Annotated in this window: 185 protein-coding genes, 1 tRNA gene, 7 pseudogenes and 1 riboswitch (1 of these 194 only partly in view); of the genes and pseudogenes, 77 read left to right on the top strand and 116 right to left on the bottom strand. The window is 73.0% G+C overall.

What is annotated here, in order from left to right:
- Window positions 1-190 precede the first annotated feature (190 nt).
- Window positions 191-997, bottom strand: a complete 807-nt coding sequence (locus JQN83_RS15950) for a sugar phosphate isomerase/epimerase family protein (protein ID WP_208567918.1) — start codon at window positions 995-997, stop codon at window positions 191-193.
- Between the two features lie 76 nt (window positions 998-1,073).
- Complete coding sequence (locus JQN83_RS15945) at window positions 1,074-2,018, bottom strand: Ppx/GppA phosphatase family protein (RefSeq protein WP_208567917.1); 945 nt, start codon at window positions 2,016-2,018, stop codon at window positions 1,074-1,076.
- Between the two features lie 73 nt (window positions 2,019-2,091).
- On the opposite strand from JQN83_RS15945, the gene JQN83_RS15940 reads away from it, so the two are divergent.
- Window positions 2,092-2,904, top strand: coding sequence for a DUF3109 family protein (locus JQN83_RS15940; protein WP_208567916.1), 813 nt, complete (start codon window positions 2,092-2,094; stop codon window positions 2,902-2,904).
- An 18-nt stretch (window positions 2,905-2,922) separates the two neighbouring features.
- Here JQN83_RS15940 and JQN83_RS15935 read toward each other — a convergent pair whose 3' ends face one another.
- Together JQN83_RS15935 and JQN83_RS15930 are read right to left on the bottom strand one after the other, a co-directional pair.
- A complete protein-coding gene (locus JQN83_RS15935; RefSeq protein ID WP_091242387.1) occupies window positions 2,923-3,606 on the bottom strand; it encodes a response regulator in 684 nt (227 codons plus the stop codon).
- Between the two features lie 22 nt (window positions 3,607-3,628).
- Window positions 3,629-4,912: a sensor histidine kinase gene (locus tag JQN83_RS15930; protein WP_208567915.1), complete on the bottom strand. Its 1,284-nt coding sequence runs from the start codon at window positions 4,910-4,912 to the stop codon at window positions 3,629-3,631.
- Window positions 4,913-5,123: 211 nt separating this feature from the next.
- Between JQN83_RS15930 and phoU the strand changes: the two genes are divergently transcribed.
- The gene (gene phoU / locus JQN83_RS15925; RefSeq protein ID WP_208567914.1) at window positions 5,124-5,777 is read left to right on the top strand and encodes a phosphate signaling complex protein PhoU; all 654 of its coding nucleotides are present in this window, start codon (window positions 5,124-5,126) and stop codon (window positions 5,775-5,777) included.
- A gap of 70 nt (window positions 5,778-5,847) precedes the next feature.
- On the opposite strand, the gene JQN83_RS15920 is transcribed toward phoU, so the two are convergent.
- The gene (locus JQN83_RS15920; RefSeq protein WP_208567913.1) at window positions 5,848-6,615 is read right to left on the bottom strand and encodes a phosphoglyceromutase; all 768 of its coding nucleotides are present in this window, start codon (window positions 6,613-6,615) and stop codon (window positions 5,848-5,850) included.
- Window positions 6,616-6,766: 151 nt separating this feature from the next.
- Here JQN83_RS15920 and JQN83_RS15915 point away from each other — a divergent pair, with 151 nt between their 5' ends.
- Window positions 6,767-8,107, top strand: a complete 1,341-nt coding sequence (locus tag JQN83_RS15915; RefSeq protein ID WP_208567912.1) for an MDR family MFS transporter — start codon at window positions 6,767-6,769, stop codon at window positions 8,105-8,107.
- An 848-nt stretch (window positions 8,108-8,955) separates the two neighbouring features.
- Here the strand turns inward: JQN83_RS15915 and JQN83_RS34125 are convergent.
- From JQN83_RS34125 to mshA, 3 genes are all read right to left on the bottom strand, one after another.
- The gene (locus JQN83_RS34125; protein ID WP_372444050.1) at window positions 8,956-9,744 is read right to left on the bottom strand and encodes a hypothetical protein; all 789 of its coding nucleotides are present in this window, start codon (window positions 9,742-9,744) and stop codon (window positions 8,956-8,958) included.
- Between the two features lie 286 nt (window positions 9,745-10,030).
- On the bottom strand, window positions 10,031-10,546 hold the full coding sequence (locus JQN83_RS15905) for a type III secretion system chaperone family protein (RefSeq protein WP_208567910.1): 516 nt from the start codon (window positions 10,544-10,546) through the stop codon (window positions 10,031-10,033).
- Window positions 10,547-10,659: 113 nt separating this feature from the next.
- Entirely contained in the window at window positions 10,660-12,024 is a 1,365-nt protein-coding gene (gene mshA / locus JQN83_RS15900) for a D-inositol-3-phosphate glycosyltransferase (protein WP_208567909.1), read from the bottom strand.
- 182 nt (window positions 12,025-12,206) lie between these two features.
- Here mshA and JQN83_RS15895 point away from each other — a divergent pair, with 182 nt between their 5' ends.
- Both JQN83_RS15895 and JQN83_RS15890 read left to right on the top strand, forming a co-directional pair.
- A complete protein-coding gene (locus JQN83_RS15895; RefSeq protein WP_208567908.1) occupies window positions 12,207-12,974 on the top strand; it encodes an SDR family oxidoreductase in 768 nt (255 codons plus the stop codon).
- A gap of 6 nt (window positions 12,975-12,980) precedes the next feature.
- A complete protein-coding gene (locus JQN83_RS15890) occupies window positions 12,981-13,778 on the top strand; it encodes a class I SAM-dependent methyltransferase (RefSeq protein WP_208567907.1) in 798 nt (265 codons plus the stop codon).
- A gap of 377 nt (window positions 13,779-14,155) precedes the next feature.
- Here the strand turns inward: JQN83_RS15890 and JQN83_RS15885 are convergent, their stop codons facing one another.
- A complete protein-coding gene (locus JQN83_RS15885) occupies window positions 14,156-15,247 on the bottom strand; it encodes a UDP-N-acetylmuramate dehydrogenase (RefSeq protein ID WP_208567906.1) in 1,092 nt (363 codons plus the stop codon).
- Between the two features lie 70 nt (window positions 15,248-15,317).
- Between JQN83_RS15885 and JQN83_RS15880 the strand changes: the two genes are divergently transcribed.
- From JQN83_RS15880 to JQN83_RS15850, 7 genes are all read left to right on the top strand, one after another.
- A complete protein-coding gene (locus JQN83_RS15880) occupies window positions 15,318-16,079 on the top strand; it encodes a maleylpyruvate isomerase family mycothiol-dependent enzyme (protein ID WP_208567905.1) in 762 nt (253 codons plus the stop codon).
- Between the two features lie 324 nt (window positions 16,080-16,403).
- Window positions 16,404-17,711: an ABC transporter substrate-binding protein gene (locus JQN83_RS15875; RefSeq protein WP_208567904.1), complete on the top strand. Its 1,308-nt coding sequence runs from the start codon at window positions 16,404-16,406 to the stop codon at window positions 17,709-17,711.
- A 97-nt stretch (window positions 17,712-17,808) separates the two neighbouring features.
- Window positions 17,809-18,795, top strand: a complete 987-nt coding sequence (locus JQN83_RS15870) for a carbohydrate ABC transporter permease (protein WP_208567903.1) — start codon at window positions 17,809-17,811, stop codon at window positions 18,793-18,795.
- A complete protein-coding gene (locus JQN83_RS15865; RefSeq protein ID WP_208567902.1) occupies window positions 18,792-19,625 on the top strand; it encodes a carbohydrate ABC transporter permease in 834 nt (277 codons plus the stop codon). Before JQN83_RS15870 ends, JQN83_RS15865 begins: the two co-directional genes overlap by 4 nt.
- A gap of 120 nt (window positions 19,626-19,745) precedes the next feature.
- Window positions 19,746-21,125 (top strand): GH1 family beta-glucosidase, encoded by a 1,380-nt coding sequence (locus JQN83_RS15860; protein WP_208567901.1) that lies wholly within the window; start codon window positions 19,746-19,748, stop codon window positions 21,123-21,125.
- Window positions 21,126-21,144: 19 nt separating this feature from the next.
- Window positions 21,145-22,152, top strand: a complete 1,008-nt coding sequence (locus JQN83_RS15855) for a LacI family DNA-binding transcriptional regulator (protein ID WP_208567900.1) — start codon at window positions 21,145-21,147, stop codon at window positions 22,150-22,152.
- Between the two features lie 461 nt (window positions 22,153-22,613).
- On the top strand, window positions 22,614-23,627 hold the full coding sequence (locus JQN83_RS15850; RefSeq protein WP_208567899.1) for a GNAT family N-acetyltransferase: 1,014 nt from the start codon (window positions 22,614-22,616) through the stop codon (window positions 23,625-23,627).
- A 36-nt stretch (window positions 23,628-23,663) separates the two neighbouring features.
- Here the strand turns inward: JQN83_RS15850 and JQN83_RS15845 are convergent, their stop codons facing one another.
- Entirely contained in the window at window positions 23,664-24,482 is an 819-nt protein-coding gene (locus JQN83_RS15845) for an EI24 domain-containing protein (protein ID WP_208567898.1), read from the bottom strand.
- A gap of 84 nt (window positions 24,483-24,566) precedes the next feature.
- Here JQN83_RS15845 and JQN83_RS15840 point away from each other — a divergent pair, with 84 nt between their 5' ends.
- Window positions 24,567-25,559 carry a helix-turn-helix transcriptional regulator gene (locus JQN83_RS15840; RefSeq protein WP_208567897.1) on the top strand — a complete coding sequence of 331 codons (993 nt, stop codon included), beginning with the start codon at window positions 24,567-24,569 and terminating at the stop codon, window positions 25,557-25,559.
- A 22-nt stretch (window positions 25,560-25,581) separates the two neighbouring features.
- On the opposite strand, the gene JQN83_RS15835 is transcribed toward JQN83_RS15840, so the two are convergent.
- Entirely contained in the window at window positions 25,582-26,499 is a 918-nt protein-coding gene (locus tag JQN83_RS15835) for an SDR family oxidoreductase (protein WP_208567896.1), read from the bottom strand.
- A 76-nt stretch (window positions 26,500-26,575) separates the two neighbouring features.
- Here JQN83_RS15835 and JQN83_RS15830 point away from each other — a divergent pair, with 76 nt between their 5' ends.
- On the top strand, window positions 26,576-27,253 hold the full coding sequence (locus tag JQN83_RS15830) for a nucleotidyltransferase domain-containing protein (RefSeq protein WP_208567895.1): 678 nt from the start codon (window positions 26,576-26,578) through the stop codon (window positions 27,251-27,253).
- A gap of 48 nt (window positions 27,254-27,301) precedes the next feature.
- Here JQN83_RS15830 and JQN83_RS15825 read toward each other — a convergent pair whose 3' ends face one another.
- The 5 genes and pseudogenes from JQN83_RS15825 to JQN83_RS34445 all read right to left on the bottom strand — a co-directional run.
- Window positions 27,302-27,859 carry an ester cyclase gene (locus JQN83_RS15825; protein ID WP_208567894.1) on the bottom strand — a complete coding sequence of 186 codons (558 nt, stop codon included), beginning with the start codon at window positions 27,857-27,859 and terminating at the stop codon, window positions 27,302-27,304.
- 353 nt (window positions 27,860-28,212) lie between these two features.
- Entirely contained in the window at window positions 28,213-29,100 is an 888-nt protein-coding gene (locus tag JQN83_RS15820) for an alpha/beta fold hydrolase (protein WP_208567893.1), read from the bottom strand.
- Complete coding sequence (locus JQN83_RS15815) at window positions 29,097-29,411, bottom strand: DUF2516 family protein (RefSeq protein ID WP_091242743.1); 315 nt, start codon at window positions 29,409-29,411, stop codon at window positions 29,097-29,099. Before JQN83_RS15815 ends, JQN83_RS15820 begins: the two co-directional genes overlap by 4 nt.
- A gap of 70 nt (window positions 29,412-29,481) precedes the next feature.
- Entirely contained in the window at window positions 29,482-30,264 is a 783-nt protein-coding gene (locus JQN83_RS15810; RefSeq protein WP_208567892.1) for a hypothetical protein, read from the bottom strand.
- A 460-nt stretch (window positions 30,265-30,724) separates the two neighbouring features.
- Window positions 30,725-31,091, bottom strand: a pseudogene (locus JQN83_RS34445) (helix-turn-helix domain-containing protein); the annotation flags it as partial.
- Between the two features lie 117 nt (window positions 31,092-31,208).
- Here JQN83_RS34445 and JQN83_RS15800 point away from each other — a divergent pair.
- The gene (locus tag JQN83_RS15800) at window positions 31,209-32,009 is read left to right on the top strand and encodes an alpha/beta fold hydrolase (protein ID WP_307799329.1); all 801 of its coding nucleotides are present in this window, start codon (window positions 31,209-31,211) and stop codon (window positions 32,007-32,009) included.
- Window positions 32,010-32,072: 63 nt separating this feature from the next.
- On the opposite strand, the gene JQN83_RS15795 is transcribed toward JQN83_RS15800, so the two are convergent.
- From JQN83_RS15795 to JQN83_RS15780, 4 genes are all read right to left on the bottom strand, one after another.
- Entirely contained in the window at window positions 32,073-33,032 is a 960-nt protein-coding gene (locus JQN83_RS15795; RefSeq protein ID WP_208567890.1) for an asparaginase, read from the bottom strand.
- A 181-nt stretch (window positions 33,033-33,213) separates the two neighbouring features.
- Window positions 33,214-34,041 carry a beta-keto acid cleavage family enzyme gene (locus JQN83_RS15790; protein ID WP_208567889.1) on the bottom strand — a complete coding sequence of 276 codons (828 nt, stop codon included), beginning with the start codon at window positions 34,039-34,041 and terminating at the stop codon, window positions 33,214-33,216.
- 257 nt (window positions 34,042-34,298) lie between these two features.
- Window positions 34,299-35,411 carry a CAF17-like 4Fe-4S cluster assembly/insertion protein YgfZ gene (gene ygfZ / locus JQN83_RS15785; protein ID WP_208567888.1) on the bottom strand — a complete coding sequence of 371 codons (1,113 nt, stop codon included), beginning with the start codon at window positions 35,409-35,411 and terminating at the stop codon, window positions 34,299-34,301.
- A complete protein-coding gene (locus JQN83_RS15780; protein ID WP_208567940.1) occupies window positions 35,408-35,812 on the bottom strand; it encodes a Fur family transcriptional regulator in 405 nt (134 codons plus the stop codon). The genes ygfZ and JQN83_RS15780 overlap by 4 nt, the downstream gene beginning before the upstream one ends.
- A 139-nt stretch (window positions 35,813-35,951) precedes the next feature.
- On the opposite strand from JQN83_RS15780, the gene JQN83_RS15775 reads away from it, so the two are divergent.
- On the top strand, window positions 35,952-36,794 hold the full coding sequence (locus JQN83_RS15775) for an aminotransferase class IV (protein WP_208567887.1): 843 nt from the start codon (window positions 35,952-35,954) through the stop codon (window positions 36,792-36,794).
- Window positions 36,795-36,865: 71 nt separating this feature from the next.
- Here JQN83_RS15775 and JQN83_RS15770 read toward each other — a convergent pair whose 3' ends face one another.
- Together JQN83_RS15770 and mtfM are read right to left on the bottom strand one after the other, a co-directional pair.
- Window positions 36,866-37,453 carry a heme-binding beta-barrel domain-containing protein gene (locus JQN83_RS15770; protein ID WP_208567886.1) on the bottom strand — a complete coding sequence of 196 codons (588 nt, stop codon included), beginning with the start codon at window positions 37,451-37,453 and terminating at the stop codon, window positions 36,866-36,868.
- A 55-nt stretch (window positions 37,454-37,508) separates the two neighbouring features.
- The gene (mtfM, locus tag JQN83_RS33840; protein ID WP_067315095.1) at window positions 37,509-37,613 is read right to left on the bottom strand and encodes a small membrane protein MtfM; all 105 of its coding nucleotides are present in this window, start codon (window positions 37,611-37,613) and stop codon (window positions 37,509-37,511) included.
- A gap of 12 nt (window positions 37,614-37,625) precedes the next feature.
- Here mtfM and JQN83_RS15765 point away from each other — a divergent pair, with 12 nt between their 5' ends.
- From JQN83_RS15765 to JQN83_RS15755, 3 genes are all read left to right on the top strand, one after another.
- Window positions 37,626-38,000 carry a DsrE family protein gene (locus JQN83_RS15765; protein WP_208567885.1) on the top strand — a complete coding sequence of 125 codons (375 nt, stop codon included), beginning with the start codon at window positions 37,626-37,628 and terminating at the stop codon, window positions 37,998-38,000.
- A 175-nt stretch (window positions 38,001-38,175) separates the two neighbouring features.
- The gene (locus JQN83_RS15760) at window positions 38,176-38,553 is read left to right on the top strand and encodes an SCP2 sterol-binding domain-containing protein (protein ID WP_208567884.1); all 378 of its coding nucleotides are present in this window, start codon (window positions 38,176-38,178) and stop codon (window positions 38,551-38,553) included.
- Window positions 38,553-40,607, top strand: coding sequence for an amylo-alpha-1,6-glucosidase (locus tag JQN83_RS15755; RefSeq protein ID WP_208567883.1), 2,055 nt, complete (start codon window positions 38,553-38,555; stop codon window positions 40,605-40,607). Before JQN83_RS15760 ends, JQN83_RS15755 begins: the two co-directional genes overlap by 1 nt.
- Window positions 40,608-40,696: 89 nt before the next feature.
- Here the strand turns inward: JQN83_RS15755 and JQN83_RS15750 are convergent, their stop codons facing one another.
- Together JQN83_RS15750 and JQN83_RS15745 are read right to left on the bottom strand one after the other, a co-directional pair.
- A complete protein-coding gene (locus JQN83_RS15750; protein ID WP_208567939.1) occupies window positions 40,697-41,473 on the bottom strand; it encodes a hypothetical protein in 777 nt (258 codons plus the stop codon).
- Between the two features lie 75 nt (window positions 41,474-41,548).
- On the bottom strand, window positions 41,549-42,049 hold the full coding sequence (locus JQN83_RS15745) for a winged helix-turn-helix domain-containing protein (protein WP_307799326.1): 501 nt from the start codon (window positions 42,047-42,049) through the stop codon (window positions 41,549-41,551).
- Between the two features lie 304 nt (window positions 42,050-42,353).
- Here JQN83_RS15745 and JQN83_RS15740 point away from each other — a divergent pair, with 304 nt between their 5' ends.
- Window positions 42,354-46,736: a S8 family serine peptidase gene (locus tag JQN83_RS15740; RefSeq protein WP_307799324.1), complete on the top strand. Its 4,383-nt coding sequence runs from the start codon at window positions 42,354-42,356 to the stop codon at window positions 46,734-46,736.
- Between the two features lie 250 nt (window positions 46,737-46,986).
- Here the strand turns inward: JQN83_RS15740 and JQN83_RS15735 are convergent, their stop codons facing one another.
- Entirely contained in the window at window positions 46,987-47,226 is a 240-nt protein-coding gene (locus tag JQN83_RS15735) for a winged helix-turn-helix domain-containing protein (protein ID WP_208567882.1), read from the bottom strand.
- A 92-nt stretch (window positions 47,227-47,318) separates the two neighbouring features.
- Window positions 47,319-47,726, bottom strand: a complete 408-nt coding sequence (locus JQN83_RS15730) for a hypothetical protein (RefSeq protein ID WP_208567881.1) — start codon at window positions 47,724-47,726, stop codon at window positions 47,319-47,321.
- Between JQN83_RS15730 and JQN83_RS15725 the strand changes: the two genes are divergently transcribed.
- Window positions 47,719-48,069, top strand: coding sequence for a DivIVA domain-containing protein (locus JQN83_RS15725; protein ID WP_208567880.1), 351 nt, complete (start codon window positions 47,719-47,721; stop codon window positions 48,067-48,069). The genes JQN83_RS15730 and JQN83_RS15725 overlap by 8 nt on opposite strands.
- Window positions 48,066-48,314 (top strand): annotated as a pseudogene (locus JQN83_RS15720) (hypothetical protein); the annotation flags it as partial. The gene JQN83_RS15725 and the pseudogene JQN83_RS15720, both read left to right, overlap by 4 nt.
- 192 nt (window positions 48,315-48,506) lie before the next feature.
- Here JQN83_RS15720 and JQN83_RS15715 read toward each other — a convergent pair.
- From JQN83_RS15715 to JQN83_RS15700, 5 genes are all read right to left on the bottom strand, one after another.
- Entirely contained in the window at window positions 48,507-48,827 is a 321-nt protein-coding gene (locus tag JQN83_RS15715; protein WP_208567878.1) for a DUF1416 domain-containing protein, read from the bottom strand.
- 3 nt (window positions 48,828-48,830) lie between these two features.
- Complete coding sequence (locus tag JQN83_RS15710; RefSeq protein WP_208567877.1) at window positions 48,831-49,679, bottom strand: sulfurtransferase; 849 nt, start codon at window positions 49,677-49,679, stop codon at window positions 48,831-48,833.
- A 204-nt stretch (window positions 49,680-49,883) separates the two neighbouring features.
- On the bottom strand, window positions 49,884-49,961 hold the full coding sequence (locus tag JQN83_RS34340) for an Ms5788A family Cys-rich leader peptide (protein ID WP_323135737.1): 78 nt from the start codon (window positions 49,959-49,961) through the stop codon (window positions 49,884-49,886).
- A 116-nt stretch (window positions 49,962-50,077) separates the two neighbouring features.
- Window positions 50,078-50,857, bottom strand: a complete 780-nt coding sequence (locus JQN83_RS15705) for an LmeA family phospholipid-binding protein (protein ID WP_208567876.1) — start codon at window positions 50,855-50,857, stop codon at window positions 50,078-50,080.
- Between the two features lie 163 nt (window positions 50,858-51,020).
- Window positions 51,021-52,067: a hypothetical protein gene (locus tag JQN83_RS15700; RefSeq protein WP_208567875.1), complete on the bottom strand. Its 1,047-nt coding sequence runs from the start codon at window positions 52,065-52,067 to the stop codon at window positions 51,021-51,023.
- A gap of 274 nt (window positions 52,068-52,341) precedes the next feature.
- On the opposite strand from JQN83_RS15700, the gene JQN83_RS15695 reads away from it, so the two are divergent.
- From JQN83_RS15695 to pstB, 7 genes are all read left to right on the top strand, one after another.
- Window positions 52,342-53,058 carry a winged helix-turn-helix transcriptional regulator gene (locus JQN83_RS15695; protein WP_088643167.1) on the top strand — a complete coding sequence of 239 codons (717 nt, stop codon included), beginning with the start codon at window positions 52,342-52,344 and terminating at the stop codon, window positions 53,056-53,058.
- 164 nt (window positions 53,059-53,222) lie between these two features.
- Window positions 53,223-54,113: a polysaccharide deacetylase family protein gene (locus JQN83_RS15690; protein WP_372444043.1), complete on the top strand. Its 891-nt coding sequence runs from the start codon at window positions 53,223-53,225 to the stop codon at window positions 54,111-54,113.
- A gap of 48 nt (window positions 54,114-54,161) precedes the next feature.
- Complete coding sequence (gene mshD / locus JQN83_RS15685; protein WP_208567874.1) at window positions 54,162-55,085, top strand: mycothiol synthase; 924 nt, start codon at window positions 54,162-54,164, stop codon at window positions 55,083-55,085.
- Between the two features lie 326 nt (window positions 55,086-55,411).
- Complete coding sequence (gene pstS / locus JQN83_RS15680; RefSeq protein WP_208567873.1) at window positions 55,412-56,515, top strand: phosphate ABC transporter substrate-binding protein PstS; 1,104 nt, start codon at window positions 55,412-55,414, stop codon at window positions 56,513-56,515.
- A gap of 45 nt (window positions 56,516-56,560) precedes the next feature.
- The gene (pstC, locus tag JQN83_RS15675; RefSeq protein ID WP_208567872.1) at window positions 56,561-57,655 is read left to right on the top strand and encodes a phosphate ABC transporter permease subunit PstC; all 1,095 of its coding nucleotides are present in this window, start codon (window positions 56,561-56,563) and stop codon (window positions 57,653-57,655) included.
- Window positions 57,652-58,740, top strand: coding sequence for a phosphate ABC transporter permease PstA (gene pstA / locus JQN83_RS15670; RefSeq protein ID WP_208567871.1), 1,089 nt, complete (start codon window positions 57,652-57,654; stop codon window positions 58,738-58,740). The genes pstC and pstA overlap by 4 nt, the downstream gene beginning before the upstream one ends.
- A 17-nt stretch (window positions 58,741-58,757) precedes the next feature.
- Complete coding sequence (gene pstB, locus JQN83_RS15665) at window positions 58,758-59,534, top strand: phosphate ABC transporter ATP-binding protein PstB (protein WP_208567870.1); 777 nt, start codon at window positions 58,758-58,760, stop codon at window positions 59,532-59,534.
- 580 nt (window positions 59,535-60,114) lie between these two features.
- On the opposite strand, the gene JQN83_RS15660 is transcribed toward pstB, so the two are convergent.
- Entirely contained in the window at window positions 60,115-61,170 is a 1,056-nt protein-coding gene (locus tag JQN83_RS15660; RefSeq protein WP_208567869.1) for an NUDIX hydrolase, read from the bottom strand.
- Between the two features lie 316 nt (window positions 61,171-61,486).
- Between JQN83_RS15660 and JQN83_RS15655 the strand changes: the two genes are divergently transcribed.
- The gene (locus tag JQN83_RS15655; RefSeq protein WP_208567868.1) at window positions 61,487-62,455 is read left to right on the top strand and encodes a Gfo/Idh/MocA family protein; all 969 of its coding nucleotides are present in this window, start codon (window positions 61,487-61,489) and stop codon (window positions 62,453-62,455) included.
- Between the two features lie 53 nt (window positions 62,456-62,508).
- On the opposite strand, the gene JQN83_RS15650 is transcribed toward JQN83_RS15655, so the two are convergent.
- The 3 genes from JQN83_RS15650 to JQN83_RS15640 form a co-directional block, all read right to left on the bottom strand.
- Window positions 62,509-63,513, bottom strand: coding sequence for an inorganic phosphate transporter (locus JQN83_RS15650; protein WP_208567867.1), 1,005 nt, complete (start codon window positions 63,511-63,513; stop codon window positions 62,509-62,511).
- Between the two features lie 4 nt (window positions 63,514-63,517).
- Complete coding sequence (locus JQN83_RS15645) at window positions 63,518-64,144, bottom strand: DUF47 domain-containing protein (RefSeq protein WP_067311399.1); 627 nt, start codon at window positions 64,142-64,144, stop codon at window positions 63,518-63,520.
- A 125-nt stretch (window positions 64,145-64,269) separates the two neighbouring features.
- On the bottom strand, window positions 64,270-65,265 hold the full coding sequence (locus tag JQN83_RS15640) for a PPK2 family polyphosphate kinase (RefSeq protein WP_208567866.1): 996 nt from the start codon (window positions 65,263-65,265) through the stop codon (window positions 64,270-64,272).
- A 140-nt stretch (window positions 65,266-65,405) separates the two neighbouring features.
- Between JQN83_RS15640 and sigJ the strand changes: the two genes are divergently transcribed.
- The gene (sigJ, locus tag JQN83_RS15635; RefSeq protein WP_208567865.1) at window positions 65,406-66,362 is read left to right on the top strand and encodes an RNA polymerase sigma factor SigJ; all 957 of its coding nucleotides are present in this window, start codon (window positions 65,406-65,408) and stop codon (window positions 66,360-66,362) included.
- 48 nt (window positions 66,363-66,410) lie between these two features.
- Here the strand turns inward: sigJ and JQN83_RS15630 are convergent, their stop codons facing one another.
- Window positions 66,411-66,917, bottom strand: a complete 507-nt coding sequence (locus JQN83_RS15630; protein WP_208567864.1) for a DUF402 domain-containing protein — start codon at window positions 66,915-66,917, stop codon at window positions 66,411-66,413.
- A 107-nt stretch (window positions 66,918-67,024) separates the two neighbouring features.
- Between JQN83_RS15630 and JQN83_RS15625 the strand changes: the two are divergent.
- A pseudogene (locus JQN83_RS15625) lies at window positions 67,025-69,250 on the top strand (ATP-dependent DNA helicase); the annotation flags it as partial.
- A 62-nt stretch (window positions 69,251-69,312) separates the two neighbouring features.
- Here the strand turns inward: JQN83_RS15625 and JQN83_RS15620 are convergent.
- Window positions 69,313-70,611 (bottom strand): AI-2E family transporter, encoded by a 1,299-nt coding sequence (locus JQN83_RS15620; protein WP_208567862.1) that lies wholly within the window; start codon window positions 70,609-70,611, stop codon window positions 69,313-69,315.
- Window positions 70,612-70,845: 234 nt separating this feature from the next.
- Here JQN83_RS15620 and JQN83_RS15615 point away from each other — a divergent pair, with 234 nt between their 5' ends.
- Together JQN83_RS15615 and JQN83_RS15610 are read left to right on the top strand one after the other, a co-directional pair.
- On the top strand, window positions 70,846-71,193 hold the full coding sequence (locus JQN83_RS15615; RefSeq protein WP_208567861.1) for a GroES family chaperonin: 348 nt from the start codon (window positions 70,846-70,848) through the stop codon (window positions 71,191-71,193).
- A gap of 141 nt (window positions 71,194-71,334) precedes the next feature.
- Window positions 71,335-71,502 carry a hypothetical protein gene (locus JQN83_RS15610; protein WP_208567860.1) on the top strand — a complete coding sequence of 56 codons (168 nt, stop codon included), beginning with the start codon at window positions 71,335-71,337 and terminating at the stop codon, window positions 71,500-71,502.
- Between the two features lie 46 nt (window positions 71,503-71,548).
- On the opposite strand, the gene JQN83_RS15605 is transcribed toward JQN83_RS15610, so the two are convergent.
- The 5 genes and pseudogenes from JQN83_RS15605 to JQN83_RS15585 all read right to left on the bottom strand — a co-directional run bounded on the left by JQN83_RS15605 (window position 71,549) and on the right by JQN83_RS15585 (window position 78,461).
- Window positions 71,549-72,814, bottom strand: coding sequence for a glycosyltransferase (locus JQN83_RS15605; protein ID WP_208567859.1), 1,266 nt, complete (start codon window positions 72,812-72,814; stop codon window positions 71,549-71,551).
- 8 nt (window positions 72,815-72,822) lie between these two features.
- On the bottom strand, window positions 72,823-73,449 hold the full coding sequence (locus JQN83_RS15600) for a tetratricopeptide repeat protein (protein ID WP_208567858.1): 627 nt from the start codon (window positions 73,447-73,449) through the stop codon (window positions 72,823-72,825).
- Window positions 73,446-74,588 (bottom strand): collagen-like domain-containing protein, encoded by a 1,143-nt coding sequence (locus JQN83_RS15595; protein ID WP_208567857.1) that lies wholly within the window; start codon window positions 74,586-74,588, stop codon window positions 73,446-73,448. Before JQN83_RS15595 ends, JQN83_RS15600 begins: the two co-directional genes overlap by 4 nt.
- A gap of 1,059 nt (window positions 74,589-75,647) precedes the next feature.
- A pseudogene (locus JQN83_RS15590) lies at window positions 75,648-77,127 on the bottom strand (PrsW family intramembrane metalloprotease); the annotation flags it as partial.
- A gap of 68 nt (window positions 77,128-77,195) precedes the next feature.
- Complete coding sequence (locus JQN83_RS15585; protein ID WP_208567856.1) at window positions 77,196-78,461, bottom strand: FUSC family protein; 1,266 nt, start codon at window positions 78,459-78,461, stop codon at window positions 77,196-77,198.
- Window positions 78,462-78,513: 52 nt separating this feature from the next.
- Between JQN83_RS15585 and JQN83_RS15580 the strand changes: the two genes are divergently transcribed.
- Window positions 78,514-79,149, top strand: a complete 636-nt coding sequence (locus JQN83_RS15580) for an HD domain-containing protein (protein ID WP_208567855.1) — start codon at window positions 78,514-78,516, stop codon at window positions 79,147-79,149.
- Window positions 79,150-79,163: 14 nt separating this feature from the next.
- On the opposite strand, the gene JQN83_RS15575 is transcribed toward JQN83_RS15580, so the two are convergent.
- Entirely contained in the window at window positions 79,164-79,487 is a 324-nt protein-coding gene (locus JQN83_RS15575) for a DUF4031 domain-containing protein (protein WP_208567854.1), read from the bottom strand.
- Window positions 79,488-79,522: 35 nt separating this feature from the next.
- Between JQN83_RS15575 and JQN83_RS15570 the strand changes: the two genes are divergently transcribed.
- Entirely contained in the window at window positions 79,523-80,923 is a 1,401-nt protein-coding gene (locus JQN83_RS15570; RefSeq protein ID WP_208567853.1) for an FAD-binding oxidoreductase, read from the top strand.
- Window positions 80,924-80,961: 38 nt separating this feature from the next.
- Here the strand turns inward: JQN83_RS15570 and JQN83_RS15565 are convergent, their stop codons facing one another.
- Window positions 80,962-81,468, bottom strand: coding sequence for a hypothetical protein (locus JQN83_RS15565; protein WP_208567852.1), 507 nt, complete (start codon window positions 81,466-81,468; stop codon window positions 80,962-80,964).
- Between the two features lie 116 nt (window positions 81,469-81,584).
- Window positions 81,585-83,426, bottom strand: a complete 1,842-nt coding sequence (locus tag JQN83_RS15560) for a glycerol-3-phosphate dehydrogenase/oxidase (protein ID WP_372444042.1) — start codon at window positions 83,424-83,426, stop codon at window positions 81,585-81,587.
- A gap of 538 nt (window positions 83,427-83,964) precedes the next feature.
- On the opposite strand from JQN83_RS15560, the gene JQN83_RS15555 reads away from it, so the two are divergent.
- Window positions 83,965-86,415 (top strand): S8 family serine peptidase, encoded by a 2,451-nt coding sequence (locus JQN83_RS15555; protein WP_208567851.1) that lies wholly within the window; start codon window positions 83,965-83,967, stop codon window positions 86,413-86,415.
- 107 nt (window positions 86,416-86,522) lie between these two features.
- On the opposite strand, the gene groL is transcribed toward JQN83_RS15555, so the two are convergent.
- The 3 genes from groL to JQN83_RS15540 all read right to left on the bottom strand — a co-directional run bounded on the left by groL (window position 86,523) and on the right by JQN83_RS15540 (window position 89,821).
- Window positions 86,523-88,145: a chaperonin GroEL gene (gene groL, locus JQN83_RS15550; protein ID WP_208567850.1), complete on the bottom strand. Its 1,623-nt coding sequence runs from the start codon at window positions 88,143-88,145 to the stop codon at window positions 86,523-86,525.
- 279 nt (window positions 88,146-88,424) lie between these two features.
- Window positions 88,425-89,510: a hypothetical protein gene (locus JQN83_RS15545; protein ID WP_208567849.1), complete on the bottom strand. Its 1,086-nt coding sequence runs from the start codon at window positions 89,508-89,510 to the stop codon at window positions 88,425-88,427.
- Window positions 89,511-89,617: 107 nt separating this feature from the next.
- Window positions 89,618-89,821 (bottom strand): cold-shock protein, encoded by a 204-nt coding sequence (locus JQN83_RS15540; protein WP_067305333.1) that lies wholly within the window; start codon window positions 89,819-89,821, stop codon window positions 89,618-89,620.
- A 223-nt stretch (window positions 89,822-90,044) separates the two neighbouring features.
- On the opposite strand from JQN83_RS15540, the gene JQN83_RS15535 reads away from it, so the two are divergent.
- Complete coding sequence (locus JQN83_RS15535) at window positions 90,045-90,575, top strand: GNAT family N-acetyltransferase (protein ID WP_208567848.1); 531 nt, start codon at window positions 90,045-90,047, stop codon at window positions 90,573-90,575.
- Between the two features lie 275 nt (window positions 90,576-90,850).
- Here the strand turns inward: JQN83_RS15535 and paaN are convergent, their stop codons facing one another.
- From paaN to thrC, 3 genes are all read right to left on the bottom strand, one after another.
- Complete coding sequence (paaN, locus tag JQN83_RS15530; protein ID WP_208567847.1) at window positions 90,851-92,524, bottom strand: phenylacetic acid degradation protein PaaN; 1,674 nt, start codon at window positions 92,522-92,524, stop codon at window positions 90,851-90,853.
- 52 nt (window positions 92,525-92,576) lie between these two features.
- Window positions 92,577-93,596: a GNAT family N-acetyltransferase gene (locus JQN83_RS15525; RefSeq protein WP_208567846.1), complete on the bottom strand. Its 1,020-nt coding sequence runs from the start codon at window positions 93,594-93,596 to the stop codon at window positions 92,577-92,579.
- Between the two features lie 248 nt (window positions 93,597-93,844).
- Complete coding sequence (thrC, locus tag JQN83_RS15520) at window positions 93,845-95,131, bottom strand: threonine synthase (RefSeq protein WP_208567845.1); 1,287 nt, start codon at window positions 95,129-95,131, stop codon at window positions 93,845-93,847.
- A 9-nt stretch (window positions 95,132-95,140) separates the two neighbouring features.
- Window positions 95,141-95,276: riboswitch (SAM riboswitch) on the bottom strand.
- 291 nt (window positions 95,277-95,567) lie between these two features.
- Between thrC and JQN83_RS15515 the strand changes: the two genes are divergently transcribed.
- Complete coding sequence (locus JQN83_RS15515) at window positions 95,568-96,296, top strand: hypothetical protein (RefSeq protein WP_208567844.1); 729 nt, start codon at window positions 95,568-95,570, stop codon at window positions 96,294-96,296.
- Window positions 96,297-96,351: 55 nt separating this feature from the next.
- Here JQN83_RS15515 and JQN83_RS15510 read toward each other — a convergent pair whose 3' ends face one another.
- A complete protein-coding gene (locus JQN83_RS15510) occupies window positions 96,352-96,801 on the bottom strand; it encodes a DoxX family protein (RefSeq protein WP_208567843.1) in 450 nt (149 codons plus the stop codon).
- An 871-nt stretch (window positions 96,802-97,672) separates the two neighbouring features.
- Between JQN83_RS15510 and JQN83_RS15505 the strand changes: the two genes are divergently transcribed.
- Window positions 97,673-99,493, top strand: a complete 1,821-nt coding sequence (locus JQN83_RS15505) for a hypothetical protein (protein ID WP_208567941.1) — start codon at window positions 97,673-97,675, stop codon at window positions 99,491-99,493.
- A gap of 76 nt (window positions 99,494-99,569) precedes the next feature.
- Here JQN83_RS15505 and JQN83_RS15500 read toward each other — a convergent pair whose 3' ends face one another.
- From JQN83_RS15500 to JQN83_RS15485, 4 genes are all read right to left on the bottom strand, one after another.
- Complete coding sequence (locus JQN83_RS15500) at window positions 99,570-100,745, bottom strand: ABC transporter permease (protein WP_208567933.1); 1,176 nt, start codon at window positions 100,743-100,745, stop codon at window positions 99,570-99,572.
- A gap of 77 nt (window positions 100,746-100,822) precedes the next feature.
- Window positions 100,823-101,509 (bottom strand): ABC transporter ATP-binding protein, encoded by a 687-nt coding sequence (locus JQN83_RS15495; protein ID WP_208567932.1) that lies wholly within the window; start codon window positions 101,507-101,509, stop codon window positions 100,823-100,825.
- A gap of 28 nt (window positions 101,510-101,537) precedes the next feature.
- On the bottom strand, window positions 101,538-102,596 hold the full coding sequence (locus JQN83_RS15490) for an efflux RND transporter periplasmic adaptor subunit (protein ID WP_208567842.1): 1,059 nt from the start codon (window positions 102,594-102,596) through the stop codon (window positions 101,538-101,540).
- Between the two features lie 347 nt (window positions 102,597-102,943).
- Window positions 102,944-103,489 (bottom strand): hypothetical protein, encoded by a 546-nt coding sequence (locus JQN83_RS15485; protein WP_208567841.1) that lies wholly within the window; start codon window positions 103,487-103,489, stop codon window positions 102,944-102,946.
- A 125-nt stretch (window positions 103,490-103,614) separates the two neighbouring features.
- Here JQN83_RS15485 and JQN83_RS15480 point away from each other — a divergent pair, with 125 nt between their 5' ends.
- Window positions 103,615-104,271: a response regulator transcription factor gene (locus JQN83_RS15480; RefSeq protein WP_208567840.1), complete on the top strand. Its 657-nt coding sequence runs from the start codon at window positions 103,615-103,617 to the stop codon at window positions 104,269-104,271.
- Window positions 104,268-105,440, top strand: a complete 1,173-nt coding sequence (locus JQN83_RS15475) for a sensor histidine kinase (RefSeq protein ID WP_208567839.1) — start codon at window positions 104,268-104,270, stop codon at window positions 105,438-105,440. The genes JQN83_RS15480 and JQN83_RS15475 overlap by 4 nt, the downstream gene beginning before the upstream one ends.
- A 353-nt stretch (window positions 105,441-105,793) precedes the next feature.
- Here the strand turns inward: JQN83_RS15475 and JQN83_RS15470 are convergent, their stop codons facing one another.
- Together JQN83_RS15470 and JQN83_RS15465 are read right to left on the bottom strand one after the other, a co-directional pair.
- Entirely contained in the window at window positions 105,794-106,615 is an 822-nt protein-coding gene (locus tag JQN83_RS15470; protein ID WP_372444040.1) for an ABC transporter permease, read from the bottom strand.
- A 467-nt stretch (window positions 106,616-107,082) separates the two neighbouring features.
- Window positions 107,083-109,788 (bottom strand): annotated as a pseudogene (locus JQN83_RS15465) (alpha/beta fold hydrolase); the annotation flags it as partial.
- 368 nt (window positions 109,789-110,156) lie between these two features.
- Between JQN83_RS15465 and JQN83_RS15460 the strand changes: the two are divergent.
- Genes JQN83_RS15460 through JQN83_RS15430 form a run of 7 tightly spaced genes read left to right on the top strand, consistent with a single transcriptional unit; the run spans window position 110,157 to window position 118,872 of the window.
- Window positions 110,157-111,344, top strand: a complete 1,188-nt coding sequence (locus JQN83_RS15460; RefSeq protein WP_208567837.1) for a hypothetical protein — start codon at window positions 110,157-110,159, stop codon at window positions 111,342-111,344.
- Window positions 111,331-114,177: a sensor histidine kinase gene (locus tag JQN83_RS15455; RefSeq protein WP_208567836.1), complete on the top strand. Its 2,847-nt coding sequence runs from the start codon at window positions 111,331-111,333 to the stop codon at window positions 114,175-114,177. Before JQN83_RS15460 ends, JQN83_RS15455 begins: the two co-directional genes overlap by 14 nt.
- The gene (locus JQN83_RS15450) at window positions 114,174-114,644 is read left to right on the top strand and encodes a roadblock/LC7 domain-containing protein (RefSeq protein WP_208567835.1); all 471 of its coding nucleotides are present in this window, start codon (window positions 114,174-114,176) and stop codon (window positions 114,642-114,644) included. Before JQN83_RS15455 ends, JQN83_RS15450 begins: the two co-directional genes overlap by 4 nt.
- Window positions 114,641-115,114 (top strand): DUF742 domain-containing protein, encoded by a 474-nt coding sequence (locus JQN83_RS15445; RefSeq protein ID WP_208567834.1) that lies wholly within the window; start codon window positions 114,641-114,643, stop codon window positions 115,112-115,114. The genes JQN83_RS15450 and JQN83_RS15445 overlap by 4 nt, the downstream gene beginning before the upstream one ends.
- A complete protein-coding gene (locus JQN83_RS15440; RefSeq protein WP_208567833.1) occupies window positions 115,092-115,847 on the top strand; it encodes a GTP-binding protein in 756 nt (251 codons plus the stop codon). Before JQN83_RS15445 ends, JQN83_RS15440 begins: the two co-directional genes overlap by 23 nt.
- Before the next feature lie 44 nt (window positions 115,848-115,891).
- Window positions 115,892-116,521, top strand: a complete 630-nt coding sequence (locus JQN83_RS15435) for a hypothetical protein (protein ID WP_208567832.1) — start codon at window positions 115,892-115,894, stop codon at window positions 116,519-116,521.
- A gap of 41 nt (window positions 116,522-116,562) precedes the next feature.
- Entirely contained in the window at window positions 116,563-118,872 is a 2,310-nt protein-coding gene (locus JQN83_RS15430; RefSeq protein ID WP_208567831.1) for an AAA family ATPase, read from the top strand.
- Between the two features lie 601 nt (window positions 118,873-119,473).
- Here JQN83_RS15430 and JQN83_RS15425 read toward each other — a convergent pair.
- From JQN83_RS15425 to JQN83_RS15405, 5 genes are all read right to left on the bottom strand, one after another.
- Window positions 119,474-119,986, bottom strand: a complete 513-nt coding sequence (locus tag JQN83_RS15425) for a GNAT family N-acetyltransferase (RefSeq protein WP_208567931.1) — start codon at window positions 119,984-119,986, stop codon at window positions 119,474-119,476.
- A 358-nt stretch (window positions 119,987-120,344) separates the two neighbouring features.
- Window positions 120,345-120,779: a DUF3263 domain-containing protein gene (locus JQN83_RS15420; RefSeq protein ID WP_208567830.1), complete on the bottom strand. Its 435-nt coding sequence runs from the start codon at window positions 120,777-120,779 to the stop codon at window positions 120,345-120,347.
- Between the two features lie 173 nt (window positions 120,780-120,952).
- A complete protein-coding gene (locus JQN83_RS15415; RefSeq protein WP_208567829.1) occupies window positions 120,953-121,966 on the bottom strand; it encodes an ABC transporter permease in 1,014 nt (337 codons plus the stop codon).
- Entirely contained in the window at window positions 121,963-122,970 is a 1,008-nt protein-coding gene (locus JQN83_RS15410) for an ABC transporter ATP-binding protein (protein WP_279632778.1), read from the bottom strand. Before JQN83_RS15410 ends, JQN83_RS15415 begins: the two co-directional genes overlap by 4 nt.
- A 118-nt stretch (window positions 122,971-123,088) precedes the next feature.
- Entirely contained in the window at window positions 123,089-123,874 is a 786-nt protein-coding gene (locus JQN83_RS15405; protein WP_208567828.1) for a DeoR/GlpR family DNA-binding transcription regulator, read from the bottom strand.
- Between the two features lie 197 nt (window positions 123,875-124,071).
- Here JQN83_RS15405 and JQN83_RS15400 point away from each other — a divergent pair, with 197 nt between their 5' ends.
- From JQN83_RS15400 to nagA, 3 genes are read left to right on the top strand one after another with little or no spacing between them, the layout of a single operon-like run.
- Window positions 124,072-125,001 carry an SIS domain-containing protein gene (locus JQN83_RS15400; RefSeq protein ID WP_208567827.1) on the top strand — a complete coding sequence of 310 codons (930 nt, stop codon included), beginning with the start codon at window positions 124,072-124,074 and terminating at the stop codon, window positions 124,999-125,001.
- Window positions 124,998-126,002 carry an ROK family protein gene (locus JQN83_RS15395; protein ID WP_208567826.1) on the top strand — a complete coding sequence of 335 codons (1,005 nt, stop codon included), beginning with the start codon at window positions 124,998-125,000 and terminating at the stop codon, window positions 126,000-126,002. Before JQN83_RS15400 ends, JQN83_RS15395 begins: the two co-directional genes overlap by 4 nt.
- On the top strand, window positions 125,999-127,108 hold the full coding sequence (nagA, locus tag JQN83_RS15390; protein ID WP_208567825.1) for an N-acetylglucosamine-6-phosphate deacetylase: 1,110 nt from the start codon (window positions 125,999-126,001) through the stop codon (window positions 127,106-127,108). The genes JQN83_RS15395 and nagA overlap by 4 nt, the downstream gene beginning before the upstream one ends.
- Window positions 127,109-127,767: 659 nt before the next feature.
- Here the strand turns inward: nagA and JQN83_RS15385 are convergent.
- Entirely contained in the window at window positions 127,768-128,976 is a 1,209-nt protein-coding gene (locus JQN83_RS15385; protein ID WP_208567824.1) for a DUF4032 domain-containing protein, read from the bottom strand.
- Between the two features lie 177 nt (window positions 128,977-129,153).
- Here JQN83_RS15385 and JQN83_RS15380 point away from each other — a divergent pair, with 177 nt between their 5' ends.
- Together JQN83_RS15380 and JQN83_RS15375 are read left to right on the top strand one after the other, a co-directional pair.
- Window positions 129,154-129,966, top strand: a complete 813-nt coding sequence (locus tag JQN83_RS15380) for a phosphatase PAP2 family protein (protein WP_208567823.1) — start codon at window positions 129,154-129,156, stop codon at window positions 129,964-129,966.
- Between the two features lie 9 nt (window positions 129,967-129,975).
- Window positions 129,976-131,208, top strand: coding sequence for an APC family permease (locus tag JQN83_RS15375; protein ID WP_208567822.1), 1,233 nt, complete (start codon window positions 129,976-129,978; stop codon window positions 131,206-131,208).
- On the opposite strand, the gene JQN83_RS15370 is transcribed toward JQN83_RS15375, so the two are convergent.
- The gene (locus tag JQN83_RS15370; RefSeq protein WP_208567821.1) at window positions 131,209-132,999 is read right to left on the bottom strand and encodes a potassium channel protein; all 1,791 of its coding nucleotides are present in this window, start codon (window positions 132,997-132,999) and stop codon (window positions 131,209-131,211) included.
- A 111-nt stretch (window positions 133,000-133,110) separates the two neighbouring features.
- Here JQN83_RS15370 and JQN83_RS15365 point away from each other — a divergent pair, with 111 nt between their 5' ends.
- A complete protein-coding gene (locus JQN83_RS15365; protein ID WP_208567820.1) occupies window positions 133,111-133,617 on the top strand; it encodes an MSMEG_6728 family protein in 507 nt (168 codons plus the stop codon).
- 58 nt (window positions 133,618-133,675) lie between these two features.
- Window positions 133,676-135,202, top strand: a complete 1,527-nt coding sequence (locus tag JQN83_RS15360) for a hydroxysqualene dehydroxylase (RefSeq protein WP_208567819.1) — start codon at window positions 133,676-133,678, stop codon at window positions 135,200-135,202.
- Window positions 135,203-135,257: 55 nt separating this feature from the next.
- Here the strand turns inward: JQN83_RS15360 and adhE are convergent, their stop codons facing one another.
- Entirely contained in the window at window positions 135,258-137,831 is a 2,574-nt protein-coding gene (gene adhE, locus JQN83_RS15355; RefSeq protein WP_208567818.1) for a bifunctional acetaldehyde-CoA/alcohol dehydrogenase, read from the bottom strand.
- A gap of 220 nt (window positions 137,832-138,051) precedes the next feature.
- On the opposite strand from adhE, the gene JQN83_RS15350 reads away from it, so the two are divergent.
- Both JQN83_RS15350 and JQN83_RS15345 read left to right on the top strand, forming a co-directional pair.
- Window positions 138,052-139,020, top strand: coding sequence for a hypothetical protein (locus JQN83_RS15350; RefSeq protein WP_208567817.1), 969 nt, complete (start codon window positions 138,052-138,054; stop codon window positions 139,018-139,020).
- Window positions 139,021-139,560: 540 nt separating this feature from the next.
- The gene (locus JQN83_RS15345; RefSeq protein ID WP_208567816.1) at window positions 139,561-140,004 is read left to right on the top strand and encodes an HNH endonuclease; all 444 of its coding nucleotides are present in this window, start codon (window positions 139,561-139,563) and stop codon (window positions 140,002-140,004) included.
- A gap of 298 nt (window positions 140,005-140,302) precedes the next feature.
- Here the strand turns inward: JQN83_RS15345 and JQN83_RS15340 are convergent, their stop codons facing one another.
- The gene (locus JQN83_RS15340) at window positions 140,303-141,073 is read right to left on the bottom strand and encodes an enoyl-CoA hydratase/isomerase family protein (protein WP_208567815.1); all 771 of its coding nucleotides are present in this window, start codon (window positions 141,071-141,073) and stop codon (window positions 140,303-140,305) included.
- Window positions 141,074-141,188: 115 nt separating this feature from the next.
- Window positions 141,189-143,576: a M4 family metallopeptidase gene (locus tag JQN83_RS15335; protein ID WP_208567814.1), complete on the bottom strand. Its 2,388-nt coding sequence runs from the start codon at window positions 143,574-143,576 to the stop codon at window positions 141,189-141,191.
- 168 nt (window positions 143,577-143,744) lie between these two features.
- Between JQN83_RS15335 and JQN83_RS15330 the strand changes: the two genes are divergently transcribed.
- Window positions 143,745-144,338 (top strand): hypothetical protein, encoded by a 594-nt coding sequence (locus JQN83_RS15330; protein WP_208567813.1) that lies wholly within the window; start codon window positions 143,745-143,747, stop codon window positions 144,336-144,338.
- 188 nt (window positions 144,339-144,526) lie between these two features.
- On the top strand, window positions 144,527-145,159 hold the full coding sequence (locus tag JQN83_RS15325) for a hypothetical protein (RefSeq protein ID WP_208567812.1): 633 nt from the start codon (window positions 144,527-144,529) through the stop codon (window positions 145,157-145,159).
- Window positions 145,160-145,164: 5 nt separating this feature from the next.
- On the opposite strand, the gene JQN83_RS15320 is transcribed toward JQN83_RS15325, so the two are convergent.
- The 5 genes from JQN83_RS15320 to JQN83_RS15300 all read right to left on the bottom strand — a co-directional run bounded on the left by JQN83_RS15320 (window position 145,165) and on the right by JQN83_RS15300 (window position 148,139).
- Complete coding sequence (locus JQN83_RS15320) at window positions 145,165-145,587, bottom strand: ASCH domain-containing protein (RefSeq protein WP_208567929.1); 423 nt, start codon at window positions 145,585-145,587, stop codon at window positions 145,165-145,167.
- A gap of 256 nt (window positions 145,588-145,843) precedes the next feature.
- A complete protein-coding gene (locus JQN83_RS15315) occupies window positions 145,844-146,260 on the bottom strand; it encodes a VOC family protein (RefSeq protein ID WP_208567811.1) in 417 nt (138 codons plus the stop codon).
- A 35-nt stretch (window positions 146,261-146,295) separates the two neighbouring features.
- The gene (locus JQN83_RS15310; RefSeq protein WP_208567810.1) at window positions 146,296-146,700 is read right to left on the bottom strand and encodes a helix-turn-helix domain-containing protein; all 405 of its coding nucleotides are present in this window, start codon (window positions 146,698-146,700) and stop codon (window positions 146,296-146,298) included.
- A 110-nt stretch (window positions 146,701-146,810) separates the two neighbouring features.
- A complete protein-coding gene (locus JQN83_RS15305) occupies window positions 146,811-147,893 on the bottom strand; it encodes a hypothetical protein (RefSeq protein WP_208567809.1) in 1,083 nt (360 codons plus the stop codon).
- A 169-nt stretch (window positions 147,894-148,062) separates the two neighbouring features.
- Window positions 148,063-148,139 (bottom strand) — tRNA-Thr (locus JQN83_RS15300).
- Between the two features lie 366 nt (window positions 148,140-148,505).
- Between JQN83_RS15300 and JQN83_RS15295 the strand changes: the two genes are divergently transcribed.
- Complete coding sequence (locus JQN83_RS15295; RefSeq protein WP_208567808.1) at window positions 148,506-149,597, top strand: ABC transporter ATP-binding protein; 1,092 nt, start codon at window positions 148,506-148,508, stop codon at window positions 149,595-149,597.
- Between the two features lie 213 nt (window positions 149,598-149,810).
- Here the strand turns inward: JQN83_RS15295 and rlmB are convergent, their stop codons facing one another.
- The gene (gene rlmB, locus JQN83_RS15290; RefSeq protein ID WP_208567807.1) at window positions 149,811-150,974 is read right to left on the bottom strand and encodes a 23S rRNA (guanosine(2251)-2'-O)-methyltransferase RlmB; all 1,164 of its coding nucleotides are present in this window, start codon (window positions 150,972-150,974) and stop codon (window positions 149,811-149,813) included.
- Window positions 150,974-152,389 carry a cysteine--tRNA ligase gene (gene cysS, locus JQN83_RS15285; protein ID WP_208567806.1) on the bottom strand — a complete coding sequence of 472 codons (1,416 nt, stop codon included), beginning with the start codon at window positions 152,387-152,389 and terminating at the stop codon, window positions 150,974-150,976. Before cysS ends, rlmB begins: the two co-directional genes overlap by 1 nt.
- 62 nt (window positions 152,390-152,451) lie before the next feature.
- Here cysS and JQN83_RS15280 point away from each other — a divergent pair, with 62 nt between their 5' ends.
- A complete protein-coding gene (locus tag JQN83_RS15280; protein ID WP_208567805.1) occupies window positions 152,452-153,126 on the top strand; it encodes an IclR family transcriptional regulator in 675 nt (224 codons plus the stop codon).
- 86 nt (window positions 153,127-153,212) lie between these two features.
- Here JQN83_RS15280 and JQN83_RS15275 read toward each other — a convergent pair whose 3' ends face one another.
- From JQN83_RS15275 to JQN83_RS15265, 3 genes are all read right to left on the bottom strand, one after another.
- Window positions 153,213-154,904 (bottom strand): S8 family serine peptidase, encoded by a 1,692-nt coding sequence (locus tag JQN83_RS15275; protein ID WP_208567804.1) that lies wholly within the window; start codon window positions 154,902-154,904, stop codon window positions 153,213-153,215.
- 89 nt (window positions 154,905-154,993) lie between these two features.
- Window positions 154,994-155,683 carry an HAD family hydrolase gene (locus tag JQN83_RS15270; RefSeq protein ID WP_208567803.1) on the bottom strand — a complete coding sequence of 230 codons (690 nt, stop codon included), beginning with the start codon at window positions 155,681-155,683 and terminating at the stop codon, window positions 154,994-154,996.
- Between the two features lie 161 nt (window positions 155,684-155,844).
- A complete protein-coding gene (locus tag JQN83_RS15265) occupies window positions 155,845-156,807 on the bottom strand; it encodes an EamA family transporter (protein ID WP_208567802.1) in 963 nt (320 codons plus the stop codon).
- Window positions 156,808-156,884: 77 nt separating this feature from the next.
- On the opposite strand from JQN83_RS15265, the gene JQN83_RS15260 reads away from it, so the two are divergent.
- Window positions 156,885-157,433, top strand: coding sequence for a CGNR zinc finger domain-containing protein (locus JQN83_RS15260; protein ID WP_208567801.1), 549 nt, complete (start codon window positions 156,885-156,887; stop codon window positions 157,431-157,433).
- Here JQN83_RS15260 and JQN83_RS15255 read toward each other — a convergent pair.
- The 3 genes from JQN83_RS15255 to JQN83_RS15245 all read right to left on the bottom strand — a co-directional run bounded on the left by JQN83_RS15255 (window position 157,390) and on the right by JQN83_RS15245 (window position 159,223).
- A complete protein-coding gene (locus tag JQN83_RS15255; RefSeq protein WP_307799309.1) occupies window positions 157,390-157,971 on the bottom strand; it encodes a GNAT family N-acetyltransferase in 582 nt (193 codons plus the stop codon). The genes JQN83_RS15260 and JQN83_RS15255 overlap by 44 nt on opposite strands.
- A gap of 266 nt (window positions 157,972-158,237) precedes the next feature.
- On the bottom strand, window positions 158,238-158,420 hold the full coding sequence (locus JQN83_RS15250) for a DUF397 domain-containing protein (protein WP_208567799.1): 183 nt from the start codon (window positions 158,418-158,420) through the stop codon (window positions 158,238-158,240).
- Window positions 158,411-159,223 carry a helix-turn-helix domain-containing protein gene (locus JQN83_RS15245; protein WP_208567798.1) on the bottom strand — a complete coding sequence of 271 codons (813 nt, stop codon included), beginning with the start codon at window positions 159,221-159,223 and terminating at the stop codon, window positions 158,411-158,413. The genes JQN83_RS15250 and JQN83_RS15245 overlap by 10 nt, the downstream gene beginning before the upstream one ends.
- Before the next feature lie 733 nt (window positions 159,224-159,956).
- On the opposite strand from JQN83_RS15245, the gene JQN83_RS15240 reads away from it, so the two are divergent.
- Window positions 159,957-160,205 (top strand): hypothetical protein, encoded by a 249-nt coding sequence (locus JQN83_RS15240; RefSeq protein ID WP_208567928.1) that lies wholly within the window; start codon window positions 159,957-159,959, stop codon window positions 160,203-160,205.
- 123 nt (window positions 160,206-160,328) lie between these two features.
- On the opposite strand, the gene JQN83_RS15235 is transcribed toward JQN83_RS15240, so the two are convergent.
- The 8 genes and pseudogenes from JQN83_RS15235 to JQN83_RS15200 all read right to left on the bottom strand — a co-directional run bounded on the left by JQN83_RS15235 (window position 160,329) and on the right by JQN83_RS15200 (window position 167,457).
- Window positions 160,329-161,729 (bottom strand): class II fumarate hydratase, encoded by a 1,401-nt coding sequence (locus JQN83_RS15235; RefSeq protein WP_372444039.1) that lies wholly within the window; start codon window positions 161,727-161,729, stop codon window positions 160,329-160,331.
- Between the two features lie 169 nt (window positions 161,730-161,898).
- Window positions 161,899-162,045 (bottom strand): annotated as a pseudogene (locus JQN83_RS33110) (prevent-host-death family protein); the annotation flags it as partial.
- Between the two features lie 75 nt (window positions 162,046-162,120).
- Entirely contained in the window at window positions 162,121-162,363 is a 243-nt protein-coding gene (locus tag JQN83_RS15225; protein ID WP_208567796.1) for a hypothetical protein, read from the bottom strand.
- A gap of 475 nt (window positions 162,364-162,838) precedes the next feature.
- A complete protein-coding gene (locus JQN83_RS15220) occupies window positions 162,839-164,506 on the bottom strand; it encodes a fumarate hydratase (protein WP_208567795.1) in 1,668 nt (555 codons plus the stop codon).
- 67 nt (window positions 164,507-164,573) lie between these two features.
- The gene (locus tag JQN83_RS15215) at window positions 164,574-166,025 is read right to left on the bottom strand and encodes an outer membrane protein assembly factor BamB family protein (protein WP_372444038.1); all 1,452 of its coding nucleotides are present in this window, start codon (window positions 166,023-166,025) and stop codon (window positions 164,574-164,576) included.
- A gap of 185 nt (window positions 166,026-166,210) precedes the next feature.
- A complete protein-coding gene (locus JQN83_RS15210; protein WP_208567794.1) occupies window positions 166,211-166,609 on the bottom strand; it encodes a hypothetical protein in 399 nt (132 codons plus the stop codon).
- Complete coding sequence (locus JQN83_RS15205) at window positions 166,606-166,914, bottom strand: hypothetical protein (RefSeq protein ID WP_208567793.1); 309 nt, start codon at window positions 166,912-166,914, stop codon at window positions 166,606-166,608. The genes JQN83_RS15210 and JQN83_RS15205 overlap by 4 nt, the downstream gene beginning before the upstream one ends.
- Before the next feature lie 54 nt (window positions 166,915-166,968).
- Complete coding sequence (locus JQN83_RS15200) at window positions 166,969-167,457, bottom strand: Lrp/AsnC family transcriptional regulator (protein WP_208567792.1); 489 nt, start codon at window positions 167,455-167,457, stop codon at window positions 166,969-166,971.
- A gap of 140 nt (window positions 167,458-167,597) precedes the next feature.
- Between JQN83_RS15200 and hppD the strand changes: the two genes are divergently transcribed.
- Genes hppD through hisC form a run of 4 tightly spaced genes read left to right on the top strand, consistent with a single transcriptional unit; the run spans window position 167,598 to window position 171,742 of the window.
- Complete coding sequence (hppD, locus tag JQN83_RS15195) at window positions 167,598-168,803, top strand: 4-hydroxyphenylpyruvate dioxygenase (RefSeq protein ID WP_208567791.1); 1,206 nt, start codon at window positions 167,598-167,600, stop codon at window positions 168,801-168,803.
- A gap of 11 nt (window positions 168,804-168,814) precedes the next feature.
- Entirely contained in the window at window positions 168,815-169,552 is a 738-nt protein-coding gene (locus JQN83_RS15190) for an RDD family protein (RefSeq protein ID WP_208567790.1), read from the top strand.
- A gap of 40 nt (window positions 169,553-169,592) precedes the next feature.
- Window positions 169,593-170,642 (top strand): RDD family protein, encoded by a 1,050-nt coding sequence (locus JQN83_RS15185; RefSeq protein ID WP_208567789.1) that lies wholly within the window; start codon window positions 169,593-169,595, stop codon window positions 170,640-170,642.
- Window positions 170,639-171,742: a histidinol-phosphate transaminase gene (gene hisC, locus JQN83_RS15180; protein WP_208567788.1), complete on the top strand. Its 1,104-nt coding sequence runs from the start codon at window positions 170,639-170,641 to the stop codon at window positions 171,740-171,742. Before JQN83_RS15185 ends, hisC begins: the two co-directional genes overlap by 4 nt.
- Window positions 171,743-171,813: 71 nt before the next feature.
- Here hisC and JQN83_RS15175 read toward each other — a convergent pair whose 3' ends face one another.
- The 5 genes from JQN83_RS15175 to JQN83_RS15155 form a co-directional block, all read right to left on the bottom strand.
- Complete coding sequence (locus JQN83_RS15175) at window positions 171,814-173,061, bottom strand: outer membrane protein assembly factor BamB family protein (RefSeq protein ID WP_208567787.1); 1,248 nt, start codon at window positions 173,059-173,061, stop codon at window positions 171,814-171,816.
- Between the two features lie 162 nt (window positions 173,062-173,223).
- Entirely contained in the window at window positions 173,224-173,706 is a 483-nt protein-coding gene (locus tag JQN83_RS15170) for an SRPBCC family protein (protein WP_208567786.1), read from the bottom strand.
- 106 nt (window positions 173,707-173,812) lie between these two features.
- Window positions 173,813-174,022 (bottom strand): DUF397 domain-containing protein, encoded by a 210-nt coding sequence (locus JQN83_RS15165; protein ID WP_208567785.1) that lies wholly within the window; start codon window positions 174,020-174,022, stop codon window positions 173,813-173,815.
- A 200-nt stretch (window positions 174,023-174,222) separates the two neighbouring features.
- Window positions 174,223-175,419, bottom strand: a complete 1,197-nt coding sequence (fahA, locus tag JQN83_RS15160; RefSeq protein WP_208567784.1) for a fumarylacetoacetase — start codon at window positions 175,417-175,419, stop codon at window positions 174,223-174,225.
- The gene (locus JQN83_RS15155; protein WP_208567783.1) at window positions 175,416-176,315 is read right to left on the bottom strand and encodes a hypothetical protein; all 900 of its coding nucleotides are present in this window, start codon (window positions 176,313-176,315) and stop codon (window positions 175,416-175,418) included. The genes fahA and JQN83_RS15155 overlap by 4 nt, the downstream gene beginning before the upstream one ends.
- A 95-nt stretch (window positions 176,316-176,410) precedes the next feature.
- Between JQN83_RS15155 and JQN83_RS15150 the strand changes: the two genes are divergently transcribed.
- Window positions 176,411-177,595 carry a homogentisate 1,2-dioxygenase gene (locus tag JQN83_RS15150; RefSeq protein WP_208567782.1) on the top strand — a complete coding sequence of 395 codons (1,185 nt, stop codon included), beginning with the start codon at window positions 176,411-176,413 and terminating at the stop codon, window positions 177,593-177,595.
- 1,257 nt (window positions 177,596-178,852) lie between these two features.
- Here JQN83_RS15150 and JQN83_RS34440 read toward each other — a convergent pair.
- From JQN83_RS34440 to JQN83_RS15130, 4 genes and pseudogenes are all read right to left on the bottom strand, one after another.
- Window positions 178,853-179,086: pseudogene (locus tag JQN83_RS34440) on the bottom strand (tetratricopeptide repeat protein); the annotation flags it as partial.
- A gap of 7 nt (window positions 179,087-179,093) precedes the next feature.
- Window positions 179,094-179,576, bottom strand: coding sequence for a 2-C-methyl-D-erythritol 2,4-cyclodiphosphate synthase (ispF, locus tag JQN83_RS15140; protein ID WP_208567781.1), 483 nt, complete (start codon window positions 179,574-179,576; stop codon window positions 179,094-179,096).
- Between the two features lie 16 nt (window positions 179,577-179,592).
- On the bottom strand, window positions 179,593-180,288 hold the full coding sequence (ispD, locus tag JQN83_RS15135; RefSeq protein WP_208567780.1) for a 2-C-methyl-D-erythritol 4-phosphate cytidylyltransferase: 696 nt from the start codon (window positions 180,286-180,288) through the stop codon (window positions 179,593-179,595).
- A gap of 54 nt (window positions 180,289-180,342) precedes the next feature.
- The gene (locus JQN83_RS15130; protein WP_013288937.1) at window positions 180,343-180,828 is read right to left on the bottom strand and encodes a CarD family transcriptional regulator; all 486 of its coding nucleotides are present in this window, start codon (window positions 180,826-180,828) and stop codon (window positions 180,343-180,345) included.
- A 328-nt stretch (window positions 180,829-181,156) separates the two neighbouring features.
- Here JQN83_RS15130 and JQN83_RS15125 point away from each other — a divergent pair, with 328 nt between their 5' ends.
- Window positions 181,157-181,888, top strand: a complete 732-nt coding sequence (locus JQN83_RS15125) for a hypothetical protein (RefSeq protein WP_208567779.1) — start codon at window positions 181,157-181,159, stop codon at window positions 181,886-181,888.
- 75 nt (window positions 181,889-181,963) lie between these two features.
- Here the strand turns inward: JQN83_RS15125 and JQN83_RS15120 are convergent, their stop codons facing one another.
- The 4 genes from JQN83_RS15120 to JQN83_RS15105 form a co-directional block, all read right to left on the bottom strand.
- The gene (locus JQN83_RS15120; protein WP_208567778.1) at window positions 181,964-182,527 is read right to left on the bottom strand and encodes a hypothetical protein; all 564 of its coding nucleotides are present in this window, start codon (window positions 182,525-182,527) and stop codon (window positions 181,964-181,966) included.
- A 203-nt stretch (window positions 182,528-182,730) separates the two neighbouring features.
- Window positions 182,731-183,792 carry a type III polyketide synthase gene (locus tag JQN83_RS15115; protein WP_208567777.1) on the bottom strand — a complete coding sequence of 354 codons (1,062 nt, stop codon included), beginning with the start codon at window positions 183,790-183,792 and terminating at the stop codon, window positions 182,731-182,733.
- A 58-nt stretch (window positions 183,793-183,850) separates the two neighbouring features.
- Window positions 183,851-185,017 (bottom strand): acyl-CoA dehydrogenase family protein, encoded by a 1,167-nt coding sequence (locus tag JQN83_RS15110; protein WP_208567776.1) that lies wholly within the window; start codon window positions 185,015-185,017, stop codon window positions 183,851-183,853.
- A gap of 44 nt (window positions 185,018-185,061) precedes the next feature.
- Window positions 185,062-185,820, bottom strand: a complete 759-nt coding sequence (locus tag JQN83_RS15105; RefSeq protein ID WP_208567775.1) for a class I SAM-dependent methyltransferase — start codon at window positions 185,818-185,820, stop codon at window positions 185,062-185,064.
- 46 nt (window positions 185,821-185,866) lie between these two features.
- On the opposite strand from JQN83_RS15105, the gene JQN83_RS15100 reads away from it, so the two are divergent.
- From JQN83_RS15100 to disA, 4 genes are all read left to right on the top strand, one after another.
- On the top strand, window positions 185,867-186,706 hold the full coding sequence (locus JQN83_RS15100; protein WP_208567774.1) for a UbiA family prenyltransferase: 840 nt from the start codon (window positions 185,867-185,869) through the stop codon (window positions 186,704-186,706).
- A 142-nt stretch (window positions 186,707-186,848) separates the two neighbouring features.
- Entirely contained in the window at window positions 186,849-187,634 is a 786-nt protein-coding gene (locus JQN83_RS15095) for a copper chaperone PCu(A)C (protein ID WP_208567773.1), read from the top strand.
- 86 nt (window positions 187,635-187,720) lie between these two features.
- Entirely contained in the window at window positions 187,721-189,172 is a 1,452-nt protein-coding gene (radA, locus tag JQN83_RS15090; protein ID WP_208567772.1) for a DNA repair protein RadA, read from the top strand.
- A 142-nt stretch (window positions 189,173-189,314) separates the two neighbouring features.
- Window positions 189,315-190,496: a DNA integrity scanning diadenylate cyclase DisA gene (gene disA / locus JQN83_RS15085; RefSeq protein WP_208567771.1), complete on the top strand. Its 1,182-nt coding sequence runs from the start codon at window positions 189,315-189,317 to the stop codon at window positions 190,494-190,496.
- A gap of 56 nt (window positions 190,497-190,552) precedes the next feature.
- Here the strand turns inward: disA and JQN83_RS15080 are convergent, their stop codons facing one another.
- The 3 genes from JQN83_RS15080 to JQN83_RS15070 form a co-directional block, all read right to left on the bottom strand.
- The gene (locus JQN83_RS15080) at window positions 190,553-191,281 is read right to left on the bottom strand and encodes an RAD23 family protein (protein ID WP_208567770.1); all 729 of its coding nucleotides are present in this window, start codon (window positions 191,279-191,281) and stop codon (window positions 190,553-190,555) included.
- Window positions 191,282-191,401: 120 nt separating this feature from the next.
- Window positions 191,402-191,965, bottom strand: a complete 564-nt coding sequence (locus JQN83_RS15075) for a peptide deformylase (RefSeq protein WP_208567769.1) — start codon at window positions 191,963-191,965, stop codon at window positions 191,402-191,404.
- 162 nt (window positions 191,966-192,127) lie between these two features.
- Complete coding sequence (locus JQN83_RS15070) at window positions 192,128-192,640, bottom strand: glycine cleavage system transcriptional repressor (protein ID WP_208567768.1); 513 nt, start codon at window positions 192,638-192,640, stop codon at window positions 192,128-192,130.
- A 96-nt stretch (window positions 192,641-192,736) separates the two neighbouring features.
- On the opposite strand from JQN83_RS15070, the gene JQN83_RS15065 reads away from it, so the two are divergent.
- Window positions 192,737-193,642 carry an HhH-GPD family protein gene (locus JQN83_RS15065; RefSeq protein WP_208567767.1) on the top strand — a complete coding sequence of 302 codons (906 nt, stop codon included), beginning with the start codon at window positions 192,737-192,739 and terminating at the stop codon, window positions 193,640-193,642.
- A 112-nt stretch (window positions 193,643-193,754) separates the two neighbouring features.
- On the opposite strand, the gene JQN83_RS15060 is transcribed toward JQN83_RS15065, so the two are convergent.
- From JQN83_RS15060 to lysS, 3 genes are all read right to left on the bottom strand, one after another.
- Window positions 193,755-196,280 carry an ATP-dependent Clp protease ATP-binding subunit gene (locus JQN83_RS15060; RefSeq protein WP_208567766.1) on the bottom strand — a complete coding sequence of 842 codons (2,526 nt, stop codon included), beginning with the start codon at window positions 196,278-196,280 and terminating at the stop codon, window positions 193,755-193,757.
- A gap of 506 nt (window positions 196,281-196,786) precedes the next feature.
- Window positions 196,787-197,131 (bottom strand): histone-like nucleoid-structuring protein Lsr2, encoded by a 345-nt coding sequence (locus JQN83_RS15055; protein WP_168222573.1) that lies wholly within the window; start codon window positions 197,129-197,131, stop codon window positions 196,787-196,789.
- Between the two features lie 112 nt (window positions 197,132-197,243).
- The gene (gene lysS, locus JQN83_RS15050; protein ID WP_208567765.1) at window positions 197,244-198,752 is read right to left on the bottom strand and encodes a lysine--tRNA ligase; all 1,509 of its coding nucleotides are present in this window, start codon (window positions 198,750-198,752) and stop codon (window positions 197,244-197,246) included.
- 92 nt (window positions 198,753-198,844) lie between these two features.
- Here lysS and JQN83_RS15045 point away from each other — a divergent pair, with 92 nt between their 5' ends.
- The gene (locus JQN83_RS15045) at window positions 198,845-199,585 is read left to right on the top strand and encodes a class I SAM-dependent methyltransferase (protein WP_208567764.1); all 741 of its coding nucleotides are present in this window, start codon (window positions 198,845-198,847) and stop codon (window positions 199,583-199,585) included.
- A 23-nt stretch (window positions 199,586-199,608) separates the two neighbouring features.
- Here the strand turns inward: JQN83_RS15045 and JQN83_RS15040 are convergent, their stop codons facing one another.
- From JQN83_RS15040 to JQN83_RS15005, 8 genes are all read right to left on the bottom strand, one after another.
- Complete coding sequence (locus JQN83_RS15040; protein WP_208567763.1) at window positions 199,609-200,367, bottom strand: type III pantothenate kinase; 759 nt, start codon at window positions 200,365-200,367, stop codon at window positions 199,609-199,611.
- A gap of 93 nt (window positions 200,368-200,460) precedes the next feature.
- Entirely contained in the window at window positions 200,461-201,357 is an 897-nt protein-coding gene (nadC, locus tag JQN83_RS15035) for a carboxylating nicotinate-nucleotide diphosphorylase (RefSeq protein WP_208567762.1), read from the bottom strand.
- Window positions 201,358-201,414: 57 nt separating this feature from the next.
- Window positions 201,415-203,112 (bottom strand): L-aspartate oxidase, encoded by a 1,698-nt coding sequence (locus JQN83_RS15030; RefSeq protein ID WP_208567761.1) that lies wholly within the window; start codon window positions 203,110-203,112, stop codon window positions 201,415-201,417.
- Between the two features lie 73 nt (window positions 203,113-203,185).
- Entirely contained in the window at window positions 203,186-204,070 is an 885-nt protein-coding gene (locus JQN83_RS15025) for a septum formation family protein (RefSeq protein ID WP_208567760.1), read from the bottom strand.
- A 100-nt stretch (window positions 204,071-204,170) separates the two neighbouring features.
- A complete protein-coding gene (panD, locus tag JQN83_RS15020) occupies window positions 204,171-204,596 on the bottom strand; it encodes an aspartate 1-decarboxylase (RefSeq protein ID WP_208567759.1) in 426 nt (141 codons plus the stop codon).
- Between the two features lie 31 nt (window positions 204,597-204,627).
- Complete coding sequence (gene panC, locus JQN83_RS15015) at window positions 204,628-205,473, bottom strand: pantoate--beta-alanine ligase (protein ID WP_208567758.1); 846 nt, start codon at window positions 205,471-205,473, stop codon at window positions 204,628-204,630.
- A gap of 140 nt (window positions 205,474-205,613) precedes the next feature.
- A complete protein-coding gene (locus JQN83_RS15010) occupies window positions 205,614-206,588 on the bottom strand; it encodes a Rossmann-like and DUF2520 domain-containing protein (RefSeq protein WP_208567757.1) in 975 nt (324 codons plus the stop codon).
- Between the two features lie 210 nt (window positions 206,589-206,798).
- Window positions 206,799-208,079: a phytase gene (locus tag JQN83_RS15005; RefSeq protein WP_208567756.1), complete on the bottom strand. Its 1,281-nt coding sequence runs from the start codon at window positions 208,077-208,079 to the stop codon at window positions 206,799-206,801.
- Window positions 208,080-208,125: 46 nt separating this feature from the next.
- On the opposite strand from JQN83_RS15005, the gene JQN83_RS15000 reads away from it, so the two are divergent.
- Window positions 208,126-208,397 carry the 5' end (the start) of an SAM-dependent methyltransferase gene (locus JQN83_RS15000; RefSeq protein WP_208567926.1) on the top strand. The gene runs 883 nt beyond the window's last position, so the window shows 272 of its 1,155 coding nt (coding positions 1-272); it begins with the start codon at window positions 208,126-208,128; its stop codon lies off the right edge, out of view.

Raw genomic sequence — 208,397 nt, 5'->3', positions numbered from 1 at the left:
CTCGACGAAGTCGCCCACGAACTCAACACCCGACCCCGCGAAACACTCGACTGGAACACACCAGCCCAACGCCTCGCACAACTCATCGTCCCCTAACGATTGCACTCACCCCTTGACCCCGCCCGCCCGAACATGACGCAAACCTCTTGATCACCGGGGCGAAGTGGGGGTGGGAGGGGGGTGGGGGGGGTTAGGCGTTGAGCGGCGAGGGGGCGGTGAGGTGGGCGCGGGCGAAGGCGAGGGACTCGCGCAGGTCGGCCTCGCGGACGGCCCGGCTCTTCGCGCCCCGGGTGGTCACCTCCACCGCGACCGAGCCGGTGAAGCCGCGCCCGGCCAATGAGCGGAGCAGCTCGGCGCAGGGCTGACTGCCCCGGCCGGGCACCAGGTGCTCGTCGCGCCCCTCGCCGGTGCCGTCGCCGAGGTGGACGTGGGCCAGGCCGGCCCCCATCCGGTCGGCCATCGCCAGCGGGTCGGCGTGCGACGCGGCGCAGTGCGACAGGTCCAGCGTGTACGAGGGGTAGCCGACCTCGGTCGGGTCCCAGCCGGGCACGTACGGCACGAACTGCCGCCCGGCCATCCGCACCGGGTACATGTTCTCCACCGCGAAGCGCACCCCGCCGAACCGGTCGGCGACGGTGCCCAACCCGTCGGCGAAGTTCCGGGCGTAGTCGCGCTGCCAGCTGAACGGCGGGTGCACCACCACCGTGGGCGCCTCCAGCGTGTCGGCCAACTCGGCGGCCCGGCGCAGCCGCTCCCACGGGTCGGGGCTCCACACCCGCTGGGTGACCAGCAGGCAGGGGGCGTGCACGGACAGCACCGGGACGCCGTAGTGCTTGGCGAGGCCACGCAGCGCGCCGGCATCCTGGCTGACGGCGTCGGTCCAGACCATCACCTCGACCCCGTCGTAGCCGAGTGCCGCGGCGAGCTGGAACGCCGCCGCGGTCCGCTCAGGAAAGACCGAGGAACTGGACAGGAGCACCGGGACGCGGGAAGTCACATCCCCGAGGGTAGCCCGGCCCGCCACCACAGTTCCGGACGAGCAACCGCAAAAGCCGCGCAACCACCGGCGTACGTCACATCGGTTCGAGCTGATCCAACCGTCTGAGGATGACGCCCTCACGCAGCGCCCACGGGCAGATGTCCACCGCCGGCACGTCGAACCGGCGCAGCACCGCCTCGGCCACCACCGCCCCGGCCAGCAGTTGGTGGGCCCGCCCGGCGCTGACCCCCTCCAGCCCGGAGAGCTTGCCCGGTGGGATGTGCCGGACGAACCCCAACACCTGCCGCACCCCCGGGCGGGTGAGGCTGCGCCGCGCCCACAGCCCCGCCGAGGAGGGGGCCGCCCCGGCCAACCGGGCCAGCGTCCGGAAGGTCTTCGACGTGGCGACCGGCCGTTCCCAGCCCACCCCGGCCAGTTTCTCCACCACCGGGTCGAGCTGCGCGTCGACGTACTCCCGTAACTCCTCCACGGCCTCGGCGGTCGGTGGGGTCAGCCCGGACGGGTCGACGTGCAGCCGGTCCCGGCTCAACCGGCCGGCCCCCAACGGCAGCGACACCGCCACCTCCGGGTCCTCGTCGATGCCGGCCGCCAGCTCCAGCGAGCCGCCGCCGATGTCCATCGCCAGCAACCGCCCCGCCGACCAGCCGAACCACCGTCGCACCGCGAGGAACGTCGCCCGCGCCTCGTCCGCACCGGAGAGCACCTCCAGCCGTACGCCGGTCTCCTCCCGCACCCGGGTCAGCACCTCGGCCGCGTTGGTGGCCTCCCGCACCGCGCTGGTCGCGAAGGCCAGCAGGTCGTCGGCGGCCAGCGCGGTGGCCGACGCGCGCGCCGCGCCGACCGCCTCGACCAGCCCGTCCGCGCCGGCCCGGGTGAGCGCGCCGTCCGGGCCGATCTGCTCGGCCAGTCGCAGCACCACCTTCTCGGAGTGCGCCGCCCACGGGTGCGCGCCGTGGTGGGCGTCGACCACCAGCAGATGAACCGTGTTGGAACCGACGTCGAGCACACCCAGCCGCATGGGAAGACCCTAGGGCCACCGGGTTTCGGTGGCACGCCGGCCGGCCGCACCGGGCGCGCGTACGCTGGTCCGGGTGACGAGCCAGGTGGAGCTGCACGTGCTGGTGGACGACCCCGGCGACCCCCGCAGCCGGGAGGTGGGGCTGGACTTTCCCCGGGAGTGGATCGAGTTCGTCGACCCGGCCGACGAGCGGCACCTGGTCCGCGCCGACCTCACCTGGCTGCTGTCCCGCTGGACGTGCGTGTTCGGCCAGGGCTGCCACGGCATCGTCGCCGGCCGGGCCGCTGACGGCTGCTGCTCGCACGGCGCGTTCTTCACCGACACCGACGACGAGAAGCGGGTCCGCGCGGCCGTCAAGCGGCTCACCCCGCAGACCTGGCAGCACTTCCGCAGGGGTACGAAGAACTGGACCGCGACCGACACCATCGACGGCAAGAATCCGGCCCGGCGTACCGCCACCCGGGGTGAGGACGCCCCGTGTGTGTTCCTCAACGACGCCGACTTCCCCGGCGGGGGCGGGTGCGCCCTGCACGGCCAGGCGCTGCGCGACGGCGTGCACCCGCTGGAATACAAGCCGGACGTGTGCTGGCAGTTGCCGATCCGCCGGGACCAGGAGTGGACCAAGCGGCCCGACGACACCAAGGTGCTGGTGTCGACGCTCGCCGAGTTCGACAGGCGGGGCTGGGGTTCCGGCGGGCACGACCTGGACTGGTGGTGCACCTCGTCGACCGACGCACACGTCGGCACCGAGCCGATGTACCTGTCGTACGGCCCGGAGCTGACCGCGCTGATCGGCGCACCCGCGTACGCGAGGCTGGCCGAGCTGTGCGCGGCCCGGCTGGGCCAGGGTCAGATCGCCCCGCACCCGGCCAGCCCGCAGGGGTGAACGCCGTGCGCCGCCGGCCTACGGCTCGAACTTGTAGCCCAGCCCGCGCACGGTGACGATGAACCGGGGCGCGGACGGCTCCGGTTCGATCTTGGATCGCAGCCGCTTGACGTGCACGTCCAGGGTCTTGGTGTCACCGACGTAGTCGGCACCCCAGACCCGGTCGATGAGCTGCCCCCGGGTGAGCACCCGGCCGGCGTTGCGCAGCAGCAGCTCCAGCAGCTCGAACTCCTTGAGCGGGAGCTGCACGGTCGTCCCGTCGACGGTCACCACGTGCCGCTCGATGTCCATCCGGACCGGGCCGGCGGCCAACGTCGGCGCACCCGACTCGGTCACCTCGGGGCTCTGCCGGCGCAGCACCGCCCGGATCCGGGCCACCAGCTCCCGGGGCGAGTACGGCTTGGTGACGTAGTCGTCGGCGCCGATCTCCAGCCCGACCACCTTGTCGATCTCGCTGTCCCGGGCGGTCACCATGATGATCGGCACGTGCGAGCGCTGGCGCAGCTGCCGGCAGACCTCCGTCCCGGACATCTCCGGAAGCATCAGGTCGAGCAGCACGATGTCCGCGCCGGTCCGGTCGAACTCGGTGAGGGCGGAGGTGCCCGTCGCGGCGACGGAGACCTCGAATCCCTCCTTGCGGAGCATGTACGACAAGGCGTCGGAGAACGACTCCTCGTCCTCGACCACCAGTACGCGGCTCAACGGGGTGTTTCCTTTCCTACGGTCAGGACCGGCGCAGTTCGGCCGGGCCGGGCTCGATCCCAGCGGACGGCAGTATCGTCTCCAGGGCGTCCGGCGGGCCGGCGGGTAGCCGGAGGGTGAACGTCGAGCCCCCTCCCAGGGTGCTCGCCACCTCCACCCGGCCGCCATGGTTGCTGGCGATGTGTTTGACGATGGCCAGGCCGAGGCCGGTGCCACCGGTGGCGCGGGACCGGGCCTGGTCGGCCCGGTAGAACCGTTCGAAGATCCGGTCGACGTCGGTGGGGGCGATGCCGATGCCCTGGTCGGTGACGGAGACCGTGACGTGGTCGTCGTCCGCCCGGGTGGTGACCCGGACGGTGGTGTCCTCACCGGAGTAGGTGATCGCGTTCTCCACCAGGTTGGACACGGCGGTGGCGAGCTGGCTGTCGCTGCCGTACGCGGTCAGTCCCCGCTGTCCTTCGGTGATCACCTGGACCCGGCGGGCGGCGGCCGAGGTGCGGGTCCGGTCGAGCACCTCGGCGATCACCCAGTCGACCGCGACGGGTTCCGGCGCGGGTTGCGGCTCGGCGCCCTGGAGCCGGGTCAGTTCCAGCAGCTCCTGCACCAGCCGGCCGAGCCGGGTCGACTCGTGTTGGATGCGTTCGGCGAACCGGCGGGCGGCAAGCATGTCCTCGGAGAGGTCGGGTGCGCCGTCGGCCGGTTCGGTGGCGTCGACGAGGGCTTCGGCGAGCAGTTGCAGCGCGCCGATCGGGGTCTTCAGCTCGTGGCTGACGTTGGCCACGAAGTCCCGCCGCACCCGGGCCAGCCGGTGCGACTCGGTGACGTCGGCGGCTTCGACGGCGATGTACCCGCCGCCGATGCCCATCGCCCGCAGGTGCACGCCGAGCGGGTTCTCCCCGGCGTTGTCGCGACCCCGGGGCAGGTCCAGCTCGATCTCGCGCCGCACCCCGGTCCGCCGGACCTGCCCGGCGAGGGTACGGATCAGCGGATGGGCCGCGATGGTGCCGGGGGTGGCGCCGGTACGGAGCAGTCCCATCGCCCGGGCGGCCGGGTTCACCAGCACCGGCACGTCGTCCGGGCCGAGCACCACGACACCGGCGCGGAGTGAGTCGATGGTCTTGCGGCCGAGCCCGGTCAGCCCGCCGGACTGGTCGTCGGGAATCGCACGCCTCCCCAGGTTCCAGCGGGAGCCCTCGCTCCCGGACGGCGTCATCCGACGCCGCCAGTCGTGGACGGGTCGGGCCAGCAGCAGCCCGGCGACCAGTCCGGTCCCCAGGGCCACCACGATCGCCACCGCCCACTCCACCCGGCGATCGTAGGGTCATTGTTAACCTGGCTATCGCCCATAACGGGACGAAACACACTCGCTTTGGGAGAAATTCACTCCCGGGCCCCGCGTCGTTCACCCGGGTTCATCTGCGGTCCGTCGCCCCCGCCTACGGTGGGTCCCGCACCTGCTCAACCCGTACGCCGACGGTCCTCGGGGCTGCCGGCGGCACCGACCCCAGGAAGTGACGATGCGCGACGAGTTCCGGGCCGACCTGCAGATTGTCAGCCAACTGCTGGTGGACATGGCGGAGGGGGTGCGCGCCGCGATGCGCCAGGCCACCCGCGGGCTGCTCACCGCCGACCGCGAGGCGTCCGAGACCGTGATCGCGCGGGACGCCGAGATCGACGACCTCTACCAACACGTCGAGGAGCGGGTCTGCGACCTGCTCGCCCGGCAGGCGCCGGTCGCCTCCGACCTGCGCGCGATGATCACCGCCCTGCACGTCGCGGCCGACCTGGAGCGGATGGGCGACCTGGCCGACCACGTGGCGAAGACCGCCCTGCGCCGGCACCCGTCCCCGGCGGTGCCGGCCGAGCTGCGGCCGGTCTTCACCGACATGGCGTCGGTCGCCGACCGGATGGCCGAGAAGATCGGCAAGGTGCTGGCCAACCCCGACGCCGACATCGCCGCCGAGTTGGACCGCGACGACGACGTCATGGACGACCTGCACAAGAGCCTGTTCGGGGTGCTGCTCGGCGACGGGTGGCCGTACGGGGTGGAGACGGCCATCGACGCCACCCTGCTCGGCCGGTTCTACGAGCGGTTCGCCGACCACGCGGTGAACGCCGGCGAGCGGGTGGTCTACCTGATCACCGGGGAGACCGTCCCCGCCACGAGCTGACCCGCACCGCGCGACGGGAAGTGCTCCCCGCCCGGCGACCTCCGCCGGGCGGGGAGCACTTCACTGCGGGTCAGCGGCCCTGGTTGGCGACCGCGGCGGCGGCCTCCTTGGCGGCCGTCGGGTCGAGGTAGGCCCCGCCCAGGGTGATGGGGCGCAGCTGCGGGTCGAGGTCGTAGCGCAGCGGGATGCCGGTGGGGATGTTCAGCTTGGCGATCGCCTCGTCGGAGATCTGGTCGAGGTGCTTGACCAGGGCGCGCAGCGAGTTGCCGTGCGCCGCCACCAGGACGGTGCGGCCGGCGAGGATGTCCGGCACGATCGAGTCGTACCAGTAGGGGAGCATTCGCTCCACCACGTCCTTGAGGCACTCGGTGCGCGGCATCAGCTCGGTCGGCAGCAACGCGTACCGCGGGTCGCCGACCTGGGAGAACTCGTCGTCGTCGGCGATCGGCGGCGGCGGCGTGTCGTACGAGCGACGCCAGAGCATGAACTGCTCCTCGCCGTACTCGTCCAGGGTCTGCTTCTTGTTCTTGCCCTGCAGGGCGCCGTAATGCCGCTCGTTGAGCCGCCACGACCGGCGCACCGCGATCCAGTGCCGGTCGGCGGCGTTCAGCGCCAGCTCGGCGGTGCGGATCGCCCGGCGCATCACGCTGGTGTGCACCACGTCCGGCAGCAGGTCGTGCTCCCGCAGCAGCTCGCCGCCACGGCGGGCCTCCGACTCGCCCTTGGCCGTCAGGTCGACGTCCACCCAGCCGGTGAAGAGGTTCTTCGCGTTCCAGTCGCTCTCGCCGTGCCGCAGCAGGACCAGCGTCCCGACGGTGGGTCCCTCGCTCGCAGTCATGCCGATCATCCTGCCGCACGCGGCGCGGGGACACGCGGGCAGTGGTGGTGACGACCACCACGTGGAAAAGCGGGTGACCGGTGTCAGACCCCGGAACTAGGTTGTAAGGCGCTACGAGGGCAACAGTCATTACCTGAGCGGGGGCGCGGGCGTGCGGACGGTACGGGGTTGGTTCCGGGAGACCACAGGTGGACTACCGAGGACCTTCTGGTACCTCTGGACCGGCACCCTGATCAACCGGCTCGGTTCGTTCGTGCTGGTCTTCCTCGCCATCTACCTGACCCAGGCCCGCCACTTCTCCGCCGCCCAGGCCGGCCTGGTGATCGGCCTGTGGGGGGTCGGCGGCGCGGTCGGCACCACCGTGGGCGGCACCCTGGTCGACCGGTGGGGGCGGCGGCCGACCCTGCTCACCGCCCACCTGGGCGCGGCCACCATGATGCTGTCGCTCGGCTTCGCCCGACCCCTCTGGGCGGTGGCGGTGGGTGCGCTGCTGCTCGGCACGTTCGCCGAGGCCGCCCGGCCGGCGTTCGGGGCCATGATGATCGACGTGGTGCCGGAGCGGGACCGGTTGCGCGCGTTCTCGCTCAACTACTGGGCGATCAACCTGGGCTTCGCCTGCGCCGCAGTGCTCGCCGGCCTCGCCGCCGAGGCCGGCTACCTGCTGCTGTTCGTGGTCGACGCGGCCACCACCCTGGCCACCGCGCTGATCATCTTCGTCAAGGTCGGCGAGACCCGCCGCGCCCCGACGACCAGCGCCGTCAAGGGTGCGACGAGCGGCCCGCCCCGGGTGGGTGCGCTGCGCACCATCGCCGCCGACCGGGTGTTCCTGGGGTTCGTCGTGCTCAACCTGTTCGGCGCGCTGGTCTTCCTCCAGCACATCTCGATGCTGCCGATCGCGATGGGCGACGCCGGGCTCTCCCCCGCCACCTACGGCTCGGTGATCGCGCTCAACGGGGTGCTGATCGTGGCGGGCCAGCTCTTCGTCCCCCGGCTGATCCGGGGCCGGAGCCGCTCGCACGTGCTCGCCCTCGCCTCGGTGGTGATGGGCGTCGGCTTCGGGCTGACCGCGTTCGCCGACGCCGCCTGGTTCTTCGGCCTCACCGTGCTGATCTGGACGCTCGGCGAGATGCTCAACTCCCCGTCCAACGCCACCCTGATCGCCGAACTCTCCCCGGCCGAGCTGCGGGGGCGCTACCAGGGTGTCTTCTCGCTGTCCTGGCAGGTTGCCGGGGCGGTCGCCCCGGTGCTCGGCGGGGTGGTCCGGGAACACGCCGGCAACGGCGCACTCTGGCTGGGCTGCGCCGCGATCGGCATGGCGACCGCGCTGGCCCACCTGCTCTCCGGGCCGGCCCGGGAACGTCGGGCGGCCCGCCTGCGCCACCCCGGGGCCCCGGTCGTGCCGGTCACCGCCGTCCAACCGCCTCCCCCGCAGTCGGCCGAGGCCGCCGCGACCGCACCCGCCGAGCCGGTCGGCGCCCGCACCCCCGCCTGAGTACGACACCAGCGCGCCCACCCGAGCCGGCCCGAACACGGCGGCTCACCCGGGTCGACGACCCGGACCCGCCCGGGACCGCACACCGGGCAGTCGCGAGAGCGTAGGCATACCCCATCAGCGTCCTTTGGAGCTGATGACGCAAACGACTCACCTCACCGGGAGGTGTGTACCCGCATCGGGCAGGCGGACCACGTGGGTGAGGTGCCACCGCCCCTGAATCGTCAACGGCATCAGCTCGAAAGGACGCAACGAGCATCGGGAGACGGGTACCGGAGTGGCCGCAGCCGGACCCGGGGCTACCCGTACCCGGGCGACGGCCCGGCAACACAGGCCCAGCGATCTCGTGGGCAGGTCATCTGCTCGCTACCCGCGCCGGACCTGGCACCGCCCGCCCATACAGGTCCGGCGGACACTCCGACGTGGCGCTACCCGCCCATCCGGGCCTGGCACCGCCCGCCCACGAAGGAACCGGCAACGGCAGAGCGCCCACCGCGACCGGAAGTCGCGGTGGGCGCTCGTACCGCCTGCCCGGCGGCGGCGGGCGACCCTCACCCCCGTAAGCGTCGCCCGCTCGCGCCGCCGGTTCCCGGATGGCACCGTCCCCCAACGGTGTGCTCCACCCGATGCGCGCCTCGCCCGGTGCACGGATCTGATCGATCCGCCGCTCCCCCGAACGTTTCCGAGCGTGACGCGGTGCAATAAAGTTAGTTCGCCCAGATTCCGGATTCAACCCGCGAGCACTGTTCCGCCGGTCACAGCACCGGCCGTCCCAGCTGCGCTGACGCCGTTTCCGGCTCTCGTGACTGCCAACACGCGGCTACCCGGCAGCGATTCCCGCAAACCCCTCAGCCGTCTTCCCGATCGGGTGATTCGGTGCGGAAGAAGTTGCTCTGCCGGCCGTCCCGCAGCTGCTCCTGGAAGATCAGGTTCAGCCTGCGGCTGTCGAACGTCCGGAACCAGTCGTCCCAACTGACCACCCGCACCTGCCGGCTCTGCCGGTAACCCGGGAGGTCGAACGTGAGCACCCCCGGCCGGCCCACCCGCTCGGTGCCGACGATGGTGGCCGGCCTGGCCCCGCGTGCTGCGGCCCAGTTCCGGATCACCTGGTGGTTGGTGGTGACCAGGCTGCGCCCCGGGCGTTCCGGCCGGTCCGCCGGGGAGGTGATGAGCTGTGAGGACCGTACCGACCGCGAGGTGGACCGCCCGGTACGCACGCCCGCAGCGCGGGTGGCGGCCCTTGCCGGTGCCGCCTTCGCTCCCGGCCGCGACAGGGCGGCTCGTCCCGACCGGGACGCCGCCGACGCCTTCGCCCGGGACGGGGCCGACGTCTTCGCCCGGGACGCCGCCGACGTCTTCGCCCGTGCGGTCGGCGTCGCCTTGGCCCGGGAGGGAATCGCCTTGGCCCGGGAAGGAGTCGCCTTGGCCCGGGAGGATGAGGCCGCCGGCCGCCGGGCGGCGATGGGGGTCGCCTTACGGGCCGGGGCGGGAGCCGCCTTGGCCCGTGCCGAGGTCCCCCGCCGGGTGGAGGTGCCCTTACCGGCACCGGTCGACCCGGCGCTCTTCCTGGCCGGCGCCCGGCCGGACGGGCCGGTGCTGCGTCGGGCGGCACCGCCGGCCCGACCCTCCGCGCGCAACGTCCGCGCGAGCGTCTTCACCAGGTCCGGCTTGCGCAACGCGGAGATCCCGGAGACTCCCCGGCGGCGCAACTGACCCCGGATGTCGTCGACCCTCATCCGGGAGATCTCCGACTCGGAGATACCCGGCGTGTTCGGGGTCTGGTTGCCGGCCTGACGCGTGGTCCTGGTCGCCGACGCGCCGCGACCTGAGCTGTTCCGCTGAGCCATGACACGCTCCTCGACAGTCCGTCCTCGGCCTGCGGCGGGTCCCACACTGCCGCACCGCAGCGGTGCGGCATACCCGTCAGGACCGGTCCGAACCTCCCGAGGACGGGGTGAAGAGGTGGGCGAAGGCGGCGAGGTTAGCGGTCGACTCGCCCCGCTTGACCCGCCACTCCCACTCCCGGCGGATCGAACTGCCGAAACCGATCTCCAACATGGTGTCGAAGGACTCGTCGGCATAGCTGAGCACCGCACCGAACAACCGGTCCAGCTCGTCGGCGTCGACCCCGGACGGGTTGACCCGGCCGGTGAGGTAGACGTCCCCGACCGCGTCGATCGAGAACGCGACGCCGTACATCCGGGCGTTGCGTTGCAACAGCCACGCCCACAGCTCCTCGCGCCGCTCGTCGGGCTGACGCATCACGAACGCCTCGACCCGCAGCGCGTGCTCCCCGACGATCAGGTTGCAGATCGTCTTGAGCTTGTGGGTGCCGGGCAGGGTGACCGCGTACGACCCCTCGCCGGTGGCCTCCCACTCCAGCTCCCGCTCGGTGCAGACCGCCTCGATCAGGGCCGCCAGCTCGCTCTTCGCGCTCATCGGACCCACTCTACGGCCGGGGTGACGAACCCACCGGACAGCGCCCGGTCACCGCCCCCCGGTCCGGCGACCGCACCCTGGATCCTGGTGACTGCGCCACGGATCCGGCCCGGTCACCAGGATCCGGTCAGGGCCGGACCCTCGGCCAGCCGGGCCGCCAACCGTGCCCGGTGCCCGGTGACCGCCTCGCCGTACACGGCGAGCAGCCCGGACACGGTGCGTTCCCAGGAGAAGCTGCGGGCGTGCCGGGCCGCCCCCCGACCCAACGCCTCCCGGCCCGCCCGGTCGGGCAGCAGCCGGGCCAGCGTACGGGCCCAGTCGGTCGGGTCGTGGCCGTGCACGAGCACGCCGCTGACCTCGTCCCGCACGGCGGTCACCAGGCCACCCACGGCGGCGGCCACGACCGGGGTGCCGCAGGCCTGCGCCTCCAGGGCCACCAGCCCGAAGGACTCGTTGTGTGAGGGCACCGCCACCAGGTCGGCGGCCCGGTAGAGGGCGGGCAGGTCGTCCCCGGTGCGCGGCGGCAGGAACCGGACCCGGTCGGCGACCCCCAACGAAGCGGCCAGCTCGATCAGTGAGGTGGGCCGGTCCAGGCCGCTGCCGCTCGGGCCACCGCAGATCACCACGGTCACCTGCTCGGCGAGGGCCGGATCCCGCTCGCGTAACGCCGCGACCGCACGGACCAGCACGTCGGGGGCCTTCAGTGGCTGGATCCGGCCGACGAACGCGACGACGTACCCCCCGGTGGGCAGGCCCAGCCGGCGGCGGGCGGCGCGGGTCGCGGCGGCCCGGTCCCCGACGGCGGGACGGAACCGGTCCAGGTCCACCCCCGGTTCGACGACCGCCACCCGGGCCGGGTCGGCGGCGTAGCGGTCGATCAGGTCGGACGCCTCCACCCGGGTGTTCGCCACCAGCCGGTCGGCCTCGGCGACGACCTGCTCCTCACCGATCACCCGGGCCTTCGGCTCCGGCCGGTCACCGGCTGCGAGCTGGGCGTTCTTCACCTTGGCCAGGGTGTGCGCGGTGTGCACCAACGGCACCCCCCAGCGCTCCTTGGCCAGCCAGCCGACCTGCCCGGACAGCCAGTAGTGCGAGTGGATCAGGTCGTAGTGCCCCGGTGGGCGGGCCGCCTCGGCGCGCAGCACCCCGGCGGTGAAGGCACACAGCTGACCGGGCAGCTCCTCCTTGGTCAGCCCCTCCAGCGGGCCGGAGGTGACGTGCCGGACGTGCACCCCGGGGGCCATCTCCACCACCGGTGGCAGGTCACCCGAGGTGGCCCGGGTGAAGATCTCCACCTCGACGTTCGCCTCGGCGAGCCGCCTGGCGACCTCCAGGATGTAGACGTTCATGCCGCCCGCGTCGCCGGTGCCCGGTTGGTGCAGCGGCGAGGTGTGCACCGACAGGGTGGCGATGCGACGGGGCCGGGGCCACGGCAGGGCACCCCGCTGACGACCGACACCGATGTGCTGATCCGCCACGTCCGCTCCCTCTGTCACGGTTGATGCCGTCCCGCACGACCGGCGCTCCTCGGTCAACCTTCACGCCGGATGCAATCTTCCCCATCGGGCTTCGGAAATACTTCGCCCCGGGTCGCGGGCGTGACGGACCTCATCACGGGACCCGGGGCGGCCAGCCCCGCCGCCAGGGTGAGAATGGCCGGATGACCTCTGTCGCGATCGTCACCGGGGCGTCCAGCGGGATCGGCGCGGCCACCGCCCGCCGGCTCGCCGCCGAGGGTTTCCACGTGCTCGCCGCCGCCCGCCGCACCGACCGGCTCGCCGACCTGGTCGCCGGGATCGCGGCGGCCGGCGGCAGCGCCACCGCCGTGGCCTGCGACGTCACCTCCGACGAGTCGGTGGCCGGGCTGGCCCGCGCCGCCGCCGACGCCCCCGGGCCGGTCACCCTGCTGGTCAACAACGCCGGTGGGGCCCGCGGGCTCGACCCGGTGGAGTCCGGCTCGGTCGCCGACTGGCAGTGGATGTACGACGTCAACGTGCTCGGCACGCTGCGGGTCACCCAGGCCCTGCTGCCGGCCCTGGAGCGCTCCGGGACCGGGACGGTCGTGGTGGTCTCGTCCACCGCCGGTTTCACCGTCTACGAGGGTGGGGGCGGCTACAGCGCGGCCAAGCACGCGCAGACCGCCGTGGCGGGCACCCTGCGGCTGGAGCTGTGCGGCCGGCCGGTGCGGGTGGTCGAGATCGACCCCGGGATGGTCCGCACGGACGAGTTCAGCCTGAACCGCTTCGGCGGGGACGCCGGGAAGGCCGACGCCACCTACGCCGGGGTCGCGCAGCCGCTGGTGGCCGAGGACGTCGCCGAGTGCATCGCCTGGTGCGCCACGCTCCCCCACCACGTCAACGTGGACCGGTTGGTGGTCCGCCCGCTGGCCCAGGCCGCCCAGCACAAGGTGCACCGGGTCGGGCAGTGACCCGGGATGGCTGACCGGGGCCGGCAGCGGCCGGTGGGGTTGGTGACCCGGGGGACGACGAACCCGAACCGGCTCCGCCGGGTCGACAACTGGATCGTCGAGACCTGCGGCGACCGGTTACGGGCCGCCGCCGACCCGCTGGTGGTGGACCTCGGTTACGGTGCCACCCCGGTCACCGCCGTCGAGCTGCGCGGCCGGCTGGCCGCCCGGGTCCGCCCCGACGTCCGGGTGGTCGGCCTGGAGATCGATCCGGTACGGGTGGCCGCCGCCGCGCCGGCCGCCGACCCACCGGGGTTGACGTTCGCCCGGGGCGGCTTCGAACTGGCCGGGTTACGGCCCACCGTGGTCCGGGCGTTCAACGTGCTCCGCCAGTACGACGAGCGCGAGGTCGCCGACGCCTGGCGGACGGTCACCGACCGGCTCGCCCCGGGCGGGGTGCTGGTCGAGGGCACCTGCGACGAGTTGGGCCGGCTGGCCGGTTGGCTGCTGATCGACTCCACCGGCCCCCGGACGCTGACCCTGGCCGCCCGGCTGGCCACGCTGGAGAGCCCGGCCCGGTTGGCCGAGCGCCTACCGAAGGCGCTGATCCACCGCAACGTGCCAGGTGAACGCATCCACGCCCTGCTCCGCGCCCTGGACGACGCCTGGCACGCCGCCGCCGGGCTGGCCCCGTTCGGTCCCCGCCAACGCTGGCTGGCCGCCGTCCACACCCTCCGGTCCACCGGCTGGCCCGTCCTCGACCGCCCCCACCGCTGGCGCCACGGCGAACTAACCCTCCCCTGGCCCACCCTCACCCCCACCTGACCACCCCACCCCGCCCCGCCCCGCCCCGCACCCCCCGCGCCTGCCCGTGTTGATCAAGAGCTTTGCGTCAAAATCCGCCAGCAGCGTGACGCAAACCTCTTGATCACCCGACCACTCGGCCCGGCCCGGCCCGCCCCACCCCGACGGGGGCGGCACCGGTGATCAAGAGGTTTGCGTCAGCCGGCCACCCGCGAACGACTCAAACCTCTTGATCACGCCCACCGGCCCCGGCCACTCCGCCACGCACGCCGCCCCCACGGGATGGGCTCGGTGATCAAGAGGATTGCGTCACGGGGGCGGGCGAGGATGACGCAAACCTCTTGATCAACACGGGCGGGGCGGGCGGGGCCGGCGGGGTGGGAGGGGGCTGGGGTGGGTTAGAGGGTGCAGTTGATGAGGACGGGTTCGGGGTGGAGGGGGACGGCGAAGCGGGTGTGCACGCCGTCGCGGATCTCGCGGGCGAGGGCGATCAGGTCGGCGGTACGGGCGGTGCCGCTGTGGTTGGTCAGGGCCAGGGTGTGCTTGCCCGAGATGGCGGTGCCACCGGGGCCGGGGTGGCCCTTGGCGAAGCCCGCCTTGTCGATCAACCAGGCGGCGCTGACCTTCACCAGGTCACCGGGGCAGAGCCAGGAGGGGGGGTCGCCGAGGTCGGCGGCGCGCTCCCGCAGCAGGTCGTACGCCGCCCGGTCGAGCACCGGGTTGGTGAAGAACGAGCCGACCGACCAGGTGTCCGGGTCGGTGGGGTCGAGCACCATGCCCTTGCCGGCGCGCAGGGTCAGCACCGTGTCCCGGGCGGCGGTCAACGGCACCCGGTCGCCGACCTCGACGCCGAGCGAGCGGGCCAGTTCGGCGTAGCGGACCGGCCCGGACAGCGGCGAGCGGTCCAGCCGGAAGTCGACCGAGAGCACCGCCCAGCGGTCGCTGTACTTGAAGATGCTGCCCCGGTAGGCGAACCCGCAGTCCGGGGCGGCGACGGTGGTGAGCCGGTCCTCGGCGCGGTCGTACACCTGGACGGCGGTGATCCGTTCGGCGACCTCCTGGCCGTACGCGCCGACGTTCTGGATGGGGGTGGCGCCGGCCGAGCCGGGGATGCCGGAGAGGCACTCCAGGCCGGACCAGCCGTTGCCGATGGTGGCGGCGACGAGGTCGTCCCAGGGTTCGCCGGCTTCGACCCGTACGGTGACGGTGTCGGTGTCCTCGGCGACCACGGTGAACCCCCGCGACCGGACCAGCACGACGGTGCCGGGGAAGCCGGCGTCTCCGACGACCACGTTGCTGCCACCGGCCAGGACCAGCACCGCTTCGTCGCGGCGGTGCGCCTCGCGGACCCGGCGGACGATCTCGTCGGCGCTGGTCGCGGTCTCCAACCGGGTGGCGGGGCCACCGAGGCGCAGGGTGGTGTATTCCGCCAGGGCGGCCGGATCGGCGGGTTCGGCGCTCGTTGTCGGTTTGGCGTAGACGTCTGACACGCCTTTCACCCTAGGCTGAGGGGTAGCCACGGCACCCACTGGTCGCCGGGTCACCCCGGGGAGGATTGCGATGAGCAGACTGCACGCTACGAAGGACTTCTGGTTGGGAGCGCTCCGGGTCGACGGCCCGGCGTTCGCCGCGGCCGTGGCCGAGGCCCCGCCGGAGACACCCGTGCTGTCCTGCCCGGGGTGGACGGTGTCCGATCTCGCCCTGCACCTGGCCGGCCTCTACCACTGGGTGCACTCCTTCGCCGGTGCCGGTGACACCGCCCAGCCGGCCCGCCGCGACGAGACCGCCGAGCTGCCCGCCGGGGTGTCCCCGCTCCAGCTCTGGCAGCACGAGTACGACCAGCTGGTGACCCTGTTCGACACGCTCGACCCGGAGGCCCCGGCCTGGAACCCGATGCCGCAGCCGAAGAAGGCCGGTTTCTGGCCGCGTCGGGTGGCGCACGAGACGGCGGTGCACCGGTGGGACGCCCAGCTCGCCATCGCCGCCGGTGACCCGATCGAGACGAAGCTCGCCGCCGACGGGGTGAGCGAGGTGCTGGACACCTGGCTGCCGTCCGGCCGTCGGCGCAACCGGGGGCAGTGGCAGGGGGTGGTGCACCTGACCGCGACCGACGCCGCCCAGGACTGGTACCTGCGGATGCGCGGCGAGGGGGTGGCCCTGCTGGACACCGCGACGGTCTTCGGGCACGACGACCACCACGCCCGGGTGCAGGTCACCGGCTCGGCCAGCGACCTGCTGTTGGCGCTGTGGGGCCGGGTCAGCTTCGACACCCTCGGGGTGGCGGGGGACCGTTCCCTGCTGGAGGGCCTGCGCGTCGGCTGACGCCCGCCCGCCACCACATGCCGTGTACCGAGAGCGGCCGTTCCGACCGGGACGGCCGCTCTCGGCGTTCCCGGCGTGGATCGGGGTCGTTGCGCACGGCGTAGCTCCGGGACGGCCGCTCTCGGCGTTCCCGGTGTAGCTCGGGCGGGCGGCCCCGCAGTTCGGCGACGACCCGAGAGAGCGCTCTCTTGACAGGAGTCCATCGACCCACCACCCTGTCGTGAGAGCGCTCTCTCGCAGAGATCGAATCCGGGCCGACGATCCGTACGGCCCGCTCATACGCAGGTCCACACCCCACCACCCGACCTGAGAGGGGTCCGACCCATGGGTGTCTTTACCCGCCGCCGTCTCGCGGCGATCGCCCTGGTGGCCACCACCGCACTGCTCACCACCACCGCCTGCGGCGGCGACGACGAGGCCGCCGACGGCGGACCGGTCACGCTGACCGTCGACGTGTTCGGCCAGTTCGGCTACGAGAAGCTCTACCGGCAGTACGAGGCCGACCACCCCGGCATCAAGATCGTGGAGCGGGGCACCGGCGGCAACCTCGACGAGTACTCCCCCAAGCTCACCCAGTGGCTCGCCGCCGGCAAGGGCGCCGGTGACGTGGTCGCCATCGAGGAGGGGCTGCTGGTCGAGTACAAGGCCAACCCGCAGAACTTCGTCAACCTGCTCGACCACGGCGCCGCCGACCTCAAGGGCAACTTCCTGGAGTGGAAGTGGAACGGCGGGCTGACCGCCGACGGCAAGCAGCTCATCGGGCTGGGCACGGACGTCGGCGGGATGGCGATCTGCTACCGCAAGGACCTCTTCGCCGCCGCCGGCCTGCCCACCGACCGGGAGGCCGTGTCCAAGCTCTGGCCCACCTGGCAGGACTACGTACGGGTCGGCGAGCAGTTCAAGGCCAGGAACACCGGCGCGGCCTTCCTCGACGCCGCCACCAACACCTTCAACACCATCCTGTTGCAGACCGCCGGCAACACCACCGGCTACAGCTACTACGACACCGCCGACAAGCTGGTGGTCGACAGCAATCCGGCGGTACGCCAGGCGTACGACACCACCGTCGACATCATCGACTCCGGCCTGTCCGGCCGGTACGGGGCCTGGTCGGAGGAGTGGGTGTCGGCCTTCAAGCAGGCCAAGTTCGCCACCATCGCCTGCCCGGCCTGGATGACCGGGGTGATCGAGGGCAACGCCGGCCCGGACGCCAAGGGCAAGTGGGACATCGCCCAGGTGCCCGGCAGCGGCGGCAACTGGGGCGGCTCCTACCTGGCGGTGCCGAAGCAGAGCCGGCACCAGGCCGAGGCGATCGAGCTGGCCAAGTTCCTGACCAGCGCCAAGGGCCAGATCGGCGCGTTCCAGGAGAAGGGGCCGCTGCCGTCGTCCCCGCAGGCGCTCGACGACCCGGCGGTCGTCGGCTCGACCAACGCGTACTTCTCCGACGCCCCAGTCGGCAAGATCTTCGCCGCCGGTGCGAAGAGCCTCAAGCCGGTCTACATGGGCCCCAAGAACCAGGCCGTCCGCACCGAGGTGGAGAACGCCGTACGCACCGTCGAGCTGGGTCAGCGCAACCCCGCCCAGGGCTGGACCGACGCCACCACCAACGCCCGCAAGGCCGCCGCCAAGTAACCCCGTGCGGGGCGGGGTCACGGGTCCACGCCGTGGCCCCGCCCCGCGGACGGGCGGGCAGGTGCAGGCCGGGACCACGAGAGGAAGAGCACGGGAGATGGTTGTTCAGGTCGACGGTCCGCCGCCGGGGGCGGTACGGACCCGGAGCAGACGGCCCGAGCGGGAGCACCGGTTGGCCCGGCTCGACGTCAGGTACTCGCCCTACCTGTACGTGACGCCGTTCTTCCTGCTCTTCGCGATCTTCGGGCTCTATCCGCTGGCGTACACGTTCTGGGTGTCGCTGCACGACTGGGACCTGCTGGGGGTGGACCCGGCCTTCGTGGGCGCGCAGAACTACACCCAGCTGCTGGCCGACGCCGACTTCTGGAACTCGGTGGTGAACACGCTGGGCATCTTCGTCCTCTCCACGGTGCCGCAGCTGCTCGCCGCCCTGTGGCTGGCCAACCTGCTCAACCGCCGGCTGCGGGCGCGGACCACCTGGCGGATGGCGGTGCTGGTGCCCAACGTGACCTCGACGGCGGCGGTGGCGATCGTCTTCGCGGTGCTCTTCGGCCGCGAGTTCGGCATGATCAACTGGCTGCTCGACCTGGTCGGCGTCGACGCGATCGACTGGAAGGCGAACCGGTTCGCCGCCTGGACGGCGATCTCCGCCATGGTCGACTGGCGGTGGACCGGCTACAACGCGCTGATCTTCCTGGCCGCGATGCAGGCCATCCCCCGCGACCTGTACGAGTCCGCCTCCATCGACGGGGCCGGCCGGGCCCGGCAGTTCTGGTCGATCACCGTGCCGCTGCTCAAACCCACGATCATCTTCGCGGTGATCATCTCCACCATCGGCGGACTACAACTGTTCACCGAGCCCCGGCTGTTCAACTCCGGCACCAACGCGATCCGGGGCGGGCCGCTGCGCGAATCCCAGACGATGACCATGTACATGTTCGAGAACGCCTTCGCCCCGCACTACAACTTCGGCTACGGCTCGGCCGTCGCCTGGCTGCTCTTCGCCCTGATCGCGGTGGTCGCGGCGATCAACGTACTGATCCTGCGCCGGCTCGGCGGCGGCGCCCGCAAGGGGGACCGATGAACCGCATCTGGTCGGCCGGCCGGCTCACCTACCCGGCACTGACGCTCACCGCCCTGCTGTCGATCTTCCCGATCTACTGGATGTTCGTGGTCGCCAGCCGCAGCAGCGACGCGATGGGCCAGGTGCCGCCGCCGCTCACCCCCGGCGGCAACCTCGGCGCGAACATCACCCGGCTCTTCGCCAACCCCGACGCGCACTTCCTCACCGGCCTGGTCAACTCGACGATCGTCGCGGTCAGCGTCACCTTCTCGGTGGTGCTCTTCTCCACCCTGGCCGGGTTCGCCTTCGCCAAGCTGCGGTTCCGGGGACGCAACGCGCTACTCATGATCATCATTGCCACCATGATGGTGCCCACCCAGCTCGGGGTCATCCCGCTGTACCTGCTGATGACCAAGCTGAACTGGAACGACCGGCTGCCGGCGGTGATCGTCCCGGCCCTGGTCACCGGATTCGGCGTGTTCATGATGCGCCAGTACGCGGCCCAGGCGGTCAGCACCGAGCTGATCGAGGCGGCCCGGGTCGACGGCTGCCACACGCTGCGGATCTACTGGAACGTGGTGCTGCCCGCGCTGCGGCCCGCCGCCGCCGTGCTCGGCCTGCTCACGTTCATGACCACCTGGAACGACTTCCTCTGGCCGTACGCTGTGCTCAACGACCCGGAGAACCCGACCGTGCAGTTGTCGCTGCGGGCCCTCTCCGACGGTTACTACCAGGACATGTCACAGGTGTTCACCGGCACGGCGATCGCGACGCTGCCGCTGCTGCTGGTGTTCGTCGTGTTCGGCCGCCAGATCATCGGCGGCATCATGGAAGGTGCGGTCAAAGCGTGAGCGCGAGGAGTGAGCCGGTCTTGCGAGCCCCGCAGTCGCGAACGAAAGGGAGCACCGCGTGAGCGCGAGGAGTGAGCCGATCTTGCGAGCCCCGCAGTCGCGAACGAAGGAGGTAGCCGCGTGAATGAGGTTCGATTTCCGGAGGGCTTCGTGTGGGGCGCGGCGACCGCCGCGTACCAGATCGAGGGCGCGGCCCGGGACGACGGTCGCGGCGAGTCGATCTGGGACACCTTCAGCCGTACGCCGGGCAAGGTGTTCGCCGGGCACACCGGTGACGTCGCCTGCGACCACTACCACCGGTACGCCGACGACGTGGCGCTGATGGCCGAGCTGGGTCTGGCCGCGTACCGGTTCTCGGTGGCCTGGCCCCGGATCAGGCCGGACGGCACCGGCCCGGTCAACCCGCGCGGCCTGGACTTCTACGACCGGTTGACCGACGCGCTGCTCGACCGGGGCATCGACCCGATCGTCACGCTCTACCACTGGGACCTGCCTCAGGGTCTGCAGGACCGGGGCGGCTGGACCAGCCGGGAGACCGCCGAGCACTTCGCCGACTACGCCCTGGCCGTGCACGCCCGGCTCGGTGACCGCATCCGCACCTGGACGACGCTCAACGAGCCGTGGTGCTCGGCGTACCTGGGGTACGGCAACGGGGTGCACGCCCCCGGCGTGCAGGACGCCGGGGCGGCGTTCCGGGCCGTACACCATCTGTTGCTGGGGCACGGGTTGGCGGCGCGGGCGCTGCGGTCGGCGGGCGCGCAGACGGTCGGGATCACCCTCAACCCGGCGGACGTCGCACCGGCCGACCCGGACAGCGCCGCCGACGCCGCCGCGGTACGTCTCGTCGACGGCCTCCAGAACCGGATCTTCCTGGACCCGCTGACCGGGGCCGGCTACCCCGCCGACGTGCTCGAACACGTCGCCCGGATGGTGGAGCCCACGTTCATCCGGCCCGGCGACGAGAAGATCATCGCGGCGCCGCTGGACCTGCTCGGGATCAACTACTACTCACCGACCTATGTCGCGGGCCGCCCGGACGGGGGCGGCAGCAGCGCCTACCCGGGCACCGAGGGGGCGGTGGAGTTCCTGCCGGCCAGCGGGCCGGTGTCCGACATGGGCTGGCAGATCGAGCCGGCCGGGCTGACCCGGCTGCTGGTGCGGATCGGCACCGACTATCCCGGGCTGCCACTGATGATCACGGAGAACGGCGGCGCGTTCCCGGACGACAGTGCCGGCCTCGACGCCGACGGATCGGGCCGGATCGACGACACCGACCGGATCTCCTACCTCGACGGGCATCTGCGGGCCGCGCACGAGGCCATCTCCCGCGGCGTCGACCTGCGCGGCTATCTCGTATGGTCGTTGCTGGACAACTTCGAGTGGGCCGAGGGCTATCGGAAGCGGTTCGGGATCGTCCACGTCGACTATCTGAACCAGCGGCGCACCCCGAAGTCGAGCGCCCGGTGGTACCAGGAGGTGATCTCCCGGAACGGGCTGTGACGAGGCGGTGGTAACGGGTATGACGGCGGCACAGCGCCCCACCCTGGAGGAGGTCGCCCGGCAGGCCGGCGTGTCCCGGGCGACGGTGTCCCGGGTGGTGAACGGCTCCACCACGGTCGCCGAGCCGATCCAGGAGGCGGTCCGTCGGGCGGTGGCTGAGCTGGGGTACGTGCCGAACCTGGCCGCCCGCAGCCTGGTCACCCAGCGGACCGACTCGGTCGCCCTGGTGCTGCCGGAGGCGGCCACCCGGGTCTTCTCCGACGACCAGGTCTTCCCCGGGCTCATCCGGGGCGCGGCCCAGGAGTTGGAGGCCGCCGACAAGCAGTTGGTGCTGATGCTGGCCGGCTCGCCCGCCGGGCACGACCGGGTCACCCGGTACACCACCGGCCGGCACGTCGACGGGGTGCTGTTCGCCTCGCTGCACGGGGAGGACCCGCTGCCCGGCCGACTCGCCCGGCTGGGGATACCGGTGGTGTGCAGCGGCCGGCCGCTGGACGCCGCCGACGTGCCGTACATCGACGTGGACCACATCGGGGGGGTCGCCAGGGCGACCCGCTACCTGATCGACAACGGTCGCCGCCGGATCGCCACCATCGCGGGCCCGCAGGACATGGTCGCCGGCATCGAACGGCTCGCCGGCTACCGGGACACCGTCGTCGCCGCCGGCCTGCCCCAGATGATCGAGTACGGCGACTTCACCCGCGAGTCGGGGACCATCGCGATGCGTCGGCTGCTCGCCGCGTACCCCGATCTGGATGCGGTTTTCGCCGCCTCCGACCTGATGGCGCACGCCGCCCTGCGGGCGTTGCACGAGGCGGGCCGGCGGGTACCGGAGGACGTCGCGGTGATCGGTTTCGACGACATCGAGACGGCCGCCTACACCGAGCCGCCGCTGACCACCGTGCGGCAGCCGATCGTCGAGTTGGGCCGGAAGATGACCCGGCTGCTGCTGGCCCTCGCCGACGGTGCGGAGGTGGAGCGGGCGGTGGTGTTGCCGACGGAGCTGGTGATCCGACAGTCCGCCTGACCCCTGCACCGGCCTGCGCCGCCCGGTTTCCGGCCTGCCCCGCCCGGTTTCCGGCCTGGGCCGCACGCCCCGGCCACGTGAGCCGGGCCGCCCCTGCCCACCGGGCACCCACACGCGACGGCTGAACGTCGACCGCAACCATCACCCTCAGCAACATTTCGTCGACCCCACCCCACCCAAGTTCACCCGCTTTGCTCTGCTGCCATCCACGCGACAGGCACCGAGGGTGACCGACTTGACGCCGCATCCGCCCGAGCAGCAAACGCGCAGCAGCAGCTCAACCGCCTGTCGCCTCCATGGCAGCAGAGCAAAGGGAGCGAGGGTGACAGGGCAGGAGTCGACTGGGGATTACGGAGAGTGGGAAAGTCGCAGCCAGAGAAAGGTGTTACCCAGAGTCATCGGGACGACCGGTGGGGAAAAGGTGTGGCTGTGGACTCCGGCCGGTACCTACGCTCGCGGGCATGCCTGACGCCGTTGCACCGCAGCCCGTGCCGACCAGCACCGAGCGGGAGCGCCGGCCCCAGTTGCCGCCCGCCCGCGACCACGCCGCACGGTCCACCGGCCAACCGGGGGTGGGGTGGCACCTCCGCACCGCCCGGCCCGACGACGCGCCCGGGGTGGTGGCGCTGCGGTCCCTGGTCCATCCGTACCTGGTGCGGGGCGTCGTGTCGACCCGGCAGATGATCGCCCAGCCACCACCCGAGGAGAGCTGGACGGCCTGGGTGGTCGAGGCGGACGATCAGCTCGTCGGCTGGGCCTCGGCGTACCGGAACGCGCACACCTCCGTGCCGGACTTCGGGGACGTCTCCACCCTGCACGTGCATCCGGAGTACCGGGGCCGGGGTGCCGGCACCGCACTGCTCACCGCCGCGCTGGCCCACCTGGCATCGCTGCGGGTCCGCCGGGTGCGGACCTGGGTGCAGACCGACTCGCTGTCGTACGCCCGCCGGCACGGGTTCACCCCCAGCCGGGAGCTGCGCTACTCGGCACTCGACCTGCACCCGGCCCCACCGATGCCCGAGCCGCCCACCGGGGTACGGCTGCTCCCGCTCACCGGTCGCGACCCGTACCAGATCTACCTCCTCGACGCCGCCGCCGCGACGGGCGAGCCGGGTGACGTGCCGGTGGACGCGACCAGCTACTCGCTATGGCGGTCGGAGTGCTGGGACAACCCGGGGCTGGACCGGGACGCCGGCACGGTCGCCGAGGTCGACGGCACGCTGGTCGCGCTCAGCCTGGTCAAGCGGGACGGCGACCGGATGTGGTCGGACTTCACCGCGACCCGGCCGGAGTACCGGGGGCGGGGGCTGGCCCGACTGACCAAGCAGGCCGCGCTGCACCGGGCCGCCGGCAACGGAGTGCGTACCGCCTACACCTCCAACGATGAGGCCAACGCGCCGATACTGGCGGTCAACACCCGCCTCGGCTACCGGCCGGTGGCCTCCGCCTGGTCCTGCCTGCGCGACCTGCGCTGAGCGGCCCGACCACGACCGGCGGGCCGCCCACCACGGTCACGCCGTCGGCCGGCCGCCGGCTCGGCTCTCCTCGATGTGCTGGCCCAGCGAGCGGCGGGCGAGCAGCGCGGCCCCGGCGACGGCGGCCGGCATCACCAGCACCGCACCCAGCGGGATCAGGAAGCACAGGAAGACCGCCACACCGAAACCGAGCGAGGTGGCCCGGTCCGCCTTCAGCCGGGCCCGCCGGTCCGGCAGCCGCAGCCCGCGCCGGGAGAACGGCGCACCGACCAGCTCCACGGCGAGCAGCCAGCCGCCCACCGCCGCGCCGACCACCGGCACCACGGTCTGCCCGACCACCGGGATGAAACCGGCCGCGAAGAGCGGAATGCCGAACAGCACCGAGAGCCCGACCAGCCGCAGCGAGTCGACGATGCTGCGCCGCAACGACGCCCCGAACGGCACCTCCACCGCGCCCGGGGTGCCGCCGAGGCGGTCCTCCACCCGCTCGGAGATCTTCTCGTAGAACGGGTCCCCGATGACCAGGGTGACCGCGGTGAAGCCGACCACGGTGAGCAGCCCACCCAACCCGAGGAAGGCCAACCCGGCGATCACCCGGACCAGGCTGCGCGGGGTGTCCGACCAGTCGTCGGCGAACGGGGTCACCCACGCCGCCAACTCGTCCACGAAGTAGACCAGGGTGGCGAACGCGGTGACGAAGAGCGCGGCGGACAACAACGCCGGCACCACGCCGAGCAACATCAGCCCCGGGCTGCGGACATACAGGCCGAGGCCACGCACGAGCAGGCCCACGCCGCCGAAGAAGCGGCGGGTGGCACCGGTGACCGGCGCGGCGAGGGTACGGGGTCCGTTCACGACCGCAGAGCCTACTGGCCGGGGGCCACCGCCACCGGGTACCCGACGGCACCGCCCGACGGGTCGGGCCGGCAGGATACGGGGGTGCGCGCCGCCCGGTTGATCTCCCTGGTGCTGCTGTTGCAGTCCCGCGAGACGATGACCGCCGCCGAACTCGCCCGTGAGCTGGAGGTTTCCGAGCGGACCGTCTACCGGGACGTGGTGGCGCTCTCCGCCGCCGGGGTGCCGGTCCATGCCGACCGGGGGCGGGCCGGGGGTTACCGGCTGCTCGGCGGCTACCGGACCCGGCTGACCGGGTTGACGCGGGACGAGGCGGAGGCGCTCTTCCTCACCGGACTGCCCGGCCCCGCCGGTGACCTGGGATTGGCCGACGCGGTGGCGTCCGCCGAGCTGAAGATGCTCGCCGCGTTGCCACCGGGCCTGCGTGACGCCCCGGCCCGTACCGGCCAGCGGTTCCACCTGGACGTCCCGGGCTGGTTCCGCGAGTCCACCCCGCCCCGCTGGCTGACCGAGCTCGCCCGGGCGGTGTGGCGGGACGGGGTGGTCGCCCTGCGGTACCGGCGCGGCGACCGGGAGGTGACCCGCCGGGTCGAGGCGTACGGGCTGGTGCTCAAGAGCGGCACCTGGTATCTCGTGGGCCGGGTCGACGACACGATGCGCACCTACCGGGTGGACCGGGTGCTCGACGTCGTCGCCGACCCCGCGACCTTCACCCGGGACGACGGCTTCGACCTGGGCGGCTACTGGCGGGAGCAGGCCGAGGCGTTCCTGCGGGACATGCTCGCCGCCCGGGTCACCGTGCGGCTCAGCCCCGCCGGTCTGCGCCAGCTCCGCTTCCTCGCCGACACCCCCTTCGCGTACGACGAGGCGTTGGCCGCCGCCGGCACACCCGACGGGCAGGGTTGGGTGGTGACCGAGCTGCCCGTCGAGTCCGTCGAGGTGGCGTACCCGCAACTGCTCGGCCTCGGCCCCGAGGTGGAGGTGCTCGACCCACCGCAGCTGCGTGCCCTGCTCGCCGACGCGGCGGCCCGCTCAGCCGCCCGCTACGGCGTCGGCCCGGACCACCCGACCCGCTGACGGCGACCGGGCCGACGAGCCGTCAGCGGTAGCCGGTGACGTCGGCGGGCCGGTCCGTCTCGACCACCTCGGTGAGGTAGCGGAAGGCGTCCGGCCGGCTGCCGTCGAGGTCGGTGAAGCCGTACACCCGGGCCAGTTCGCCGGCCGAGACGGACGCCTGGTTCCAGCGGGCCCGGTCCTCGTCGGCGGCCAGTGCGGCGACCGCCCGCCCGACGAAGGCCGGGGTTTCCGAGATGAGGAAGTGCGGGTCCGTCGCCGCGCCGTCGCGCCAGGTCTGCTCGGTCACCCCGAAGTGCTCCAGCATCGCCTCGGAGCGGATCCAGCCGGGGGTGAGTGCCACGGCGGTGCACCCGTGCGGCGCCAGCTCGTGCCCCCAGCTGTACGCGAGCCGGGTCACCGACACCTTCGCCAGGTCGTAGAAGACGGACAGCCGGTAGTGCGTGTCGTTGTACGCCCGGGTGCCGTCGCCGATCTCGACGACCAGCCCGCCGGGGCGGCGGATCAGCAGCGGCAGCGCGAAGTGGCTGGTGACGATGTGGGTGTCCACCGCCAGCCGCAGGGTGCGGAACCCGGCGTCCAGCGGCTGCTCCCAGACCGGCTTCTCCCAGGTGATCAGCGGGTCGGCCCCCCACACGTCGTTGACCAGCACGTCGAGCCGGCCCTGTTCGGTGTCGATCCGGGCCACCAGGTCGCGTACCTGCTCGGGCACCAGGTGGTCGACCCGGACCGCGATGCCGGTGCCTCCGGCGGCGGTGACCAGCTCGGCGGTCTCCTCGATGGTCTCGGCGCGGTCCAGCTCGGAGCGGCCGGCCCGGCTGCTGCGGCCGGTGGCGTAGACCGTCGCCCCGGCCGCGCCGAGCTGGACCGCGATCTGCCGGCCCGCGCCCCTGGTCGCGCCGGCCACCAGCGCGACCTTTCCTTCCAACGGTGTCGTCGTCATACCGTCGAGGGTGGCAGTGATACCTGACAACCGAAGTCCGGTTTCGCGGAGCAGTTCGGTCCGGCATGCTCCCGACATGCACCTGCTGCTCTCCGGGATCGTCGGCTCGGTCGCCTACGGGCTGGCCGGCCCCGGCTCCGACGTCGACCGGATCGGTGTCTTCGCCGCCCCGACGGTGGCCTTCCACGGCCTGCGGCCACCCCGGGAGTCGGTGGTCACCACCGACCCGGACGTCACCCTGCACGAGGCCGGCAAGTACGCCCGACTGGCGCTGAGCGGCAATCCGACGGCCACCGAGCTGATCTGGCTGCCCGAGGACTGTTACGAGACCCGCACGGACCTCGGTGACCGCCTGATCGCCATCCGGTCGGCGTTCCTCAGCGCACCGCGTGTCCGCGACGCCTACCTCGGCTACGCGAGCCAGCAGTTCCGCAAGCTGACCACCCGAGACTCGACGGTGGGCGGCCGGCGGCGCTCGGCCAAGCACGCCCGGCACCTGGCCCGGCTGCTGCACCAGGGGCGGACCCTCTACGCCACCGGCGTGCTGGAGATCCGGCTGGCCGACCCGGCGTGGTTCCGGGAGTTCGGTGAGCGGGTCGCGGGCGGCGCGCTCGCCGAGGCGGAAGCGCTGGTCGCCGAGGCGGAACGGGACTTCGACCGGCTCCGCACCCCGCTGCCCGACCGGCCCGACGAGGCGACGGTGGAACGCTGGCTGCGTGCCGTCCGCGCCGCCCACCTGCCGCCGCCGGACTGACCCACGGCAGCCGTTGCCGGGGTCCGTACCGGGCCCGCGACGAGGCGATCAGACTGATTCCACCCCGAGCTGGGTGGTGAGCAGCAGGGTGTCGGCGTTGAGCCAGTAATCGGTGATCAGGCCGTGCCTCGTCCGCAGCGTGTCGGTGCCCGTGAAGCGGACCGTGGTGCCGGGCGCGGCTGTCGCCCCGGGGAATCCTCCGCCGTACGTGCCGTCGGCGACCCACCGCACGACCACGTGGCTGCCGTCGATGATCGGGCCGACCTCGACGGTGAAGCGCAGGTCGGGGAAGGCTCCCCGGATCTGGCCGATCAGGTCGACCATGCCGGCCGGGCCGTGCACGGCGCTGCCGTCGCCGCCGTCGAGCAGCGCGGCCCGGACCCGGACGTCCGGCGCGATGAGGTGCTCGGCCAGCGCGTAGTCGCCGTTCCAGAGTTGGACCCAGTCGCGGGTCACCTGCTGCTGCGTCCGGCGGGTGTCGTCGGGCCTGTCGGGCCGCGGGTGGGTGGTGGCGGTGCCGCCGGCCAGCGCGGGAACGCTGCTGCCGGTCAGCACGCCACCGGCGATCAGGAGCGCGGTGAGGGTGACGGTGGACCTGCGGTTCATGATGACTCCTCCATGAATGAGATCAGCTCGCTTTAGTTATAGGCTATAACTTAAGTGATTTGACGTCAACACGAGCGGAGTAGCGGAGTGGTGGCGGGGCGATCGGGGGCCTGCCGGTCCGGGCACACGGGCGGCAACGGCGGCAGGCGGGGCCGCACAGGCGGCCGGGCGGGTCGAGGGCGGGCCGGAGGCGGGCGGGCCGGAGGCGGGCGAACGCCTGGAACGAGCTTGCCGGGGCCGGCACCGGGGACATCCGTCCACACCGGACTGCCAGCTCGGACCCGGTGGACCGCCGGATCCCGACCGGGCGGAGGCCACGGGCGGAGAGGACGCGTCCCGGGCCCGGCCCGGGGCTAGTCGTTGAGGAAGGTGGAGATCCGGTCCCGCAGGTCGGCGCGGTCGGTCCAGGCGAACCCGGGACGGTCGTAGACGTGCAGTGTCGCCTGCGGCAACGCGTCGGCCAGCTCGGCGGCGATGTGGGTCGGGTGCAGGTCGTCGCCGACGCAGCCGATCACCAGGGCCGGTACGGTCACCCCGGCCAGGGCGGCGAGGTCGGCCAGCGGGGACTGCTCCGGCAGGTCGGACAGACCGGCGGCGAGCCCGTCCCGCAGCAGCTGGTCGAGTCGCTGACGCAGGTAGGCCCACCCGGCCGGGGTGTTGCGGACCGACGGCGGCAGTTCCAGGGCGACCACGTCCGCCACGGCCGAGGCGTCGCCCCCGGCGACCGCGTCGAGCAGGTCGGCCAGTCGTTGCCGGGCGACCGGGCCACGCGGCCGGTCGAGGACGGCGGGCAGCAGGAAGACCAGTTTCTCGAACCGGTCCGGGCTCTCGACGAGCAGCCGGCACAACGCGCCCGCGCCGAGGCTGGCGCCGAACGCCCGGGTGGCGCCGCTGAGGTCCGCCACCGCCCGCAGGTCGCGGGCCAGGTCGAGGTAGCTCCACGGGCCGGGCGGGGCGTCGGAGCGGCCGTGCCCCCGGAACTGGAAGAAGACCCGTCGGCCGGTGACGGCGCTGCCGAACGGGCGGGTGGTGGCGATACCGTTGCCGAATCCGTGGGCGAACACGGTGACCGGGTCACCGACGCCGGTGACCAGCCGTTCCAGCTGTACGTCGTGCGGGGTGGCGACCAGCTCGGTCTCCGGTTCCGGCAAGGCGGGTCGCCCGGTACGCGGTGCGCCGGGCCCGGGCCCCCAGGTGCGGGGTCCGCCGTCCGGCGGTGGCGGCCAGCGGAAACCCCTCACCAGAACCCTTTGCCGTCGTGCAGGTCACGCAGCCCGACCCGGACGTCCAGCAGGTAGATCAGGCCGGCGGCGATGCCGATCAGCCCGAAGATGCTCAGCGCGCCGAAACCGAGCAGGGTGAGCAGCATGCAGACGGCCAGGATGGCGATCCAGCCGCCCTTGGGGAGGGTGCCGATGGCCGGGAAGGCGTCCGAGCGCTGGGTGAACGCGTGCACCAGCGAGATGCCCTGCACAGCCAGGGCGAACACGAGCAGGATCAGATCGATCACGTAGACGAGGTGGAACACGAAGATCGGCGCGGCGATGGCCATGCCGGCCAGCATATGCCGACGGCCCCGGAAACGTCCGTCAGGACGCCCCCGGGGCCGGTGTCGGCGACGGTCACTCGGCGGCCGGGCGGGTCCGCTTCGTGGTCTTCGGCTGCTTCGCCGTCGGGTCGGTGGCGACGGGCTTGGCGGCGGCCTTGGTCGCGGCCGGCTTGGTCGCGGCCTTGGTGGCCCGGGGCCGGGTGACCTTGGCTGCGGCCGGCTTGGCCTCGACGACCTGCGCCACGTCCGCCGGGGTCGGCGGGTGGTCCGTGTCGGCCTGCGCCACGGCGGCCGGGGTCGGGGTGCGGTCCTGGTCGGTTCCGGCCTGCGCCCCGGCCGGGACGGTGGCGTCGGTCGCCTCGATGTCGGCTTTGACGGTCTCGGCGGCCTCCAGCACCCCGGCACCGACCACCCGCTCACCCCGGGCGATCAACGCGCCGTACGCGGCCAGTGCCCGTTCCTGGGCCGCCTGCGCCCCGGCGAGCACCACGGCGGCGTTGCGGGTGGCGGCACCGCGCAGCTTGTCGAGGTCCAGCTCGGCGCGGAGTTTGTCCAGGTCCAGCTCGGCACGGAGCTTGTCCAGGTTCAGCTCGGTGGGCGTGGCCTTCTCGCGCAGGCCGGTGGCGGTCAGGTTGGCGGTACGGAAGGTCTCGGTGGCCTTCTGGCGCAGCTCGAACCCGGTCACGACGGCCTTGCCGCCCCACTCGGCGGCGACCTTGGTGCCGTCGGCGACGACCCGGTTGCCCAGCTCGCTCACCACGGTCGGCAGCTTGCGCAGCTGCTGGATGGCCAGTTCCCCGGCACCGGCGGCGGCGTAGACGGGGGCCGGAATGCGGTTGGTCTTCGGCTGGGTCATGACAACTCCTCCTCGGCCGCTCCGGCGGCCTTGTCGTTGCTGGTCGTGGGCGCGGCATCCGCCGTGCCGTCATGGGTGCCGGCGGTGGGCGCGGTGCCCACCCCACCGGTGGTGGGTGCGGTGCGCGTCCCACCGGTGGCGGGGGCGGGGGCGGTGCCCGCCTCGGTGACGGCGACCGATTCGAGGACGGCCTCGGTCGGGGTGCCCTCCGGGGTGACCGGTCCGGTGGCGGCCGGCGTCACCGTGGCCGCCGCCTCCGTCGGCCCGGTCGGCGTCGGTACGGCGTACGCCGAGGTCGGGGCGGCCGGTCCGGGGCCGGCGTCCGGTCGGTCCACCGCGGCGGCGGTCCGATCGGTGACGACCGGTTGATCCGTGCCGGCGACCCCGTCGGTGACCGTCTGGTCGGTGCCGGGGCGGTTCGTGCCGGCCGGCTCGTCCGTGCCGGATTCCGCCGGGGCGGGCTGGTCGGCGGTGGCCTCGGACAGCCGGGTGTTCTCCCGCCGGAAGGTCTCGTATATCTGGCTGAGCGACTGTTTCTGCGCCATGGTCAGGTCGGGGTCGATCGCGATGGCGGCGAGCACTCCCTGACCCTCCTTGTCGTCGAGCAGCCCGGCCCGCAGGTACATCGCCGGGGTGGAGACCCGCAGCGCGCTGGCGAGCTGCTGGAGCACCTCGGCGCTGGGCTTGCGCAGGCCCCGCTCGATCTGACTGAGGTAGGGGTTGCTCACGCCGGCCTGCTCGGCGAGCTGGCGGAGCGAGATCTTGGCGTTCCGCCGCAGGTCACGGATGAATCCGCCGACGTCGGGTAGATCCTTGGGTGCGGCCATACCCCAACGGTAGTCCGCGCTGCTAGCTCCAGCAAGCAAAACGCTAGCCAGAGTTAGCAAGGTAACAGGAGGCAAAGTACGTTGCGGCCCGGGATGTCCGGTCGTAACTTGCACGGCGTGACCCAACAGATCGCTGTCAACGGCACCACCCTCGGCTACGACGAGGTCGGCACCGGCACGCCGGTGCTCCTGCTGCACGCGGGCATCGCCGATCGGCGGATGTGGCGCGAGGTGTGCGCCGCCCTCGCCGACCGGCACCGGACGATCGCGCTGGACCTGCGCGGCTACGGGGACTCGGCGCTGCCGCCGGAGTCCTTCGCCCACCGCGACGACGTGGTGGCGGTGCTGGACGCGCTCGACATCGACCGGGCCGCCCTGGTCGGCTGCTCCTTCGGCGGGGCGGTGGCGATCGACACCGCCCTGGCGTACCCGCAGCGGGTGTCGGCCCTGGCGCTGTTCGGCACCGCCGTCTCCGGGCACGAGTGGTCGCCGGACACCGAGGAGTTGTGGGACCGGCTGGTCGGTGAGGTCGACGAGGAGGACCTGGCGGCGAGCGCGGCCGGCGAGGTCCGGTTCTGGGTGGTCGGCCCGCACCGCCGTCCGGAGGATCTCGACCCGGCGCTCATCGCCTTCGCCGAGGAGTCGGACCGACGGGCCCTCGCCGCCGAGCAGGCGTTGAGCGCGGTCGACGTCGTCGACCTCGACCCGCCCGCCATCGGCCGCCTCGACGAGTTGGACCTGCCGGTCCTCGTCACCGCCGGTGCCGTCGACATCCCGGACATCATCCGGCTGGCCGACCGGATCGCCGCCGAGGCTCCCCGGGCCGTCCGCCTGCCCGACGTCCCCGAGGCCGCGCACCTGGTCCCGGTGGAACGCCCCACCGAGGTGGCCGAGGCCCTCCGCGCCTTCCTGCCCTGACCGGTCCCGCACTCCGGGCCCGTCCCGCACCCTGGTGCGGCCCGGCCACGGATCGCCCGCAGCTCACCAGACGGGACGCACTCCACCGACCGGAAGGGCACCGCCGAGCAGGGGAACCTCGGCGTACTCGGTGAGGACGGGGGCCCGCACACCGAGCCGGCGCAGCGCGGAGACCAGCACCGGCATCCGGGCGCGGGCGGCACCGTCGTCGATCTTGAGGGTGACCGCGCCGACGCCGGGCAGCGCGGCCGCGATCACCCCCTCCGCGCCGATCTTGGCCAGCATTCCGGGTACGCCGCGCATCAGCCGGGTGTCGTCCGCCACGGTGCCGCCGACCACCTCCGGGTACGCCCGCATCGCGTCCGCCACCGTGCGCTCCGGGGAGCCGGGCTCGGCGGCCACCAGCCGCAGGTAGGCCCGGGCCAGCCCGGTCAGCGAGACCGCCAGCACGGGCGCACCACAACCGTCCACGCCGACCGCCGCCGCCGGCTCGCCGGTGAACTCCTCGATCGTGGCGGTCAGCCGCTGCTGCAACGGGTGCTCCGGCCGCCAGTACCCGTCCACCGGCCAGCCGGCCGCCAGGCAGGTCAGCAGCATCCCGGCGTGTTTACCGGAGCAGTTCATCGCCAACCGGCTCGGGCCACCACCGGCCCGCAGCACGGCCTCCCGGGCCGCCTCGCCGAACGGCAGGTCGGGCGGGCAGTGCAGGGCCCCCGGGTCCAGGCCCGCGGAGCCCAGCAGCGCGGCCACCCGGGCCAGGTGGAACTCCTCACCGGCGTGGCTGGCCGAGACCACCGCGACGTCGGCGGGGTCGGTCACCGCGAGCCCGGCCCGGAGCATCCCGAGCGCCTGCAACGGCTTGCTGGCCGACCGGGGAAAGATCGGCGAGACGCCGTCCCCGGCACCGGCCACCGTCGCTCCGGCGGCGTCGAGCACCACCACCGAGCCCCGGTGCACACCCTCCACGAACCCGGACCGGACCACCTCGGCGAGCGGCTCGCCACCCTCGTACGTCTTGAACACCTGGCGAAGGTACCGACGGGGTCCGGCACCCCCGACACCCGGGTGACCTGCGACGTCGACCACCGGCGTACAGGAGTGCCGGGGCAGGCGCGGCTTACCGGGCGGACCTGCCCCGGCCGGGCCCACGGCGGCCCCGACCCGGAACCGCAGCACCGGCCGGACCGGTCCGCCGGGCGGGCGGCTAGCGGAACAGCAGCTGACGGGCTTCGGTGGTGGTCAGCGGGGGGCGCTGGGCGAGCTGCGCGAACCCGACCGCGCGCGCCACCAGCTGCATGTTGGACTCCACCGGGCGACCCTTGGCGTACGTCACGGTGTCCTCCATGCCGACCCGCAGGTGACCGCCGGTGGAGAGCGATGCCAGCAGCACCGCGATGGTGCTGCGACCGACGCCGGTGGCCGAGAAGGTGGTGCCCGCCGGCAGGTCACGCAGCATCTGCTGGGCGGCGACCAGGGTGGCGGTGGTGCCCGGCATCCCGCCCGGCACCCCCATCACGAAGTCGACGTGCACGTGCCCGCCGTGCGGCAGGCCGTGCCGGTCCAGCAGGCGTTGCAGGGCGGTGAGGTGACCGAGGTCGAAGATCTCGTACTCGGGGAGGATGCCGCGCTCCTGCATCCGGGTGTGCAGGTCGACGATGAACTCCCACCGGTTGAGGAAGACGTCGTCGCCGAAGTTGACAGTGCCCATGGTGCAGGAGGCCATGTCCGGCGCGGCGTCCAGCACGGCCAGCCGGTCGGCCTCCGGATCGGTCACCGCCCCACCGGAGGAGAGCTGCACGATCAGGTCGGTGCTCTCCCGCAGCGCCGCCACGGTCTCCCGCAGCCGCCCCTGGTCGAGGGTGGGCCGGGCCTGGTCGTCGCGGATGTGGACGTGGATCACGGAAGCGCCGAGCGCCTCGCACTCCTTGGCGGTGAGCAGCAACTCGTCGAGGGTCACCGGCAGCGCCGGCACCTGCTCCTTGGCCGACTCCGCGCCCGTCGGGGCAACCGTGATCAACGTCCCTGTCGTCATGCCGGCGATGGTAGCCGCCCCGGCCGCCCCCGGTCGACGCCGCAGGCCGATCCGACAGGAAGAACCGCACATCAGGAGAGAAGGACGCGAAGAAATTCCCGCCGAACCGGCCGGCGGTAGGCATCCTTACTTCACCGACGAGCACGACCGGAGGCGGACCCCGGCCGGGCCACGCCGGGAAGCACGGACCATGCCGGAAAGCACGGACCCACCGGCCGGGCCACGCCGGGAAGCACGGACCCACCGCCCGGGATGGGCTACTCCGGGTCGATGGCTGCGGCGGTGTCGCCCACCGACAGCCGGGCGTCGTCGGCGAGGTTGCGTTTGACCACGGCGAGCGCGACCTGACCCAGCTCGTAGTGGTGCACGGCGGTGCCGACGAAGCCGACCGTCCGGCCGTCCAGGGTGACCGGGGTGCCGGACGCCGGCAGCTGATCGGTGGTCACCCCGTCCAGGTGCAGCAGGACGAGCCGACGCGGCGGCCTGCCCAGGTTGTGCACCCGGGCGACGGTCTCCTGCCCCCGGTAGCAGCCCTTGTCCAGGTGCACCGCCGGGGCGATCAGGCCCGCCTCGGCGGGGATCGTCCGGTGGTCGGTGTCCACCCCGACCCGGGCCCGTCGGGCGGCCACCCGCACCGCCTCGTACGCCCACAGGCCGGCCGGGGGGACGCCGTGCTCGCGCAGCGCGGCGACGACCTCGTCCAGGGCGGGCCGGGGCACCAGCAGGTCCACCCCCAGCGGGACCCGACGGGCCCAGCCACCACCGGTCAGCGGCTGGACGTCGTACGAGACGGTGGGGCGGGGGGGCAGCTCGCCGGAGCGGAACTTCGGACCCGGCACCGCGAGCACCTCGGGGGCGGTCAGGCCGGTGACGCCCAGCGTGGCGACGGCGTCGGTGGCCTGCGGCCCGACCAGCGACAGCAGCGCGTGGCCGGCGGTGGCGTCGCGCGGCTCGACCTGGCTGAAGAACCGCATCTTCTCCAGGTACGTCAGCAGGTCGGCGGTCATCCCCGGCTCGGTGTCCAGCCAGGTGGTCGTGCCGTCCTCGGCGACCATGGCGTGCTGCTCGACGTGCCCGTGCGGGCTGAGCACCAGCAGTTCGGTGCCCTGGCCGGGGCCGAGCGCGGCGAGGTGCTGGCTGGTCAGGGTGTGCAGCCAACCGATCCGCTCCGGGCCGGTGACGGCGATGACACCCCGGTGCGAGCGGTCCACCAGACCGACCCCGGTGGCCAGGGTGCGCTGCTCGCGCATCGGGTCGCCGTAGTGCGCGGCGACGCCCCGCACCCCGGCCGCCCGGTGGCCGGCGTCCGGCTGGTCCCGGCTGGCCTCGTCGATCGCCTCGACGGCCACCGCTCCCGCGATGTCGATCATGTTGGTTCCCCGTCCTCACAGTTGCCGCAGACGCCGAAGAGCGCCACGTGCCCGATGTCCACCTGGAAGTTCCGGTCGGCGGCGAGCCGGTCGGCCAGCGGGCGCATCAGCTCCGGGTCGATCTCGTCGACCGCGCCGCACTCCCGGCAGACCAGGTGGATGTGCTGGTGCTCACCCGCCGCGTGATAGGTCGGCGAGCCGTGCGACAGGTGGGTGTGGGTCACCAGGCCGAGCCGTTCCAGCAGCTCCAACGTCCGGTAGATGGTGGTGATGTTGACCCCGGCGGCGACCTCCCGGACCGCCGTGTGCACCTGCTCGGGTGTGGCGTGCCCCAGGTCGAGCACGGCCTGCAGGACCAGTTGCCGCTGCGCCGTCAGTCGCAGCCCACGCGAGCGGAGCATTTCCGCCAGGGAGGATTCGGACACCGTCCGATCATAGTTCGGCCCGCGCCGGTCACCGCCCGCCCGCCACCGGGCCGCCGGGCGGGTCACGTCACCGGGTTCGGGGGTGCGACGGGTCACGCCGTTAGGCTCGGCGGTCATGGTGGCATCGAGGGTCGCCGTGCTCGGTCGGGGCGTCGTCCCCGCGACAGAGCCGGTGCTACGCGGGAACGACCTGGGTGTGCTGCGCGGGGACGGGCTGTTCGAGACGATGCACCTGCGCGGCGGAAACCCCTGGTTGCGTACCGCCCATCTGGCCCGGCTGCGGGCCGGGGCCGCCGCCCTGGAACTCCCGCTGCCCCCGGACGGGGCGCTCGTGGAACTGCTGGACGGCATCGCCACCGGCTGGCCCACCGAGGTCGAGGGCGCATTGCGCCTGGTCTGCACGCGGGGGCCGGAGGGGGGCGGGCTGCCCACCGTGTACGCCACCCTGACCGAGGTGCCGGCCGCCACGAAACGGCTCCGCGACGTCGGGGTCACCGTCGCCACCCTGCCCCTCGGGGTGCCGGCGACCGCCCGCCCCGAACTGTCCTGGCTCCCGGCGGGCATCAAGTCGATCTCGTACGCGACCAACAGCGCCGCCCGCCGCTGGGCCGCCCGCAGCGGGGTGGACGACGTGCTCTGGGTCTCCACCGACGGCTACGTGCTGGAGGGGCCCAGCGCGAACGTCATCTGGCTGGACGGCGACACGCTCTGCACCGTCCCGGCCGCGCGTACCGGCATCCTGCCCGGCACCACCTGCGGCTGGCTGCTCGACCACGCCGCCGGGCTGGGCCTGGGGCGGGCCGAACGGATGGTCACCCCGACCGGGCTGCACGCCGCCGCCGGGATCTGGCTGACCTCCTCGGTACGCGGTCTGGTCGAGGTCAGGTCCCTCGACGGCACCGGCCGCCCACCCGCCCCGCACACCCCCCGCCTCCAGGAACTGCTGGGCTTCGCCTGACCGGCCCGACCCGTGGGTTGGCGGAGGTCAACCGCCGGGTGGCTGAGTCCGGTTGGCGGGGTGGCGGAGGGTCAGCCGGCGACCCGGACCAGGCGGGCCGACAGGTGCGGGGAGAGGCTGTGACCCACACCCGCCATCTCCTGGGCGTAGAGCAGCGCCCCCTCCACGATGCCGAAGAGCCGGGCGCCCGCCGTCACCTCCTTGGCCGTGGCGGTACGCACCACCGCGTCGGTGGCGAACTCGATCTGGGTGCCCGTGCGCTTGCCGATGTGCAGCTCCATGATCCCCGTCGGGGTGGTCATCAGCGCTTCCAACTCGTCGGTGACCCGCTCACCGTCCAGCACCGGACGCCACCAGCCCACCTCACGCCCGGCCGGACGGATCGGCCGGCTCTCCTCGTCGAGCAGCCACGCCCGCGACTCGTAGAACAGGAACGGCCGGCCGTCGTGGCTGATCCGGATCTCCTGGGCGTAGTCGAAGTCCTCGATGGTGGGGAACCCGCCCCGACCCCGGCCCCGCCACACCCCGACGTACGGCAGCAGGCCGTCCAGCGCCGGGTGCAGCTTCGGACCGACCCGCAGGTCGTGGCTCTCCTGGTAGGGGTACTCCTCGACCGGCGGCGCGTTCAACCACGGCGGCTGAAGGGGATTCTCGCTCACCGGCTCTCCTTCGTTCGCGACTGCGGGGCTCGCAACCCCGGCTCGCTCCTCGCGCTCACCATTTACCTCTCGACAGGCGTACGGCCAGGTAGACCAGGCCACCGGCGAGCGCGCCGAGGCCGGCGACCAGCAGGCTGACGAACCCGATCTCGGTAACCATCATGGTCATCCTATGCTGGGTCCCATGGGCCGCACTCTCGTCGTCAAGGCCACCGCCGGAGCGGACGCCCCGGAGCGGTGCGCGCAGGCGTTCACGGTGGCCGCCACGGCCGCCGCCGCCGGGGTGCCGGTGTCGCTCTGGCTGACCGGTGAGTCCGCCTGGTTCGCCGTGCCCGGCCGGGCCGAGCAGTTCACCCTGCCGCACTCCGCGCCGCTGGCCGACCTGCTGGGCGTCATCCTCGCCACCGGGCAGGTCACCGCCTGCACGCAGTGCGTCGCCCGCCGGGACATCGGCCCGGACGACGTGCTGCCCGGCGTCCGGATCGCCGGGGCGGCCGTCTTCGTCGAGGAGGCGATGGCCGAGGGCGCGCAGGCGCTGGTCTACTGACCAGCCCACCCGCCGGCCTCACCGACCCGCTGGCCCGCCGCGCCCTGACCGGCGCCGCGAGCCCACCGGTCCGCCGACCGCGCCGACGTCCACCGTTCGGCCGACACCGTTCGCCCGTTATGCACGCACTGCCGATACTGAACCCAATTGTCGTTTTGCTGCCTACCATTCGGGGGTGAGCCAGGCGACGGAGGAGTTCTTCGCATCGTTGCCGGCGCGCGCCCCGACGATCCTGCGCGCCCCGGTCACCGGCACCCTCCAGATCGATCTCACCACCGACAACCGCACCGACCACTGGCTGGTACGGCTCAGCCCCGGCAGGGCCGTGGTCGACCGGGCCCGGGGCCCGGCGGACGCGGTGTGGAGCAGCAGCGCCGACCTCTTCGAACGGCTGGCCACCGGCACCGCCCAGAGCATCTCGGCGGTGCTGCGCAACGAGTCCACGTTCAGCGGGAACGTGATGCTGTTCCTGGTCTTCCGGCAGTTCTTCCCCACCCCGCCCGGCGTCCGCGACCCCCGGGAGACCGCCCGCGAGCAGACCGGGCGGGCCTGATGCAGCAGCGGGTGAGCATCCTCGACGGCAACACCTTCCTGGTCTGCGACAGCAGCGGGGACGTCGAGCCGTCGTTCGACTTTCCCACCGGGATGTTCTCCTTCGACACCCGGTTCCTCTCCACCTGGCTGCTCACCCTCGACGGGGAGCGCCTGCACGCCCTCTCGGTCGACGACGCGCACTCCTACCAGACCCGGTTCTTCCTCGTCCCCGGCGAGCCGACGCACTACCTCGACGCCAAGGTGTCGATCATCCGCAGCCGGTCGATCGGCGGCGTCTTCACTGAGGAACTCTCCGTGCTCAACCACTCCGGCCGGGAGGCACGGTTCCAGTTGCGGCTGGAGATGGGCTCGGACTTCGCCGACCTGTTCGAGATCAAGCACCAGCGGCCGAAGAAGGGTCGGACCAGCGCGGAGGCCGGTGAGAACAAGCTGCGGCTGACCTACCGCCGCGAAGCCTTCCACCGGGAGGCGCTGATCGTCAGCAGCACCGACGCCCACGTCGACGAACGCGGGATGACCTGGTCGATCACCGTCGAGCCGCACTCCGGGTGGAGCACCTGCGTGACCGTGACGCCGATCATCCACGGGGCCCGGGGCGAGGACGTCCGGGCGATCACCGCGCTGGGCGCCGCGCGCGGTCCGGCCGTCATCCGTGACGAGCAGGAGGCGCTGGTCGGGCGGGCCCCGCAACTCGGCTGCGACTGCGAACCGCTCGCCGGGGCGTACCGGCAGAGTCTGCACGACCTGGCGGCGCTGCGGTACGAGTCGATCACGTTGGGCGTCCGGCTGCTCGCCGCCGGTCTGCCCTGGTTCATGACCCTGTTCGGGCGGGACAGCATGCTCACCTCGTTGCAGGTGCTGCCGTTCCTGCCGGAGCTGGTCCCGCCGACGATCCTGATGCTGGCCGGGCTCCAGGGTTACCGGCTCGACGACTTCCGCGACGAGGAACCCGGCAAGATCCTGCACGAGCTGCGGTACGGCGAGACCGCCGGCTTCGAGGAGCAGCCGCACTCCCCCTACTACGGTGCGGCCGACTCGACCCCGCTGTTCGTCATCCTGCTCGACGAGTACGAACGCTGGACCGGGGACGCCACGCTGGTCAAGCAACTGGAAACCCCGGTCCGGGCCGCGCTGCACTGGATCGACACCTACGGCGACCTGCTCGGCACCGGTTACGTCTGGTACCGCAGCCGCAACCCGGAGACCGGCCTGGAGAACCAGTGCTGGAAGGACTCCTGGGATGCCATCTCCTACGCCGACGGCCGGCTGCCCGGCTTCCCCCGCGCCACCTGCGAGATCCAGGGGTACGCCTACGACGCCAAGCGGCGCGGGGCGCGGATGGCCCGGCTGTTCTGGAACGACCCGGAGTACGCCGACCGGCTGGAACGGGAGGCGAAGGCGCTCAAGGAACGCTTCAACCGGGACTTCTGGATTCCCGAGAAGAACCACTACGCCCTCGCCCTGGACCCGGACGGCCGGCACGTCGACTCGCTCACCTCCAACATCGGTCACCTGCTGTGGAGCGGCATCGTCGACGAGCCCCGGGCCGCCATGGTCGCCGAGCACCTGCTCGGCCCGAGGCTCTTCTCGGGTTGGGGGGTACGCACCCTGGCCACCGACGAGGGCCGCTACAACCCGATCGGCTACCACGTGGGCACGGTGTGGCCGTTCGACAACGCCTTCATCGCCTGGGGTCTGAGCCGGTACGGCTTCCGTGAGGAGGCCGGCCGGATCTGCGAGGCGATGATCAACGCTTCGCGGTACTTCGACGGGCGGTTGCCCGAGGCGTTCGCCGGTTTCGACCGCACCCTCACCGACTATCCGGTGCAGTACCCGACGGCGTGCAGTCCGCAGGCGTGGTCGGCCGGCACCCCGCTGCTGCTGTTGCGGGTGATCCTCGGCCTCGAACCGCAGGGCGAGCATCTGATCATCGATCCGTTGGTGCCGGAGGGGATGGGCCGGGTCGAGCTGCTGGACATCCCGGGCCGATGGGGTCGGGTCGACGCCCTGGGCCGCAGCCGCACCCCGCACGACCACGATCACCGCGACTGACCCGGCAACGGACGGACCGGCGGGCCGGGCGGGCCACGGCCTGATCAGGCGGGGCAGGCGTCGACCCGATCAGGCAGGCAGCCGGGCGGTCAGGCGGGGCAGCCGGTGGAGGCGGAGAGCCGCAGCTGCGCGCCGGTGCCGTCGGCCAGCACGGTGGTCGGGCCGCTGCGGTAGGCGTACACCTCGGGGAGGTCGACCACCGGGGGGCCGGCGGCCAACGGGCGCAGGCCGGTCAGCGCGGCCGGTGCGGCCCCGGCCGTGACGGCGACGGTACGGGCGGTGCCGCCGCCCGGGCAGGGGGCGGTGACCGGTTGCGGGGCGGTCTGCGCCGCGCGGCCCAGGGCCGCCAGCGCGGCGTCCAGCGTCGGATCGGCCGACGCAGCCGGGGGTTGCGGATAGCCGGCGCCGACCGGGCGGCACCCGGTGTCGGCGGTCAACCGGACCCGGCCGCCGCTGGTGACCCGCCCCTGCACGGTGACGAACCCCCCCGCGTCGGCGCGCAGCCGGGGCCCCGCCGAACCGGCGCGCACCCCGGCCCGCCAGTCGGCCGGCAGCCGGTCGGCGACCCGGTCCAGCAACGCCCGCTCGCCACCCTCGGCGACCAGCACGTCCAGCCCCCGGCTCAGGGTCGCGCCGGCGGACATCGGGGTGATCCGGCAGCCCCGCTCGACCTGTGGCCCGGTCAGCGCCCAGGCCCCGTCGCCGACCGCCGCGACGAGTTGACCGAGGGCCCGGTCCACCACCGGGCCGGCTTCGGCGAGGGTGCGCTGCTCCCGCACGGTCGGCGCGTCGTTGCGCGCCGACCACCAGGTGAGCACGCCCAGCAGCACCGCCCAGGCCACGGTCACCGCCAGCAGCCAGCGCAACCGGCGGCGCGGCGCGGACGGACCGGGCGGTGGGGCGTACCCCGGATGGACGGCACCACTCACCGGATCATCGTGTCACGGCCCCACCGCAGGCCGGCCGGGCGGTACGCCGAGCCGGTAGCCGACACCGCGCACGGTCTGCACCTGCGGGCAGCCCGGCACCGCGCGCAGCTTGCGGCGCAGCCGCTTGACCGCCGAGTGCAGGATCGCCGCGTCACCCAGCCAGGCACCGCCCCAGACCGAGCCGAAGATCCGTTCGTAGCTCCAGACCGCCCCCGGGTCACCGGCCAGCCGGGACAGCAGCTCCCGCTCCAACCGGGTCAGCGCCAACGGCTCCCCCCGCCAGGTGACCAGGTGTCCGGCCGGGTCGACGACCAGGTCGCCGCAGCGCACCGGGGTCGGCCCGGTCGGTGGCGCGGCGGACGCCGACGGGGTCGGGAAGAGCATGGCGCGTAGTTCGGCCAGGTCGGCACAGATCACCACCGGGCCGAGGTCGTCGAGCCGGCGGACCACCCGCTCCCGGACCGAGACGTCGGCGCTCACACAGACCACGAACGGGATGTCGACACCGGTCACACGTCCTCCCCAGGAGCGCACCTGCCGCCCGCTGCCGACGGTCCCGTCCGCCCACGACAGGTGCCGACGCGGCTGGATTCAGCCTAACGGTCAGCGTGGCGCCTGGTTACTGACCAAATACTGACCGACCCGATCCATTGATCAGTATGCTTCTCCGGCTGAGCATGATGCACAGCGGCCGTGGGGGGCCGGCCCTCCAGCACCCACCACCGGCCGTCTCCCCCAGCCGCTCCGCGTGGCCACCACCACGGCACACGCGGCCGGGTCCGAACCGATCGGGCCCGACGACGTGGGGAGGAACAGCGTGCTCAGACGACCGACCGGACGACCGTCCCGGTGGCGATTGGTGGCCGCGCTCGCGGCCGGACTGTTGGGCCTCACCGCCCAGCCCGCACTACCCGCCGGTGCCGCACCGGCCACGCCCCGGGCCACCGTGGACCAGCAGGTCCTCGACGGACTCGCCGACGGCACCGAAACCTTCCTGGTCTACCTGCGCGAGCAGGCCCCGCTCGCCGACGCGGCCCGGCTGCGCAGCCCGGACGCCCGCGCCGGTGAGGTCCACCGACTGCTCACCACCACCGCCGAGCGGACCCAGCGCGACCTGCGCGCGGTGCTCGACGACCGCAAGGCCACCTACACCGCGTACTGGATCGCCAACGCGCTCCGGGTGACCGGCGACCGGGCGCTGCTGGACGTCGTCGCCGCCCGTCCCGAGGTCGCCCGGATCTCCCCGACCCGCAGCTACCCGCTGATCCGCCCGGTCCGCAGCACCGACGCCCGCGCCGGCACCGACGCCGTCGAGTGGGGGTTGACCAACATCGGCGCCCCCCGGGTCTGGGACGAGTTCGGCGACCGGGGTGAAGGCCTGGTCGTCGCCAACATCGACAGCGGCGTCCAGTTCGACCACCCGGCGCTGGTCAACTCCTACCGGGGCAACCTCGGCGGCGGCACCTTCGACCACAACTACGACTGGTACGACCCGGCCGGCATCTGCCCGCAGGACGCCCCCTGCGACAACAACGACCACGGCACCCACACCATGGGCACGATGGTCGGCACCGACGGGTCCGCCAACCAGGTGGGGGTCGCCCCCGGCGCGAAGTGGATCGCCGCCAAGGGCTGCGAGTCCAACAACTGCTCGGACGCCTCACTGCTGGCCGCCGGCCAGTGGGTGCTCGCCCCGACCGACCTCAACGGCCAGAACCCCCGCCCCGACCTGCGCCCCGACATCGTCAACAACTCCTGGGGCGGCGACGGCGGCGACCTGTGGTACCAGCAGACCGTGGCCGCCTGGCGGGCCGCCGGGATGTTCCCGGTCTTCTCCGCCGGCAACGACGGCCCGGCCTGTGGCAGTGCCGGCTCCCCCGGTGACAACTCCAACGCGTACGCGGTCGGCTCGTACGACGTGAACAACAACATCTCCGGCTTCTCCGGCCGGGGCAACGCCACCGACCCGGCCGGGTTGAAGCCGAACATCGCCGCGCCCGGCAGCAACGTGCGCTCCAGCGTCCCCGGCAACGGGTACGCGTCGTTCAACGGCACCTCGATGGCCGCCCCGCACGTGGCCGGCACGATCGCCCTGGTCTGGTCGGCCGCGCCCAGCCTGCGCGGTGACATCGGCGCCACGGAGGCACTGCTCGACCGCACCGCGACCGACGTCGACGCGACCACCTGCGGGGGCACCGCCGCCGACAACAACGTCTTCGGCGAGGGTCGGCTCAACGCGTACGAGGCGGTCCGGCAGGCCCCGCGTGGGCCGGTGGGCCGGATCAGCGGCACGGTCACCGACACCGCCGACGGTGACCCGGTCGCCGGTGCCACCGTCGCCGACGGCGACCGCAGCACCACCACCGGCACGGACGGCCGGTACACCCTGACCGTGCCGGCCGGCGAGACCACGCTGACCGTGTCCGCGTACGGCTTCCGCACCGCGACCGGCACCGTGACCGTCCCGGCGGACGGCACTGTCACCCGGGACTTCGCCCTGACGGCGACCCCGACGGTCACCGTCTCGGGTCGGGTCACCGACGGCTCCGGGCACGGCTGGCCGTTGTACGCCACGATCGAGGTCGCCGGCCGGCCCGGCGCACCGGTCTTCACCGACCCGGTGACCGGCCGGTACTCCTTCACCGTGGCCGGCAACTCCGACTACAAGCTCACCGTCACCGCGAAGTACCCGGGCTACCGGACGGTGACCAAGGACCTGACCGTCGGCGCGACGGCCACCACTGCGGACATCCCGGTCCCGGTCGAGGCGGCCTGTGTCGCCGCCGGTTACACCGGCAGCCTCAGCGCGCCGCTGCTGTCGCAGAGCTTCGACGGCACCACCGCACCGGAGGGCTGGTCGGTGCGCAACCGCACCGAGAAGGGCGGCTGGGTCTTCAACGACCCGGGTGCGCGGGGCAACCTGACCGGCGGCACCGGCGGGTTCGCGATCGTCGACAGCGACAAGCTCGGCACCGGCAACACCCAGGACACCGACCTGATCGCCCCGCCGGTCGACCTGTCCGCCTCGGCCGCTCCGCTGCTGCGGTTCCGCAGCGACTGGCGGGCGGTCGGGATCAGCGACACCGCCGACGTGGACGTCTCCACCGACGCCGGGGCGAGCTGGACGAACGTGTGGCACCAGACCGCCAGCCGGCGCGGCCCCCGCGTCGAGGAGGTGCCGCTGACCCCGGCGGCCGGCGCGACCGGGGCGCTGGTGCGCTTCCGGTTCAAGGGCACCTTCGCCTGGTGGTGGCAGGTGGACGACGTCCAGCTGGTCAACCGGGACTGCACCCCCGTGCCGGGTGGCCTGGTGGTCGGCAACACCACCGACCGCAACACCGGCGCGGCCGTCAACGGGGTGACGGTGACCAGCGTCGACCGGCCCACCGACACGGCCGTCTCGGCGGCCACCCCGGACGACCCGAACCTGCCGGACGGCTTCTACCACCTCTTCTCGGGGCTGACCGGCGCCCACCCGTTCACCGCGTCCCGGCCGCCGTACACCCCGGTCACCCAGCAGGTGACGGTGGTGGCCGACAGCACCCGCCGGGCCGACCTGGCCCTGGCCGCGGGGCGGCTCACCGTCAGCACCACCACGATCGAGGCCCACCAGCCGTACGGCAGCACCCGCAACGCCAAGGTGACGGTCCGCAACACGGGCTCCGCCCCGGCGACCGTGGAGCTGCTGGAACGCGGTGGCGGGTTCGAGGTGCTGTCCACCGGCGGCGCACCGCTGCGGGAGCAGGTGGTCAAGGGGATCAGCACCGGCCGTACCGGTGCCCGGTACGGCGGCGGGAACGCCGACGCCGCGCCGCAGGCCGACGACGCCTGGACGCGGATCACCAACCTGCCCGCCGCGATCTACGACAACGCGGCGGCCAACCTGGACGGTAAGGTCTACTCGGTCGGCGGCGGTGGTGACACCGGCAACGAGCGCAAGGCCTGGGTGTTCGAGCCGGCCACCGGCGTCTGGACGGCGCTGCCCGACCTGCCGCACGCCCGTTCCAAGCCGTCCGCCGTGGGTATCAGCGGCAAGCTGTACGTGCTCGGCGGCTGGGGCGACGGCACCGGTGCCGAGCCGACGGTGGACGTCTTCGACCCGGCCAGCGGTTCGTGGAGCACCCTGGCCGGGGCGGTCAACCCGGCCCCTGCCGCCGCAGCCGGCACCGCCGTGGCGGGCGGCAAGGTGTACCTGGTCGGTGGCTGCGTCGACACCACCTGCACGGAGAGCAACAAGCTGGTGGTGTTCGATCCGCGTACCGGGACGTTCCGGGCCGGAGCGGCCTACCCGCACCCGGTCTCCTGGCTGTCCTGCGGCGGGATCGGCGCCCAGGTGTACTGCGCCGGTGGCGTCGCCGACGACGAGTACACCGACGCCTGGCGGTACGAGCCGGCGTCGGACACCTGGAGCCCGCTGCCGAACCTCCCGGTCGACCTGTGGGGCTCCCAGTACGCGTCGGCCGGCGGCATGCTGGTGCTGGCCGGCGGGGTGACGGGCGGCTCGACGTCGGTCACCAACCGGACGGTCGGCTTCGACCCGGTCGCCGGGGCGTGGCGGAACCTGCCGAACGCCCAGTTCAACAGGTACCGGGGCGCTGCCGCCTGCGGGGCGTACAAGATCGGTGGTTCGCCCAGCTCGTTCGTCGGCTCGGCGGACAGCGAGCGGCTCGGTGGGCTGGAAGGCTGCGCCGACGCCAGTGACCTGCCGTGGCTGTCCACCGCACCGACCAGCTTCACGCTGGCCCCGGGGGCGTCCCAGACGGTCACCGTCACGCTGACCGCCACGGCGGCGGCCGGGGTGCTCCAGCCCGGGGCATACTCGGGTGAGCTGGGGATCACCTCGGACACGCCGTACCCGGTGTCGTCGGTCGGGGTCGAGATGAACGTCTCGCCACCGAACAACTGGGGCAAGATCCAGGGCACGGTGACCGGGGTGACCTGCGGCGGCCAGACCGTCGGCGTTCCGGCCACGATCCGGCTGAACCTGGTCAACTCGACCACCGGCACCACGCTCACCGCCGACGCCCAGGGCCGCTACGCCTGGTGGCTGCCCAAGGGCAGGTACGAGGTGATCGTGGCGAAGGACAGCTGGGTGCCCCAGGTCCAGCGGGCCGTCGTGGAAGCAGGCATCGTCGGCACGCTCGACTTCCGCCTGGCGCCGACGTCGACCTGTGCGGGAGCACGGGCGTCCGGCCTCTGACCGGACAGCCGCACTGACGGTGGCCGTCGACCCCTCCCGGGTCGGCGGCCACCGCCACGTCCCCCGGCGACCGGGGCGCGAGGGGGTCCAGCGACCGAGGCGCCACTACTTCATGGTTGTAGTGGCATCAGAGCGGGCGGATACCACTACAACCATGAAATTGAGTCGATCATGGAGGGGGCATCCGGCCGCGAGGAGGCATCCCGCCGTGGAGGGGACATACCACGGCCCGAGGAAGCGTCAACCGCCGTCAGGGCTTACGCAGCCACGTCGCCGGGTCGGTGATGTAGATGCCCTTGCCCTGGTGCCGGCTGATCACCCCGAGCGCCTCCAGCCGCACGTTGACCAGGTTGATCGTCGACGGGCTGACGCTGAACCGGCTGCACTGCTCGCTGATCGAGGGCAGCTTGTCGCCCGGTTTGTACTTACCCGACCTGACGTCGGCGACGATCTCGTCGGAGATCCGGATGTAGTCCGGGGTCGCAGGCATGGCACTCCTCGCGTGGCACCCGCGATTCGATCACGCTCTCATCACGGCACGCAACTACGCACTGCAACCAGTCGTTGACTCTCTCAAGTTCCTCAAATAAGTTGGTCGGCGAGCACTCCTCGCGTGGCAACGAGCAGGGCTCTCCCCCGGTCGGGGCGGGTGACGACGCTGGAAGGGAACCCGCCCGCCCCGACCACCTTCCACGGCAGCGCCATCCCGCTGCCCCTGCGGGAAAGGTGGCCCATCATGTGCAGGTTCCTCCGACTCCTCCGCCGGCACCGGTCGACCGGTGCCGGCCGGCCCAGGAAGACCACAACCGACTGGTCGTGGTCGACCACGACCGACCAGCCCAGGGCAGTCACCGTTAACCGACCCAGCGAGACCACAACCGACCGGCCCCGGTCGACCACGACCGACCAGCCCAGGGCAGTCACCACCAACTGGCCCGGGGCGACGAGAACCAACCGGCGCAGGGCGTTCCATCGACCCCCGATGACCACCGCCGGGTGGGTCGGGGCAGCGGGGCGGCAGAACACCGGCCACCACCACGGGCCGGCGGCACACCACCACCAACCGGTGGCACACCACCACCAACCGGTGGCACACCACTACCAACCGGTGGCGCACCGGCCGCTCTGCACGAGCCAGGTGCGGCAGCAACGGTTCCGGCGGTCCCGGCACGGGCTGGACCCGGCCGAGGTGGACGGGTTCCTGCACCTGGTCGCCGACGAGCTGGCGGTGCTGCACGCCGAGCTGGCCCGTACCCGGGAGGAGAACGCGCGGATCAAGGGTGCGCTGCGCGACTGGCAGTCCCGGTTCGCACCCCGGGTGGTGCGGGCGTGACCACCGCGACCGAGCGCGAGCGGTACGTCGTACACCTGACTGTCGCCGCCGACGACCTGCCGGCGGCGCGGCTGCTGGCCCGTGCGATCGGGCGGTCGCTGGCGTTCCTGCCGGAGTTGGTGCTCGGTGAGACGACCGTCTCCGAGGAGGGCGGGTCGCAACCGCAGCATCAGGTCTTCTGCGACAGGCGGCTCGGTGGGCGTCGCCGCTGCGTCCGGCGGGTCGATCACCAGGGCGGCTGCACCTCGTGACACCGCCGGCCGGGCGAAGGCCCGGTGGGCTGGCGGGCGACAGGCACCTTGCGCCTGCCGGGCGGCGGGCACTCGCGCCTGCCGGGCGCGGACACCCGGGTGCCGGGCGGGCCGCCGGAGGGTGCGACGGCCCGGGGCCGGTCACCCCGGGTGGGGTGACCGGCCCCGGGCCGATCGATGCGTGGGTCAGGCCACCGTGACGGAGACCTCGTTGATGCCCCGGTTGGCGGTCACGGCGGTGTCGCCGTTGCCGTGCCGGGACAGCGCCCGCAGGGTCCAGTTGCCCGGCGCGGCGAAGAACCGGAACTGCCCGGTCGGCGAGGTGACGACCTCGGCGGTGAACTCACCTGTCGAGTCCAGCAACCGGACGTACGCGCCGGGCACGACGTCGCCCGACTCGGCCAGCACCTGGCCGGTGATGACGGTTTCCTTCTCCAGGTCCAGGCTGGCCGGCAGAGGCGCGGACTGGTCCGGCGCGGCGCAACCGGCGGCGGTGGGAGCGGTCATGGCTCAGGCCTCCCCGGGCTCGTCGCCGAGCGCCACCGGCACACCGACCAGCGAGCCGTACTCGGTCCAGGAACCGTCGTAGTTCTTCACGTTGGGGTGGCCGAGCAGCTCCTGCAGGACGAACCAGCTGTGCGAGGAACGCTCGCCGATCCGGCAGTAGGCGATGGTCTCCTTGCCGTCGTCCAGCCCGGCGTCGGCGTAGATCTTGCGCAGCTCGTCGTCGGACTTGAAGGTGCCGTCCTCGTTGGCCGCCTTGGACCACGGCACGCTGATCGCGGTCGGGATGTGCCCGGCCCGCTGCGCCTGCTCCTGCGGCAGGTGCGCGGGGGCCAGCAGCCGGCCGGCGAACTCGTCGGGGCTGCGCACGTCGACCAGGTTCTTGGTGCCGATCGCGGCGACGACCTCATCGCGGAACGCGCGGATCGAGGTGTCCGGCTCCTGCGCGACGTACTGGGTGGCCGGGCGGGTCACCGCGTCCTTGACCAGCGGACGGGCGTCCAGCTCCCACTTCTTGCGACCGCCGTCGAGCAGCTTGACGTCGCGGTGGCCGTAGAGCTTGAAGTACCAGTACGCGTACGCGGCGAACCAGTTGTTGTTGCCGCCGTAGAGGACCACGACGTCGTCGTTGCCGATGCCCCGCTCGGAGAGCAGCGCCTCGAACTGGGCCTTGTTGACGAAGTCCCGGCGGACCTGGTCCTGGAGGTCGGTCTTCCAGTCGAGCTTGATGGCACCGGCGATGTGGCCGGTGTCATAGGCGGAGGTGTCCTCGTCGACCTCGACGAAGACGACGCCCGGGGCGTCGAGGTTCTTCTCGGCCCATTCGGCCGAGACGAGTGCGGTGTCGCGACTCATCAGATCACTCCCTGGTGAGGATGGGTGGTGAGCCAGCGCGGGTGGTGGAGATCGGTGATGTCGCACCATGCGCGGGACCCATAGAGGAACGGATCACGGGTTCGTGCGACGGCGCCGCTGCCGGGCGTTTCGGAGGGTGGGCACCGCAGGGTCAGTGGGACCCCGGGTGCAGTGGCCGCTGGGCGGCCGGAGACAGCCCCGCCGTCAGATGACGGAGCGACACAGGCAGGTGGCCACGCGGCACAGGTCGACCGCGCGCCGTTTGGTGAGGTGCGTCCCCATGGTTTCGGAGCCTACCAGCCGTCCCGGAGAGTGCCAGGGGCCGACCACCATACGGGACGCGGCCCGGCCTGCCGGGGAACCCCGGGGACGGGCCGCGTTCAGAACTGAGCGGTGGGTCAGCTGGCCGAGTTGATCGGGACGTCCTTCGCGTCGGCGGTCACCGTCAGCCCCTCCGGGCGCGGCTCGACCTTGCGGACGTTGAGCTGGAACGGCAACTCCGGCAGGGGCACGTCGACCGAGATGCCCCGGGCGTAGTTGTTCAGCAGGGTCCGGGCCAGCGGTACGTTCGGCAGCCCCTGGGCGTTCAGGTCGCTGAACTTCAACGCCACCTTGCCGCCGTCGGCCACGGCCACCTCGGCGGTGCCGGTGACGGTGAGCTTCTGGCCGAGGATGTCGACCGGCGCGGTGACGGCCAGCTTGCCGTTCTGCTCACCGAGCTTGAGCCCCGGCCGGTCCAGCAGCTTGGCCAGGCTGTCGTAGGTGACCGTGCCGGTGCCGGCCACCGTCTCGGCCACCACCTCACCCTGCCCCGAGCGGATGGTGTCCAGCGAGGCGCGCACGTTGCGGGCGTCCACGTCGAGCCGGGGCAGGCTGACCGCGTTGCCCTCCACGGAGCCCTTGACGTCGGTCAGCACGATCGAGATCCGCTCGTACCGGCCGTCGACGACCTGAGTGAGGAACGGGAACCCGCCCACGTCCACCTGGGGCGGCGCGGAGCTGGCGTTCTGCTTGGCGACCTCCTGGGTGACCTGGTCGGCGATGGCCCGTTCGGCCAGGCCGGCCGCCACCCGGTCGGCCACCACCAGCAGCCCGCCCAGGATCAGGACCAGGACGACCAGTACGACGAGCCACCTGCGCCCGCGCCGCCGGGGCCGCTCCTCGTACGTCTGCGCCACGCCCGTCTCCGTCCGTCGTCGCCGTCGCCGTCCCGCGACGTGCCGTCGTGGCCGTCGCGGTCCCGCGACGTGCCGTCATCGATGCCGCCGCCCGCGGCGCACCGCTACTACCCGAGCGCCGTCGCGCCCAACCGCGCCGCGCGCCCGCCGCCGTCAACCGGCGTCAGAGAAAGAGCACACACATGGCGTACGCCGCAGGAGCGGCCAACGCGAAGCCACCCAGCGGGCCCTGCATGTGCCGGGCGATCCACATGGTGGGTGGTTCGCCCGCCATCAGCCGGCCCGCCTCGGCGTAGCCGACGGCGAGGTCGGCCAGCACGGCGGTGGCCGCGGTGACCAGCCCGATCAGCGCGGCGCTGGTCGGGGTGAAGCCCACCAGGTAGCTGCCGAGCAGGGCGCTGGTGAGGGTGCCGGCCATCGCGCCGACCACCACCCCGGCGGCACCCCGGGGCACCTGCGGCGCCAGCCGGGGCCAGGCCAGCACGGCGTCGGTGAGCCGGGCCACGGTGAGGGCGACGCCGGTGGCGACCAGGCAGACGGTGATCGCCTGGGTGCCGGCGGGAATCCGGCTGAGCGTGATCAGGGTGGCGAACGCCACCACGCCGACCACGATCAGCAGCGTGGTGCCGAGCGAGTCGGTCACCCGGACCCGGTCCACCCGGCGGACGAGTTGACCGAGCACGCCGAGCAGGAACCCGCCCAGCGCCACGAACCCGAGCGGGGCCAGCCCGGCGACGTCGGTCTGCACCGCGGCGACGTCGGCCGCCGCGGCGACCACGCCACTGGTCAGCGCGACCAGCAGCAGCGCGGGTGGGCGCATGGCCATGGTCCAGGCCAGCACGAAGAGCAGTTGGACGCCGAACACGATGACCGCGAACGGCAGCCGGTGTCCGGGCCCGGCGGTCTGCGCACCGAGCACCAGGCCGACGCCGAGCAGCGCCGCGAAGCCGGCGACGGTCAGCGAGAGCGGCCGGTGCACCTCGACCGGCTCGATCGGCTCCTCGTCCGGCTCGACGTCGTCGTCCTCGCTCCGGCGCGGGGCACCGCCCTTACGGAACCGGCGCGGGCCACGCTCGCGGCGGCTCCCGGTGTCGTCGTCCGGGGCGGGGCGCGGCCCGGGTGCGGGTCCGCCGGCCGGGCCGGCGGGCCCGTCGGGGGCGCCGTCGGCCCACGGGTCACGGCCGGTGTCGGGCGAGGTGGAGGGAAACACGCCCCGATCGTGCCAGACCGACGGGGTCCGGCGGGGATCACGGGGCGTCCGGCGGGGGATCACGGTTTCGGCGACGTTAAAACCTGGGCGGTGATCACGGGCAGATCCGACAAACAGGAAAGGACGCCGGGGTGACGACGGGGCGATCGGTTACGCTCAAGCCGTTACCCGCCCGTCAGCGACGCCGGGACCCACGCAAGTTCTCAGCGCCCCGCCCACCGGCGGGTCAGCTGGTCGCGTGCGGCCATTGAGCCGCCGGGACGGAGGTGATCGTGTGGAGCTCCTGCTGCTGGTGACCGCGCGTGCAGGTGAGCCCTCGGCGGTGCTGCCGGCACTCGACCTGTTGCCGCATTCGGTGCGTACCGCGCCGCGCGACGTGCGCACCCTGGTTTCCGGGCCCAGCCCGGACGCGGTGCTGGTCGACGCCCGGTCGGAGTTGAGCGAGGCCCGTGCCACCTGTCGCATGTTGCACGCCACCGGCCTGGGTGTGCCGCTGGTCGCGGTGGTCACCGAGGCCGGCCTGATCGCCCTCAACGCCGACTGGGGCGTCGACGACGTGATCCTGGCCGGCGCGGGCCCGGCCGAGGTGGAGGCCCGGCTGCGGCTCGCGGTGGGCCGGCTGAGCAACGCCACCTCCGGGGCCGGCGGTTCGATCCGGGCCGGCGAGCTGAACATCGACCCGGACACCTACGCCGCCAAGCTCAAGGGCCGGCCGCTCGACCTCACCTACAAGGAGTTCGAGCTGCTGAAGTTCCTGGCGCAGCACCCGGGCCGGGTGTTCACCCGGGACCAGCTGCTCCGCGAGGTCTGGGGCTACGACTACTTCGGCGGCACCCGCACGGTGGACGTGCACGTCCGACGGCTGCGGGCCAAGCTCGGCTCGGAGTACGAGTCGATGATCGGCACCGTGCGCCAGGTGGGTTACAAGTTCGTCGTCCCGCCGTCGTCCCGGTCCCTGCCGGAGTCCGAGCCCGCGCCGCTGCCGGTCTGATCCCGGTCCACAGCACCACCGGCCGGGAGCACTGTTTCCGATACGCCCCTTTTGCACCTGTTGTCGGCTCTATTCTTATTGCCGTAATCAGCAGGAGTGAAAGGGGCGACGGTGCGTGCACTGACCACGGGGGCGACGAGCGGGCCGTCCCGTCATCCTGACCGGTGGGGGCACTGATGCGCCCCCGGTCGACCGGTGGGACCGTCGGCGTCGTCACCCTGGTGCTGGCCGCCCTGCTCGGGTCCACCTACGCCCTCGGGCGCAGCATGACCCCGGCCCCACCCCGGCAGCCGATCGGCGCGTCGACGCAGATCGGCGGCGCCCAGTACGGCGAGCAACCCGCCGACCCGGACGCTGCACCGACCGGCCCGGACGACACCGGCCCCACCGGCGCCCCCACCGCCGACGGGACCGATCCGGACTCGGCCCAGCCGGCCAGCGGCGGCGACGGCCCGTTCGGCAGCCACGCCAGCACCGGCACCGGCGAGGTCGCGCTGACCTTCGACGACGGTCCGGACCCGACGTACACGCCGCAGGTGCTGGACGTGCTCCGCGCGTACGGGGTCAAGGCGACGTTCTGCGTGGTCGGCGAGAACGCCCAGGACCATCCGGAGCTGCTCCAGGCGATCGTCGCCGACGGGCACACCCTGTGCAACCACTCGTGGCACCACGACGTGCTGCTCGGCAAGCGCTCCCCCGCCCTGATCCGGGCCGACCTGATCCGGACCAACGAGGCCATCCACGCCGCCGTGCCGGACGCCCGGATCAGCTACTTCCGGCAGCCCGGCGGGGCCTGGACGTACCCGGTGGTGTCGGTCGCCGAGGGGCTGGGGATGACCCCGCTGCACTGGACCGTCGACCCCAACGACTGGCAGGTCCCCGGTGCCGCGAAGATCACCACGGTGGTCACCCGGGACACCGGGCCGGGCGCGGTCGTGCTCATGCACGACGCCGGTGGCGACCGGCAGGGCACCGTGGACGCGCTGCGCCGGATCCTGCCCGACCTGCTCGCCCGGTTCCGCCTGGAGGCGCTGCCGCCCGGCGGGGCCAACTGAACCGATCGACGGGCGGGACGACCGGGCGGCTCCCGCTACGGTGATCAGATGAGCAGCGGCGAGTCGACGACCGACCGGTTGACCCAGAGCGACCGGCTCACCCCGGCCGAGGTGACCGAGGTGCTGGCCCTGGCCCGCCTCGCGGGCGACACCGACGGAGCCGACCCCTTCGACGAGCACACCCTGCTGCGGCTGCGCGACCCGCAGGCGGCAGCCCGGCACCTGAGCACCCACGCCCCCGACGGCACCCTGACCGGGTACGCCCACCTGGACACCACCGACCCGACGTCCGGTGTCGGGGTGGAGCTGGTGGTGCGCCCGGGTTTCCGGCGGCGGGGCACCGGACGGGCGCTGGCCCGGGGCGTACTCGCGGCGACTCCCGGACCGGTGCGGGCCTGGGCGCACGGCGACCACCCGGCCGCCGCGGCGCTCGCGGTCGACCTGGGCTTCGCGCGGGCCCGGGTCCTCTGGCAGTTGCGCCGCTCGTTGACCGACCCGGTGTCGGAACCCCACCTGCCCGCCGGGGCGACACTGCGGTCCTTCCGCCCCGGCGAGGACGACGACGCCTGGCTCGCGCTCAACGCCCGCGCCTTCGCCGGGCACCCGGAGCAGGGCCGGTGGACCACCGCCGACCTGCGGGCCCGGCTGGCCGAGCCGTGGTTCGACCCGGCCGGTTTCCTGCTCGCCGTCGACGCTGCCGGGCGGCTGCTCGGCTTCCACTGGACCAAGGTGCACGAGCGGCCCGGCTCGGCCCGCATCGGCGAGGTCTACGTGGTGGGGGTGGACCCGGACGCGCACGGTGGCGGCCTGGGCCGGGCGCTCACCACCGCCGGGCTGGCCTACCTGCGGGACCGGCGCGGGCTGGACCGGGTGATGCTCTATGTCGACGAGTCGAACACGGCGGCCGTCTCGCTCTATGAGCGGCTCGGTTTCGCCCGCTGGTGCGGGCACGTGAACTACCACCTGGGCTGACGCTCTCCCGTCCACTCCACCCCGGCCGGTGACCGGCCGGGGCACGACCGGTGCGGTCTCCGTGCGGTAACGGCGGGGCCACGCCCGGATAACGGCTGCCCGGATATATCGCATCAATGCGGATACCGGGACGGCAGTTCACCTAACGGACAACCCTCCCTCAGGCAGCGGTCACCTTCCCGGCCGGGGCTGTTCATGCCCCGTTCACTTCCGACCGGCGAACCGTCTACCTGGCACTTCTAGCTTTCGTGTCAGCCGGTCAGCGCGCCGGCACTCGGGCCCCAATCCGGGCGACCTGACCAAAGACGTGAAGGGAAACCCCTCAGGTGAAGCTCCAGCGGCACGGCGCCATTGCCTGCCTCGCTCTTACCGCGGTCCTCGGCCTCAGCGCCTGCGGCTCGGACAACAACGAGCCGGCCAGCGCCTCCGCCTCCGGCTCGGCCAGCGCGGCCGACTGTGGCAAGGGCACCCTGAACGCGCAGGGCTCCTCCGCGCAGAAGAACGCCATGGCCGAGTGGATCAAGGCCTACCAGCAGAAGTGCGCCGGCACCACGATCAACTACGAGGCCAGCGGCTCCGGCGCGGGCATCCAGGCGTTCATCGCCGGCACCGCCGACTTCGCCGGCTCCGACTCCGCCCTCAAGCCGGAGGAGCAGCCGCAGGCCGACGCCAAGTGCACCGGCGGCGCGGCGCTCAACCTGCCGATGGTGATCGGCCCGGTCGCGGTCGTCTACAACGTCGGCGGCCTGGACAACCTCCAGCTCAAGCCGGCCACCCTGGCGCAGATCTTCGCCGGCAAGGTCACCAAGTGGGACGACCCGGCGATCAAGGCCGACAACCCGAACGCCACGCTCCCCGCCACCGCGATCCAGACGGTGCACCGCTCCGACGAGTCGGGCACCACCGACAACTTCACCAAGTTCCTGTCGAAGACCGCCGCGACGGACTGGACCTTCGGCAACAACAAGGCGTGGAAGGCCCCGGGCGGGCTCGGCGCCCCCAAGTCCGACGGTGTCGCCGCCAAGGTCAAGAGCACCGAGGGCACGATCAGCTACGTCGAGTGGTCGTACGCCGAGAACTCCGGCCTCAAGAAGGCCAAGGTGCAGAACGGTGCCGGCGAGTACGCCGAGCTGACCGCCGAGTCGGCCGGCAAGACCATCGCCGGGGCAAAGATCGAGGGCCAGGGCGACGACCTCAAGATGTCGATCGACTACGCCACCAAGGAGGCCGGGGCGTACCCGATCGTCCTGGTGACCTACGAGATCGTCTGCAGCAAGGGCATCGCCGCCGACAAGCTGCCGCTGGTCAAGGGCCTGCTGGGCCACGCCGCCAGCACCGAGGGCCAGGCCGAGCTGGTGGAGCTGGGCTACGCCCCGCTGCCCGACTCGGTCCGCACCAAGGTCGAGACCGCAGTCAAGAACCTCGGCTGACCCTCCCGAGCGACAACACCTCCTCAAGTCGAAGCGAGCGAGCAGATGGGTGAAACCCCTCACCGCTCGGCACACGCCGGCACCGGCGGGCATGCCGTGACCCAGGGTCACGAGCGGTCCGCCGGTGCCTCGGCGCGTGTGGCCGAGGCACCAGTCAGCACCCGTACCCCCCACGACGACGACCACGGCCTGGGCGGGGGCGGCGGGCTGCCCCGGGCCCGCGCGTTCGGCGCGGAACGGGCGTTCCGTGGCGTGACCCTGGCCGCCGGTGTCACCGTGCTGGTCGTCATCGCGGCCATCGCGGTCTTCCTGGTCGCCAAGGCCGTGCCGGCGCTGCGGGCCAACAGTGCGAACTTCTGGACCTTCGAGGGCTGGTTCCCCAACGACGATCCACCCACGTTCGGCATCGGCGCGCTCGCCTTCGGCACCCTGCTCACCGCGCTGCTGGCCCTGCTGGTCGCGGTGCCGGTGGCGCTGGGCATCGCCCTCTACCTGTCGCACTACGCGCCGCGGCGGCTCGGCACCGCCCTGGGCTTCGTGATCGACCTGCTGGCCGCCGTGCCGAGCGTGGTGTTCGGCCTGTGGGGGCGGGACTACCTCGTCGGGCCGGTCGCCGACCTGTCGGCCTGGCTGAACCAGTACTTCGGCTGGATCCCGATCTTCGGTGACGGCCCGTACGGCAACTCGATCCTGCTTGGGTCCCTCGTCCTGGCGATCATGGTGCTGCCGATCATCACCTCACTCTCCCGCGAGGTGTTCCTCCAGACCCCGACCGCCAACGAGGAGGCCGCCATCGCGCTGGGGGCCACCCGCTGGGAGATGCTGCGCACGGCGGTCCTGCCGTACGGCCGGCCCGGCATCATCGCCGCCGTCATGCTCGGCCTCGGCCGGGCGCTCGGCGAGACCATCGCGCTCGCGCTCACCCTCGGCTCGACGTACGCCATCTCGTTCAACATCCTCGCCAACGGCGGCAACAGCATCGCCGCGAACATCGCCAACCGGTTCGCGGAGGCCAACGAGACCGGCCGGGGTGCGCTCATCGCGTCCGGCCTGGTGCTCTTCGCCATCACGCTGGTCGTCAACATCACCGCGCGGGCGATCATCTACCGCCGCCGCGAGTTCACGGAGTCGGCCGCATGACCACCACCCTCACCCCCCGCCGTTCCCGCCCACCGGCCCAGCCGGACAGCCTGCGGGCGAAACGCCTGCCCGGGTACGCCGCCCCCGCCCTGGCCGTGCTGGCCCTGCTGGTCTCCGCCGGCCTCGTCTACGGCGTCGACCTCGGCGGCCCGGTCCTGGTCGTGGTGCTCGGCGCGCTGCTCTACCTGGCCGGCCTGTTCGCCGCCGCCAACGCGGTGGAGGGCCGCCGGTCGGCCCGCAACCGGTTCTGGAGCGCCCTGATCCACTCCGCCCTGGTGCTGGCCGTGCTGCCGCTGGCCTCGGTGGTGTGGACGCTGTTCAGCAAGGGCACCGCCCGGCTCGACGGCGACTTCTTCGGCAGCTCGATGAACAACATCGGGGCCCGCGACGCCAACGGCGGCGCGTACCACGCCATCGTCGGCACCCTGGAGCAGGTCGGCATCGCCACCGCGATCACCGTCCCGCTCGGCGTGCTCTGCGCGATCTACATCGTCGAGTACGGCCGGGGCCGGTTCGCCTTCACCATCCGGTTCTTCGTCGACGTGATGACGGGCATCCCGTCCATCGTCACCGGGCTGTTCGTGCTGGCCTTCTGGGTGCTGATCGTGTCCCCGTGGTTCAACGACGGCCAGCCCGGCTTCTCCGGCTTCGCCGCCGCGCTCGCGTTGAGCGTGCTGATGCTGCCGACGGTGGTCCGCTCCACCGAGGAGATGCTGCGGCTGGTCCCCGCGCCGCTGCGCGAGGGTGCGTACGCCCTCGGCGTACCCAAGTGGAAGACCATCCTGCGGGTGGTGCTGCCCACCGCGCTGCCCGGCATCGTCACCGGCATCATGCTCTCCATCGCGCGGGCCGCCGGGGAGACCGCCCCGGTGCTGCTCGTCGCCGGTGGCGGTGCAGCGATCAACTTCAACCCGTTCGAGAACAACCAGTCGTCGCTGGCCCTGTTCGTCTACCAGCAGGCCGGCGAGGCGTCGAAGTACTCACCGGCACGGGCCTGGACGGCGGCGTTGACCCTGGTCGTCCTCGTGCTCGTGCTCACCGTCGCCGCGAAGCTGCTGGCCCGCCGCAACCGGCTCGGCCGATGAACCCCGGAGGTACCACCATGGCCAAGCGCATCGACGCCACCGACGTGACCGCCTACTACGGCGGTTTCAAGGCGATCGAGAACATCAACCTGACGGTCGAGCCGAAGACGGTCACCGCCCTGATCGGCCCGTCCGGCTGCGGCAAGTCGACCTTCCTGCGGTCGATCAACCGGATGCACGAGGTGCTGCCGGGCGCCCGGGTCGAGGGCAGCCTGACCATCGACGGTCAGGACGTCTACGACCGCGACGTCGACGTGACCGCCGTCCGCCGCATGATCGGCATGGTGTTCCAGCGCCCCAACCCGTTCCCCACCATGAGCATCTTCGAGAACGTGGTGGCCGGGCTGCGGCTCAACGGGGTGCGCAAGAAGTCCATCCTGGACGAGGCCGCCGAGAAGGCGCTGCGCGCGGCGAACCTGTGGGACGAGGTCAAGGACCGCCTCGGCAAGCCCGGCGCGGGCCTGTCCGGTGGTCAGCAGCAGCGGCTGTGCATCGCCCGGACCATCGCGGTCGAGCCGCAGGTGGTGCTGATGGACGAGCCCTGCTCGGCGCTGGACCCGATCTCGACGCTGGCCATCGAGGACCTGATGTTCCAGCTCAAGGACAAGTTCACCATCATCATCGTCACCCACAACATGCAGCAGGCGGCCCGGGTCTCCGACCGCACCGCCTTCTTCTCGATCGAGAAGACCGGCGACCCCGGCCGGCTCATCGAGTACGACAACACCCAGAAGATCTTCAGCAACCCCAGCCAGAAGAAGACCGAGGACTACATCACCGGCCGCTTCGGCTGACCCCGGCCGCTCCGCTGCGCCGGCCGCTCCGCTGCGCCGGCCGCTCCGCTGCGCCGGGGCGTGCGGGGGTGGGGCGCGCTGCGGGGGTAAGGCGCGCTGCGGGGGTGGAGGCGTGCGGGGGTGGGGGCGTGCGGGGGCGACCGCCGGAGCAGTGGGGGCGGGGTCTCGGAACACTCCTTCGGGCCCTGTCGAGCTGATGACGTCGACGATTCACCCGCCCGGCGACGTCACCGTTACCACCGCCCTGACGAGGGTCCCGCCCCGGTGCCATGGCGAGCTGCCCGCACCGGCGGTGCTGGCGAGCCGCCAGCGTCATCAGCTCGACAGGGCCCGAGGGTGGACCTACACGGATGGAGGCGCAGCGGCACCAGCTGCGGCGGGAACCGGCTGCGGCGGGGGCACAGCGGCACCGACCCGCACCGACCGGACCACCACGACCCACACCGGCCGAAACAGGCTGGCCCACACCCGGCCGGACCACGGCGACCCACACCGACCGGGGCAGGCTTGCCCACACCGGCCAACTGCGGGTGGAGGTCGGCAGCCGCTGGACCGCCCGCCCGACGCGGAACGTGGCCGGTCAGGCGAGGGTGAAGTGCGGGGTACCGTCCTCGGGGACGTGGAGGCGGGGGGTCACCGGAGTGGCCGCGTCCCGGGCCGCCGAGGCACGCGCCACCGCAGCAATGCAACGGGCACCATCACCGGCGGCAACACCGGCACCGGCAGCGCCGTCCGCAGCAGCGGCGGCGACCTCGGCCAGGGTGACCAGGGTGGGCGGGAGCATGGTCAGCTCACCGGCCCGTGCGCGGGCCAGGGCATCCGCCGGGCGGACCCACATGGTGTGGTCGGCCTCGCCGGAGACGTCCCGGGTCCGCTGCCCCTCGGGCAGCAGAGCAACGAAGAAGTACGTGTCGAAGCGGCGCGGCTCGAACTCCGGGGTGATCCACCGGCTCCAGGGCAGCAGCAGGTCGGACCGGAGGGTGAGCTGCCGCTCGGCGAGCAGCCCGGCGAAGCCCCGTCGACGTGCCTCCAGGTCCTGCCGCGCGGTCTCCCAGTCGTCCCCGCTGACGTCGCCCACCACCGAACCGCCGACGTCGCCGGTCACCGGGCCGCCGACACCACCGGCCCCACCATTCGCCCGCCCACCGGTCCCGCCGGTCACCGGACCACCGACACCGGCCCCACCCACAGCACCGGACCCACCCACAGCACCGGACCCACCCACAGCACCGGACCCACCGACACCAGCGACCGCCGGGCCGCCGCCGGGTCCGGCCAGCAGCACGCCGGCCTCCTCGAAGACCTCCCGCGCGGCGGCGCACACCACCGCCTGCGCGGCGTCGGGAGTGACGCCCAGCCGTTCCGCCCAGGCCGCCGGATCGGGACCGGCCCAGTCCAGGTGCGCCTCGGAGTCCGACGGGTCCACGCCACCGCCGGGGAAGGCGTACACCCCGCCGAAGGCCATCGCGGCGACCCGGCGGATGACGTACACCTCGAAGTCGGTGCCGGCCGGGCGGAGCAGCAGCACGGTGGCCGCGACCCGGGGCGTCACCGGGGTGGCCCCCTCGGCGTGGAACCGACGGGCGTGCTCGACCAGGGCCGGCGGGGCGGGAAAACCGGGACTGTCGATCGTCATGGGCCGAGCCTAGCCCCGACCCACCGACCACCCCGGGGCCGACGACCCCCGGTGGTACGCCGCCGCCGGGCGGACCAGCGACCGGGCCGCAGCCGGGGTGACGGTTGGGCGGACAGCGACCGGACCAACGGCGGCGAGCGGGCAGACGACGGCCAGCGGGCAGGCCCGACGACAGCGGCGGGCAGGCCCGACGACAGCGGCGGTAGGCCGAGCCGAGCAGTGGCAGTGGCAGCGGCAGGGGCGGGCCCGGGCGACGGCGGCGGGCGGGCCCGACAGTGGCGGCGGGCCGGCCTGGGCGGCGGGTTAGCGTGAACCCATGACACGTTGGGGGATTCTGTCCACCGGCCACATCGCCGGCCGGTTCGCCGAGGACCTACGGCTGGTGCCCGGGGCCGAGCTGGTCGCGGTCGGCTCACGGACGACGGAGAGCGCCGAGCGGTTCGCCACCCGGTACGGCGCCGGCCGGGCGTACGGCTCCTGGGCGGAGCTGGCCGCCGACGACGAGCTGGACGCGATCTACGTGGCCACCCCGCACGCCGCCCACCACGAGGCCGCCCGGGTCTGCCTGGAGGCCGGGCGGGCGGTGCTGCTGGAGAAGCCGTTCACCCTCGACCTGGCCACCAGCACCGAGCTGGTCGACCTGGCGCGGGCCCGGGGGGTCTTCCTGATGGAGGCCATGTGGATGCGGACCAACCCGCTGATCCTGCGCCTGGTCGAGCTGGTCCGGGCCGGGGCGATCGGCGAGGTGACCGGTGTGCGGGCCGACTTCGGGGTGGCCGGGCCGTTCCCGCCGGAGCACCGGATGCGCAATCCGGCGCTGGGCGGCGGTGCCCTGCTGGACCTGGGCGTCTATCCGGTGAGCCTGGCCCACCTGCTGCTCGGTGCGCCGCAGCACGTGCATGCCTGGGCGAAGCTCAGCCCGGAGGGGGTGGACGAGAACACCGGCATCGTCTTCGGGTACGACTCGGGTGCGGTCGCCACGCTCGGCTGCGGCATGGTGGGGGCGACCCCGCTGACCGCCGCGATCACCGGCACCACCGGCCGGATCGAACTGCCCGAGCCGTTCTTCCGCCCCGGGTCGGCGGTGCTGCACCGGGCCGGGGCCGAGCCGGAGACGCTCACCGACGACCCGGCCGGCGGCGGCTACCAGTACGAGGCCGCCGAGGTGCAGCGTTGCCTGGCCGCCGGGCTGACCGAGAGCCCGCTCGTGCCGCACGCCGTCACGCTGGAGGTGATGGCCCTGCTGGACGACATCCGGGCCCGGATCGGCGTCGAGTACGCCTGAGCACGGCGTCGCCGAGGGGCACCCCGGGCCGGGGCGCCCCTCGGCGACGGCGGTCAGAACAGCGGGCGGACCACCAGGTAGGTGAGGCAGGCGATCAGCGCGGCGGCCGGGAAGGTGATGATCCAGGCGAGCACGATGTTGCCGGCCACGTTCCAGCGCACGGCGGAGAGCCGCTTGGTGGCACCCACCCCCATGATCGCCGAGGTGATCGTGTGGGTGGTGGAGATCGGGGCCTTGAGCACCAGGGCGTTGAAGTAGAGAACCGCGCTGGCCACCGTCTCGGCGGCGAAGCCCTCCGGCGGGCCCAGGTCGATGATCTTGCGACCGAGGGTCCGGATGATCCGCCACCCACCGGCGTACGTGCCGAGCGCCAGCATGGTCGCCGAGGTCCAGAAGACCCAGCCCGGGATGTGCGTCTTGTCGTCCTGGAAACCGCCCGTGTAGAGGGCCAGCACCACGATGCCCATGGTCTTCGCGGCGTCCTGCATGCCGTGGCCGACCGACATGGCCGCCGCCGAGGCGGTCTGCGCCCAGCGGAAACCCCGGTTGAGCTTGCCCGGCTGCCCCTTGCGGAACGCCCACAGGATGGCCAGCATCAGCAGGTAACCGAGGGTGAGGCCGACGATCGGCGACAGGACCATCGGCAGGATGACCTTCTCGCCGATGGTGACCCACTGCACCACACCGCCGGTGGAGAGCAGGGTCGCCCCGACCAACCCGCCGAACAGCGCGTGCGAGGACGACGAGGGCAGGCCGAAGTACCAGGTGATCAGGTTCCAGGCGATGGCACCGAGCACCCCGGCGAAGACCACTCCGAGGCTGCCCACCCCGGTGGGCAGGGTGACCAGGCCGTCGCCGACGGTCTTGGCCACGCCGGCACCGAAGTGCGCGCCGACGAAGTTGCCGACCGCGGCGAGGCCCAGGGCGAGCCGGGGGGTCAGCGCCCGGGTGGAGACGCTAGTCGCGATCGCGTTGGCGGCGTCGTGGAAGCCGTTGGTGTAGTCGAACGCCAGGGCCACCGCGATCACCGCCAGCACGGCGATGAGTTCGGGACTCACAGGATCAGGACTCCTTGACCGCGATGGTCTCGACTGTGTTCGCCACGTGCTCGAAGGCGTCGCAGGCGGCCTCCAGCTCGTCGGCGACCTCTTTCATCTTGAGCACGGTCAGCGCGTCGTACTCGCCGGAGAAGAGCCGGACCAGCAGCATCCGGTACGCCTGGTCGCCGTCGTTCTCCAGCCGGTTGCACTCGATCCAGTAGTCCTCGAGATCCTTCATCGACTTGAGCCGGGGCATCGCCTCGGCGGTCAGCTTCGCCTGGAGGTCGAGCACGTTGACCAGCTCGTGCAGCTCGCGCGGCAGCGACGGGAGCTTGGTGAGGCCGTAGAGGTAGAGCAGGTTGCCGACCGCCTCCAGGTGGTCCATCACGTCGTCGAGCAGCGAGCCCAGCCGGTAGATGTCCTCCCGGTCGAACGGGGTGATGAAGGTGGAGTTGATCTTCTTGTAGAGATCGTGGGTGATCTGGTCGCTGTCGTGCTCGACCTCGGTCAGCCGCTCGCTGACCGACTGCACGTCGACGCCGGGCAGGGCCAGCTCGTTGAGCAGCTCGGTGCCCTTCACCAGATTCTGCGCGGCCCTGGTGAAGAGCTCGTAGAAAGCGCCCTCGGTGGGACGGAAGGAAAACTTCACAGCACGGACCTCGTCGTGTCGGTGGAAGGGTGGCCGCCGCCCCAGGGGGCGCCCGCTGAAGCATGCTAGGTACCCCACCGGAGCGGGCCTCCGTCGGCCCACCCCTGGTCAGACCCGATTCACCGCTAGTTCACCTGCTGTTCACCTCGGCCGCCACCGCCGCCACTCGCCAACCGCTGGCGCTCCTGCTCCACGTCGAAAGCCGCAGCGGGATACCCCAGATCAAGACCCTCGAACGTCTCCCGCAGCAGATGCGCCACCGCCCAGTCCCGGTACCACTTACGGTCCGCCGGCACCAGGAACCACGGCGCGGCATCCGTGTCGCAGCGCCCCAGCGCCTCCGCGTACGCGGCCTGGTAGTCGCCCCAGCGGGCCCGGGAGTCGAGGTCGCTCGGCTGGTACTTCCAGAACTTCGTCGGGTCGGTCAACCGATCCGCCAACCGCCGCGCCTGCTCCTGCGGGGAGATGTGCAGCATCACCTTCACCAGGGTCACCCCGCCGTCGGTCAGCTCCCGCTCGAAGGCGTTGATCCGGTCGTACCGGGCCCGCCAGGTCTCCTCCGGCACCAGGGCGTCGACCCGGGCCACCAGCACGTCCTCGTAGTGCGACCGGTTGAAGACGCCGACGTACCCGGGTGGGGGCAGCGCCCGGCGGATCCGCCACAGGAAGTCGTGCCGCAGCTCCTGCCGGGTCGGCGGGCCGAAGGACCGGATGTGCAGGCCGAGCGGGTTCATCGCGCCGGCCACCCGCTTCACGGTGCCGTCCTTGCCCCCGCAGTCCATCGCCTGGAGCACCAGCAGCAGCCGCCCCGGCCGCCCCGGCCGCAGCTTCGACCCGCCGCCGGTCGGAGCCGAGGTGGGCGCATCCGGCTCACCGGCCGCCTTGGCGGTGGCGAAGAGCATCTCCTGCTGCCGGGCCAACCCGGCACCGATCAGCTCGACCTGCCGGCGGGCCCAGGGCTTACGGTCCTTCCCCCCGCCCGCCGCCGGCGGCAGACCCGGGGTGGACCGGGGGTCGACCGCCCCCAGGTCGACCGGCCCGTCGCCGGAGGGCACCCGCAACAACTCCCGCACCGTCCCACCCTCGGGTACGACGATCTCCGTCTGCTCGTCTGCGCGCATCCCCCGATCCTCGCCCACCACCGCACCCACCGCCTCCCGGGCGCGGCCGGGGGTGGTGTCACATCCGCCGGGGCCGGCCCGTCCGGTGGGTGGGGGAGAATCCGCTCGACCCCGGGGAGGTTGTGGTGACGGTGGACCTGGTGACGGAGTTCGAGGCCGAACGCGGGCGGCTCACCGCGGTGGCGTACCGGATGCTCGGCAGCCGCAGCGAGGCGGAGGACGCCGTCCAGGAAACCTGGCTGCGGTACTCCGGTGCGCTCGCCGACCCGGCCGACCGGGCCGAGATCAGGCACCTGGGCGGCTGGCTCACCACCACCTGCGCCCGGATCTGCCTCGACGTGCTCCGCTCGGCCCGGGTCCGCCGCGAGACGTACCCGGGGCAGTGGTTGCCGGAGCCGGTGGTCACCCCGCTGGGCGGTGGCGTGCCGGGGCCGGACGGTTTCGCCCCCGACCCGGCCGACCGGGCCGTCCGGCGCGACCAGGTCGGCACCGCCCTGCTGGTCGTCCTGGAACGGCTCAGCCCCGAACAGCGGGTCGCCTTCGTCCTGCACGACGTGTTCGCGGTGCCGTTCGCCCGGATCGCCGAGGTGCTGGCGAGCACCCCCGAGGCGGCCCGCCAGCACGCCTCCCGGGCCCGTCGGGCGGTCACCGCCGACGACGTGCCCCGGCACACCGCCGACCCCGCCGAGCAGCGCCGGGTGCTCGCCGCCTTCGCCGCCGCGACCGAATCCGGCGACCTCGACGCGCTCGTCCGGGTCCTCGCCCCGGACGTGGTGCTGATCGGCGACAGCGGCGGGCACTTCCCGACGGCCCGGCGACCGATCGTCGGCGTCGACCCGGTGGCCCGCTTCCTGCTCGGCCTCTTCGCCCGGGCCGGCCGGTACGGCCAACGCCTGCGGGCCACGCCGGTGCTGGTCGACGGGGTGCTCGGCCTGCACCTGGAGACGGTCCAGCCCGACGGCCGGCTGCTGCGGATGGTCACCGGGTTCGCCGTGCACGACGGCCGGGTCACCGGCCTGTTCCACCAGCTCAACCCGGACAAGCTCCCCCGGCTGCCCGAGCTGGCCCCCGACGCCACCTGGCCACCGCGCTGGTGACCCGCCCCCGTCGACCGGCCGGCCCCGGGCGGACCAGCCGGCCCCGGATCAGACCACCAGGGCCAGCCACTTCCGGTACGCCGAGGCGAACGGCTCGGTGCCGTCACCGAGGGCGGTGAGCAGCCGGGCCGCCGCCGCCTGGGCCTGCACCACCACCTCGTCCGGATAGCCGAACCGGACCCGGTGCTCGGCGAACTCGTCCTCGTCGCGCAACTCCACCAGCCCGGTGCCCCGGCGGCGCACCACGTCCAGGTCGAGGTCGATCAGGTGCACGGTGTCGTCGCCCTCCCAGCGGGCCGGGGTGGCGATGTCGCAGTAGACCTCGCTGGTCCGTGGCGGCGGGTTGAACATCCCCGTCCACCAGGCCCGGTGCGGCACCAGCAGGACGAAGGGGATCTGCTCCACCGAGGGTCGGCCGTGGTAGACCGAGGCGGTGCCCTCGGTCACCCCCAGCCACACCCCGAGGTCGTCCTCGGCCAGCCGGCGGGCCGGGTAGTCACGGTGGGCGCTGCCGTCGTACTTGCGGTAGATCACACGGATCGTGTCGCTCGGCATGAGTCGCACCCTAGCCGATTCCACCCACTCGTCGCCGTAGGGAATTGACCGGTACGGGGTGGCGACAATCCGGACGGTGACCGCGCCACGCGGGGGGCAGCGGCGCGTCCACTGTCGGCGGCGGCGGGTACCGTCGCACGGTGACTCCGCCCCGTACCGCCGCCGGCCCCAGCACCCCGTCGGCCCGCTCCGGCCGACGGCGCGGGGGCCGACCGAGCGGCACCGAACTGCTCGCGGCGGCGGTCGGCGCGGTCCCCGGCGGCGCGACCCGGCCGGGCCAGCAGCAGATGACCGAGGCGATCGAGCGCAGCGTCGCCGCCCGCGAGCACCTGCTGGTGCAGGCGGGCACCGGCACCGGCAAGTCGCTCGCCTACCTGGCCCCGGCGTTGACCGTGGACGGGCCGGTGGTGGTCTCCACCGCCACCCTGGCGTTGCAGTCCCAGCTGGTCGAGCACGACCTGCCCCGGCTCGCCGACGCGGTCGAGCCGCTGCTCGGTCGCCGTCCCACCTTCGCCGTGCTCAAGGGGCGGCACCACTACCTCTGCCTGGCCCGGTTGGACAACTCCACCGAGGACGAGCCGGAGGACACCCTCTTCGACGCCCCCGCCGCCCGTCCCGCCGGCGGGACGAAATGGCTCGGCGAGGCCGGCCGGATGGGCAAGCAGATCCAACGGCTGCGCGACTGGGCCGAGAAGACCGACACCGGCGACCGGGACGAGCTGGACCCGGGCGTCGACGACCAGGCGTGGCGGCTGGTCTCGATGCCCGCCCGCGAGTGCGTGGGGGCGTCCCGCTGCCCGTTCGGCCAGGAGTGCTTCGCCGAGGCGTCCCGGGCCCGCGCCCGGGAGGCCGACGTGGTGGTCACCAACCACAGCCTGCTCGCGGTGGACATGCTGGCCGGCCGGCACATCGTCCCGCCGCACAAGCTGCTGATCGTCGACGAGGCGCACGAGCTGGCCGACCGGGTCTCCTCGGCCGCGCAGGCCGAGCTGGTGCCGGAGCTGATCGACCGGTCCGCCCGGCGGGCCCGCCCGCTGCTGCGACCGGACGTCGCCGACCGGCTCACCGAGGCCGGTGACGCGCTCGCCGTCGGGCTCGCCGAGGCCCCCGCCGGTCGGCTCACCGGCGGGCTGCCCGGCCCGTTACGGGAGGCGTGCACGTTGCTCGACGCGGCCACCCGGGCCGCGCTCGACGCGATCGGCGACGTCAAGGCCGACGACCCGGACCCGGTCCGTAAGCAGCAGGCCAAGGCGGTGCTCGACGAGCTGTCGACCACCGCGCAGCGGCTGCTGGAGGAGGGTGACCACGACGTGGCCTGGGTGGAGAAGCCGGACAACGGCAGCCGCCGGGCGCTGGTGGTCGCGCCGCTGTCGGTCGCCGGCACCCTCGCCACCCACCTGTACGACGAGCGCACCGTGGTCGCCACCTCGGCGACCCTGGCGCTGGGCGGCCGGTTCGACACGGTGGCCCGGGCGTTGGGCCTGGACGCGCCGCCGCCCGCCCCACCGTCCCCGGCCGCCGCCGCGTTGGCCACCGCCGCCGCCGGCCGGTCGACCGGCGTCGTACCGGGGGGCACCGCGTCCGCCGCACCGCAGGCCGGTGGGGTCGCCACCACACCGGGCAGCCGGGCCGCCACCGGCGTCGTACCGGCCACGTCGGGGCCGGGCTGGTCGTCCCTCGACGTCGGCTCACCGTTCGACTACGCCCGGCAGGGCATCCTGTACGTCGCCGCGCACCTGCCCCGGCCCAGCGTCTCCGGGCTGCCCGAGGCGGCCGGCGAGGAGCTGCTGCGGCTGGTCGGCGCGCTCGGTGGTCGTACCCTCGGGTTGTTCTCCTCCCGGCGGGCCGCGCAGCAGGCCGCGGAGCTGGTCCGGGCGCGCACCGACCTGCCGGTGCTGCTCCAGGGCGAGGAGGCGTTGCCGCTGCTGGTGCGCCGGTTCCGCGAGGATCGGTCGAGCTGCCTGTTCGGGGTGATGTCGCTCTGGCAGGGGGTGGACGTGCCGGGCGACGCGTGCCAGCTCGTGGTGATCGACCGGCTGCCCTTCCCGCGCCCCGACGAGCCGCTGGCGGCGGCGCGGGCGGCGGCGGTGGACGCGGGCGGCGGTTCCGGCTTCTCGGCGGTCAGCGTGCCGATCGCCGCGGTCCGGTTGGCCCAGGGCGTGGGTCGGCTGATCCGGGCCACCGGCGACCGGGGGGTGGTGGCGGTGCTCGACTCGCGGCTGGAGACGGCGCGCGGCTACGGCCCGTTCCTGCGCCGCTCGCTGCCACCGTTCTGGTACACCACCCGGCCCGAGGTGGCCCAGGGCGCCCTGGAGCGTCTCGCCAAGCTCTGACCACGCGACAGCCGCCCGCCCCACAGGGGGACGGGCGGCTGTCGGGTGTCGTCGGTCTGCGGTCAGGGGGCCTGGGCGGCGACCACCACGGCGTCGGGCGGGGTGTCCGGCACGCTGCGGGCGGCGAGCCGACGGACGGCGGTGTTGAGCACCGCGATCAGCGGCACCGCGACCAGCGCACCGGTGATGCCGGCGAGCACCACCCCGGCGGCGATCCCGATGATCACCGCGAGCGGGTGGATGGCCACCGCCCGACCCATGATCAACGGCTGGAGCAGGTGCCCCTCGACCTGCTGCACACCGATCACCACGCCCAGGATGATCAGGGCGGTCACCGGGCCGCTGTCGACCAGCGCCACCAGCACCGCCACCACCCCGGAGAGGAACGCGCCGACGATCGGAATGAACGCCCCGAGGAACACCAGGGCGGCCAGCGGGAACGCGAACGGGACGTCGAAGACCACCAGGAAGATGCCGATGCCCACCGCGTCGATGAACGCCACCAGCACGGTGGCCCGCACGTACGCGCCGAGCGTCGCCCAGGACGCCCGACCGGCGTCGTCGACCTTCCACCGGGCGGCGACCGGCAGCAGGCGGACCAGGAACCGCCAGATCCGGTTGCCGTCACGCAGGAAGAAGAAGGTGGCGAAGAGCACCAGGACGGCACCGGTGAGCAGTTCGGCCAGGGTGGTGGCGGTGGCGAGCGCCCCGCTGGTGAACTTCTCGGTGTTGCCGTTGATCCAGCCCTGCGCCTCTTCGATGTAGCGGTTGAGCTGGCTGTCAGACAGGTGCAACGGGCCGGTCTTGAGCCAGTCCTGGATCTGCCGCACCCCCTGCGACGACTTCTCGCTCAGCTCCGGCACACCCTGGATGAACTCGTTGACCACCAGGGTCAGCGTGCCGAAGACCGCGACCAGGCCGCCGACCATCACCACCGCGGTGGCCAGCGAGCGGGGGAACCGGGCCCGCAGCAGCCAGCCCACCGCCGGGGCGAGCAGCGCGGAGAGCAGCAGCGCCACCGCCAGCGGGATGATCACGATGCTGATCGTCCCGACGATCCTCAGCAGCGCCCAGGTGACCACGCCGATCACGATCAACCGCCACGACCAGGCGGCGGCGATCCGCAGCGCGTGCGGCACGTCCGCGTCGTCGCGGCTGGAGGTGGAGTTGTGCATGGCCGCCGGAGGCTCGACCCCGACCACCGTCGCCGACGGGGCGGCCGGCGGGCCGGGCGACGCGGGGGTGGCCACTGCGGCGCCCTCGGGTACGTCGACCGGATCGGCACGCCCCGCGCGGACCGACTCCCGTCCGGACTCGTACGCGCGGCGGAGCCGGCCGCGTACCCGCTCGAAGCGGCTCAAGCGCACCTCCTGAAGAACGACGCCGGATCACCGACGGCGACGGCCCGGACAGGGTACGCCCGGATGCCCGCCACCGTAGGGCAGTTCCGCCACCCAATGCCCCGCGCGGCACCGGCTCAACCTGCCCGAACCGCACCATCTTTAGCCACCCGCGCCCGCCTCGGCCCCACCGCCCGCACCCCGTCGGCTCCACCACCAGGTGAACGCCGCCGCAGCACACGGTAGCGTCTTGGCGTGACCGTCGACCCGAACCTCGACACCGGCCTGCCGATCCGCCTGCTGCACGACCGGGTGCTGGTGAAGGTGGACGGCAGCGAGGGCGAACGCCGTTCCACCGCAGGCATCGTCATCCCGGCCACCGCCGCCGTCGGAAAGAGACTGTCCTGGGCCACCGCCGTGGGGGTCGGCCCGCACGTGCGGGCCGTGGTGGCCGGCGACCGGGTGCTCTTCGACCCTGACGACCGCTCCGAGGTCGAACTGCACGGCCGGGGGTACGTCCTGCTGCGCGAGCGGGACGTGCACGCGGTCGCCGCCGAGCGGGTGGAGAGCGAGTCCACCGGCAGCACCGGCCTCTACCTGTAAAACGGCCTCCCCGGCTCGTCGCGGTCTCCCGGCTCGACCGGCCTCCCGGTTTGTCGCGGCCCCACCGGCTCGACCGGCCTCCCGGTTTGTCCGGCTTCCTGGCGGGAAGCCAGGCACGTCCAGGTGCCCTGGGGAGGGACGATGCCGGTTCTCGTGAAGAAGGTGCTGCTCTGGGGCAGCGTCGCCTTCCTGATCTACTTCATGGCGTTCCGCCCGGACGGGGCGGCGCAGTTGTTCAAGGGGATCGGGGCGGCCCTGATGGCGATGGCCCAGGGCCTCGGCGACTTCCTCACCACCCTGATGACCTGACCGGTCCCGGCCGGGCACGACCCGATCGCCGGCGCGGGACGCGGGGTCAGATGTTCAGCAGGCCGCCGTTGCGCAGGGCATCGTCCTTGATCGCGATGAGGTTCGCCGAGACGTACGGGATGTTGTGCGCCTGGTGCCATTCGCTGGGGAAGTACGTGACCAACCGCGACGCCTGGAATCGGCACCGGATCTCCGGCACGAAACGGGAGTAGTTGGCGTCCGTGAAATACCAGAACGAGTTCTCGTTGTAGAACGCCACGTGTGTCGGGTCCTGGTAGGCACCCCGGCCGTCGGTGCTGGGGGTCAGCGACAACAGCATCCCGTTCGGGGCGAGCAACCGGTACAGCTCGTTGAAGAGCGCGATCTTGTCCGGGATGTGCTCCAGGAAGTCCACGGCCCGAATGACCCCGACGCTCCCGTCCGGCAGGTCGACCCCCTTCGTCACGTCGCCGACCAGGTCGACGCCCGGCCCGTCGCGACAGTCCAGGCCGAGATAACCCTCCGGCTTGTTGTGGGCCGCACCCAGGTCGAGTGCCAGAAGTCCTTGTCGCCGCGACCAGGCCAACGCGTTGTGTTGGACGTTCCGGTCGTAGATCTCGACCGTGCGCTGCTGGATGCGGGCATTGAACTCCGGCATGCGCTGCGTGTTCTTGGCGTGCATGCGCTGCAGGTAGAGACACTTCTGGATGTGGTGGAACTCGCTGACCTGGTAGATCCGAGCCATCAGGTCGGCGTCGTCCGCGACGTCGAGCGACTCGTCGTATCCGCCGACCTTCTCGTAGATGTCCCGACGGAAGGCCCGCACGTGGTTCGGCGCGTACCAGATGTAGCTCACGTTGTGCGGCGTCGGCGGCAACGCCCGGCAGACCAGCACCTCGCGGCCGTCCACCTTCTCGTCGTAGTGCCGCCAGCCGAACGAACTCGCGAAGCGGTCCTCACAGCGACCACCGTCCTCCTGGATCTGGGCGGTGTCGCTGTAGACGAACCCCACCTCCGGGTGGGAGTCGAAGGCCTCGACGATCTCCTGCAGGCAGTCGCTGCTGAGCAGATCGTCGTCGTCGAGTTCGACCAGGATGTCCCCGACGGCCTCGGCGCAGGCGAACCCCTTCACGGCACCCACACCGTTGAGGTCGTCCTGGACGATGAGCCGGATGCGATCGTCGTGAGTCTCGGGCCGCCACCGGGACCCCTGGTTGAGAACGACGACCCACTCCCAGTCGGTGAAGGTCTGCGCCACCAGCGAACGGAAGCACTCGTCGATGAACCGGGTACGGTTGCTCCCGGTGAAGACCGTGACGCGCGGTGTGTGCATCGGGCCGGTCACCTGCCCGCCGGGGCGGAGGACCGGGCGGTCGAAGTCGGGCGGTACTTCGCCGGCACGGCAGAGGTGAGCTCCTTGTCCAACCGGATGGCAGCCTTGAAGGCGTCCCGCGCCGCTGCCTCGTCACCGGACTTGGACAGCAGCATGCCCAGGCGGAGATAGGCGGTCGACGACGTCGTGTCGATCGACACGACCTTGCGGTAGATCTCCATCGACGTCGCCGGCTCCTTGCCCTCCAGGGCGATAGCCTTGTTGTAGAGGGCCGGCTTGTAGTCCGCGTCAGCCGCCAACGCCTTGTCGTAGTTGCTGATCGCCTCGTCCGCCTGGTTGCGCGACTGGGCGATGAAGCCCAGGTTGAACCAGGCGAACTTGTTGTCGGCCTCGGCGGCCACCACCTTCTCGAAGCTGGCCTTCGCCGCGTCGTAGTCTCCGGCCTGGCCCTGCTCGACACCGAGCTTCAGCAGGTCCGCCGGGGTGGTGCCGGCACGGGAACCATCCTTCGCACTGTCACTGCCACCGGAGCTGCTGGGCTGCGGCTTGTCGGCCGGTTTGGCACTACATGCCGGTACGCCGGCAAGCAGGACCGCACCACAGGCGAGTGAACCCAGAATCTGACGCGTGCTCATTTTTCCTCCTTGACGGTTCCGGGGCGGTCCGACGTACGGTTCGGTCGGCTGGTACGGCTACCTTTGGCCGTCGCCCGATCCGACTTGCCGACCGCAGGGGCGACCAACGCCACCGGTGTGCTGGGCGAGATGCAGGACACCCAGATGTCGGCACCCCCGCCGGTGAAGGTGAACTGGTAGCCACTGATCGACAGCGGCTGGATCAGCACCGGATTCACGCCCGCGCCCGAGAGCTGGTAACCGGTGCCGACAGCGATGTCTCCGGGTACGCACCCGAAGTCGACGGGGGTGTCCGCGATCACGGTCAACGGGCCCTGGACGTAGGCCGCCTGGATCCCGTTGCCCGCTACGCCCTGCGTACCCTGGGCACCCTGCGCCCCCGCGTCGCCCTGCGGCCCTTGTACGCCCTGCAGGCCCGCCGCACCCTGGGGTCCCTGGGCACCCGTGTCCCCCTGAGGCCCCTGAGCGCCTTGGGCACCCTGGAGGCCCTGCGGGCCGATGTCGCCCTGCGCACCCTGGAAACCCTGCACACCCTGGGCACCCGTCTCACCGGCGACGCCCTGGGCTCCCTGCGCGCCGGCCGCACCGGTCGCACCCTGCGTGCCCTGAGGTCCCTGGGCGCCCGTGTCACCCTGAGGCCCCTGCACGCCGGCCGCACCGGTCGCACCCTGCGTGCCCTGAGGTCCCTGGGCGCCCGTGTCACCCTGAGGCCCCTGCGCGCCGGCCGCACCGGTCGCACCCTGCGTGCCCTGAGGTCCCTGGGCGCCCGTGTCACCCTGAGGCCCCTGCGCGCCCTGAGCACCTGTGTCACCCTGCGCGCCCTGAGGACCGGCATCACCCTGCGCGCCCTGGAAACCCTGCGCACCCTGAGCGCCCACTGCCCCCGGCGCACCCTGCGCACCGGTCTCGCCCTGAGGCCCCTGCGCACCCTGCGCGCCGGTCTCACCCGGAGACCCCTGCGCGCCCTGAGCGCCCGTCACACCCTGCGGCCCTTGAGCACCCTGCGCGCCCTGAGCACCGGTCTCACCGGAAGAGCCCTGAGCGCCCTGGAAACCCTGCGCGCCCGTCTCACCTTGCACGCCCTGAGCACCGGCATCACCCTGCGCGCCCTGGAAACCCTGCGCGCCCTGAGCGCCCACCGCCCCCTGCGCACCCTGGGTACCGGTCTCACCCTGAGGCCCCTGCGCACCCTGCGCGCCGGTCTCACCGGGAGACCCCTGAGCACCCTGAGCACCGGTCTGACCGGTAGCGCCCTGAGCACCTTGGAAGCCCTGCGTACCTTGGAAGCCCTGCGCACCGGTATCACCCTGAGCGCCCTGCGCCCCCTGCGCACCGGTATCACCCTGAGCGCCCTGCGCCCCGGTATCACCCTGAGGCCCCTGAGCACCGGTTTCGCCCTGAGGCCCCTGAGCACCGGTTTCGCCCTGCGCGCCCGGAGACCCCTGCGCGCCCTGCGCACCGGTCTCACCCGGAGGCCCCTGCACGCCCTGGAACCCCTGAGCACCCGCGACACCCTGCGGCCCTTGAGTACCTTGCGGGCCCTGACTCCCCGGGGCACCGCTCTCGCCCTGGGCCCCTTGCGGGCCGCGAGCACCGCTCTCCCCCTGGGCCCCTTGAGCACCTTGCGGGCCCTGGGGACCCTTGATGCCATGCGGGTATCCCTTGTCCCCGTCGTGCCCACCCCACGGACCCTGCCAGCCCTGCGGACCGCAGTCCGGTGTCTCGTCGGGGTAACTTTCCCACGAGTCGTCGGGTCCGCCAACGTCCAGGCGGACAGCCGACCACGACGACGGCCACCCGCCGTGCTGGCCCAGCGGCCCGGGGGTGCCGGTGCGCACGCCCTGGGTGGAGGAGGCGGTTTCCATCGGTTGCGCTGCGGCGGCGGGTCCCCCCGTCATCCCGACCACCATCAGGGCAGAACTCAGCCCTGAAGCGGCGCGAGCACCCTTCAGTCCTCGCCGCAGCCGTCGGCTGTTACCCATGAACCCCTCCAGAGAGCCGCCCGAATACCTAAAGTCACCTTTCGGTGACCTAAAGTCACCTATGGGCGATTCGTAGCGTATTCGACTGGTTCACCCGTGAGGTGGGTTTCAGCCACAATCGGAGGACATCCACGCAGCCGGCCCTCGCGCCCGGACCCGCCTCCGGGCCTCAACGCCGACGGGCACCGGCTGCCGGTCGCGGGCGGCGTTCGGCGGTCAGTACCGGCCGGGCGGCCACGGGGCGGCCGGACGGGGGCCGTACCAGCCGGGCGGGCCGTAGCCCGCCGGGTAGGCCGGGGGCGGCGGTGGGGTCAGCACCACCGGGATCGGCACCACCGGCGAGTCCGGGGCGTCGACCGTCCGCTGGCTGCCGTCCGGGAACCGCAGGTGGTAACGCTGACCGTCCCAGACCCCCACCGGCGTCTGCGGGTCCCGGCCGACGAAGAACGACCGGTACGCAGCGATCGTCTCCAGCAACTGCCGTTCCTCCCGCAGGGTGCGCTCCCGCTCCGCCGGCTTACGGTCCAGCCCGCGCCGCATCCCGTCGCGCAACAACGCCAACCGGGTCGCGGCGAACTGGTAACCGCGCATCGCCCGCAACCCGGCGTCCCCACCCACCCGCCGGGCCCAGGTCCGGGCGGCGTGCCGGCGGGCCAGGCTGCCCAGGGCGGCCACCTCGGGCGGGCTCAACCAACCCGCCCGCACGTAGTCCGGCAGGGTCCGCTCGGTGAGCCGCCCCTCCCAGGCCCGCAACCAGACCGCGAAACCGACCATGCCGAAGAAGATCGGCACCATCACCGCGACCATGCCGTAGAAGAAGATCACCGCCTGGCCGGTGGCCTGCACGAGCGTCGGGATGAGGTTCCAGGTGCCGTGCAGCATCATCGCCAGCAGCAGGCCGGCGATCGGGGCGAGCACCCGGATCCGCCGGTCGGCGGTACGGGCGGCGATGCCCAGCCCCACCCCGGTCATCGAGGTGAACAGCGGGTGGGCGAAGCCGAAGAAGAGGATCCGGGAGATGAAGATGACGATGACGTTGCGGACACCGGTGGCCGGCCCCCACTGGTCGACGCCCGAGGCGTAGCCGAGGCCGCCCAGGTAGAGGATGTTCTCCACCATGGCGAACCCGACGGCGGAGAGCCCGCAGTAGACCAGACCGTCGGTGATCCCGGACCACTCCCGGCGACGGAAGATCAACAGCAGGATCGGGCCGAGCGCCTTGGTCAGCTCCTCGATGAACGGGGCCACCAGCACCCCGGTCAGCGACGACGACACCCCCCACTCCTTGAACAGGGCAGCGAAGCTGTTGTTGACGGTCAGCGAGGCGGCGGTGGAGACGAACGCGCCCCAGGCGAAGCAGAAGATCAGGTATTTCAGCGGCTCGGGTTCGTACCGGTCGAGCCAGAGGAAGCAGGCCACCAGGACCGGCACCGGCAGGATCGCCGCCGTCACCCCGACCAGCAGCGCGTCCAGGCCCAGGTTGGAGCCGAGCGTGTAGAGCATGTAGACCGCGCAGGCCGCGATCAACAGCACCACCCCGGCCAGCGCCAGGACCCGCCGCCAGCCAAGGCGGCGCAGCGGCATCCGGGGCGCGGCGGCGTCCGGCGACGGTACGGCGGGCGCGGGCAGCGGGGGCCCGCCGGGCGGGGTGTCGGCCATGCGGATCAGCGTAGTCATCCCCGGCCCGTTCGGCCGGGCTCTCCCGGTGCGCGGTGGGCCGGTCCGGCCGGCGCTGCGGGCGGGTCGGCCCGGTCCGGGGCCGGGTCAGCCCAGCGGCGGCGCGGCCGGGGGTTTCGGCGCGGCGTGCTGTTCGGCCGGGCTACCGCCCGGTTTCTCCTTGTCGCCGAACGCCTGCCGGATCAGCCGGTTGGCGTCCTCCTGCTCGATCCCCGAGGCGACCAGCAGGTCACTGGCGGTGGTCCGCACCTGGGCGATCACCACGCTGCCGGAGAACCCGACCCCCTGGTCGTACGCCCGGCCGGCCTCGCTGACCGCGCGCAGCGACCGCTCCCGGGCCCGCTCCGGCTCGTCCCCGACGGCGAACTCGTGCCGCAGCAGGCGGACCGCCTCGGCCAGGTGGGCGACCGCGTCCGGCATCGGCTCCGGCACCGGCTCGTCGTCCTCGATCATGGTGACCGACCGGCGGATCAGGGTGCCGCTGTTGCGCATCGCCCGGTCGATCGGGTCGGCCGCCTCGGCGTAGTGGGTCAGTTCGCTGCGTCGGTGCCAGCGGGCCGGGGAGAGCGTGCTGGTCTCCTTGGCTCCTTCGATCGCTTCGGTGAAGGTAGCCAGTTCCTCCTTGTTCTCCCGGAGCCGGTCCAGCGCCCGCTGGGCGGTGCCCCGGTCCCGGTCGCGGAGCGCCTGGGCGCAGACGTCGAGCTGGCCGGCAAGCAGGTCAAGCGCCGGCCGGGCCGCCCGGTTGATCACCCGGAGCGGGTTGAGCGGCAGCAGGATCGCGGTGACCAGCAGGGCGATGCCGCCGCCGACGAACGCGTCGACGAACCGGGGCAGTTCCAGATCCTCGGTGGACGGGCTCAGCGTGACGATCAGCACGGCCGTCGCGGCGGCCTGGATCACCACCGCGACGCTGGCCCCGAAGAAGGTGGTGAGCACGATCGCCGCGGTCACCACCAACCCGAGCTGCCAGCCCCCGGTGCCGAGGAAATAGATCAGCACGTCGCCGAGGAACACCCCGACCGCCACCCCGACGATCAGCTCCACGGTCCGGCGCAGACGCTGGCCCACCGAAGCGGCCAGGGTGCCGACCGCCGAGATCGGCGCGAACACCGGTTGCGGGTTGCCCAGCAGATGGTGCGACACGATCCAGGCCAGCGCGGCGGCCAGGCCCGCCTGCACGGCCAGGCCCAGGGCCAGGTGCACCTGGTGCAGCCGGTCGTGCAGGGTGGCCCGGCCCCGGGTGCGCAGGTAGGCCATGGCACCGGCGATCCGCGCGGTGTCGACGTCGTCCCCGGCGTCACGCAGCCCGGCCCGACGCAGCAGCGACGGTTGTCGGTCCCGGGCCAGCGCCATGGCGGGGACTACCCACGTCGCACCGGTTCATCCCTGCGGCACAATCGTCCGGGTGACCGGACTGATCGACAGGTGGGTGGCGGCGGCGCTCGCCTGCGGGGCCGCTGACGGGCCGGCGCTGACCGCCGCCGGGGTCGACCTGCTGGCCCGCTGGCGGGAACCGCACCGGCGCTACCACACGGAGCGCCACCTGCGGGCGGTGCTGGACGTGGTCGACCGGCACGCCGACCTCGCCGCCCGGCCGGAGCGGGTCGCGCTCGCCGCCTGGACGCACGACGCCGTCTACGACCCACGCGCCGCCGGGGACACCAACGAGCAGGCCAGTGCCGCGCTGGCCGGCACCCTGCTCACCGGGCTGGGGGTGCCGGCCGGCACGGTGGCCGAGGTCCGCCGGCTGGTGCTGCTCACCGCCGGGCACCGGGTCACCCCGGGCGACCGCGACGGCGCGCTGCTCTGCGACGCCGACCTGGCGATCCTGGCCACACCCCCCGAGGTGTACGCCGGGTACGCCGCCGCGATCCGCGCCGAGTACGCGCATGTGCCCGAGGCGGACTTCCGTACCGGCCGGGCGCGGGTCCTCGACGGGTTGCTCGCCCTGCCCGCCCTGTTCCGGCTGCCCCCGCTGGCCGCCCGGTGGGAGGAACCGGCCCGCGCCAACCTCCACCGCGAGCTGGCGTCCCTGCGCTGACTAACCGTCCGGCGTCACCGGCACCCCGGGTGCGGGCCGGCCGGCGTCAGCGGGCGAGGTCCCCCGGGCAGGCCGGGGCGGTTGAGGTGTTTGGGGCGGCGCAGGCCGGCGGCGTACAGCAGGCGGACGATCTCCCGGCTGGGCACCACCCGGGCGCCGAGCCACACCGCCACGGCGAACCGGTCGGCGGGGATGTCGTAGTGGTCCCGGTCGAACCCGCGCCGGGGCACCCCCAGCGTCTCGGCGAACACGTGCAGCTCGGCCGGGGAGACGTCGCTGATCAGGTGCGACCAGAGCCGACCGCGCCACGGCCAGGCGGGCCGGTCCAGGTAGAGCATGGCGGCCAATCTAGCCGCCGGTTAGCCTCGGCCGCATGGCTGGCTCCCCCCTCCTCGACGACCTGCGGGCGGCCCTCGGCGACGAGGCCGTCCTCACCGACCCGGACCTGCTGCGGCTGCACCGGCGCGACGAGGCGGACCTCTGCGCCGCCGGCACGCCGCTGGTGGTCGTCCGCCCCCGGGACACCGCACAGGTGGTGGCGGTGGTCCGGGCGGCGGCCCGGCACGGCGTACCCGTGGTGCCGCAGGGGGCGCGGACCGGGCTGGCCGGCGCGGCGAACGCGGTGGACGGCGCGGTGGTGGTGAGCACCGTCGCGATGACCGCGATCCGGGAGATCGACCCGGTGGCCCGCATCGCCGTGGTGCAGCCGGGCGTGGTGAACGCCACACTGGCCCGCGCCGTCCGGGAACAGGGCCTGTACTACCCGCCCGACCCGGGTTCCTGGGAGTCCTCCACGATCGGCGGCAACGTCTCCACCAACGCCGGCGGGATGTGCTGCGTCAAGTACGGGGTGACCACCGAGTACGTCCTCGGCCTGGAGGTGGTGCTCGCCTCCGGTGAGGTGCTGCGCACCGGCCGGCGTACCGCCAAGGGGGTTGCCGGGTACGACCTGACCCGGCTCTTCGTCGGCGCGGAGGGCACCCTCGGGGTGATCACCGAGGTCACCGTGTCGCTGCGGCCGGTGCCCGAGGAGTCACTGACCATGGTGGCGGTCTTCGGCTCGACCGCCGGGGCGGGTACGGCGGTGGCCGGGATCGCCGCGCGGGGGCTCACCCCGAGCCTGCTGGAGCTGCTCGACCGGACGCACCTGCGGGCGATCGAGGCGTACCGGCCGATGGGGTTGCGGACCGACGCCGAGGCGCTGCTGCTCGCGGCCGCCGACACCGGCCCCCGGGCGGCGGCGGACCTGGCCCGGATCGCCGAGGTCTGCACGGCGGCCGGCGCCGCGGAGGTGTATGCGGCCACCGACGCGGTGGAGGCGGCGGCGCTGCTGCAGGCCCGACGGCTGGCCCACCCGGCGATGGAGAAGTTCGCCGCCGACACCTACCCGGACGGCAACGGCGGCCTGATCATCGACGACGTGGCGGTGCCCCGGGGGGCGCTCGCCACCCTGCTGGACGGGGTGGCCCGGATCGCCGCCGAGTGCGGGGTGCCGATCGGGGTGGTCGGCCACGCCGGGGACGGCAACCTGCACCCGAACATCGTGGTGGACCGGGCCGACCCGGCGAGCCTGGAACGGGGCCGGCGGGCCTTCGACGAGATCATCCGGCTCGGCCTGGAGTTGGGCGGCACCTGCACCGGTGAGCACGGCGTCGGGCTGCTCAAGCGGGACTGGCTGGCCCGGGAGATCGGCCCGGTCGGCGTCCGGGTGCACCAGGCGATCAAGGCGGCGCTCGACCCGGCCGGGCTGTTCAACCCGGGCAAGGTGCTCTGAGCCGACCCGCCGGACCGGGCGTGGCGGGCCCGGATCGTTCAGCGGGTGGGTTCGGCGGGGGTGGCCTGGGTGAGTAGGAGCAGGATCTCCCCGGCCACCGCCGGTCGTTCCTCGCCCGGGCAGTCCTGCGAGGTGACCAGGCCGGCCGTGGTGAGCAGGCTGGAGGTCAGCGCGTCGATGCAACTCGCCCGGTATCTGCGGGCCTGGTCGGTCTCCTGGGCCAGCCGCGGGTCGGCGAGCAGCTTGTGCAACCGCTGCACCTGCTCGGCGTCGAGGGAGCCGGTCGAGGTGACCCCGTCGCCCGCACAGTCGTCACATTCCCACCGGCCGTCCGGCTCGACGGTCAAGGACCGCAGTGGACCGTCGTCGCCGAGTTTCTGCACCAGGCTGACCCGGTTGGCGGTCACCCCCGGGGATGTCGTCCCGCCCCGGCCCTCCGCTGTGGAACCGCCGTCCCGGTCGACCATCGCGCAGCCGGCCAGGGTGACCGTCAGGGCGGCGACGGCGGGGACGGTGAGCGCACGCGACCACTGAGGGGGAACCACGCGCGGAACCTATCCCACCCCGGGTGCCGTCCGGAACCGGCCGACCGGACCGCCGCCAGCGGGTGGGACCGCCCACCGCCGGCCCGGCATCGACGGGTGCCGCCGCCCGGGATCGGTCAGTGGGTGGACGTCGGGAGTCCGACGTGGCCACCCTCGACGCCGTCGACGCCCCGGTCGGCGGCGAAACCCCGGACGTCGGGCGCACCCAACCGGGCCGCGTCGGCGGTCGCGTCGTCCGGCATGAGCTGGGACTCCCGCTCCGCTTCGACCCGGGCCCGGTAGTGCGCGATCTCCCGGTCCCGGGTGGCCGCGTCCCAGCCGAGCACCGCCCCCATCAACTCCGCCGTGTGCCCGGCCGAGTCGAGCCCGCGGTGGGTCGTCTCGAAGGAGATCCGGGTACGCCGGGTCAGCACGTCCTCCAGGTGCAACGCCCCCTCGGAGCGGGTGGCGTAGGTCACCTCGGCGGCCAGGTACTCGGGGGCACCGGCCAGTGGTGAGGCGAGCAGCGGGTCGGCGGCGATCAGCGCCAGCAGTTCCAGGGTGAGCGTGCCGTACCGCTCCAGCAGGTGCTCGACCACACCGACGGGGACCCCGTGCCGGCGGGCCAGGTCGGCCCGGTCCCGCCACATCGAGGCGTACCCGTCGGCGCCGAGCAGTGGCAGGTCGGCGGTGCGCGAGGATCGTACGCCGCCGAGCCGGTGGGCGGCCCGGTCGACCACGTCGGTGGCCATCACCCGGTACGTCGTGTACTTGCCGCCGGCGACCAGCAGCAGCCCGAGCATCGGCTCGAAGACCGCGTGTTCCCGGGAGAGCTTGGAGGTGGAGTCGGCCTCGCCGGCCAGCAGTGGGCGCAGCCCGGCGTAGACGCCCTCGATGTCCGCACTCGACAGCGGCCGGTCCAGCACCAGGTTGACCTGGTCGAGCAGGTACTGGATGTCGCGGGCGGAGGCGGCCGGGTGGGAGCGGTCCAGCCGCCAGTCGGTGTCGGTGGTGCCGATGATCCAGTGCCCGCCCCAGGGGATGACGAAGAGCACACTGGTCGCGGTCCGCACGATCAGCCCGGTCTCGCCGGTGATCGCCGAGCGGGGCACCACCAGGTGCACCCCCTTGGACGCCCGGACCCGGATGCCGGGGCGCAGCCCGACGTCGTTGAGCATCCGGGACATGTCGTCGCTCCACACGCCGGTGGCGGCGATGACGGTGCGGGCGCGTACCTCGAACTCGGCGTCGGGGGAGCCGGGGGGTGCCTCCAGGTCGCGGACCCGGACCCCGGTGACCTCCCGGGCCTGCCGCACCAGCCCGACGGCGCGGGCGCTGGTCACCACGGTCGCGCCGAGGCTGGCGGCGGTGCGGGCCAGGGTCACCACCAGCCGGGCGTCGTCGACCTGGCCGTCGTAGTAGCGGATCGCCCCGGCCAGCGCGTCGGCCCGCAGGCTGGGGAAGACCCGGCGGGCACCCTCGCGGGTCAGGTGCCGGTGCAGCGGCATTCCCCGGCCGGTGCCGAAGAGGCCGGCGAAGGCGTCGTAGGCGGCCACCCCGGCCCCGTAGTAGGAGCGGCGGAACAGCCGGGCCGGCAGGTCGCGCAGCCCCCGGCCGGCGGGGAGCGGGATGAGGAACGGGACCGGTCGGACCAGGTGCGGGGCGAGTCGGGTGGCGAGCAGCCCCCGCTCGGTCAGCGCCTCGTGGACCAGGTGGAACTCCAACTGTTCCAGGTAGCGCAGGCCGCCGTGGATCAGCTTGCTGGACCGGCTGGAGGTGCCGGCGGCGAAGTCGCGGGCCTCGACCAGGGCGACCTTGAGCCCTCGGGAGGCGGCGTCCAACGCGGCACCGGCACCGGTCGCCCCGCCGCCGATGACCAGCACGTCGAACCGCTCGGACCGCAGCCGGCGCAGGTCGGCGGCACGGCGCTCGGGCGAGAGTTGACCAGCGGCGGATCGGGTCACATTGGGGTCACGCACCCGTCCACCGTAACCCGCCGGGTCCCACCCGCAGCAGGCCTGGAGCCCGCCGAGATCCGCACCGCCGATCCGGTGACACTGAGCAAGACTCCTCCGGATCGCCTCGATGACTCTCCGTGATCAGCTTCTCGCCGACCCCTCCGCCCCTCACACCGCCTCCACATCGCCGTGACCAGCCCGAACGCCGCATCCCCCATCCACCCCCACATCCCTCCCTCGGATCCTTTGCTCTGCTGCTCTCCACGCGACGCGCACGTTCCGTGACCGGTGCGTCCAGGGCAGCAGAGCAAAGGATCCGAAGGTGGTGGTCCACACCCCCGCCTTCCGTCACTTTCCGTGACCACGGGACGGTGCCGGCGACCGGGGAGCAGCGACGGAACGCGGGGGGTGGACGCAGCGGCGGACAGCGCGGAGCCGAGCCCACGCGAGGGCGGGGACCGCGCAGGTCCGCGTTTCCCCGGGTCCACCGGCGATGGGCGGGGACCGCCGTCGGGCCGGCAAAGCCGTCGGACGGCGACGTGCGTCGTACTGTTTCCGGATGTTGGCCGACACACCACCTCCGCCGGGCTACGGCCCACCACCGGCCGCCGGCCGTCCGTCGAGCCCGTGGCCGGTGGTGGCGGCCGCACTGGCCGGCGGCTGGACGGTCGTGCTCGCCGTCCTGCTCCAGGCGGTCGGCTGGTCGGTCGAGCAGTTGCAGGTGGCCGCGGGATGGGACCGGCAGGCGTGGCTCTGGCCGGCCCTCAGCCTGGCCACCGCCCTGCTGGTCGGCCTACCCGCCCTGCTGTTGGCCCTGCTCCCCCGTTCACCCCGGGTACGGGCCACCGGGTGGGGTTGGCTCGGCGCGGCGCTCGCCCTGCTCGCCCTCGGCTCCCTGCGGGCGCTGCCCCAGGTACACCACGAGCTGTACCTGGCCGCGCTGGCCGCCACCGCGACCCTGCTCGCACTGCTGACCACCCGACTGCCCGGCCCGGCCGCCACCACCCCACCCCAGCCCACGGGCACCCCCACAGCCACGGCCACCCCCACGGCCACGGCCAGTGCCGGCCGACCCAGGGCGGTCACCCTGTTGGCCATCGCGGCCGGACTGGCCCTGCTGCTGCCGTGGGTGCGGTTCGGCGCGCTGGGCGGTCTGCTGGAGACCGCGCTCGCCGCGCTCGCCGCGACGGCGGTCGGCCTGCTGGCCGCAGCGCTGCTGGGCGACCGGTTCTGGTCCCCCTTCACCGGCGACGGGCCACCCCGGGCCGCCCGGACCGTGCTGGTCGGCGGCCTGGTCGCCGGGGTGGTCCTGCTGCTGGTCGTCGCGGGCACCGGCCACTCCGGCGCCCAGCTGCCCGGGTTGCTGTTCGTCCCGCCGCTCGGTTTCGTGCTGGGCGCGTGCCAGGTGGCGGCCCGCCGGGCCGGCGCACCGGCCGGTGCCGCGCCGGTCCGGTGGCTGGTCGGTCTGGCGGCGTTCGGCCCGTTGGCGCTCGCCGACCCGGAGGAGATCTCGGTCCTGCTGGCCACCACCCGCGACGTCCCCTACTGGGTCGCGGTCGCATCCGGCGTCGGGTTCGCCGTCGCGGTCGTGCTGGCCATCGGGTACGGGGTGCTGCTCGCCCGGCCACGCGGGCGCGCACCGCGCCGGCTGGTCGCCGCGTCGAGCGCAGCCGTCCTGCTGCTCACCGTCGGTGTGGTGGACGTGGTCGCCGGCCAGCCCGGCCTGCACGGCGAACGGCTGCTGGTGGTGCTCCGCGAGCAGGCCGACCTCACCGGCATCCCCGCCGGTACGCCAGGTCGGGCCGGCCGGGAGGCGCGGACCGCCGAGGTCTACCGCCGACTGGTGTCCACCGCCGAACGCACCCAGGGCGCGTTGCGCCGGGACCTGACCCGGCTACACCTCGACCCGACGCCGTACTACCTGGTCAACGCGATCGAGACCGACGGCGGGCCGGCGGTGCGGGCCTGGCTGTCCGGGCGGCCGGAGGTGGCCCGGGTGCTGGTCAGCCAACGGCTCCGACCATTGCCCGCGCCGGCACCGGCCAGCCGGGGTGACCGGCCCGGACCGACCGGGCCGGAGTGGAACATCCGGATGCTGGGCGCCGACCGGGTCTGGTCGGAGTTGGACGTCACCGGGGCCGGGGTGGTGGTCGGCAGTTCGGACTCCGGGGTCGACGGCACCCATCCGACGCTGGCCGCCAACTTCCGGGGCGGCGACGACTCCTGGTACGACCCGTGGGACCACACTCGCGCCCCCACCGACTCCGGCGGTCACGGCACCCACACCACGGCCAGCGCGGTGGGACGCGACGGCATCGGGGTCGCCCCCGGCGCGCAGTGGGTGGGCTGCGTCAACCTCGACCGCAACCTGGGCAGCCCGGCGCACTACCTGGACTGCCTCCAGTTCATGTTGGCCCCGTTCCCGGCCGGCGGCGACCCGTTCACCGACGGTCGGCCGGAACGGGCCCCGGACGTGCTCACCAACTCGTGGGGGTGCCCACCGGTCGAGGGCTGTGATGCGGGTGCGCTGCGCCCGGCGACCGCCGCGTTGACGGCCGCGGGCATTCTGGTGGTGGCCGCCGCCGGGAACACCGGACCGGACTGCGGGTCGATCGTCGACCCGCCGGCGCCGTACCCCGATGTGCTGACGGTGGGTGCCGTGGGCCGCGACCGGCGCGTCACCGAGTTTTCCAGCCGGGGGCCCGCCGCCGGTGGGGCGGCCAAGCCGGACCTGGTCGCCCCCGGCGCGGAGGTCCTCTCCGCGATGCCCGGCGGCGGTTACGCCGCCCTGGACGGCACTTCGATGGCCACCCCGCAGGTGGCGGGAGTGGTGGCACTGATGTGGTCGGCGAACCCGGCGCTGGTCGGTGACCTGGACCGGACCCGGAACATCCTGCGGGACACCGCGCAACCCGCCGGACCCGCCGACCTCAGCTGCGGCCCGGTGGCGGCGTCGACCGGGGCCGGTCTGGTCGACGCGTACGCGGCGGTGCGGGCGGCCCGCCGCTGACCGGCCCCCGGTCGCCGGAGTGAGCCGGCCCGGCTGGGTACGGTCCCCGGACACGGAACGGGGCGGACCGCTCGCGCGGCCCGCCCCGTTCGGCGTTGGAGCTGGACTCAGAAGTCCATGTCCCCGCCACCCGGGCCAGCCGGGGCGGCCGGGGTCTTCTCCGGCTTGTCCGCCACGACGGCTTCGGTGGTGAGGAAGAGCGCCGCGATCGACGCGGCGTTCTGCAGCGCCGACCGGGTCACCTTGGCCGGGTCGATGATGCCCGCGGCCAGCAGGTCGACGTACTCACCGCTGGCGGCGTTGAGGCCGTGACCGGCGTCCAGGTTGCGGACGCGCTCGACGACCACGCCACCCTCCAGGCCGGCGTTGACGGCGATCTGCCGCAGCGGGGCGTCCAGCGCGATCTTGACGATCTGCGCACCGGTCGCCTCGTCGCCGGCCAGGTCCAGCTTGTCGAAGGCGGTCTTGCCGGCCTGCACCAGCGCGACGCCACCACCCGGGACGATGCCCTCCTCGACGGCGGCCTTCGCGTTGCGGACGGCGTCCTCGATGCGGTGCTTGCGCTCCTTCAGCTCGACCTCGGTGGCCGCGCCGACCTTGATCACCGCGACGCCGCCGGCCAGCTTGGCCAGCCGCTCCTGCAGCTTCTCGCGGTCGTAGTCGGAGTCGCTCTTGTCGATCTCGGCCCGGATCTGGTTGACCCGGCCCTGGATCTGGTCGGCGTCGCCGGCACCGTCGACGATGGTGGTCTCGTCCTTGGTCACCACGACCTTGCGGGCGCGGCCCAGCATGTCGAGGCCGACGGCGTCCAGCTTGAGGCCGACCTCCTCGCTGATGACCTGGCCACCGGTGAGGATGGCGATGTCGGCGAGCATGGCCTTGCGGCGGTCACCGAAGCCCGGCGCCTTGACGGCGACCGACTTGAAGGTGCCCCGGACCTTGTTGACGACCAGGGTCGCCAGGGCCTCGCCCTCGATGTCCTCGGAGATGATCAGCAGCGGCTTGCCCGACTGCATGACCTTCTCCAGGATCGGGAGCAGGTCCTTCACCGAGGAGATCTTGCTGTTGACGATGAGCAGGTAGGGGTCGTCGAAGACGGCCTCCATACGCTCCGGGTCGGTCATGAAGTACGCGGAGATGTAGCCCTTGTCGAAGCGCATGCCCTCGGTGAGCTCCAGCTCCAGCCCGAAGGTGTTGCTCTCCTCGACGGTGATGACGCCTTCCTTGCCGACCTTGTCCATCGCCTCGGCGATGATCTCGCCGACGGTGCTGTCACCGGCGGAGATGGAGGCGGTGGAGGCGATCTGCTCCTTGGTCTCGACGTCCTTGGCGAGCTTGGACAGCTCCTCCGAGACGCTGGCCACGGCAGCCTCGATGCCCCGCTTCAGGGCCATCGGGTTGGCACCGGCGGCCACGTTGCGCAGACCCTCGCGCACCAGGGCCTGGGCCAGGACGGTCGCCGTCGTCGTGCCGTCACCGGCGACGTCGTCGGTCTTCTTGGCGACCTCCTTGACCAGCTCGGCGCCGATCTTCTCGTACGGGTCCTCGAGCTCGATCTCCTTGGCGATGCTCACACCATCGTTGGTGATGGTGGGGGCACCCCACTTCTTCTCGAGCACCACGTTGCGGCCCTTGGGGCCGAGGGTCACCTTTACGGCGTCGGCGAGCTGGTTCATGCCCCGCTCGAGGCCGCGGCGAGCCTCTTCGTCGAACGCGATCATCTTGGCCATACGGCGTTGTCCTCCTGGACACTCACGGGCCACCCGGGGGTTGTGTCCCCGGACGGGCCGCCTGGTGTACGCACCTTGGGGACGTCGCCACCTGGCGACGACGACGTCCTCCTCGGTCGGGCCGGACAGCCCGCGACGACCGGCCATGTGCCACCCGACGCCATCGAGACGCCGATGTGACCGTGGCCCTACCGCCCCGACCATTGGCACTCACCGTATGCGAGTGCCAATGACCTGTTTAGCACTCTCCCCTGCCGAGTGCAAGCACGATGGGGCCGGTCAGCCGAGTTCCGCCACCAGTCGCACGACGTTCACCGGCCCCTCCTGCGCGCGCTGCTCGGCGTACGTCACGACCAGGCCGACCAGCTGCACCAGGTAGACCGGCACGACCAGCACCGCGCTCACCAGGATCACCGCCACCGCACCCACGGCGGTGCCGGGCGCGGTGAACGGGTCGGTGCCGAACGGCACGGTGCCGACCGACTCCACCACCCCGCCGAGCACGCTGCCGAGCAGCACCGCCAGTGCGACCAGCGCCACCCGGCCGAGCACCATGCCCAACCGGTCGTGGAACATGCGGAACGAGCGCCCGATCGGGTTCTGCCCCTCGAACAGGTAGACCGGGCCGGCGAGCGCGAGGGCGAACGCCAGGTAGATGCCCGGCAGCAGGCACAGGCAGAAGCCGACGCCGATGAGCAGGCCCAGCACCAGCATCCAGCCCCACAGGCCGAGGCAGCGGCGCGCGCCGTAGCGCAGCGCGCCGGGCAGGTCGGCCGGCTGGCCGGCGGCCTGCCGGGCCACCACCCAGGTGCCACCCGCCCAGCCGATGCCCTGCACCACCCCGAAGGCCAGCGCGACCAGGAGCACCGAGACCCCGTAGATCACCAGGTCACTGAGGTAGCCGTCGGGAATCGAGCCGTCGGCGGGCAGCGGGGCGGCGTCGGGCCCCGTGCCGAGGGAGAGCAGGGACACCGCCACCGCCGGCACGACCTGGGTGAGCAGCATCAACGGCAGCAGGGTCCGCCAACTTCGACGCAACGCGCCGGTGCACCGGGCGAACCAGCCTTCCAGCCCGGCGTACGGCGGATTGACCAGCGGGTCCGCCGGCCCCCAGGAGCCGCCCCCGGCGACCGGCGGATGGCCCCCGAGCGGCGGGAAACCGCCGTCGGCACCCGGGGGATAGCCCGGGTACGGGCCACCGGGAGCCGGATAGCCCCAGCCCAGCGGCCCCGCTGCGGACGGATCCCACGACGGCGGACCCCACGAGGGTTGGCCCGACGGCGGACCCCCCGGCGGCAGGCCCCATGGTCCGCCCGGCGACCCGGCAGCGGGGCCGGGTGGACCCGGAGGTGACTGGTCGGACATGAACCCTCCTCAGCGAGGACGCCTGGACGGTTCACGATCTTTCCCCGCACCGACCCCCGCCGCCAACCGTCCCACGGGCGGCCCGGCGGGTGGGGCCCGCAGGAAGGTCAGGCGATGACGCGGACCCGTTCGGCCTGCGGCCCCTTCTGGCCCTGGGCGATCTCGAACTCCACCCGCTGACCGTCGTCGAGCGCCTTGTAGCCGTCCATCTCGATGGCGGAGAAGTGGACGAAGACGTCCTGCCCGCCGTCGACGGCGATGAAGCCGTAGCCTTTTTCGGAGTTGAACCACTTGACGGTGCCCTGTGCCACGGTGCACTTCCTCACTCTGCGCGGCGTTCCACAACCCCGGGATGCCGGCGGGCCGACAGCGGAGAACCACCGTTTCGGCGGTCGGTGAAGGCCGCTGAATCGGTGACCGAAATCGCACGCTACACGAGGAGTGACGACCGCGCACGACCTCAAATCGGTCTAAATCGGACGGGTATCGACCCGGTTACCCATCGGCGTTCATCGCTGCGGTATGCATGCGCACATGACATCTGCCCCGGCCCCACCGGTGACCCGGACGGCGCCCGTGCACCGGGTGCGCCCGCAGGACGCCGCCCGGATGCGGGCGCTGCGGTTGGAGATGCTCGCGGATGCGCCGCTGGCCTTCCTGGAGACCGTCGCCGAGGCCGCCGCCCGCCCGCACGCCGACTACGCGGCCCGGATCGCGTACGTGTCCCAGGGGTGCCACACCGCCCAGTTCGTGGCCGATCCCGGCGGCCGGCTGGTCGGCCACGCGGGCGGCACCGTCTCCCCCGACGAGCCGGACCTCACGGTCGTCTACGCGGTCTACGTGAACCCCTCGTGGCGGGGCACCGGCCTACTCGGCGCGCTGATCGACGAGGTCGCCGCCTGGTCGCGCGCCTGCGGCCGACCACAGCTCATGCTCGAGGTGGTGGTCGGCAACGACCGCGCCTACCGGGCCTACCACCGTCTGGGCTTCACCGACACCGGCGTCCGCGTCCCGCACCCCAAGATCCCCGCCCTCAACGAACTCCAGATGCGCCGCCCCGCCTGACCCCCACCCCCAAACCCCGCGCCAGGCCGCGCCGGACCGGGCCAGGCCGGGCCGCGCCGGGCCGCGCCGGTGATCAAGAGGTTTACGTCAAATCAGCCACTCAGGATGACGTAAACCTCTTGATCACCGACCACGGACCACCACCGAACACCGAACACGGACCACGGACCACGGACCACCGAACGCCGAACACCGACCACCCCCGCCCGCAGCCGGAGCGCGGACGGGGGTGGGGGTGGTTGGGAGGGCAGGGGCGTGGGACGGGGACGGTGGGGTCAGGCGGGGCGGCGGGACTGGACGATGCGGAAACGGTTGGCCACGTACGCGCCGTCGGTGAGGGCGGCGTTGGCGGCCGGGTTCGCGCCGCTGCCGTGGAAGTCCGAGAAAGCGGCGGACTGGTTCACGAAGACCCCACCGGTGAGGTTGGCCGACAGGTGCACCCCGACGTCGATAGCGGCGGCCTCGACGGCGTCCAGCACCGCCTCGTCGGTGGAGTAGACGGCGGCGGTCAGCGCGCCGGACTCTCCGACGGTGGACCGCAGGATCTCGATGCTGTGCGCGGTCGAGTCGGTGGCGATGACGAAGGAGATCGGCCCGAACCATTCCCGGCCGTAGACCTCGGTGTCGGTGGCGGCGAGCTTGACGATGGTCGGCGTCCGGACCACCGCGTCGGGCAGCGCGGGGTGCGTGACGGTACGCGACTCCAGCACCGCCTCGCCGACCTTGGTGACCTCGTCGAGGCGTTCCAGGACTCCGTCGTTGACGATCGCCCCGGTCAGCTCGACGCCCCGGGCCGGGTCGGCGGTGAGCTTGCCGACGGTGGCGGCGATGCCGGCGGCCACCTCGTCGAAGCTCTTGTGCCCCTGGTCGGTGGCGATGCCGGCGGCGGGGATGAGGATGTTCTGCGAGGTGGTGCACATCTGCCCGCTGTAGAGGGTCAGCGTGAAACCGAGGTTGCGGCACATGCCGGCGAAGTCGTCGGTGGAGTCGATGACGACGGTGTTCAGGCCGGCCTTCTCGGTGTAGACGGTCGCCTGCCGGGCGTTGGCCTCCAGCCAGTCGCCGTACCCGGTGGAGCCGGTGAAGTCGACGATCTTCACGGCGGGGTGCAGGGCGAGGGTCGAGGCGAGCTTCTCGCCGGGGGCCTCGGGGGCGAGCAGCACCAGGTCGGGGTCGAAGCCGGCCTCGGCGAGCACCTCCCGGGCGTACTTCACGGTGATCGCCAGGGGCAGCACCGCGCGCGGGTGCGGCTTGACCACGACCGGGTTGCCGGTGACCAGTGAGGCGAACAGCCCGGGGTACGAGTTCCAGGTCGGGAAGGTGTTGCAGCCGATCACCAGGGCCACCCCGCGCGGCACCACGTGGAACGTCTTGGTCATCCGCAGCGGGTCGCCCTTGCCGGCGGCCTTCTCCCAGCTGGCCGTCCCGGGGTGCCGGGTCATCTCGGCGTACGCGTAGGCGATCGCCTCCAGGGCCCGGTCCAGCGCGTGTGCGCCGCCGGCCTGGAACGCCATCACGAACGCCTGGCCGCTGGTGAACTGCACCGCGTTGGCCAGTTCGAAGACGTGCTTGTGCAACCGGTCGAGGATCTCCAGGCACACCCCCACCCGGGTCTGCGGGCCGGCGTCGCGCCAGGCCGGCAGGGCGGCGGAGGCGGCGGCGACCACCTCGTCGGCGCCCGGGTGCGGGTAGCGCACGTCCAGGGCCACCCCGAACGGGCTCGTCTCGGTGGCGACCCGGTCGGCCGTGCCGGGCTGGTCGAGCGGAAAGTCGCCACCGAGGTACGCCTCGAAGGCGGCCTTCCCGTCGGCGGCGGCGGTCTCGCCGTACACCCGGGGGCTGGGCGATTCGGGGTAGGCGGACCAGTACCCGCGTTCGGTGATCGCGGTCAGCGCGCGGTGCAGGGTGTCGGCGTGCCTGTCGTACAGCGGGTGCGGGGTCTCCGTCATGCCCGCCATCATGCAACAGATGATGACCAGATCAGTAGGGGCGTGTCACAGATCAGATGGTCGACTGCCACTCCGTGGACCCGGCAACCGGCCGGAACCCGAGCAGCTCGTTGATCGCGATCATGTGGGTGTTCGCCGCCGCGTTGTAGGTGTCGACCACGCTCAGCTCCGGCTCGTACGTCAGGGTGTGTTGGAGGTTCTCGGCCTTGCAGAGCAGCCCGAGCCGGCGCCCCCGGTGGGCCGGGTCGACGATGGTGATCTGCTGCCAGGCGTGCCGGGTGGTGTTCGCGGCCAGGCTGAGCACGGTCCACGCGACCAACCGGCCGGACGACTCGTGCACGGCGGCGACGCTGTAGCGGCGGACGCCCCGCGCGTCCAGCGCCCGCTCCATGCCCTGGATGCGCTCGGCGTCCATCCGCTCGGGTTCCCACTCCAGGTCACCCAGGGGTGCGTCGGTCATCATCCGGCCCTCCAGGTAGGCGAGGTCGGCGAGGTGCTCCGACGGCGGGTGCCCGTGCCAGCGGACCGTGCGGTAGCCGGCGACGGCCGAGCGCGCCCCGGCCCGCAGCGCCGCCAGCCGGTCCCGGTCGAGCGCGGTGACGTCGAGTCGACGACGGACGTCGACCAGCGCCGCCTTCGCGCCGAGCGCCGCCGCGAAGGCCGCCCCGGGCAGTTGTCCACCCGGCTCGCCGGGCAGCGCGGCCACGGCGGAGCCGACCATCCGCTTGCCGCCGGCCTCCCGCAGCTGCTCGCGGGCGTGCGTGAACAACGCCCGCCCCACTCCCGCCCGCCGGTGCGCCGGGTCCACCACCAGCTCGACGCTGGCGTTGTCGGTGTTGTCCAGCAGGTGGAGGTTGAGCCGGACCCAGCCGGCGACCACGCCGTCCAGTCGCGCCACCGACCAGCGGGTGTCGATGCCGGGCATCGGGTGCCGCAGCGGCGCCTCGAACCGGCGACGGCACAGCGGCGGCAGGTCGGGTGACTCCGTCGCTTCGACCGTGGCCGCGATCCGGTAGACCGCGTCGAGGGCCGGCTGGTCGGTCGGATCGATTGCTGCGATGTCCACGGTCACGCCGGGAGTCTGCCTGTCGACGACGAAGGGGGCCAGCGGATTTCCGCTGGCCCCCTTGCACGTTGGTCGGGAGGGACGTTCGCACAACGCCTCCGGCGTTGGGTCGCAAGAACTTGAAAAGTCTCCGGCGAAAGCCCTCCCGCACGGAGCATCTTGCGCCGCCCGGTTCCTGCCGTCAAGTCCTTCCCGGCGGGTTTTCGCCACTCACCGCGAAATTCCGGTCACCCGGAGATCAACTCGCCCGGGGATCAGGAGAGGAGGCCGGCGTCGCGGGCGGCCCGCAGGGACGGCTTGATCCGGTGGGTGGGGCCGACCTGGCCGGCGACCGCGTCGATGGTCTTCAGGCCCTCCCCGGTGTTGAACACGACCGTCTCGGCGGTCGGGTCGAGCCGGCCGGACTCGACGAGCTTGCGCAGCACCGCAACGGTCACCCCGCCGGCCGTCTCGGCGAAGACCCCGGTGGTGCGGGCCAGCAACCGGATGCCGGCGCGGATCTCCTCGTCGTCGACGTACTCCATCCAGCCGCCGGTCCGCCGCACCGCCTCCAGGGCGTACAGGCCGGCGGCCGGGTCGCCGATGTTGAGCGACTTGGCGATGCCGGTCGGCCGGACCGGGGTGATGGTGTCGGTGTCCGCGTGCAGGGCGGCGGCGATCGGGTTGCAGCCGGCCGACTGGGCGCCGAACACCTTCCAACCCCCGGCGGGCGCCTCGACCAGCCCGATCTCGACCAGCTCGGAGAACGCCTTGTCGATCTTGGTGAGCAGCTCGCCCGAGGCCATCGGGACGACCACCTGGGCCGGGATACGCCAGCCGAGCTGCTCGGCCACCTCGTACCCGAGGGTCTTGGAGCCCTCGGCGTAGTAGGGCCGGACGTTGACGTTGACGAACGCGGTGTCCTCGAACTCGTCGGTCTCCACCAGCTCCCCGCAGAGCCGGTTCACGTCGTCGTACGAGCCGTCGATGGCGACCAGGTCGCCGCCGTAGACGGCGGTGGTGATCACCTTGCCCTGCTCCAGGTCACCCGGGATGAAGACCACCGAGGGCGCTCCGGCGCGGGCCGCGTGGGCGGCCACCGAGTTGGCCAGGTTGCCGGTCGAGGCGCAGGCGAACCGGGTGAAGCCGAGCGCCTTCGCGGCGGTCAGCGCCACCGAGACGACCCGGTCCTTGAACGAGTGGGTCGGGTTGGCGCTGTCGTCCTTGACCCACAGCGGCGCGCTGATGCCGAGTTCGGCGGCGAGGTTCGGGGCCGCCACCAGCGGGGTGAGCCCCGGGTCGAGGGTGACCCGGGTGGCCGGGTCCTGGCCGGCGGGCAGGAGGGCGGCGTACCGCCAGATGTTCTGCGGGCCGGCCTCGATCTGCTCCCGGGTGACGGCGGCCAGCGCGGCGGTGTCGTAGTCGACCTCCAGCGGGCCGAAACACTCGTAACAGGCGTGCTGCGCGGCGAGCGGGTAGCGGGCGGAGCAGGCGCGGCAGACCAGGGCGCGGGCCGGGCTGGCGGTGGTGTCGATACCGGGGGCGGCGAGCGTCGACGTCATGGCGGATTCCTCTCATCTTTCCCCGCATCGCACCCTGCGGCGGGGACGGAATTGGCACCTGCCCCGCGGGACGCTCAGCGATGAGCGCGCGGGGTGGTTGCCGGGGCGTCGTCGGGCCGTATCCCTCAGCCCCTCTGGATGAGGTATGCAGTTGTGCCGTCGAGTCTAGGCAGCTTCGCCGCCATCGCCCAGTCTGCTTCCCACGGTGTGAACCACCTGCCGGCGGGGCGTGCGCCGGCCGCACCGGAAGCCATTGATGTTTCGGGCAAGTTTCCAGCTCAGTACGCCCTTGTGCGGAGCCGCGCACCGGCCCTCCGGTCGGCCCCTGACCGCGCTCCGACAGGCCGGTGGGGGGCCGGCCGACGAGCCGATGACCGACATTGCCATCGATCAGTACGGTGCGGGAGACCTGACGTCGAGAGAGGACCCCCCGCCCATGCGACGGATCCCGTCGAGCCTTGCGACCCTCACCATGGTCTGCCTACTGACCGCCGCCTGCGGGGGTGAGCAGGGCGGGACGGACGAGGCCGCGTCCACCGTCGGCCCGTCCACCGGGCCCTCCACCGCCTCGGTGCTGAGTCAGGTCTCGCCCGAGGCGACTCCCACCAGCGGGGCTCCCTCGCCGGAGGTGAAGAAGGCCGCCCCCACCACCCCGCCGGCCGCCGCCCCGACCACCGCCGCCGCCGCGCCGGTCAAGGCACCGTTGACCTGCGCCCATCTGGCGGAGGCCCGGCTCGGCAGCAGCAAGACGCCCTACAACGGCTACCCGGACTACCTGCCGCTGGCCGGGGGGCAGTGGTCGGGCGAGGACGGGGCCACCGTGACGCTCCAGAAGCCCTGCGGCATCGGTGACCTCGACGGCGACGGCGCGGAGGACGCGGTGGGCGCGGTGGCGATCAAGACCGGGGGCAGCGGCACCTTCTACACGCTCGCGGCGTGGCGCAACAGCGGTGGCCTGCCGGTGTTCCGCGCGCTGACCGACCTCGGCGACCGGACCCCGGTCGTCTCGATCAGCGTGGCCGGGCGCAAGGCCACCGTGGTCTGGCTGACCCGCAGCCCCAGCCGGGGCATGGCCGAGCTGGACATCAAGCGGACGTCGGTCTACAAGCTCTCCGGCAGCACCCTCGCCGAGGTGAGTCACACCGACGCGCCGTACAACCCCTGACCGCACGCGTCGCCGGAGCCGCCTCGTTGCGGCTCCGGCGACGCCGGTCAGTACGTCAGGCCGGCACCGAGCTTCGCTCCGTTACCGGTGCCGACGGGGCGTCGGCGCTGCGGCGGGCGAGCAGCGTGTCCAGCGCCCAGGAGCCCGGGCCGAGCACCGCGATCAGCAGGAACGACCAGCAGAAGAGCGCCGACAGCTCGCCTCCGTTGCGCAGCGGCAGCAGCCCTTCCGGCTGGTGCACCACGAAGTAGGCGTACGCCATCGAGCCGGACGCGAGGAGCGCGGCGGGCCGGGTGAAGAGCCCGGCCAGCACCAGCGCACCGCAGACGAGCTGGATCAGTGCGGCCCACCAGCCGGGCCAGGCACCGACCGGGACAGCCTTGCCGGTCACGGGGTTGCCGCCGAACAACCCGAAGACCGAGGACAGGCCGTGCAGCATGAACAGCAGGCCGATGACGATGCGGTACAGCGAGAGGGTCGGCCCGCCGAGCCGAGACACGTTCATGGGAACCTCCATGGAAGGGATTACGTCCCCTCATGATGAGGCATCGAAGCAGTTAAATCGATAAATTCTTTGTTACTGGGAAGGTCTCGGCGCGAGACATTACCCCACCCCGACGTCCCGGCGTCACCCCTACGTCTCGTCGGGAGTGACGCCGGGCCCACGCGCCCGCGACCACCACCACCGGTCGACCCCGACCACCTCCCCGCCGCGAGCCGGAGCGGCTCAGGATGTAATGATTGTTAACTATGAATTAACTGTCACGAAGTTCATACGCCGCGTTTATGGAAAATGAATATGCACGCAATTCGCGCGGGAAGCCACCCGGAGGTCACCGGGGAACCTCGACCGGGCCCGGCCCACCCGACCAGCGGCGAGGGGCCCGGGCCCGACACCGCCGCCAGCGCGAGGTGTCCGCACTGCACGCCAACTTCAGACGACAGCAGGCGGTTGGCGCGGTTTACCCGCGACACCCGGAACGCCCCACCCGTCAGCAATTTTCACGAGGCCCGGCCCCGACACCCCGCGCCGCGCTTCGACATCGACTCACGGCAGTAGCCGGCACGGTCGCCAGTTCAAAAATCCTTAACAATTTTTCCGGTGATAACGGGCTGCGTAATACGTTAGCCTCGGCACCACGTTGCCCCCGGAACTGCGACAACCACCCTCGGAATCACCCGCCAAAACCACCCCACCGAGCCGGCCCGTAACCTCGCGCCGGCAATTTGCCATTCCCGTCGACCGACGCGATCCGGCAACCTGCACCACCCCTCCGGGTGCACCGCCGATTACCCATCTCCCCTGGTCGAGAGCGATCCAGCCCACCCGTCCCGGCTATCGCCAGCCCGACCGTTTGTTCACGGAAAGGACCACCGTGCGACGTCGACCACCCCTACCGGGACGACTGCTGCCCGCATTTGCCACCCTGATCCTGCTGCCCTTGCTCGCCACTCCGGCCCACGCCGACATTCGCCCCGAAACGGTACGACTGCTCGCCAAGGCAGCCGCTGACGAGTGTTTTGCCGGCGTCGGCGTCGACTATCCACCCGGGCCGCCCTGCACCGTGGGACAGCCCAAGGTCAACCAGTCGTACGTCTGGGGGCTCGCCCAGGCCGGCCGCCGGCTCTGGTTCGGCACCGGGGCGAACGTGCTCTGCCTGAAGCCCGAGGGCTACCAGGTCCGCGAACCGATCCTCAACGACGACTACGTCTGCGAGTTCGGTCAGAGCCAGCCGGCCCGGGGCAACCCCGCCCTGCCCGCCACCCTCGGCGACCACCGCACCCCCGAGGTCTACACCTACGACCTCGCCACCGAACGGCTCACCGAACGCACCGCCGACATCACGTCCGCCTCCCCGGCGGACGCGAACCTGCTGAACACCACCGCCGGCCTGCGTAGCGCCGCCGCCCACCAGGGCGTCGTACTGCTCGGTGGCCCGAGCGTGGTCGGCGGGGTGAACGTGTTCGCCTTCGACACCGTCACCGGCCGTTACCTCGGCTCGACCAACCTCACCGCGTACGAGAACATCCGGCACTGGGTGGTGGCCGGCGGCGTGCTCTACGCCGGGGTCGGGCTGGGCGCCAACGGTGGCGAGGCCGGCCGGGTGCTGCGCTGGACCGGCGACCGCACCGACCCGTTCGCCTTCACCGAGGTCGCCGACCTGCCCACCCAGGTCGCCGACCTCACCGAGCACCAGGGGCGGCTCTACGTCTCGACCTGGCCCAAGGCGATCGTCGACGGCTCGGCGGCCGAACGCGCCGCAGCCGGCATCCTCCCGACGCCGCCCCCGGTCGGCCCGTCGTACTCCGACGTGGGCGAGCAGGCACCGCGCGCCGTCGGTGCCACCCCGGCGGCGGACACCGGTGCCGTTGACGACACCGACCCGGCCGACCTGGCCGGCATCTGGATGAGCCCGCCGCTGGCGGCCGGCGCACCCGGACTCAACCCGGAGGACGCCGGCAACTGGGCGCAGGTCTGGTCCGCTGCCGACTACGAGCCCGACCCGGTGGTCCGCCGGGCGTACGCCCTCGGTGGTCTCGCCTCCTACGGCGGCCGGCTGCACTGGGGGACCATGCACGTGCCGTTGCAGGCGACCGCCCTGCACCTGTCGGTGTACCCGCCGCGCAGTCAGGCGCAGCTCCAGGCCACCGTGCAGAACACCCAGCGGGCGTTCGCCGTCTTCCGCGGCCAGGACCTCGGTGGCGCACACGAACGGATCGAGACGCTCTACGGCGAGTCGACGCTGCCGGCGTACGACCCGACCGCGAACAACGGCGTCGGTGCGTGGGCCCCGGCCCCGACCGGGGCGACCCCGGTCTACGGCGGCTCCGGCTTCGGCGACCCGTTCAACCTGTACGCCTGGAAGATGGCGGTGGCCGGCGGCCGGCTCTACGTCGGCACCATGGACTTCGCCTACATCTCGCTGGAAGGTGAGATGCCGACGCCCCCGGCCGGCACGGCGCCCAGCCCGCCGACCTTCGGGGCGGACCTCTGGTCGTTCGACGCGCCCGGCCGGCCGGCCCGCGCCGTCGACACCGGCGGCTTCGGCAACCCGCTCAACCAGGGTGTCCGCACCATGGTCGTGGACGGCTCCACGCTCTATCTCGGGATGGCGAACCCGATGAACCTGCGCACCGACCCGACGCCCGGCGTCCCGAAGGGCGGCTGGGAACTGATCCGGGTGAGCCGGCGTTGAGCCGGCCCGGCTGATCGTGGTCCGGCGGCCGGTGAGGTCCCCCACCGGCCGCCGGGCCACCCGTCGGGCGGGGCGGTCAGGGGGTGGCGAGAGCCTCGGTGGGGGCCAGCCGGCTGGCCCGGATCGCCGGGTAGAGCCCGGCCAACGCACCGATGCCGATCGTCGCCCCGATGCCGCCGGCCACCACCCACAGCGGCACCACCGTCGGCCACCCCTGCGAACCGGCGTAACCGGCGGTGACCAGGCCACCGAGCAGCACCCCGCCCAGCCCACCCAGGGCGGACAACAGCAGCGACTCGGCGAGGAACTGGGTGCGGATCTGCCCCCGGGTGGCACCCAGCGACCGCCGCAACCCGATCTCGGCCCGCCGTTCGATCACCGAGATGACCATGGTGTTGGCCACCCCCACCCCGCCGACCAGCAACGCCACCGCACCCAGCCCGAGCAGCAGACCGGTGAACGCCTCGTCGGTGGCCTGCTGGGCGGCGAGCGCATCGGACGGCCGGGAAACCTGGATCTCGTTGGACTGCTCCGGGTTGGCCGTCGCCGCCAGCACCGCCCGGACCGCCTCGACGTGCTGCTCGGCCGAACGGGTGTAGATCCGGGTCGGGTGCCCGTCCAGGCCCAGGTAGGTGGTCGCGGCCGACCAACCGACCAGGGCCGACGAGTCGAGTTCCGGGGCGAGCGGGACCGGTCGCAGGATGCCGATCACGGTGAACCAGCGCCCGTCGAGGTAGACCCGGATGTCCGGCCCGGCCGCGCCGAGGCCGAGCCGCTCCGCGGCCACCGACCCGAGCACCGTGGCCGGATACCTCCCGGTGGCCTCGTTGAGCCAGGTCCCGCTGGCCAGTGAAGCGCCGACGGTGTCGAGCAGGTCCAGCTCCACCGCCTGGGTGCCGAGGCCACCGGTCTGCGCCGCCGGGATCCGGTCCGACCGGTAGACCGGCATGTCGGCCAGCTGGGCGGTCGCCGACACCTGGCGTACCGGGCCGATCCGGCTGATCATGCCGACCGCCTCGACCGGCAACTGGGCGTCCGCACCGAAGAGGGTGCTCCCCGGCGCGACGGTGAGCAGGTTGGTGCCCAGGGCGGCCAGCGTCCGGTCCAGGTCGGCCCGGGACGACGAGGAGATGCCGACCACGCTGATCATCGCGGCGATGCCGATGGCGATGCCCAGGGCGGACAGGAACGCCCGCAGCGGCCGGGTCCGCAGCCCCACGCCACCGACCCGCAGCACGTCCTGCGGGCTCATCCGGGCCGGTCGCAGCCGCTCCGGTCGCCCAGCACCGCTTCGCCGGGCCGCGCCCGTCGACCGCAGCGGCGTGGTGGTCATCGCAGCACCCCCTCGGTCAGGGCGGCGGAGTCCGCCACGATCAGCCCGTCGCGCATCTGCACCTGCCGGGGCAGGCTCGCCGCGATCTCCCGGTCGTGGGTGATCACCACGATGGTGGTACCGGCCGCGTGCAGCTCGTGCAGCAGCTCCATCACCCCCGCGCCGGAGCTGGAGTCGAGGTTGCCCGTCGGCTCGTCGGCCAGCAGCAGCGGCGGTTCACCGACCACCGCACGGGCGATCGCCGCCCGCTGCCGCTCCCCGCCGGAGAGCTGGTGCGGCCGGTGGTCCAGCCGGTGTCCCAGGCCGACCCGTCGCAGCGCCGCCTCCGCCCGCCGCCGCCGCTCCCGCCGGGGCACCCCGGCATAGAGCAGGCCGTCCGCCACGTTCTCCACCAGGGGTACGCCGGCAGCCAGGTGGAACTGCTGGAACACGAAGCCGATCCGGCTGGCCCGCAGCGCGGACAACTCCCGGTCGGACAACCGGGCGGCGTCGTACCCGTCGATGTGGACCGCGCCCGAGGTGGGCCGGTCCAGGGTGCCGATCACGTTGAGCATGGTGGACTTCCCCGAGCCGGACGGGCCGACGATGGCCACCAGGGCCCCCCGGTCGACGCTCATCGACACCCCACCGAGGGCGGCGACCGTGTCGCCGTAGCGTTTCGTCACGTCACGCAGCTCGACCACGTGGTCGGGGTGGTCGGCCCGGGGCGGCTCAGTCACCGGGCATCCCCACGGTCAGCCCCTCGGTGACCGCGTCGCCGGAGACCTCCACCCGGCCGTCGGCGAACAGGCCCGTACGCACCGCGACGATCCGGGTACCACCCTCCTCGACCACCTCCAGCCCGTAGCCGCCCTCGGCCAGGGTGAGCAGTGCCGCGACCGGCACGGTGAGCACGTCGGCGCGTTCCGAGGCGACGAGGCCGACGTCCACCGCCGCCTTGTCGTAGCCGGCCAGCGCCTTGGCGTCGTCCCCGGTGACGGTCACCTCGATCTTGGTGTCGGTCTCCGCGTCCTTGCCCGTCGTGGCCGCCGAGGTCTGCACCACCGTCTCGACCGTGTCGACCTTGCCGGTGCTGCGGGTGCCGTCGGGCAGCGTGATGGTCACCTCCGCGCCCTTGCGGGCCAACCGCTGGTCCTCCACGTCGAGGGTGCAGGTGACCAGGCGGGTGGTACCGGTGGTCGAGAGGACCACCTTGCCCGCACCGACGGTGTCGCCCACCTCCACGCCGTGGCTGTCCACCCGGACCTCGCCGGGGGCGTAGACGATCCGGCCCGGCTCGACCTGCCCGGTCTCCGGCAGGCCCAGGTCCTCCTGCCAGTCCCGGACCGCGTCGGCGGTCGCCGAGGTGAAGTCCTCGTCGACGGTGAAACCGTCGTGCCCGAGCGCGGCGAGGTTCTGCTCGAACTGTTTGACGTCGGTGCCGCTGACCCCGGAACGCAGCACCCGGTACGCGGGCAGGCCACCGTAGAGCAGCACCACCGGTTCGTCGTCGATCCGGTAGAGCGTCTTACCCCGCTTGACCGTCGCACCGCCCTCGGCGAGCCAGGTGACCGTCCCGCTCAGCCGGCTGTCCCGGGCGCGCGGGGTGCCGTACCCCAGCTCGCCGTTCTTGGTCTCCCGGTCGACCAGGGTCTGCCGGGTGACCTTGGCGGACGACGGCGGCCTGCGGTCGGACGACGTCGCACGGTCGGCGTGGCCGTCACTGGCGAAGGTGACCGCCGTTGCCGCCACCGCCACCACGAGCAGCCCCGCCGCCCCGAGCAGGAACACCGGTCGCGGGCGTCGCCGCCGGACCGGTGACGCAGCCGGCCCTCCGGGCGGCCCGGAGGGCGGGTCGGAGGGCGGACCACCGGGCAGGTCGGGGGACGGTCCGCCCGGAGACCCGGCGGAAGGCCCGCTGGACGGGCCGGACGGGCCGGCGGACGGGCCGGACGGGCCGGCGGACGGGCCGGACGGGCCGGCGGACGGCCCGCTGGGCTGGCCGGAGAGCGGGCCGCCGGGCAGTTCGGTGCGGGACGGACCTGCCGCGGACGGGCCGGCGAGGGACGGGTCAGCGGCAGCCGGGCCGACGGCAGCCGGGCCGGTGACGGACGGGTCAGCCGATCGGGGTGCGCCGGTCATGACGTCCCCCGACGTTCACCGAGGTTGGGCACGGTCTCCCGGCACTTGTCGAACGCGGTCCGCACCGCCGGGTCCTTCAGGTCGATGTCGGCCCGACCGGGCTGGATGCGCCCGTCGGCGGCCGGGTCCGGGAAGTTCGGCACACCGTTCTCCCGCATGCACCGGGCCAGCTTGCGGACCTGCTCGACCTGGCCCGCGTCGAGCTGCCGGGGCTGCCCGCCGTTGGGGGCGAACTCGCGGCACTGCTGCAGCGCCGACTGCACCTTGGCCGGGTCCACGTCCGACCCGCCGTTGAACCGGGGCCCCTTCTGCCCCGGCTGCGGGTCCGGCACGTCGAGCCCCTGTTCCCGCAGACACGTGGTGAACTTGAGCTGGCGTTCCTCGTCGCTCATCGCCGCGGCGGCGGAGAGCGAGGGCTCCGCGCCCCCACCACCGGCGCTGGCCACCCCGGAGTCGTCGGCGGCATCGGACTGACAGCCGCTCAGGGCGAGGACCGCCACCACGGGCAGGGCCAGGAGCAGGCTCAGCTGATTTCGTCGCATCGTTGGTCTCCCTTCCGACCGGCAGACAGCCGGCATTAGGGATAACTCAACTCCTGAGGCGGTATCCAGGGCGTAAACGGCAACGTTAACGCGGTGGTTATCCCGGCATAGGCGAGGATGGAACGGTGCGCGTACTGGTGTGCGAGGACGAGAAACTGCTCGCGGACGCGATCGCCGAATGGCTCCGCCGGGAGTCGTTCGCGGTCGACGTCGCCTACGACGGCGACGCCGCCCTGGAACGCATCGGCGTCAACGGGTACGACGTGGTCGTGCTCGACCGGGACCTGCCGGTGGTGCACGGCGACGACGTCTGCCGCGCCCTGGTCAGTGCCGAACGGGACACCCGGATCCTGATGCTGACCGCCGCCGCCGCCGTCCGGGAACGGGTCGCCGGCCTGGCCATCGGCGCCGACGACTACCTCACCAAACCGTTCGCGTTCGTCGAGCTGAGCGCCCGGGTGCACGCGTTGACCCGACGCACCCGCCCCGCCGCCCCACCGCAGCTGACCCGGGCCGGGATCGTCCTCGACCCGTCCCGGTTGCAGGTCACCCGGGACGGAAACTTCGTGCCGCTGTCCCGCAAGGAGTTCGGCGTGCTGGCCGAGCTGCTACGCGCCGACGGCGCGGTGGTCTCCGCCGAGGACCTCCTCGAACGGGCCTGGGACGAGCACATCGACCCGATGACCAACGTGCTGCGGGTCACCGTGATGAAGCTGCGGCGCAAGCTCGGCGACCCGCCCGTCATCGAGACGGTGCCCGGGGTGGGATACCAGATCCGATGAGGAAACCGACCATCCGGGCCAGGCTGACCCTCATCTACGGCGGCCTGTTCCTGCTCGCCGGCACGGTACTGCTCGCCGTCACGTACGTGCTGGTGGACCAGCGGCTCGCCCACGGTCTCGGGTTCAACCTGCGCGGGACCGGTGGCAAGGAGTCGATCTCGCTGCCCCAGGGCACCCAGATCAACGCCAACCAGGCCGAACACCTGCGGGCCATCGTCCGCCAGGTGCAGGACGACGCCCGCCGGGACGCCCTCGACTCGCTGCTCACCCAGGGCGGAGTGGCCCTGGCCGTGGTGACCATCGCCGCGGTCGCGTTCGGTTGGCTGGTCGCCGGCCGGGCGTTGCAGCCGTTGCAGCAGATCACCGGCACCGCCCGCCGCATCGCCGGAGCCGACGGGGCCGGCCGGGGACTACACGAACGGATCGCCCTGGCCGGGCCGACCGACGAGGTGAAGGAGCTGGCCGACACCTTCGACCTGATGCTCGAACGCCTCGACCGGTCCTTCGACGGTCAGCGGCGCTTCGTCGCCAACGCCTCCCACGAGCTGCGTACCCCGTTGGCGATCAACCGGTCCCTGGTCGAGTTGGCGATCACCCGCCCGGACGCCCCGCCCGAGCTACGACAGCTCGGCGAGACCCTGCTGGCCGTCAACGAACGCCACGAACGACTGATCGACGGGCTGCTCACCCTCGCCGACTCGGAGAACGCGCTGGCCGAACACACCGAGGTGGACCTCGCCGAGGTCGCCGGTCACGTCGCGGAGCAGACCGGCCGGTCCACCACGCTCGCCGTCACCCGCGAACTGGCCCCGGCGCGGACGGCCGGCGACCCGGTCCTGCTGGAACGGCTCACCCAGAACCTGGTGGAGAACGCCGTCAGGCACAACGTCGACACCGGCGGCTGGCTCTCGGTCGCCACGGCCATGGTCGACGGTCGGGCCACCCTGACCGTCAGCAACAGCGGGCCGGTGGTGCCCGGGTACGAGATCGAGACGATGTTCCTGCCGTTCCGCCGGCTCAACCGGGAACGGGTCGCCGGTCAGCGGGGCTTCGGCCTGGGGCTGTCCATCGTCCGGGCGGTGGCGCGGGCGCACGGCGGAACGGTGCGCGCGGTCCCCCGCCCCGACGGCGGCCTGGTGGTCACCGTCTCCCTCCCCACCGCCGACTGACCCCCTGAACGCGCCACCCCCGCCAAATACCGCCGCCGTTGCCGTTGCCGTTGCGTTGCCAAGGAGACGGGGTAGGCGCAAGATCGCGCTCGCGATGCACTGCTCAAGATCGTGCTCGATCCACGATGTAGTGGCATCGCATCGCCGGGAGACCACTACATCCTGGATCGAGCACGATCTTGCGGCGTACGGGCGTACGGGCGTACGGGCGTACGGGCGTACGGGCGTACGGGCGTACGGGCGTGCGGGCGTGCGGGCGTACGGGGAGACGTGCTGGTGGTGCAGGGCGGGTCCGGCCGGCAGCGACCACGCAACATCGGGCCCGTTCGCCAGCCGATCGGGCGGCTGCCGGGTCAGCTCGTGACGTCCTTGCGGGTGAAGCGCCAGAAGGCCAGCCCCCAGAACAGGGTGGCGTAGCTGATCGCCGAGATCGCACCCCGGACCACGTCGTCGGTCTGCATCGGGGTGGACAGCAGGCCCAGCCAGGCGCTGCTGTAGTGGGTCGGCAGGAAGTCCCGCAGCGCTCCGAGCGCGGTGATCTGATCCAGGATGCTGGACAGGATCCACAGCAGTACCGCGCCGCCGACCGCGCCCAGCGCGGCATCGGTGACCACCGACAGCAGAAACGCCAGCCCGGCCACCACCAGCAGGACCACCGCCAGGTAGCCGAGCACCGCCAGCAGCCGTACCAGCCCCTCGGTCGGGGTCAGCTCGGCGGCGACCTGGCTGGTCAGCGGCGACCAGCCGTAGCGCAGGGTGCCGGAGAGCAGGGCCGTGCCGGCCAACAACAGCAGGGCCAGCCCGGAGTACGCCAGCGCCACCAGCAGCTTCACCGTCAACAGTCGGGCCCGGGGCACCGGCACCGCCAGTAGGTAACGCAGGCTGCCCCAGCTCGCCTCGCTGGCCACCGTGTCACCGCAGAACAGCGCCACCACCACGACCAGCAGGAACGACGCCGACACCAGGATCGAGAAGAGGGTGAAGTTGAGCCCGCCCGAGGTGGCCAGGTCGGCGAGGCTGGAGAACTCGCCGCGCCCGCTGCCGTCGTCGTCCCCGGACTCGAACTGGAACGCCACCAGAATGATCAACGGCAGCAGCACCATGAACCCGAGTGCCAACTGGGTACGCCGCCGCGACGCCTGCCGACGGAACTCCGCCCCGAACGGCAGGGTCACCCCCGGCCGGTACCCGACCGCCGCCCCACCCGGCCCGAACGATCCCCGCCCGGACCCGCCCGGCGCCGTGCCGACGGAGGCCGTGCCGCCCGCCGTCGTGCCGCCGTCCGGGCCCCGGCCCGAGGGGGAGCCCACCGAAGAACCTGCCATCACCGGTCACCGCTTCCCCGAGAGTTCTCGCCCACCAGGGCGAGGAACGCGTCCTCCAGGCGACGCCGTGGCACCACCCGGTCCACCCCGATCCCGGCCCGGACCAGCTCGGCCACCACCTCGCTGCGCGCGGTCCCGTTGGTGTCCACCACCAGCCCACCACCTGCACCGCCACCAGCGGCACCAGCACCCGCCGCAGCGCCGTGCTCCGTGCCGGCAGCGCCGTCACCAGCGCCGGACGCCGCACCGGCAGCGCCGTCACCTGGCCCCGTGCCGACACCGGCCACCGCACCCGCACCCGGCGGAACATCCCCGCCGTCGTCGGCGCCGAGCACCCGGACCCCGTCGAGGCGGCTCAGCACCGCCCGCGCGGCGGCCTGGTCGGTCACCTCGAACAGGGTGCTCGGCGACTCGCCGACGATCTCCTCCACCGGGCCCGAGGCGACGATCCGGCCCTTGTTGACCACCACCGCGTGCGTGCAGGTCTGCTCCACCTCGGCCAGCAGGTGACTGGAGACCAGCACCGCCCGGCCGTCGGTGGCGTACCGCTGGAGGACCCGGCGCATCTCGGCGATCTGCGGCGGGTCCAGGCCGTCGGTCGGCTCGTCGAGCACCAGCAGCTCCGGCAGGCCCAGCATGGCCTGCGCGATGGCCAACCGCTGCCGCATCCCGTGGCTGTAGTTCTTGGTCCGCCGGTGCACCGAGTCACCCAGGCCGGCGATCTCCAACGCCTCGTCGAAGTGCGCGTCGGCCCACGGCCGGCCGGTGGCCCGCCAGTACGCCTTCAGGTTGTCCAGGCCGGACAGGTGCGGCAGGAAGCCGGGCCCCTCCACCAGCGCGCCGATCCGCGACAGCACCGGCGAGCCGGGCACCAGCCGGTGTCCGAAGACGTAGATCTCCCCGGCGGTCGGCTGGGTCAACCCCATCAGCACCCGCAGGGTGGTGGTCTTGCCGGCGCCGTTCGGGCCGAGCAGCCCCATCACCTGGCCGGGGTGCACCTCGAAGTCCACCCGGGACACCGCGACGAACCCGTCCGCGTACTCCTTGCGCAGGTCACGGACGGCGAGCGGGATGCCCGCGTACTCGGGATGGACGGAGTCGTCCTGGCGGCGGTGCCGACGGCGGACCACGGCGACGACCACGACGAGCCCGATCAGGATCGCGGCCAGCAGGCCGACCAGCACCCAGCGCCACACCGTGGCGGTGGTCGGGATCGGGGTGGCGGTGACCGTCGGCAGGCTCACCGCCCCGTCGACCGCCACCGTGTAGACGGCCGGCTCGGCAGGTGTGGTGTACGCCTGGTCGGCGGTGGCCAGCACCACCCGCAGCCGGTGCCCGGCCTCGACCCGGCGGACGATCGCCGGCAGGGTCACCTGGACCGGCTGCGCGGCGTCGATGGTGGCCGGCAGGCCGGTCAACCGGATCGGGGCGACCAGCCCGTCGGGCAGCGTCGCCGCGCCGGCCGGGTCGACGTCGTAGAGCTTGGCGAACAGGACCGCCTCGCCGGTCGCCGACGCGGCCCGGACGGTGACGGTGGGTGCACCCACCACGTCCACCGCCTCGGTCAGCGGTGTCGACTCGAACCGGGCGTGCTGGCCGGGCACGTCGCCGGCGACCCCGTCGAGCAGGGAGCCGAGCGACCCGGCGAACGGGATCGCCGAGATCGCCGCCGGGTTGCCGTTGGGCGGGTTGGCGACCGGTTGGGCCGGCCCGGTGACCGGCACCTCGCGTCGGGCGTCCCCGGTCACCCCGGGATAGTCGGCGGTGCGGTAACCGGTGGCGACGAGGCCCCGGTCGAGGGCGTCGAAACCGGCGATCCGGGAGAACGTGAAGTCGTCGCCGGGGGCCGCGCCGGTGCCCTTGACGTAGTGGTCCAGCCACTGCACGGTCAGGTACTTCACCCGGTCGGAGTCGCTGGTCGGGCCGGTGCCGCCGTCGTGGCCGCCGGTGAACCAGGCCACCCGCACGGGGGTGCCGGCGGCGGCGATGCCGCGCGCGTTGGCGTCCGCCTCGGTGAGCGGGAAGAGGGTGTCCGCCTCGCCCTGCACCAGCAGGGCGGGGGCCTTGATCCGGCCCAGCACGTCGGCCGGGGAGGAACGCCGGAGCAGGTCCACCGCCGCCTGGTCGGCCCGCCCGGTGGTGGCGATCCGCAGGTACGCGGCGCAGACGTCGGCGGCGAACCGGCCACAGGACGGGTCGGCGGCGGCCCCCGGGGCGCGCGACGATCCGCTGCCCGGTCCGCCACCGGGCCGGGGGCTGGGCGCACCGGCCGACGCGGGTGCCCCTTCCGGCTGGGCGGCGGCGGTGTTGCCGGAGAGCCCGGCCGGCCCGGAACCGGCGCTGCCGCCACCGCCGAAGAAGATGCCGGCCCAGCCCTTCTTGAACACGCCCTCGGTGGCCGGCTTGCCGGTGTTCTCCGGCAGGAAGGCGCGGGACAGGTCGTTCCAGGTGATCATGGGGACGATCGCGTCGACCCGGGGGTCCTGCGCGGCCAGCAGCAGGGCCAGTCCGCCGCCGTACGAGCCGCCGACCACCCCGACCCGGGGGTCACCGGCGGCGTCGGTACGCACCTCGGGGCGGGCGGCCAGCCTGTCCAGCAGCCGCTGGGCGTCGCGCACCTCGTAGTCGGGGCTGTCCAGGTGGATCTGCCCGCCGCTGCGGCCGAAGCCCCGCGCCGTCCAGGTCAGCACCGCGTAACCCTGCCCCACCAGGTCCTCGGCGTCGGTGCGGACGGAGTCCTTCGTACCGCCGAAGCCGTGCGCCAGCAGCACGGCCGGGACCTTCCGGTCAGCCGACGCACCGCTCGGCAGGTAGAACGTGGTGTCCAGGTCGACGGGCTCGTCGCCGCCGGGCCCGGAGCGCACGGTGAGCGCGGTCGACTCGGTACGGAAATCCGGCCGGTCCGGCCAGACCGCCCAGCCGACGACCCCCGCCAGCAGGACGACGCCCACCGACGCGGCGACCGCGCGGCGGCCGGTGGGCAGGGCACGGCGGAGCCGGGCAGCCGACAGCGGCGATTTCATTCGGCTCACGGTACGGCCCGGAACCTGAGCGTTGGCTGAGATCCGCCGTACGTCCGTCCTGGTCGGCCAATCGTCGGCCGGACAGGTCAAACGCACAAGGTCACCCGGCGTTCACCCAGAACGAGTTCGGACTCCGTGAATTCACGCTTAATGCGCTATATCACAATGGAAACGAGCATGTCACTCCGACAACAGTACGGAGCGTGTCGGGAAGGTTGATGTCGCGTCACATCACTCGAAGTGACGCAAAACTGACCGGTGCAGACCTCCGGCCAGGGATCGCCCTTCGATTAGGTTCCGGTCCGACGCACGGGACCGAAGTTCCACGCCATCCCCGACCCCCTGCGCCGCCGCCGGAGGAGACCACCATGACCGTTCCCGCCTCGCGGGTCCGTCGACGGCCCAGGACACCGGGCCGCCTGTTGCCGTTGCTACTCGCCACCGCGCTGCTGCTGCCGGTGGCGTTCCTCGTCGTACGGGGCCACCAGTTGGTGGACGCCGACCGGGAGCTGGCCGAACGGGAGCGCCTCGGCGTCGAGTACCTGCGCGTCCTCGGCCCGGTCACCGAGGCGCTGGTGAACGCGCAGACCGCCGCCGTCGCCGGCCGGTCGGTGCCCCGCGACGCCCTGGACCGGGCGGTGGAGGCAGCCGCGGCGGTCGACACCCGCATCGGCGACGAGCTGCGCAGCACCGAGCGGTGGGCCGGGCTGCGGGCCAAACTGGAGGGACTGCCGAGCCGGTCACTCACCGACCCGGAGGTCGCCTTCACCGCGTACGGCGAGGTCACCGATCTGCTGTTGGCCCTGCACGGCAAGATCCGGGAGACCTCCGGCCTGATCCGGGACCCCGGCTCCGACTCGTACTTCCTCCAGGACGGCGTCGGTGAGGAGATGCCGGAAGCAGTGGTCGCCGCCGGCCGGCTCGTCGACCTGGCCGTGCTGATGCCGCAACGACCCGCCGCCGAACAGGCCCGTTCCCTGGGCCAACTGGCGACCCTCCGGTTCGCCGCCCTGCAACCGGCGGGCGACCTGGTCGACGACCTCCAGACGGTGGTGGAGACCTCGGAGAGCGCCGGCATCGGCGCGGACGTGCTCACCCCGTTCGACAACTACCAGCGGGCGGTCGAGGCGTTGGCGGCGCTGTCCCAGCCCGACAGCCGTACGCAAGCGGTCGACCTGACGAAACTCACCGCTGCCCGGAGCCAGGCGCAGACCGCCGCCCGGGAACTCCAGCCGGTCATCCTCGACGAACTGGACCGGCTCCTCCGCCAGCGCATCGACCAACTCGACCGCGACGACCTGCTGATCCTCGCCGCCGGCGGGGTGGCCGTGCTGCTCCTGGCGGCGCTCGGCGCGAGCGGTTGGCTGCCGCGCCGCACCGGCACCCCGCCCGGCCGGGACACCGCACCCGGCGACCCGGCCGAAACCACCGCCGCCACCCGGTGGGAGCCGCCGACGCGGTCCGGTCGGCCACCGGCCGGACCGGTGCCGGTGCTCCAGCCGGTGGGCCAGAGCTCCGAATCCGACCGGTGGAGGCCCTTCGATGCTGCTCGGTAGGCTCCGGATCCGGGGCAAGCTGGCCCTGCTGCTGATGGTCCCCCTGCTCTGCATGGTCGGGCTCACGGTGCCGGTGGTCTGGGACCGGGCCACCGTGGCGCAGCGGGCCGGCGACCTCGCCGACCGGGTCCGGATCGCCAGCCGGGTCGGCACGATCCTCCAACACCTCCAGCAGGAACGCCTGCTCGCCATCGGCCTGCTGCTCAAGCAGGTCGAGCGCACCGACCTGGTGCAGAAGGTCGCCGAGGTGGACGACCGGATCGCCGACCTGCGCGCCGAGTTCGGCGACGCCCTGCCGGCAGAGGTCGACACCGCCCTGGACGGGGTACGCCAACTGGCCGCCCTGCGGACGGCGGCGGTGGCCGGGCAGACCGGCCCGGACCAGCTCATGGCCGGGTACGGGCCGGTGAACACCGCCCTGATCAACTCACTTCAGCTCCGCCTCAACGCGGACACCCGCACCCCGACCGGGCGGCAGGTGCTGGCCCTGGACGGCCTGCTGCGCACCGGTGAGAGCCTCAGCGCCGGCGCCACCCTGATCGTGCTGGTCGCCGCCCGGCCCAGCGCCCAGACCGTCACCGCCTACGTGGCGAACTTCGCCGTTCTCTCCGACGAGAGCGCCCGGCTCCAGGCCCTGGTCACCCCCGAGCAGCTCGACCTGCTCACCCTGGAGGAAGTGGCGGTCGCCAACCGCACCGGCCCGAACTTCATCAACCAGAGCGCGCTGGACCCGGCCACGGCGATCGGCGCGCTGGACGTGGCGACCCTCTTCCCCACCGTCTCCTCGATGATCACCCTGGGCCAGTTCGTGGAGAAGAAACTCGCCGCCGACGTCACCGCCGAGGTGCGCGCCGACCGGCAGGTCGCGCTCGCCGGGGCGTACTGGGTGACCCTGCTGATCGTGACCATCCTGATCGCGGTCATCCTGCTCACCATCGCGGTCGGCCGGGCGGTGGCCCGGCCGCTCACCCGGCTCACCCGCTCCGCCGACCGGGTCGCCCGGGTCGCCGAGTCCGAGCTGGTCCGGGTCGCCGACGACGAGTCGGAGACCGTCCCACCGGTCCGCCTCGACCCGGTCGACGTGGGTGCCCGCGACGAGATCGGTGACCTGGCCCGCGCCTTCGAACGGGTGCAGAACACCGCCGCCCGGCTGGTGGAACGGCAGGTGGCGAGCCGACGCAACGTGGCCCAGATGTTCGGTCACGTCGGCCGACGTACCCAGAACCTGGTCGGCCGGCAGATCGCCCTGATCGACCGGCTGGAGCAGCAGGAGACCGAGCCGGGCCGGCTGGAGCACCTGTACCGGCTCGACCACATCTCCAGCCGGCTGCGCCGTAACGCGGGCAGCCTGGTGGTGCTCTCCGGTGCGGCGGGCGACGACGCACACGTGGCACCGGTCCCGGTGGCCGACGTGGTCCGGTTGGCGCTCGGTGAGATCGAGGACTACACCCGGGTGGACGTGCGGGTCCCCCCGGAGGTGGTCGCCGTACCGGCGATCATCGGTGACCTGGTGCTGGCCCTGGCCGAGCTGATGGAGAACGCCACCGTGTTCTCCCCGCCGCACACCCGGGTCGTGGTCGCCGCCGAACCGACCGACGATGGTACCCGGTTGGCCGTGATCGACCAGGGCATCGGCATGAGCGAGCAGCGGATGGCCGAGGAGAACGCCAGGTTCACCCGCCGGGAACGGCTGGACCTGGCCCCGTCCGAGGTGCTCGGGCTCTTCGTGGTGGGTCGGCTGGCCCGCCGGCACGGCTGGACGGTGGAACTCACCCCGACCGCCGGTGGTGGGGTGACCGCCAGCCTGGTGCTCCCCGGTTCCGCCCTGGTGCGCGCCACCAACGGGCGTCACGGGGAACCCGTCGCCCGCGCCGCCCTGTCCTCCCGGGACCGGCCCACCACCGCCGGCCCCGCCGTACTCCCGTCGCGGGACCGGGCCGGGACCACCGCCGCCCGCGGTGTCGACGGACCGGCCCGGACCGGCCGGACACCGGCCGTGCTCGACGCGGAGCCGACCCGGCCACCGGTCGACACGACGCCGACCCGGCCGCTGGTGGCGGCGGGGCCGACCCCACCCCCCGCCTGGCCCGTGATCGACGCGGAGCCGACCCGGCCACCCGTCGACGCGGAGCCGACCCGGCCGCTGGTGGAGGCGGGGCCGACCTGGCCACTGGTCGACCCCACGGCATTGCCCGGATTCGATCCGACGCTGCTCAGCAAGGCGACCCGCAGCATGGAATCCGCCGGCCCCTGGGACGCGTTCGGCACCGTGCCGGCCGACCCGCAACCGGCCGCGCCCGCCGACACCGACCCGGTCGTCGCCGGGGCGACCCTGCCGGTCCGGGGCACCGCCACGGTGACCCCGGCAGACGCCGACCAGACCCGTACGACGGTCCCGCAGGCCGCCCTGCTCCCCACGGTCGCGCAGGCCACCCCGCTCCCCACGGACCGCCCCGCCCCGCCGCCCGGGATCCGGCAGCGGGTTCCCGGGGCCAGCCTGCCGCACACCGCCCCCGTCGTCGGCCCGGTGGACGGCACCCGGGCCGACCCGGCCGCCGCCCGCGCCCTGGTCGAGCAGTTCCAGTCCGGGGTGCAGCGGGCCGAACAGGCAAGGCCCGCCGCCGCACCCCCAGCCGAGCCGGCGACACCCCGCCTGACCCGACGGGTACCGGGCGCCAACCTGGCCATCTCACCCCCTCGGCAACCGCCCAGCCAGCATCCGGGAGATCCCGGCGAGGTCCGCGATCTCATCAACGCGTTCGAGACGGGCGTCGCCCGGGCTCTACGCGAAGTCCGTCCCGACCACCGCACTGAAGAAGGAACGACACGGTGACCAGCCCGCACGTACACGAGAACGTCGACTACCAGAACCACCCGGCCGGGGATCTCAGCGCGGAGGCGCGCACCTTCAACTGGCTGTTGGACTCGTTCACCTCCAGCACCGCCGGTGTCCTGGAGGCCATCGCGGTCTCCTCCGACGGGCTGCTGATGGCCATGTCGTCGATCAAGGACCGGTCCAACGCGGAACGCCTCGCGGCCGTCGTCTCCGGCATGACCAGCCTGGCCGGCGGTGCCGCCAGCTGGTACGCCCTCGGCGGGCTCAACCGGGTGATCGTGGACATGGCCGACGGTTACCTGCTGATCACCGCGATCAGCAGCGGCTCGGTACTCGGCGTGATCGCCGACCGGTCGGCCAACCTGGGCACCGTCGCGTACGAGATGACGCTCTTCGCCGGCCGGGCCGGCGGGGCGCTGACACCGAGACTCATCGCCGAGCTGAAGAACGCCGTTCAGCAATGACCCGGGACGCCGCCGGTGCGGAACCGGAACCCGAACCGTCGGTCCGGGTCCGCCCCTACCTGCGCGCCCCGACGGGGGACGGGACAGCGACACCGGTCCCCGCCCCCGAACCGCAGACCGACCGACCGGCCAGCCCCCGCCCGTTCGTACTGACCGCTGGACGGGTGGCCGGCGCGGACCCGGCCATCGGCCTGGAGACCCAGGTCACCGCCCGGTCCGAGCCGGCCCGGGCGGCGCTGCTGTCGGCCCTGCTCGCCCCCGAGCTACAGGCGATCGTCGCCCTGTGCGCTGAACCGATCTCGGTGGCCGAGATCTCCGCCCGGATGCGGCTGCAGCTCGGCGTGACCCGGGTGCTGGTCGGTGACCTGCGGGCCGCCGGCCACCTCGACGTGCACGTCGGCGCCGTCGACGACGCATTTGACCCCGACCTCATCCTGCGAGTGATTGATGGACTCCGTGCGATCTCCTGAATGGCCGGTCGCCCCGCTCGGCGGGCTCGCCGCGAACAGCGCCTCCGCCCGCTACGGGCAGCCGGTGGGTGGCCCCCCGACGGCACCGCCGCACCCGTCGCCGCCACCGGCGTACCGACCGGCGGCGGCGACGGCCGTGCCCGCCCCGGACACCCGTACCGGGCCGGCCGCCGCCCCACCGATCCCGGTCAAGCTCCTGATCGCCGGCGGGTTCGGGGTGGGCAAGACGACCACGGTCGGCGCGATCTCCGAGATCGCCCCGCTCACCACCGAGGCCGAGATGACCAGCGCCGGCATCGGCGTGGACGATCCGGGGACCCGCAGCACGAAGACCACCACCACGGTGGCGATGGACTTCGGCTGCGTGACCATCGACCGGAGCCTGAAGCTCTACCTGTTCGGCACACCGGGCCAGGACCGGTTCGGCTTCATGTGGGACGACCTGGCCCGGGGAGCGCTCGGCGCGCTGGTGGTGGTGGACAGCTCCCGGCTGGACGACTGCTACCCGGCGATCGACTTCTTCGAGCGGGCCGGCCTGCCCTTCGTGGTCGGGGTGAACACCTTCGACGGCAGGCTGACGCACGAGCTGGGCGCGATCCGGTGGGCGCTGGCGATCGGTGACCACGTACCGCTGGTGCAGTTCGACGCCAGGGACCGGCTCTCGGTGCGGGACGCCCTGCTGGTCGTCCTGGACCGGGCACTGGACCGGGCGGTGCGGGAGAAGGGCGTCTGAACGAATCGGCGCTCGGGGCCGTTTCCACGGGAGAGGGGGACGTCATGAGGGGTGGTCTGGACGAGACACTGGCCCGGCTGGCACGCCGTGAGGAGGCCCGCCGTCGCCGGTCGACCGACCAGGGCGCGGAGGCCGACGACGGCGTGTCGACCCTGGCCTTCACGACCACCGGCCGGGCCACGACGGAACCGGTGCACCCGGCGACGGCACCGACCGGACCAGCGCACCCGGTGCCACCTGCCGGTCCGGGGCGTCCCGGTGCCGCGCCGGCGGAACTGGTCCGGGCCGGGCCCGGGTCGGGGGAGCCCGCCGCCGGCGGGTCCGACCCGGTCGAGGAGGTGGCCGAGGCGGTACGTCGGGTGGTCGCCGCCCACCCCGGGCTGACCGTGGCGCTGCGGGTCGAGTACGCCGGGCGGACGTACCCGCTGCGGATCGAGCGGACCGAGCCCGGTGCCCGCAACGAGCGGACCGAGCCCGGTGCCCGCAACGAGCGGGCGGAGCCCGGGGTACGGGGCGGCAGCGACCCCCGGAACACCGCACCGCCGGCCTGGCCGCTGGCGGAGCGGACCCCAACGGCCTGGACGCCGGCCCGGGAGCTGCCCGGTGTCGACCCGGCGGCCCGGCTGGCCGAGCTGATCCGTCGCGACCCGACGTTGCTCGACCACGACGGCTGACCAGCGGACCGTCCGCGGCGGCGGGCGGCTACTGTCGGGCGATGCCCGAACCGGACCTGACCCTGACCGCCAGTCTGCGCCCGGCCGCGCTGGACGCCCGACGCGGCATCGTCCGGCTGCACCCGGAGGTGCTGACCGCTCTGGCGCTGCGCCCGGGTGACCCGGTACGGCTGGTCGGCAGGCGGGTGACCGCCGGGATCGTCGCGCCCGCCGAACCGACCGCGAGCGCCGCCCTGCTCTATGCCGACGATCTCACCCTGGGCAACCTGGGGCTGCGCGACGGCGGCCAGGTGACGGTCGCGCCCGCCCCGGTCACCCCGGCCCGGCGGGTGACCCTGGCCGGCCCGGTGGCGGTGGTCGCCGCGGTGTCCCCGGAGATGCTGCGACTCGCCCTGCTCGGCAAGGTCGTCACCGAAGGTGACAACGTCTCCCTGCTGCCCCAGGACGTCCTTCCCGACGCCTCGGTGCGCGGCCTGGTCGAGGCCGCCCGGCGCAGCCTCGCCAACACCGTCGGGTACGCCTGGACGAGCACCCTGCTGACCGTGGTGGCCGCCGAACCGGAGACCGGCGCCCTGGTGACCATGGACACCGTGGTCGGCTGGGAACACGGCCACGTCACGCACGGCTCCTCCGGCCCGGCCGGACCACACCGGGATGCCACCGCAGGTGCCGACCGTCCCCGGCCCGGCGGCCGGACCACCGACACTTCGGCGGCGGAGACCCCGACCGGTCCGACGGCCGGTGGGCCAACGGCCGGCACCGTCACCGAGGCGGCGGACGACGACGACGTGCCACACGTGGACGAGCTGCCCGGGTTACGCGCCCAGGCCGAGGAACTGACCGAACTGCTCGACCTGGGTTTCCACCACGGTGAGGTGCTGGGCCGGCTGGGGACCACGGTCTCGCTCGGCGTGCTGCTCAGCGGGCCGGCCGGATCGGGCAAGTCGGCGCTGGTCCGGGCGGTGGCCAAGACGGTCGGGGCCCGGGTCCGCCCGCTGTGGGCCCCGGAACTCGCCGCGCTGACCAACGACGCGGCGGCCCGCCGGTTGCGCGAGACCGTCGCCGACCTGGCCGACGGCGGCCCGGCCGTGTTGCTGGTCACCGACGTCGAGGCGCTGGCCCCGGCGGAGGACGCCGGCCCGTTGGCCACCGTGTTCCGGCAGGTGCTCGCCGGGGCCGTCCGATCCGGTACGGCGGTGGTGTGCACCACGTCCCGCCCGGAGACGGTCGACCCGGGGTTACGCGCGCCCGACCTGCTGTCGCTGCGGATCACGGTGCCGTTGCCCGACCCGGCGTTGCGCCGGGAGCAGTTGACCGTACTGACCCGGCAGGTGCCGCTGGCCGAGGACGTCCGGCTCGACGAGGTGGCCGGGCGTACCCCCGGGTTCGTCGCCGCCGACCTGGCCGCGCTGGTCCGGGAGGCCGGGGTGCGGGCGGCGCTGCGGCAGAAGACCGTCGAGACACCGACGGTGGCGATGGCCGACTTCTCGGCGGCGCTGGAGGTGGTCCGGCCGACCACCATGGCGGCGTCCACGCTGGAACTGGCCACGGTCACCCTCGACGACGTCGGCGGCCTCGGTGAGGTGAAGCAGACCCTCACCGAGTCGGTGCTCTGGCCGTTGACCTACCCGGACACCTTCGCCCGGTTGGGGGTGCAACCACCCCGGGGAGTGCTGCTCTACGGGCCGCCCGGGTGCGGCAAGACCTACCTGGTGACCGCCCTGGCCGGGACCGGCCGGGCGAACGTGTTGTCGGTGAAGGGCGCCGAGTTGCTCTCCAAGTGGGTCGGGGAGAGCGAGCGGGCGGTCCGGGAGCTGCTCCGCCGGGCCCGCGAGGCCGCGCCGACGCTGGTGTTCCTCGACGAGATGGACGCGCTGGCCCCGGTGCGCGGCCAGGCCACCGACGGCGGTACGACCGACCGGGTGGTCGCCGCGTTGCTGACCGAACTGGACGGCGTGGAGGCGCTACGCAACGTGGTGGTGATCGGGGCGACCAACCGGCCGGACCTGGTCGACCCGGCCCTGCTGCGCCCCGGCCGGCTGGAGCGGCTGGTGTACGTGCCGCCGCCGGACGGACCGGCCCGCGCGGAGATCCTCCGGGCCGCGTCCCGCGCCGTGCCACTCGCCGAGGACGTGGACCTGGCGGCGCTCGGCGAGGAGCTGACCGGATTCTCGGCGGCGGACTGTGCGGCGCTGGTGCGGGAGGCGGCGCTGGCCGCGATGCGGGAGTCGCTGTCCGCCGCCACGGTCACCGCCGCGCACGTGGCCACCGCCCGCGACCGGGTCCGCCCCTCCCTGGACCCGGCGCAGGTCGCCTGGCTCGCCGCCTACGCCGACAAGCACGCGGGCTGAACAGGGCCTGCTCCGGGCCGGCGGGTTTGGCGTGGTGGGCCGGGCCGGCGGGCTTAGCACGGTGAACCGGGCCGGGGGCCTGTGGGCGGTGGGCCGGGCCGGGCCGGGCCGGCGGGCTTCGCACGGGTGAACCGCGCCGGGGCCTGCGGGCGGGAAGGTGCGGACCTCGGGGCCGGACAGCCGGCCGCCAGCCTGGCCGGCCGGGTGATGCCTGGCGGCTTGGGTGTCTGGGCCACCCGTTCGGGCGTGTCGCCGCGGACAAGTAGATCCTGCAATGAGCGGTATGCCTGAGCGGCATGAATATGACAGCCTGGCATATCACTGATCGTGGGAAGCATGGGTGTCGCGCAGGCCGCACCGCCGCTTCGCCGCACCGCCGCTTCGCCGCACCGCCGCACCGCCGCACCGCCGCACCGCCGCACCGATGCTTCGCCGCACCGCCCCTCCGGCGCTTCGGTTGACGCATTCCGTATGCCACAAAGACCACGGGGCCGCAATCGAAACGCTCCGTCGTCGCCCGGTGTGGCACACCGGCCGCGTCGCGTTCGCCCGCGACCAGCGCTCCGCTGCCCGCGCCGACGGTGCTCCCGATGGAAGCGGGTCAGCCGGCGGCGGGCGGGGTCGCGTCGAGCGAGATCTCCGCGTACACCTTGCCACCGCTTTCGCGCAGCTGCGCGCCGCAGTTGCGCAGCACCGCGATGGCTCCCCCGTTGTCCGGGGTGGTGTCCGCGACGACCGAGTGCATACCAGCGGCCGCCGCGACGTTGAGCAACTCCCGCAGAGCCGCCGCGCCGAGGCCCTGGCCCCGGGCCGACCGGCCGAGCCACATCCCGGTCTCCGCCACCCCGGGGGTGTCGCAGCGGGCCATCCGAACCATGCCCACCACCTCGCCGCCGACGCACACGGCGAACATCAGGGTGCGGGTCGGCCCGTCCAGGCCACCGAAGCTGGCCCGGTGGAACTCCCGGAACGCCTCCCGACGAGCGTGCGACCAGCCGGCAGGAGCGTCCACCGGGGGCATGACATCACTCGGCTCGGCCTCGGCCGCCGCTACGGATAGCAACGACTCCAGGTTCGTCTCGTCGACCGGCTCCAGTCGTACCGCGCCTACCACGTGCCGCAGTCTGCCGCCCCTGCCGGCTGTCGTCCACCCCTTTGGGAGGTGACTGTCGGTCTGGTCGGAGGTCTCGGCCGGTCGTCCCATCAGCGCAGCTCACCTCACGCTCCGCTGTCAAAGGCGTCCGCCACACCCCTTCCACGCACCGGTCGACGAAGCGGCGTCACACCGCCGCGCGGCCCGGCAGGCGCGACCCCGACCACCGTGCGGCCCAGGAGCGGCCCGGGAGCGGGGACCCACCGCCGCGCGACCCGGCAGGCGCGACCCCGACCACCGTGCGGCCCAGGAGCGGGGATCGGCCGCTGGCCGGTGGGGCGTTACGCCGTCTCGATGGGCCATCGGTGTCCCGGGAGGTTCAGCGGCGTCGGTTGCGGGCCCGGGAGGCGCGCAGTCGACGCAGGCGGCCGATCAGCAGCGGCTCGGCGACCAGTGCGGCAGGGCGGTCCAGCAGCCCGTTGAGCAACTGGTAGTAGCGGGTGGCGGAGAGCCCGAACGTGTCCCGGATGGCCTGCTCCTTCGCTCCAGCGTGCCGCCACCACTGCAGTTCGAAGGCGAGGATGCGCAGCTCCCGCTCGGACAGCTCGTCGACATCGACCGACGGTCGCGCACCGGCCCGCACGGCACCGGTCTGCTCGTCGCCGTCAACCGACGCTTGCCCACCGGTCAGCTCGGCGGCCGGGGCCGACGCCCGTTCGGCCGCCGGGGCCGACCGTGGCGAGGGCACCTGCGGCGGCGTGTCGACCGGCTCCGGTGACGGGTCGGACCGGGGAACGGCGTCGGCGGGCGGCATGGCGCTCCTCGGCAGGGTGGGCGGCTGGGCGGGGTAAACCCAGCTTAACCAGGGTGGGTGACGCTCCACCCGCAACGGGCGAGGCACCGCGGACGACGGGCGGGCCCGTGTCGACCGACGGTCGACACGGGCCCGCCGCGTCGGGATACCGCCCGAACCGGGCGGCATCCGGCTCAGGTGATGTCGCGCCGACGCATCATCCAGAACGCGGCCACCATCACCACGGCGGTGCCGATGCCGAACACCAGGGCCGAGTCCTGCCAGGTCACCAGCATTTCCTTCGGCGTGCACTCACCCTGGACGAGCTCGCAGGAGCGGTAGTCGACCAGCGTCCACTTCTTTTCGAACCAGGCGAGCGCATAGGTGGACAGCACCCAGCGGTCCCCGAACCGGACCCCGGCGATCGTCATGGCGATCCGGATGCCGATCTCGCTGACCACTCCCACGCCGACGGCCACGCCGAGCGCCATCGCGGTGTGCCGGCCCAGCGAGGCCAGCGCGAAGGCCACCGCGCCGACGGCGAGGATCAGCCCCCATGCCCGCAGACCGCTGATCCCGGCGGACTGCCACACCCCGGAGGTGACCTTCTCGGTGGTCCCCCGGTTGGAGGCGATCAGCCAGAAGGCCAGCGTCCACAGCGCGCCGAGCACCACGGTCACCCCGGTCAGGGTGGTGAGCACGGCGGCCAGTTTGGTGCCGAGCACGGTGAGCCGTTTCGGCCGCCACAGCAGCAGGTTCATCATCCCGCCGGTGCTCCACTCGGCCCCCACGAAGGAGGCACCGATCAGGAAGGCGAACAGCGCCACCGCCCCGGCGAAGACGGCGATGAAGACCCCGAACTCGGCCCGGAAGTCGAACTGGTAGGGCAGGTTCCACTTCGGGTCGAACATCTCCGGGGTGGGCTTCCAGTCCCGGCCGCAGTTCGGGCCGTACCGGTCCTCGGTCTGCTCGCCCCGGGCCTTGGCCGCGTCGCAGTCGGCGATCGAGCGTTCCCAGTCCTTGACGGCGTCGCGGAAGTTCGCGTCCGACTCGGCCTGCGCCTGGGCGATGACCGCGGGCGAGAGCTTGTGGCTGGAGAAGGCGAAGGCGGTGACGATGCCGGTCAGACCGAGTACGAGCAGGACCAGCATGACCCGGGTGAGCCGGCGCTTGGCCAGCCGACGCAGTTCGGTGACGTACAGGCTCATGCGCCCCACCCTCCCGTGGTGCCGGCGTGGCCGGGCTCGCCGATCTTGGCGGACTGGTCGACCTGCCGGTGCTGACCGGGGACCGGCGCGGTGGCGGTGATCTCCAGGAAGACGCTCTCCAGGTCCACCGCGACCGGGGCCAGTTCGCTGACGTACAGGTGTTGTTCGGCGAGCAGCCGGCTGACCGTGGCCGGCTTGTCCACGCCGGCCAGCATCAGGTGGTCGGGGTGACGGGTGACCGCGACACCGGCCCGGCCGAGCAGTTCGGCGGCGGCGGCGAGGTCCTCCGCGGCGTCCAGGCGTACCCGTACGCCACCGTGCGAGTGCTGGGCCAGCACCTGCTCCACCGGACCGGCGGCGACCCGACGGCCCAGCGAGATGATGGTGACCTCGTCGCAGATGAGTTGGATCTCGCCGAGGATGTGGCTGGACAGCACCACGGTCATCCCGGATTCGGCGAGGGTGCGCATCAGGGTGCGCATCTCCCGGATGCCGCCCGGGTCGAGGCCGTTGGCCGGCTCGTCGAGGATCAGCAGTTTGGGGTTCTTGAGTAGGGCGGACGCGACGGCGAGCCGCTGCTTCATGCCGAGCGAGTACGTCTTGACCCGCTCACCGGCCCGGTCCCGCAGCCCGACCAGTTCGAGCACCTCGTCGACCCGTACGGCGGGAACGTCGCCGGCCCCGGCCAGCAGGGACAGGGTGTCCCGGGCGGAGAAGTGCGGGAAGAACTGCGGGCTCTCCACGATCGCGCCGACCTGGCCGGCGACGGTGGGCAGTGCTCCGGGTACCTCGTGGCCGAGGATGGCCATCCGCCCGCCGTCGGGCTGGATCAGCCCGAGCAGGGTGCGCAGGGTGGTGGTCTTGCCCGACCCGTTGGGGCCGAGGAAGCCGTGTACCTGACCGGCCTCCACCCGCATGTCGAAACCGTCCAGCGCGTTGCGGACACCGCGTCGACGGCTCTTGTACGTCTTACGTAGACCTTCGATCTCCAGGACAGCCGACAAGCTGCGCCTCCCCCGATGGTGGCTGATGACAGCGGTCACCATACTCGGTATACCCGCCAGGGCAATACCCGGTATGCATCGGCGCTCAATTACTACCGACGGTGTATCAACGGGTCACTCAGGCGCAGATGACGGCCACTCCGGCGGCGCGGAACGCATCGACCAGTTCGGGGGCCGCCCCGGAGTCGGTCACCAGGGTCTCCACCCGTTCCACCGGGCAGATCCGGGCGAACGCGTGACCGCCCAGCTTGGACGAGTCCGCGATGATCACGACCCGCTTGGCCCGCGCCACCATCAGGTTGTTCATCGCCGCCTCCCCCTCGTGGTGGGCGGCGGCACCCAGCTGCGGATCGAGCGCGTCCACGCCCAACAGGGCGACGTCGAGGGTGACCTCGCGCAGCAGCGCCCCGCCCAGCGGCCCGACCAGCTCGAACGACTTCGGCCGCACCACACCCCCGGCGACCACCACCTTCATCCGGGAGCGGACCAGCAGCTCGTTGGCGATGTTCAGCGCATTGGTGACCACGGTGAGCTGGGCGCCCTCGGCGCTGGTGTTCAGGTCGGGGCGGACGGCCAGGGCGCGCGCCACCTCGGTGCTGGTGGTGCCGCCGTTGAGGCCGACCACGGTGCCCGGGGAGACGAGCGCGGCGGCGGCGGCCCCGATCCGTTGCTTCTCGGCGGAGTGCTTGGCCGTCTTGTAGCGCAGCGGCAGGTCGTAGGAGACGCCGTTGGCGACCGCGCCACCCCGGGTCCGGGTGATCATCTGCTGCTGGGCGAGCTGGTCGAAGTCGCGTCGGATGGTGGCCTGCGAGACGTCGAGCCGCTCGGCGGCCTCCTCGACGCTGACCCGCCCGCTGCCGGTGAGCATTTCGAGCAGAGCGTTCCACCTGGCGTACCGGTCCACGGGGGGCCTCCGACTCTGCACGAAGGGTGATCGATGGCGTGCACAGTAGTGCGCGAAACTCCCGGTGCGCAAAACCCGCCTCTGCGCGGTCCCGGGGCAGGTTGCCACGCGCACCCCGTTTCGCGCAGAATAACGCGCGAAAGACGGTGGTAATGAGCCGTATTGCGCACCTCCCTCCCCTGTGCGAGGAGTTCCCCATGGCGTACGTCGACGCGGAGATCGCCAGCCAGCCCGACTGCTGGCGGGAGGCCGCCCGGCTGGCCGGCACCGTCGCCACCAGCCTCCCCCGCCCCGGCGAGCGGGTCGCCGTCGTCGGTTGCGGCACGTCGTGGTTCATGGCCATGGCGTACGCCGGGCTACGCGAGCGCGCCGGCCACGGCGAGACCGACGCCTTCCAGGCCAGCGAGTTCCCCGCCGACCGCCACTACGACCGGCTGATCGCGGTCACCCGCTCCGGCACCACCACCGAGGTCCTCGACCTGCTCGCCGCGCTGCGCGACCGGACCCCCACCACCGTCCTGGTCGGGGACCCCGCCTCGCCCGCCGCCACGCTGGCCGACACGGCCGTGCCGATGCCCTTCGCCGACGAACGTTCGGTGGTGCAGACCCGGTTCGCCACCACCGCCCTGGCGCTGCTGCGCGCCCACCTCGGCGACAACGTCGAGGCGCTGGCCGCCGACGCCGAGGTCGCCGTCCGGGCCCCGCTGCCGCTCGACCCGGCCCGCATCGACCAGGCCACCTTCCTCGGTCGCGGCTGGACGGTCGGGCTGGCCCAGGAGGCCGCGCTGAAGTGCCGCGAGGCGGCCACCTTCTGGGCCGAGGCGTACCCGGCGATGGACTACCGGCACGGCCCCATCTCGATCGCCGGCCCCGGCCGGCTGGTCTGGGCCTTCGGTGAGCTGCCCGACGGGCTGCCCGAGGACGTGGCGGCCACCGGGGCGGCGTTCGTGCACAGCCGGCACCACGGGTGCCACACCGTGCTGGGCAGTTGGGCGGCCGGCCGGACCCCGGTCGACCCGATGGCCGACCTGATCCTCGCCCAACGCTTCGCGGTGGCCCTGGCGACCAGCCGGGGGCTGGACCCGGACGCGCCCCGGCACCTGACCCGCTCAGTGGTGCTGGCATGACCGACGGGTCGACGGGCGACGACCGGGTCGTCGTCGCGTTGGACGTCGGCGGCACCGGCATGAAGTGCGCCCTGGTCCGCCCGGACGGCAGCGTGGCGCACGCCGAACGGCACCCGACCGACGCCGGGCGCGGCCCGGACGCCGTGGTGCGGACCGTCCTGGCCGTCGCCGAAGGGCTGGCCGACCGGGCCCGCGCCGCCGGGTCGACCCCGGTGGCCTGCGGCGTCGCCGTGCCCGGGGTGGTCGACGAGGCCGCCGGGGTGGCGGTCTGGTCGGCCAACGTCGGCTTCCGGGACGTACCGCTGCGCACGCTGGTGGGGGCACGGCTCGGGCTGCCGGCGGCGCTCGGCCACGACGTGCGGGTGGGCGGGATCGCCGAGGCCCGGCTCGGCGCCGGCCGGGACGCCCGGCACGTGCTCTTCGTCGCGATCGGCACCGGCATCGCCGCCGCGCACGTGGTCGCCGGGTCGGCCGCCGTCGGCGCGCACGGTGCGGCCGGCGAGATCGGCCACATCCTGGTACGCCCCGACGGCCCGCGCTGCGGTTGCGGCCGGCCCGGCTGCCTGGAGGCCGTCTCGTCCGCCTCGGCCATCGCCCGCCGCTACGCCGAACTGGCCGCCGGTACACCCCCCGACCCGCCCGCGACCGACCCCGTGGCAGTCCCGACCGGCACCATGCCGGCCCGGGGCGCGGCGAGTGCGGCCGACGTGGCCGGGCGCGCGGCGGCCGGTGAGGCACTGGCCGGGCGGGTGTGGCGGGAGGCCGTCGAGGCGCTCGCCGACGGGCTCGCCACCGGGCAGGCCCTCTACGACGTGGACACCATGGTCATCGGTGGCGGCCTGGCCCGGGCCGGCGAGCAACTGCTCGACCCGCTCCGCGCCGCCCTGCACGACCGGATGACCTTCCATCGGGAGCCGCGCCTGGTCGCGGCGGCCCTCGGCGACGAGGCCGGCTGCCTCGGTGCCGCCCTGCTCGCCCTCGACACTCTGGAGAGACGATGACCCAGCGGGTGACCGGCAAGGTGGTGACCCCGACCGGCGTGGTCCGACAGGGGTGCGTGGAGCTGGACGGCGAGCGGATCACCGCGGTCGCCGAGTACCCGGCCAAACGCGACGGGCACTGGATCGTGCCGGGTTTCGTGGACATGCACACCCATGGCGGGGGTGGGCACACCTTCACCACCGGTGACGCCGCCGCCGCCCGGGAGGCCGCCGCGTTCCACAGGCGACACGGCACCACCACCCTGCTGGCCAGCCTGGTCAGCTCCCCCTTCGACCTGATGCGCACGGCGACCGCCGCCTTCGCGCCGCTGGTCGGCGAGGGTGTGCTGGCGGGCGTCCACTTCGAGGGCCCGTACCTGTCGGCGGCCCGGTGCGGCGCGCAGAACCCGGAGTTCCTCCGCGACCCGTCCACCGAGGAGCTGGAGCAGCTCATCGCCGAGGGGGCGGGGACGGTCCGCATGGTCACCCTGGCCCCGGAGCGCCCCGGCGCGCTGGACGCCATCAAGCTGCTCACCTCGCACGGGGTGGTCGCCGCCGTCGGCCACACCGACGCCACCTGGGAGCAGACCCGGGCCGCCGTCTCGGCCGGGGCGAGCGTCGGCACCCACCTGTTCAACGGGATGCGCCCGCTGCACCACCGCGAACCGGGCCCGGTGGTGGCCCTGCTGGAGGCCCCGAACGTGGTCTGTGAGCTGGTCGCCGACGGGGTGCACCTGCACGACGGGATGCTCACCTTCGCCACCGCCGTGGCCGGCCCGGAACGGGTCGCGCTGATCACCGACGCGATGGCCGCCGCCGGCATGCCCGACGGCGACTACGAGCTGGGCGGCCAGGCCGTCGCCGTGGCCGACGGGGTGGCCCGGCTGGCCCGCGACGGGGCGATCGCCGGCAGCACCCTCACCATGGACGCGGCGCTGCGGCACGCCGTCACCGCCGGCATCCCGATCACCGACGCGGTACGCATGGTCGCCACCACCCCGGCCCGCGCCATCGGCCTGGGCGACCGGGTCGGTGCCCTCCAGGCGGGTCTGCGCGCCGACCTGGTGGTGCTCGACGACGAGCTGAACGTCGTCCGGGTGATGCGCGCCGGCACCTGGCTCGACTGACCGGCCGGGCGTCGACAATCGTCGGGATCCTCGCTCCGCCGCGCCCGCCCAGCTGGTGCTACGTGGCGACGCGACGCGTCGGGCCTGGGCGGGGACCCCGGTCATCCGCCACTCCGTGACGCGGCCCGCTGGCTTCCCGGCGACCTGCTCACAGGTGCGGACCGGCGACCACCGGGGGTGCGGTGCACGTCCTTTCGAGCTGATGACGTCAACGGTTCACGGGGCACCCGAAGGCGCCGGTGCTCAAAGGTGCTGGTGCCCGAAGACGCCGGCACCCGAAGATGCCGGTGCCCGAAGGCGCTGGTGCCCGAAGGCACCGGCACCCGAAGATGCCGGTGCCCGAAGGCGCTGGTGCCCGAAGGCACCGGCACCCGAAGATGCTGGTGCCCGAAGGCACCGGTGCCCGAAGATGCTGGTGCCCGAAGGCACCGGTGCCCGAAGGCCGACGACAGCGGACCGACGCATCGAACCCGGTGTGGCGAACGCGCCACACCGGGTACCCGAGTCGTCTACGTCATCAGGTCTAAAGGACGCGCAACACACATCCTGACCGGCGGCGGTGTTGACGGGCGGAGGTGTTGGCGGAGCCGGTGTTGGGGTGCCAGCCGGCCGGTCATCCGGTCGACGCAGTACCGTCCCCCGGCCCGAACGCGGGGCGGTCAGGCGGTGGGGACCTCGACGCCCAGGACGGCCTGCTCGTCGGGGCGGTGCACCAGCACGTCGGCCAGGTACGACTGCACCGCCGGGCCCATCCCCACGTCCCGGCGGGCCCGCTCGGACAGCAGCCACTTGTGTTCGATGATCTGCGCGAAGATCTCCTGCGGCTCCAGCTTGTGCCGCAGGTGCGCGGGGACGGCCCGGACGACCGGCTCGAAGACCTCGGTCAGCCAGCGGTGGGCCGCCTGCTGCTCGTCGGTAAGGTCGCTCTCCACCCGGTAGGCGTCCAGGTCGTTGAGGAGCCGACGGGCCTGGTTCTCCTCGGCGTCGAGGCCGGTGAGCCGGATCAGCCGCCGGGTGTGGTAGCCGGCGTCGACGACCTTCGGGCGGACCAGGTAACGCCCGTCATCGACCGTCGACAGGGCCACCTCGGCCACGTCGAAGCCCAGGTCGTTGAGGCGGCGGATCCGGCCCTCGATGTCGTGCCGGGCCTCCCGCTCGACCTGCTGCTCGTAGGTGATCTCGTGCCAGAGCCGCTCGTAGCGCTGCACGACCTCCTCGCACACCACCTCCGGGTCGATCGACTCGTGCAGCAGCCCGGCGGCCTGGAGGTCCAGCGCCTCACCGAAGATGTTGACCCGGGCGATCTCCAGGTCCTCACCGCGCTGCCCGTTGGACAGCGCGCGGTGCAGCGCGCCGGTCTCCGCGTCGACCAGGTAGGCGGCGAACGCCCCGGCGTCCCGCCGGAACAGGGTGTTGGACAGTGAGCAGTCGCCCCAGAAGAAGCCCGTCAGGTGCATCCGGACCAGCAGCACGGCGAGAGCGTCGAGCAGCCGGCCCATCGTCTCCGGGCGCAGCGTGCGGGAGAACAGCGCCCGGTAGGGCAACGAGAACTGGAGGTGCCTGGTGATCAGCACCGGGTCCAGCGGGGTGCCGTCGTCGGCCTGCCGGTCGGCCACGATCGCGATCGCCTCCACCGACGGGAAGTCGATCCGTTCCAGCGCCCGCAGCAGGTCGTACTCGCGTTCGGCGACCCGCTCCCCGGTCTCCTTGACGGCGTACACGTAGTCGCCGAGGCGGACGAACCGGACGATGTGCCGGGAGATGCCCTGCGGCAGCGCCACCAGGTGCCGGGCAGGCCACTGCTCCAGCGGGGTCGACCAAGGGAGGTCGAGCAGCGCCGGGTCGACGAGGGCCGAGGTGATCCGCACGGGGACAAGTGTGCCGGGTGCTCCCCGGCGTGCGCCTCCCTTCGTGGTTCGACACACATCGACCGGGGCCGCGCCACCACCCGCCGGGGCCGCGTCACCGTCCCAAGCGGGGCCGCGCCGGGGCTGGCCACGCCCCTTGCCACCACGGCCCCGGTGGTCGGCCGGTAGCGTGATCGCGTGCGGGAGCGAACCACGACGGAACGCGGCGGAGCACGGCTGCGGCCGGTCCGCCCGGCCGGCTGGTGGTTCGACCTGCTGCTGCTCACCGCCCTGGTCGCGCTGACCTGGGCGCTCGCCACCGGCCACCTGTTCGGTGTCGACCGGGCGGTCGCCGACTGGGCCGACGCGCACCGGCCGACCGCCGCGTACTGGGTGGCCCGGGTGCTCAACCTGCTCGGCCAGGGCACCCCGTTGACGCTGTTGGCCGCCGCCCTGGGGGTGCTGCTGGCCGTCCGGCTCCGCTCGGTGCGCCCGGTGCTGCCCCCCGTGGTCGCCTTCGCGCTCACCTATCTGACCATCGGGCCGCTCAAGGTGTGGACGGCCCGCCCGGCCCCGAGCGCCAGCGTCAAGGAACCCTTCCTGTCACCGGAGCAGACCCTGCCGCTGTTCCAGCACGACCTGCCGGTCCGCTACGCCCAGTCGTACCCGTCGGGGCACGTGGCCAACGCGATCGTCTGGTACGGCGTGCTCGCCCTGCTGCTCGTCCCGCTGCTGCGCACGGTGGGCCGGCGGATGCCCACCCGAATGGTCACCGCCGTGCGGGTGGTGCCGCCGCTGGTGGTCCTGTGCACCACCACCTACCTGGGCTGGCACTGGTTGACCGATTCGGTGGCCGGGCTGCTGCTGGGGCTGCTGCTGGACCGGCTGCTGCGCCGCGTCCCCTGGGACGACCTGCCGTTACCGGCCCGGCTACGCGGCCGGGACCGCCCGTTCACCGCCGACCCGGGCCGGTCGCCCGATCGAGGCCGCCCGTTCACCTCCGACCCGTAACCTGCCGGGGTGGATCGACTGCGGCGGCGGCTCGGCGTACCCGATGCGGCGGTGGTCGGGTTGGGGGCGATGCTCGGCGCGGGCGTGTTCGTGGTCTTCGCCCCGGCCGCCGCGGCGGCCGGCGGCACCGGGCTGCTGGCGGCGCTGGCGCTGGCCGGGTTCGTCGCCTACTGCAACGCGACCAGCTCGGCCCGGCTGGCCGCCCGCTACCCGGAGTCCGGCGGCACGTACGTCTACGGCCGAGAACGCCTCGGCCCGTTCGCCGGGTTCCTCGCCGGCTGGGGTTTCGTGGTCGGCAAGACGGCGAGCTGCGCGGCGATGGCGCTGACCATCGGGGCGTACCTGTGGCCGGGGCAGGCCCGGCTGGTCGCGGTCGGCGCGGTGCTCGCGGTGACCGGGGTGAACCTGCGCGGCGTCACCCGCACGGTCGCCGCCACGAAGGTGCTGGTGGTCGTGGTGCTGGCGGTGCTGGCCCTGGTCGCGGTGACCGGCCTGACCGCCGGGGAGGTGCGGCTCGACCGGCTCGCCGAGGGCGGCGGTACGGTCCGGGGCGTGCTGACCGCCGCCGGGCTGCTCTTCTTCGCCTTCGCCGGGTACGCCCGGATCGCCACCCTCGGTGAGGAGGTCCGCGACCCGGCCCGCACGATCCCCCGGGCGGTGCCGCTGGCCCTCGGGGTGGTGCTGGCGGTCTACCTGGTCCTCGCGGTGGTCGCCGTCGGCGTGCTCGGCCCCGACCGGCTGGCCGCCTCCGTCGCGCCGCTGGCCGACGTGGTGACCGTCGCGGGGCTGCCCGGCCTGGCCTGGGTGGTCCGGGCCGGGGCCACGGTGGCGGTGACCGGGGTGCTGCTCTCCCTGCTCGCCGGGGTGGGTCGTACCCTGCTGGCGATGGCCCGCCGCCGGGACGTGCCGGGGGCGCTGGCCGCCGTACATCCGGTGCACTCCGTCCCGCACCGCGCGGAGCTGACCGTGGCCGCCGTGGTGGTCGCGGTGGTGGCGCTCGGCGACGTGCGGGGCGCGATCGGCTTCTCCAGCTGCACGGTGCTGGTCTACTACGCGATCACCAACGCCGCCGCGTGGACCCTGGGCCCCGACCCGACCCGACGGGTGCCCGTCCGGGCGCTCGCCGTGCTGGGGCTGGTCGGCTGCCTGCTGCTCGCGGTCAACCTGCCGGCCGCCAGCGTCCTCGCCGGTTTCGGGGTGCTCGCCCTCGGCGCGCTCTGGTACGCCCTGCGCCCCCGCTAGTCACTCCTGCGGATCACGCGACGCCGGCACCCCGGCGGGCGGCGGCGGGGCCGGTGGCGGCGGGGTGGTCTCGCGGAGCAGGGCGGCCAGCCCGGCCCGGCGGGCCACCACGGTCAGCCGGTCCCCCGCCGAGATCACCATCCGGGGGTCCGCCCGCCAGTCGGTCTTCTGCCCGACCCGGGAATGGGCCAGCAGGCGCACCTCGCCGGGGCGGGCCACCGCGCCGAGCGGGCGGCCGTCCAGCGCGGCACCGGCCACCACCGGCACCTCCACCACCAGCAGGGCGTGCCGGTCGACCGGGATGGTGGCGATGACCGCCCGGTCCAGCAGGGCGGCGGCGAAGGACGGGGCGGCCAGGTAGGACACGCTGCGTGAGATGCCGATGCCGAACGCCCGCTGGATGCGTTCGGCGAAGTCGCCGTCGAAGAGCCGCAGCACCACCCGCAGCTCCGGGTTGAGCGCCCGGCCGTTGAGCGCGGCCCGCAGGTTGACCCCGTCGTCGGTGGAGACCACCACCAGCGCCTGGCAGTGTTCCACCGAGGCCGAGAGCAGCGTCTCCTCGCGGGCGGCGTCCCCGACGATCAGCGGTACGCCCAGCCGCCGGGCCAACGCCGCACCCCGCGCCTCGGCACTGCGGTCGATCGCCACCACCTCGACGCCGAAGTCGTGCAGTTGCGCCATAACCCGGGTACCGATGTTGCCCAGTCCGACGACCACCACGTGCCCGGTGCGTTCCGGCTGGATGCGCCCGGCGTGCAGGGCCAGCCGGGCGTTGACGATGCCGTCGACCACCACGGCGGTGATCAGCGGGATCAGCGCCAGCCCGGCCAGGTTGAGCACCACCTGCATGACCTGGGCGGCGGCCGGTTTGGTGACGTCCGGGTCCTGGCCGCTGAGCGTGGTGACCAGGGTCAGGTAGAGCGCCTCCGTCCAGCTCACCGCGACCGCACGGGCGTTGAGCCAGCCGAGCAGGGCGATCACCCCGAGCAGGGTCAGCACCGCGATGCCGATCTTGCGGGTGGCGAAGCTGCGGACCGCCCGCAGCAGCACCGCCAGGGGGCGGCGGCGACGTCGGGCCCGGACCAGCCGGCGGGCCGCCAGCTCGGTGCCGGCGGGCTGCCCGGTCGCCTCGGCGAGCACCACGTCGGCGGCCTTCTCGTCGGCGGGCAGCACCCGGACCAGGTCCGGATCGGTGGTGACGGCCAGCCCGCAGACCACGTCGGCGGGGCGCACGTCGGCGCGGCGGGCCACGTAGAGGGTGCGACCGCCGTGCCGGAAGTGGGTCGGGGCCACCTCACCGAGGGCGGCGGCGACGAACGCCGGGGCGGCCATCGAGGCGTCGGAGAGGACCGCCGAGTCGGGGAAGAGCTGCCGCAGGCCGTTGGCGAGGCTGGTGTTGAACATCCGGACCACCAGGCGCAGCCGGGGCTCCACCTCCTGCGCGCAGAGCGCGGCGTGCATGTTGCCCACGTCGTCCTGGTGCAGCAGGGCCAACCCGTCCGCCCCGGCCAGGCCGGCCCGGTGGAAGGTGGCCTCGTCGAGCCGGTCGGCCCGGACCACCTGCACCCCGTCGACGTCCCGCCCGTCGGGGCCCTCCGAGCGGCGGCGTTCCGGCACCACCAGGGTGATCCGGACCCGGCCGTGGGCCAGGTCGGTGCCGAGCAGCGCCCGCACCACCCAGTACGCCAGCGGATCGTTGCCGCAGACCACGTAGTGCGGACGGGTGTCGCCGTTCATCCGTAACCGCCAGCCGGTCGCGCGCCGGGCCCGGTCCCGCAGGGGTTCGGCCATGCCCGGATGGTAGCCAGCCGGTCGCCGGGAACGCAGCCCTGGTGCGCGCACCGGGCGGTACCGGTCGGTCAGGCAGGCATGGTGGGCGTGGCGGCGGGTAGAGCAGCGGGCGTGCAGACGTTCCTGCCGTACCCGGACTTTCTGGCCAGCGCGCGGTCCCTCGACCAGCGGCGGCTGGGCAAGCAGCGGGTGGAGGCGCTCCAGGTGCTGCGCGGGCTGACCCGACCGGGGTACGGCTGGCGCAACCACCCGGCGGTGAAGATGTGGGCCGGCTACGAGGAGGCGTTGACCCGGTACGGGCTGGACGTGTGCGCGGTCTGGTCGGCGGCGGGCCGGGCGGACACCTGCGCGTCGACCCTGGTCACCGACCTGACCGCCGCCCGGGGCGACGGCCGGGTCCGCAGCCAGGCCGAGCTGGCCGCCACCGGTGAGCTGCCGCCCTGGCTGGGCCGTGAGGACCTGCACCGCAGCCACCGGTCGGCGCTGCTGCGCAAGGACCCGGGGCACTACCGCCCGCAGTTCGGCGACGTGCCGTCCGATCTGGAGTACGTCTGGCCGCCGTCCGACCGTCCCCCGCTCGCCGCCGGACGGCCGGTCGACGGCGGCACAGCGTCCTGACCGGGCCGGATCGCGCCTGGTCGGGCAGACTGGGGGTCCCTCGGGTCGGAAGGTGCACATGGCGCTGTCGCAGAAGCTGGGCCGGCTCATCGGCGTACGCGAGCATGTGGTGGACCCGGGCGGGGGTGGCACCCCCCGGGTGGTCCGGCCGACCACGGCCGTGGTGGTGGGTGGCGGGATCGCCGGCATGTCGGCGGCGGTGGTGCTCGCCGAACGCGGGGTGGACGTGACGGTGCTGGAGGCCGCGCCGACGTTGGGTGGCCGGCTCGGCGCGTGGCCGGAAGCGCTCGCCGACGGCAGCCAGGTCAACGAGCACGGCTTCCACGCGTTCTTCCGGCAGTACTACAACTGGCGGTCGATCCTGCGGCGGGTCGACCCGACGCTCGGTTTCCTCAAGCCGATCCCCGGCTATCCGATCCTGTCCGCGCAGTGGCCCACCGAGGAGTTCGGCCGGCTGCCCCCGGCCCCGCCGGCCAACCTGCTCGCGTTACTGCTGCGCAGCCCCAGCCTGCGCCTGGCCGACCTGCGCACCATGGACCGGGACGCCGCGCTGCCGCTGCTCAGCTACGACCCGGTGCGCACCTACGCCGAGTTCGACGACACCACCGCCGACGCGCTGCTCGCCTCGCTGAGGCTGCCGGACCGGGCGCGGGCGATGCTGTTCGAGGTCTTCTCGCACTCGTTCTTCAACCACGAGACCGAGATGTCGGCCGCCGAGATGATCGCCCAGTTCCACTTCTATCTGCTGGGCAACCCGGAGGGGTTGGCGTTCGACTGCCCCGACGAGGACTACGCCACGGCGATCTGGCAGCCACTGACCAGGTACGTGGAGCAGCACGGCGGCCGGGTGCGCACCGGGGCCGCCGTCACCCGGCTGGACCGGGAGCCGGACGGTTGGCGGGTGACCACCGCCGACGGCACGGTCCACCCCGCCGGGCAGGTGGTGCTGGCCGTCGACCCGCCCGCGTTGGCGGCACTGGTCGACGCCTCCCCCGGCCTGGTCGCGGTGGCGCCCGGACTGGTGGCGCGGATGCCCGCGTTCGGTCGGCCCGGCCCGCCGTACGCGGTGGCGCGGTACTGGCTCGACGGGGACGTCCGGGCCGACCGGGCGGTGTTCAGCGGGGTGTCCCGCCAGCCCACCCTGGACTCGGTGACCCTCTACCACCGGTTGGAGAACGAGTCCCGGCGGTGGGCGCAGCGCACCGGCGGCGCGGTGGTGGAGCTGCACGCGTACGCCTGCGACGAGGGGGTGCCGGCCGAGGAACTGGCCGAACGGATGCGCGCCGAACTGGTCACGCTCTGGCCGGAGGCCGCCGGGTTGGGCGTCCGTGAGCTGCGCGCCCGGGTCGAGGCGCAGGCCCCGGCGTTCACCCCGGGCAGCCACCCCGGCCGGCCGGGGGTACGCACCGACGCCGAGGGCCTCTACCTGGCCGGGGACGGCATCGGCACCGACTTCCCCAGCGCGTTGATGGAACGGTCGGCGGCGACCGGGATCATCGCCGCCAACTACATCCTGCGCGCCGCCGGGGCCGCCACCGAGCCGGTCCGCTCGATCCGCCCCCGGGGACTGCTCGCCAGGAAGTGAACCGCCCGACAGCCCCGCCCGGCCCCCGGCCGGGCGGGGCTGTCGGGCCACCCGGTCAGCGCGACGTGCCCTGGTAGGCGTCCCGCATGAGCTGCTGCATGTCGTCGAGCATCGGCATCCGGGGGTTCGCCGGGGCGCACTGGTCCTCGTAGGCGTTGAGGGCCTGCTGCGGCAGCGCCGCCTCGAACGCCGCCCGGTCGACACCGATCGCGGCGAACGACGGTTCGATGCCGACCGCGTCGCGCAACCGTTCCACCGCCTCGGCCAGCGACGCCACCCCTTGCGCCGGGGTGCCCGCCGGCAGGCCGAGCTGGGCGGCGATCTCGGCGAAGCGTTCCGGTGCCCGGTAGCTCTCGTAACGCGGCCAGCCGGACAGCTTCGCCGGGACGGTGCCGTTGTAGCGGATCACGTGCGGCAGCAGCACCGCGTTGGTCCGGCCGTGGGCGATGTGGAACGTCGCGCCGAGGGTGTGCGACATGGCGTGCACGATGCCGAGGAAGGCGCTGCCGAACGCCATCCCGGCGATGGTGCCCGCGTTGTGCATCCGTTCCCGCGCCTCGGGGTCGGCGTCGACCACCGCCCGTTCCAGGTTGCCGAAGATCAGCCGGATGGCGTGCAGGGCGAGCCCGTCGGTGAAGTCGTTCGCGTACACCGACACGTACGCCTCGATGGCATGGGTGAGGGCGTCGAAGCCGCTGTCGGCGGCGATGGTCGCCGGCATGCTGGCGGTCAGCACCGGGTCGACGATCGCCACGGTCGGGGTGAGCGCGTAGTCGGCCAGCGGGTACTTCTTGCCGGTCCGGTGGTCGGTGATCACCGCGAACGGGGTCACCTCCGCGCCCGTGCCCGACGTGGTCGGTACGCAGACCAGCCGGGCCAGCGCGCCGAGGGTGGGAAATGTGAAGGCGCGCTTGCGGATGTCGAAGAACTTCTCCCGCATGTCGTCGAAGACCACGTCCGGGTGCTCGTAACGCAGCCACATCACCTTGGCCGCGTCCATCGCCGAGCCGCCACCGAGGGCGACGATGGTGTCCGGGCGGAAGGCCCGCATCAGCGCGGCCCCCCGGTCGACGGTGTCGACGCTCGGCTCGGGTTCCACGTCGTCGATGATCTGCAGGGCGATCCGCTCAGGGCGGCGTTGCAGCACCCGGTTGATCCGGTCGACGAAGCCGAGCCGGGTCATGGTGGCGTCGGTGACAACGGTGACCCGGTGCACGTCGGGCATCTCGGCGAGGTAGCGGATCGCGTTCGCCTCGAAGAAGATCTTCGACGGGACCTTGAACCACTGCATGTTGTTGTTCCGCCGGCCGATCCGCTTGATGTTGAGCAGGTTCACCGCCGACACGTTGTCCGACACCGAGGTACGCCCGTAGCTGCCGCAGCCCAGCGTCAGCGACGGCAGGAACGCGTTGTACATGTCGCCGATGCCGCCCTGCGAGGCCGGCGAGTTCCAGATGATCCGGACCGCCTTGACCCGGCGGCCGAACTCCTCCACCAGGTCCTCGTCGGCGGTGTGGATGACCGCGCTGTGTCCGAGCCCGTGGAACTCGACCATCTGCTCGGCGTACCGCAGGCCCTGCTCGCGGCTGTCGGCGCGCAGCACGGCCAGCACCGGGCAGAGCTTCTCCCGGGTCAGCGGCTCGTCGGGGCCGACCCGGTCGACCGCGACCAGGATGATCGAGGTGTCCGGGGCGACGGTGATCCCGGCGGCGTCGGCGATCCAGGCGGCCGTCCGGCCCACCACGTCGGGGTTGAGCTTCCCGGCGGGGAACAGCAGCGCCTCCAGCTTCTCCTTCTCCGCCGGGGTCGCCAGGTGGGCGTGCAGGGTGCGGAACTCGTCGAGGGCGGCGTCGTGGATCGCCGCGTCGAGGATGACGGCCTGCTCGGAGGCGCAGATCATGCCGTTGTCGAACGACTTGGACAGCACGATGTCGTTGACCGCGCGCTTGAGCTTGGCGCTCGCCTCGATCCAGGCCGGCACGTTGCCCGCGCCCACACCCAGTGCCGGTTTTCCCGCCGAGTAGGCGGCCCGGACCATGGCGTTGCCGCCGGTGGCGAGGATGGTCGCGACCCCGGGGTGGTGCATCAGCGCGGTGGTCGCCTCGACCGACGGCTCCTCGATCCACTGTATGCAGTGCTCGGGCGCTCCGGCGGCGACCGCCGCGTCGCGTACCGTGCGGGCGGCCTCGACGCTGCACCGCTGCGCCGCCGGGTGGAAGGCGAAGATGATCGGGTTACGGGTCTTGAGCGCCAGCAGCGCCTTGAAGATGGTGGTCGAGGTGGGGTTGGTGACCGGGGTGATCCCGGCGACCACGCCCACCGGGTCGGCGATCTCGACGATGCCGCTGATCTCGTCCCGGGCGATCACCCCCACGGTACGGGTCTTCGCCATGCTGTGCGTGACGTGCTCGCAGGCGAAGATGTTCTTCACCGCCTTGTCCTCGAACACCCCCCGACCGGTCTCGGCGACGGCGAGCTGGGCGAGGGCGGCATGCCGGTCCAGCGCGGCCACCGACGCCTTGCGGACGATGTGGTCGATCTGCTCCTGGTCGTACCGGTCGTAGTCGGCCAGGGCCTTGAGGCCGGCGGCGACCAGGGCGTCGATCGTGGTGGCGAGTTCGGTCGACATGTTTCACCTCGGCGGTTGGCGGCGTCTCGGACACCCTCAGCATCCATCGACGGCCGTCTCGGCGGTGGGGCGCAAGGACCCGTCCGACGGTGGCCAAAGGTCCCGTCGTCACGCCGACCCGGGTGCCTCCGGTCGGCCGAAGGTCCCGATGTCACCCGGCGAGCACGCGGCGTCGCCTACCCGACACCGTGTCCCGCCGCCCCCGGCCACCATGATTCGCATGACGGGACCGCGAAAGGCCTACACGTTGCTCACCGTGGCCGCCATCGGGGTGGCGGTGCTGGCCTGGCGGATCGGGGTCGACAAGGCCAATGCCCTGGTGGGCCTGGCCGGCGTCTTCGCCGCGAGCGCGCTCGGGCTGTTGTCCCTGTTCAGCGCGATCGACCCACGGCTGTCCCGGGCGGCGGCGGACGCCGCCGCCCTACCGCCGGGGTCGACCCCGCCCGCGTCCGACGCACCGACCGGAGCAGACGCCACTCCGTCGGCCCCGGGGTCGCGCCGCCGCTGGCGACGCTGGCGGCTGCCGGCGGGGATCGCCGCGCTGCTGCTGGTGATCGTCGGTACGGTGGCCGTGCTCTCCTGGCCGACGGACCGCACGCCGGACGCGCGCAGCGCCTCCCCCACGACCTCCGTCGACGCCTCGTCGGCCGACCCCAGCGTCACGGCGACCCCGGTCGGGACGACACCCACCGTCGATCCGTCCGGGGCGACGCCCACCACCACCCCGGCGATCCCGACCCCCGGGCCGGACGGGCCCACGGCCGGCCCCGGCCCGACCCCCACGGCCCGGCCGACGCCCACCCCCGGGCCGGTCGGGCCGGACTGGGTGCCGCCGAAGGACGCGCCGCACTGGAAGCTGCTCGACGGGGACTCGGTCTACTTCCTGCCGAGGCCCCGACTGGCGAAGGGCACCGGTGCGGGCACCCTGATCTTCCAGGGGAAGGACCACCAGCTCGCCCTCTACAACTGGACCGACGACCCGACCGACCTCAGCTACGAGGGCTGCCGCAACCCGAAGGCGCAGCGGTATTCGAGCGTCGACCTCGAACAGCTCGAACCCACCCCGGTCACCTACTGCCAGCCCGACCCGGGCGACCCGACGGTGGTCAACTACGTCCGGATCGACCACAACCGCTACCAGGCGCAGCCGGCCTCGGTCGACGTCACCGTCTGGTCGGTCCGCTCGTAACCTGCCCACGGCATCGGCCGGTCTGCACATGACCGCCCCGGCACCGCCCGGTCGACCCGCCCGTAGCCGTCGGCGGGGTCGCCGCATGGGCGCGCGGCGGCCCCACGGCGGGGGGCGGCCCCACGGCGGGGGGCGGCAGCAGGGCGGGGCTCCGGTCGACCCGCGTCGGGTGCGGGGCCTGGAGCAGCGTGGGCATCGAAATGCGTTGCCCGCCCACAGCGCCACGCCTACCGTGGTCCGCGCAAGGTCAACCAGTCGAACCGGGAGCACGCCATGATGTCGCCGCACCACACCAGGGCGTGGTCGACGCTACCCATCGACGGTTACCGAGCCGAACACCCCCGGGACGGGAATCCCGACTGACGCGTGCCCGTACGCGCCGGCCGCCCCGTCCCACCTGAGGACCGGGCGGCCTTCGTCGTCCGGGGCCGACACCCGGACCCGGCATTGGGCCCGTCCGACCCGGTCCCACTCCGGACGGGCGGCCCCGCCGACCGGCCCGACAGACCGACCGACCGCCGACCGTGAAGGGAGAGCCCGGTGGACGCCGTCCTCGTCATCAACGCCGACCTCGGCCCGCTGCACCGGGTCACCGTCCAACACGCGATCCGGATGCTGTGCCGTCGGGTCGCCGAGATCCACGAGGCCGAGCCGGACCGGGTGATCGGGGTCTTCCCCGTCCCCCGGGTGGTCCGCCTCGTCCGGTACGTCGTCACCCGTTGGCGGTTCAGCGCCGGGCCGGCCTGGTCCCGGGCGGGGGTGTTGCGCCGCGACGGTGGGCGGTGCGCGTACTGCGGCGGGCCGGCCGGCACCGTCGACCACGTGCTGCCCCGCTCGCGCGGCGGCCGGAACACCTGGCGGAACACCACCGCCGCCTGCTACGCGTGCAACCAGCGCAAGGGGGACCGGACGCCGGCCGAGGCCGGCATGCCGCTGCGGCGGGAGCCGGCGACGCCGAGCTGGGCGAGCCTCGCCGGGCGGTGACGGGACCGGCCGGCGGGCACAGGGGGTCGCGTCGGGTACGCCCCGGCGCGACGCCCGCCGGCCCTCACCACCCCACCGGCCCTCACCACCCCGCCGGCCCTCACCACCTCGCCGGACCCACGAGAACCCAACCCCGCACCACCTCCGGCCCGGCCCCGCCGCAGACCCGCGCCACCGTGATCGACTCACTTTCGTGGTTGTAGTGGCATCCGTCCGCTCCGTTGCCACTACAACCACGAAAGTGCCCCCATCACGACGGTGGCAGCCCGGCGGGGAGGGTCAGCCGGGCGGCGGAGGGTCAGTGGGGGGCGGACGGCGACCAGGGGAAGTCGGGTGGGCGGCGTTCGTGGTGGGCGGCGACGCCCTCCCGGGCCTCGCCGCTGTCCCGTGCCTTCCGGTGCCACCAGGCGATCCGGGCCGGGCTGGCCCGGTCGTCGATGATCTCCTTGGCGGCGGCGACGCTGAGCTGGGAGCGCGCGGCGATGGCGGCGGTGATCGCGGTGACCCGGCCGGGCAGGTCGTCGGCCACCTCGTCGGCCAGGCCGACCCGCAGCGCCCGTTCGGCGTCGATCAGCTCGGCGGTGAAGATCAGGAACTTGGCCGTGGACGGGCCGACGAGCCGGGTCAGCCGCCGGGTGGTGGGGGCCGGGTAGACCAGCCCGAGCCGGGCCGGCGGCACCCCGAACCGGGCGTCCGGGGCGGCGATCCGCAGGTCGCAGGCGACCGCGAGCAGGCAACCACCGCCCACGCAGGGGCCCTGCACCGCCGCGACGGTGGGCTTGGCGAACGCCGCCAACCGCTCCTCGGCGGCGACCGCGATGCCCGCGTCCCCGTGCGCGTCCAGCAGCTCGTCGAGAGCGCCGAGGTCGGCACCGGCGCAGAACGCCCCGTCGGCACCGGTGAGCACCAGGGCGCGCACGGCCGGGTCGGCCTCCAGCCCGTCCAGCAGCACCGGCAGCCGACGCCACATGGCCGGGGTCATCGCGTTGCGCCGGCCCGGGTTCCGGATCGTCACCGTCGCCACCGCGCCGGTCACCCCGACGGTCAACTCCGCGTCCGACACCGCCACCACCCCTCTCGTCGCCGCACCGGCACGTGCCGCGTCGGTGCGGCGACCATAACGGCGCGGGCCCGACGACCACCCGGGAGGGGTGGCCGTCGGGCCCGCCGGCACGACGATCAGGTCAGGAGACGTCGAGCGCGGTGTCGTCGACCACGAAGGACGTCCGCAGCGAGGCGTCCTCGGTGCCGGTGAACTTCAGGGTCACGCTCTGGCCGGCGTACGCGGCCAGCGAGAACGAGCGCTGGGTGTACCCGGTGGCCTTGTTCAGGTTCGAGTAGGTCGCCAGGGTCGCCAGCACGGTGCCGGAGGAGTTGAGCACCTGCACGGTCAGCTTGTCGTACGCGGTGGTGGAGCTGACCTCCCGGGTGTCGATGTGCAGCCAGAAGCTGAAGTTGTACGTCGAGCAGCCGGCCGGCACGCTCACCGACTGGGAGAGCGTCTCGGTCAGGGTGCCACCGGTGCCGCCCATCCAGGCGTTCCAGGTGCCACCGTGGGTGGGCTGGCTGGCGCCGTTCTGCCCGATGACGCCCGTGCTGGCCGCCCAGACCGTGTTGCCGGACTCGAAGCCGGGGTTGCCCAGGAGCTGGCCGGCGGTGCAGCTGCCACCGACGCTGCTCACGATCAGCGTGTAGCTGGCCGAGTGGGCCACCGCGCCGGTGCCGGTGACGGTCACCGGGTAGCTGCCGGCCGGGGTGCTGGCCGAGGTGGCGATGGTCAGGGTCGACGAGGCGCCCGAGGTCACCGAGGCCGGGCTGAACGACGCGGTCGCGCCGGTCGGCAGGCCGGACGCGGAGAACGTCACGGTCTGCGCGGTGCCGCTGGTGGTCGCGGTGGCGACGGTGGTGGCGACCGAACCGCCCGCGGTCACCGAACCGGAGGTCGGGGAGAGCGAGACGGAGAAGTCGTTACCGGTGGAGGAGCAGGGGGCGTCGCTGCCGGCCACGTTGACCGCGGTCCACGCCGCCTGGACGGCCTTGTACTCCGTGGAGCAGCTGCCGTACAGGTCGGTCGCCGCCTTGAGGCTGTACGCGCGGGCGGTGTTGGCCGGGGTGCTGGTGTTGACGTACGACGTGTTGGAGGTGAAGTACACGTCCAGGGCGCGGAACCAGATCTTCTCGGCCTTCTCCCGGCCGATGCCGGTGACCGCCGGGGCGGAGCCGCAGACCGGCGAGGTGCCGTACGACGTGGCGCCGGTGCCCTCGGCGAGGTTGAAGAAGAAGTGGTTGCCGACGCCGGAGGAGTAGTGCACGTCCTTGTTCTTGGTGCTGGTGCTCCAGCACGAGTCGGACGAGCCGTCCAGCGACGGGTTGTACATGTAGCGCAGCGGGGTGCCGTTGCCGTTGATGTTGATCTTCTCGCCGACCTGGTAGTCGCCCGGGTCGCTCGGCGCGGCGGCGTAGAACTCGACCATGTTGCCGAAGATGTCGCTGGTGGACTCGTTGAGGCCGCCCGACTCGCCGGAGTAGACCAGGCCGGAGACGGCCTCGGTGACGCCGTGGCTCATCTCGTGGCCGGCCACGTCGAGGGAGACCAGCGGCCGGGAGTTGCTGGCGCCGTCGCCGTAGGTCATCTGGGCGCCGTCCCAGAAGGCGTTGATGTAGTTGCGGCCGTAGTGGACCCGGCTGGGCACGCCCGCGCCGTTGCCGAAGATGCCGTTGCGGCCGTGCACGTTCTTGAAGTAGTCGAACGTCTTGGCCGCACCGAAGTGGGCGTCGACGCCGGCGGACTGCCGGTTGGTGTTGGTGCCGTCGCCCCAGGCGTTGTCGGCGTCGGTGAACGTGGTGCAGGTGCTGGTGCCGTTGTTCATGTCGCAGGTGCGGCCGTTGCCGTGCGACGGGTCGATCATCTGGTAGGTGCTGCCGGAGAGCGTGGTGTCGATGCTGACCGAGCCGGTGTAGATGCCCTGGCCGCTGCCGACCACGGACTCGATCTCGTCGTGCGCGCCGATGACCCGGCCGGTGCTGGCGTCGGTGATGACGTGCAGCTTCGACGGGGTCTGCTGGTCGGCCTTCCAGCCGGACAGCACGGTCTCCCAGGCGAGCCGGCCCTTGCCGGAGGTGGCGTCGACGAACAGTTCCGGCGTACCCACCTCGGTGATCTTGCCGGAGAACGCCTTGCGGGCCGTCGCCTTGGCCGCCGCCGGGCTGATCTTGGCGGTGGTGCCCAGGGCGAGCGGAGCGGACAGGCCGACCGAGGTGCCGGCGAGGGTCCCGTTGGGCGCGGTGTGGATGACGAAGTCACCGCCGTACACCCGCAGACCCTGGTAGGTGCGGGTGTAGCGGACGTGCGCGGCGCCGTTGGCGTCGACCTTGGTGCGGACGGCCTGGTAGGCCTCTCCGCTCGCGCCCTGCACGGCACCGGGGTTGCTGCGCAGCAGACTCTCGGCGCGGGCGGCAGGGGCGGTGTCCGGAGCGGGGGCGGCCGGGGCCGCCTGCGCTGCGGTGGCGACGCAGGTCAGCAATCCGCTGGTGAGCAGAGCTGTGCTGACGGCGGCGAGGGGTCTTTTCACGTGCCCTCCTGGCAAGGGAAAGATGTGACGGGGGTGGTCACGCATGTAGATATAGCGATACATCGAAGAAAAGAGAAGGGATGGAACGGTTCCATGACACGACACTGGCCGAACGGAGGAGGTACCTTGCCCAGGGAACCGATTGACGTCGATGCGCGTCGGAACGGCATGAGATCATCCGCCCTGGTCCTGACCACGATCACGGTTTCCCTCGGCCTGCTGACCGGCTGCTCAGCGAGTGACCCGGGCTCACCTGCGACGCCGTCCACCGCCCCCACCGGGACGGCCACCACCCCCACCCCCGGCGCCCCGGTCACCACCACCCCCGCCGCTCCGACCGTCGCGGCCGGTGGCGTCACCCCGGGCGCGACGACCGAAGCCGGCACCACGCGGGGCCCCGGCGGCACCGGGTCCGCCACCACCGTCGACCGGGTCACCCTGACCCGCTCCGGAGGTTTCGCCGGGAACCGCGACACGGTGACCGTCGAGCCCGACGGTCGGTGGACCACGACCGACCGGGCCGGCACGACCCGTACCGGCCGGCTCACCCCGGCACAGCTCGACCAGCTCCGGACGCTCACCGGCCCGGCCACCCGCAGCCGTGGCGGCCCGCCCGACGGCCGCTGCGCGGACACCTACTCCTACCAACTCACCGTCGGGACCCGCATCGTCGAGTGGTCCGACTGCCCGAGCGGTCCGCAACCGCCGGCCGCCGCACCCCAACTGGCCGCCCTGCTACTGAAGACCACCACGACCGGCTGACCACCGACGCGGTGGCCGTCGAACCGCCGAACGGGCACCGCACCCGACCCGGGGTGCGGTGCCCGTCACCCGACCACACCAGGTGCCCCCGGGCCGGAAAACCGCCCACGGCGACATGGGGGACCGACGACGAACCGGGGCGACACCGGTCGGATAACCTACCCGCTCCGATTCCCGCGAGGAGCGTTGTGCCGAAGAGACGACCCGCCGGTCCGCGCCGCCCGGCAGCCCGGCGGCACCCGGCGGCACCGCGCCGACCGCTCGGCCTCACCGGGGCGCTGCCCGCCCTGGTCGCCGCCGCCCTGGTCGCCGGCTGCGCGGTGTCCGACACCGGGCAGCCGGCGGGCCCCGCCCCCACCCCGGCGGCGCGGACGTTGCGGACCCCGGACACCCTGCTCGACCTGCCCCGCTCCGGTGCGCCGCTGCCGGCCGGGCTGCCCCGGTTCCGGCTCGACGAGCTGACCCGGCAAGCCGCCCCGGCCACCAGCACCGTCGAGGCGACGTACAGCCGGGGCCGGAGCGGCCCCGAGACGATCATGGTGAGCGCCGTCTCCGGCCGGATCGCCGACCCGCAGGCCACCCTGGCCCTGTTGCTGAAGCCCTACCGGATCCCCAAACCCCGGTCGGTGGAGTTCGGCCGGTTCGGCGGCGAGGCCCGCTGCGGGCGGGGACGCACCGCCGACGAAGGTCACCTCACCGCCTGTGCCTGGGCCGACCCCGAGATCGCCGGGGTGGTGGTCTTCCTCACCCCCACCAAACAGCCCGACCGCAAGGACGACTTCCTGGCGGTACGCGACGAGCTGGAACAGCCCACCGGCTGACCGGGTCAGTCGCCCCCGACCACCCGGAAACGCTCGACCACGGCGACGGTGTCGTCGTCCACCCGGAACCCCGGGTCGCCGAGCCAACCCAGATAGTCCGGCCCGTGCCAGTAACTCTCGTGGCCGGCCCGCCAGGCCGCCACCGAGTCGTACCCCTCCCCCTCGTCCCGGGCGTGATCGAGGTCGACGTCGCCGAGCCGGACCAACCGCACCTCGGTCACCTCGATCACCGCGACCGGACGGTCGGCGGAGTCGACCACCACCGACCGGTCACCCACGACCGGCAGCGCCTCACCATCACGCTCATAATCCTGGAGCAGACCGGTGGTGGAGATCTTCTCCCCGCTGAGCACGGCGGCCACGAGCTGGTCGCGCAGCGGGCCGGGAAAGGCGAACTCACACTTCGGCAGATCGGGAAAACTCGGCATGGTCATCGGGCGACCGTAGCCGCCGGCCCCGCCACCCACACCCGGTATTCGCCGCCGCCCTGCACGCCGACACCGACACCAGCACCCCGGTCCGGCCGACCGGCATCGCCGGCGGCCCCGGGCGCAGCGCCCACCGTCGGCCGAACGACCCTCCTGCTCGCCGTGCCGGGCCAGGCAGAACAGCCGCACACCCGTCGCCACCTCGTCGGAGTCGGAAGGCGCGAGCGTGACCCGCGCCTCCCGACCCCCGCCGCCCTCAGCGGGCGAACATCTGGCCGATGCGGATCCGGTTGCCGAACGGGTCCCGGATGCCGAAGTCGATGCCGTACGGCCGCTCGGTCGGCTCGTCGGTGATGTCGACGCCCTTGCCGACCAGATCCTCGTACGTCTTGTGGGCGTCGTCGGTGGTGATGCTGAGCCACCCGCCGATCGCGCCCTTGGTCAGCAGCTCCCGGACCTGCTCGGCGGTCGCCGGGTCCAGCGCGGGCGGGCCGGGCTTCTCCAGCAGCACCTCCCGCTGCGGATCGCCGGGCACGTTGACCGTCAGCCACCGCATGAAGCCCAGATCCTGGTCGGTATTGACCTCGAAGCCCAGCTTGCCGACATAGAAGTCGAGCGCCTCGTCCTGGTCGAGGACGTAGAGCTGGGACCGGGTGATCGCGTTCATCGTCATGCCGGGAACGCTATGCCAGGCCCCTGACCTGCTGCTTATCCAAAACTGCTGGGCCTGGTCCAGGCTTTGGCGAAGCAACTCGGCACCGGCTGGTCGCCCGCCGACCGGCTGCTGCGGTATCCGGTGGGCGACTCACCGACGATCTGCCGGAAGGTACGGCTGAACGAGCCGAGACTGCTGAACCCGACGGCGTAACAGATCTCCGTGACGTCCCGGTCGGTCTCCACCAGCATCGACATCGCCCGTTCCACCCGACGTCGTTGCAGGTAGCGGTGCGGGGTCTCGCCGAAGGTGGCCCGGAAGGTGCGGATGAAGTGCGCCTCGGAGACCAGCGCGATCCGGGCCAGCGCCGGGATGTCCAACGGCTGCGCGTACGCCCGGTCCATCGCGTCCCGGGCCCGCAACATGGCCCGGTTCGACTGCTCCACCGCACGACTCATCGGCCCCCGCCCGTCGTCCTAGCTCCGCGCCGACCAGGCTACCCAGCCGGACCGGCCGGCGTGGTCCCGCCGCGACCGGCGACGACGCGCCCTGCGGAGATCCGGACCGCTCAGCAGCCGCTCCACCGGACCGGGAGGGAGACCTGCCGGCCGACGGCCCGGCCGACGACCAGACCGTTGTCGGCGATCGCCTCGGCGACGACGCGGTTCACCGGGCCCGAGACGACGCTGCGCAGCGGCACCCGGCGGTCAAGGTGATCGACCACCGAGTCGGAGAGCAGTCCACCGGATGCGTTGACGCCCGTCATGGCGATCAGTCCCGGTCTGACCGGCGTCGCCACCCCGGTGCGCAGGTCCCAGCGCACCATCTGCCCGTACTGCCCGTCCGCCGTGTCGGCGACCTGGCCGACCGCCCAGTTCCCCCGGGCCACCCGCACCGTCGACTTCACCGCGCCGGGCGCGGTGAGCCGGTCGACCCGCCCGTCGGGACGCCGCACCCAGGCGACGGGCGGCGGGGCGACCCCGCGCTCCCCGCCGGCACCACGCGCACCGGGACCACGCGCTCCGGGACCGTGCGACGAGCGGTCCTCCTCGCCGGGGACCTCGCCGACGATGGTGCCGTCGTCGAGGATCGCCACCGGGAGGCCGCCGGGCTCGAGAACCTCGACGGTGTCCGGCCGGTCGACCGGCCAGCGCAGGGTCACCGGGTACTCCAGGTAGCCGCCGTAGCCGACGATGTCCCCCCGGCTGTTGACGGCCGTGACATAGCCGCCGATCCCGTTCGGCGGCAGGGGCAGCCACTCCACCTGGCCGTCCCGGAAACGCCACGGTCGGTTGCCGGCGCCGGTCGAGCTGTCACCGACCAGGACGCCGTGCCGGTTGACGGCCACCAGCAGCCCGGGTGATCTCGTCAACACGGTGACGCGGGGACCGTCCCACCGCACCAGCACCGGCTCCTGCCCCTGGTCGGTGGCCCGCCGACCGGTGCCGACGATGAACCGGCCGGCCGGGTCGACGAACATCGCGTCCCAGGCCAGGCCCCCACCGGCCGGCAGGGGCAGCGGATGCATCAGGCAGGCCGGGACACTGCCCGTCCTCGGCGCGGCCATGGCGACGCCGGGCGCGAGCAACGTCGCCGCCAGCAGGCCGGCGGTGAGGATGGCGCACAGTCGACGCGGGGCGATGAGGATCATGAGGCAGCCCGTCTCAGCCGGTGGGGTGGGTCCCTCCACTCAACCAGCTCGATTCATCCACCGGAAGTGACCATTCGGTCACGCAGGGCGGCGGTGGCGGCAGGAGCGCGCCCGGCAGGTGTCGACGGATCGACAGGCGGCAACGCCAATGGCGGCCGTGCTGTGGAATTGGAGCCCCCGGCCGGGATCGAACCGGCGACATCTCGCTTACAAGGCGAGTGCTCTGGCCAGCTGAGCTACAGGGGCGCGTGGTGCGACGTCAGCATAGCGACTGACGTCGGGAAATCCCGGCCGGCAGGGTCCCCGAGCATGGAAAACGTCAATCTTCTGCCCGTCCCACCGACGAATCGGCGTACCGCACCCCTGTCAGGCGAGGGGATTGATGCCCGGCCGTGCCCGCCTGACCGAAATGCGTATGCCGTCCGTCCCACTCGATGTATCCCGTCTTGGCATGGCTGGAAATCCCGTTTACCGTGCAGTGACACGGATGACACCCGGGGTCGGCTGCGGCTGCCTCCCGGAGGTGGTCCGTGGGTCGGCACCGTGGGTGCCGACAGCTCCTTCACTCGGATCGTCCGGCACGTTCCTGCCGGTGAAAGGAAGCGCACCACCATGGCTACGGTCACGTACGCGAAGGCCTCCCGGATCTACCCGGGCACCGAACGCCCCGCGGTCAACCAGCTCGACCTCCAGATCGGTGACGGGGAGTTCCTCGTCCTGGTGGGCCCGTCGGGTTGCGGCAAGTCCACCAGCCTGCGGATGCTCGCCGGGCTGGAGGACGTCGACGACGGCGCGATCTACATCGACGAGCGGGACGTCACCCACCTCCCGCCGAAGGCCCGCGACATCGCGATGGTCTTCCAGAACTACGCCCTCTACCCGCACATGTCGGTGTACGAGAACATGGCGTTCGCCCTCAAGCTGCGCAAGACCCCCAAGGCGGAGATCGACCGTCGGGTCAAGGAGGCAGCCGGGCTGCTCCAGCTGGACGAGTACCTCAGCCGCAAGCCGAAGGCGCTCTCCGGTGGTCAGCGTCAGCGTGTCGCGATGGGCCGGGCGATCGTCCGCGAGCCGCAGGTCTTCCTCATGGACGAGCCGCTGTCGAACCTCGACGCCAAGCTCCGCGTGCAGACCCGTACCCAGATCGCCTCGCTCCAGGCGAAGCTCGGCATCACCACGGTCTACGTCACCCACGACCAGGTCGAGGCCATGACCATGGGCCACCGGGTGGCGGTCATGCTCGACGGCGTCCTGCAGCAGGTGGACACCCCCCGGGCGCTCTACGACACCCCGGCCAACGTCTTCGTCGCCGGTTTCATGGGCTCCCCCGCCATGAACATCAAGACCGTTCCGCTGAACGAGCGGGGCGCGGCCTTCGCCGAGCTGCACATCCCGCTGACCCGCGAGCAGGTCGAGGCGGCCCGGGGCGAGGGTGGCAACGACAAGGTCACCGTCGGCTTCCGGCCGGAGGACTGCGACCTGGTCAGCCCGACCGAGGGCGGCATGCCGGTCGTGGTCGAGCTGGTCGAGGACCTCGGCTCGGACGCCAACGTCTACGGTCACGCCGCGCTGGAGGGCCACGAGGAGCGTTTCGTGGTCCGCACCGACCGGCGGACCATGCCGAACATGGGTGACACCGTGTTCGTCAAGCCGCGTGCCGGCCGCAGCCACGTCTTCAACGCGGCCACCGGCCACCGCATCTGATTCCACCGCGCGAAAAGGGGCGGTCCGCTTCGGCGGACCGCCCCTTTCTTCGTCTGTCGTCCCGGCGGTGCCGGCGCGTGGCCGTCCCGGGACGGCCCGGTTCGCACCGCCGGGAAAGCTGGCCGGGCGCGCCGGTGCCGGCGGCCGGTCAGCCTTCCGCAGCGCGGCGGCGGGCCACCTCGGCGAAAGTGACGGCGGCGGCGAGGCGGCCGGTCAGCCTTCCGCAGCGCGGCGGCGGGCCACCTCGGCGAGGGTGACGGCGGCGGCGACGCTGGCGTTCAGCGACTCCACTTCGGAGATCATCGGGATGCTGACGGTCAGGTCGCAGGTCTCCCCGACCAGCCGGGACAGGCCACGCCCCTCGGAGCCGACCACCACGACCAGCGGACCGACGGCCGCCTCCAGGTCGTACAGGTCGGTGTCGCCGTCGGCGTCCAGGCCGACCACCATGAAGCCGGCCTCCTGGCACGCCTTGAGCGACCGGGTCAGGTTGGTGACTTGGGCGACCGGCACCCGCGCCGCCGCACCGGCACTGGTCCGCCAGGCGGTCGCGGTGATCCCGGCGGCCCTACGCTCGGGTACGAAGACACCCTGCGCACCGAACGCGGCAGCCGACCGGATCACCGCACCCAGGTTGCGCGGGTCGGTGACCCCGTCCAGCGCGACCAGCAGCGGGGCTGCCTGCTCCAGCGCGGCGGCCACCAGGTCCTCGAAGGTCTCGTAGGCGAACGGCGGCACCTGGAGGCCGACGCCCTGGTGCAGCACACCGCCGGTCATCCGGTCCAGCTCGGCCCGGCTGATCTCCAGGATGGCGATGCCCCGGTCGGCGGCCGTCCGGGTGATCTCGTTGATCCGGTCGTCGGCGTCGATGCCCTGCGCGGAATACAGCGCGGTCGCCGGCACCTGGGCGCGCAACGCCTCCAGCACCGGGTTCCGGCCGACGAGCAGCTCCGGGGTGTCCCGGGACGGGTTCGACTTACGCCCCGGCGCGACCCGGGGACCACCACGGCCCGTACCCGCGCCGGCCCGACCGCCTGCGCCACCGCGACCACCCGCGCCACCGCGACCACCCGCACCGGCCCGGACCGGGGCCATCCCCCGGGTGCCCTTGCCCCAGGTGGTGTCCTTGGTGCCGGGCTGGCCGATCTTGGGGGCCCGGCCCTCCTCGACCGCCGCCCTGCGCTCCTTGTCCTGCTTCCAGGCGGTGCGCTGGGGCAGCTTCTCGGTGCCCGAGTACGCCTTGTGCCAGGGTCGCTCGTCGGCGGGCAGGGTCTTGCCCCGGCCCGCGAGGGAGTCCTTGTTCTTGCCACCGGAGCCCTTGGGGGCACCCGCCTTCGGCGTCAGTCGCCGGCCACGGCGCTGCGAGTTGCCGGCCATCAGTCCTGCTCTCCAATAGTCCAACGGGGGCCCTGGGGGGTGTCCTCGACGACCACGCCGGCCAGCTTGAGCTGGTCGCGGACGGCGTCGGCGGCAGCCCAGTCCTTACGGCTACGGGCCTGCGCGCGCTGCTCCAGGGCCAGCGCGATCAGGGAGTCCACCACGCCGCGCAGGTCGTCGGCACGGCCGCCGCCGGTCCAGGCCGGGTCGAGGGGGTCCACACCGAGGATATCCAGCATCGCCCGGGTGGCGGCGAGGGTCGTGCGGACGGTCACATCGTCCCCCTCGGCCAGCGCGGTGTTGCCGTCACGCAGCGTCGCCTGGAGGACGGCCAGTGCGGCGGAGGTGTTGAGGTCGTCGTCCATCGCGGCGACGTAAGCCGCCGGCAGCTCCCCGAACTGCCCCGGGCCGACCCGCTCGACGGCCCGCTGGACGAACCCCTCGATCCGCCGGTAGGCCACCGCCGCCTCGCGCAGCGCGTCCTCCGAGTAGTCGATCCGGGACCGGTAGTGCGCCGCCGCGTAGTAGTAACGCAGCTCCACCGGGCGCACCCCGAGCGAGTCGACGTAGCTCAGGTCGAGGGCGTTGCCGAGCGACTTGCCCATCTTGGCGCCGCCGATGCTGAGCAGCCCGTGGTGCACCCACCAGCGGGCGAAGGGCAGCCCGGCGGCCTGCGACTGGGCGATCTCGTTCTCGTGGTGCGGGAAGATCAGGTCGAGCCCACCGCCGTGGATGTCGAACTCGACCCCCAGGTAACGCTGGCACATCGCCGAGCACTCGATGTGCCAGCCGGGGCGACCCCGGCCCCACGGGGACGGCCAGTAGGCGTCGGCCGGCTCGTCCGGCTTGACGCCCTTCCACAGCGCGAAGTCCCGGGGGTCCCGCTTGCCCCGCTCGGGGGCGTCCCCGGCGGACTGCATGTCGTCCGGCGACTGACCGGACAGCGACCCGTACGCCGGCCAGGAGGCCACGTCGAAGTAGACGTCGCCGGAGCCGTCGGTGGCCGGGTAGGCGTGCCCGGTCTCGATCAGCCGGGCGATCAGCTCGTGCATCTCCGGGATGTGCCCGGTGGCCCGCGGCTCGTACGTCGGCGGCAGCACGTTCAGCGCCCGGTAGGACCGGGCCAACGCCAGCTCGTTGGCGTACGCGATGGACCAGAACGGACGGCCCTGCTCCTGCGCCTTGACGAGGACCTTGTCGTCGATGTCGGTCACGTTGCGGATGAAGGTGACCTCGAAGCCGGCGGCCGACAGCCAGCGCCGCAACACGTCGTAGTTGACACCGGAGCGAAGGTGACCGATGTGCGGCGGGGCCTGGAGGGTGAGACCACACAGGTAGACCCCCACCTTGCCGGATTCCCGCGGGACGAAGTCCCGCACCGATCGGGTGGCGGTGTCATACAGGCGTAGCGTCACCGTACAAGGGTAGCTGTCCGTGCTCCCCGGGGTCTGCCCGAGCCGGGTCGTACGCTCCTGCTGTGGAGACGACGGCCCCCGGCGAGCCGGGCAACCAGACGCCTGCGGGTGGCGAGACGGCGCAGACCCTGGACCGGGGCCTGCGCCTGCTGCACCTGGTCGCCGACGCGTCGGCCGGGTTGACCGTCACCGAGGCCGCCCACCGGCTCGGCATCGGCCGGGCCGCCGTCTACCGGCTGGTCGGCGCGCTGACCGGGCACGGGATGCTGCGCCGGGGCGGTGACGGTCGGTTGCGTCTCGGTGTCGGCGTGCTGCACCTGGCCCGACGGGCCCAACCGCTGCTCGCCGAGGGGGCGCTGCCCGCGCTGCGGCGGCTCGCCGAGCAGACCGGGGCGACCGCACACCTGACCGTGGTGGAGGGCGGCGAAGGGGTGGCCCTGGCCGTGGTCGAGCCGAGCTGGACGTCGTTCCACGTGGCGTACCGGCCGGGCACCCGGCACCCGCTGGAACGCGGGGCCGCCGGGCGGGCCGTCCTCGCCGGGCGGGCCGGCCTCACCGCCCCGGTGAGCACCGCCGGGGAACTCCAGGCCGGGGCGTACGGGGTGGCCGCGCCGGTGCTCGGGGTGCCCGGCCTGGAGGCGAGCGTCGGGGTGATCTCGCTGGCCCCGCTGCCGGTCGACACCGTCGGCCCGCAGGTCACCACCGCCGCCCGGACGATCGCCACCGCCCTGTCCTGAGCCGGAGGTCAGATGCGCGGAGAGGCCCGCACGACCAGGGGTCGTCCGGGCCTCTCCGTCGAGCGGTCAGGCCGTGCTGTCGAACGTCAGGGAGCCACGTTCGGCTTGAGCGGGCTGCGCACCGCGGCGTTCGCGTCCACGATGCCGTACCCGTAGAAGCCGTTGAAGTTCAGCGACCCGGCGCAGTACGCGTCGAACTCGGTCGACCGGCCCTCGTTGGCGTAGCTCTGCAGGCGCGGCTCCGGGCAGGCGTGCTCGGCGGCGGTCCGGTAGAGATGCTGCTCCACCTTGGCCGGCGCCAGGCCGTAGCCGTCACGCCCCTCCTTCTTGCCCCACTTGCTGACGATCAGCGCGGCGACCCCGCTGACGTGCGGCGACGCCATCGAGGTGCCCTGGAGGTAGGTGTAGTAGCCACACTCACCGGCGGTGGTGCACTGCTTGAACACCGAGTTCTCGAAGCCCGGCACGACGTTGCCGTTCTCGTCGACCGACCCCTCCTCCTGGAGCACCTTCTTCGGGTACGTGGAGAGGATCATGTTGGCGTCGGTGCGGTAGGTGTCGGTGCCGAAGCCGTCGCGGAACCAGCCACCCGGCGCGGCGACCGAGATCTGCTCGGTGCCGTAGTTGGAGTAGTCGGACTTCTTGCCGGACGGGCCGACGGCGGACACGCCGATCACGTGCGGACCCTCCACCGGGAAGTCCCAGCAGCTGTCATTGTCGATCGGGCGCGGGTACGGGTCGGCGCCGTAGTCCGGGCTGGACACGTCGGTACGGGGTGCACCGAGGTCCTCGTGGTTGTTGCCGAGCGAGCCGACCAGGGTGACGCCCTTGTTGTGGGCGAAGTTCAGGGCCCGCTTCATCGCCTTGATGACGGCCCGCTGCTCGGCCTGCGACTCGGGCGAGTCGGCCGGGTTCGCGGTGCAGTTGTAGAGCCACGGGTCGACGTAGAACGACATGTTCACCACGTCGAGGCCGGACTTGCCGGCGTGCACCAGGGCGTTGACGACCGGGTTGAGGAAGAAGTAGCCCGAGTCCTGGCCACCCTTGAGCTCCACCAGCGACACGTTCGGGGCCACGCCGGACAGGCCGAAGCCGTTGGCCGCCGCACCGATGGTGCCGGCGACGTGGGTGCCGTGCCCGCCGTCGTCGGTGCCGACCGGGTCGAGGCAGCTCGCCACCTCGCACGGGCCGTCGACGTCGGCGATGTCCGGGGCGAAGTTGCGCGACAGCGCCCAGTTGAAGTTGGGCGCGAGGTCGGGCTGGCTGGCGTCGACGCCGGTGTCCAGGATGCCGACGGTGACCCGCTTGTCGCCCGGCATGACCTTGCGGGCCTTGTCGGCCCCGATCATGCCGAGGCCCCAGAGCTTGTCGTCGAGCGGGTCGAGCTTCTTGCCGTTGGCGTTGCCCTTGGCCTTGACCGCCTGCTTGGTCCGGGTCAGCAGGTTCTCCTGCGCGACCCGGTCCAGCTTGGGCTTGCGGCCGATGGCCCGCTGCTCGGCCGCGCCGACCAGCGCGGAAGCGGCGGTGACCCGGCCGGCGAAGTCGGCCCGGTCGCTGGTGACCTGGAACAGACCGACGTCGTCCGTACGGGACACGACGGTGCCACCGGCGGCGCGGATCGCGGCGATCGCCGCGTCCGCCGAGACGCCGTCCTCGGCCACCACGGTGAACGTACGGCTGGTGGTCGGCCCGGCGTTCGCCGGGACGGTCAGGCCGGTCACCGTAAGTGCCAGGGCCGCCGCGGTCGCGACGGCTCCGGCGGTGAAGCGCTTGCTCACCACATCAGATCCTCTCGTTGAGGGACGTGGCAGCCATCCCATAGCACCGGCGACGATTCCGCCAGATACAAATCCGAATTGGTCCCGCATCAGGCATTCGTCGGTTGCAGGCTGCGCAGCGCCACCGGCAGCTCGGTGAGCGTGGCCACCTCGGCGTCGGGGCGTACCCCTTCGGGGAGGGGAAGTCCGAGCCGGTTGAGCCAGATGCCGCGCATTCCGGCCTGCTGGGGGCCGAGCACGTCGTGGGAGATCGAGTCGCCGACGTACGCGATCCGTTCCGCCGGCACCCCGGCGGCGGCGACGACCGCGGCGTAGAACGCCGGGTCGGGCTTCTTGGGCAGGCCGCCCTCGTGGGCGTACAACTCGAAGGCGAACTCCCCGGGCAGGCCGCAGCGTTCGGCCCGGCTGTTGCCGTTGGTGGCGTACCCGAGGGTGAAGTCGGCGCGCAGGGCGGCCAGCGCCGGCAGGGTGTCGGGGTACGGGTGGCTGAGCGCGTAGCGCCTGGTGAAGAAGAGTTCGGCGAACTCGTCGAGCTGGCCGACCAGCCCGGCCCGGTCGAGGGACCGGGCCAGCGCGGCCCGGCGGATCTCCATCACCGGTGCGGCGGTCATCGACCCGAAGACCGCCTGCCAGTCGGACTCCACCTCGGCGAGGGTCACCCCGGCCGCCACCGGGGTCCGGCGACGCATCTCCTCCAGTACGGCCACCAGGGCACCGGTGACCGCCGGCCGCAGGTCGATCAGGGTCTCGTCGGCGTCGAACACCACCACGCTGAGCATGCCCGACACCCTCTCACGTTCATCCGACCCGGCCACGCCGGCCGGGTCGTCACCCGTCCGCGCCGGCCGGGACGTCCCCGTCCACGCCGGCCGGGCAGCCCCGACCACGACGGTGCCGGGCAGGGCACCGTCCGGTCGGCGGCGATCCACCCCGGTCCGGCTCAGGTCAGTGCCGGTTCGTCCGTCCGGGCCGCCGGCTGTCCGGTGCGGCCCTCGCGCAGCTCGTCGAGGCGGACCAGCGCCACCCCGGCGACGATCAGCGCACCCCCGGCGAGCTGCACCGGCACCGGCAGCTCACCCAGCACCAGCCAGGCGATGAGCACCGCGAACATCACCTCGGTCAGCCCGACGAACGACGACAGCCGGGCCCCGAGGATGCGGGTCGCGGCGATCCCGGTCAGGTAGGCCACCACGGCGGCGATCAGTGACAGCCCGGCGATCGGGACGAGCCAGCTGGTGCGCTGCCCGGCGAAGTCGACCGCGCCGAAGGTGGCCCGCAGCGGCAGCACCCCGACCAGGCCGAGCAGGGCCAGCACGGCTGCGCCGACGGCCATCCCGCCGCTGGCCATGGTGACCGAGGGCAGGTCGGCGTCGACCCGCGCGGCGAGGACGAAGTAGCCGGCCAGTCCGACGGCCGCGCCGAGACCCCAGAGCACGCCGACCGGGTCGAGCCGGCCCGCGCCGGTCAGGTCGAGCACCAGGACGAGCCCGGCCAGGGCGGCCAGCGAGCCGACCACGGTGAGCCGGCGGGGGCGCTGCCCGTGCACCAGCCACAGCCAGCCGACCACGAGGATGATGCCGAGGTATTCCAGCAGCAGGGCCACCCCGACCGGCAGGTAGCGGACGGCGTTGAAGAAGCAGGCCTGGGCGGTGGCGACGCCGAGCAGACCGAAGACGGTGACCGGGCCGAGGTTGCGGCGCAGCACGCCGGCCCGGCCGCGCAGCGCGAGCACGGCGGGGACGGCCAGCACCAGGGCGGCCAGGCCGACCCGGGCGACCACGACGGCCTCGGCCGACCAGCCGGCCTCGATCAGCGAGCGGGCAAAGGTGCCGGAGGTGGCGAACGTGACGGCGGAGAGCAGGGCGAGCGCCAGCCCGGTGCCGGCGGTGGATCGGTGCGGCATCGGGGCTCCTCGGGCGTGACATCAGCAAAGTAGGATTACGCCGGTGACGCTAGCGGCCGACTACGACAGGGGTCAAGTTGCTTTTCGCTCATGACACAGAGTGCGGGCTGACCGCCGCTGCCGCACTGGTCAACACCGACAACCGGGACGGCGAAGGGTTGCCCGACATCGCCGCACTGGACCGCTTCGTCGCCGCGAACCGGTGGACCGGGCGACACGACCGCACCGGGGCCGAGTTGCGCGCCGTCCGGGCGTTACGCCCCCGACTGCGCCGGCTCTGGGACGACGACCCGGACACCGTCGTCACCGTGGTCAACGACCTGCTCCGCGAGTCCCGGGCACTGCCGCAGCTCATCCGGCACGACGACCAGCCCTACCACGTGCACGCGGTGCCCCGGGACGCCCCGCTGGCCACCCGGATGGCCGTCGAGGCGGCGATGGCCGTCGCCGACCTGGTCCGGGGTGACGAGCTGGGCCGGCTGCGGCACTGCGCCCACCCGGAGTGCGCCAACGTGCTGGTCGACCTGTCCAAGAACCGGTCCCGCCGGTTCTGCGAGGCGGGCTGCGGCAACCGGGTCGCGGTCAGCGCCTACCGGGCCCGGAAGGCGGCTGGTAGTCGCCCCTGAGCAGCTCGTACTCCACCTCGCCGTGCTCCGTTCCGGCGATCGGGTCGGGCCAGCCAGCGTGGAAGGTGCGGACGTACCGCAGGCCGGCCTTTGCCAGCACCGCCCGCGACCGCACGTTGACCGCCATCGTCTGCGCCCACACCCGGCGTACCCCAGGGGTGTCGAAGGCGTGGCCGACCAGCGCGCAGGCCCCCTCGGTGGCCAGGCCCCGCCCCCAGGCCGCCCGGCGCAGCCGGTAACCCAGCTCCGGAGCGGCACCGTCGTCGGACGGGTCGAGCGCGAACCAGCCCAGAAAGGTGCCGTCGACAGCATCCTCGGCAGCCCACCGGCCCTGCCCCGGGTAGCGGTCGTAGCCGGCGAGAAGCCGGGGCAGCTGCTCGTCCCGCACCGTGGCGAGGGGGGTGGGCCGGCCGCCGGTGAGGAACCGCATCACCTCCGGGTCGCTGTCCAGCTCGACCAGATGCGGCACGTCGTCTTCGGTGAAGCGGCGCAGCCGCAGCCGTGCCGTCGTCAGCAACACCCCGTCCACACCGGTCACGACCCGGATCATGCCGGCCGCCGGCCGTCCGGTCGACCGGTTATCCCGGCAGACCCAGCCCCACCAAGGCCCGCCGGTCCCCGACCCCGGGGCCCTACCATGCACCCCCACCCTCCCCCACATTGGTGATCAAGAAGTTTGCGGCTGGTGATCAAGAGGTTTGCGGGCTGAGAGAGCGCTCCCCGTGACGCAAATCTCTTGATCACCGGGCCGAGCCGGGGCGCAGGCGGAAGGCGGGCGGGCCGGGCTGGCGGCGGCCGGTCCGGTCAGCGCGGCGGCGCGGCCACGAAGACCCGCCAGGCGTACGCCGGGAAGGTGAGCACCGGGCCCGCAGGGTCCTTACTGTCCCGCACCCCGACCACCCCGGACAGACCCGTCGCCACCTCGACACATTGATCGTTGGAACCACTCCGGCGGCTCTTTCGCCAACAAGCCCCGGTCAACTCCATGACTCCGCCAATTCCCTCAGCCGCTCGATCGACTCCTGCGGTGGCAAGGCCACGCCGAGGGTAGCTTCCCAGCTGCGCTGAAGCCGCCGCAGATCAGCAGGGTCGTCCAGTTCCTGTCCGCCGATCTGACCGCCGAGGAACGCCAACTCCACATCGCCCGGCATGCTCGCCAGGATGAACGGCCCGTTGAGGCCCGGATACTCCTCAGCCGAGGAAGGAACGACGTGCAGTCGGACCTGCGGGTGTTCCGTGGCGATACGAGCGAGGTGCAGAGCCTGGTCATGCATGACTTTGCGGCCACCGACCCGGCGGTGCATGACCACCTCGTCCAGGACCGCCACAAGGCGTGGGGGCCGTTCGGTGTAGAGCGTTTGTTGACTGTCCATCCTGTCGGCCAGTCGCCGTTCGACCTCTTCTTGGTCAAGCATGGGGTCGGACTCGAAGACCGCCCGCGCATATGCCTCGGTCTGTAGCAGTCCCGGGACGTGCAACGGGTCGAACCATCGCAGCGCCCACGCCTCCGCCAGGATCGCGCGCCAGCCACGGAGCCATACCTGTGCCCGGTCGAGCACTACCAGTTGGGTGAGCATCCGGCTGAAGATGCCGCCGGTGTCGAGGGCCTTGTCGACCAGTTCGAGGTATTTCGCGGTGGGTGGCTGCTGGCCCAGCTCTATCGCGCTGACCATCGACGCCGAGTAGTTCACCGCCTTGGCGAGGTCGTCCTGGCTCCAGCCCCGCCGGGTCCGGGCCCGCCGTAGCTCCGCGACGAGGAAAGCCGCCGCCGTCATCCGCCCGTCCGTCATCTCCAGCAGCCCTCCACCGCCCCGACGATCGACTCCGACACCACGCCGACCAGGAAAGTCGCAGACACAGGACAAGACCGGAAGCCGACAACAACCCTTCACACCGTAGTGGTTTCATCAGCAGACTGTGAAGTGCGACATCGACCGCCCACCCTCCGGGCGGGCGGTGTCGCGGTGGGACAGCCCGCTCCCCGGCCGGCGGTCCCACCGCCGGGGGAGACGACCAGCCGACCCACCATGGAGGCGACGCGATGCCCCGGCTCACCTGGCGACACCGGCTTGCCCGCAGGCTCTGCTTCACCCGACGCCCCGACGCAGCCCCACCCGAGATGCCCCACCCCCTCGGCCGGGCCGACGACCCCATCCTCAGCCCGAGCGGGAACCCGGGCGACCGGCGAGCCGCCGGCCACCACCCGCCCCGGACCGGAACCCACCCGGGCGGAACACCCGCTATCCGCTCTGATGCCGGTCCGGCCGCACCACCCGCTATCCGCCCTGACGCCGGTCCGGCCGCACCACCCACCGCCGGGTCGGCTCCGCCCGGGTGGGAGGACACCACGGTGTCGTTTCCGCGAGTGGGCCGGGTCGGTTGGCTCACGCTGGCCCAGGAGTGGCGGGCCAACCGGGGACGCCGATGAGCCCGGCGGTCACCCCGGGCGGATCACCCCGCCCCGGCGGACCACCTGACCCGGCCGGCCGGAGTGGGCCGCGCCAGGGGACACCGCGCCCGCACCTGCCGCTGCGCCCGCTCTGGCTGTGTCGGGTGTGCGCCGCGCCGTGGCCCTGCGGGACCGCCCGACTCACTCTCGTCTCCGAGTACGCCCACGACCGGGTCGCGCTCAACATCTACCTGTGCACCGTGCTGCACGACGCCGCCGCCGACCTTTACCGGCTCTATCCCGACACCGGCCCCGACCCGGCGACCCTCTTCGCCCGTTTCCTCGCCTGGGTTCCCCGCGCCCGCCCACCGACCGAGCCATGATCCACTCATGGGGGCCGATGTAGCGCTGTCGAATCCGCCTGACACCGCTACATCGGCCCACAGGAGTCGACCAAGCAGAGGGCGGGGTCAGGCAGAGGGCGGGGTCAGGCAGGGCGGGGCGGGTCAGGGGTGGGTCATCCGGAGCAGGTCGAGGGCCTCGTCGAGCTGGGTCTCGGTGAGTTTGCCGGAGTCGACGTGCCCCCGGGAGATCACCACCTCGCGGATGCTGACCTGCTTCGCCAGCGCCTCCTTGGCGATCGAGGCGGCCTCGTCGTACCCGAGGTGGCGGTTGAGCGGGGTGACGATCGACGGCGACCCCTCCGCGTACGCCAGGCAGACCTCGGCGTCCGCGACCAGGCCGGCCACCAGGCGGTCGGCGAAGATCCGGCTGGACGCGGAGAGCAACTTGATCGATTCGAGCAGGTTGCGGCCCATCACCGGGAGCATCACGTTCAGCTCGAAGTCGCCCTGGCTGCCGGCGAAGGCGACCGCCGCGTCGTTGCCGATCACCTGGGCGCAGACCTGCCGCACCGCCTCGGCGACCACCGGGTTCACCTTGCCCGGCATGATCGACGAGCCGGGCTGGAGGTCGGGGATGCGCAGCTCCCGCAGGCCCGCCCGGGGGCCGGAACCCATCCAGCGTACGTCGTTGGCGATCTTGTAGAGCCCGACCGCGACGGTACGCAACTGGCCGGACGTCTCGACCAACGCGTCCCGCGCCCCCTGCGCCTCGAAGTGGTTACGGGCCTCGGTCAACGGCAGCCCGGTCGAGGTGCGCAGCCTGTCGATCACCCTGCCGGCGAAACCCAGCGGGGTGTTGATGCCGGTGCCCACGGCGGTCCCGCCCAACGGCAGCTCGGCCAGCCGGGGCAGCGCCGACTCCAACCGCTCGACGCCATAGCGGACCTGCGCGGCGTACCCGCCGAACTCCTGCCCCAGGGTGACCGGGGTGGCGTCCATCAGGTGGGTACGCCCCGCCTTGACCACCGTCTCGAACTCGGCCGCCTTCGCCTCCAACGCCTCCGCCAGGTGGCGCAGCGAGGGCAGCAGGTCCTCCACCACGAACTGGGTGGCGGCCAGGTGGATCGACGACGGGAAGACGTCGTTGCTGGACTGCGAGGCGTTCACGTCGTCGTTCGGGTGCACGTCCCGGCCCAGCTCCCGGGTGGCCAGGGTGGCGATCACCTCGTTGGTGTTCATGTTCGACGAGGTGCCCGAGCCGGTCTGGAACACGTCGATCGGGAACTGGTCGTCGTACCCGCCGTCGGCCACGTGCGCGGCGGCGGTGGCGATCGCCTCGGCGACGTCCGCGCCGATCACCCCCAGCTCACCGTTGACCAGGGCGGCGGCCCCCTTGATCTGGGCGAGTGCCTTGATCTGGGCCGGTTCGATGCCCCGGCCGGAGATCGGGAAGTTCTGCACCGCGCGCTGGGTCTGCGCCCGCCACAGCGCCTCGGCGGGCACCTCCACCTCGCCCATCGAGTCACGTTCGATCCGGTAGCCCGCTGCCTCTGGAGTCGTCACCCGTCCCATCCTGCCCCGCGATTCCCCTGCTCGCAGCGAGGCTCCGGAGATTGCAGGCGGCAGGGCAAGATCGTGCTCGATCCTGGAAAGAGTGGTGTCACCCGCAGCCGGAGGCCACTCTTTCCAGGATCGAGCGCGATCTTCGGCCTATGTCTTCCGCCTTCGGGCGGCCGCCGGGCCGGTCGGCCAACAGCGCTTCCACCTCGCGGGGATCAACTCCGAGCGACTCCAGAGCCGCCGACAGCGGCACGAACTGCCCCTCGGCACGAGAGCGAGCGATCACCGCCGAGTCCCTGCGGTCCGGCCCGACCTCGATCGCCTTCCGGAGGATCGCCGCGAGCTGCCTATCACGACACCGGCGGCACCGGGTCGATCTCGGTGGCCACGCCAGTCAGTCTTCTCCGTTGCGGATGATCTGCCGGATCCGCTCCCGGCTGTAGCCGGTGGCCGCCACGATGTCGACCTGACGTGCGCCGTCCCGGTCAGCGGCGCGGATCGCCTCGGCCAGTTCGGCACGAGCAGCCTTCACCTGGGCGCGGGCTTCGGCGATGAGCTTGGCGGCCCGCTCCTCGGCACGGGGCACGCCGGCCTGCGCCGCGCGCAGCTTCCGTACCGCTGAGTCCAGGTTGGCCACGTAGCCATCGTCCCTGGCCGGAGAGTAGGCCAACCAAAGCATCCATCAAGTAGGCCTATGTATCACCTTGAAGCTAGGCCAAATTTAGTATTTACTACTTGGCATCGGGCCGCGTGCTGTGAGAGGAGCCTCCGTGCCAAGATCCGAATTTCTAGCGGTGGGACCGCGTGAGCTACCCGAACACGGAACCGTGCAGGTCTGGGTAGACGCCGGCAGTGGCGCAACCGGGCAGCACATCGTGGTCGCCGTGAAGGATCTCCGAGTCACCGAGCAAGACCGAGGGGAGGGCACAACCGCGCTCTACGCACTCCGGACGCATTACTACCAGGGCTGACTCGCATACCCGCTTGCCGCGAGCAGCACGACGCACCGGATACGCTGGACGGCGTAAGCCCCGGTGTCTGCCTCTGCCAGCAAACGGCCCGGGGCATTGCTTTGCCTCGACCAGCCGAGGCGAAGCCGCAATGACCGCCCCCTAGCGGCGGCCCACGGTCAGGACCGGCTTGGTGACCTCGGCGAAGAAGTCGTTGCCCTTGTCGTCGACGACGATGAAGGCCGGGAAGTCCTCCACCTCGATCTTCCAGACCGCCTCCATGCCCAGCTCGGCGTACTCCAGCACCTCGACGTGCTTGATGCAGTCCTGGGCGAGCCGGGCCGCCGGGCCGCCGATCGAGCCGAGGTAGAACCCGCCGTGCTGCTGGCAGGAGCGGGTCACCTGGCCGGAGCGGTTGCCCTTGGCCAGCATCACCATCGAGCCGCCGGCCGCCTGGAACTTCGCCACGTAGGCGTCCATCCGGCCGGCGGTGGTCGGGCCGAACGAGCCGGAGGCGTACCCCTCGGGGGTCTTGGCCGGGCCGGCGTAGTAGACGGCGTGGTCGCGCAGGTACTGCGGCATCGGCTCACCGGCGTCGAGCCGCTCGGCGATCTTGGCGTGGGCGATGTCCCGGGCCACCACCAGCGGGCCGGTCAGCGACAGCCGGGTCTTCACCGGGTACTTCGACAGCTCGGCCCGGATCTCGGCCATCGGGCGGTTGAGGTCGACGCGCACCACCTCGGAGGCGTCGAGGGTCTCGTCGGTGACGTCCGGCAGGAAACGCGCCGGGTCGGTCTCCAGACGCTCCAGCCACACCCCCGACGGGGTGATCTTGGCGACCGCCTGCCGGTCGGCCGAGCAGGACACCGCGATCGCCACCGGGCAGGACGCGCCGTGCCGGGGCAGCCGGACCACCCGCACGTCGTGGCAGAAGTACCGGCCGCCGAACTGCGCGCCGATGCCGAAGTTGCGGGTCAGCTCCAGCACCTCGGCCTCCAACTCCAGGTCCCGGAAGCCGTGCGCGCTCATCGAGCCGGAGGTGGGCAACGTGTCGAGGTACTTCGCCGAGGCGTACTTGGCGGTCTTGAGGGCGTACTCGGCGGAGGTGCCACCGATGACGACCGCGAGGTGGTACGGCGGGCAGGCCGAGGTGCCGATCAGCCGCAGCTTCTCCTCCAGGAACTGCATCATCCGCGTCGGATTCAACAGCGCCTTGGTCTCCTGGTAGAGGTAGGACTTGTTGGCCGAACCGCCGCCCTTGGCCATGAACAGGAACTTGTACGCGTCCGGGTGCCCGTCCGGGTCCTCGGCGTACAGGTCGACCTGGGCGGGCAGGTTGCTGCCGGTGTTCCGTTCGTCCCACATGGTCAGCGGGGCGAGCTGCGAATACCGTAGGTTCAGCCGCGTGTACGCCTGGTAGACCCCATGCGAGATCGCCTCGGCGTCGGAGCCGTCGGTGAGCACGTGCCGGCCCCGCTTGCCCATCACGATGGCGGTGCCGGTGTCCTGGCACATCGGCAGCACGCCACCGGCGGCGATGTTGGCGTTGCGCAGCAGGTCCAGCGCGACGAACCGGTCGTTCGGGGAGGCCGCCGGATCATCGATGATCGACCGGAGCTGGGCCAGGTGCGCCGGTCGCAGGTAGTGGGCGATGTCGTGCATCGCCTCGGCGGTCAGCGCGGTCAGCGCCGCCGGCTCCACGGTCAGGAAGCGGCGCCCCCCGGGCCCGTGGACGACGTCGACGCCCTCGTCGGTGACCAGGCGGTATTCGGTCTGATCCGGACCGGTCGGCAGCAAGGGGGCGTACGAGAACGCGGCGGCACTGCTCATGTCGGAAAAGCCTAGGGCAGACCGGTCGATCGGTGACACCCGCCGGGTGGGTCGTGGGACGCCGCTCTCACCCGTCGCCGTTGGCGCAGAGTTCCCGCTTCGGTCCGCAACTGTCCTCGACGTCGGGTGCGCCACCGGTACGCCCCGGGCCGGGCCCGCCTTGACCGTCCGACCCGGCCGGTGGCGCGGCGGGTGGCGGCGCACCGGCACCCGCGCCGAACCGGACGTACCCGATCTCCCGCCCCTCGCCGACGACCATGCCGTTGCGGCCGACCGCGAGCGCGTTGGCGCTGGTCCGCAACACCACCAGTTCCTTACCGGTACGCGGGTCCACGGCGACCAGCCGGCTCGGCTTGTCCCCGGTCAGCACCGCCGCGTACGGGGTGAGCGCCGCGCCCGCCTTCGCCCCGGCCGGCCGGGTCCAGCGGGCCTTGCCGGTGCCCAACTCCCGGGCGATGACCGAATCCTTGTCGGCGCTGCGCACCAGGGCGTACCGGTCGTCGACGGCGAGCAGCTTCTCCCCCTCGGCGTTCACCAGCAGCACCCGGCCGTCGTACCCGTCGAGGACCGTCTCCCGCCCGTCGGGGCCCACCCCGATCAGCACGTTGCGGGCCCCCTGCGGGTCCTCCCGCTGCACACACCCGGCGCTGTCGGCGGTGCGCAGGTTGAGCCCGGTGCGCCGCCACACCTCCTGCCCGGTGGCCGGGTCCCGGGCCGAGACGGCGTACTGGCAGCTGCCGTCGACCGACACTGCGGTGATCTTGAGCATCCGGCCGCCGACGACGGACAACCGCTCGTCGCGCCCCGGCTCGACGTTCTGCACCACCCGGCCGGTGGCGGTGTCCACCACGTGCACCCGGCCGTCCACCGGGAACCCGAGCAGCGGCGGCACCGCCTCCGGCCCGGCCACCCCCTCGTCGATCCGCAGCGCGGTGAACCGCCGGGTGCCGAGCAGGCCCGGGTTGTCGGCGAAGAGCCCGGTGCTGACCCCGGGCAGGAAGGCCGTCCACAGCGGGCTGTTACCGCGCGGGTCCCAGGCGCTCAGCGTGCAGTCGGTGGCGGCCACGCACCGGGCGTCCAGCAGCATGTTCCGGTACGTCCAGACGGCCACCGCGTCGCCGTCACGCCGACGCACCGCCCCGGTGGTGGGGTCGAGCAGCTCGTACCCCTTGACCAGGAGCTTGCCCACGGCGACGACGGCGTCGCGGTCGCCGCCGGCCACCGCCGACCAGTCCGCCTTGCGCTCCCACAGCGGGGCGCCGGTGGCGAGGCTGCGCACCTCCGTGCGGGTACGTTGCTCGACCACGACGGTGTCACCGACGATCGTGATGCTCTTCGGGGTGCCCCCGACCCGCTGCTGCCACAGCACGTCCGGTTCGGAGATCGGCTCGCTGCGGTCGACCCAGTCCCACACCCCGGGGAAGGGGTTCCACACTCCGGTGACGGCGAGCGCGATCACGATGACGAGCCCGAGCAGCAGCCCTCCCCGCACCCCGCCAAGGCCCTTCACACCGCACACCGTAGCGACGTTCACCTCCCCGCCCAGCCCCCGCGCCGGAGTGTCGCCCCGCTTTCTCCCCGGCACACCGGGTGCTCCCGGGCGCGGTGGCAACAAACCCGACAAACACCCCTGATGCCGGGCCGGGCCGGGCGGATCACCGGAGGATGCCGTGCCGGCTCCGCCCGGGGGAGGCGGCTACCGGCTCACTCCGGCAGATAGATCACGGGGAGTTCGTCGTGGCCGTAGCGGTCTTCACCGGTGAGGATCGAGGCGTCGTACGCGAAGCTCGCCATGACCGTGCTGGCGAGGTCTGCCCGACCGGTGTACGCCCGCCAGTAACTCAGCTCCTGCCAGGTACTCCCCTCGGTGGGCAGCACGACGCAGGCGTCGAGGGCGAGGAGACGGTGCAGGGCGGCGCGGTCCTTCGGGTCGTCGATGACGGCCAGGGCTTCGGCAGCGACGACAGCGGTGACCCCGAACCGGTTGCGGTCCTCGATGACCTCGTGCAGTGGCTCGGCGACGTGCACCGAGCCGGCGACGTAGGCGAGCAGCGCCGACCGGTCGAGCAGGAGTCGTACCGGCCGGTCATCGTCCCCGGTCACGCGACCGACTGCCGGCTGCCGCCTGCCGTCTCGTCGAGCAGGTGTTGGCGTACCCGGTCACGGACGGCCAGTCGCCGCTCACTCGGCCAGGCCGCGTCGACGGCAGCCCGCCGGGCGCGGGCCTCGGCCACCCCCTGCTCGGTGACCTCGATGCCCTGGTGTGCCAACTCGGCGGCCAACGCGTCCAACCGCATCCGGTCCCGGACCGCCTGCGTGACATACGCCGAGGCGTTGGGTTCCTGCTCCAGGCGTTCCGCGACGTCGGGCGGCACGGAGATCGACAGCTTCCTCACCTGACCGGTCATACCGAAACGATACCCGGGTGGCACCGTGCGGATGCACGACTCGCCGCCGGCTGGTCAGGAGCCGGCGGCGGAACGCAGCAACGGCAGCGTGCGGTACGGGATCTGCTCGGCGAGCGCGATGATCGTGGAGGCCCGGCGGATCGCCTCGGACGAGACGATCTGGTCGATCACCCGTTGCAGGTCGGTGTTGGAGCGGGCCACGATCCGGCAGAGCAGGTCGCTCGCCCCGGTGATGGTGTGCGCCTCCAGCACCTCGGGGATCGCCGCCAGGTGCGCGGTGACCGTGTCGTGGCCGTGCCGCTGGCTGATCTCCAGCGTGACGAAGCTGGTCACCGCGAAGCCGATCGCCGCCGGGCGGATCTCCGGCCCGAACCCGCCGATCACCCCCCGGTCGACCAGCTTGTCCAGCCGGGCCTGGACGGTGCCCCGGGCCACCCCGAGCCGACGGGAGCACTCCAGCACCCCGATCCGGGGCTCGTCGGCGAGGAGCTGGACCAGCCTGCCGTCCAACGCGTCGAGCTGTACACCCTGACCAGCGTTCATGGCTGGACACCCTACCGATTGCGCAACCTGACCAGGGTAAAACGTGAGTGTTGCCCAGTAGACGGGCCCACCGCGATGCTGCCTGCAAGAGCTGACGGACCACCGGCCCACGACGCCGGCCGCAACCGAGGGAGGCCACCGTGACCCAGGCGATCGACCGACCCCAGTCGACCGAGGACATCGACATCGACACGCTCGTCGGCGCAGTCGACCACGACATCACCCGTGACCCGTTCCCGGTCAAGGGCCTCGACCACGTGCACTTCCTGGTCGGCAACGCCAAGCAGGCCGCGCACTACTACTCCACCGCGTTCGGCATGACCTGTGTGGCCTACCGGGGGCCGGAGCAGGGCTACCGCGACCACGCCGAGTACGTGCTGACCAGCGGCTCGGCCCGGTTCGTGTTGACCGGCGCGGTGCGCCCCGACGCGGCCGGCGCCGACCATGTCGCGAAGCACTCCGACGGGGTCAGTGACATCGCGCTGGAGGTGCCGGACGTCGACGCCGCGTACGCCCACGCGCTGACCCAGGGCGCCACCGGCCTGGTCGAGCCGCACGACGTGACCGACGCGTACGGCACCGTCCGGCTCGCCACCATCGCCGCGTACGGCGACACCCGGCACAGCCTGGTCGACAGGTCCCGCTACACCGGCCCGTTCCTGCCCGGCTTCGTGGCCCGGGGCCCGATCGTCGACCGGCAGCCGATGATCGCCGCCGGCCTCCAGCCGAAGCGCTTCTTCCAGGCCGTCGACCACGTGGTCGGCAACGTGGAACTGGGCCGGATGGACGAGTGGGTGGAGTTCTACAAGCGGGTGATGGGCTTCTCCAACATGGCGGAGTTCATCGGCGACGACATCGCCACCGACTACTCGGCACTGATGAGCAAGGTCGTCGCCAGCGGCACCCGGAAGGTCAAGTTCCCGCTCAACGAGCCGGCGGTGGCCCGCAAGAAGTCCCAGATCGACGAGTACCTGGAGTTCTACCAGGGGCCCGGCGCGCAGCACATCGCGGTCGCCACCAACGACATCCTGGCCAGCGTCGACGCGATGCGGGCGGCCGGCGTCGAGTTCCTCGACACCCCCGACTCGTACTACGACGACCCGGAGCTGCGGGCCCGGATCGGCAACGTGCGGGTGCCGATCGAGCAGCTGAAGTCCCGCAAGATCCTGGTCGACCGGGACGAGGACGGCTACCTGCTCCAGATCTTCACCAAGCCCGTGCAGGACCGCCCGACGGTCTTCTTCGAGCTGATCGAGCGGCACGGCTCGCTCGGTTTCGGCAAGGGCAACTTCAAGGCGCTGTTCGAAGCCATCGAGCGCGAGCAGGAAGCGCGCGGCAATTTGTAACACTGTCTCGCGTGACGCAACCTCCGAGCTACCCGACACCGCCGGCCGGTGGGCCTGGGCCCGCCGCCGGCGGCTTCGCCCCGCCCGCCGGCCCACACCCGCAGGGGTACGCCGTGCCGCCGCAACCCGGCCCCTACGCCGCCCGCCCCGGCGGGTATCCGCAGCCCGGCCCGTACGCCGGGTTGCCCGGTTACCCGCCGCCGGCACCCGGCACGCCGCCGCCCGGTTTCCCCGGGATGTCGCCGCGTGGGCTGCCGCTGGCCAGCTTCGGTGACCGGCTGCTCGCCCTGCTGATCGACGGGCTGGTGCTCGGGGCGGCCAGCATGGTCTTCATCGTGCCGGCCTTCATCGTCTTCTTCCAGATGGTCCTGCCCGACCTGACCACCACGGCAGACGGCACGCCCACCTCCGACCCGTTCACCAACTTCCTGATTCCGATGCTGGTGTTGCAGGGCGTGATCTTCGTGGTGGCGTTCGCCATGAGCTACGTCTACCAGGTCGAGATGATGTTCAAGACCGGGCAGACCATCGGCAAGCGGGTGATGAAGATCCAGGTGGTGCCGCTCGACCCGGTCGCCACGCTGACCCGTACGGCGGCGGCCAAGCGGTGGGCCGCCTACCAGATCGGCGGGGCGATCATTCCCTTCTTCAGCTACCTCGACGGGCTGTGGCAGCTCTGGGACAAGCCGTGGCAGCAGTGCCTCCACGACAAGTTCGCCGGCACCATCGTCGTTAAGGTTGCCGGGTGAGCGAGCAGAGCGACCGTACCGGACAGCGCAGGGCGAAACCGTGAGCGTGCAGCCAGGGTGGTACGTCGACCCGGCCGAGCCGACCACCCGACGGTGGTGGGACGGTGAGGGCTGGATCGGTGCCCCGATCCCGGTCGACGCCACCCCGCCGGACGGCCCGCCACCGCCCGAGCCGGAGCCCGCCGCCGAGCCGCCCGCCCCGACCTCCCCCGCCCCGCCGACGGCCGGCCGGCACCCGTCGGCCCCGGCCGCTCCCGGCACCCCACCGGGCACCCCCGGCCCGCCCTGGACCGGGCAACCCACCGCCGGCCAGCCCTGGACCGGGCAACCGGGAGCGGGCCAGCCCGGACACCCGTGGGCCGGGCAGCCGGGGAGTCACGGGGCCGGGCAGCCGGAGGGTCACGGGGCCGGGCAGCCCGGCGGGCCGCCGCCCGGCTGGCCGTACCCGACCTGGCCGGGGCGTCCGCCGGAGCCACGCCCGCACGGTGTGCCGCTGGCCGGCTACGGTGCCCGGCTGCTCGCCCGGCTGATCGACTTCGGGGTCGTCTTCGGGCTCAACGCGGTGGTCAACGGCTGGTTCGTCTGGCGGTACTTCGAGGAGACCGCGCCCTACCTGCGGGAGGCGGTCCGGCGGGCGATGGCCGGCGACTCCTCCCGGGACGGGCTGCCCGCCATCGGTGAGCAGGCCGGCGGCCTCCAGATCGCCATCCTGGTCATCGCGACCGCGCTCTGGTTCGCCTACGAGGTGCCGACGATGGCCTCCGGTGGGCAGACCCTGGGCAAGCGGCTGCTGCGCATCCGGGCCGTGCCGGTCGACGCCGACCAGCCGCTCGGCTTCGGTCGGGCCACCCGGCGGTGGAGCACCATGGGCATGCCCACCCTGCTCTGGTTCTGCTGCGGCTTCGGTCTGCTGCTCCAGTTCGTCGACGCGGTATCCGCGTTGTTCGACCACCCGCTGCGTCAGGCGCTGCACGACAAGCGGGCCCAGACCGTCGTGGTGCAGGTGCCGCGCGCCGACCACCCCGACACCCCCACCGACGACACCGCCACCGACCGCACCGACCCCGAGCCCCCGGGAGACACCCCATGACCGACACCGGACGTCACCAGCCCCCGCTGCGGCTGACCCGCGCCGACCTGGACGCCCTGCCGACCTACGTCCCCGGGCGCAGCCCCGCCGACCTGGCCCGCGAGCTGGGGCTGGCCGAGGCGATCAAACTCGCCAGCAACGAGGTGCCGTACGGGCCGCTGCCCGGGGTGGTCGAGGCGGTCACCGAGGCGGTCACCGGTTCGCACCGCTACCCGGACATGGGCGTGGTGGCGCTACGCACCGCACTCGCCGAGCGGTACGGCGTGGACCCGGACCGGATCGCCACCGGCTGCGGGTCGGTGGCGCTGGCCGAGCACCTGGTCCGGGCCACCTGCCTGCCCGGTGACGAACTGCTCTACTCGTGGCGCTCGTTCGAGGCGTACCCGATCATCGCGGCGACCAGCGGCGCGAGCAGCGTGCGGGTGCCCAACGACGCCGGCCACGGGCACGACCTGGCGGCGATGGCCGCGGCGGTGACCGACCGGACCCGGATGGTGCTGGTCTGCAACCCGAACAACCCCACCGGTACGGCGGTGCGCAAGCCGGAGCTGGACCGGTTCCTCGACGCCGTGGGCGACGACGTGCTGGTCGTCATCGACGAGGCGTACCGGGAGTTCGTCACCGACCCGGCGGTGCCGGACGGCCTCACCTACCTGGACCGGCCCAACGTGGTGGTGCTGCGCACCCTGTCCAAGGCGTGGGGGCTGGCCGGGCTGCGGATCGGGTGGCTGGTCGGCGCCCCCGAGGTGGCCGCCGCCGTGCGCAAGGTGGTCACCCCGTTCTCCACCAGCACCGCCGCCCAGGCGGGCGCACTGGCCGCGCTGGCCCAGGCCGACGAGGTCGAACGACGCTGCGCGCTGGTCGTCACCGAGCGGGACCGGGTCACCGAGGCGCTGCGCAAGTTCGTCCCCGACGTGCCGTCCAGCCAGGCCAACTTCGTCTGGTTGCCGCTGGGCGAGCGGGCCGTGGCGTTCGGCCGGGCATGCGAGGCCCGTGGCGTGATCGTCCGGCCGTTCGCCGGGGACGGGGTGCGGGTCACCATCGGCACCCCGGCCGAGAACGACGCCTTCCTGGCCGCCGCGGAGGCCGCCCTGTCCTGAGTTCGCCGGGGCGCGGCGCGGGGCGGTCCCGCCGGGCCCCGCAGTCAGGTCAGGGCCCGCCGGGGCCGGGGTCAGGTCGCGGCGAGCACCACCGGCTCGGCCGTCAGGAAGTACGCCTGGTCGTCGTCGTCCGGGTCGGCGCGCTCCCGCAGCCGCTCCACCGCGACGTAGCCGCCGGCCGCGTACGCCCGGCCGGGTTTCCAGCCGATGCCGTCCCGGCCGGGGGTCATCGGGAACCGGGAACGCTGGGCGCCGGTGACCGGGTCGAGGGTGACCAGTTCCCGGCGTTCGGTCAGCACGTAGAGCCGACCGGCCTCGGTGGCGAGGACGGTCACCGGGCCCAGGTCACCACGCTGCCAGCGGCCCTTGCCGCTGCGCGCCTCCCAGCCCTTGAGCACCCCGCCGTCGTCGCCGACGGCCAGCTCACCGACCAGGGTGGTGCCCGCGGCGTCCAGGGCGGGGGCGGCCATCGGCGCACCCGGGCCGACCTGCCAGCCCCGACCGCCGGAGCCGCCGTCGGTGCGCAGTGCCCGACACTGCGACCGGGGGGTGAGGCAGCCGACCGGGGTGACGGTGAACCGGTCGGGGGCGTCCGGCGGTCGCCAGCGGGTGGTGACCGTGCCGGTGGACACGTCCCGGAACTCGACCGTCGTCGGGCCGGTGCAGGAGTCGACGGAGAAGACCTGCCCGGCGGCGGTGGTGCCCAGGTCGGTGCGGCAGTCCCGGTCGCCGTCGACCCGCCAGAGCACGCGCCCGTCGGCGAGGTCGTAGCCGCGCAGGCCGCCGACCCCGGAGACCACCAGGACCGTCCGGCCGGCCGGGGCGGGGGCGACGGAGATGCCGCGCGGGTCCCAGACGGTGGCCGCCCCGGTGCGCCGGGCGGGTGGGGTGTCGGCCGGCGTCGGCCCGTCGGCCCGCCAGGCGACCCGGCCGGTCAACGCGTCCAGGGCCACCAGCTGCCCGTCCGACCAGTGGCTGAGCACCGTCGTGCCGGCCGCCAGCATCCCGTCGAGGGTGGCCGGCCAGCGGCGGTACGACCAGAACGGGGTGACCCGGTTGCGGCCATCGGCCGGCTGGTCGGCGTAGAGCTGACGCTCGGCGGCGTAGACCCGCAGCCGTCCCGCCACCACCAGCGGCGCGGCCGGCAGCCGACCCACCACCCCGATCGCGGGGGTGCCGGCGGGCGGCGGTGCGCCCCGGGCGGGCGTGACGACCTCGGCGGGGGCGAGCACCCGGTAGCCGATGCCGGCGACCGCCGCGAGGGTGAGCAGCGTGGTGGCCGCGACCACGAGTCGCCGCCGTCCCTTCGGGAATCCCATGCCCACCTCCGCCCGGCACCCTACCCAGGCGTCCCCCCTCGGGACCGGTCAGGTCGCGTCGCGTCGCGCGAAGGATTCCGCCGACCGGCTCCGGTGCGGCACCACCCGCCCCCGGCCTGCGGACGGCGCGGGACGCGCCACGCGGGGCGGGCCGGAGCGGGGTCAGGCGGCGGTGGCCCGGCCGGTGCTGTGCACGGTGGCGGCCAGTGCGGTCAGGTCACGTCGGATCGCGCCCTCCACGGTGCGGGCCGCCAGACCGCCGAAGAGCAGCGCCATCATCCGACCGTACGGGGCGGTCGGCACCGCCCGGTGCTCGACGGTGACGGCGGTGCATGCGCGGCGACGGCGCTGGACGGCGCGCAGGGTCCAGGTAATCCGGTAGTCCACCCCGATGCCGGGGGAGCTGAGCACCAGCCGGTGCGGTGGCTCGGCGGCCAGCACGAGGAACTCCTCCGCCTGGTCGCCGCCGTCCGGCCGGGTGCGGGTCTCCCGCCACGCGGTCCCCGGGCCGAACGGGCCGGGGGTGAGCGGCTCGACGGCGCTGACCGTGCAGAGCCAGTCGACGCGGACCGGCAGGTCGGTCAGGAGCGCCCACACGTCGACGACCGGCGCCTCGATGAAATCGGTGACCGCAACCGTCGACATGACACCTCCCGTGTCGTCCACCGTACGGCGGGTGAGCGGCCAACGGGGGGCCGGACGGTGAAATTTCCGTCACCGGTGCCCCGGCGGGGCACCGGTGACGGGTCGGTCAGGGCCGCAACAGCCCCGCCCGGACGGCGTCGACGAACGCCGTCCAGCCCGGCGGGCCGATGACCAGGGCCGGGCCCGACGGGTCCTTGGAGTCGCGTACCCCGACCACTGCTCGGGTACGGACGAGATTGTCCGCCACCTCCACGCAGAGCCCCTGGTCGTTCGAGCGGCTGCTGGTGCGCCACACTGCGCCGACGAGATCGTTCATGCTCCTACCTCCTGTCCGCTGGGACGTTTCACGCCGACGCACCCGCGCCGCCGCCGGGGGCGGGCGGCGCGGGGTGTGCCGACGGAATCCGGTGGAACAAACGCGGCAGGAGACGCCGAAGATCGGACAGCCGGTGCGACCGGCGCGACCCGGTGCCGGGCGGCCGGTCGGTGCCCGGCGGTCCCGACCCGGACCGGGGCTCAGCGGGCGGGCAGGATCTGCCCGGCGACCTCGCCGAGGGCGATGGTGGTGCCGTCCGGCCCGGGGGCGGTGGCCCGCAGGGTGACGGTGTCGCCGTCGGCGAGGAAGGTGCGGGTCTCCCCGCCGACGCTGACCGGTTCGGCCCCACCCCAGGTCAGTTCCAGGAACGAGCCGACCTGCCCGCGCCGGGGGCCGGAGACGGTGCCCGAGGCGTACAGGTCGCCGGTCCGCAGGGACGCGCCGTTGACGGTCAGGTGGGCCAACTGCTGGGCGGGCGTCCAGTACATCCCGGCGAACGGTGGCTCGGTGACCCGCTCGCCGTTCCACTCGACCGCGAGTCGCAGGTCGAGGCCCAGGTGCGGGGTCTGCCGCAGGTAGTCCTGCACCGGCGGGTCCTGCTGCGGTGCGGGCACGAACGCGTCGGCCAGGGCGTCCAGCGGGGTCACCCAGGCGGAGACGGAGGTGGCGAAGGACTTGCCGAGGAACGGCCCGAGCGGCTGGTACTCCCACGCCTGGATGTCCCGGGCCGACCAGTCGTTGACCAGCACCACCCCGAAGACGTGCTCGGCGAAGTCGCCGGTGGGCACCCGGTCGCCGAGCGCGCTCGGTACGCCGACCACGAAGCCCACCTCGGCCTCGATGTCGAGGCGTACCGACGGGCCGACGGTGGGGCCCTCGCCGGTGGCGCGCTGCCCCGACGGGCGGACGACCGGGGTGCCGGAGACCACCACCGTGCCGGCCCGGCCGTGGTAGCCGATCGGCAGGTGTTTCCAGTTCGGCAGCAGCGGCGGCTGGCCGGGGCGGAAGATCTGCCCGACGTTGCCGGCGTGGTGCTCCGAGGAGTAGAAGTCGACGTAGTCGGCCACCTCGAACGGCAACAGCAGCTCGACGGCGTCCAGCGGCACCAGCAGCGGCTCGACGGCCGGCCGGTGCGCCGGGTCGGTGAGCAGTTCGACGAGGCGCTGCCGGACCGAGGTCCACTGCGGGCGGCCGAGCGCCATGAAGGCGTTGAGGGTGGGCCGGCGCAACGCCCCGGCGGCGAGGACCAGCCCGGCGTCCTCCGCCGCCGCCAGGTCGAACACCACGTCGGCGACGCGTACGCCGATCCTGGGCGGCTGCCCGTCGTGCCGGAACACCCCGTACGGCAGGTTGGTCACGCCGTACGGCGAGCCGTCCGCGCCCGTCACCCAGCTCATCGGTCGAATCCCCCGTTCACCAGCCCCAGCCGGATCAGATCGGTCAGTGGTTCCCGGACGCTGCACGAGCCGAACCCGACCCACAGCGGGCGGTCGGCGTCACGGGCCGCGCGGGCCGGCTCGACCAGCCGCACCGCGTCGGTGTCGGCGAGCAGCGCGGCGACGACGTCCACCTCGGCGTCGGCAGCGGCGGCGAGGGTGGCGGTCAGCACGTTACCGAAGCCGTGGTGGGTGAAGCCGGTCTCCGGGTCGAGGTGGCGCACCGCGTGGTGCAGCCCGGCGGTCAGCTTGAACGGCAGGTCCCGGTCCCGGCAGGCGCAGATCACCGCGGCCAGTTCGACGGGGGTGGGGAAGAGTTCGGCGGCCAACCCACCGGTGCGGAACTTCGCGGCGATCGGCACGCCGGCCGCGCGGGCCTCGGCGAGGGTGTCCAGCGCGGCGCTGAGGCCGAAGGTCAGCGGCAGCTCGGCGTACCAGGCGACGGCCGGCCCTTCGGAGCGGGCCGGCTCCCGGTCGGGGTGGTCCCCGGCGATCCGGAGCAGCTCGGTCAGGCCGGGCTGCGGGTCCTCGCCACGTCGGGCGACCGCCACCTCGATCTGCCGGACCACGAGGCCACCGGCGGCGAGTCGGGTCAGCGCGGCGGGCAGCCTGGCGATGCCGGTGTCACCGATCAGCCCGACCTCGAAGCCCGCGGCCTGGTCGGTCTGGCCGGTCAGGTCGGTCAGGGTGTCGGCGGCGGAGGCGGGCACCAGCAGCGGGCCGACCAGGTCGGCGTACCAGGAGGCGCGGTGCTCGTGGTGTGCGGTGACCGCGTCGGGCAGCGACGCGCTGCCGGGCGGGAAGACGGCGGCGTCGTCGACGAGTCCGGCGAGGAGGCGGGGGACCTGCGTTGACACGAGACAAGAATCTACGGGACGCTGTCAAGGAGCGGACAGCAACGTCCGGCTATCGGACGCCGCCGGCCGAATATCGGGACAATACGGGAGGCGACATGCCGTACTACCGCAGCGTCGGCGAGGTGCCCCGTAAGCGGCACACCCAGTTCCGCCAGCCCGACGGCACCCTCTACACCGAGGAGCTGATGGGTCAGGAGGGCTTCTCCGCCGACTCGTCCCTGCTCTACCACCGGCACCCGCCGACCGCGATCGTCGCCGCCGAGGCGTTCACCCCGCCCGGGTACACCCGGCTGCCCAACCACCCGCTCAAGCCGCGCCACCTGCAGACCCACAAGCTCGACGGCTCGGGAGCCGACCCGGTGCTCGGCCGGCGTCACCTGCTCGCCAACGACGACGTCCGGATCGGGTACGCGCTGGCCGACCGGCCGTCCCCGCTCTACCGCAACGCCACCGGCGACGAGTGCCTCTACGTCGAGGCGGGCACCCTGCGGTTGGAGTCCACCTTCGGCGCGCTCGACCTGGTCGCCGGCGACTACGTGGTCGTCCCCACCTCGACGGTCCACCGGCTGGTCCCCACCGGCGACACCCCGGTCCGGCTGCTGACCATCGAGGCCACCGGACACATCGGCCCACCCAAGCGCTACCTGTCGGTACGCGGCCAGTTCCTGGAACACTCCCCCTACTGCGAGCGGGACGTCCGGGGGCCGGACGCGCCCCTGCTGGTCGACGACACCGACGTGGAGGTGCTGGTCCGCCACCGGGCCCGGACGGCCACCGGCACCGCCTGGACCCGGCACGTCTACGCCCACCACCCGTTCGACGTGGTCGGCTGGGACGGCCACCAGTACCCGTGGGCGTTCTCCATCCACGACTTCGAGCCGATCACCGGCCGCCTCCACCAGCCGCCGCCGGTGCACCAGACCTTCCAGGGCCCCAACTTCGTGATCTGCTCGTTCGTGCCCCGCAAGGTCGACTACCACCCGGATGCGATCCCGGTGCCCTACCACCACCACAACGTCGACTCCGACGAGATGCTCTTCTACACCGGCGGCAACTACGAGGCCCGGCGCGGCTCCGGCATCGGGCAGGGCTCGATCTCGCTGCACCCGTCCGGCTTCACCCACGGCCCGCAGCCCGGCGCGGCGGAACGCTCGATCGGCGTCGACTTCTTCGACGAACTGGCCGTCATGGTCGACACCTTCCGTCCCCTCGACCTCTGCGACGCCGCCGTCGAGTGCGAGGACCCGGGCTACGCCTGGACCTGGAACCGCCAGCCCTGACCCGCCGGGTGCCGCGAGCAGGCACCGCTGAGCAGCGGCCTTCCCGGCGCGTCGGGTCGCCCAGCCGTCGCCGGTCGGAGGTGGGGCGCGAGGCTAGGCGACGCCCGCACGGGTGGCGGCGATCAGCGTCGCCGGCACCGCGAGGGCGATCGCGAGCACCAGCGGCCACGGGCTGCCCACCAGGGCGAACAGCAGGAGCAGGGCCGGCCCGGCCGGGACGGCGTACACGGCGAACGCCAACGCGCGGTCCTCGCGGCGCAGCGCCGGCAGGACCACCCGACCCAGCTCGGGCACCCGCCGGGACAGCTGCCAGGCCAGCAGCGCGCCACCGGCCGCCGCCAGCACCGCCACCACCCGGCTCGCCCCCGCCCCGCCGGCGGCCAGGAACGCGAGCAGCAGGCTGGCGACCAGCGACCAGCCGCTGCCGACCAGGACGAGCCGGCGCAGCCCGGTCCACAGCGGCAGCTTCTCCGCCCGCGCCGGCTGCACCGGTGCCAACGCGGCCACCTGCTCCAACGCCAGCACCCAGCGCCGCCGCTCCAACCGCAGCACCCCCGGGTCGTGTCGCGCCTCGGCCAGCTCCGGATCGAGCCGTAACGCCTCCCGGTAGGCCCGTTCGGCCAGGTCGAACAACTCCAGCCGGCCGGCGACCAGGGCCAGCACCAGGTGCGCCTGCGGCTCGTCGGGGGCCAGCTCCACCCCACGCCAGGCCGCGTTCAGCGCCGGCTGGCCGTTGCGCGCCTCGGCCAGGATCGCCGCCGCGCTCCGCTGGGCGTACGCGTCGGTCGGCCCGGCCGCCAGGATCCGATCGGCGGTACGCGCCGACTCGGCGTACTCCCCCAGGTCGGCGAGGGCGATCGCCCGGACGACCAGTGCGGCGGCCGGCACCCTCGCCGGGGCCTCCCCCGACGGGCCGGATTCGCCGGCCGGGGCGGGTGCACCGGCCGGGCCGGGGAAGGAGGGTGCGCCCGGCTGGTCGGAGCCGAGAGGCGGTGCGGGCCGGTCCGGCGACGATCCGGACGAGTCGGGCAACGTCGGAGGGCCCGCCTGTCCCGGCGCCGCCCATGATCCGGTAGGGCCCGCCGGCACCGGCCCACCCGACCGGTCAGCCGGGCCCGAGGGCACAGCCGGGCCTGGGGACACGGACGGGCCCGGAGACACGGACGGGCCTGGAGACACGGGCGGGCCCGGGGGCACAGCCGGACCAGGCGGCACAGCCGGGCCCGGGGGCACAGGCGGGTGCGGCGGTCCGGGGAGCGGTGGGGTGTCGGGGCGGGGTGGGGCGATCGCCGCGTCGGCGGCGGCGAGCGCCTCGCCGGGGCGGCCAGCGGCGAGGTGCAGCCGGGCCAGCAGCGTCAGCGCGGCCGGGTCGGCGGGGGCCAGGGCGAGCGCGAAGCCCAACTCCTCGGTGGCCTCGTCGTGGCGGCCCAGCTCGGCGAGGAGCTGGGCCCGCTGCCGGTAGCCGTCGAGGGGCGACTCGTCGTCGGTCATCGTGGCCCTACCCGGCCGCCGCGTCATAGACCAGGGCCACCGCGATACCGGCGAGGCCCTCGCCGCGCCCGGTGAAACCGAGGCCGTCGCTGGTGGCGGCGGTGACGGTGACCGGTGCGCCGACCGCTGCGGAGAGCACCCGCTGCGCCTCGTCGCGCCGTGGCCCGATCCGGGGCCGGTTGCCGACGACCTGCACCGAGACGTTGCCGATCGCGTACCCGGCGGCGCGGACCCGACGGGCGGACTCGGTGAGCAGCGCAACCCCGGAGGCGGCGGCCCACTCCGGCTCGGCCACCCCGAAGTTCGCCCCGAGGTCACCGAGCCCGGCGGCGGAGAGCAGCGCGTTGCAGGCGGCGTGCGCGACCACGTCGGCGTCGGAGTGCCCGGCCAGGCCGTCCTCACCGGGCCAGTGCAGGCCGGCCAGCCAGCACGGCCGGCCGGCGGCGAAGGCGTGGATGTCGGTGCCGACGGCGACCCGGGGAACGATCATGGATCGAGGGTACGCGTCAGTGGCCGGCGGCCAGCAGGTGCTCGGCCAGGGTCAGGTCGAACGGGCGGGTGACTTTCAGCGCGTACTCGGAGCCGGGGACGCAGAACACCGGTACGCCCTGCTGCTCGACCAGTCCGGCGTCGTCGGTGAGCGGGTCACCGGCGGCGGCGTGTGCGGCGGCGAGCACCTCCCGGCGGAACCCCTGCGGGGTCTGCACGGCCCGCAGGGCGGACCTGTCGACGGTGGCGAGGACGACGCCGGCAGCGTCCACCTGCTTGATCGTGTCGCTGACGGGGAGGACCGGGATCACCGCGTCGTGCCCGGCCCGGACTGCTGCCGCCACCGCCTCGACGAGCGCGGGTGGGGTGAGCGCCCGCGCCGCATCGTGCACCAGCACGATGTCGGGGCCGGACGGCACCGCCGCCAGTGCGTTCGCCACCGACGCCTGGCGTTCGGCACCGCCCGCCACCACCAGGACCGGGGCGACCGGGGTCAGCAACTGCCGGACGGCATCGACCTCGGTGGCCGGCGCGGCGACGACGACGGTGTGCACCGACGGGGCGGCGGCGATCCGGCGTACCACGTGCACCAACAGGGGTTCACCGCCGAGGAGCCGGAGCGCCTTGGGACCGCCCGGACCGAGGCGTACCCCGGCACCGGCCGCAGGAACGAGGACCGCGACGTCACCGCGCGGATTGAGCTGCGCGGTCACGTCGCGGTCCTCGGGAATTCTTCGCTGCGGGGTGGGTACGACGATGCGGTCGGATCAGGCCTCGGTGAGGACCTTGTCGAGCAGCGTCTCCGCCTCGTCCTTGGTGCTCTTCTCGGCCAGCGCGACCTCGCCGACGAGAATGTCGCGGGCCTTGGCGAGCATGCGCTTCTCACCCGCGGAAAGGCCCCGCTCCCGCTCCCGACGCCACAGGTCGCGGACGACCTCGGCGACCTTCAGCGGGTTGCCGGAGGCCAGCTTTTCCAGATTCGCCTTGTAACGCCGCGACCAGTTGGTCGGCTCTTCGGTGTGCGGTGCACGGAGCACGTCGAAGACCTTTCCCAGGCCCTCTTCGCCGACCACCTCGCGCACACCCACGATCTCGGCGTTCTCGGCGGGCACCCGGACCGTCAGGTCACCCTGTGCGACCCTGAGGACCAGGTATTCCCTGGGCTCACCCTTGATGACCCGAGTCTCGATTGCCTCGATGAGTGCGGCCCCGTGGTGGGGGTAAACAACGGTCTCGCCGACGCTGAAAACCATAGGTTCGAAACCCCTTTCGCTGTGTCTAGGGTAACACGCTCAGGCACCAATGTCCCGCTGCCGTCCTGACCGTTGGCGCAGCTCAGGGGCCCTGTGAGAGGTGTTGCTTCGGCTTGACAGGCGGCCAAACCAGTGATTCAAACACGCTCCGTGAGCAGCGGATGACAACCCGGTACGGGTGATCGGAGCGTGGATTTCTCGGGCTATGCGCTCTTCCCATGGTAGCCCGCAGGCGTCCGGACCGCCCAGGTCTAGCGGCAGGAGGGTCCGTGCGGGACGCTGGAGGGGTACCGCACACCGCTCGCCGCACCGCTTACCGGGGGGTCCGATGGGCAAGCCCGACGCCGAGGGACAGGGTCCGTCCGAGGAACTGCCCGACCTGCCGCCGGAGTGGGGCCGGGTGGTCGTGCCGGACGACGCGTCGGCGCTGGCCGAGGAGGCCGCCCAGCTCCGTCGCGAGCTGCGCCGACGCACCTCGGCCACCCGGTGGCGACGCCGGCTGGGGCTGACCGCCCGCCCCGACGGCCGGCCACCGCTCGGGCTGCCCCTGCTGTTGCTGCTGGTGGCGGTGCTCGCCACCAGCGTCGGCCTGGTCACCGTCACCTGGCCCCGGTCGTCGCGGGGCACCGACCGCCCGACCGTCCTGCCGCAGTCGGCCACCCCGGCACCCCTGGTCGGGCGGTCGCTGCCCGCGCTGGACCTGGTCGACGTCGACCAGACACCGGTGCCGCTGCGCGGCCTGCTGCCCGCGATGATCGTTCTGGTGGACGGCTGCGCGTGTGCCGCGCAGGTGGCCGCCGCCGCCAGCGCGGCACCCGACGGCGTGCAGGTGGTCACCGTCGCCGGCGGACGTGAGGTGACGCCCGCCCCGCCGGTCGGCGGTCCGGTCCGCGCCCTCGCCGACCCCGCCGGGGAACTACGCGCCGCGCTGCACCTGACCGCCCGGCCCGACACCGCCCCGGCCCTGCTGGTGGACCGGGCCGGCACGGTGGTCCGGGTGCTGCCCGAGCTGGGTGCCGCCGCCGACTACCGGAACGACCTGGTCCGGCTCGCCGGCTGACCCGGGGCCGCCCGCCCAGGACCCGGGGCTGCCCGGAACCCGGGGCCTCTGCCGGCGGCACGTCGACCGGCCCGCTCAGGGCAGCGCGACGACCTGCGCCTCCAACTCGACCGAGCCGGGGCCCACCGCCGAGAACTCCAACCGGGTGCCACCCAGCGGGCCGGTCAGCTCCCAGGCGACCAGCTCGCCGTCGCAGTCCGCCTGCCGGCGCTGCGGCGGATCGTCGTGCAGCACCGAGACCAGCAGCGTCCCGTCGCCCGAGCAGCGGTACTGGAACAGGTGCCGTGCGCCGTCGGGGGCCGACTCCCGCAGGACCGGCGCCCGGCCGGACACCAGGGTCATCCGCTCCCGCCACATGGTGTCGGTGAACGTCGGCAGCCCCACGTCCGGGTCACCGGAGGAGCCGGGCAGCTCGGTCGAGCCCAGCACCCGCCCGGTGCGGCTGTCGAGCACCACCACCCGCCGGGTGGCCTCCGCGAGGGCCGACGGTGCCGGGGACACCGTCCCCGCCGACCCGACCGGGTCGACCGCAGGGGCGGCGGCCGACCACCACCAGCCGCCCCCGACCAGGGCGAACAGGGCCGCGCCGGCCAGCACCGCACCGCGCAGCCGATCACTGCCGCCCCTTTCGACCCCCACCCGGCGAGGGTAACCAGGAGCCGACGACGACGCTTGGCGCAGCGCCGATCGCCACCCTCCCCGACCAGGTCATCTGCCCACCCGCCGGCCCCCGGGCCAGCCGTCCGCCGGCCCGGGGTGCCGGACCCGCTGGGCTCGCCGGGGCGGCACCGGCCACCCCGGGACCGGGGTTCCGGACCGGGGCGCGGCACAGGGCCTGCGGGTCAGGGTCGGCGTTCGAGGAGGGCGGCGTAGAGGGTCAGCCCCGGGCCGAAGGCGAGCAGTACGACCCACCGGGGCGGCACCACCGCCCGCAACAGCCGGTCCAGGATCAGCAACACCGTCGGCGACGAGCAGTTGCCGTGCTCGTCGAGGACCGCCCGGGAGGCCGCCAGCGCGTCGGCGGGCAGGGTCAGTTCCCGCTCCACCACGTTGAGGATGCGCGGCCCGCCCGGGTGCACCGCCCAGCCGTCCACCTCGGCGATCGTCGTGCCGTGCCGGGTCAGCAGACCGTCCACCAGCCCCCGGACGTGCGCCGAGAGCACCTGCGGCACCTTCGGCGACAGGCCCATCCGGAAACCGGTGTCGGTGACGTCCCAGGTCATGTGGTCGGCCGTCGAGGTGTCGGTGACCGAGGCGACCTCGCGCAGCGCGTACCCCCGGTCGGTGGTTTCGGTCCCCGGGACCAGCACGGTGGCCACCGCCGCGTCGGAGAACAGGGCGTGCGAGACGATCTGCTGGGTGTCCATCCGGGCCGACGCCGGCTGGATGTGCAGGCTGGTCAGCTCGGCACAGAGCAGCAGCGCCGGCCGGCCCCGCGCGGTGACGAAGTCGCCCGCCGCACCCAACCCGGGCAGGGCCGCGTAACAGCCCATGTGCCCGACGAACATCCGCTGGGTCTCCGCAGCCATGCCGAGGTCACGGGCGAGGAGGATGTCCAGCCCGGGGGTGGCGTAACCGGTGCAGGAGCAGACCACGAACAGCCCGAGGTCGCCCGCCGCGAGGCCGGCGTCGGTCAACGCCCGGCCGATCGCCTCCTTGCCCAACGGCAGCGCCTCCACCTGGTAGCGCCGCATCCGCCGGTCGGTCGGCCAGTCGGAGACGTCCTCCAGCAAAGGGTTGACCGCCGCCTGCCGGTGCGACACCCCCGAGTTGGCGAAGATCCGCTCGGCCAGGGCCCGGGTGGGACCCGAGAAGTGCGCCGCGAAATAGCCAGCCCAGAGTTCGTCCTGCCGGGCGCCGGGCGGATGTGCCGCCCCCAGCCCCGCGATCAACGGCACGGCCATCTGTCCCCACCTCTCGTCCACACTGCCCGTCCGGCGGCCACGCCGACCTCCGTCACCCTCACCAACGAGGGGCAGTTCCGTCGCGGTCCGGGTCACCCCCGAGCACCGCCACCCCGAGCCAGTCGGCGCACACGTCCGACGTCGCCGGATGCAGCGAGCCGCAGCGGGCGTCCCGGTAGAGCCGTTCCAGCGGGTGCCCCCGCCGGGTGGCCGAGGTGCCGGCCGCCTCCAGCATGGACGCCGCCACCTCCGCCGCCGTGGTGCCGGCGAGCAGCTTGGCCCGCCACACCCACCGGTTCGTCTCGGCGTCGCCGGGGGCGTCGTCGACCCGGCGGGCCGCCTCGGCCACCACCAGCTGCGCCGCCGCCACCGCCGCGTCGGCCCGGCCGAGCCGGGCCCGCACCGCCGGCAGGCCACCGAGGTCCCGCGCGGTGAGGTGCTCGGCGGCGGCGTCCACCGCCGCCCGGGCCACCCCCACGTAGACGGCGGCGTAGCTGGCCACCAGCCAGTGCGGCATGAGCTGGGCGACGACCAGGGCCAGCCCCTCCACCCCACCGAGCAACCGGTCCGTCGGCACCGTCACGTCCAGGTGCAGATCGTGCGACGAGGTGGCCCGCATGCCCAGCGCGTCCCAGGTCGGCTCCACGGTCACCCCGTCCCCGGCGGGCACCAGGAACTGGGAGACCACCGACGGGTCGGCGGCGCTGCGGGCGGCCACCAGGTAACCGTCGGCGTGCCCGGCCCCGGAGCAGAACGTCTTGCTCCCCTTGATCCGCCAGCCGCCGTCGACCGGCTCGTAGACCGTGCTGAGCCGGGACAACCGGGCCCCCGCGCCGCGCTCGCTCATCGCCACCGCGTACCAGGCGCCCTCGGCCGCCGCGCGCAGCAGCCGGTCCCGGGCGACCAACGCCTCGTCCGGGACGCCCAGCGCCTCGGCCAGTTCCTCGGTGACCGCGCCGAGCGCGCCGGTGACCGAGGCGTGCATGTTGAACACCAGCGCGGTCGCGCCGTTGCCCCGGGCCAGCTCGGTGGCGACCGCCGCGTACCCGGCGAAGGAGGCGTCCGCGCCGCCCAGCCCGGCCGGGACCATCAGCCCGAACAGCCCGGACTCCCGCAGGTCGGCGAAGTCGTCGGCCGGGAACGTGCCGTCCCGGTCGTGCCCGGCCGCCCGCGCGGCGAACCTCGGCGCCAACCGGCGGGCCGCCGCCAGAGCGTCCACAGTCATACGGTCCCCTTCCTGGGTGTTCCTGGTACCCCGAACCGGGGCGGCTAGCCGTGTCGGACCCCCCGACCCTGGTAGAGCACCGCCGTCGACCAGGTCGGACGGATCGCGGGCCCGTCGTGGGAGACGTCGCGGGCGGCACCCCCACGGGTACGCCGCACCAGCCAGCCCAGCGTCGCCCGCAGCCCCGGCCGGACCCCCCGTACCCGCAGGGCGACGCCGTGTCTGGCGCACTCGACGACCAGCGCCCGGTCGTCCACGAACAACCGTGGGTCGTGGATGCCCCGGGGCACGGTGGGCAGGCGTTCACCCAGCTCCACCGCGACCAGCCGGGCCAGCAGCGTGTCGTTGAGGGTGTCCAGCACGAGCAGTCCACCGGGGCGCAGCAGGCGGCACGCCTCGGCGACCGCCGCCCGCCAGTCGGGCACGTGCTCCAGCACCTCACCGGCCGCGACCACGTCGGCGCACCCGTCGGTGAGCGGCACCGCCGTGACGTCACCGGCGAGCGCGGTGACGCCGTGCGCCGCCGCCTGCTCCAGGGCCGACCGGGTGAGGTCCACCCCGACGTGCCGGTAGCCCTTGCCCACCAGGTGCGGGGCCATCAGCCCGGCACCGCAGCCCAGGTCGACCAGGACCGCGTCGGGCCGGGACGCCGGTGGCACCAGGGCGGCGCGGGCCCGGGCCAGCCAGTGCAGCATCGCGAAGGCGCCGTCGGGCCGCCACCACTCGCCGGCCAGGTCGTCGTACTGGCGGGGGTCGTTGGGGGGCAGCACCCGGGCACCGTTGGACACCGGACCGTCACGCATGGCATCGAGCGTGGCACGACCGGCCGGTAACGACCAGACTTCCCTTATGTCGCGGACGGTGTTAGGGCTGGTCAGGGCGAGTCATCCGGAACCCGGCCTCGCGGTGACCACGGTGGCCGGACTACTCGCCGTCGGGGTCGGCCACCGTCCGTCCGGGACGGTGGCCGTGGTGCTCACCGTGCTGGCCAGTCAGCTCGCCGTCGGCTGGACCAACGACGCGGTGGACGCCGGGCGGGACGCCACGGTGGGGCGTACCGACAAACCGGTCGCCGCCGGGGCGGTGGGCCGCCGGACGGTGGTGGTGGCCGCCGTGCTGGCCGCGCTCGCCACCCCGCTGCTGGCGCTGACCACCAACCCGGTCGCCGCGTTCTGGTTCACCCTCGGCCTGGTGTCGGCGCTGCTCTACGACTGGCCGCTAAAGTCCACCCCGGTCTCGGTGCTGCCGTACGCGGTCTCCTTCGGCTCGCTGCCCGCCTTCGTGGTCCTCGCCCTGCCGGGTGCCCCCGCGCCACCGGCCTGGCTGGTCGTCGCGGGGGCCTGCCTGGGTGCCGGCGCGCACTTCGCCAACGTGCTGCCCGACCTGGCCGACGACGCCCGTACCGGGGTGCGCGGGTTACCGCACCTGCTCGGCGCCACCGGGAGCCGGCTGGCCGCCGCCGGGCTGTTGTTCGCCGCCACCGTCGCCCTGGTCCTCGGGCCACCCGGGCCACCGTCGTGGGTCGGCTGGTCGGCCGTCGCGGCGGCCGTCGCGGTGCCGGCCGTCGGCTGGGACGCGGGCCGCGCCGCCACCCGCCGCGACGGCCGCTCGGTGGCCGCCTTCCGGGCGGTGCTGGTGGTGGCCCTGATCGATGTGGTGCTGCTGGTGGCGAGCGGTCGGGTGATCTGAGCGGCACCCGCCCGGGTGGCGGCACCGGGTCCGTGTGCGGTCCTCGATCAGCCCCAACTACCCTGGAGCGCGGTCTGCGCGGGTATGACCACCCCGCGCCCGGGGCATGCACCGGGTGGGGATCGTGACGAGGAGGACCGACGTGACGCGCTCGATCAGGGGTTCCCGGCGGGCCACCCTGCTGCTGGTCGGCCTGGCGGGGGCGACCGCCCTGCTGGCCACGGGCTGCGGGGCGGGCCAGGTGTCCGAGACCGCCAACAAGCAGCCGTCGGTCCAGGGTGTGAACGTCCAGACGTCGGACAACGCCTACAAGGTGCGCGGCCTCTACGTCGCGTACCCGGGTGACAGCGGCCTCGCCGCCGGGGCGAACGCCGCGCTCAACGCGGTGATCTACAACGACACCCGGGACCCGGTCACCGTCACCGTCACCACCGACAGCGCCCGGCAGATCGTGCTCACCGGGGCCACCGGCTCGGCCAGCCCTTCCGGTTCCGCCTCCCCGGCCGAGAGCGCCTCGCCGTCGGGCAGCGCCTCCCCGGCGGAGACCACCTCCCCGGACGGCAACGCCTCCCCGTCCGAGGGAGCCTCCCCGTCGGAAGGTGCTTCCCCGTCCGAGGGAGCCTCCCCGTCCGAGAGTGCCTCCCCGTCCGCGCCCGCCGGTCAGCCGGCCCGGATCGAGATCCCGGCGCTGAGCTACGTGCAGCTCAACGTGCAGAACGGCCAGCACCTCCAGCTCATCGGGATCAACGAGGCGCTGCGCACCGGCCAGCAGGTCAACCTGACCTTCGACTTCGGCGGCGGTCGTACCGTCAGCACCCCGGTCCCGGTCGGGGTGCCGCTGAGCCCGGCGCCCCCGGCCTCCCCGATCGTGCACCGCGAGGGTGGCGAGGAGAGCGGCCAGGAGGGCAGCTCCGGCCACGGCGGCTGACCCCGCGAGCGAGACACCGGCACCGCCGGCGTGGCGACGGCCACGCCGGCGGTGTTTTCGTCACCGGTGAGGGTTAGCGTCCTGGGGTGACCACCCCCCGATCGACTCCCGCCCGTGGCGCGTCCGGCGCGTCCCGGAGCCGGGCCGCCCGTGAGCCCCGCCCCGCCTACGCGTGCGACGCCTGCGGCCACCAGCCACCCAAGTGGGTGGGCCGCTGCCCGGAGTGTGGCGAGTGGGGTTCGGTGGTCGAGTGCACGGTCACCGGCCCGGTCGTCTCCGGTCGGGTGGTCAGCTCCCGGATGCCGGCCGAGCCGGCCCGACCGATCGCCACGATCAGTGCCGCCCCGGCGCGGGCCCGACCCACCGGGGTCAGCGAACTCGACCGGGTCCTCGGCGGCGGCCTGGTCCCCGGCGCGGTGGTCCTGCTCGCCGGGGAGCCCGGGGTGGGCAAGTCCACCCTGCTGCTCGACGTGGCGCAGCAGTGGGCGGCCACCGCCGGCAGCCCGTCGCTGGTGGTCAGCGGCGAGGAGTCGGTCAGCCAGGTCCGGCTGCGCGCCGAGCGGATGGGGGCCCTGCACGAGCAGCTCTGGCTGGCCGCCGAGAGCGACCTGAGCGCCGTGCTGGGCCACCTCGACGCGGTCAAGCCGGGCCTGCTGGTCCTCGACTCGGTGCAGACCATCTCCACCACCGGCAGCGAAGGGGTGCAGGGCGGGGTGACCCAGGTGCGGGCCGTCACCGCCGCCCTCGTCGCGGTCGCCAAGGAACGCGGCATCGCCACCGTGCTGGTCGGCCACGTCACCAAGGACGGTCAGGTCGCCGGCCCCCGCGTGCTGGAACACCTGGTCGACGTGGTGCTGCACTTCGAGGGCGACAAGCACTCCTCGCTGCGGATGGTCCGGGGCGTCAAGAACCGGTTCGGCGCGGCCGACGAGGTCGGCTGCTTCGAGATGCACGAGGGGGGCATCAGCAGCCTGGCCGACCCGTCCGGGCTTTTCCTCACCCGCTATTCCGAGCCCGTCCCGGGCACCTGCGTCACGGTGGCGATGGAGGGGCGGCGGGCGCTGCTGACCGAGGTGCAGGCACTGATCGGCGCTACGGTGGCCGGCTCGCCCCGGCGTACGGTCTCGGGGCTCGACGGGGCCCGGTTGGCGATGGTGCTGGCGGTGCTGCAACGCCGCACCGAGCGGCTGACCCTGCACGACCGGGAGGTCTTCGCGGCCACCGTCGGCGGGATCCGGGTGGTCGAGCCGGCCGCCGATCTCGCGGTCGCGCTGGCGGTCGCCTCCGGCGGGCTCAACCTGTCCATCGCGCCCCACCTGGTGGCGATCGGCGAGGTCGGGTTGACCGGTGAGGTGCGCCGGGTCGGCGCGGTCCCCCGGCGACTCGCCGAGGCGGCCCGGCTGGGCTTCCGGACGGCCCTCGTCCCCACCGGATGCGGCCCCGAGAGCACCGGCGCCGGCCCGGACACCATGCGGGTGATCGAGGTCACGGATGTCCGGTCGGCGCTCCAGGCGGTCGCCCGCGCATCCGCCGAGTGACGGACGGTGGCCAAGCGCCGGGGACCGGTCAGGCCATACCGGACAACGCCCGCCAGGTCAGGCGGGTGGGAAAATCCGACGCCGTGGCACATCACAGTAACCACGAGAGCACCCACCGCAGGGCAGTCCGTAGACTGTGCGCGTGCCGACCGACCGCGACGCCGCCAAGCCTGCCGGCGCGACGCCCCACACCCGCGCCGCCGCCGTGGGCTCACCCACCCGTCCGATCAGCGTGAGCGTGGCCGGGGCCACCGGCAGCGCCGGTGATCCGCTGCGGGCCAACCTCGCCCTGATGGCACCCGGTACCGCGTTGCGCGACGGGCTCGAACGCATCCTGCGCGGTCGTACGGGCGCACTGATCGTCCTCGGCTACGACAAGGTCGTCGACGGGATCTGCACCGGTGGCTTCCCGATGGACGTCGAGTTCTCCGCGACCCGGGTCCGGGAGCTGTGCAAGATGGACGGCGCGGTGGTGCTGTCCAGCGACGGCACCCGGATCGTGCAGGCCGGGGTGCACCTGATGCCCGACCCGTCCATCCCCACCGAGGAGTCCGGCACCCGGCACCGCACCGCGGAGCGGGTGGCCCGGCAGACCGGCTACCCGGTCATCTCGGTCAGCCAGTCGATGCGGATCATCAGCCTCTACGTCAACGGGCAACGGCACGTCCTGGACGACTCGGCGGCGATCCTCTCCCGGGCCAACCAGGCCCTGGCCACCCTGGAGCGCTACAAGCTCCGCCTCGACGAGGTCTCCGGCACCCTGTCCGCGCTGGAGATCGAGGACCTGGTCACCGTCCGGGACGCCGTCGCCGTCGTACAGCGGCTGGAGATGGTCCGCCGGATCGCCGACGAGATCGCCGGTTACGTGGTCGAGCTGGGCACCGACGGCCGCCTGCTCGCCCTGCAACTCGACGAGCTGATGGCCGGCGTCGACGCCGACCGCACTTTGGTCATCCGCGACTACCTGCCCACCGGCCGCAAGTCGCGCACCCTCGACGAGGCTCTCGTCGAGTTGGACCTGCTCGGCGCGACCGAGCTGATCGACCTGGTCGCGGTCGCCAAGGCGATCGGTTACCCGGCCGCCTCCGACGCGCTCGACGCGGCGGTCAGCCCCCGCGGGTTCCGGTTGCTGGCCAAGGTGCCCCGACTGCCGGTGGCCATCGTCGACCGGCTGGTGCTGCACTTCGGCAGCCTCCAACGGCTGCTCGGGGCCACCGTGGAGGATCTCCAGGCCGTCGAGGGGGTCGGTGACGCGCGGGCCCGGGGCGTACGGGAGGGGCTGTCCCGGTTGGCCGAGGCGTCCATCCTGGAACGCTACGTCTGACCGGGGTGGGCCACCGGGGCTGACCGGCTCGTCGGTGCCGGTCGGCACCTCCGGGATCAGCCGGTGACGACCAGCTTGACCGGCTCGCTCAGCTTGGTGCCCACCCGCGCGAAGACCTGGTAGGTGCCGGCCGGCGGGTTGGGGCCCGAGGCCACCCCCTGGCTGCAGCGGCTGGCGTCCATGCCGTTCCAGGTGAGCTGGTAGGTCCGTTCGAAGCCGGGGGTGAAGGACTGCACGTCGGAGCCCTTGCCGGTGCCGCAGGTGTCCGAGGACCAGACCTTCTCCGCGCCGGACTTGATGAACAACTCCTGCACGTCCGCACCGACGTCCCGGCTACAGGTCCGCTGGGACGTGTTTTTGATCTTGAGGGTCAGGTCGACCGGTGCACCCTGGCGCACCTCGGCCGGAAGCGCCACCGGGGTCACCTGGACCTCACTGTTGGTGCAGGTGCCGTCGTCCGCCCGGGCCGCATTCGTCGGCGCAGGCGGATCGGCCGACGGCGCGCTGTTCGTGCCCGGCTCGGCGCTCGACGCGGCCGACGAGTCCGGCGCACCGGCCGCACCCGACGGCGACGCGGACCCGGGGGCCGGCGACGCGACCGTCGGGGAGGCCCCGCCCGCCGCCGGGGCCGACGTCGGACCCCCGGCACCCCGTGTGGTGCCGGTGTCCCCCGATCGGGTGCACGAATAGAGCAGGACAACCAGGAAGAGAAGCCCCGCTCCGAGTACGACGGCGCGACGCCGCCAGTACACGGCGGAGGGCAGGGGACCGACCGTCAGACGCATGATGCCCCCACCGTAGCGGCGTGACGCACGAGGACCGACCACGACTCGCCGGGCATCGGCCGGCGGCAGGGAAACCACACTCCACCCACGACAGTCACCCGGAATCCGACCCGACCCGCGTCACAGGTAGACCTTGCGCTGATACACCGCGTGCGCGCTGGCCACCCGGTTCAGGAAGAGCAGCCCGGCGCAGTGGTCGATCTCGTGTTGCAGGGCACGGGCCTCGAAGCCGTCGGTGACCAGCCGGACCAACGCGCCGCTGCCGGGCAACGCCCCCTCGACCACCAACCGGCTGGCCCGCTTCACGTCACCGGTCAGATCCGGCACCGACATGCAGCCCTCCCGGCCCGGCTTCCAACGGCTCGCCTCCACCACCCGGGCGTTGCAGAGCACGAACGTGCCGTGCACCGTCACCGCCTTGGGATGACCGGTCACATCCACCGCGAACACCTGCGCACCCACCCCGACCTGCGGTGCCGCCAACCCGACACAGCCAGGCGACACCCGCATCGTGGCCACCAGGTCGGCGGCCAGCCGGACGGTCTCCTCGGTGGTCGGGTCGACCTGCGGTCCCGGCCGGCTCAGCACCGGCTCGGGGGCGCACACCACCCGACGCACCTCCCCCGGCACCCCCAACGCCGCCGGAGTCCAGCCACCAAGCCCGACGTACGGTTCCTCACCCACGGTGCCACCTCGGTTCGCTGCTGCGCAGCCCAGACACCCCGCTCACAGCACCAGCCCGCGTTCGCGACTGCGGGGCTCGCAAAACCCGCTCACTCCTCGCGCTCACAGCACCCACCCGCGTTCGCGACTGCGGGGCTCGCAAACCCCGCTCACTCCTCGCGCTCACAGGAGGTCCGGGTCGGCGGGGCGCAGGGAGAATCCGACACCCAGGTCGGCGGCGACCCCGGCGAGTCGGACGGCCAGGTCGTCGGCGCTGCCCGGCGGCAGGTCCACCTCGGCCACCACCACGTAGAGCGGACCGGCCAACCGGGTGGAAAGATCCGTCACGTTGCCGCCGCTCTCGGCGACCACCCGGGTCATCGCCGCCACGATGCCCATCCGGTCCGCGCCGTGCACCGCCAGCACGTACGGCTCACCCGCCGGAGCCGTCGTACCGTCCGGGGTGACCGCGCGTACGGTGGCCAGGAGTTGGCCGTCGGCGGCCAGCGGCGTCAGGGCGGCCTCGACCTCGGCGGCGGCCGGGCCGACACAGATCAACGTCATCGCGAAGTGACCGCGCAACCGGGTCATGGTCGAGTCGGTGAGGTTCGCGCCGAGCCGGGCGAGCACCTCGGCCACGTCGGCCACGATGCCGGGCCGGTCCCGACCGATGACGGTGATCGCGAGCTCGCTCATCCGGGCATTCTGCCCGATCCGCCCGGCGGTCCGGTGACGCCCCGCCCGGCCCGCCCAATCAGCGGGAAGGCATCGCGTGACATCATCGTCGGCGCGATGACTGAACCGACCTTCACCACCCTGGTCAGCCGGTGGTACGAGCAGAACGCCCGCGACCTGCCCTGGCGGACGCCCGGCATCGGCGCCTGGCCGATCCTGGTCAGCGAGGTCATGCTCCAGCAGACGCCGGTGGTGCGCGTCCTGCCCGCCTGGCACGCCTGGCTCACCCGCTGGCCCGATCCCGCCGCCCTCGCCGCCGACACCCCGGCCGAGGCGATCCGGATGTGGGGTCGCCTCGGCTACCCCCGCCGGGCGGTACGGCTGCGCGAGTGCGCGGTGGCGATCGTGGAGCGGCACGGCGGGCGGGTGCCCGACCAACTGGACCAGTTGCTGGCGTTGCCCGGCATCGGGACGTACACGGCGCGGGCGGTCGCCGCGTTCGCCTACGGTCAGCGGCACCCGGTGGTCGACACGAATGTCCGGCGGGTCGTCTCCCGGGCCGTCGCCGGTGCACCGGATGCCGGCCCGGCCACCACCCCGGCCGACCTGGTCGCCTGCGCGGAGCTGCTGCCGGTCGAACCGGCCGCCGCGGCCCTGGCCAGCGCCGCCTTCATGGAACTCGGTGCGATCGTCTGCACCGCCCGTTCACCGCGTTGTCCGGCCTGCCCGGTCGAGTCGGTCTGCGCCTGGCGGGCCTCCGGCCAGCCAGCGCCCACCGGGCCGACCCGCAAGACCCAGCGGTACGCGGGCACCGACCGTCAGGTGCGCGGGCTGCTGCTCGGGGTGCTCCGGGACGCCACCGGTCCGGTGCCGCACCAGCGGCTCGACCAGGTGTGGCACGACGACGTGCAACGGGCCCGGGCACTCGCCGCGCTGGTCAAGGACGGCATGGTGGAGCCGGTCGGCGAGGAGCATTTCCGGCTCATCGGGGATGGTCCCGCCACCCAACCGATTCCCGGCTGACCCGCCCCCACCGGGGCTGCGCTGGCCGACGGCAGGCAGAAAGGGCGACGGCCCGGTGGCTCGCGCCACCGGGCCGTCGCCCTCGTGCTCTGTCCTACCGAACCGTCAGGTCCTACTCACCGGCGGTGGCGGCGCCACCCAGGTCGGCCGGGACGGCGTCCGGCACCTCGGCCGGGCGGTCCGAGCCGTGGAAGACCAACTTCGACTTCTCGATGTCCTCCGGGTCCCCCTCGCAGTCCACCACCACGATCTGACCGGGGGTCAGCTCGTTGAACAGGATCCGCTCGGAGAGGTTGTCCTCGATGTCGCGCTGGATCGTCCGACGCAGCGGACGGGCCCCCAGCACCGGGTCGAAGCCCTTCTTGGACAGGTACTTCTTGGCGTTGTCGGTCAGCTCCAGACCCATGTCCTTGTTGCGGAGCTGGCCCTCGATCCGCTGGATCATGATGTCCACGATCGAGAGGATCTCGTTCTGCCGCAGCTGGTGGAAGACGATGGTGTCGTCGATCCGGTTGAGGAACTCGGGCCGGAAGTGCTGCTTCAGCTCGTCGTTGACCTTCTGCTTCATCCGGTCGTAGGTGGACTCGGAGTCCTCCGACTGCTGGAAGCCCAACGACACCGCCTTGGCGACGTCCCGGGTGCCCAGGTTGGTGGTCAGGATGATGACCGTGTTCTTGAAGTCCACGATCCGACCCTGGCCGTCGGTGAGCCGGCCGTCCTCCAGGATCTGCAGCAGGGTGTTGAACACGTCCGGGTGGGCCTTCTCGATCTCGTCGAAGAGCACCACCGAGAACGGCCGACGACGGACCTTCTCGGTCAGCTGGCCACCCTCGTCGTAGCCGACGTAGCCGGGAGGGGCCCCGACCAGGCGGGAGACCGTGTAGCGGTCGTGGAACTCGGACATGTCCAGCTGGATCAGCGCGTCCTCGCTGCCGAACAGGAACTCGGCGAGCGCCTTGGACAGCTCGGTCTTACCCACACCGGACGGGCCGGCGAAGATGAACGAGCCGGACGGCCGCTTCGGGTCCTTCAGGCCGGCCCGGGTACGCCGGATCGCCTTCGAGACCGCCTTGACCGCGTCCTCCTGGCCGATGACGCGCTTGTGCAGCTCGTCTTCCATCCGCAGCAGCCGGGAGGTCTCCTCCTCGGTCAGCTTGTAGACCGGGATACCGGTCCAGTTGCCGAGAACCTCGGCGATCTGCTCGTCGTCGACCTCGCTGACGACGTCCAGGTCACCGGCCTTCCACTCCTTCTCCCGCTGCGCCTTCTGCCCCAGGAGCTGCTTCTCCTTGTCCCGCAGCTGGGCGGCCCGCTCGAAGTCCTGCGCGTCGATCGCGGACTCCTTGTCGCGGCGTACCTGGGCGATCCGCTCGTCGAAGTCACGCAGGTCTGGCGGCGCGGTCATCCGGCGGATGCGCATCCGGGCCCCGGCCTCGTCGATCAGGTCGATCGCCTTGTCCGGCAGGAACCGGTCGGAGATGTACCTGTCGGCCAGCGTCGCGGCAGCCACCAGGGCGGCGTCCGTGATCGAGACGCGGTGGTGCGCCTCGTAGCGGTCCCGCAGGCCCTTGAGGATCTCGATGGTGTGGGCCAGCGACGGCTCACCCACCTGGATCGGCTGGAAACGACGCTCCAGCGCGGCGTCCTTCTCCAGGTGCTTGCGGTATTCGTCGAGGGTGGTCGCGCCGATGGTCTGGAGCTCACCACGGGCCAGCATCGGCTTGAGGATGCTCGCCGCGTCGATCGCGCCCTCGGCGGCACCCGCACCGACCAAGGTGTGAATCTCGTCGATGAACAGGATGATGTCGCCCCGGGTGCGGATCTCCTTGAGCACCTTCTTGAGGCGCTCCTCGAAGTCACCCCGGTAGCGGGAGCCAGCGACCAGGGCACCGAGGTCGAGGGTGTAGAGCTGCTTGTCCTTGAGCGTCTCGGGCACCTCGCCCTTGATGATCTTCTGGGACAGGCCCTCCACCACGGCGGTCTTGCCGACGCCGGGCTCACCGATCAGGACCGGGTTGTTCTTGGTGCGGCGGGACAGCACCTGCATGACCCGCTCGATCTCCTTCTCGCGCCCGATCACCGGGTCGAGCTTGCCCTCACGGGCAGCCTGAGTCAGGTTACGACCGAACTGGTCCAGCACGAGGCTGGTCGACGGGGCGGCCTCGCCCGGCGCGGTGCCGGCGGCGGCCGGCTCCTTGCCCTGGTAGCCGGAGAGGAGCTGGATCACCTGCTGGCGGACCCGGTTGAGGTCGGCGCCCAGCTTCACCAGCACCTGGGCGGCGACGCCCTCACCCTCGCGGATCAGCCCGAGCAGGATGTGCTCCGTGCCGATGTAGTTGTGGCCGAGCTGCAGCGCCTCGCGCAGGGACAGCTCCAGCACCTTTTTGGCCCGGGGCGTGAACGGGATGTGCCCGCTCGGCGCCTGCTGGCCCTGGCCGATGATCTCCTCGACCTGCTGACGGACGCCCTCCAGGGAGATGCCGAGGCTCTCCAGGGCCTTGGCGGCGACGCCCTCACCCTCGTGGATCAGGCCCAGCAGGATGTGCTCCGTACCGATGTAGTTGTGGTTGAGCATCCGGGCCTCTTCTTGGGCCAGGACGACAACCCGTCGCGCTCGGTCGGTGAACCGCTCGAACATGCCCTCGTGCTCCTCACGTGCCGTGCGCCTCGACTGCGAGATCTTGGCGGGGCCGGTGCGCGGACGTCCGGGACGGGCGTCCGCACCTCCTTACTCTATCGCCGCTGACCGACTCCGCTGAGGTCGTGTCTCCTCGTACCGAGCCGTTCCGACGTCGTTTTGACCAACCATCCGCGCTCAGGAGGTGTTCCGGCACCCCAGCCTGTACGCGCAGAGCGAAATTCACCCGGGGTGCGCAACGCCCTCCGGGGGGTTCCGTGGGTCATCCACAGGCTGTGGACGAAGTCTCCACCGCCTGTGGACAACGCCTGCGGACCCGGAGAACTTCCCGCCCCACACCACCCACAGCCCCACCCACCGGCCCCCGCCGGCGGGTGACGTCGGCCGGGCCCGACGGCCACCGGGCTGCTGCCCCCCAGACGGCGACGCCGGCCGAGGGGTGCCCCGAGACGGCGACGCCGGCCCGGAGGGGTGCTCCGGCCCGGCGTCGGTTCGCCACTGACAGCTCAGCGGGTCGCGTGGTACTCGTCGACGATCTCCTGCGGGATACGACCCCGGTCGGAGATGTCCTTGCCGTTCTTCTTGGCCCACGACCGGATCGCCTTGTTCTGCTCGCGGTCGGCGGTCGCGCCGCCCCGGCCCCGGGCGGCCCGGCCACCCACGACCACGCCGCCCCGGCCGACCCGGGTGCCGGCAGCCACGTACGGCGCGAAAACGTCCCGCAATTTGTCGGCGTTGGAGTTCGACAGGTCGATCTCGTACTGAACGCCGTCGAGGGCGAACTTGACGGTCTCGTCCGCGTCCCCGCCGTCCAGGTCATCGACCAGCTTGTGAATGATCTGCTTGGCCACGTCCCACATTCCTTTCGAGCAGGGTGCTCCTGCAATAGGAGCACGATAACCCCCCCGACGCTTGCCGCGTCAATAGGACGCCGTAACGACCCGGCAAAGGTCTCACCGGAGGCTACTCGGGGCGGACCAAGGGGAAGAGGATGGTTTCCCGAATTCCCAGCCCCGTCAGCGCCATCAACAGCCGGTCGATTCCCATTCCCATACCCCCGGCCGGCGGCATTCCGTACTCGATCGCCCGGAGAAAGTCCTCGTCCAGCCGCATGGCCTCGTCGTCGCCCCGGGCACCGAGCTGCGCCTGCGTCACCAGCCGCTCCCGCTGCACCACCGGGTCCACCAGCTCCGTGTACGCGGTGCCCAGCTCGAAACCGAGCACGTAGAGGTCCCACTTCTCGGCCAGGCCGGGCTCGGTGCGGTGACCCCGGGTCAACGGGCTGGTCTCCTCCGGGTAGTCCCGTACGAAGGTCGGCGCCTGGAGGCTCGGCACCACCAGTTCCTCGAACAACTCCTCGGCCAGCTTGCCCGGCCCCCACTTCGGGTCGACCGCGAGCCCCACCTTGTCGGCGTACTCCACCAGGCGGGTCCGGTCGGTGCGGACCGTGACCTCCTCGCCGAGCGCCTCGGAAAGCGCCCCGAACAGGGTCACCGACCGCCACTCGCCACCCAGGTCGAACTCCCGACCGTCGGCGTGGGTCACCGTCGTCGAGCCGCTGACCGCCACCGCTGCCTGCTGCACGAGATTACGGGTCAACGCCGCCATCGTGTCGTAGTCGCCGTACGCCTGGTAGGTCTCCAGCATCGCGAACTCCGGCGAGTGCGACGAGTCGACTCCCTCATTGCGGAAGTTGCGGTTGATCTCGAACACCCGGTCGACCCCGCCGACCACGGCGCGCTTGAGAAACAGTTCCGGCGCGATTCGCAGATACAGATCAGTACCGAGCGCATTGCTGTGGGTCACGAATGGGCGGGCCGCCGCGCCGCCGTGCAGCAACTGGAGCATCGGCGTCTCGACCTCGATGAATCCCTGACCGTGCAACGAGTCACGCAGGCTGCGTACCGCCGCGGCCCGGGTCCGGACCATCTGCCGGGCCTGCGGACGGACCACCAGGTCCACGTAACGCTGCCGGACCCGGGCCTCCTCGCTCAGCGGCTTGTGCGCCACCGGCAACGGGCGCAGCGCCTTGGCGGTGACCGCCCACTCGTCGGCCAGCACCGACAGCTCACCGCGCCGGCTGGTGATCACCTCGCCGGTGACACCCACGTGGTCACCCAGGTCGACCAGGCGCTTCCAGGCGTCCAGCCGCTCCGCGCCGACCCGGTCCAGGGAGAGCATCGCCTGCAACTCGGTGCCGTCGCCGTCGCGCAGGGTGGCGAAGCAGAGCTTGCCGGTGTTCCGTACGAAGATCACCCGGCCGGTGACCGAGATCCGGTCCCCGGTCGCGGTGTCGGTGGGCAGCTCGGCGTACCGCTCGCGCACCTCGGCCAGGGTGCTGGTCCGGGGGTAGCCGACGGGGTACGGGTCGATGCCCTCGGCGAGCATCCGGTCCCGCTTCTCCCGGCGGACCTTCATCTGCTCGGGAAGGTCGTCGGCGGGGTCCACTGGCACGGCGTTCTGCTCGGTCACGGCACGCTTCCTCGGCTAAGGGAGTTTCGACTGGGTCAGCCCATGAGCGTACTCATGCCCCCGAGCGGCCGTTACGGGATAACCTGCCCGGCATGGTCGAGCACACCCGGGCACGGTCCTTCGGTACGGTCGCCGCCGACTACGACCGGTTTCGACCCGGTTATCCGGCCGAGGCGCTGCGCTGGGCGCTGGCCGGCGCGGGTGCGGTCGCCAGCGTGGTCGACCTGGGTGCCGGCACCGGCCTGCTCACCCGTGACCTGCGGGCCCTCGGCCACCGGGTCACTCCGGTCGAACCCGACGCGGCGATGCGGGCCCGGCTCGACACGGCCGTCCCCGGGACCACCGCCCTCGCCGGCTGCGCCGAGGCGGTCCCGCTGCCCGACGCGAGCGCCGACGCGGTGCTGGTCGGCCAGGCCTACCACTGGTTCGACCGGGAACGCGCGCACGTCGAGATCGCCCGGGTCCTCCGGCCGGACGGCATCTTCGCCCCGATCTGGAACATCCGGGACGAAACGGTCGGCTGGGTGGCCGAGCTGGGGAGGATCGCCCAGATGGGGGAGAACGTCAGCGACCTGACCGTGAAGGTGACCACCTTCGGTGCGGCCTTCGGCCCGGTCGAGCTGGGCCGGTTCACCCACCGGACGACCGTCACCTCCGACGAGGTCCTCGGGCTGTTGCGTACCCGCTCACACTGGTTGGTCGCCGCCCCGCAGCAGCGGCAACGGCTGGAGCGGGACCTGCGCGAGCTGTTCGCCACCCACCCCGACCTGGCCGGCCGGGAGACCGTCGAGCTGCCGTACCAGACGCTGGTCTTCCGGGCCCGGCGGCGGTGAACCGCCGCGACCGGCCGTCGTGATCAGGTGTTGCGCTCGTAGACCATGCGCAGCCCGATCAGGGTGATCATCGGCTCGTGGTGGGTGATGGTCCGGCACTCGCCGATCACCACCGAGGCCAGCCCACCCGTGGCGATCACCGCGCGGACCTGGCCCAACTCCTCGGTCATCCGCTCGACGATCCGGTCGACCTGCCCGGCGAAGCCGAAGTAGAGGCCGGACTGGAGACACTCCACGGTGTTCTTGCCGATCACCGAACGGGGCTTGTTGGCCTCCACCTTACGCAGCTGGGCGGCGCGGGCCGCCAACGCGTCGAAGGAGATCTCGATGCCCGGGGCGAACGCCCCACCGAGGAACTCCCCCCGACCGCTGATCACGTCGAAGTTGGTGGTGGTGCCGAAGTCCACCACGATCGACGGACCCCCGTAGAGGGTGTACGCGGCCAGCGTGTTGACCACCCGGTCCGCGCCCACCTCCTTCGGGTTGTCGATGGCCAGCTGCACACCGGTGCGGACCCCCGGCTCGACGACCACGCTCGGCAGGTCGGCGTAGTAACGGGCCAGCATGGTCCGCAGCGAGCGCAGCGCCGCCGGCACCGTCGAGCAGGCGGCCACCCCGGTGATCTCCACGGCGTCACCGGCGAGCAGCCCCCGGAACATCAGACCCAGCTCGTCCGCTGTCGAACGGGCGTCGGTCTTGATCCGCCACGAGTGCACCAGCTTGTCGCCGTCGAAGGTCGCCAGCACGGTGTTGGTGTTTCCGATGTCGATGCAGAGCAGCACGCACGCAGCCTAGACGCCGACCGGCCCACCACAGGCGAGCAGTGGGCCGGACCCGCTGCCCCGCACCGACGGGTAGCCGGCGGCCCGGCCGGCTCACCGCTCGCGCAGGTCCAGGGCGATGTCCAGGATCGGCGAGGAGTGCGTCAGGGCACCCACCGACAGGTAGTCCACCCCGGTCGCCCCGTACTCGGCGGCCACCTCCAGGGTCAGCCCACCGGTCGCCTCCAGCTCGGCCCGGTCGCCGACCGCCGCGACCACCTCGCGCAGGGTCGCCGGGGACATGTTGTCCAACAGCAGGAAGTCCGCGCCGGCCTCCACCGCCTCCACCGCCTCGGCCGGGGTGTCCACCTCGACCTGCACCGGCACCTGCGGGAAGGTCTGCCGGACCCGACGGAAGGCCGCCCCGACACCACCGGCGGCCAGCTTGTGGTTGTCCTTGATCATGGCGACGTCGTACAGGCCCATCCGCTTGTTGGTGCCGCCGCCGGCCCGGACCGCGTACTTCTCCAGCATCCGCAGGCCCGGGGTGGTCTTGCGGGTGTCCAGCACCGTCGCCTTGGTGCCGGCCAGAGCATCCGCCCAGGCCCGGGTGTGGGTGGCCACCCCGGACATCCGGGAGAGCAGGTTCAGCGCGGTGCGCTCGGCGGTGAGCAGCAGCCGGGTCGGGCCGGTCACCGTCGCCAGCACCTCACCCCGGGCCACCCGCGCGCCGTCGTGGGCCACCACCACCACCTCGACGGTACGCTCCGCAGCGGTCACCTCGCCGACCAGCTCGAACACCGCGGCGGCCACCGCCAGCCCGGCCACCACCCCGTCCTCCCGGGCCACCAGGTCGGCGGTGTCGGTCTGCCCGGCCGCAATGGTGGCGACGCTGGTGACGTCGACGAAGTCCGCCCCCAGATCCTCGGTGAGCGCGTCGACGATCACCCGCCGGACCCGCTCCGGGTCCAGCCCGCCCGCCGTCAACGCCTGTCGCGTCGGTTCCCGCACTGCATTTCCTTTCGTTCGCCACCGCGGGGCTCGCCAACCCGGCCCGCTCCGGGTCGGTCAGGGCAGGCCCTCCCAGCGTTCGGTCAGCTCGCCCCGGGCACCGACGGCCGCGACGAGATGACCGCGCCACCGCTCGTCGGCCGCCGGGAAGTCCTCCCGCCAGTGGCAGCCCCGGGTCTCCTGGCGGGCGTACGCGGCGGCGACCAGGGCGGACGCCACGGTGACCAGATTCGTCGCCTCCCAGCCGGCGGTGCCCGGCCGACCCTGGCCCTGCCCCAGCCCGGTCAGGGTGGCGGCAGTCGCGGCCAGGGTCGACGCCGACCGCAGCACCCCCGCGCCCCGGGTCATCGCCCGTTGCAACGCGGGCACCCCCTCGGCGGGCAGCACCCCGCCACCGCCGCCCACCCAGGCACCGGTCTGCGCCGGTTGCGCCTGCTCGGGCAGCCCGGCGGCGATGTCCTCGGCGATCCGGCGGGAGAAGACCAACCCCTCCAGCAGCGAGTTGCTGGCCAGCCGGTTCGCGCCGTGCACGCCCGTGCAGGCGACCTCACCGCAGGCGTACAGGCCGGGGATGGAGGTCCGGCCGCGCAGGTCGGTGCGGACGCCACCGGACGCGTAGTGGGCGGCCGGGGCGACCGGGATCAGATCCGTCGCCGGGTCGACCCCGATGGCCAGGCAGGACGCGACGATGGTCGGGAACCGCCCGGCGAGGAAGTTCGCGCCGAGGTGCCGGGCATCGAGAAAGACGTGTTCCGCGCCGGTGGCCAGCAGCACCCGGTGGATGCCCTTGGCCACCACGTCCCGGGGGGCCAGCTCGGCCAGCTCGTGCTGGCCGAGCATGAACCGCTTGCCGTCGGCGTCGACCAGGTGGGCGCCCTCACCGCGCAGTGCCTCCGACACCAGCGGCTGCTGGGCCAGGCCCGCGCCCGGCACCCGGGCCTGCTCCGGCACGATCAGGGCGGTCGGGTGGAACTGCACGAACTCGACGTCGGTGACCGCCGCTCCGGCCCGCATCGCCAACGCCACCCCGTCACCGGTGGAGACCGCCGGGTTGGTGGTGGCCGAGAAGACCTGCCCCATCCCGCCGGTGGCCAGCACCACCGCACGGGCCAGCAGCGCGCCGACGCCGTCCTCGCTGCCCTCACCCAGCACGTGCAGGGTGATGCCGCAGGCCGGGCCGGGAGAGTCCGGGCCGTCGCCGGGGGCGCGCAGCAGGTCCAGCACCAGGGCGTGCTCGACCAGGCGGATCCACGGGTCCCGGCGCACCGCCGCGTGCAGGGCCCGCTGCACCTCCGCCCCGGTGGCGTCCCCACCGGCATGCACGATCCGGTCGGCCCGGTGCCCGCCCTCCCGGGTGAGCATCAACGAACCGTCCGGGTTGCGGTCGAACTCCGCGCCGATGCGCATCAGCTCCCGCAGCCGCAGCGGCCCCTCCTCGACCAGCAGCCGCACGGCCGCCGGGTCGCAGAGTCCGACCCCGGCGATCTCGGTGTCGCGGGCGTGCGCGGCGGGCGAGTCGGCCGGATCGAGTACGGCGGCGATGCCGCCCTGCGCCCAGCGGGTCGACCCGTCGTCGATGTTGACCTTGGTGACCACGGTGACGTGCAGGCCCGCCTCGCGCAGGTGCAGCGCGGCGGTCAACCCGGCCACCCCGGAGCCGACCACGATCACATCGGTGGTCTCCACCCAACCGGGCGCGGGAGCAGCCAACAGTCTGGGCAGGGCCGGCAGGTCGACGGTCGGCGGGAGTTCCATACCCACAGTCAACCCGAACGATCCTCGCGACGGGCGGCGGGGGCGGGACGAGTGGTTTCGACTACCCCGTCCGCTACTTCGTCCGCACCGGCAGGGCGGCCGGTCCGCCGCCCTTCAGCGAGGCGGTCACCGTCCGGTCGCTCAACCACAGGTAGCAACGGACCCCCCGGTCGCCGACCCGCCACCGGCCCGGCCCCGGCGGACGCACCACCACGCCGCTGCGGAAACGCAGGTCGGCGTCGTCCGGCACACCCACGTAGCGACCCAGCAGGCTGCGGCAGCCGGCGTACAGCGGCAGCCAGTCGACGTCCTTGACCGGATAGGGCCGGTCGGGGGCCTTCCAGACGCCCACGAACTCCGCCTCGTGCACGGTCGAGCACTCCACCGGCACCAGCACCTGCACCCCGGCACCCCGGCCGCTCCTGGCCCGCTGACAGCCCAACCGCAGCGGCGACGGGCCCTTCAACGCATCCCGCAGGCTGCCCGTACGGGTGACCACGGTGGCCGCCGCCTCGACGGTGGTCACCTCACTCAGGTCGCACCGGAACCAACGGGCCCCGGCCGTCCAGCCGAGCGCGGTCGGCAGCGCCACCGCCAGCCGCAGTCGGCCGGCCCGCCAGTCGTCGCCCAGGTAACCGGCGGCCCGGGTGTCGCACTCGGCGAACGCACCCCGCAACTCCGCCGAACCGGTGACCGGCGCGACGACCCGCTCGCCCGGCAACGCGCCCACGTGCACCGTCTCCACCCGGTGCGGCACCGCGCAGTCCACCGGCGCGTACGCCGCCAGGGCGACCGTGTCGGTGAAGTCGGCGACCTGGCAAACCCCCGCCTCGGGGGTGAACGGCCCGGCCGGCGGCAGGGCCGCCCAGTCGTCGGTGAGATCGCCGTCGAGGCCGCCCGGCGCACCGCAGCCCGCCAGGACCACACCCACCGCCAACGCGGCGATCAAGACCCTCATCGGACGACGCAACGCGGCCTCCCCCAGCCGACGACCGTCAATCCGACGGTCAGTCCAGGGTAACCAAAAATGACCTTCCGGTAACAGACCGGAATTCCGGTCAGCCCACGACGGCGAGCGGACTCGGCACCGGGTCCCCGGCCGTCCCCGGGGCCGCAGCCGCCGGATCGCCGCCCAGCTCAACCACCCTGTTGTCGGCGTCCACGTGGACCACCCGGGGGCGGTACGTCCGGGCCTCCGCGTCGTCCATCTGACCGTACGAGATCAGGATCACCAGGTCGTTCGGGTGCACCAGGTGCGCCGCCGCGCCGTTGATGCCGATCACCCCGCTGCCCCGCTCCCCCGGGATCACGTACGTCTCCAGCCGGGCCCCGTTGGTCACGTCCACGATCGCCACCTGCTCGCCCGGAAGCAGGTCGGCGGCGTCGAGCAGATCCTGGTCCACCGTCACCGAGCCGACGTAGTGCAGGTCGGCCTGGGTCACCGTCGCCCGGTGGATCTTCGACTTGAGCATGGTCCGGAACATCGGCTTGCCTCTCGACAGGTGGTGTGCGTGGTCAGGAGCGGGGGGCGAGGTCGATCGCCAGGTTGTCGATCAACCGGGTGGTGCCCACCCAGGCCGCGATCAACAGCCGGGCCGGGCCGGCGACCGGCCCCGGCTCCAGATCCGGATCGGTGAGCACCAGATAGTCCAGTCGCACACCCGGCACAACGCCGAGCACCCGGTGCGCGGCGGCCAGCACGTCACCGGCGTCCGCGCCCCGCCCGGCGGCGTCCGCCCCGGCCCGCAGCGCGGCCGAGAGGCTCAACGCGACCTGCCGCTCGTCCGCCGACAGGTAGCGGTTACGACTGGACCGGGCCAGCCCGTCCGGCTCCCGTACGGTCGGCACGCCGACCACCTCGACCGGCACGTCCAGGTCCCGGGCCATCCGACGGACCAGGGTGAGCTGCTGGTAGTCCTTCTCCCCGAAGAAGGTCACGTCGGGCCGGGTGAGCTGGAGCAGCTTCAACACCACGGTCAGCACCCCGTGGAAGAAACCGGGCCGGCTCTGCCCCTCCAACTCCTCACCGGGCCGACCCGGGTCGACCCGGACCGTGGGCTGCCCGTCCGGGTACATGTCGGTCACGGCCGGGGCGAACACCAGGTCCGCACCGGCCCGCCGGCACACCTCCAGGTCGGTGTCGAGGGTGCGCGGATACCTGTCGAAGTCCTCGTTCGGGCCGAACTGCAACGGGTTCACGAAGATCGTCACCAGCACGTGGTCGGCCCGCTCCCGGGCCGCCCGGATCAGCGCCTCGTGCCCCGAGTGCAGCGCACCCATCGTCATCACCACACCGACCGTGCCGGCCAGCCCCGCCCGGGCCTTCGCCAGCTCCACCCGGGTGTGCACCAGTTCCGTCACTGAACCGCCTTCCGTTCGCGACTGCGGGGCTCGCAAAACCGGCTCACTCCTCCCGCTCACCAGCCCGCCTTCCGTTCGCGACTGCGGGGCTCGCAAAACCGGCTCACTCCTCCCGCTCACCAGCCCGCCTTCCGTTCGGCTCACGCCGCCACCTCGCGGTGGATGCCGGCGAGCACGTCGAGCAGGGACTCGGCGTCGACCGGGCGCAACCGGCCCGCCGCGATCGCCCGATCCGCGCTCCGTCGGGCCAACGCCAGGTAGGGGGCCACGGATTCCGGCGCGGTCTGCGCCAGCCGGGCCAGGTGCCGCCGTACGGTGCCCGCGTCGCCACGCGACACCGGGCCGGTGAGCGCGTCGTCGCCGAGCCGCAGGGCGTTCTCCAACGCCGCCCGCAGCAGCGGGGCCAGCACCTTCTCCGGCTGGGTCACCCCGGCGTCCCGCAGCCGGTCGGCCGCCTCGTTGACCAGGGTCACCAGGTGGTTCGCGCCGTGCGCCAGGGCCGCGTGGTAGAGGACCCGGTCGGTCTCCCCCACCCACTCCGGCACCCCGCCCAGGTCGGCGACGAGCCGGGCCGCCGCCGCCCGCAACTCCACCGATGCGGTCACCCCGTAGGAGATGCCGGCCAGCCGGGACAGGTCGTCCGGCGTACCGGTGAAGGTCATCGCGGGGTGCAGGGCCAACGGCCGGGCACCGACGGCGGCGGCCGGGGCCAGCACGGTCAGGCCGTGCGCGCCGGAGGTGTGCGCGACCACCTGGCCGGGGTGCAGCGCCCCGGTATCGGCCAAACCGGCGACCACACCGGCCAGCGCGTCGTCGGGGACGGCGAGCAGCAGCAGGTCGGTGGCCTCCCGGGCGACCGAGGTCGCCGACCGGGTCACCGCGTCCGGCAGGAGCAACGCGATCCGGGCCCGGGTCGCCCCGGAGACGCCGGAGGCGGCGACCACCCGGTGCCCGGCGGCGACCAGCGCCGCCCCGAGCACCGCACCCACCCGGCCGGCACCGATTACACCCACGGTGAGCTGGGCGGGAAGGACGAACGGGACACCGGGTGCGGCAGGGCCCTGCGGTACGGCGACGCCGGGGGCAGCCGGACGCGGGCGCAGCGGTGCGCTCATGGCAACGATCCAGTCCTCGAAGGGGGTACCGGTCGATCGCAAGTATGCGCCGGGGGCAGGGAACCCGAACAAGGATGTGTGAAAACCTTCACCGACCCCGGGCACCGGGTGGCCCGGTGCGGCGACCCACCCGGTGCGGCAGTTCACCCGGTGCGGCAGCTCATCCGGTGCGGCAGTTCACCGAGTGCGGCAGCTCACCCGTGTGGCGGCTCACCGGTGGCCGGCCAGGAACCCGGCGTCGACGAACTTGACGTTGGTGTCCGGGCGTACCCCGTCGTCCCCGTCGGGCGTCGTCGGGGTGTTGCGGCCGTCCTGCACCACCAGCAGCCCGCCGGGGAAGCCCGGCAGCGGCGTCGCCGTCACCGCCGCCCCGTCGCACTCCTGCACGCCGTCGACCCCGCCGTCGACCACCGCGAACCGCCCGGTCGGCCGGTTGGTGACCCGGTCGTAGGTGAAGAACGTGTCGTCGCCCTGGCTGGACACGACGAGGGTGCCCGCGTACCGGCCGGTGGGCAGGATCGTCAGCCCCTCCACGTCCTGGGCGATCCGCCCGCCGAATCCCGGGTCGGCGGTGTCGTCGGCCACGCAGTCGTCGGCCGCCGGATCGAAGACCGCCGGGACGCCGTACTCGCGGACCCGCTCCACCGACCGGGGTACGCCCACGAACCGGCCACCGACCAGCCGGGTCCGCCACAGGCCGACCTTCTCCTGCGCCAGGTACACCACGCCGGTGGCCGGGTCCACCACCGTCCCCTCCACCTGCGGGCCGTCCCCCGGGTCGGTGCACGGCGACCAGGCGGAGCCGTCCGGCAGGGTGAACGTCGACGGCAGCACCAGCCGCCCCACCGGCCGGTAGCTGACCTTCCCGGCCCGCTCCACCAGCCGGAACACCCCCACCTCCGGGGTGCTGCGCCGGCTCACCACCGCGTACGCGGCCCCGTCCCGGTCGGTGAACGTGCCCAACCCGTACGCGGTGCGTTGGGTGTTCACCTCCGCCTGGTCCCGGCTGAACGCGAACGGCGGCTGCGGCGCGGTCACGTCGACCAGCCGCCGCGACACCGGATCGATCCGGTAGAACCGGAGCTGGTCACGCCCCCGGTCGGTGACCACCGCCAGGTCGACCGGCCGGCCCGCCAGCCGGAAGCCGCCGACCAGGTCGACGTTGTTGAACCGGCCCGCCTCGTCGTCCGGGCCGGGTGCCGGCGGGGTGGCGATCGCCTGCCGCTCCCGGGCCCGCAGGTCGTACACCCGCAGGCCGCCGTTCTTGGCGGTGACGACCACCAGGCTGCCGGCCCGGTCGGTCGGGTGCACCCAGATCGCCGGATCGTCGGCGTCGGCGTCGCCACCGGCGGCGTCGTCGAACAGGGCGGGTGTCTCGGCCACCGCCCGGACCGCACGCGGCACGTCGTCGCGGGCGGACGCGGCGGCGGCACCGGTGGTCGTCACCAGCAGCGGTACGACCGCCAGCGCGGAGATCACGATTCGTCTCATGCCCGCAGACCGTAGGGTCGGCACGGTGACGGACGCTGAACACGGGATGAACGCGATTCGCTGGCGGTACGCCATGGACGCCGCCCTCTACGGGCCGCGCGGCTTCTTCGTCTCCGGGTCCGGCCCGGCCGACCACTTCCGGACCAGCGTGCACGCCTCCCCGGTGTTCACGGCGGCGGTGTTCCGGCTCGTGTCCCGCCTCGACGCCGCCCTCGGTTTCCCCACCCCGTTCGACGTGGTGGACGTGGGTGCCGGCCGGGGTGAGCTGCTCCGTGCCCTGGCCGCCCTGGCCCACGGGTCGGCGACGCCCGGCGCGGC

The sequence above is a fragment of the Micromonospora antibiotica genome (genome assembly GCF_017599305.1).
In the GTDB taxonomy this organism is placed as follows: Bacteria; Actinomycetota; Actinomycetes; order Mycobacteriales; family Micromonosporaceae; genus Micromonospora; species Micromonospora antibiotica.
The sequence above is the reverse complement of the archived record's forward strand: the minus strand, read 5'-3'. Positions and strand labels throughout refer to the sequence as shown.

Coding starts and splice junctions, on each gene's coding strand:
- JQN83_RS15945 (WP_208567917.1), bottom strand. CDS start 2,018: ATGCGGCTGGGTGTGCTCGACGTCGGTTCCAACACGGTTCATCTGCTG.
- phoU (WP_208567914.1), top strand. CDS start 5,124: ATGCGCGACGAGTTCCGGGCCGACCTGCAGATTGTCAGCCAACTGCTG.
- JQN83_RS15920 (WP_208567913.1), bottom strand. CDS start 6,615: ATGACTGCGAGCGAGGGACCCACCGTCGGGACGCTGGTCCTGCTGCGG.
- JQN83_RS15905 (WP_208567910.1), bottom strand. CDS start 10,546: ATGAGCGCGAAGAGCGAGCTGGCGGCCCTGATCGAGGCGGTCTGCACC.
- JQN83_RS15895 (WP_208567908.1), top strand. CDS start 12,207: ATGACCTCTGTCGCGATCGTCACCGGGGCGTCCAGCGGGATCGGCGCG.
- JQN83_RS15890 (WP_208567907.1), top strand. CDS start 12,981: ATGGCTGACCGGGGCCGGCAGCGGCCGGTGGGGTTGGTGACCCGGGGG.
- JQN83_RS15880 (WP_208567905.1), top strand. CDS start 15,318: ATGAGCAGACTGCACGCTACGAAGGACTTCTGGTTGGGAGCGCTCCGG.
- JQN83_RS15875 (WP_208567904.1), top strand. CDS start 16,404: ATGGGTGTCTTTACCCGCCGCCGTCTCGCGGCGATCGCCCTGGTGGCC.
- JQN83_RS15870 (WP_208567903.1), top strand. CDS start 17,809: ATGGTTGTTCAGGTCGACGGTCCGCCGCCGGGGGCGGTACGGACCCGG.
- JQN83_RS15865 (WP_208567902.1), top strand. CDS start 18,792: ATGAACCGCATCTGGTCGGCCGGCCGGCTCACCTACCCGGCACTGACG.
- JQN83_RS15855 (WP_208567900.1), top strand. CDS start 21,145: ATGACGGCGGCACAGCGCCCCACCCTGGAGGAGGTCGCCCGGCAGGCC.
- JQN83_RS15850 (WP_208567899.1), top strand. CDS start 22,614: ATGCCTGACGCCGTTGCACCGCAGCCCGTGCCGACCAGCACCGAGCGG.
- JQN83_RS15835 (WP_208567896.1), bottom strand. CDS start 26,499: ATGACGACGACACCGTTGGAAGGAAAGGTCGCGCTGGTGGCCGGCGCG.
- JQN83_RS15830 (WP_208567895.1), top strand. CDS start 26,576: ATGCACCTGCTGCTCTCCGGGATCGTCGGCTCGGTCGCCTACGGGCTG.
- JQN83_RS15825 (WP_208567894.1), bottom strand. CDS start 27,859: ATGAACCGCAGGTCCACCGTCACCCTCACCGCGCTCCTGATCGCCGGT.
- JQN83_RS15815 (WP_091242743.1), bottom strand. CDS start 29,411: ATGGCCATCGCCGCGCCGATCTTCGTGTTCCACCTCGTCTACGTGATC.
- JQN83_RS15810 (WP_208567892.1), bottom strand. CDS start 30,264: ATGACCCAGCCGAAGACCAACCGCATTCCGGCCCCCGTCTACGCCGCC.
- JQN83_RS15790 (WP_208567889.1), bottom strand. CDS start 34,041: ATGACGACAGGGACGTTGATCACGGTTGCCCCGACGGGCGCGGAGTCG.
- ygfZ (WP_208567888.1), bottom strand. CDS start 35,411: ATGATCGACATCGCGGGAGCGGTGGCCGTCGAGGCGATCGACGAGGCC.
- JQN83_RS15780 (WP_208567940.1), bottom strand. CDS start 35,812: ATGCTCCGCTCGCGTGGGCTGCGACTGACGGCGCAGCGGCAACTGGTC.
- JQN83_RS15775 (WP_208567887.1), top strand. CDS start 35,952: ATGGTGGCATCGAGGGTCGCCGTGCTCGGTCGGGGCGTCGTCCCCGCG.
- mtfM (WP_067315095.1), bottom strand. CDS start 37,613: ATGGTTACCGAGATCGGGTTCGTCAGCCTGCTGGTCGCCGGCCTCGGC.
- JQN83_RS15765 (WP_208567885.1), top strand. CDS start 37,626: ATGCTGGGTCCCATGGGCCGCACTCTCGTCGTCAAGGCCACCGCCGGA.
- JQN83_RS15755 (WP_208567883.1), top strand. CDS start 38,553: ATGCAGCAGCGGGTGAGCATCCTCGACGGCAACACCTTCCTGGTCTGC.
- JQN83_RS15735 (WP_208567882.1), bottom strand. CDS start 47,226: ATGCCTGCGACCCCGGACTACATCCGGATCTCCGACGAGATCGTCGCC.
- JQN83_RS15725 (WP_208567880.1), top strand. CDS start 47,719: ATGACCACCGCCGGGTGGGTCGGGGCAGCGGGGCGGCAGAACACCGGC.
- JQN83_RS15715 (WP_208567878.1), bottom strand. CDS start 48,827: ATGACCGCTCCCACCGCCGCCGGTTGCGCCGCGCCGGACCAGTCCGCG.
- JQN83_RS15710 (WP_208567877.1), bottom strand. CDS start 49,679: ATGAGTCGCGACACCGCACTCGTCTCGGCCGAATGGGCCGAGAAGAAC.
- JQN83_RS34340 (WP_323135737.1), bottom strand. CDS start 49,961: ATGGGGACGCACCTCACCAAACGGCGCGCGGTCGACCTGTGCCGCGTG.
- mshD (WP_208567874.1), top strand. CDS start 54,162: ATGAGCAGCGGCGAGTCGACGACCGACCGGTTGACCCAGAGCGACCGG.
- pstC (WP_208567872.1), top strand. CDS start 56,561: ATGGGTGAAACCCCTCACCGCTCGGCACACGCCGGCACCGGCGGGCAT.
- pstA (WP_208567871.1), top strand. CDS start 57,652: ATGACCACCACCCTCACCCCCCGCCGTTCCCGCCCACCGGCCCAGCCG.
- pstB (WP_208567870.1), top strand. CDS start 58,758: ATGGCCAAGCGCATCGACGCCACCGACGTGACCGCCTACTACGGCGGT.
- JQN83_RS15660 (WP_208567869.1), bottom strand. CDS start 61,170: ATGACGATCGACAGTCCCGGTTTTCCCGCCCCGCCGGCCCTGGTCGAG.
- JQN83_RS15655 (WP_208567868.1), top strand. CDS start 61,487: ATGACACGTTGGGGGATTCTGTCCACCGGCCACATCGCCGGCCGGTTC.
- JQN83_RS15640 (WP_208567866.1), bottom strand. CDS start 65,265: ATGCGCGCAGACGAGCAGACGGAGATCGTCGTACCCGAGGGTGGGACG.
- JQN83_RS15630 (WP_208567864.1), bottom strand. CDS start 66,917: ATGCCGAGCGACACGATCCGTGTGATCTACCGCAAGTACGACGGCAGC.
- JQN83_RS15610 (WP_208567860.1), top strand. CDS start 71,335: ATGCCGGTTCTCGTGAAGAAGGTGCTGCTCTGGGGCAGCGTCGCCTTC.
- JQN83_RS15605 (WP_208567859.1), bottom strand. CDS start 72,814: ATGCACACACCGCGCGTCACGGTCTTCACCGGGAGCAACCGTACCCGG.
- JQN83_RS15600 (WP_208567858.1), bottom strand. CDS start 73,449: ATGAGCACGCGTCAGATTCTGGGTTCACTCGCCTGTGGTGCGGTCCTG.
- JQN83_RS15585 (WP_208567856.1), bottom strand. CDS start 78,461: ATGGCGCTGGCCCGGGACCGACAACCGTCGCTGCTGCGTCGGGCCGGG.
- JQN83_RS15575 (WP_208567854.1), bottom strand. CDS start 79,487: ATGCTCTACCTGGACCGGCCCGCCTGGCCGTGGCGCGGTCGGCTCTGG.
- JQN83_RS15570 (WP_208567853.1), top strand. CDS start 79,523: ATGGCTGGCTCCCCCCTCCTCGACGACCTGCGGGCGGCCCTCGGCGAC.
- JQN83_RS15555 (WP_208567851.1), top strand. CDS start 83,965: ATGTTGGCCGACACACCACCTCCGCCGGGCTACGGCCCACCACCGGCC.
- groL (WP_208567850.1), bottom strand. CDS start 88,145: ATGGCCAAGATGATCGCGTTCGACGAAGAGGCTCGCCGCGGCCTCGAG.
- JQN83_RS15545 (WP_208567849.1), bottom strand. CDS start 89,510: ATGTCCGACCAGTCACCTCCGGGTCCACCCGGCCCCGCTGCCGGGTCG.
- JQN83_RS15535 (WP_208567848.1), top strand. CDS start 90,045: ATGACATCTGCCCCGGCCCCACCGGTGACCCGGACGGCGCCCGTGCAC.
- paaN (WP_208567847.1), bottom strand. CDS start 92,524: ATGACGGAGACCCCGCACCCGCTGTACGACAGGCACGCCGACACCCTG.
- thrC (WP_208567845.1), bottom strand. CDS start 95,131: ATGACGTCGACGCTCGCCGCCCCCGGTATCGACACCACCGCCAGCCCG.
- JQN83_RS15515 (WP_208567844.1), top strand. CDS start 95,568: ATGCGACGGATCCCGTCGAGCCTTGCGACCCTCACCATGGTCTGCCTA.
- JQN83_RS15510 (WP_208567843.1), bottom strand. CDS start 96,801: ATGAACGTGTCTCGGCTCGGCGGGCCGACCCTCTCGCTGTACCGCATC.
- JQN83_RS15500 (WP_208567933.1), bottom strand. CDS start 100,745: ATGAGCCCGCAGGACGTGCTGCGGGTCGGTGGCGTGGGGCTGCGGACC.
- JQN83_RS15485 (WP_208567841.1), bottom strand. CDS start 103,489: ATGCGACGAAATCAGCTGAGCCTGCTCCTGGCCCTGCCCGTGGTGGCG.
- JQN83_RS15475 (WP_208567839.1), top strand. CDS start 104,268: ATGAGGAAACCGACCATCCGGGCCAGGCTGACCCTCATCTACGGCGGC.
- JQN83_RS15460 (WP_208567837.1), top strand. CDS start 110,157: ATGACCGTTCCCGCCTCGCGGGTCCGTCGACGGCCCAGGACACCGGGC.
- JQN83_RS15455 (WP_208567836.1), top strand. CDS start 111,331: ATGCTGCTCGGTAGGCTCCGGATCCGGGGCAAGCTGGCCCTGCTGCTG.
- JQN83_RS15445 (WP_208567834.1), top strand. CDS start 114,641: ATGACCCGGGACGCCGCCGGTGCGGAACCGGAACCCGAACCGTCGGTC.
- JQN83_RS15440 (WP_208567833.1), top strand. CDS start 115,092: ATGGACTCCGTGCGATCTCCTGAATGGCCGGTCGCCCCGCTCGGCGGG.
- JQN83_RS15435 (WP_208567832.1), top strand. CDS start 115,892: ATGAGGGGTGGTCTGGACGAGACACTGGCCCGGCTGGCACGCCGTGAG.
- JQN83_RS15430 (WP_208567831.1), top strand. CDS start 116,563: ATGCCCGAACCGGACCTGACCCTGACCGCCAGTCTGCGCCCGGCCGCG.
- JQN83_RS15420 (WP_208567830.1), bottom strand. CDS start 120,779: ATGCCGCCCGCCGACGCCGTTCCCCGGTCCGACCCGTCACCGGAGCCG.
- JQN83_RS15415 (WP_208567829.1), bottom strand. CDS start 121,966: ATGAGCCTGTACGTCACCGAACTGCGTCGGCTGGCCAAGCGCCGGCTC.
- JQN83_RS15400 (WP_208567827.1), top strand. CDS start 124,072: ATGGCGTACGTCGACGCGGAGATCGCCAGCCAGCCCGACTGCTGGCGG.
- JQN83_RS15395 (WP_208567826.1), top strand. CDS start 124,998: ATGACCGACGGGTCGACGGGCGACGACCGGGTCGTCGTCGCGTTGGAC.
- nagA (WP_208567825.1), top strand. CDS start 125,999: ATGACCCAGCGGGTGACCGGCAAGGTGGTGACCCCGACCGGCGTGGTC.
- JQN83_RS15370 (WP_208567821.1), bottom strand. CDS start 132,999: ATGGCCGAACCCCTGCGGGACCGGGCCCGGCGCGCGACCGGCTGGCGG.
- JQN83_RS15360 (WP_208567819.1), top strand. CDS start 133,676: ATGGCGCTGTCGCAGAAGCTGGGCCGGCTCATCGGCGTACGCGAGCAT.
- adhE (WP_208567818.1), bottom strand. CDS start 137,831: ATGTCGACCGAACTCGCCACCACGATCGACGCCCTGGTCGCCGCCGGC.
- JQN83_RS15350 (WP_208567817.1), top strand. CDS start 138,052: ATGACGGGACCGCGAAAGGCCTACACGTTGCTCACCGTGGCCGCCATC.
- JQN83_RS15330 (WP_208567813.1), top strand. CDS start 143,745: ATGAGATCATCCGCCCTGGTCCTGACCACGATCACGGTTTCCCTCGGC.
- JQN83_RS15320 (WP_208567929.1), bottom strand. CDS start 145,587: ATGCCGAGTTTTCCCGATCTGCCGAAGTGTGAGTTCGCCTTTCCCGGC.
- JQN83_RS15315 (WP_208567811.1), bottom strand. CDS start 146,260: ATGACGATGAACGCGATCACCCGGTCCCAGCTCTACGTCCTCGACCAG.
- JQN83_RS15310 (WP_208567810.1), bottom strand. CDS start 146,700: ATGAGTCGTGCGGTGGAGCAGTCGAACCGGGCCATGTTGCGGGCCCGG.
- JQN83_RS15305 (WP_208567809.1), bottom strand. CDS start 147,893: ATGATCCTCATCGCCCCGCGTCGACTGTGCGCCATCCTCACCGCCGGC.
- JQN83_RS15295 (WP_208567808.1), top strand. CDS start 148,506: ATGGCTACGGTCACGTACGCGAAGGCCTCCCGGATCTACCCGGGCACC.
- rlmB (WP_208567807.1), bottom strand. CDS start 150,974: ATGGCCGGCAACTCGCAGCGCCGTGGCCGGCGACTGACGCCGAAGGCG.
- JQN83_RS15270 (WP_208567803.1), bottom strand. CDS start 155,683: ATGCTCAGCGTGGTGGTGTTCGACGCCGACGAGACCCTGATCGACCTG.
- JQN83_RS15265 (WP_208567802.1), bottom strand. CDS start 156,807: ATGCCGCACCGATCCACCGCCGGCACCGGGCTGGCGCTCGCCCTGCTC.
- JQN83_RS15250 (WP_208567799.1), bottom strand. CDS start 158,420: ATGGAGTTGACCGGGGCTTGTTGGCGAAAGAGCCGCCGGAGTGGTTCC.
- JQN83_RS15245 (WP_208567798.1), bottom strand. CDS start 159,223: ATGACGGACGGGCGGATGACGGCGGCGGCTTTCCTCGTCGCGGAGCTA.
- JQN83_RS15220 (WP_208567795.1), bottom strand. CDS start 164,506: ATGAGCAGTGCCGCCGCGTTCTCGTACGCCCCCTTGCTGCCGACCGGT.
- JQN83_RS15205 (WP_208567793.1), bottom strand. CDS start 166,914: ATGACCGGTCAGGTGAGGAAGCTGTCGATCTCCGTGCCGCCCGACGTC.
- JQN83_RS15200 (WP_208567792.1), bottom strand. CDS start 167,457: ATGAACGCTGGTCAGGGTGTACAGCTCGACGCGTTGGACGGCAGGCTG.
- hisC (WP_208567788.1), top strand. CDS start 170,639: ATGACCGACACCGGACGTCACCAGCCCCCGCTGCGGCTGACCCGCGCC.
- JQN83_RS15175 (WP_208567787.1), bottom strand. CDS start 173,061: ATGGGATTCCCGAAGGGACGGCGGCGACTCGTGGTCGCGGCCACCACG.
- JQN83_RS15170 (WP_208567786.1), bottom strand. CDS start 173,706: ATGTCGACGGTTGCGGTCACCGATTTCATCGAGGCGCCGGTCGTCGAC.
- JQN83_RS15165 (WP_208567785.1), bottom strand. CDS start 174,022: ATGAACGATCTCGTCGGCGCAGTGTGGCGCACCAGCAGCCGCTCGAAC.
- fahA (WP_208567784.1), bottom strand. CDS start 175,419: ATGAGCTGGGTGACGGGCGCGGACGGCTCGCCGTACGGCGTGACCAAC.
- JQN83_RS15150 (WP_208567782.1), top strand. CDS start 176,411: ATGCCGTACTACCGCAGCGTCGGCGAGGTGCCCCGTAAGCGGCACACC.
- ispF (WP_208567781.1), bottom strand. CDS start 179,576: ATGATCGTTCCCCGGGTCGCCGTCGGCACCGACATCCACGCCTTCGCC.
- JQN83_RS15130 (WP_013288937.1), bottom strand. CDS start 180,828: ATGGTTTTCAGCGTCGGCGAGACCGTTGTTTACCCCCACCACGGGGCC.
- JQN83_RS15125 (WP_208567779.1), top strand. CDS start 181,157: ATGGGCAAGCCCGACGCCGAGGGACAGGGTCCGTCCGAGGAACTGCCC.
- JQN83_RS15115 (WP_208567777.1), bottom strand. CDS start 183,792: ATGGCCGTGCCGTTGATCGCGGGGCTGGGGGCGGCACATCCGCCCGGC.
- JQN83_RS15110 (WP_208567776.1), bottom strand. CDS start 185,017: ATGACTGTGGACGCTCTGGCGGCGGCCCGCCGGTTGGCGCCGAGGTTC.
- JQN83_RS15105 (WP_208567775.1), bottom strand. CDS start 185,820: ATGCGTGACGGTCCGGTGTCCAACGGTGCCCGGGTGCTGCCCCCCAAC.
- JQN83_RS15100 (WP_208567774.1), top strand. CDS start 185,867: ATGTCGCGGACGGTGTTAGGGCTGGTCAGGGCGAGTCATCCGGAACCC.
- JQN83_RS15080 (WP_208567770.1), bottom strand. CDS start 191,281: ATGCGTCTGACGGTCGGTCCCCTGCCCTCCGCCGTGTACTGGCGGCGT.
- JQN83_RS15070 (WP_208567768.1), bottom strand. CDS start 192,640: ATGAGCGAGCTCGCGATCACCGTCATCGGTCGGGACCGGCCCGGCATC.
- JQN83_RS15065 (WP_208567767.1), top strand. CDS start 192,737: ATGACTGAACCGACCTTCACCACCCTGGTCAGCCGGTGGTACGAGCAG.
- JQN83_RS15060 (WP_208567766.1), bottom strand. CDS start 196,280: ATGTTCGAGCGGTTCACCGACCGAGCGCGACGGGTTGTCGTCCTGGCC.
- JQN83_RS15045 (WP_208567764.1), top strand. CDS start 198,845: ATGGTCGAGCACACCCGGGCACGGTCCTTCGGTACGGTCGCCGCCGAC.
- JQN83_RS15030 (WP_208567761.1), bottom strand. CDS start 203,112: ATGGAACTCCCGCCGACCGTCGACCTGCCGGCCCTGCCCAGACTGTTG.
- JQN83_RS15025 (WP_208567760.1), bottom strand. CDS start 204,070: ATGAGGGTCTTGATCGCCGCGTTGGCGGTGGGTGTGGTCCTGGCGGGC.
- panD (WP_208567759.1), bottom strand. CDS start 204,596: ATGTTCCGGACCATGCTCAAGTCGAAGATCCACCGGGCGACGGTGACC.
- JQN83_RS15010 (WP_208567757.1), bottom strand. CDS start 206,588: ATGAGCGCACCGCTGCGCCCGCGTCCGGCTGCCCCCGGCGTCGCCGTA.
- JQN83_RS15005 (WP_208567756.1), bottom strand. CDS start 208,079: ATGAGACGAATCGTGATCTCCGCGCTGGCGGTCGTACCGCTGCTGGTG.